Annotated in this window: 198 protein-coding genes, 4 tRNA genes and 1 other RNA gene (2 of these 203 cut by a window edge); 112 read left to right on the plus strand and 91 right to left on the minus strand. The window is 73.0% G+C overall.

Annotation, left to right across the window (positions count from 1 at the left end; translation table 11 throughout):
- The 3 genes from C4U03_RS08280 to C4U03_RS08290 all read left to right on the plus strand — a co-directional run.
- Positions 1–176 carry the final stretch of a glycerol-3-phosphate dehydrogenase/oxidase gene (locus C4U03_RS08280; protein ID WP_103937101.1) on the plus strand. Its footprint begins 1,399 nt before the window's first position, so 176 of the gene's 1,575 nt are visible here — the last part of the coding sequence; the start codon falls outside the window, past its left edge; its stop codon occupies positions 174–176.
- A gap of 71 nt (positions 177–247) precedes the next feature.
- The gene (locus C4U03_RS08285) at positions 248–1,192 is read left to right on the plus strand and encodes a sucrase ferredoxin (RefSeq protein ID WP_103937102.1); all 945 of its coding nucleotides are present in this window, start codon (positions 248–250) and stop codon (positions 1,190–1,192) included.
- A 178-nt stretch (positions 1,193–1,370) separates the two neighbouring features.
- On the plus strand, positions 1,371–1,667 hold the full coding sequence (locus C4U03_RS08290) for a WhiB family transcriptional regulator (protein WP_081640018.1): 297 nt from the start codon (positions 1,371–1,373) through the stop codon (positions 1,665–1,667).
- A 208-nt stretch (positions 1,668–1,875) separates the two neighbouring features.
- On the opposite strand, the gene C4U03_RS08295 is transcribed toward C4U03_RS08290, so the two are convergent.
- The 4 genes from C4U03_RS08295 to C4U03_RS08310 form a co-directional block, all read right to left on the minus strand.
- Positions 1,876–2,532, minus strand: a complete 657-nt coding sequence (locus C4U03_RS08295; RefSeq protein WP_103937103.1) for a dienelactone hydrolase family protein — start codon at positions 2,530–2,532, stop codon at positions 1,876–1,878.
- Complete coding sequence (locus tag C4U03_RS08300; RefSeq protein WP_103937104.1) at positions 2,529–3,230, minus strand: phosphoribosyltransferase; 702 nt, start codon at positions 3,228–3,230, stop codon at positions 2,529–2,531. The genes C4U03_RS08295 and C4U03_RS08300 overlap by 4 nt, the downstream gene beginning before the upstream one ends.
- A 221-nt stretch (positions 3,231–3,451) precedes the next feature.
- Positions 3,452–4,414 carry a phosphotriesterase family protein gene (locus tag C4U03_RS08305; RefSeq protein ID WP_103937105.1) on the minus strand — a complete coding sequence of 321 codons (963 nt, stop codon included), beginning with the start codon at positions 4,412–4,414 and terminating at the stop codon, positions 3,452–3,454.
- A 59-nt stretch (positions 4,415–4,473) separates the two neighbouring features.
- Positions 4,474–5,421, minus strand: a complete 948-nt coding sequence (locus tag C4U03_RS08310; protein WP_235017714.1) for a YihY/virulence factor BrkB family protein — start codon at positions 5,419–5,421, stop codon at positions 4,474–4,476.
- Positions 5,422–5,716: 295 nt separating this feature from the next.
- On the opposite strand from C4U03_RS08310, the gene C4U03_RS40305 reads away from it, so the two are divergent.
- The 7 genes from C4U03_RS40305 (at position 5,717) to C4U03_RS08340 (ending at position 10,245) form a co-directional block, all read left to right on the plus strand.
- Complete coding sequence (locus C4U03_RS40305) at positions 5,717–5,893, plus strand: hypothetical protein (protein WP_160146928.1); 177 nt, start codon at positions 5,717–5,719, stop codon at positions 5,891–5,893.
- A 288-nt stretch (positions 5,894–6,181) separates the two neighbouring features.
- A complete protein-coding gene (locus tag C4U03_RS08315; protein WP_103937106.1) occupies positions 6,182–7,834 on the plus strand; it encodes a nitrite/sulfite reductase in 1,653 nt (550 codons plus the stop codon).
- A 25-nt stretch (positions 7,835–7,859) separates the two neighbouring features.
- Positions 7,860–8,042 (plus strand): PDDEXK family nuclease, encoded by a 183-nt coding sequence (locus C4U03_RS08320; protein WP_103937107.1) that lies wholly within the window; start codon positions 7,860–7,862, stop codon positions 8,040–8,042.
- 20 nt (positions 8,043–8,062) lie between these two features.
- Positions 8,063–8,788, plus strand: coding sequence for a phosphoadenylyl-sulfate reductase (locus C4U03_RS08325; RefSeq protein WP_103937108.1), 726 nt, complete (start codon positions 8,063–8,065; stop codon positions 8,786–8,788).
- Positions 8,770–9,540: a sirohydrochlorin chelatase gene (locus C4U03_RS08330; RefSeq protein WP_103937109.1), complete on the plus strand. Its 771-nt coding sequence runs from the start codon at positions 8,770–8,772 to the stop codon at positions 9,538–9,540. The genes C4U03_RS08325 and C4U03_RS08330 overlap by 19 nt, the downstream gene beginning before the upstream one ends.
- Before the next feature lie 42 nt (positions 9,541–9,582).
- Complete coding sequence (locus C4U03_RS08335; RefSeq protein ID WP_103937110.1) at positions 9,583–9,849, plus strand: hypothetical protein; 267 nt, start codon at positions 9,583–9,585, stop codon at positions 9,847–9,849.
- A gap of 174 nt (positions 9,850–10,023) precedes the next feature.
- Positions 10,024–10,245: a hypothetical protein gene (locus C4U03_RS08340; RefSeq protein ID WP_103937111.1), complete on the plus strand. Its 222-nt coding sequence runs from the start codon at positions 10,024–10,026 to the stop codon at positions 10,243–10,245.
- A 12-nt stretch (positions 10,246–10,257) separates the two neighbouring features.
- Here the strand turns inward: C4U03_RS08340 and C4U03_RS08345 are convergent, their stop codons facing one another.
- Positions 10,258–10,926: a DUF1707 SHOCT-like domain-containing protein gene (locus C4U03_RS08345; protein WP_103937112.1), complete on the minus strand. Its 669-nt coding sequence runs from the start codon at positions 10,924–10,926 to the stop codon at positions 10,258–10,260.
- Positions 10,927–11,076: 150 nt separating this feature from the next.
- Between C4U03_RS08345 and C4U03_RS08350 the strand changes: the two genes are divergently transcribed.
- Positions 11,077–12,702 (plus strand): acyl-CoA dehydrogenase family protein, encoded by a 1,626-nt coding sequence (locus tag C4U03_RS08350; protein WP_103937113.1) that lies wholly within the window; start codon positions 11,077–11,079, stop codon positions 12,700–12,702.
- 98 nt (positions 12,703–12,800) lie between these two features.
- On the opposite strand, the gene C4U03_RS08355 is transcribed toward C4U03_RS08350, so the two are convergent.
- Positions 12,801–13,436, minus strand: coding sequence for an FMN-dependent NADH-azoreductase (locus tag C4U03_RS08355; protein ID WP_103937114.1), 636 nt, complete (start codon positions 13,434–13,436; stop codon positions 12,801–12,803).
- A 122-nt stretch (positions 13,437–13,558) separates the two neighbouring features.
- On the opposite strand from C4U03_RS08355, the gene C4U03_RS08360 reads away from it, so the two are divergent.
- From C4U03_RS08360 to C4U03_RS08380, 5 genes are all read left to right on the plus strand, one after another.
- On the plus strand, positions 13,559–14,179 hold the full coding sequence (locus C4U03_RS08360; RefSeq protein ID WP_103937115.1) for a TetR/AcrR family transcriptional regulator: 621 nt from the start codon (positions 13,559–13,561) through the stop codon (positions 14,177–14,179).
- Positions 14,180–14,351: 172 nt separating this feature from the next.
- Entirely contained in the window at positions 14,352–15,257 is a 906-nt protein-coding gene (locus C4U03_RS08365) for an ABC transporter ATP-binding protein (RefSeq protein WP_103937435.1), read from the plus strand.
- 1 nt (position 15,258) lies between these two features.
- Positions 15,259–15,999: an ABC transporter permease gene (locus tag C4U03_RS08370; protein ID WP_103937116.1), complete on the plus strand. Its 741-nt coding sequence runs from the start codon at positions 15,259–15,261 to the stop codon at positions 15,997–15,999.
- Positions 16,000–16,012: 13 nt separating this feature from the next.
- Positions 16,013–17,167 carry a sensor histidine kinase gene (locus C4U03_RS08375; protein WP_103937117.1) on the plus strand — a complete coding sequence of 385 codons (1,155 nt, stop codon included), beginning with the start codon at positions 16,013–16,015 and terminating at the stop codon, positions 17,165–17,167.
- Complete coding sequence (locus C4U03_RS08380; protein WP_103937118.1) at positions 17,160–17,786, plus strand: response regulator; 627 nt, start codon at positions 17,160–17,162, stop codon at positions 17,784–17,786. The genes C4U03_RS08375 and C4U03_RS08380 overlap by 8 nt, the downstream gene beginning before the upstream one ends.
- Before the next feature lie 37 nt (positions 17,787–17,823).
- Here the strand turns inward: C4U03_RS08380 and C4U03_RS08385 are convergent, their stop codons facing one another.
- On the minus strand, positions 17,824–19,293 hold the full coding sequence (locus C4U03_RS08385; RefSeq protein WP_103937119.1) for a flavin-containing monooxygenase: 1,470 nt from the start codon (positions 19,291–19,293) through the stop codon (positions 17,824–17,826).
- A gap of 112 nt (positions 19,294–19,405) precedes the next feature.
- On the opposite strand from C4U03_RS08385, the gene C4U03_RS08390 reads away from it, so the two are divergent.
- The 5 genes from C4U03_RS08390 to C4U03_RS08410 all read left to right on the plus strand — a co-directional run bounded on the left by C4U03_RS08390 (position 19,406) and on the right by C4U03_RS08410 (position 25,345).
- Positions 19,406–20,017: a TetR/AcrR family transcriptional regulator gene (locus C4U03_RS08390; RefSeq protein ID WP_103937120.1), complete on the plus strand. Its 612-nt coding sequence runs from the start codon at positions 19,406–19,408 to the stop codon at positions 20,015–20,017.
- A 128-nt stretch (positions 20,018–20,145) separates the two neighbouring features.
- On the plus strand, positions 20,146–21,978 hold the full coding sequence (locus C4U03_RS08395) for a hydroxysqualene dehydroxylase (protein ID WP_235017715.1): 1,833 nt from the start codon (positions 20,146–20,148) through the stop codon (positions 21,976–21,978).
- Between the two features lie 115 nt (positions 21,979–22,093).
- On the plus strand, positions 22,094–23,008 hold the full coding sequence (locus C4U03_RS08400) for a hypothetical protein (RefSeq protein WP_103937122.1): 915 nt from the start codon (positions 22,094–22,096) through the stop codon (positions 23,006–23,008).
- Positions 23,005–24,102 (plus strand): PucR family transcriptional regulator, encoded by a 1,098-nt coding sequence (locus tag C4U03_RS08405; RefSeq protein ID WP_103937123.1) that lies wholly within the window; start codon positions 23,005–23,007, stop codon positions 24,100–24,102. The genes C4U03_RS08400 and C4U03_RS08405 overlap by 4 nt, the downstream gene beginning before the upstream one ends.
- Before the next feature lie 25 nt (positions 24,103–24,127).
- Positions 24,128–25,345: an oxygenase MpaB family protein gene (locus tag C4U03_RS08410; RefSeq protein WP_200827138.1), complete on the plus strand. Its 1,218-nt coding sequence runs from the start codon at positions 24,128–24,130 to the stop codon at positions 25,343–25,345.
- Positions 25,346–25,385: 40 nt separating this feature from the next.
- On the opposite strand, the gene C4U03_RS08415 is transcribed toward C4U03_RS08410, so the two are convergent.
- The 6 genes from C4U03_RS08415 to C4U03_RS08440 form a co-directional block, all read right to left on the minus strand.
- Positions 25,386–26,054: an ABC transporter ATP-binding protein gene (locus tag C4U03_RS08415; protein WP_103937125.1), complete on the minus strand. Its 669-nt coding sequence runs from the start codon at positions 26,052–26,054 to the stop codon at positions 25,386–25,388.
- Positions 26,048–27,103 (minus strand): ABC transporter ATP-binding protein, encoded by a 1,056-nt coding sequence (locus tag C4U03_RS08420; RefSeq protein WP_235017716.1) that lies wholly within the window; start codon positions 27,101–27,103, stop codon positions 26,048–26,050. The genes C4U03_RS08415 and C4U03_RS08420 overlap by 7 nt, the downstream gene beginning before the upstream one ends.
- Positions 27,100–28,017 carry an ABC transporter permease gene (locus tag C4U03_RS08425; RefSeq protein WP_103937126.1) on the minus strand — a complete coding sequence of 306 codons (918 nt, stop codon included), beginning with the start codon at positions 28,015–28,017 and terminating at the stop codon, positions 27,100–27,102. Before C4U03_RS08425 ends, C4U03_RS08420 begins: the two co-directional genes overlap by 4 nt.
- Positions 28,018–28,021: 4 nt before the next feature.
- On the minus strand, positions 28,022–29,035 hold the full coding sequence (locus tag C4U03_RS08430) for an ABC transporter permease (protein ID WP_200827139.1): 1,014 nt from the start codon (positions 29,033–29,035) through the stop codon (positions 28,022–28,024).
- Positions 29,032–30,627, minus strand: coding sequence for an ABC transporter substrate-binding protein (locus C4U03_RS08435; protein ID WP_200827140.1), 1,596 nt, complete (start codon positions 30,625–30,627; stop codon positions 29,032–29,034). Before C4U03_RS08435 ends, C4U03_RS08430 begins: the two co-directional genes overlap by 4 nt.
- Positions 30,628–31,047: 420 nt before the next feature.
- Positions 31,048–31,995 (minus strand): hypothetical protein, encoded by a 948-nt coding sequence (locus tag C4U03_RS08440; RefSeq protein WP_160146929.1) that lies wholly within the window; start codon positions 31,993–31,995, stop codon positions 31,048–31,050.
- A 347-nt stretch (positions 31,996–32,342) separates the two neighbouring features.
- Between C4U03_RS08440 and C4U03_RS08445 the strand changes: the two genes are divergently transcribed.
- The 11 genes from C4U03_RS08445 (at position 32,343) to C4U03_RS08495 (ending at position 43,453) form a co-directional block, all read left to right on the plus strand.
- A complete protein-coding gene (locus C4U03_RS08445) occupies positions 32,343–33,257 on the plus strand; it encodes an oxygenase MpaB family protein (RefSeq protein WP_103937128.1) in 915 nt (304 codons plus the stop codon).
- Positions 33,258–33,479: 222 nt separating this feature from the next.
- Positions 33,480–34,265, plus strand: coding sequence for an MlaE family ABC transporter permease (locus C4U03_RS08450; protein WP_103937129.1), 786 nt, complete (start codon positions 33,480–33,482; stop codon positions 34,263–34,265).
- Entirely contained in the window at positions 34,265–35,131 is an 867-nt protein-coding gene (locus C4U03_RS08455; RefSeq protein ID WP_103937130.1) for an ABC transporter permease, read from the plus strand. Before C4U03_RS08450 ends, C4U03_RS08455 begins: the two co-directional genes overlap by 1 nt.
- The gene (locus C4U03_RS08460; protein WP_103937131.1) at positions 35,128–36,150 is read left to right on the plus strand and encodes an MlaD family protein; all 1,023 of its coding nucleotides are present in this window, start codon (positions 35,128–35,130) and stop codon (positions 36,148–36,150) included. The genes C4U03_RS08455 and C4U03_RS08460 overlap by 4 nt, the downstream gene beginning before the upstream one ends.
- A gap of 1 nt (position 36,151) precedes the next feature.
- On the plus strand, positions 36,152–37,321 hold the full coding sequence (locus C4U03_RS08465) for an MCE family protein (protein ID WP_103937132.1): 1,170 nt from the start codon (positions 36,152–36,154) through the stop codon (positions 37,319–37,321).
- Positions 37,322–38,392, plus strand: a complete 1,071-nt coding sequence (locus C4U03_RS08470) for an MlaD family protein (RefSeq protein ID WP_103937133.1) — start codon at positions 37,322–37,324, stop codon at positions 38,390–38,392.
- Complete coding sequence (locus C4U03_RS08475; RefSeq protein ID WP_103937134.1) at positions 38,389–39,432, plus strand: MCE family protein; 1,044 nt, start codon at positions 38,389–38,391, stop codon at positions 39,430–39,432. The genes C4U03_RS08470 and C4U03_RS08475 overlap by 4 nt, the downstream gene beginning before the upstream one ends.
- 35 nt (positions 39,433–39,467) lie before the next feature.
- Entirely contained in the window at positions 39,468–40,484 is a 1,017-nt protein-coding gene (locus tag C4U03_RS08480; protein ID WP_103937439.1) for an MCE family protein, read from the plus strand.
- Positions 40,481–41,758, plus strand: coding sequence for an MCE family protein (locus tag C4U03_RS08485; protein ID WP_103937135.1), 1,278 nt, complete (start codon positions 40,481–40,483; stop codon positions 41,756–41,758). Before C4U03_RS08480 ends, C4U03_RS08485 begins: the two co-directional genes overlap by 4 nt.
- Positions 41,759–41,775: 17 nt before the next feature.
- Positions 41,776–42,684, plus strand: a complete 909-nt coding sequence (locus tag C4U03_RS08490; RefSeq protein WP_103937136.1) for a hypothetical protein — start codon at positions 41,776–41,778, stop codon at positions 42,682–42,684.
- A gap of 103 nt (positions 42,685–42,787) precedes the next feature.
- Complete coding sequence (locus tag C4U03_RS08495; RefSeq protein ID WP_103937137.1) at positions 42,788–43,453, plus strand: TetR/AcrR family transcriptional regulator; 666 nt, start codon at positions 42,788–42,790, stop codon at positions 43,451–43,453.
- An 80-nt stretch (positions 43,454–43,533) separates the two neighbouring features.
- Here C4U03_RS08495 and C4U03_RS08500 read toward each other — a convergent pair whose 3' ends face one another.
- Complete coding sequence (locus C4U03_RS08500) at positions 43,534–44,076, minus strand: TetR/AcrR family transcriptional regulator (protein WP_160146930.1); 543 nt, start codon at positions 44,074–44,076, stop codon at positions 43,534–43,536.
- A 164-nt stretch (positions 44,077–44,240) separates the two neighbouring features.
- Between C4U03_RS08500 and C4U03_RS08505 the strand changes: the two genes are divergently transcribed.
- Positions 44,241–45,152: an oxygenase MpaB family protein gene (locus tag C4U03_RS08505; protein ID WP_103937139.1), complete on the plus strand. Its 912-nt coding sequence runs from the start codon at positions 44,241–44,243 to the stop codon at positions 45,150–45,152.
- A gap of 197 nt (positions 45,153–45,349) precedes the next feature.
- On the opposite strand, the gene C4U03_RS08510 is transcribed toward C4U03_RS08505, so the two are convergent.
- The gene (locus C4U03_RS08510; protein WP_103937140.1) at positions 45,350–46,603 is read right to left on the minus strand and encodes an oxygenase MpaB family protein; all 1,254 of its coding nucleotides are present in this window, start codon (positions 46,601–46,603) and stop codon (positions 45,350–45,352) included.
- Positions 46,604–46,773: 170 nt separating this feature from the next.
- Here C4U03_RS08510 and C4U03_RS08515 point away from each other — a divergent pair, with 170 nt between their 5' ends.
- The 6 genes from C4U03_RS08515 (at position 46,774) to glgX (ending at position 52,276) form a co-directional block, all read left to right on the plus strand.
- The gene (locus C4U03_RS08515; protein ID WP_103937141.1) at positions 46,774–47,463 is read left to right on the plus strand and encodes a TetR/AcrR family transcriptional regulator; all 690 of its coding nucleotides are present in this window, start codon (positions 46,774–46,776) and stop codon (positions 47,461–47,463) included.
- 208 nt (positions 47,464–47,671) lie between these two features.
- A complete protein-coding gene (locus tag C4U03_RS08520) occupies positions 47,672–48,340 on the plus strand; it encodes a maleylpyruvate isomerase family mycothiol-dependent enzyme (RefSeq protein WP_103937142.1) in 669 nt (222 codons plus the stop codon).
- Between the two features lie 4 nt (positions 48,341–48,344).
- Complete coding sequence (locus C4U03_RS42415; protein ID WP_103937143.1) at positions 48,345–48,950, plus strand: TetR/AcrR family transcriptional regulator; 606 nt, start codon at positions 48,345–48,347, stop codon at positions 48,948–48,950.
- 29 nt (positions 48,951–48,979) lie between these two features.
- Positions 48,980–49,513: a DUF4262 domain-containing protein gene (locus C4U03_RS08530; protein ID WP_103937144.1), complete on the plus strand. Its 534-nt coding sequence runs from the start codon at positions 48,980–48,982 to the stop codon at positions 49,511–49,513.
- Positions 49,514–50,023, plus strand: a complete 510-nt coding sequence (locus C4U03_RS08535; RefSeq protein ID WP_103937145.1) for a GNAT family N-acetyltransferase — start codon at positions 49,514–49,516, stop codon at positions 50,021–50,023.
- A 147-nt stretch (positions 50,024–50,170) separates the two neighbouring features.
- Positions 50,171–52,276 (plus strand): glycogen debranching protein GlgX, encoded by a 2,106-nt coding sequence (gene glgX, locus C4U03_RS08540; protein WP_103937146.1) that lies wholly within the window; start codon positions 50,171–50,173, stop codon positions 52,274–52,276.
- A 61-nt stretch (positions 52,277–52,337) separates the two neighbouring features.
- Here the strand turns inward: glgX and C4U03_RS08545 are convergent, their stop codons facing one another.
- The 3 genes from C4U03_RS08545 to C4U03_RS08555 form a co-directional block, all read right to left on the minus strand.
- A complete protein-coding gene (locus C4U03_RS08545) occupies positions 52,338–53,363 on the minus strand; it encodes a peptidoglycan-binding protein (RefSeq protein WP_103937147.1) in 1,026 nt (341 codons plus the stop codon).
- A gap of 279 nt (positions 53,364–53,642) precedes the next feature.
- Entirely contained in the window at positions 53,643–54,383 is a 741-nt protein-coding gene (locus C4U03_RS08550; RefSeq protein WP_103937148.1) for a hypothetical protein, read from the minus strand.
- Positions 54,380–54,898 (minus strand): SigE family RNA polymerase sigma factor, encoded by a 519-nt coding sequence (locus C4U03_RS08555; protein WP_103937149.1) that lies wholly within the window; start codon positions 54,896–54,898, stop codon positions 54,380–54,382. The genes C4U03_RS08550 and C4U03_RS08555 overlap by 4 nt, the downstream gene beginning before the upstream one ends.
- A gap of 74 nt (positions 54,899–54,972) precedes the next feature.
- On the opposite strand from C4U03_RS08555, the gene C4U03_RS08560 reads away from it, so the two are divergent.
- Together C4U03_RS08560 and C4U03_RS08565 are read left to right on the plus strand one after the other, a co-directional pair.
- The gene (locus tag C4U03_RS08560) at positions 54,973–55,689 is read left to right on the plus strand and encodes a pyrimidine reductase family protein (protein WP_103937150.1); all 717 of its coding nucleotides are present in this window, start codon (positions 54,973–54,975) and stop codon (positions 55,687–55,689) included.
- Positions 55,690–55,759: 70 nt separating this feature from the next.
- On the plus strand, positions 55,760–56,836 hold the full coding sequence (locus C4U03_RS08565) for an ATP-dependent DNA ligase (protein WP_103937151.1): 1,077 nt from the start codon (positions 55,760–55,762) through the stop codon (positions 56,834–56,836).
- A gap of 54 nt (positions 56,837–56,890) precedes the next feature.
- Here the strand turns inward: C4U03_RS08565 and C4U03_RS08570 are convergent, their stop codons facing one another.
- The 4 genes from C4U03_RS08570 to C4U03_RS08585 all read right to left on the minus strand — a co-directional run bounded on the left by C4U03_RS08570 (position 56,891) and on the right by C4U03_RS08585 (position 61,084).
- Positions 56,891–58,561, minus strand: coding sequence for an alkaline phosphatase D family protein (locus C4U03_RS08570; RefSeq protein ID WP_103937152.1), 1,671 nt, complete (start codon positions 58,559–58,561; stop codon positions 56,891–56,893).
- Between the two features lie 180 nt (positions 58,562–58,741).
- Entirely contained in the window at positions 58,742–60,142 is a 1,401-nt protein-coding gene (locus C4U03_RS08575; RefSeq protein ID WP_235017717.1) for a sulfatase-like hydrolase/transferase, read from the minus strand.
- Positions 60,143–60,255: 113 nt separating this feature from the next.
- On the minus strand, positions 60,256–60,750 hold the full coding sequence (locus tag C4U03_RS08580) for a GNAT family N-acetyltransferase (RefSeq protein WP_235017718.1): 495 nt from the start codon (positions 60,748–60,750) through the stop codon (positions 60,256–60,258).
- Between the two features lie 142 nt (positions 60,751–60,892).
- Positions 60,893–61,084 (minus strand): DUF4236 domain-containing protein, encoded by a 192-nt coding sequence (locus C4U03_RS08585; protein WP_103937154.1) that lies wholly within the window; start codon positions 61,082–61,084, stop codon positions 60,893–60,895.
- A gap of 237 nt (positions 61,085–61,321) precedes the next feature.
- Between C4U03_RS08585 and C4U03_RS08590 the strand changes: the two genes are divergently transcribed.
- A complete protein-coding gene (locus C4U03_RS08590) occupies positions 61,322–63,289 on the plus strand; it encodes a Xaa-Pro dipeptidyl-peptidase (protein ID WP_235017719.1) in 1,968 nt (655 codons plus the stop codon).
- A gap of 79 nt (positions 63,290–63,368) precedes the next feature.
- On the opposite strand, the gene C4U03_RS08595 is transcribed toward C4U03_RS08590, so the two are convergent.
- Entirely contained in the window at positions 63,369–64,463 is a 1,095-nt protein-coding gene (locus C4U03_RS08595) for a DNA polymerase domain-containing protein (RefSeq protein WP_103937156.1), read from the minus strand.
- A 55-nt stretch (positions 64,464–64,518) separates the two neighbouring features.
- On the opposite strand from C4U03_RS08595, the gene msrB reads away from it, so the two are divergent.
- Complete coding sequence (msrB, locus tag C4U03_RS08600) at positions 64,519–64,920, plus strand: peptide-methionine (R)-S-oxide reductase MsrB (RefSeq protein WP_103937157.1); 402 nt, start codon at positions 64,519–64,521, stop codon at positions 64,918–64,920.
- Positions 64,921–64,966: 46 nt separating this feature from the next.
- Here msrB and C4U03_RS08605 read toward each other — a convergent pair whose 3' ends face one another.
- Genes C4U03_RS08605 through hemG form a run of 3 tightly spaced genes read right to left on the minus strand, consistent with a single transcriptional unit; the run spans position 64,967 to position 67,796 of the window.
- On the minus strand, positions 64,967–65,563 hold the full coding sequence (locus C4U03_RS08605) for a hypothetical protein (protein WP_103937158.1): 597 nt from the start codon (positions 65,561–65,563) through the stop codon (positions 64,967–64,969).
- A gap of 57 nt (positions 65,564–65,620) precedes the next feature.
- Positions 65,621–66,337 (minus strand): hydrogen peroxide-dependent heme synthase, encoded by a 717-nt coding sequence (gene hemQ / locus C4U03_RS08610; RefSeq protein ID WP_103937159.1) that lies wholly within the window; start codon positions 66,335–66,337, stop codon positions 65,621–65,623.
- Entirely contained in the window at positions 66,279–67,796 is a 1,518-nt protein-coding gene (gene hemG / locus C4U03_RS08615) for a protoporphyrinogen oxidase (RefSeq protein ID WP_103937160.1), read from the minus strand. Before hemG ends, hemQ begins: the two co-directional genes overlap by 59 nt.
- 151 nt (positions 67,797–67,947) lie before the next feature.
- On the opposite strand from hemG, the gene C4U03_RS08620 reads away from it, so the two are divergent.
- On the plus strand, positions 67,948–68,889 hold the full coding sequence (locus C4U03_RS08620; RefSeq protein ID WP_160146931.1) for a DUF4349 domain-containing protein: 942 nt from the start codon (positions 67,948–67,950) through the stop codon (positions 68,887–68,889).
- A 15-nt stretch (positions 68,890–68,904) separates the two neighbouring features.
- Here C4U03_RS08620 and hemE read toward each other — a convergent pair whose 3' ends face one another.
- On the minus strand, positions 68,905–69,873 hold the full coding sequence (gene hemE, locus C4U03_RS08625; RefSeq protein ID WP_235017750.1) for a uroporphyrinogen decarboxylase: 969 nt from the start codon (positions 69,871–69,873) through the stop codon (positions 68,905–68,907).
- 249 nt (positions 69,874–70,122) lie between these two features.
- On the opposite strand from hemE, the gene C4U03_RS08630 reads away from it, so the two are divergent.
- The 3 genes from C4U03_RS08630 to C4U03_RS08640 all read left to right on the plus strand — a co-directional run bounded on the left by C4U03_RS08630 (position 70,123) and on the right by C4U03_RS08640 (position 72,318).
- Entirely contained in the window at positions 70,123–70,311 is a 189-nt protein-coding gene (locus C4U03_RS08630; RefSeq protein ID WP_103937163.1) for a hypothetical protein, read from the plus strand.
- Between the two features lie 83 nt (positions 70,312–70,394).
- Positions 70,395–70,991, plus strand: coding sequence for a DUF3000 domain-containing protein (locus tag C4U03_RS08635; RefSeq protein ID WP_103937164.1), 597 nt, complete (start codon positions 70,395–70,397; stop codon positions 70,989–70,991).
- A gap of 25 nt (positions 70,992–71,016) precedes the next feature.
- Positions 71,017–72,318 carry a ribonuclease D gene (locus C4U03_RS08640; RefSeq protein ID WP_103937441.1) on the plus strand — a complete coding sequence of 434 codons (1,302 nt, stop codon included), beginning with the start codon at positions 71,017–71,019 and terminating at the stop codon, positions 72,316–72,318.
- Positions 72,319–72,342: 24 nt separating this feature from the next.
- Here C4U03_RS08640 and C4U03_RS08645 read toward each other — a convergent pair whose 3' ends face one another.
- A complete protein-coding gene (locus C4U03_RS08645; protein WP_103937165.1) occupies positions 72,343–72,705 on the minus strand; it encodes a hypothetical protein in 363 nt (120 codons plus the stop codon).
- A gap of 297 nt (positions 72,706–73,002) precedes the next feature.
- On the opposite strand from C4U03_RS08645, the gene C4U03_RS08650 reads away from it, so the two are divergent.
- The 5 genes from C4U03_RS08650 to C4U03_RS08670 all read left to right on the plus strand — a co-directional run bounded on the left by C4U03_RS08650 (position 73,003) and on the right by C4U03_RS08670 (position 80,017).
- Complete coding sequence (locus tag C4U03_RS08650) at positions 73,003–74,205, plus strand: thiolase family protein (RefSeq protein WP_103937166.1); 1,203 nt, start codon at positions 73,003–73,005, stop codon at positions 74,203–74,205.
- Entirely contained in the window at positions 74,202–76,307 is a 2,106-nt protein-coding gene (locus C4U03_RS08655) for a 3-hydroxyacyl-CoA dehydrogenase NAD-binding domain-containing protein (RefSeq protein ID WP_103937167.1), read from the plus strand. The genes C4U03_RS08650 and C4U03_RS08655 overlap by 4 nt, the downstream gene beginning before the upstream one ends.
- A 301-nt stretch (positions 76,308–76,608) precedes the next feature.
- A complete protein-coding gene (locus tag C4U03_RS08660; protein ID WP_327372406.1) occupies positions 76,609–78,087 on the plus strand; it encodes an amino acid permease in 1,479 nt (492 codons plus the stop codon).
- 117 nt (positions 78,088–78,204) lie between these two features.
- The gene (locus tag C4U03_RS08665) at positions 78,205–79,563 is read left to right on the plus strand and encodes an FAD-dependent oxidoreductase (RefSeq protein ID WP_407701417.1); all 1,359 of its coding nucleotides are present in this window, start codon (positions 78,205–78,207) and stop codon (positions 79,561–79,563) included.
- Positions 79,564–79,651: 88 nt separating this feature from the next.
- Positions 79,652–80,017 carry a hypothetical protein gene (locus C4U03_RS08670; protein ID WP_103937169.1) on the plus strand — a complete coding sequence of 122 codons (366 nt, stop codon included), beginning with the start codon at positions 79,652–79,654 and terminating at the stop codon, positions 80,015–80,017.
- 21 nt (positions 80,018–80,038) lie between these two features.
- Here the strand turns inward: C4U03_RS08670 and dxs are convergent, their stop codons facing one another.
- Positions 80,039–81,964 carry a 1-deoxy-D-xylulose-5-phosphate synthase gene (gene dxs / locus C4U03_RS08675; protein ID WP_103937170.1) on the minus strand — a complete coding sequence of 642 codons (1,926 nt, stop codon included), beginning with the start codon at positions 81,962–81,964 and terminating at the stop codon, positions 80,039–80,041.
- A gap of 199 nt (positions 81,965–82,163) precedes the next feature.
- Between dxs and idi the strand changes: the two genes are divergently transcribed.
- The 4 genes from idi to C4U03_RS08695 all read left to right on the plus strand — a co-directional run bounded on the left by idi (position 82,164) and on the right by C4U03_RS08695 (position 85,211).
- Positions 82,164–82,742, plus strand: coding sequence for an isopentenyl-diphosphate Delta-isomerase (gene idi, locus C4U03_RS08680; RefSeq protein WP_103937171.1), 579 nt, complete (start codon positions 82,164–82,166; stop codon positions 82,740–82,742).
- A 249-nt stretch (positions 82,743–82,991) separates the two neighbouring features.
- Positions 82,992–83,831 (plus strand): hypothetical protein, encoded by an 840-nt coding sequence (locus tag C4U03_RS08685; RefSeq protein WP_103937172.1) that lies wholly within the window; start codon positions 82,992–82,994, stop codon positions 83,829–83,831.
- An 18-nt stretch (positions 83,832–83,849) separates the two neighbouring features.
- Entirely contained in the window at positions 83,850–84,539 is a 690-nt protein-coding gene (locus C4U03_RS08690; protein ID WP_235017720.1) for a class F sortase, read from the plus strand.
- A 234-nt stretch (positions 84,540–84,773) separates the two neighbouring features.
- Positions 84,774–85,211 carry an ASCH domain-containing protein gene (locus C4U03_RS08695; protein WP_103937173.1) on the plus strand — a complete coding sequence of 146 codons (438 nt, stop codon included), beginning with the start codon at positions 84,774–84,776 and terminating at the stop codon, positions 85,209–85,211.
- Positions 85,212–85,269: 58 nt separating this feature from the next.
- Here C4U03_RS08695 and mug read toward each other — a convergent pair whose 3' ends face one another.
- The 3 genes from mug to C4U03_RS08710 all read right to left on the minus strand — a co-directional run bounded on the left by mug (position 85,270) and on the right by C4U03_RS08710 (position 87,826).
- Positions 85,270–85,857, minus strand: a complete 588-nt coding sequence (gene mug, locus C4U03_RS08700; RefSeq protein WP_103937174.1) for a G/U mismatch-specific DNA glycosylase — start codon at positions 85,855–85,857, stop codon at positions 85,270–85,272.
- A 170-nt stretch (positions 85,858–86,027) separates the two neighbouring features.
- On the minus strand, positions 86,028–86,873 hold the full coding sequence (locus C4U03_RS08705; protein ID WP_103937175.1) for an ABC transporter permease: 846 nt from the start codon (positions 86,871–86,873) through the stop codon (positions 86,028–86,030).
- On the minus strand, positions 86,870–87,826 hold the full coding sequence (locus tag C4U03_RS08710) for an ATP-binding cassette domain-containing protein (protein ID WP_103937176.1): 957 nt from the start codon (positions 87,824–87,826) through the stop codon (positions 86,870–86,872). The genes C4U03_RS08705 and C4U03_RS08710 overlap by 4 nt, the downstream gene beginning before the upstream one ends.
- Positions 87,827–87,942: 116 nt before the next feature.
- Between C4U03_RS08710 and C4U03_RS08715 the strand changes: the two genes are divergently transcribed.
- Entirely contained in the window at positions 87,943–88,707 is a 765-nt protein-coding gene (locus C4U03_RS08715; RefSeq protein ID WP_103937177.1) for a TetR/AcrR family transcriptional regulator, read from the plus strand.
- 69 nt (positions 88,708–88,776) lie between these two features.
- Here the strand turns inward: C4U03_RS08715 and acnA are convergent, their stop codons facing one another.
- Positions 88,777–91,545: an aconitate hydratase AcnA gene (gene acnA / locus C4U03_RS08720; protein WP_103937178.1), complete on the minus strand. Its 2,769-nt coding sequence runs from the start codon at positions 91,543–91,545 to the stop codon at positions 88,777–88,779.
- 428 nt (positions 91,546–91,973) lie between these two features.
- On the opposite strand from acnA, the gene C4U03_RS08725 reads away from it, so the two are divergent.
- The 3 genes from C4U03_RS08725 (at position 91,974) to C4U03_RS08735 (ending at position 94,558) form a co-directional block, all read left to right on the plus strand.
- The gene (locus tag C4U03_RS08725) at positions 91,974–92,675 is read left to right on the plus strand and encodes a PadR family transcriptional regulator (RefSeq protein ID WP_103937444.1); all 702 of its coding nucleotides are present in this window, start codon (positions 91,974–91,976) and stop codon (positions 92,673–92,675) included.
- 4 nt (positions 92,676–92,679) lie between these two features.
- Positions 92,680–93,108 carry a DUF1707 SHOCT-like domain-containing protein gene (locus tag C4U03_RS42420; protein WP_103937179.1) on the plus strand — a complete coding sequence of 143 codons (429 nt, stop codon included), beginning with the start codon at positions 92,680–92,682 and terminating at the stop codon, positions 93,106–93,108.
- A gap of 235 nt (positions 93,109–93,343) precedes the next feature.
- Positions 93,344–94,558, plus strand: coding sequence for a M28 family metallopeptidase (locus C4U03_RS08735; protein ID WP_103937180.1), 1,215 nt, complete (start codon positions 93,344–93,346; stop codon positions 94,556–94,558).
- 186 nt (positions 94,559–94,744) lie between these two features.
- On the opposite strand, the gene eda is transcribed toward C4U03_RS08735, so the two are convergent.
- Genes eda through edd form a run of 3 tightly spaced genes read right to left on the minus strand, consistent with a single transcriptional unit; the run spans position 94,745 to position 98,171 of the window.
- Positions 94,745–95,365, minus strand: coding sequence for a bifunctional 4-hydroxy-2-oxoglutarate aldolase/2-dehydro-3-deoxy-phosphogluconate aldolase (eda, locus tag C4U03_RS08740; RefSeq protein WP_200827141.1), 621 nt, complete (start codon positions 95,363–95,365; stop codon positions 94,745–94,747).
- Positions 95,362–96,348 (minus strand): glucokinase, encoded by a 987-nt coding sequence (gene glk, locus C4U03_RS08745; protein WP_200827142.1) that lies wholly within the window; start codon positions 96,346–96,348, stop codon positions 95,362–95,364. Before glk ends, eda begins: the two co-directional genes overlap by 4 nt.
- Complete coding sequence (gene edd, locus C4U03_RS08750) at positions 96,345–98,171, minus strand: phosphogluconate dehydratase (protein ID WP_103937181.1); 1,827 nt, start codon at positions 98,169–98,171, stop codon at positions 96,345–96,347. The genes glk and edd overlap by 4 nt, the downstream gene beginning before the upstream one ends.
- A gap of 146 nt (positions 98,172–98,317) precedes the next feature.
- On the opposite strand from edd, the gene C4U03_RS08755 reads away from it, so the two are divergent.
- Positions 98,318–99,451: an ROK family transcriptional regulator gene (locus C4U03_RS08755; RefSeq protein WP_235017721.1), complete on the plus strand. Its 1,134-nt coding sequence runs from the start codon at positions 98,318–98,320 to the stop codon at positions 99,449–99,451.
- A gap of 284 nt (positions 99,452–99,735) precedes the next feature.
- Here C4U03_RS08755 and C4U03_RS08760 read toward each other — a convergent pair whose 3' ends face one another.
- Both C4U03_RS08760 and pulA read right to left on the minus strand, forming a co-directional pair.
- Entirely contained in the window at positions 99,736–102,297 is a 2,562-nt protein-coding gene (locus C4U03_RS08760) for a carbohydrate-binding module family 20 domain-containing protein (RefSeq protein WP_200827143.1), read from the minus strand.
- A gap of 290 nt (positions 102,298–102,587) precedes the next feature.
- Complete coding sequence (gene pulA / locus C4U03_RS08765; RefSeq protein ID WP_200827144.1) at positions 102,588–108,209, minus strand: pullulanase-type alpha-1,6-glucosidase; 5,622 nt, start codon at positions 108,207–108,209, stop codon at positions 102,588–102,590.
- Positions 108,210–108,709: 500 nt separating this feature from the next.
- Here pulA and C4U03_RS08770 point away from each other — a divergent pair, with 500 nt between their 5' ends.
- The 16 genes from C4U03_RS08770 to C4U03_RS08850 all read left to right on the plus strand — a co-directional run bounded on the left by C4U03_RS08770 (position 108,710) and on the right by C4U03_RS08850 (position 128,172).
- Positions 108,710–110,008: an ABC transporter substrate-binding protein gene (locus C4U03_RS08770; protein ID WP_103937184.1), complete on the plus strand. Its 1,299-nt coding sequence runs from the start codon at positions 108,710–108,712 to the stop codon at positions 110,006–110,008.
- 233 nt (positions 110,009–110,241) lie between these two features.
- Positions 110,242–111,252 (plus strand): carbohydrate ABC transporter permease, encoded by a 1,011-nt coding sequence (locus tag C4U03_RS08775; RefSeq protein ID WP_103937185.1) that lies wholly within the window; start codon positions 110,242–110,244, stop codon positions 111,250–111,252.
- A complete protein-coding gene (locus tag C4U03_RS08780; protein WP_103937186.1) occupies positions 111,249–112,124 on the plus strand; it encodes a carbohydrate ABC transporter permease in 876 nt (291 codons plus the stop codon). Before C4U03_RS08775 ends, C4U03_RS08780 begins: the two co-directional genes overlap by 4 nt.
- A 109-nt stretch (positions 112,125–112,233) precedes the next feature.
- Complete coding sequence (locus tag C4U03_RS08785) at positions 112,234–113,901, plus strand: glycoside hydrolase family 13 protein (protein WP_103937187.1); 1,668 nt, start codon at positions 112,234–112,236, stop codon at positions 113,899–113,901.
- Positions 113,902–113,905: 4 nt separating this feature from the next.
- The gene (locus C4U03_RS08790; RefSeq protein ID WP_103937188.1) at positions 113,906–114,946 is read left to right on the plus strand and encodes a LacI family DNA-binding transcriptional regulator; all 1,041 of its coding nucleotides are present in this window, start codon (positions 113,906–113,908) and stop codon (positions 114,944–114,946) included.
- A 42-nt stretch (positions 114,947–114,988) separates the two neighbouring features.
- Positions 114,989–116,572 carry a condensation domain-containing protein gene (locus C4U03_RS08795; RefSeq protein ID WP_103937448.1) on the plus strand — a complete coding sequence of 528 codons (1,584 nt, stop codon included), beginning with the start codon at positions 114,989–114,991 and terminating at the stop codon, positions 116,570–116,572.
- 24 nt (positions 116,573–116,596) lie between these two features.
- Positions 116,597–117,610, plus strand: coding sequence for a LacI family DNA-binding transcriptional regulator (locus C4U03_RS08800; protein WP_103937189.1), 1,014 nt, complete (start codon positions 116,597–116,599; stop codon positions 117,608–117,610).
- Positions 117,611–117,718: 108 nt separating this feature from the next.
- On the plus strand, positions 117,719–117,994 hold the full coding sequence (locus tag C4U03_RS08805) for a phosphopantetheine-binding protein (RefSeq protein ID WP_160146932.1): 276 nt from the start codon (positions 117,719–117,721) through the stop codon (positions 117,992–117,994).
- Entirely contained in the window at positions 117,991–119,310 is a 1,320-nt protein-coding gene (locus C4U03_RS08810; RefSeq protein ID WP_103937191.1) for an MFS transporter, read from the plus strand. The genes C4U03_RS08805 and C4U03_RS08810 overlap by 4 nt, the downstream gene beginning before the upstream one ends.
- Positions 119,311–119,318: 8 nt before the next feature.
- Positions 119,319–120,380, plus strand: coding sequence for an SAM-dependent methyltransferase (locus C4U03_RS08815; protein WP_103937192.1), 1,062 nt, complete (start codon positions 119,319–119,321; stop codon positions 120,378–120,380).
- Between the two features lie 396 nt (positions 120,381–120,776).
- A complete protein-coding gene (locus C4U03_RS08825) occupies positions 120,777–122,054 on the plus strand; it encodes an ABC transporter ATP-binding protein (RefSeq protein WP_103937193.1) in 1,278 nt (425 codons plus the stop codon).
- 245 nt (positions 122,055–122,299) lie between these two features.
- Positions 122,300–123,607 carry an ABC transporter substrate-binding protein gene (locus tag C4U03_RS08830; protein ID WP_103937194.1) on the plus strand — a complete coding sequence of 436 codons (1,308 nt, stop codon included), beginning with the start codon at positions 122,300–122,302 and terminating at the stop codon, positions 123,605–123,607.
- A gap of 176 nt (positions 123,608–123,783) precedes the next feature.
- Positions 123,784–124,764 (plus strand): carbohydrate ABC transporter permease, encoded by a 981-nt coding sequence (locus tag C4U03_RS08835; RefSeq protein WP_103937195.1) that lies wholly within the window; start codon positions 123,784–123,786, stop codon positions 124,762–124,764.
- On the plus strand, positions 124,761–125,669 hold the full coding sequence (locus C4U03_RS08840) for a carbohydrate ABC transporter permease (RefSeq protein WP_200827146.1): 909 nt from the start codon (positions 124,761–124,763) through the stop codon (positions 125,667–125,669). Before C4U03_RS08835 ends, C4U03_RS08840 begins: the two co-directional genes overlap by 4 nt.
- Positions 125,666–127,108: a GH1 family beta-glucosidase gene (locus tag C4U03_RS08845; RefSeq protein ID WP_103937196.1), complete on the plus strand. Its 1,443-nt coding sequence runs from the start codon at positions 125,666–125,668 to the stop codon at positions 127,106–127,108. Before C4U03_RS08840 ends, C4U03_RS08845 begins: the two co-directional genes overlap by 4 nt.
- A gap of 44 nt (positions 127,109–127,152) precedes the next feature.
- The gene (locus tag C4U03_RS08850) at positions 127,153–128,172 is read left to right on the plus strand and encodes a LacI family DNA-binding transcriptional regulator (RefSeq protein WP_103937197.1); all 1,020 of its coding nucleotides are present in this window, start codon (positions 127,153–127,155) and stop codon (positions 128,170–128,172) included.
- Positions 128,173–128,262: 90 nt separating this feature from the next.
- Here C4U03_RS08850 and C4U03_RS08855 read toward each other — a convergent pair whose 3' ends face one another.
- Complete coding sequence (locus C4U03_RS08855; protein ID WP_103937198.1) at positions 128,263–129,453, minus strand: DUF1996 domain-containing protein; 1,191 nt, start codon at positions 129,451–129,453, stop codon at positions 128,263–128,265.
- A gap of 417 nt (positions 129,454–129,870) precedes the next feature.
- Between C4U03_RS08855 and C4U03_RS08860 the strand changes: the two genes are divergently transcribed.
- Positions 129,871–130,458, plus strand: a complete 588-nt coding sequence (locus C4U03_RS08860; RefSeq protein WP_103937199.1) for a SigE family RNA polymerase sigma factor — start codon at positions 129,871–129,873, stop codon at positions 130,456–130,458.
- The gene (locus tag C4U03_RS08865; protein WP_103937200.1) at positions 130,458–131,285 is read left to right on the plus strand and encodes a hypothetical protein; all 828 of its coding nucleotides are present in this window, start codon (positions 130,458–130,460) and stop codon (positions 131,283–131,285) included. Before C4U03_RS08860 ends, C4U03_RS08865 begins: the two co-directional genes overlap by 1 nt.
- Positions 131,286–131,480: 195 nt before the next feature.
- Here C4U03_RS08865 and C4U03_RS08870 read toward each other — a convergent pair.
- The 4 genes from C4U03_RS08870 to C4U03_RS08880 all read right to left on the minus strand — a co-directional run bounded on the left by C4U03_RS08870 (position 131,481) and on the right by C4U03_RS08880 (position 131,811).
- A tRNA-His gene (locus C4U03_RS08870) sits at positions 131,481–131,552 on the minus strand.
- 2 nt (positions 131,553–131,554) lie between these two features.
- A tRNA-Arg gene (locus tag C4U03_RS08875) sits at positions 131,555–131,627 on the minus strand.
- Positions 131,628–131,647: 20 nt separating this feature from the next.
- A tRNA-OTHER gene (locus tag C4U03_RS40310) sits at positions 131,648–131,717 on the minus strand.
- An 11-nt stretch (positions 131,718–131,728) separates the two neighbouring features.
- A tRNA-Ser gene (locus C4U03_RS08880) sits at positions 131,729–131,811 on the minus strand.
- A 268-nt stretch (positions 131,812–132,079) separates the two neighbouring features.
- On the opposite strand from C4U03_RS08880, the gene C4U03_RS08885 reads away from it, so the two are divergent.
- Positions 132,080–132,709: a LysE family translocator gene (locus tag C4U03_RS08885; RefSeq protein ID WP_103937201.1), complete on the plus strand. Its 630-nt coding sequence runs from the start codon at positions 132,080–132,082 to the stop codon at positions 132,707–132,709.
- On the opposite strand, the gene C4U03_RS08890 is transcribed toward C4U03_RS08885, so the two are convergent.
- Complete coding sequence (locus tag C4U03_RS08890) at positions 132,687–133,463, minus strand: nucleotidyltransferase domain-containing protein (RefSeq protein WP_103937202.1); 777 nt, start codon at positions 133,461–133,463, stop codon at positions 132,687–132,689. The genes C4U03_RS08885 and C4U03_RS08890 overlap by 23 nt on opposite strands.
- A gap of 122 nt (positions 133,464–133,585) precedes the next feature.
- Here C4U03_RS08890 and C4U03_RS08895 point away from each other — a divergent pair, with 122 nt between their 5' ends.
- On the plus strand, positions 133,586–135,241 hold the full coding sequence (locus tag C4U03_RS08895) for an AMP-binding protein (protein WP_103937203.1): 1,656 nt from the start codon (positions 133,586–133,588) through the stop codon (positions 135,239–135,241).
- Here the strand turns inward: C4U03_RS08895 and C4U03_RS08900 are convergent.
- Positions 135,238–135,945 (minus strand): nucleotidyltransferase domain-containing protein, encoded by a 708-nt coding sequence (locus C4U03_RS08900; protein ID WP_235017722.1) that lies wholly within the window; start codon positions 135,943–135,945, stop codon positions 135,238–135,240. The two genes, C4U03_RS08895 and C4U03_RS08900, sit on opposite strands and share 4 nt — an antisense overlap.
- Positions 135,946–135,996: 51 nt before the next feature.
- On the opposite strand from C4U03_RS08900, the gene C4U03_RS08905 reads away from it, so the two are divergent.
- Together C4U03_RS08905 and C4U03_RS08910 are read left to right on the plus strand one after the other, a co-directional pair.
- Positions 135,997–136,950, plus strand: a complete 954-nt coding sequence (locus C4U03_RS08905) for a phosphotransferase family protein (RefSeq protein WP_235017723.1) — start codon at positions 135,997–135,999, stop codon at positions 136,948–136,950.
- Positions 136,951–137,031: 81 nt separating this feature from the next.
- The gene (locus tag C4U03_RS08910) at positions 137,032–137,295 is read left to right on the plus strand and encodes a TFIIB-type zinc ribbon-containing protein (RefSeq protein ID WP_235017724.1); all 264 of its coding nucleotides are present in this window, start codon (positions 137,032–137,034) and stop codon (positions 137,293–137,295) included.
- Positions 137,296–137,360: 65 nt separating this feature from the next.
- Here C4U03_RS08910 and pgm read toward each other — a convergent pair whose 3' ends face one another.
- From pgm to C4U03_RS08925, 3 genes are all read right to left on the minus strand, one after another.
- Entirely contained in the window at positions 137,361–138,998 is a 1,638-nt protein-coding gene (pgm, locus tag C4U03_RS08915) for a phosphoglucomutase (alpha-D-glucose-1,6-bisphosphate-dependent) (protein ID WP_103937206.1), read from the minus strand.
- A gap of 93 nt (positions 138,999–139,091) precedes the next feature.
- Positions 139,092–141,656 carry a polynucleotide kinase-phosphatase gene (locus tag C4U03_RS08920; protein ID WP_103937207.1) on the minus strand — a complete coding sequence of 855 codons (2,565 nt, stop codon included), beginning with the start codon at positions 141,654–141,656 and terminating at the stop codon, positions 139,092–139,094.
- Positions 141,653–143,122, minus strand: a complete 1,470-nt coding sequence (locus tag C4U03_RS08925) for a 3' terminal RNA ribose 2'-O-methyltransferase Hen1 (RefSeq protein WP_103937451.1) — start codon at positions 143,120–143,122, stop codon at positions 141,653–141,655. Before C4U03_RS08925 ends, C4U03_RS08920 begins: the two co-directional genes overlap by 4 nt.
- Before the next feature lie 157 nt (positions 143,123–143,279).
- Between C4U03_RS08925 and C4U03_RS08930 the strand changes: the two genes are divergently transcribed.
- On the plus strand, positions 143,280–144,113 hold the full coding sequence (locus C4U03_RS08930) for a TIGR02452 family protein (RefSeq protein WP_103937208.1): 834 nt from the start codon (positions 143,280–143,282) through the stop codon (positions 144,111–144,113).
- A 4-nt stretch (positions 144,114–144,117) separates the two neighbouring features.
- Here the strand turns inward: C4U03_RS08930 and C4U03_RS08935 are convergent, their stop codons facing one another.
- Entirely contained in the window at positions 144,118–144,831 is a 714-nt protein-coding gene (locus C4U03_RS08935; protein WP_103937209.1) for a TetR/AcrR family transcriptional regulator, read from the minus strand.
- A 149-nt stretch (positions 144,832–144,980) separates the two neighbouring features.
- Here C4U03_RS08935 and C4U03_RS08940 point away from each other — a divergent pair, with 149 nt between their 5' ends.
- Positions 144,981–146,693 (plus strand): MFS transporter, encoded by a 1,713-nt coding sequence (locus C4U03_RS08940; RefSeq protein ID WP_103937210.1) that lies wholly within the window; start codon positions 144,981–144,983, stop codon positions 146,691–146,693.
- Positions 146,694–146,744: 51 nt separating this feature from the next.
- Here the strand turns inward: C4U03_RS08940 and C4U03_RS08945 are convergent, their stop codons facing one another.
- Complete coding sequence (locus C4U03_RS08945) at positions 146,745–147,671, minus strand: LLM class F420-dependent oxidoreductase (RefSeq protein WP_103937211.1); 927 nt, start codon at positions 147,669–147,671, stop codon at positions 146,745–146,747.
- Positions 147,672–147,921: 250 nt separating this feature from the next.
- Between C4U03_RS08945 and C4U03_RS08950 the strand changes: the two genes are divergently transcribed.
- Entirely contained in the window at positions 147,922–148,977 is a 1,056-nt protein-coding gene (locus C4U03_RS08950; protein ID WP_235017725.1) for a glycoside hydrolase domain-containing protein, read from the plus strand.
- An 82-nt stretch (positions 148,978–149,059) separates the two neighbouring features.
- On the opposite strand, the gene C4U03_RS08955 is transcribed toward C4U03_RS08950, so the two are convergent.
- Entirely contained in the window at positions 149,060–149,350 is a 291-nt protein-coding gene (locus C4U03_RS08955) for a hypothetical protein (protein ID WP_103937213.1), read from the minus strand.
- Between the two features lie 261 nt (positions 149,351–149,611).
- Complete coding sequence (locus C4U03_RS08960) at positions 149,612–150,022, minus strand: helix-turn-helix domain-containing protein (protein ID WP_103937214.1); 411 nt, start codon at positions 150,020–150,022, stop codon at positions 149,612–149,614.
- Between the two features lie 220 nt (positions 150,023–150,242).
- Here C4U03_RS08960 and C4U03_RS08965 point away from each other — a divergent pair, with 220 nt between their 5' ends.
- The gene (locus tag C4U03_RS08965) at positions 150,243–150,545 is read left to right on the plus strand and encodes a hypothetical protein (RefSeq protein ID WP_103937215.1); all 303 of its coding nucleotides are present in this window, start codon (positions 150,243–150,245) and stop codon (positions 150,543–150,545) included.
- A gap of 48 nt (positions 150,546–150,593) precedes the next feature.
- Here C4U03_RS08965 and C4U03_RS08970 read toward each other — a convergent pair whose 3' ends face one another.
- Both C4U03_RS08970 and C4U03_RS08975 read right to left on the minus strand, forming a co-directional pair.
- Positions 150,594–152,015 (minus strand): class I SAM-dependent RNA methyltransferase, encoded by a 1,422-nt coding sequence (locus C4U03_RS08970; RefSeq protein ID WP_103937216.1) that lies wholly within the window; start codon positions 152,013–152,015, stop codon positions 150,594–150,596.
- The gene (locus C4U03_RS08975; protein ID WP_103937217.1) at positions 152,008–154,059 is read right to left on the minus strand and encodes an APC family permease; all 2,052 of its coding nucleotides are present in this window, start codon (positions 154,057–154,059) and stop codon (positions 152,008–152,010) included. The genes C4U03_RS08970 and C4U03_RS08975 overlap by 8 nt, the downstream gene beginning before the upstream one ends.
- Before the next feature lie 193 nt (positions 154,060–154,252).
- On the opposite strand from C4U03_RS08975, the gene C4U03_RS08980 reads away from it, so the two are divergent.
- Positions 154,253–154,921, plus strand: coding sequence for a potassium channel family protein (locus tag C4U03_RS08980; RefSeq protein ID WP_103937218.1), 669 nt, complete (start codon positions 154,253–154,255; stop codon positions 154,919–154,921).
- Between the two features lie 94 nt (positions 154,922–155,015).
- Complete coding sequence (locus tag C4U03_RS08985; protein WP_103937219.1) at positions 155,016–155,675, plus strand: potassium channel family protein; 660 nt, start codon at positions 155,016–155,018, stop codon at positions 155,673–155,675.
- A gap of 29 nt (positions 155,676–155,704) precedes the next feature.
- On the opposite strand, the gene C4U03_RS08990 is transcribed toward C4U03_RS08985, so the two are convergent.
- The 5 genes from C4U03_RS08990 to C4U03_RS09005 all read right to left on the minus strand — a co-directional run bounded on the left by C4U03_RS08990 (position 155,705) and on the right by C4U03_RS09005 (position 160,228).
- Complete coding sequence (locus C4U03_RS08990) at positions 155,705–156,364, minus strand: potassium channel family protein (protein ID WP_200827148.1); 660 nt, start codon at positions 156,362–156,364, stop codon at positions 155,705–155,707.
- Positions 156,357–157,727: a TrkH family potassium uptake protein gene (locus C4U03_RS08995; RefSeq protein WP_103937220.1), complete on the minus strand. Its 1,371-nt coding sequence runs from the start codon at positions 157,725–157,727 to the stop codon at positions 156,357–156,359. The genes C4U03_RS08990 and C4U03_RS08995 overlap by 8 nt, the downstream gene beginning before the upstream one ends.
- A 19-nt stretch (positions 157,728–157,746) precedes the next feature.
- The gene (locus C4U03_RS09000; RefSeq protein WP_200827149.1) at positions 157,747–158,430 is read right to left on the minus strand and encodes a DUF3159 domain-containing protein; all 684 of its coding nucleotides are present in this window, start codon (positions 158,428–158,430) and stop codon (positions 157,747–157,749) included.
- On the minus strand, positions 158,427–158,849 hold the full coding sequence (locus C4U03_RS41085; protein ID WP_200827150.1) for an OB-fold nucleic acid binding domain-containing protein: 423 nt from the start codon (positions 158,847–158,849) through the stop codon (positions 158,427–158,429). Before C4U03_RS41085 ends, C4U03_RS09000 begins: the two co-directional genes overlap by 4 nt.
- A 101-nt stretch (positions 158,850–158,950) precedes the next feature.
- Positions 158,951–160,228, minus strand: a complete 1,278-nt coding sequence (locus tag C4U03_RS09005; protein WP_103937222.1) for an ArsB/NhaD family transporter — start codon at positions 160,226–160,228, stop codon at positions 158,951–158,953.
- Between the two features lie 143 nt (positions 160,229–160,371).
- On the opposite strand from C4U03_RS09005, the gene C4U03_RS09010 reads away from it, so the two are divergent.
- Positions 160,372–160,833, plus strand: a complete 462-nt coding sequence (locus C4U03_RS09010; protein ID WP_103937223.1) for a CBS domain-containing protein — start codon at positions 160,372–160,374, stop codon at positions 160,831–160,833.
- 105 nt (positions 160,834–160,938) lie between these two features.
- On the opposite strand, the gene C4U03_RS09015 is transcribed toward C4U03_RS09010, so the two are convergent.
- A complete protein-coding gene (locus C4U03_RS09015) occupies positions 160,939–161,760 on the minus strand; it encodes a DUF3710 domain-containing protein (protein ID WP_103937224.1) in 822 nt (273 codons plus the stop codon).
- A gap of 55 nt (positions 161,761–161,815) precedes the next feature.
- Positions 161,816–162,316, minus strand: coding sequence for a dUTP diphosphatase (gene dut, locus C4U03_RS09020; RefSeq protein WP_103937225.1), 501 nt, complete (start codon positions 162,314–162,316; stop codon positions 161,816–161,818).
- 496 nt (positions 162,317–162,812) lie between these two features.
- Between dut and C4U03_RS09025 the strand changes: the two genes are divergently transcribed.
- The 3 genes from C4U03_RS09025 to C4U03_RS09035 all read left to right on the plus strand — a co-directional run bounded on the left by C4U03_RS09025 (position 162,813) and on the right by C4U03_RS09035 (position 166,488).
- A complete protein-coding gene (locus C4U03_RS09025) occupies positions 162,813–164,099 on the plus strand; it encodes a cytochrome P450 (protein ID WP_103937226.1) in 1,287 nt (428 codons plus the stop codon).
- A gap of 80 nt (positions 164,100–164,179) precedes the next feature.
- Entirely contained in the window at positions 164,180–165,367 is a 1,188-nt protein-coding gene (locus C4U03_RS09030; protein ID WP_103937227.1) for an acyl-CoA dehydrogenase family protein, read from the plus strand.
- Positions 165,364–166,488, plus strand: coding sequence for an acyl-CoA dehydrogenase family protein (locus C4U03_RS09035; RefSeq protein ID WP_103937228.1), 1,125 nt, complete (start codon positions 165,364–165,366; stop codon positions 166,486–166,488). The genes C4U03_RS09030 and C4U03_RS09035 overlap by 4 nt, the downstream gene beginning before the upstream one ends.
- A 120-nt stretch (positions 166,489–166,608) precedes the next feature.
- Here C4U03_RS09035 and valS read toward each other — a convergent pair whose 3' ends face one another.
- Complete coding sequence (valS, locus tag C4U03_RS09040) at positions 166,609–169,146, minus strand: valine--tRNA ligase (RefSeq protein ID WP_103937229.1); 2,538 nt, start codon at positions 169,144–169,146, stop codon at positions 166,609–166,611.
- A gap of 97 nt (positions 169,147–169,243) precedes the next feature.
- On the opposite strand from valS, the gene C4U03_RS09045 reads away from it, so the two are divergent.
- Together C4U03_RS09045 and C4U03_RS09050 are read left to right on the plus strand one after the other, a co-directional pair.
- Positions 169,244–169,531: a DUF4235 domain-containing protein gene (locus tag C4U03_RS09045; protein WP_103937230.1), complete on the plus strand. Its 288-nt coding sequence runs from the start codon at positions 169,244–169,246 to the stop codon at positions 169,529–169,531.
- A gap of 126 nt (positions 169,532–169,657) precedes the next feature.
- Complete coding sequence (locus tag C4U03_RS09050; protein ID WP_103937231.1) at positions 169,658–170,242, plus strand: maleylpyruvate isomerase family mycothiol-dependent enzyme; 585 nt, start codon at positions 169,658–169,660, stop codon at positions 170,240–170,242.
- Between the two features lie 32 nt (positions 170,243–170,274).
- Here C4U03_RS09050 and C4U03_RS09055 read toward each other — a convergent pair whose 3' ends face one another.
- Both C4U03_RS09055 and C4U03_RS09060 read right to left on the minus strand, forming a co-directional pair.
- Positions 170,275–171,126, minus strand: coding sequence for a hypothetical protein (locus C4U03_RS09055; protein ID WP_103937453.1), 852 nt, complete (start codon positions 171,124–171,126; stop codon positions 170,275–170,277).
- A gap of 11 nt (positions 171,127–171,137) precedes the next feature.
- Positions 171,138–171,434, minus strand: a complete 297-nt coding sequence (locus tag C4U03_RS09060) for a DUF4193 domain-containing protein (protein ID WP_103937232.1) — start codon at positions 171,432–171,434, stop codon at positions 171,138–171,140.
- 502 nt (positions 171,435–171,936) lie between these two features.
- Here C4U03_RS09060 and C4U03_RS09065 point away from each other — a divergent pair.
- Positions 171,937–173,640: a serine/threonine-protein kinase gene (locus tag C4U03_RS09065; RefSeq protein WP_103937233.1), complete on the plus strand. Its 1,704-nt coding sequence runs from the start codon at positions 171,937–171,939 to the stop codon at positions 173,638–173,640.
- A 72-nt stretch (positions 173,641–173,712) separates the two neighbouring features.
- On the opposite strand, the gene C4U03_RS09070 is transcribed toward C4U03_RS09065, so the two are convergent.
- The gene (locus C4U03_RS09070; RefSeq protein WP_235017726.1) at positions 173,713–174,984 is read right to left on the minus strand and encodes a sensor histidine kinase; all 1,272 of its coding nucleotides are present in this window, start codon (positions 174,982–174,984) and stop codon (positions 173,713–173,715) included.
- On the minus strand, positions 174,981–175,634 hold the full coding sequence (locus C4U03_RS09075) for a response regulator transcription factor (protein ID WP_103937234.1): 654 nt from the start codon (positions 175,632–175,634) through the stop codon (positions 174,981–174,983). Before C4U03_RS09075 ends, C4U03_RS09070 begins: the two co-directional genes overlap by 4 nt.
- Before the next feature lie 224 nt (positions 175,635–175,858).
- Between C4U03_RS09075 and C4U03_RS41090 the strand changes: the two genes are divergently transcribed.
- Positions 175,859–176,035: a hypothetical protein gene (locus C4U03_RS41090; RefSeq protein ID WP_200827151.1), complete on the plus strand. Its 177-nt coding sequence runs from the start codon at positions 175,859–175,861 to the stop codon at positions 176,033–176,035.
- Positions 176,036–176,068: 33 nt separating this feature from the next.
- Here C4U03_RS41090 and C4U03_RS09080 read toward each other — a convergent pair whose 3' ends face one another.
- The 3 genes from C4U03_RS09080 to C4U03_RS09090 form a co-directional block, all read right to left on the minus strand.
- Complete coding sequence (locus tag C4U03_RS09080; RefSeq protein ID WP_103937235.1) at positions 176,069–176,878, minus strand: inositol monophosphatase family protein; 810 nt, start codon at positions 176,876–176,878, stop codon at positions 176,069–176,071.
- 32 nt (positions 176,879–176,910) lie between these two features.
- Entirely contained in the window at positions 176,911–177,918 is a 1,008-nt protein-coding gene (locus C4U03_RS09085; protein ID WP_103937236.1) for a ferrochelatase, read from the minus strand.
- 80 nt (positions 177,919–177,998) lie between these two features.
- On the minus strand, positions 177,999–179,159 hold the full coding sequence (locus C4U03_RS09090; RefSeq protein WP_235017727.1) for a lytic transglycosylase domain-containing protein: 1,161 nt from the start codon (positions 179,157–179,159) through the stop codon (positions 177,999–178,001).
- Between the two features lie 318 nt (positions 179,160–179,477).
- Here C4U03_RS09090 and C4U03_RS09095 point away from each other — a divergent pair, with 318 nt between their 5' ends.
- Together C4U03_RS09095 and sepH are read left to right on the plus strand one after the other, a co-directional pair.
- On the plus strand, positions 179,478–180,803 hold the full coding sequence (locus tag C4U03_RS09095; RefSeq protein ID WP_103937238.1) for a D-arabinono-1,4-lactone oxidase: 1,326 nt from the start codon (positions 179,478–179,480) through the stop codon (positions 180,801–180,803).
- Between the two features lie 380 nt (positions 180,804–181,183).
- A complete protein-coding gene (gene sepH / locus C4U03_RS09100) occupies positions 181,184–182,701 on the plus strand; it encodes a septation protein SepH (RefSeq protein WP_103937239.1) in 1,518 nt (505 codons plus the stop codon).
- 34 nt (positions 182,702–182,735) lie between these two features.
- Here the strand turns inward: sepH and C4U03_RS09105 are convergent, their stop codons facing one another.
- The gene (locus tag C4U03_RS09105) at positions 182,736–184,286 is read right to left on the minus strand and encodes a PH domain-containing protein (RefSeq protein WP_103937240.1); all 1,551 of its coding nucleotides are present in this window, start codon (positions 184,284–184,286) and stop codon (positions 182,736–182,738) included.
- A complete protein-coding gene (locus C4U03_RS09110; RefSeq protein ID WP_103937241.1) occupies positions 184,283–184,840 on the minus strand; it encodes a PH domain-containing protein in 558 nt (185 codons plus the stop codon). The genes C4U03_RS09105 and C4U03_RS09110 overlap by 4 nt, the downstream gene beginning before the upstream one ends.
- Positions 184,841–185,111: 271 nt before the next feature.
- Between C4U03_RS09110 and C4U03_RS09115 the strand changes: the two genes are divergently transcribed.
- Together C4U03_RS09115 and C4U03_RS09120 are read left to right on the plus strand one after the other, a co-directional pair.
- Positions 185,112–186,095, plus strand: a complete 984-nt coding sequence (locus C4U03_RS09115; RefSeq protein WP_103937242.1) for an ATP-binding cassette domain-containing protein — start codon at positions 185,112–185,114, stop codon at positions 186,093–186,095.
- Between the two features lie 40 nt (positions 186,096–186,135).
- A complete protein-coding gene (locus C4U03_RS09120; protein ID WP_103937243.1) occupies positions 186,136–186,972 on the plus strand; it encodes an ABC transporter permease in 837 nt (278 codons plus the stop codon).
- A gap of 49 nt (positions 186,973–187,021) precedes the next feature.
- On the opposite strand, the gene C4U03_RS09125 is transcribed toward C4U03_RS09120, so the two are convergent.
- Both C4U03_RS09125 and C4U03_RS09130 read right to left on the minus strand, forming a co-directional pair.
- On the minus strand, positions 187,022–190,351 hold the full coding sequence (locus tag C4U03_RS09125; RefSeq protein WP_235017728.1) for an ATP-binding protein: 3,330 nt from the start codon (positions 190,349–190,351) through the stop codon (positions 187,022–187,024).
- Positions 190,352–190,622: 271 nt separating this feature from the next.
- Entirely contained in the window at positions 190,623–191,981 is a 1,359-nt protein-coding gene (locus tag C4U03_RS09130; protein ID WP_103937244.1) for an NAD(P)/FAD-dependent oxidoreductase, read from the minus strand.
- A 408-nt stretch (positions 191,982–192,389) separates the two neighbouring features.
- Here C4U03_RS09130 and C4U03_RS09135 point away from each other — a divergent pair, with 408 nt between their 5' ends.
- The 3 genes from C4U03_RS09135 to C4U03_RS09150 all read left to right on the plus strand — a co-directional run bounded on the left by C4U03_RS09135 (position 192,390) and on the right by C4U03_RS09150 (position 196,536).
- A complete protein-coding gene (locus C4U03_RS09135) occupies positions 192,390–192,968 on the plus strand; it encodes a YbhB/YbcL family Raf kinase inhibitor-like protein (protein ID WP_103937245.1) in 579 nt (192 codons plus the stop codon).
- A 208-nt stretch (positions 192,969–193,176) separates the two neighbouring features.
- Positions 193,177–195,342 (plus strand): hypothetical protein, encoded by a 2,166-nt coding sequence (locus C4U03_RS09145; protein ID WP_146087288.1) that lies wholly within the window; start codon positions 193,177–193,179, stop codon positions 195,340–195,342.
- 75 nt (positions 195,343–195,417) lie between these two features.
- Complete coding sequence (locus tag C4U03_RS09150; protein ID WP_235017729.1) at positions 195,418–196,536, plus strand: carbonic anhydrase; 1,119 nt, start codon at positions 195,418–195,420, stop codon at positions 196,534–196,536.
- A gap of 142 nt (positions 196,537–196,678) precedes the next feature.
- Here C4U03_RS09150 and C4U03_RS09155 read toward each other — a convergent pair whose 3' ends face one another.
- The 3 genes from C4U03_RS09155 to C4U03_RS09165 all read right to left on the minus strand — a co-directional run bounded on the left by C4U03_RS09155 (position 196,679) and on the right by C4U03_RS09165 (position 197,920).
- A complete protein-coding gene (locus tag C4U03_RS09155; protein WP_103937248.1) occupies positions 196,679–196,867 on the minus strand; it encodes a hypothetical protein in 189 nt (62 codons plus the stop codon).
- Positions 196,868–197,053: 186 nt separating this feature from the next.
- Entirely contained in the window at positions 197,054–197,443 is a 390-nt protein-coding gene (locus C4U03_RS09160; protein WP_103937249.1) for a hypothetical protein, read from the minus strand.
- A gap of 48 nt (positions 197,444–197,491) precedes the next feature.
- The gene (locus C4U03_RS09165) at positions 197,492–197,920 is read right to left on the minus strand and encodes a DUF6191 domain-containing protein (RefSeq protein WP_200827152.1); all 429 of its coding nucleotides are present in this window, start codon (positions 197,918–197,920) and stop codon (positions 197,492–197,494) included.
- A gap of 256 nt (positions 197,921–198,176) precedes the next feature.
- On the opposite strand from C4U03_RS09165, the gene C4U03_RS09170 reads away from it, so the two are divergent.
- The 5 genes from C4U03_RS09170 to rnpB all read left to right on the plus strand — a co-directional run bounded on the left by C4U03_RS09170 (position 198,177) and on the right by rnpB (position 202,026).
- Positions 198,177–198,986 (plus strand): Nif3-like dinuclear metal center hexameric protein, encoded by an 810-nt coding sequence (locus C4U03_RS09170; RefSeq protein WP_103937250.1) that lies wholly within the window; start codon positions 198,177–198,179, stop codon positions 198,984–198,986.
- A complete protein-coding gene (locus C4U03_RS09175) occupies positions 198,983–199,726 on the plus strand; it encodes a zinc ribbon domain-containing protein (protein WP_103937251.1) in 744 nt (247 codons plus the stop codon). The genes C4U03_RS09170 and C4U03_RS09175 overlap by 4 nt, the downstream gene beginning before the upstream one ends.
- Positions 199,723–200,862, plus strand: coding sequence for a bifunctional RNase H/acid phosphatase (locus C4U03_RS09180; protein WP_103937252.1), 1,140 nt, complete (start codon positions 199,723–199,725; stop codon positions 200,860–200,862). Before C4U03_RS09175 ends, C4U03_RS09180 begins: the two co-directional genes overlap by 4 nt.
- A 268-nt stretch (positions 200,863–201,130) precedes the next feature.
- A complete protein-coding gene (locus C4U03_RS09185) occupies positions 201,131–201,520 on the plus strand; it encodes a PPOX class F420-dependent oxidoreductase (protein ID WP_103937253.1) in 390 nt (129 codons plus the stop codon).
- Positions 201,521–201,636: 116 nt separating this feature from the next.
- An RNA gene (gene rnpB, locus C4U03_RS09190) (RNase P RNA component class A) lies at positions 201,637–202,026 on the plus strand.
- Positions 202,027–202,145: 119 nt separating this feature from the next.
- Here rnpB and C4U03_RS09195 read toward each other — a convergent pair.
- From C4U03_RS09195 to C4U03_RS09235, 10 genes are all read right to left on the minus strand, one after another.
- The gene (locus C4U03_RS09195; protein WP_160146933.1) at positions 202,146–203,978 is read right to left on the minus strand and encodes a S8 family serine peptidase; all 1,833 of its coding nucleotides are present in this window, start codon (positions 203,976–203,978) and stop codon (positions 202,146–202,148) included.
- A 375-nt stretch (positions 203,979–204,353) separates the two neighbouring features.
- Positions 204,354–204,632: a hypothetical protein gene (locus C4U03_RS09200; RefSeq protein WP_146087289.1), complete on the minus strand. Its 279-nt coding sequence runs from the start codon at positions 204,630–204,632 to the stop codon at positions 204,354–204,356.
- 33 nt (positions 204,633–204,665) lie between these two features.
- Positions 204,666–205,163, minus strand: a complete 498-nt coding sequence (locus C4U03_RS09205) for a hypothetical protein (protein WP_103937256.1) — start codon at positions 205,161–205,163, stop codon at positions 204,666–204,668.
- 66 nt (positions 205,164–205,229) lie between these two features.
- The gene (locus tag C4U03_RS39810; protein WP_146087290.1) at positions 205,230–205,442 is read right to left on the minus strand and encodes a hypothetical protein; all 213 of its coding nucleotides are present in this window, start codon (positions 205,440–205,442) and stop codon (positions 205,230–205,232) included.
- Positions 205,443–205,497: 55 nt separating this feature from the next.
- Positions 205,498–206,400 (minus strand): galactokinase family protein, encoded by a 903-nt coding sequence (locus C4U03_RS09210; protein ID WP_103937257.1) that lies wholly within the window; start codon positions 206,398–206,400, stop codon positions 205,498–205,500.
- 91 nt (positions 206,401–206,491) lie between these two features.
- Complete coding sequence (locus C4U03_RS09215; RefSeq protein WP_235017730.1) at positions 206,492–207,682, minus strand: glycosyltransferase; 1,191 nt, start codon at positions 207,680–207,682, stop codon at positions 206,492–206,494.
- Positions 207,679–208,500 carry an alpha/beta fold hydrolase gene (locus C4U03_RS09220; protein ID WP_103937458.1) on the minus strand — a complete coding sequence of 274 codons (822 nt, stop codon included), beginning with the start codon at positions 208,498–208,500 and terminating at the stop codon, positions 207,679–207,681. Before C4U03_RS09220 ends, C4U03_RS09215 begins: the two co-directional genes overlap by 4 nt.
- Positions 208,493–208,783 (minus strand): acyl carrier protein, encoded by a 291-nt coding sequence (locus C4U03_RS09225; protein WP_103937258.1) that lies wholly within the window; start codon positions 208,781–208,783, stop codon positions 208,493–208,495. Before C4U03_RS09225 ends, C4U03_RS09220 begins: the two co-directional genes overlap by 8 nt.
- Before the next feature lie 45 nt (positions 208,784–208,828).
- Positions 208,829–213,163 carry a type I polyketide synthase gene (locus C4U03_RS09230; protein ID WP_103937259.1) on the minus strand — a complete coding sequence of 1,445 codons (4,335 nt, stop codon included), beginning with the start codon at positions 213,161–213,163 and terminating at the stop codon, positions 208,829–208,831.
- Positions 213,160–219,906, minus strand: coding sequence for a type I polyketide synthase (locus C4U03_RS09235; RefSeq protein ID WP_200827153.1), 6,747 nt, complete (start codon positions 219,904–219,906; stop codon positions 213,160–213,162). Before C4U03_RS09235 ends, C4U03_RS09230 begins: the two co-directional genes overlap by 4 nt.
- A 288-nt stretch (positions 219,907–220,194) precedes the next feature.
- Between C4U03_RS09235 and C4U03_RS09240 the strand changes: the two genes are divergently transcribed.
- Positions 220,195–222,456, plus strand: coding sequence for a hypothetical protein (locus tag C4U03_RS09240; protein ID WP_146087291.1), 2,262 nt, complete (start codon positions 220,195–220,197; stop codon positions 222,454–222,456).
- Between the two features lie 4 nt (positions 222,457–222,460).
- Here the strand turns inward: C4U03_RS09240 and C4U03_RS09245 are convergent, their stop codons facing one another.
- Positions 222,461–223,465 carry an alpha/beta hydrolase gene (locus C4U03_RS09245; protein WP_103937261.1) on the minus strand — a complete coding sequence of 335 codons (1,005 nt, stop codon included), beginning with the start codon at positions 223,463–223,465 and terminating at the stop codon, positions 222,461–222,463.
- 211 nt (positions 223,466–223,676) lie between these two features.
- Here C4U03_RS09245 and C4U03_RS09250 point away from each other — a divergent pair, with 211 nt between their 5' ends.
- Positions 223,677–225,443 (plus strand): RelA/SpoT family protein, encoded by a 1,767-nt coding sequence (locus tag C4U03_RS09250; protein ID WP_103937262.1) that lies wholly within the window; start codon positions 223,677–223,679, stop codon positions 225,441–225,443.
- A gap of 75 nt (positions 225,444–225,518) precedes the next feature.
- Here C4U03_RS09250 and C4U03_RS09255 read toward each other — a convergent pair whose 3' ends face one another.
- Positions 225,519–226,130: a TetR/AcrR family transcriptional regulator gene (locus C4U03_RS09255; protein WP_200827154.1), complete on the minus strand. Its 612-nt coding sequence runs from the start codon at positions 226,128–226,130 to the stop codon at positions 225,519–225,521.
- A gap of 116 nt (positions 226,131–226,246) precedes the next feature.
- The gene (locus tag C4U03_RS09260; protein ID WP_103937263.1) at positions 226,247–226,882 is read right to left on the minus strand and encodes a DUF6069 family protein; all 636 of its coding nucleotides are present in this window, start codon (positions 226,880–226,882) and stop codon (positions 226,247–226,249) included.
- Between the two features lie 218 nt (positions 226,883–227,100).
- On the opposite strand from C4U03_RS09260, the gene C4U03_RS09265 reads away from it, so the two are divergent.
- A complete protein-coding gene (locus C4U03_RS09265) occupies positions 227,101–227,976 on the plus strand; it encodes a S66 peptidase family protein (protein ID WP_103937264.1) in 876 nt (291 codons plus the stop codon).
- A 7-nt stretch (positions 227,977–227,983) separates the two neighbouring features.
- Here C4U03_RS09265 and C4U03_RS09270 read toward each other — a convergent pair whose 3' ends face one another.
- Positions 227,984–229,027 carry a fatty acid desaturase family protein gene (locus tag C4U03_RS09270; RefSeq protein WP_103937265.1) on the minus strand — a complete coding sequence of 348 codons (1,044 nt, stop codon included), beginning with the start codon at positions 229,025–229,027 and terminating at the stop codon, positions 227,984–227,986.
- 151 nt (positions 229,028–229,178) lie between these two features.
- Positions 229,179–229,945, minus strand: partial view of a cytochrome d ubiquinol oxidase subunit II gene (locus C4U03_RS09275; RefSeq protein ID WP_103937266.1) — the 3' portion only. Its footprint extends 274 nt past the window's final position; only the last 767 of its 1,041 coding nucleotides appear in the window; its start codon lies beyond the right edge, outside the window — the gene reads right to left on this strand; its stop codon occupies positions 229,179–229,181.

Here is a 229,945-nt window from a genome sequence, read left to right on the forward strand (position 1 = left end):
TGGAGCTGGCCTGGGGGCTCCGGCATGAGGGGGCGCTGGACGCCGCCGACCTGCTGGACCGGCGGACCCGGATCGGGCTGGTGCCCGCCGACCGCGAGGCCGCGCTGCCGGCGGCCCGGCGCCTCGTCGCGGCGGCCGGCCTGCGGGGTGACGAGAGCGGGACGCACATTGCCTGATCCGGCCCGGGGCTGTTAGGTTAGGGTTACCTAATTCTTCCGGCGACGTTAGTCAGTAGGGCAGGGGGCCTGTGTCGCGCGCCAGCCATTGTGACCACTGCACCGGCAGCCACACCGGCCGGCGGTCCTGCCTGGCCACCGCGACCACCAAGGCGCGCGGCTGGCTGCTGATCGAGCACCCCGGTCCCTGGCCGGACAAGATCGAGCGCATCGACGGTCCCGCCCCGGTCGTCGCGGCGATCGCCCGCGCCTCCCGGGCCCGCGTCCGCCCCCAGCTCATCCGCCGGCCCGGCCGCCGCCGGGCCGTCCCACCGATGCGGGTCTACGTCGGCGGCTCCCTGGACGGGCGGGTGTGGCTGGAGGAGCGCGTACTGGCCGACCCGGCCGAGCTGGACGCGCTGGACGAGACCGCCCTGGCCGGCGTGGCCGCCGGCCGGCAGCCCGGTTTCGGCGAACTGGTGGCCGGCGGGGGCGGTCCGGCGCGGCCGTTCGGCACGCCGTTGCTGCTGGTCTGCACGCACGGCAAGCGCAATGTCTGCTGCGCCCAGCACGGGGCTCCGCTGGCCCGGGAGCTGGCGGCACGTTTCGACGGCCTCGTCTGGGAAACGTCGCACGTCGGCGGTGACCGATACGCAGCGAACCTGGTATGTCTCCCTCACGGTCTCTACTACGGCAACCTCGACCCGGCCGAGGCGGAGTCGGCCGTGCGCGCGTACTTGCGCGGAGAGGTGGCCCTGAAGCGGCTGCGCGGCCGGGCCGGGATGCCCGAGCCCGCGCAGGCGGCCGAGCATCACGTCCGCGCACTGACCGGCGCGCTGGGCGTGGACTCGGTTTCGGTGGAGTCCCTCACCGGGACATCGCCGTACGAAGCGGTCATCGATGTCGAGGGCACCCGTTACCGGGCGGTCGTCGAGGAGGCCGAACCGGTACACGAGTGCGAGCCGGGCTGTCAGGAGAACGTAAGATCCTACGTTGTTAGCGGGATCACCCTTCTCAACGAGGCAGCCCTCGTGTAATCTCCTGGAGGCCCCATTTAACAGGGCTTCTCCGCCGCACGGCTCCAGGACTCCCCCGCAAACGGGATCCGGGGAACAGAGCGGCACCTCCAGACGTTGGACCTTTCGGCGCTTCCGCAAAAGCACGTAGAGCGTCCATGTCCGAAATTTGCTCAGCAACCAACAAGGTGGGTGTTCCATGGCTCAGGTACGTCGGCAGGCAAACCTCCCTCGTCCCAGCTGGGGCTGGCAGGACGCCGCGGCGTGCCGGGGGGAGGACCTCGTGCTCTTCTTCGGGCCCGACGGCGAGCGTCAGCCCGAGCGCGAGATTCGCGAGCGTAAGGCAAAGCAGATCTGCATGGGCTGTCCGGTACGTTCGGAGTGCCTCGACTACGCCGTCTCCCGGCCCGAGAAGTACGGCACGTGGGGCGGTCTGAACGAGGACGAGCGCGCCTCCGAGCGCCGTCGCCGTATGCGCCGCGCCAACGCCGCCTGAAGGGCGGCGCCAGCGCCCGCGCAGACGCTCTAAAGCGTGCGTTCCGAGCGCATGCGTCACACGCCTCCGGTGCGCCACTTCCCAACGTTACGGCCCCGCTTGTCGGGGCCGTTTGCGTTTCCCACTCCAGCCTTCATAAGGCACGCTTCTCACACGCGTCTCGGGCCGGCCTCCCGGCCGGCCCGAAAACGACGCCCACGCAGTTTTCTCACATCTGCAATGACGGATCCGGCAGATGTTCGCGGAACCAGCGCGCGGTCAGCCGGCCGACCTCCTCCAGCGCGCCGGGCTCCTCGAACAGATGCCCGGCGCCCGGCACCACGGCCAGCCGGTGGCCCGCGGCGGGGTCCATCGCGGCCAGCGCCTCCTCGTTGAGCCCCAGCACCTGCGGATCCTGGCCGCCCACGACGAGCAGGGTGGGCGCCCGCACCGCGGCCAGCGCGGGCCCGGCCAGGTCGGGCCGTCCGCCGCGGGAGACCACCGCCGTCACGTCGCCGGGCTGCCGCGCGGCCGTCACCAGCGCGGCGGCGGCCCCGGTGCTGGCCCCGAACAGTCCCACCGCCGGTGGGGACCCGTCCTCCCGCAGCCAGGCCACCACCTGGCCCAGCCGCCCGGCCAGCAGGCCGATGTCGAACCGCAGCCGGGCGGTCCGCGCGTCCATCTCCTCCTCCTCGCGGGTCAGCAGGTCGAACAGCAGCGTCCCGAACCCCTGCCCGTTCAGAAACTCCGCCACCCGGCGGTTGCGCGGGCTGTGCCGGCTGCTGCCGCTGCCGTGCGCGAAGACCACCACCTTCCCGCTGCCGGGCACCTCGGCCAGGTCGCCTTCCAGCCGCACGGTCCCGGCCGGGATCTCCAGCGCCGTCATGGCCCGGCCCTTCCCTCCAGCAGGGCGTTGACGTCGGCGTCGGTCAGCTGCTCGAAGTCCCGGTACCACTGGCCCACCGCCCGGAACGCGGCGGGCGTGGCGCACGCCACCACCTCGTCGGCCTCCTCCCGCAGCATCCGCACGGTCTCGGGAGCACCGACCGGCACCGCCAGCAGCAGCCTGGCCGGCCCGCGCGGCCGTATCGCCCGCAGCGCCGCCCGCGCCGTGCCGCCGGTCGCCAACCCGTCGTCCACGACGACCACGTCGCGTCCGGCGGGGTCGGGCAGCGGGCGTCCGCCCCGGTAGACCCGCACCCGGCGGGCCAGCTCCGCCCGTTCCGCCTCCACCGTGCCGGCCAGGTCCTCCTCCGTCAGGTCCAGCCGGTCCAGCAGGTCGTGGTCGAACACCGGCTCCCCGCCCTCGGCGATGGCGCCGACTCCCAGCTCCGGCTGGGGCGGATAGCCGATCTTCCGAGTCACCAGCACGTCCAGCCCGGCGGGGCGATCCGGCCCGCCGAGCCGTCCGGCCACCTCGACCGCCACCGGAACCCCGCCCCGCGGCAGCGCCAGCACCAGCGGGTCCTCCAGGTCGTAGGGCACCAGCAGCTCACCGAGCACCCGCCCGGCCTCCGCCCGGTCCACGAACGGCAGCCGTACGTGCATGGTCCCGGTGCCGCCCTTGCCTATTCCGAAGGCCATCACGATCACCTCTAAGGCCGCCTTCGCTACGCCCCCTACCCCTGAGGCGGCCTTCGTTACGCCCCTAGCCTTGAGGCCCCCTTCGTTACGCCCTTACCCCGCCCGTCGCGGCCAATCCACCGCGCCCCGGAACGGGCCTCCTGCCCGGTGAGCACGTGCGGGCGGCGTTCTCGCCGACGCGGACGGCACGGCCCGGCGGGCGGCCGGGCGTCACCCCGAGGTCAGGACGAGACGCCGGTCAGCCAGCGCAGCGGGTTGTCGTGCAGGATCGTCCACAGCGTCCCGTCGTCGACGCCGGCCGCGCGCAGGGCGGGCAGGAACACCTCGAACAGGTGGCCGTAGCCGTCGCCGTCGTACCGTCGCAGGTGCGTCATCCGGGAGACCCCGGTGCTCAGCAGCAGCCGCTCGCCGTGCCCGGCCTCCAGCAGCTCCAGCACGTGGCGGACGTGCGCGCCGAGGGCGGCGGCGTCCCGCCCGGCGCGGCCCAGCGAGCCGAACGACACGTACGCGCCGTTCTCGGCGATCTTGCGGTGCGCACCCGGATCGTCCACCAGGTCCTGGTGCCCGACCGCCACCCGCTCGGCCGGCAGCCCGGCCGAGGCGAGGATCTCCAGCAGCGCCAGCCCGGCCCGCCCGTAGGTGGCCACCGCCAGCCCGGACTCCAGGGCCGCCCGCGCCCCGGCGCGCAGGCAGCGCTCCTCGGCCTCGGTGGGCACCGCGCCCCACGAGCCGATCTCCCCGATCACGCCGGGCAGCGAGCTGGTGCCGTCCATCCCGAACTCGATCTCGGCCATCAGCCGCTCGGTGAGCCGCTCCTCGTCGCAGTCGGCCACGAAGTGCGGATGGAACGGCTCGGCGAAGAAGCCGGTGCCGGCCACCACCGCCACCCGGCCGCCGGCGCTGATCCGCGACAGCATCGCGGCGTTGCGCCCCATGCCCTGGCAGGTGAGGTCGACGACCAGGGACAGCTCCCGGTCCGCGTGCAGCTCGGCCAGCTCGGCGGTGACCGCCTGCTCCTCGTCCAGCCAGCGGCGGGGGTCGGAGGGGACCGCGGCCAGCCGGCGCTCCGGCCAGCGCAGATCCAGTTGCAGGTGCTCGTGGGTGAGCACGGGTCCGGTGACGGCGGACGCCGGGACGCTTCCAGTCACGGTGCGCAGCAGGCCCAGCTGCGGACGAGAGGTCATGTGCAGTGAGGTTACGACATGTTTGCCCTAATCAGGACATATGTCAGGGGGGAATTTACCTATCCGTCACCGCGCGCCGCCCGGGCCCGGGCGGTGTCCTCGCCGGGCCACATCCGGTCCACCTCGGCGTTGAGCGCCGCCCCGATCAGCACCGCCAGGGCGGCCACGTACAGCCAGGCCAGGATGGCGATGGGGGCGCCCAGCGACCCGTACACCGACACGCCTGACAGCGATCCGGCCAGGTAGACCCGCAGGCCCACACTGCCCAGGATCCAGATGGTCAGCGCCACCGCCGCGCCCGGGACCGCGCGCCACCAGGCCGTCCGCACCGGCACGCTCATGTGGTACAGCGTCGCCAGGAACATGATCGACAGCGTCACGACGACCGGCCAGTACAGCAGCCGGACGAACGCGGCGCCCTCCGGCAGCGCCTGGCGCACCAGCGCGGGCCCGGCCACCAGCAACGGGATCACGATGATCATGACGACCAGCCCGATCAGGTACAGCCCGAACGCCCGCAGCCGGGTCCGCACCACCCCGCGCACCCCCGACAGCCCGTAGGCGATCGTGATGGTGTCCACGTAGACGTTGGTGGCCCGCGACCCCGCCCACAGCGACAGCAGGAAGCTGATGGAGACGATGTCCACCCGGCCGCCCCGCACCACGTCGTCGATCAGCGGGGTGACCACGTTGTCCACGGCCGGTCCGGTGAGCACCTTGTGCGCCTGCCGGATCAGCCAGGCCCGGATGTCGGCGACCGTCTCCCCGGCCAGCGCCCCGCGCAGGTGGCCCATGGTGCCGATCAGCCCGATGACCAGCGGCGGCAGCGACAGCAGCGCGAAGAACGCGGCCTCGGCCGCCAGTCCCGTCACCCGGTACCGGAACGCCGCCACGGCGGTGCCCTTGACCAGCCGCCACGCGATCCGCCGCACCGCCGGGCCGCCGGCCCGCGTTTCGTCGGCGGGCGAAGCGCCCGCGGCACGCCCCGTGCCGGAAGCGGTGGTCACGCTCCCCCACGGTAGAGCGTCGGCGACCGTAAACCGGTGATGACACGATTTTCCGCTTTCCGGTCCCGCCGTTTCCCCCGCCGGGCGGCCGGGCTCACGGCCGCCGGGCGGTGCCGGGGCGGTGACCGCCGGGCCGGCCGTACCGACGGGGAGGGGACCGGCCGTGCTGCTGACGCTCATGACGACTATGACGCTCGGCGCGCCCGGATCGCCCGAGATCACACGAGATCACACGAGATCACGCCGGATGTCGCCCCTGGACGGAGCATCTCCCCGGCCGGGTGACACTGGATCCGTGATCTGCCATGCCTGCCAGGAACGCCGGCACGAGGAGTGCCGGGGCGGTTCCTGGTGCGCGTGCCAGCACAGGGGCGGTCCGGCCACCCCGCACCAGCGGGAGGCCGAGGACGAGGCGGGCCCGGACGCCGCTTCCGGTGCCGAGCCGCCGGTCAACTGGGTCAGGCAGGGATGACCGGTATCACTCGTCCACATCGCGGACCCAACTGGACAGCCGGTGAGACGGCATGTCAGAGTCTGAGTATGTCTGCTGCGAACCCGACGCTGGTCAAGCGCCGGCACGTCGACTTCCTGCGGGTCCGCAGCGCCATCTGTCTGTGACGCCCTGACCACGCCCATGCAGTCATCACCGCGTGGTGCGCCGGCGTCACTCCTGATACGTACCGCTCACCGTCGAGTCGGGCGTTGAGCCTGCCGGTGCGCTGCGCGTCGCTCTTCCCCTTCTAGGAACAGGACGCGGACCGTGCCACCCAGCGTGAAGCGCAAGCGAGGCGAGGGTCAGTGGGCCCTCGGCTACCACGAGCCTCTCAACAAGAACGAAGAGAACAAGAAGAACGACGACGGCCTGAACGTCCGGCGGCGGATCATCGACGTCTACTCCAAGGCCGGCTTCGACTCCATCGACCCGGCCGACCTGCGCGGCCGGTTCCGCTGGTACGGCCTGTACACCCAGCGCAGGCCGGGCATCGACGGCGGCAAGACCGGTGCGCTGCCCGACGAGGAGCTCGACGACCGCTACTTCATGCTGCGGGTGCGCATCGACGGCGGGCAGCTCGACGCCCGGCAGCTGCGCACGATCGCCGACATCTCCAACCGGTACGCCCGCGGCACCGCCGACATCACCGACCGGCAGAACATTCAGCTGCACTGGGTGGAGATCGAGAACGTCCCGGCGATCTGGGAGGCGCTGGAGGCGGTCGGGCTGTCGACCATGGAGGCCTGCGGCGACACCCCGCGCGTGATCATCGGCTGTCCGCTGGCCGGTATCGCCGAGGACGAGGTGATCGACGCCACCCCGCAGATCGCCGAGGTGCACGAGCGCTACATCGGCAGCCCGGAGTTCTCCAACCTGCCGCGCAAGTTCAAGTCGGCGATCTCCGGCTGCACCGCGCACTGCACCGTCCACGAGATCAACGACGTGGCCTTCGTCGGGGTGGTCAACGACGCCGGCGAGGTCGGCTACCAGGCGTTCGTGGGCGGCGGCCTGTCCACCAACCCGATGTTCGCCAAGAGCCTGGGCGTGTTCGTGCGGCCCGAGCAGGTCCACGAGGTCTGGAAGGGCATCATCTCGATCTTCCGGGACTACGGCTACCGCCGGCTGCGGCACCGCGCCCGGATCAAGTTCCTGGTGCAGGACTGGGGCGCGCAGAAGTTCCGCGAGGTGCTGGAGAAGGAGTACCTCGGCCACGTGCTGCCGGACGGCCCCGAGCCGGCCGCCCCGCTCCCCCACCGCGACCACGTGGGCGTTCACCGGCAGCAGGACGGCAACTACTACGTCGGGTTCGCCCCCCGGGTCGGCCGGGTCAACGGCGACCTGCTGAACGTGATCGCCGACCTGGCCGAGGAGTACGGTTCGGGCCGGGTCCGCACCACCGCCGAGCAGAAGATGGTCGTCCTGGACGTGCCCGAGGAGCGCACCGCGGCACTGGCCGACGCGCTGGCAGGGCACGACCTGCAGGTCCACCCGTCGGTGTTCCGGCGGCAGACGATGGCCTGCACCGGCATCGAGTACTGCAAGCTGGCGATCGTCGAGACCAAGCAGCGCGGCATGGACCTGATCGAGGAGCTGGACAAGCGGCTGCCCGACTTCGACCAGCCGCTGTCGATCAACATCAACGGCTGCCCCAACGCCTGCGCCCGCATCCAGGTCGCCGACATCGGCCTGAAGGGCCAGCTGGTCGTCGACGAGAACGGCGAGCAGGTGGAGGGCTTCCAGATCCATCTGGGCGGCCAGGTCGGCGCCACGTTCGGCAAGAAGGTGCGCGGTCTGAAGACCACCTCCGCCGGGCTGACCGACTACGTCGAGCGGGTCGTGCGCAAGTACGACGAGCAGCGCGAGGACGGCGAGAGCTTCGCCGCCTGGGTGCAGCGCGCCGACGACGCCGACCTTCGGTGAGACGCACGAGACAGGTGAGACGGGAATGAGCGAACGTGCCGTGCCGTTCTACTGCCCGTACTGCGGCGACGAGGACCTGGTGCCCTACGAGGCCGACGGGAGCTGGCACTGCCGTGCCTGCGCCCGCGCCTTCCAGTTGAAGTTCCTCGCGGTCAGGGCGCCCCATACGGCCGGGACGCCCGCCGCAGACGACGGCGCGCAGCGATGACGCTCGGGATAGGAGTCCACATGCCCTCTACGACCGTCCTGGAGTCGCCAACCGACCGGCCGGCCCTCGACCTGCGCGACATCGTTGACTCGGCGGCGCGGGCGCTGGAGGGCGCCCCCGCCCTGGAGGTCATCCGCTGGGCGGTGGCGACGTTCGGCGACCGCATCTGCCTGACCTCCTCGATGTCGGACGCGGCGCTGATCCACCTGGTGTCCAAGGTCAAGCCGGGCATCGACGTGCTGTTCGTCGACACCGGCTACCACTTCGCCGAGACCATCGGGACGCGGGACGCGGTCGAGGCGGTCTACCCGGTCAACGTCATCAACGTGACGCCCAGCCGCACGGTCGCCGAGCAGGAGACCGCGCTCGGCCCCCGGCTGCACGGCCGCAACCCGGACCTGTGCTGCTTCCTGCGCAAGGTGGAGCCGCTGGGCCGGGCCCTGGAGGGCTACATGGCGTGGTTCAGCGGGATCCGCCGCGAGGAGACCGCCAGCCGCCGCGACCGCAAGGTCATCGAGTGGGACGGCAAGCGCGGGATGGTCAAGGTCAACCCCATCCTGGACTGGACCCAGCAGCAGATGGACGACTACGTCTCCGACAACGGGATCCTGGTGAACCCGCTGCACCACGACGGTTACCCCTCGATCGGGTGCGCCCCCTGCACCCGGCGGGTGGCGCCGGGCGAGGACCCGCGCAGCGGGCGCTGGGCCGGGCTGGGCAAGTCCGAATGCGGCATTCACCTTTGATCCTGGCCGGGCGCGGGCCGGTGCCGCTGGTCGCGGTAGCGCACGGCAGCAAGGATCCGCGGGCGGCGGCGACCGTGCAGGGACTGCTGACGGCGGTACGCGCCCGGCGGCCGGGCCTGCCCGTGCTGACCTCCTACCTCGACCACGCCCCGCCCGCGCCCGCCGGGGTGCTGGCGGGGCTGGACGCGGACGCGGCGGTGGTGCTGCCGCTGCTGCTGACGGCCGCCTACCACAGCAAGATCGACATTCCCGGGGTGCTGGCCGGGGTGCGCACCGCCCGCCCCCGGCTGGGCCTGCGCACCGCCGGGACGCTGGGCCCGCATCCGCTGCTGACCGCCGCGCTGGAGCGGCGGCTGGCCGAGGCGGGGGTGCCGACCGGCGACCCCGGCACCGCGGTCGTGCTGGTGGCGGCGGGCTCCAGCGACCCGGCGGCCAACGCCACCATCTGGAGCCTGGCGCGGCGGTGGCGGGCGGCCGGCTGGTGGGGCGTGGTCCCGGCGTTCGCGTCGGCCGCCCGTCCCACGCCCGGCGAGGCAGTGGCGGCGCTGCTGGACGCCGGCGCCCCCCGGGTGGCCGTGGCCTCCTACTTCCTGGCGCCAGGCTACTTCGCCGACAAGGTCCGTGCCGAGTCGCTGGCGGCCGGCGCCACCGCCGTCTCGGGCGTGCTCGGCGCCGCGCCCGAAATGGCCGAGGTCGTGCTGCACCGCTACGACGAGGCGCTGTCGGACGGCGCGCAGGCCGCCGCGGTCTGACCCCGCCGGAATGCCTCCGGGAGATCGGGGTAGGCGGACCGCATGATCGAACGAGCAGAACGCGAAGAGGACCTCGGCCACGAGCCGGAGGTGACCCATGACCGGGACTTCGCCCCCGTAAACCGGGGCGCCGACGCCCGCGGCGGCACGGTGACCCCGCAGGAGGAGGGCATGGCCCGGCAGGAGGACGAGCCTGGCACCGGCACCCCTGGGGTGGACGTCGGCCATCCGGACGCGATCCCTCCGGACGCGGAGGGCGTGGCCGAGGCGGAGCGGCAGGACTCCAGCCGGTACTACAAAGGTCGCTGACCTGCCCGGCACCCGCCCGGTCCAGCGTGGTGACGCCGTGCCCCAGCCGCTGCCGCGAAGGCCGCCGCCCCGGGCCGGCGGGCCTGGATCCGCAGGTTCGGGTGAGGTCCGCGGACGCCCGGGGGCCGGTGCGCGGCTTGACCGGCGGCGTCCCGGTCACACAAGGTTGACCTCGTGGAAGACCTCGTACGGCTGACCCGGGCCACCGGTGACGACGACCCCCTCAAGGCGCTGGCCGCGGTCGCCGAGCTGCGCCGCCAGGCCGAGCGCCTGGAGGCCGTCCAGGTGCGGCGGGCCCGCGCCCAGGGCCTGCCCTGGATCCGCATCGCCGAGGTCCTCGGAGTCTCCAAGCAGGCCGTCCACAAGAAGTACGGCGGCCGCCGCAAGGACCGGTGACCCGCCCCGGGCTCAGGGGCGGGACCTGCGGTCCTCCCACCAGGTGGTGAAGGCGCGGCGGATCGGGGCATGGTGCTCGTCGTCGACGATCTCGATGTCGCCCATCACGGACTGGGCGCGCACGTGCACCACCGGGACGGTGTGGCCGGGCTCGGGCCGCCGGGTGCGCACCCGACGGTCGCCCATCACCGCGTAGCCGCCCATCCGCACCTCCACCCCGTCCGGCACGATGATCTTGACGTCGCCCATCACGGCGGTGGCCACGATGGAGACCTCGCCGCGCGGCACCTGCGCGTCCCGCAGGTCGAGCACCACGCTGCCCATCACCGACAGCGCGTTCAGCTCCTCCTCGATGCGGCCCACGATCCGTTCCCTGGCGTCGCCCATCACGGCGGTGAACCGGCGGGTCTGCAGCGCGGGCGCGGGCTCGGCGCCGGGCGCGCCCACCCCCGGCAGGTCCGCGGTGATCTTCTCCAGCTCCCCCCGGGTGACGGCGCCGTAGGCGGCCTCGGTGCGCTCGGTCAGCTCGGCGAACGTCAGCCGGCCCTCCACCGAGGCGATCCGCAGCAGCTCCACGACGGCCTCCCGCTCGGCGTCCGAGGCGCGCACGGAACCGGACGGGACCTGGGGGGACGGCCGCCGCGGCTGCGGGCGGTCCGGCTGCGGGGTGGGGTTGTTCATGTCTAAGAAGTTACGACCCCGGTGGTGGCGGGCCCTCCATCGCACGGACGAGATCGCCCCCTCCCTTCAGGATGACCCGCAGGCCCTCGCTTTCCGAACACCATTCTGTAAAGTGGCGAACAGCAGCGCACCATCCCAGGAGCACCATCGATGACGCACGACGTGTTCAACCAGGTTCCCCCGCTGGAGGGTCACGACCTCGCCGATGATCCGGCGCTGCTGGACGGGCTGGAGCGGGAGGGCGCCGGCTGGGCGTCCGCCGAGCTGCACGAGCTGGGCCGGCTGGCGGGCACCCCGCAGGCCCAGGAGTGGGGACGGCTGGCCAACGAGTACCCGCCCGTCCTGCGCACCCACGACCGCTACGGCCACCGCATCGACGAGGTGGAGTTCCACCCGGCCTGGCACGAGCTGATGAACGTGGCCGTCACGCACGGCCTGCACGCCGCGCCCTGGGCCGATCCGCGCGAGGGCGCGCACGTCGCGCGGGCCGCCAAGTTCTACGCCTGGCGGGTCGACGCCGGCCACGGCTGCCCGATCTCCATGACGTACGCGGCCGTTCCCGCGCTGCGCCGCAGCCCCGACCTGGCCGCGCGGTATGAGCCGCTGCTCGCCGAGCGGACCTACGACTTCGGCCTGCGCCCCCCGCTCACCAAGACGGGGCTGCTGGCGGGCATGTCGATGACCGAGAAGCAGGGCGGCTCCGACGTCCGCGCCAACACCACCACCGCCACGCCCCAGTCGGACGGCTCGTACCGGCTGGTCGGCCACAAGTGGTTCACCAGCGCGCCGATGTGCGACATCTTCCTCACCCTCGCCCAGGCGCCGGACGGGCTGACCTGCTTCCTGGTCCCCCGCGTCCTGCCGGACGGCACCCGCAACCCGCTGCGGCTGATGCGGCTGAAGGACAAGCTCGGCAACAGGTCCAACGCCTCCTCCGAGATCGAGTACGAGAACGCGGTGGCCTGGCGGGTCGGCGAGGAGGGCCGCGGCGTCCGCACGATCATCGAGATGGTCAACCTGACCCGGCTGGACTGCCTGATCGGCGCGGCGGCCGGGATGCGGCAGGGCGTCATCGTCGCCGCCCACCACGCCGCCCACCGCAAGGCGTTCGGCGCGTACCTGGCCGACCAGCCGCTGATGCGCAACGTCCTGGCCGACCTGGCGGTGGAGTCGGAGGCGGCCACGGTACTGATGATGCGGCTGGCCGGCGCCACCGACCGTTCGGTACGGGGGGACGCGGGCGAGACGGCGTTCAAGCGCCTGGGCCTGGCCGTGGGCAAGTACTGGGTGACCAAGCGCTGGCCCGCGCACGCCGCCGAGTCACTGGAGTGCCTGGGCGGTAACGGCTACGTGGAGGAGTCCGGGATGCCCCGGCTGTTCCGCGAGTCCCCCCTGAACTCCATCTGGGAGGGCTCCGGCAACGTTGCCGCGCTGGACTCCATACGGGCCATCGTACGGGAACCCCAGAGCCTGGAGGCCTTCTTCGAGGAGGTCGAACTCGCCACCGGCGTCGACCCCCATCTCGACGCCGCCGTCCGCGAGGCCAAGGACTCCTTCACCGACACCGCCACCGTCGAGCTGCGCACTCGCCGCATCGTCGAGCGCCTGGCCCTCATCCTCCAGGCATCCCTGCTGGTCAGACACGGTCACCCGGCCATCGCCGACGCCTTCTGCGCCACCCGCCTCGGCGGCGACTGGGGCCACGCCTACGGCACCCTCCCCACCGGCCTGGACTTGACCCCCATCATCGAACGAGCCACCCCGAAAGTCCCCTGACCCGGCGGCCGGCACCGCCACGGGAGCGTCCCTCCGACCACCCACGCAAGTATCCGAACGCCGCCCCCGGCCGGGACGGGGGCGGCGGGCGGGGGCGGTTACCTGGCGGCCAAGGCGCGGCCGGTGCGGTGGGCGGCGTCGCGGGCCTCGGCGTGTCGTTGGACGGCGATGTCCTTGAGGTGGTCCAGGGCTGGGTTGACACCGACGAGGGTGAGTTCGCGTTCGACGACGGTGAGTTCGGCCTCCCACATATCGGCCAGGACGCGGCGCAGGTAGGGGGTGGAGTGGTCCCACCCCTCGCGGGGCGTCCCGGGACCGTAGCCGCCGCCGCGGACGGTGACCAGCACGGTGGGCTTGTCCTGCAGGAAGCCCGGGCCGGCCGTTCCGGCCGCGACCGTGACGAGGTCGATCCAGGTCTTGACGTGCTGGGAGACGCCGTAGTTGTAGAGCGGGATGGCCAGCAGGACGGCGTCGGCGTCGGCCAGTTCCGCCTTCAGAGCGGCGGCCAGGGCCAGGGCGTCGCGCTGGGCGGGGGTGCGCTGGTCCTCGGGGACGAATCCGGCGGTGGCCGCGTGCGTCCAGGCGTCGGCCGGAAGGGGGTCGGTGCCCAGGTGGCGGCGGACGACCGGCTCGCCGGGGCGGGCGGCAGACCATTCAGCCTCCACGAGGTCGGCGAGCTCGGCGCTGGCCGAGGTGGCGGGCATGATGCTGGCGTCCAGGCGGAACAGGCTCACAAGTTCTCCAGGTCAGTGCACGACGCCCCGGGACGGTCCCGATGGCGCGCCGGCGATGTTCGCCGTACGGGAGTGTAAGCGGACTTTCCCCCGCTTAATATTCCGGCCGTAGAGTAAGTTCTGTGGATCGCCCCGTCCTGCCCCTGCTGGGATCGCCGCGCGCCGCGCGCGCGGACGCCGTGCGCAACCGGCGGCAACTACTGGCCACCGCCCGCGAGATGCTCGCCGAGCAGGGGGTGGCCAGACTCACCATGGACGCGCTGGCCGAACGGGCGGGGCTGGGCAAGGGAACGGTGTACCGCCGGTTCGGTACCCGCGCCGGGATCTTCCAGGCGCTGATCGAGGACGACGAGCACGCCTTCCAGGAGCGAGTGCTGTCGGGACCGCCGCCGCTGGGCCCGGGTGCGCCGGCGCTGGACCGCCTGATCGCCTACGGCCGGGCCCGGGCAGCGTTCCTGATCGAGCACCGCGAGATCGTGCGCGCCGCGATCGACGGCCGCCGGCCCGTCCCGGCGGGGACGGAGATGCGGCTCTCCCAGATGCACATCCGCATGCTGCTCACACAAATCCCCCTGGACGGCGCCGACCTGGACATCCTGGCCGTCCAGCTCACCGCAGCCCTGGAAGCGCCGCTCCTGCTCTACCTATCGGCGGCCGACTTCACCGACGACGCCCTGCACACCCAGGAACGGACCGCACGCGGCTGGCAGGACCTCGTCCAACGTGTCTGCCGGCGGCCCTGACCGATGCGAGACGCCACCAGCCAGGCGGCAGCACCACCATTTGCCAGGGCACCACGCACCTGGCGGCCTGCACCGCCGCCGTAGTCGTACCGCGGCATCAACCGATCGGCTGATGGCAGGACGAGCGGCTCGGGCGATGCGGGCGGACACCGTCCAAGGCGATCCTCGGATCATGCCGATCATCGAAGTCAACGGCCTGCGCAAGGCCTACGGCGGTCGTCCCGTGGTGGACGGCGTCGCGTTCGCCGTCGAGGAGGGGGAGATCTTCGGGATCCTCGGCCCGAACGGCGCCGGCAAGACCACGACCGTCGAATGCGTGGAGGGTCTGCGCGAGCCCGACGCCGGCATCATCCGCGTCGCGGGCCTTGATCCGCGTATCGACCGTGACCAACTCACCCGGATCCTCGGCGTTCAGCTCCAGGAGAGCGAGCTGCAGGAGAAGCTGACCGTACGGGAGGCGCTGGAGCTCTACAGCGCCTTCTACCCGGCCCCGGCGGACTGGCGCGGGCTCGCCGAACGCCTCGGCCTCACCGGCAAGCTCACCACCCGCTTCGGCAGGCTGTCGGGCGGCCAGAAGCAGCGCCTGTTCATCGCCCTGGCCCTCATCGGCCGCCCCAAGGTCGTCGTGCTGGACGAGCTGACCACCGGCCTTGACCCGCGCGCCCGCCGCGACACCTGGAAGCTGATCGAGGACGTCCGTGACTCCGGCGTCACCGTCCTGCTCGTTACGCACTTCATGGAGGAGGCCCAGCGGCTCTGTGACCGGATCGCGGTGTTCAAACAGGGTCGTATCGCCGCTCTCGACACTCCCGCGGGTCTGATCGACCACAGCGCCGGCGGCACCGTGATCTCGTTCACTCCATCCCGGCCCGTCGATGACGGCGACCTGGCCGGCCTGCCCGAGGCCGCGGCCTTCGAACACCGGGACGGCCGCCTGACCATCCGCGGCACCGACACGACCGTCAACGCGGTCATCACCCTGCTCGCCCGCCACCAGATCACCGCCCACCGGCTACGGGTCACCGACTCCACGCTGGACGACGCCTTCCTCGAACTCACCCAAGACCGGGAGAACTGACGTGTCCGCGTCCACCGCCGTCCTCAAAGCGGAGCTCCGGCTCTTTTCCCGCGAGCCGTTCAGCCTGTTCTGGATCGTCGCCTTCCCCGCCGTCCTGCTGACGATCCTCGGCCTGATCCCCTCGTTCCGGGAACCAGATCCCGGCCTCGGCGGGAGCCGGGTCATCGACCTATACGTCCCGGTCAACGTGCTACTCGCCATGATCATGGCCGGCATCCAGGCGCTGCCGCCCGTGCTGTCCGGCTACCGCGAGCGCGGCATCCTGCGCCGCATGTCCACCACCCCCGTACGGCCCGCCGCGCTACTGACCGCGCAGATCGTCCTGCACTTCGCGGCCGCCCTGTTCTCGTCGCTGCTGGTCATCGCCATCGGCCGCCTCGCCTTCGACGTGGCCCTGCCCGGCCACCTTCCCGGCTACCTGCTGGCGCTGCTGCTCGGCGCCCTCGGCGCGCTCGCGCTGGGCGCCGCGGTCACCGCGGTCACCCCCACCGTCAAGGCCACCACCGTCGTCGGCTCGATCGTCTTCTTCCCGATGATGTTCTTCGCGGGCGTCTGGGTCCCCGTCCAGGCCATGCCCGAGGTGCTGCGGGGCATCGTCGAGTACTCCCCGTTCGGCGCCGCGTCCCAGGCCCTCCACCAGGCCGCCGAGGGCGGCTGGCCCGACTGGACGCACCTCGGCGTCACCGCCGCGTGGGCCGCCGTCCTGATCGCAGCCGCCGTGCGCTGGTTCCGGTGGGAATAGGAAAATATCTCCGATGGCGACGATCCAGGAGCAGTGGGAACGGTTCTACCGTTGGGGACCGTTCGGCCTGCTGTCCCTCGCGACCTTCCTGGCCCTGCTCATCCGGGAACTCGTCATGTCGCCCGGGGAGCAGCGAACGGCCGCGCCCCTCATCCTCACCGCGGTGGCCCTCCAGATCTTCCACGTCGCCGAGAAGATCCCGGGCCATATCTACTACTGGACCCGCACCGTCCTCGCCTTCGCCCTCTCCTGGCTGAACCCCTTCTACAGCGTTTACGCCGTACTCGGGTACTTCGACGCCCCGCGCTACCTGACCCGCCGCTGGGCCCGCGCCGGAACGTTCGCCACGGCGGTCACCTTGGCCGGCGCCCAGGCGGGCGGGCTGCCACCGGAGAGCCCCGGCCACGTGGCCGCCTTCGGCGGCCTCCTCGCCCTGAACTCCGGGCTCGTCTTCGTCATCGGCGGCATGGCCGACAGGGAGGCCGAGCAGGCCCGCGTCCAGGAGGAGACCATCGCCGAACTCGAACGGACCAACGCCCGCCTGGAACAGGCCCTCGCCGAGAACGCCGCCCTCCAGGCACAGCTCATCGTCCAGGCCCGCGAAGCCGGCGTCAGCGACGAGCGCCGCCGCCTGGCCGCCGAGATCCACGACACCATCGCCCAGGGCCTGACGGGCATCATCGCCCAGCTCCAGGCCGCCGAAGACGGCGAGCACGTCCGCCGCGCCACCGACCTCGCCCGCGAGAGCCTCCGAGAGGCCCGCCGCTCCGTGCGGAACCTCGCGCCCACCCACCTGGAGCACGACTCGCTCCCCGAAGCCCTCAAGAAGATCACCGACGGCAAGGCCCACCTCACCGTCACCGGGACGGCCGAGCCCCTGCACGACGAACTGGAGGCCGCCCTCCTGCGCATCGCCCAGGAGGCCGTCGCCAACGCCACCCGCCACGCGCACGCGGAACGCATCGGTGTGACCCTCTCCTACATGGACGACGAAGTGACACTCGACATCCGCGACGACGGCCGCGGCTTCACCCGCCCCACCCGCGGCTTCGGCCTGACCGCCATGCGCGAACGCGCCGAACGTGTCGCCGGCACCCTGGAGATCGAGTCCGAGCCCGGCCGCGGCACGGCCGTCTCCGCCCGCGTACCGTTGATCCGCCATGGCTGACATCACCGTGCTGATCGTCGATGACCACCCCGTCGTTCGGGACGGGCTGCGCGGCATGTTCGCCGCGACCACCGGCTTCCAGGTCCTGGGCGAGGCCGCCGACGGCCGCCAAGCCGTGGCCCTCGCCGAAGAGCTCCGCCCCGACGTCGTCCTCATGGACCTGCGGATGCCCGGCGGAGGCGGTGTGGAGGCCATCACCGAACTCACCCGCCGCGGCCTGCCCTGCAAGGTCCTCGTCCTCACCACCTACGACACCGACACCGACACGATCCCGGCGATCGAGGCCGGCGCCACCGGCTATCTGCTCAAGGACGCCCCCCGCGACGACCTCTTCAACGCCGTGCGCGCCGCCGCCGAAGGCCGCACCGTCCTGTCCCCGGCCATCGCCTCCCGCCTGGTCTCCCGCGTACGCCAGCCCCGCGGCGAATCTCTGAGCACCCGCGAACTGGAGGTCCTGCGCCTGGTGGCCCGCGGCACCAGCAACCGGGAGATCGCCGCCGAGCTCTTCATCAGCGAGGCCACGGTCAAGACCCACCTCACCCACATCTACGCGAAACTGAACGTCAAAGACCGAGCCGCAGCGGTGGCCGCCGCCTACGGCAAACACCTACTGCCCTGACTGGAGGGTTACGGGGTCCGGCCGTTCGTGGCCGGGCTCAGTGCTGGAGGTGGTAGTCGGAGGGGTTCAGACGGCGGGTACGGCGGCGGTAGCCGGTCATGAAGCCGGGCCAGTTGTTGGTGTTGCGGCGGTCGGCATCGAGGTACCAGCTGTCGCAGCCGCCCTGGTTCCAGACCGAGGCGGACAGGCGGCGCTGGGCGGCGGCGTCGAAGCGGTCGAGCACGTCCTCCCGCACGTCCATCGAGGTGACGCCGCGTGCCAGCAGGTGGGCGGCCTGGACGATGTAGGCGATCTGGCTTTCGAGCATGTGGACGATGGAGCCGGAGCCGACGTTGGTGTTGGGGCCGTACATCAGGAAGAAGTTGGGGAACCCGGGGACGGCCAGGCCCAGGTAGGCGCGGGCGCCGTCCTTCCAGGCGTCGTTGAGCTCGGTGCCGTGCGGGCCGGTGACGCGCATGGGGGCGACGAAGTCCTGGGAGCGGAAACCGGTGGCCCAGATGACGGTGTCGGCGAGGTGGTGCTCGCCGTCGGCGGTGCGGACCCCGTCCGGGGTGAGCTCGGTGATGGGGCTGTCGATGACGCCGACGTTGGGCCTGTTCAGGGTCTCGTAGTACTCGCTGGAGGTCAGAATCCGCTTGCAGCCCGGCTCGTAGCGCGGGGTGAGGCGGTCCCGCAGCTTCGGGTCCCGCACCGAGCGCAGGGCGTACCGGCACAGCGCGCGGACGGGCGCCGACAGCAGGCGACGGCCGCGCGGGGACACCAGGCTCGGGTTGAGCACCAGCTCGAACCACAGGAAGATCCCCAGCCGTGACAGCTTCTGCACGGCGGGGACGCGGCGGTTGAGGGCGTGCCGCCAACGGGGGTAGACGCGGTCGGGTTTGCGGCTGATCCAGTGCACCTCCAGTTGGAAGACGGTCAGGGACTCGGCGTCGGAGGCGATGAGAGGGACGAACTGGATGGCGCTGGCGCCGTTGCCGACCACCGCGACGCGGGCGCCCGTCAGGTCGTGGTCGTGGTCCCATCGCGCCGAGTGGAACATCGTGCCGCCGAAGGAGTCCATGCCGGGCAGCCGGGGAACGGCCGGGTTGCTGAGCTGCCCGCAGGCGGCGACCAGCAGGTCGTACTCCAGGTGCTCTCCGTCGCCGGTCCGCACCCGCCATCGGCCGCGCGCCGCATCGAACTCGGCGTCTATGATCTCGATGCCCAGCCGCAGGTGCGGGGTCAGCCCGTACGCGGCCGTGCAGTGCCGCAGGTAGTCCAGGATCTCCGGCTGCTCGGCGAACCGGCGCGTCCAGTCGGGCTTGGGCTCGAACGAGTACGAGTACAGGTACGAGGGCGCGTCGCAGGCGGCACCGGGATAGGTGTTGTCGCGCCAGACTCCCCCGACGCCGTCGGCTTTGTCGAAGATAGTGAGGTCGGTGAAGCCGGCCTGTTTCAGGCCGATGGCCAGGCCGATGCCGCTGAACCCGGCTCCGACGACAGCGATCGACAGGTCCCTGCGTCCCATGCGCGGCTCCCTCCGGGGTGGGGGCGACGGGGCGGCGGCGTCCCGGCGGACACCCAACTTCCGACGCCTGTGTCGGTTAGGGTGACGCCAAACGGAGGAGGGAGTCAAGACGATGGGCGAAACCGCGCCGAAGTCGCGGATGCGGGCACCGGCCCGCCGGGCGTTGATCACCGCGGCGGCGCTGAAGATCTTCGCCGGCAAGGGGTACCACGCCACGTCCCTGGGCGAGATCGCGGCGGCGGCCGGAGTGGCGCGGACGGTGCTGTACGACCACTTCCCCTCCAAGCGGGTGCTGCTGCTGGCGGTCATGCAGGAGCAGAACGCGGCGCTGGTGGAGTACGTGGGATCCCGCATCACCGGCTCGGGCTCGGCCGAAGAGCGGATGCGCTCCACGATCGACGCCTACTTCAGCTTCGCCCAGAGCAAGCCCGATGCGCGCAAGCTGCTGTTCGACCGTACCGACGAGGACGACCCGGAGATCCGCACCGTCCGCCAGGGCATCCGTGAGTCGCGCACGCGAGCGGTCACGGCACTGCTGGCCGGCGACATGCGCTCGGTCGGGGTGGACCCGGGCGAGCCGATCGCCGAGGCGATGGTCGAACTCATCATCACCGGCCTGGACGGCGTGGCGCAGTGGTGGGGGCGCAACCCCCAGATGCCCCGGTCGGTGCTGGTCGAGGGGGCGATGCGGCTGCTGTGGACCGGGCTGGGGAACGTCGGGTAGCCCGACGGGCGCGAGCGGACGAGGGCCGCCGGGGGGTTGACGCCCCCGGCGGCCTTCCTCATAGTGGGGACCCACCCCGTTAACCGACACAAATGTCGGTTAAACCACCCCCCTGTGAGGAGTGTGTCGTGGACGACAGGACACCGTCGCAGCACGGATCGACCGAGGAGCCGGGCGGGATCGGCCGCCGCAAGTTCGTCACCGGGGCGCTGGCGGCGGCCGGCGCGGCCACCGTGGCCGGGGCGATCAACCCGAGCCAGACGGCTTCGGCCGCGGCGGCCCGGCGGACGCCTGTCCGGCGGTTGGCGGCGGGCCGCCGGGTCGCGGTGTTCGGCGGCGGGATGGGCGGCCTGACCGTCGCCCACGAGCTGGCCGAACGCGGCTTCCAGGTGACCGTGTACGAGCGCAAGGCCTGGGGCGGCAAATGCCGCAGCATGCCGGTTCCGGGCACCGGCTCCGGAGGCCGCCAGGACCTGCCCGCCGAGCACGGCTTCCGTTTCTTCCCCGGCTTCTACCAGAACATCCCCGACACCATGAAGCGGATCCCGCTGGCCGGCGGGGGAACCGCCTACGACAACTTCGTGGCCGGCACGGAGGTCGTGGCCTTCTACAACGGCATCAAGATCCCGATCCCGGCGCACGGCAGCATCATCGGCACGCTCAGCCCCGAGTCGCTGCTGCAGTTCCTGCGCACCGTGGTGTCGGTGGTCACGTTCGTCCCGGCGACCGAGGCGGCCTTCTTCCTGCAGAAGATGATCGCGTTCGTGGCCAGCGGGCCACAGCGGCGGCTCAAGCAGTGGGAGCACATGAGCTTCTACGACTTCGTCAGGGCGGAGGGCAGGTCCAAGGGGTACCAGGAGTTCCTGGTCGAAATGTTCACCGGCACCCTGGTGGCGGCCAAGCCGGACAAGGCCAACGCCCACACCATGGGCCTGATGGCCGAGGCGTGGGTCTACAGCACCCTGGGCCTGGGCGGCTACGGGGCGCCCGACCGGCTGCTGAACGCCCCCACCAACGAGGCGCTGATCGATCCCTGGATGGCGCACCTGCGCTCACTGGGAGTCCAGTTCGTCTCCGACGCCACGCTCACCCGCCTGTCGGTCGCCGGCGGGCAGATCAGCGGCGCCCAGGTCAGCGGGGGCGGCGGCACCACCGCCGTCGAGGCCGACCACTACGTGCTGGCGGTGCCGGTCGAACGCGCCGTCCCGCTGCTCAACGACGACATCCTGGCGATCGACCCGTCCCTCACATCGCTGCGGGACCTGGCGGTCGACTGGATGAACGGCCTCATGATCTACCTGCGGCGGCCCATCGACCTGGCCGAAGGGCACGTCGCCTACGCCGCCCAGCCTTGGGCGCTGACCTCCATCAGCCAGGCCCAGTTCTGGAAGAAGAAGTTCGGCACCACCTACGGCAACGGCGAGGTCAACGACTGCCTGTCCGTCGACATCTCCGCCTGGGACCAGCCCGGAGTCCTCTACGGCAAGCCCGCCCGTGACTGCACCCGCGAGCAGATCTTCAAGGAGGTCGTCGAGCAGTTGCGCAGGGCCCTGCCGTGGGGGCGGCTCACGCTCACCGACGCCAACATCCACTCCTACTTCCTCGACCCGGCCATCACCGGCAACGGCACTCCCCAGGTCGCCAACGACGAGCCGCTGCTGATCAACAAGCCCAGCTCGTGGTACCTGCGGCCGGAGGCCGCCACCAGGGTGCCCAACCTGTACCTGGCCTCCGACTACGTGAAGGCCGACATCAACCTGGCCACCATGGAGGGCGCCAACGAGGCCGGCCGCAAGGCCGCCAACGCCATTCTCGACGCCTCCGGTGTCGGGGGCACCCCGGCCAAGCTGGAGAAGCTCTGGAAGCCCGACGTGTTCGCGCCCATCTACCAGCGCGACGACGCCCGCTTCGCCGCCGGCCAGCCGAACGCGTTCGACCTCTGGGAGCCGCACATCCCCTGATCCCGACGGCCCGCACCGGGCCGATTCCGCCTGATCCCGCCTCCTGAGGCCATCGTGAGGCCATCGTTCGCGGCCGGCGGTCACGCCGGCCGCGAACGATCCGAAAGGCTCCGTCATGCCGACCGCCGGCCACCTCCTCGCCATCCTGTCCACCTGCCTCTACTTCAGCGGACTGGTCTACTTCAAGGTCTCCACCGCGCACATGCCGGCCCTCGGCGGGCTCCGGCCCCGACAACTGGCCCGGGAGCTGGCCGGCGACCGGACCTGGACCGCCGGTGCCGCCCTCGTGGGCACCGGGGCCTGCGTCCAGGCCGCGGCGCTGGCCAGGCTGTCCATCTGCCAGGCGCAACCGATGTTCCTGGCCGGGCTGGTGGCCCTGGTCCTGCTCGCCGTCGTCGCCTTGGGGGAACGGCTCACGCCACGCGAATGGGGATGCGTCCTGCTCCTGGCCGCCGCGACGATCCTGTTCGTCCGTGCCTGCGCCGGCACTGCGACCAAGGTGTCCGTGCACACCGAGCCACCGTCTCCCGCGCTGGTCGTCACCGTCGCGCTGGCCTCGCTGGCGGTGCCGGTGACGGCGTTCCTGGCCGGTGAACTGTCCCGCACAGGCGTCCATGCGCGGCCGCTGACCGGTGTCGCACTGGCCACCAACGTGGGCCTGCTCACCGGCACCGCCGAGCTGATGCTCACCGGAGCGGCGGCCCTGGGACCCGACCCGCGCGCGCTGGCCACCGCCCCCTACCTTTACCTGTTCGTGCTCACCGCCCCCCTGGCCCTGGGGCAGCTCCAGATCGCCCTGCAACGCAGCCGACTGGTGATCGTCGGGCTGGTCGCCACCGCGACCGCCAAGACCTACCTGTTCGTCATGGCCATGGCGCTCTACGGCAAGCCGTGGCTCGGTGACCATGGTCAGGCCGCGCTGGCACTGGCGCTGTCGGTCCTGGCCGTCACCGCCGTCCCCCACCACGAGCGGCCCGCCGGCCCGGCGGCGCGACATGACGGGCCCTTCGTCCAGCGGCGGTCGACATGACGAAAAAGACCCGGACTCTGGCAGGCGGGGAAGCCCGCACCGGTGAGCGCCGGCGGCTGCACCAGCTCACCCCCGATCCCAAGCCGCAGGCCTGGCACGATGACTTCGAACGCGCCTTTGAGCAGCCCGAGGACCTCGCCCGGCACGGGCCGGAGCACACCGACCGGCTGTGGTGCGCCGCAGGAGCCCTGGCCACTGCCGAGAACGCCGAGGGCCCGTGCCGGTGCGATGGTCCCTGCGACGTGCACCGGCGGGACCTCCTCGAACTGCTCCTGCGCTCCCCATGCGATCCGGACCGGCTCCGTAAGGCCGCCGTTCGGGCCGGCTGGGAGGTCCCCAGAACGCTTGCGGCCGTGGCCATGTACCGGGCGCCGAGGCCGGTCCCGGCGCGCCGGTTCCTGCCGCCGAACGTCCTCACCGGCCTTCACCAGGGCCTGCCCTGCCTGATCTTCCCCGACCCGGACGGCCCGGGCCGCCGGGCCGTACTCCGGGCGCTGCTCAGCGAGGATCCGGGCGTCGTCGGCCCCACCGTCGAGACCTGCCGGGCGGGCTCGTCCTGGCGGCTGGCCCGCCGGGGCCTGGAACTGCTGCCCGCCGACCTGCCGGCCCGGCACACCGCGGTGCACGTGCTCGACCACGTGCGGGATCTGCTCCTGCTCCAGGATCGCGGGCTGTCCCGGGAACTGGCCGCCCGGAAGCTGGCCCCCCTGCAGCGGCTCCGCCCCGCCCGGCGCGCCTGCCTGGCCGAAACACTGCTGGCCTACCTCGAATGCGGACGCAGCGCCGTGGCCATCGCCGAGCGCCTGCACGTCCACCCACAGACGGTCCGTCACCGCATGCGTCAGATCACCCACCTGTTCGGCCCCGACATCGACGACCCCTCCCAGGCCCTGGACTACCTGATCGCGCTGCACACCTGGCGGCTGCTGCCCGACGACCACTCCTCCCCTCACGGCGGCCACCGGCTGGACGACGCCGCGCCCCGGCAGGGCCCGCACGGCGGGCCTCCCCGGCGGCAGGGGGGCGCCACCGGCGGCAGCCATCGCCGATCACCGAGGAAGAACCAGCGAAAGGCCGCACCACATGAGTCGTGAACAGCGCCTGGCACACCCGGCGTGGATGACCCGAGGCCCCTGGAAGGCGACCCTGCGGCTGGCGCCCGGGGATATCCGGGCGACGCCGTCGCAACTCGCCGCGTTCCGCTCGTTCGCCCAGGCCGGCGATCCACCGGCCGACGCGGTGGTGGAGATGATGGCGCGGCTGCCGGGCGGAGCCGGCCGCCGCCTGTTCGAGCAGGCGGTGGAGAAGGGGATCGACGCACTCGGAGATCCACCGCGCGAGCTGGTGGAGTTCTTCGCCGCGGTGGACGCCGTCCCGTACTGGGTGGATCCGGACCTGCTGGACCGCGGTGCCCGGGTGGTGGGCAGGACCGGGCTGCTGGGGCTGACGATGGTGATGCCGTGCGCCTCCTTGTACGGGGGTTATCTGGCCTCCCGCGCCAACAAGACCCTGATGCGCACCGGCTACCTGGACACCATGGCACCGCGCCGCCTGGCCGAGACCGCCGGCTGGTGGGTGGACGTCACCACTCCCGGCGGTCTGGGCCGCTTCGAAGCCGGCTTCCAGGGCACTCTGCGGGTACGGCTCATGCACGCCCAGGTACGCGCCGCCATGCGCCGCCGCGACGACTGGGACCACGACACCTGGGACGCGCCCGTCAACCAGGTCCAGCTCGCCGGGACCCTTCTGCTGTTCTCCCACGTCATGCTGCTCGGCTCGCGTGCCCTGGGATTTCAGTTCTCCGCCGCCGACCAGGCCGCCGTCCGGCATCTGTGGCGCTACGTCGGACATCTCATGGGCGTCGATCCCGGCCTGCTCCCGGCCACGGCGGCCGACGCCTGGCGGCTGTACTGGCTGGAGGCCGCCACCGAGTTCCTGCCCGATGAGGACTCCCGGCGGCTGGGCCGCGCGCTGATGGACGCCGCCGCTCCGCTCCTGCTGACGTCCCGCTGGCAGGACTCCGTCCCGGCCCGCCATGCCCTGACCAACTACCTGTTCGCCTACAGCCGCCTGATCCTCGGCAGGCGCAACGCCGACTTCCTCGGCGCGCCCGACAACAGGCTCTATCGGGCCGCCGTCCTCGGCACCGCCGCCACCGTCTTCGCCGCGGAAAGCGCCCGCCGCGTTATCCCGGGGGTCACCGGGCTGTGCGAACGCCTCGGCCAACGACAACGCACCACCATGGTCCGCCGCCTGATCAGGGAACAGCACGGCGATCGCTCCCACAGCCGCTACGACACTCCCGGCCGCCCTCGGAACACGGCGGTCCGCCCCTGACACCTCCCGGTCCTGACGACCTGGAACGCCGAGGAGCCGGTCACCTCCCGGTCGGCGCGGCCGGGGGGCCGCCGAGGTCGTGCCACTGGACGGTTTCGTCGCAGCAGGCGTCCAGGAGCGCGCTGTCGTGGCTGACCATGAGGGCACCGCGGCCGTGGTGCTCCACCTGGGCTTTGATGAGGTGGACCAGCGCGGCCGCGCTGGAGGCGTCGAGCATGGCGGTCATCTCGTCGCACAGCAGGTAGCGCGGGTCGGCGCCGAGGGTGCGGGCCAGGCAGGCGCGCTGGAGTTGCCCGTCACTGACCTCGTGCGGTCTGCGGTCCAGCAGGTCGGGGGTGAGACCGACGAGTTCGGCGAGCCGGTCGGTCTCGGTGCCGGGCGCCCCGGCCGGCAGGTGGGCGGAGACGATGCGGCGCAGGGTGTGGCGGGGGTCGGCGGCGGCGCGCGGGTGCTGGAAGACGACACCGACCCGTCGGCGCTGGGCGGCAGGTGCGGCGTAGCGAAAGCGCCGGACGGTCTCGCCGTCCAGACGCAGGTCGCCGGATCGAGGCGGATGCAAGAGCGCCAGGACGCGGATGAGCGTGGACTTGCCGCAGCCGCTGGGTCCCTGGACGCCGACGATGCGCCCCGGTGTGAGAGTGATCGAGATTCTGGTGAGGACGTCGTGGTCGCGCCGATAGCCGGCGGTCAGGTTGGTGACGCTCAGCATGACCGCTCTCCGATGGGTTCGCTGCCGGTCAGCGGTCCGCGGGCACCGCGTCCCTCCTCGGGGAGGCGGGCGCAGGAGAGGGCGCGGCCCGGCGCCACGGGGACCAGGGCCGGGTCGCCGGTGCAGGTGTCCCGCTGCGAGCAGCGGGGCCGGAAGGCGCAGCCGGGCGGCAGCGCCGACAGGCTCGGCGGGTGGCCGGGCAGGGGGCGGAAGCCGCGGGCGGGGGTGGCCTCCAGCAGGCCCCGGGTGTAGGGATGCCAGGGGTCGTCGAACACCTCGGAGGCGGGGCCCTGTTCGACGATCCTGGAGGCGTACATCACCGCGAGGTCGGTGGCGACGCGCTCGGCGGCGGCGATGTCGTGGGTGATGAGCAGCACCGCCCGGCCGTCGCCGGCGAGTTCGCGCAGCGTGTCGACCGTACGCTCGACCAGGGGCCGGTCCAGCCCGGAGGTGGGTTCGTCGGCGATGATGACGTCGGGGTCGGCGGCCAGGGCGAGGGCGAGCACCACGCGCTGGGCCATCCCGCCCGACAGTTCGTGCGGGTAGCGGTCGAGGGCGGCGGGCTCCAGCCCGACGCGCCCGGCGAGCCGGTCGGCTTCGCGATGCCGGTCGCCGATGTCGGGCCGCAGCTCGCGCAGGGTTTCCACCAGCTGGCTGCGCGCTGTGCGCACCGGGGTCAGGGCCGTCGCCGCAGACTGCGGGACGAGGGCGATCCGGCGGCCGCGGACGTGGCGGGCGAGCGTCCGCTCCGATGCCGTCAGCAGTTCCAGCCCGTCCGGCGGGCCGGACGCGCTGGACGGGCTGGACGCGCCGCCTCTGGCGGAGTTGCCGTACAGCCGGACGCTTCCGCGGATCTCGGCGTTGCCGGGCAGCAGCCCCAGCACGGTCGACGCGAGGACGCTCTTGCCGCAGCCGCTCTCTCCGACGAGCGCGAGCAGCCGGCCCGGCCGCAGCTCGAACGACACGTCCGTGACCGCCCGCACGACCATCTCGCGCAGCCGGAACCGCACGGACAGCTCCTCGACCCGCAACAGCGGCGGGGCGGTCACAGGGCCAGCTCCGAGCGTCGGCGGGGCACCAGCCGGTCGCGCCACCAGCCGGCCAGCCCGGCCACCGCCAGGGTGACCGCGACCAGCAGCCCGGCGGGCGCGGCGATCGTCCACCAGGCGCCCAGCAGTACGTCGTCGCGGCTGTCGGCGACCATGGTGCCCAGGCTCGGCAGGTGCGGCGGCAGCCCCAGTCCGAGGAAGCTCAGCGCGGTCTCGTGCCAGACCGCGTGCGGCAGCAGCAGGACCGCGGCCAGTGCCGCCTGCGGGGCGACCGCGGGCAGCAGATGGCGGGTGAGCACCATCAGCCGGGACGCGCCGCCCGAGATGGCGGCGTCGATGTAGGGGCGTGAGCGCAGGGACAGCACTTCGGCCCGTACGATCCGGGCCACGGTCGTCCAGTGCGTCAACGCGATGGAGGCGATGACCGCCACCAGCGACCCGCGGTACAGCGCCACGATGAGGATGCCCAGCAGCAGGTGCGGCACCGCGTTCAGGCCGTCCACCAGCCGCATGACGGTCGCGTCGATGACGCCTCCCGCCGCTCCCGAGACGGCGCCCACCACAGTGCCGAGGACCGTCGCCGCCACGGCGCAGGCGACGGCGATCACCAGGGAGACGCGGGCACCGAGGGCCGCCCGTACGAGCACGTCGCGGCCGGAGTCGTCGGTGCCCATCAGATGGCCGGTCCCGGGGGCCAGCCGGACGGCGTCGTAGTCGACCGTCCCGGTCGCCGCGTCACCGGCCACCAGCGGCAGCACCGCCACCACGGCGACCAGCGGCACGAGCACGGCCGCCGACGCGACCACCCGGGCCCGTGCGGACACCGCGGCGCCCCGCCTGGCCGCACCGCCGGGCCGGCGCCGCCCGCCGGGCCGCCACTCCTTGAGGCGGCCCCCTGTGACTGACTCGCCCATTGCCTCACCCATTCGCGGACGCTCTCGGATCGATCAGCAGGACGGCGATGTCGGCGCACAGATTGCCCACCAGCACCGCTCCGGTGGCCAGCAGGGTGAGCGCGACGAGCAGCGGGAAGTCGACGTTCAGCCCGGCCCGTACCATCGCCCCGGCCACTCCCGGCCAGGAGAACACCTCCTCGACCAGGACCACACCGGTCACCAGTTCGGGCAGCCGGGTCCCCACCGTGGTCACGAACGGCAGCAGTGCTCCCGGCAGCCCGTGCCGCAGCACGACCGTGCGTTCGGGCAGGCCGCGCGAACGCGCCGCCGTCACGTGGTCCTCGGACAGGGCGACCAGCAACTGCTGCCGTACGGTCAGGATCAGCCAGGGCAGTTGCGCGACCGCCAGGACGAGCGCGGGAAGGGCGAGGTGGCGGATCGTGGAGGCGACCGTGGCCGTACCGGTGGCCTCGCTGACTCCCCCGGCGGGCAGCAGCGGCATGGCCACCGCGAAGACGGCGATCGCTCCGAGTCCGAGCAGGAAGGTCGGCAGTCCTTCCAGGGTGTGCGCCATCGTGACGGTGCACCGGTCGATCCAGCCGCCCTGCCGCCACGCCGAGGCCACGCCCAGCGTCAGCGCGATGAGCACCGCGAGAGCCAGGCCGGTGCCGGCCAGCAGCAGGGTCCAGGGCAGCCGTTCGGCCACGACGTCGGAGACGGGCTGACCGTAGGAGCGGCTCAGCCCCCAGTCCCCGCCGAGCACGCCGTTCAGCCAGTGCCCGTACTGCTGCCAGACCGGCTCGTCCAGCCCCAGTTCGGCCCGCGTCCGCGCCACGTCCGCCTCGGCCGCGGTGAAGATGCGGGTCCCGTAGTACTGGTACACCGGGTCGAACGGTGAGGCCGCGCCCAGCGCGAACACCACTCCGGACACCGCCAGCAGCAGCGGGACCGCCACCGCCAGCCGCCGCAGCGCCATCCGCCCGGCGGCGCGCAGCCGTCCCTCCCGCGGGCCGGCCTTTTCCTTGGAAGCCCTCACCCGCGGCGCGACCACTTCTCAAGGTTCCACCACGGCCCCCACGTCAGCACGCCGTGCAGATGCGGGTCGATCACCGCCTCGTAACCCGACCACTGGCCGCGCATCACGTAGGTGTGCTGCAGGAAGACCAGGAATACCCAAGGCGGGTTGTCCATCAGCCGGCGCTGCACGGCCTTGTAGGCCTGGACGCGGACCGCCTGGTCGGAACTGCTGCGGGCCTTGTCGAGCTCGGCGTCCACGGTGGCGTCCCGGTACGAGCCGGGGTTGTTGAACCCGTCCTCCGCCTGTGCGGAGTGCAGCAGGCCGTAGGCCACCAGGTCCGGGTCGAGGGGTGTGCCGTCGCCCATCACCAGCGCGTCGTTCCTCATCCGCGGCTCGATCGCGTCCCAGCCCAGCCCGGCCAGGTCCACCCTGATCCCGACCTTGGCCGCGTCGGAGGCGAACCCGCCGGCCAGCGCCTTGCGGACCGAGTCGCCGGCCGGATACATCAGCGTGAACCGTGCCTGCCGGCCGTCCCGGGACCGCACACCGCCGGCTCCGGTCCGCCAGCCCGCCGCGTCCAGGATCCGCCGGGCCTCGGCCGGATCGTGCCGCCAGACCGCCGTGGGCTCGGCGAACTCGTCCAGCACCTGGGGAACGGGCCCGGACGCACTCCTGCCGCGCCCGGCGAGCAGCGCCCGGATCATGCCCTCCCGGTCCACCGCCAGGTTGAGTGCCCGTCTGATCGCCAGGTCGCCGGTCACCGGGTTCTTCTGTGGCAGCATCACCCCGCGGTAGTCGGCACTGTCATGGCTGTAGATGGTCATGCCGTCCTTGCCGGAGAACGTGCCGGCCAGCGCGGGCGGCAGCACCGTGCCGTCGAAGTCACCGCGCCGCATGCGCTGCGCCCGGGTGTTGTCGTCGGGGACGAACACCACCGTGACTCGCCGGATCTTCGGCGCGCCGCCCCAGTAGTCCTCGTTGGCGGTGAGCACCAACCGTTCGCCCCGCCGCCATTCGCTGAACCGGTACGGGCCGGTGCCGATCGGGCGCGTGTTGAACGGCGAGGACTCCAGCCTGCCGCCGGTCAGCGCCTCGGACGGGACGATGCCCAACGCCAGTTTGTGCACGAACGGCGCGTACGTGTGGCGCAGCCGGAACTCCACCGAGTCCGGCCCGCTCTGCCGTACCCCGGCCAGCATCCGGAACGAGGAGGCCACCGGGGAGGCCGCCGCCGGATCCAGCAGCGTCCGGTAGGTGGCCACCACGTCCTCGGGCCCGAACGACGATCCGTCGTGGAAGGTCACCCCGGTGCGCAGCCGGACCTTCCAGGTCTTGCCGTCCGCCGACGGCTCCGGCACGGCGGCGGCCAACGCCGGCCGCGGCCGGCGGTCCGCGTCGTGCGTCACCAGCCCGTCGAAGATCTTGCTCATGCCCTGTTCGGCGAACCCCATCAACGGGTGCAGCGACTCGTCCTCGTACGGATCCGCGAGCACCACACCGTCGTCCCGCACCCGGCTGTCGGGCGCGGCACACGAGGCCAGTCCCATCGACACCACGGTGACGGCCGCGGTCACCACCAACCCGGACAAACCACGCGAAGCATCCCTCACGGCCAGGACGCTAACCTTCCGGGACCTCTAGATGCAAGAGACTCGCAACTGCGAACATATGGCAATAATCTCACCGGGGCCTCCGCCGCACGGCCGAGACAGCCCGCCACCCGCGGCCCACCGCGATCATGATCATGGGGAGACGTGTTCGGCCAGGTGCAGCGAGAACCACAGCGCCACCACGGCCAGGACCAGGGCGGTGGGCACGACGGTGGGCACGGCGGCCGCCGGCACCGCGACGACCGCCTCGGACCGGCGCGTCCACCCCCGGTCACCGCGGGACGGGACCGGCGGCGCTCCGAACGGCCGGGCGGAACGAGCGACCCGGTTCCTCCCCGACGCCCCTTATCCCGGGTACCGCCAGCCGCGATCTTTCTCGGCGTGCGGCCCTTGACCTCACGTGGCCCGTGACCGCGCTGCTCAGCGGGTTTCGCCGGCCCCCGGGAGCGCACGCTGGGCAAGAGCGGCTCCGGGCCCATGGCCGTGGAGGCGGCCGCTCCGCCCAGGGCTGTCGTGATGCGGCAGGGCGGCGAGCGCGACGGCGGAGAGGGCCAGCCCCGTGACGAGGAAGCCCAAAGACGGCTGCCGGGGCCATCCGTACCCGTACAGGACGATGGACACGACCAGCAGATGGGTCTTGGCGGCCACGGTCGCGATGATGCCGATCATGACGAGCCTGCAGCGTTGCAGGGCGATCTGGAGCTGGGCGATCCCCAGCCCGCCCGCGATGACGAGGAGGTACGGATAGGGCGTGGCCACCGGCGGCGGGTCCGTGGGCCGCAGCAGCGTGATCCCTTCGAGGGCCAGTTCGGCGGTGCCGATGAGGATTCCGGCGCTGACGCCGTAGGCGATGCCGGTGGGCGGCCGGGCGTGCGTGCCGCCCGGGGAGATCTCGCAGGCGGAGAACAGCGCCAGTGACAGGACCAGCGAGGGCAGCGCGAGGGCTCCGAGTTGCGCCGGGGAGGGCAGGCCGGCGGCGGGCCCGAAGCCCGCGCAGGACAACGCGATCATGAGCGCGGCCGTGCCGGCCAGCGCGACACACGCCCATTCCCGCAGGCTGAGCCGCTCACCGAACCGGGTCGTCGCCACCAGGAGCAGCACCGTCAGGCCGGAGACGAAGGCCGGCTGGGCGGCCGGCAGCGGGAGACAGGACAGGGCCACCCATTGCAGGGCCAGTCCCACTCCGGCGAGGACGGCGCCGCCGCACCAGGTCCGGCTCGTGATCATCGCGGCGGCCAGCCGGAGGGGACGGGTGCCGTGCAGCGGCTCCATCCGGTCGGCCGCCGCCTTGAACGTCGCGATGCCGAGGAGGTACACGCCGCTCGCAAAGACCGCGACGACGATCGCCCAGGGCGTGTCCATGTCCATGACGGCTCCGGTCCGCTCCACGATCCGGCTTCCCCTTCATCGGGACGGTCGTAGCCGGCCGCGGCACCTGATGCTCCGGGCGTTCGTCGAGGCCACCGGTGCACCTCCTGTCCGATCAGCCGGAACCTTAGACCATTATTGGCGCCTTGCCAATAGCTATTGGCAAGGCGCCAATAGGCGTCTATGGTCCGATTACCGGAGACGACCAAGCCGCAGCACACGTCCCCGCGGTGCCGGGGACCTGGCCGCCTTCGGCCGCCCGACGGTCCTCCGGTCCGCGCGGCCGACACCGGCCCGGCGACGGCCGAGGCGCTCTCCGGCCCCCGTGCAGGGAAAGGCGCCGGACCATGACGACGACTGAAGACCAGGCCACCGGCCGCTCCCCGGTCCGGGTCAGGGCACCCGGGCCGCGGCCGTTCGGGCCGGGCTCGATCCTGTGGGACGAGGCCGGCCTCCACCTGCCGGCGATCGCCGGCAACAGCGCGTTCATCCTCCAGGCCATGCACCCGGCGATCGGCACGGCGGTCGACCGACTACCCGGCTTCCGCACCGACCCCGTGGGGCGTGCGGTGCGCGGCTTCACCTCCGTGCAGACCTGGGTGTACGGCGGGCAGGCCGCGGTCGAGGAGGGGCGGCGGCTCCGCCGGATGCACAGGCCGCCCAGCGCCGCCGGCCAGGACGGCAGGCGCCACCGCGCCCTGTCCCCCAGCCCCTGGGCCTGGGCCCATCTGTCGGGTTACTACACCGTCCTCACAGTGTTGCGGTACTTCTCCCGGACCCCGATGACCCTCGAACGAGAGGAGCAGATCTTCGAGGAGTTCCGTGGTCTCGGACGGATCCTGCGGGTGCCCGAACGGATGCTGCCCACGACGGTGGCCGACTACTGGGTCTATTTCGACGCCATGCTCGCCGGCACCCTCGTTCCCCACCCGGTCGCCTTCGAGGTGCTGGAACGGATGGACAAGGTGGCACCGGCCGTCCCGGTCTGGCTGCGGCCGCTGCTCGTTCCGTTCGGCTTGACGGGTGGCAGGTTCGCCCGGTTCGTCGCCGTCGGCACCCTCCCGGAGGGGGCCCGCCGCAAGCTCGGCCTGACCTGGACACCGGCCGACGAACGCAAGCTCCAGGCCGTCGGCACGGCCACCGCCCGCGCCGCTCCCCTGCTGCCCGAACGCCTCCGCTACACACCCGTCGCCTACCGCGCCCGCCAGGCCGCACGCGCCCGAGAAAGCCTGGAGGAGGCCCTGATCCGCCGTCCCCCGTGAGCCGGGAGCATGCACCACGGTCGTCGTCATCGGCCCGGACGCCGAACGGGCGGAGCCCGCACCCGGCGAGACCAGCGATCTTATTGTCAATTTGTCAGAAGATATTGGCGCATCGCCAACAAGTCGTTACTGTGGCCCTGCCTCGCCGCCGGACCGCCCCCCGCATCGGGGATCGGGCGGCGGCGACCGACGGCGAGGCGGTCCAGGAGGAGGTGACGGTTCATGGCATCAGTGCAGGTACCGGCACGGATCCACGGTCTGCTCGGCGAGGCCGGGGAGCTGTTCGTCATCGCGTTGGAGGGCCTGCGGCGCACCTGGGACGTGCGCACCTGGTTCTGGGAGTTCGTCGAGCAGTCCTGGTTCCTGGCCCGCGTCACGAGCCTGCCGGTGATCCTGGTGTCGCTGCCCTTGGGCGCCACGGTCGCCCTGCAGGTCGGCCAGTTGGCGGCGCAGCTCGGCGCGCAGTCGGCGACCGGCGGCGCGGTCGTCGTCGGCCTGGTGCGGGAGGTCGCGCCGATCGCGGCCGCCCTCATCATCGCCGGTGCCGGCGGCTCGGCGATGACGGCCGACATGGGCGCCCGCCGCATCCGCGACGAACTGGCGGCCATGGAGGTCATGGCCGTCAATCCGATCCACCGGCTGGTCACCCCCCGGCTGTGGGCGGCCAGCATGGTGGCGACACTGCTGGCGTCCCTGGTCATCGTCGCGGGGGCCGCCGGGGGGTTCGTGTTCAACGTGCTGCTGCAGGACGTCACGCCCGGGGCCTACTTCGACGGCGCGGTGTCCCTGCTACAGGTGTCCGACCTGGTCGTCACGCTGCTGAAGTCGTGGCTGTTCGGGCTGATCGCCGCCGTGGTCGCCGCCTACATGGGGATGAACTGCGCCAGCAGCCCGGTGGGCGTGGGCCGTGCGGTCAACCGGGCGATCGTGGTCGCCTTCATGCTGGTGTTCGCCCTCAACTACGTGATCACGACGGTGTACTTCGTCGCGTTCCCGCCCCGGATCTGATGGCCGGCCCGCTCCTTCCCACCCGGATCGGCGCCCGCGCGGCGGGAACCGCCGATGTGCTGCTGCGGCGCTCCGCCGACCTGGCTCGGTGGCCGGTGTTCCTGTACCGGGTGGTGCTGTGCTCGCTGCGCGACCTGGTGTGGCGCCGTAGGTACGCCCGGACGGTCGCGCGGCACGTCAGCGACGTCGTGGTGGGCGCCGGGGCCACGGTCGTCGGCGGCGGCATGATCTTCGTGATCTTCACCATGGCCTTCTTCGTCGGCACCGAGGTCGGGCTGCAGGGCTACACCGGCCTGCGGTCCATCGGCGCCGAGTCGTTCATGGGGCTGGTCGGCTCGTTCGCCAACGTCCGCGAGATCACCCCGGTGATCGCCGCCACCGCGCTGGCCGCCCAGTGCGGGTCGGCGTTCACCGCCGAACTGGGCGCGATGCGGATCTCCGAGGAGATCGACGCGCTGGAGGTGATGGGCATCGACTCCTTCGCCTACCTGGTGTGCACCCGGGTGGTGGCGGCGCTGATCGCGCTGGTGCCGCTGTACCTGATCGCGCTGTTCGCCAGCTTCTTCGCGACCCGGCTGATCAGCACCGAGTTCTTCGACCTGGCGCCGGGCGTCTACGACCACTACTTCCGGCTGTACCTGCCGACGATCGACCTGGTGTACAGCTCCATCAAGGTCGCGGTGTTCGCCTTCGCGGTGATCGCGATCCACTGCTACTACGGCTACCACGCCACCGGCGGGCCGGCCGGGGTGGGGCACGCCGCGGGCCGCGCGATCCGGCTGTCCATCGTCACGATCGTCACCTTGAACCTGCTGCTGTCCTACGTCTTCTGGGGCGGCGGAGCGACCGTGAGGCTGACCGGATGAACCACGAGATCCCGCTCCGGCGTGCGCTCCTCGTCTCGCTGCTCACCCTGGTCATCGTGGCCGTGGGGGGGTACGCGCTGGTGGCCCGCCCGTTCCGGGCGGAGGGGACGCGCCTGACGGCCGAGTTCGGACGCGCCGGACAGGGCCTGGGAGACGGCGCTCCGGTCAAGATCCGAGGCGTGACCGTCGGCTCGGTGGAACGGGCCGAGCTCACCGGCGCGGGCCGCGCCCGCCTGACCCTGCGCCTGGACCCGGGAGTCCGCGTGCCGACCTCGGCCACGGCGTCGATCGAGCCCGCGTCGGCGTTCGGCCCCAAGTTCGTCGACCTGGTCCCGGGTGCGGGCGAACGCGGCGGCCCCTACCTGGCCTCCGGCGCCACCATCGCCCGCACCTCCGACCCGCAGGACCTCTCGGACCTGCTGAGCGACGCCGACGCGACCCTGCGCGCGGTCGACGCGACCGAGGTGGCCACCATCGTGCGCACTCTCGCGCAGGGCCTGAACGGGCAGGGCGGGCGGCTGCGCGCCACCATCGACCACACCTCCACCCTGATGGACGTCGCGTACCGGCGCCGCAGCGAGGCCCGCCGGTTCCTGCACGACGCCGCCGGCCTGACCGGAGCGCTGGCCGGCGCGGGCTCCGGCGACGACCTGATCACCATCTCCGGTGACGCCAACACCCTCATCGCCGGGACGGCCGCGGGCGGACGGGACCGCCTCGGCCAGTTCGCCGACCAGCTCTCGGAGATCTCCGCGCTGGTGTCGCACGGCTTCGACAAACGCGGCGGGCAGCTCGGCCAGGGATTCCGGTCCGGCGAACGCGCCGCCGCCCTGGTCTACGCCCAGCTCGGACTGGCCGGGAACGCAGTGCGCACCGCCAACGGGCTGCTCCCGCTGTACGGGGAGCTGACCTCGATGCCCGGCCCCGAAGGCAAGAACTACATGCGCGCCCAGGGGCTGCTGCCCACCGACCCGTGCCAGTTGATCATCGGCCTGTGCGGTTCGACGGGAGGTCGCTGACATGGCACGACCGGCGAACCCGCTGCATCGCCTGGCCTCCCTGTCGGCGCGGGGACGCGCCCGCGCCGCGCTGATGGTGCGCCTGGCGGCGTTCGTGACCGTGACCGGGCTGCTCACCGTGTACATCGGTGCGCAGATCGCCCGGGTGAGCCTGGAGGAGGGCTGGTCGCTGACCGCCACCTTCGACGACGCCAGCGGACTGGAGCCTGGCGACCAGGTGAAGATCGCGGGAACCCCGGTGGGCCGGGTCGACGAACTGCGGATCGTCGACGGCCGGGCCCGGGTGCACCTGACCGTCAACGCGTCGGTCACGGTGCCCGCCGACAGCGAGGCGGCCATCCGCTGGCGCGACGCCATGGGGCGCCGGGTCGTCTACCTGATCCCCGGCACCAGCCCGGCGCCGATGCGGCCGGGCGCGCACATCACCCGGACCCGTTCGGTGGTCGACGCGGGGGCGCTGGTCGACCAGCTCGCCCCGCTGACCCGCAGCATCGACCCCACCCAGGTCAACCAGGTGCTGGTGTCGCTGTCGCAGGCGCTGGACGGCAACGCCGACGAGCTGGACCGGCTGCTGGTGAACGTGGAGGAGCTGTCGTCCACGATCGCGGCCCGCCGCGCCACCCTGCGGCAGATGCTGGCCGACTACGCGACCGTCACCGAGATCATCGCCCGCCGCGACAAGCAGATCGCCGCCGCCGTGGACGACCTGGTCGAGCTGAGCGGAGCGTTCGCCGACAACCGCCGGCTCATCGACCAGGCTTTGGTCGAGCTGGCGGCCATGGTCCGCACCTCGGACCAGGTGCTGGCGGGCAACAGCCGGGAACTGGCGGCCGTCATCTCCCGGCTGTCGGCCTTCACCTCCGGCGTACGGCGCAACAACGGCGCGCTCGTGGAGGTCCTGGGATCGGCGGCGCCCAAGCTCCAGCGCATCTTCGCCGCCGCCGACAACGGGCGCTACGTCGAGGTCGCGGTGCCCTGTGTCAGCCTCGCCGCCCCGCCGTGCCCCTACCCCACCCGCCTGCCCGGCCCCCGCGAGTCCGGCGGCGGCAACGGCAGGCCCGGCGCTTTGGGCACCACCGGCTCCGCGGGCGGTGGCGCGACCACCACGAAGAGCGCCGTTCCCCTCAACTCGTCCGACGCGCTGCGTCGCCTGCTGGTCGGAGGCGGCTGAATGGCACTGAAATCGTTCCGCGACCGCAACCGGATCGCCGTCGGGCTGGTGTCGTCGGGCACGCTGATCGCGTTGGTCGTCGGGGTGTACCTGGTCGGCACCCGGGGGCTGCTGCAGGACCGCTACACCGTCACCGGAGTGTTCGCCGACACCGGCGGGCTGCGCTCCGGCGACGAGGTCCAGGTCGCGGGCATCCGCGCGGGCGAGGTCACCGCGGTGGACCCGGACTTCGCCCGGGGACGCGTCCTGGTCACCTGGAAGATCGACGGCGAGGTGGACCTGGGCCCGGCCACCCGCGCCGAGGTCAGGGTCGCCAACCTCCTCGGCGGCCGTTACCTGCGGCTGTCCGGCCCGGTCACCACCCCGCACCTGGCCGACCTGCCGGACGAGCGCCGCCGCATCCCCCTGGAGCGCACCTCGACGCCGACCACCGCCGGCGACCTGCTGAACTCCTCGACCAGGACCATCACCCGGCTCGACGCCCGCTCCATCGACCGCATCGTGTCCGAGCTGGGCCGGCTGGACGCCCGCGACCGCGGCCGGCTCGGCCGTGCCCTGGCCGACCTCGCCGAGCTGGCGCAGGCCGTCGAGGAGTCCGACCCGCAGATCGACAAGCTGCTCACCAACGGTGAACGCGTGATGGACCTCGCCCGCACCAAGGAACGGCAGCTGTCCCAGTTGCTCACCAACGTGCAGATCATGCTCGACGAGCTGAAGCGCCGGCGCGACGAGCTGTCGGTCTTCCTGGGCAGCGGGGGCCGGACGGTCACCGCGATGACCCGGCTCATCGACGAGCAGCAGCACAAGCTGATCGCCGTCATCGACGACCTGAACCACACCCTGGGCGCCCTGCGCCCCACCACGAAGGACTTCAACGAGCTGCTCGCCTGGGCGGGCCCGACGCTGAGCGGGCTGGCGGGCGCGGGCGGCTACGGCCCCTGGCTGGAGGTCGTGGCCACCGGTCTCGGGCCGCTGTCCCCCCAGGACCTGGCCGGGCTGGCGAGACTGCTGCCGCCCGACGCCCGGGGAGCGGGGGCCGGCCGGGGACCCGGCCGGGAAGGAGGACCATGAGACGCCTGGCCGCAACGGCGTTCGCGCTGGCCCTGGCCGCGAGCACCGGAGGGTGCGCGGTGACGGAGATCGGCGACGACACCTACCGGATCACCGTCTACTTCGCCAAGACGACCTCGCTGTACGAGCAGTCCCGGGTGAAGGTAATGGGCGCCGACGCCGGGAGCATCACCGCCATCCGCGGCGAGGGCGACCGGGTACGCGTGGACCTGACCATCGACGGGTCGGTGCCGGTGCACCGGGACGCCCGGGCCGTCATCGCCTCGGCCAACGCGCTCGGGGAGCGCTACGTCCAGCTGGAACCGGCGTGGCGGCCCGGCCAGCCCAAGGCCCCGCCCGGGATGGTCATCCCGAAGGAGCGCACCGAACTGCCGGTCGAGATCGACGACGCGCTCGCCGCGTTCGCCCGGCTGAACCGGTCGATCGACGCGCAGCGGCTCGGCACGGCCGTAGAACGCGGCGCCGACGGCCTGCGGGGACACGGTGACGACCTCAACGAGGCGCTGCGCGGCACCGCCTCCCTCACCCACAACCTGGCAGCCCACGACCAACGGATCGTCTCGCTCGCCGAGGGACTGCGGACGCTGGCGGCCGACCTCAACCGTCGCGACCGCCGCCTCGGCGAGCTCATCGAGTCGTTCTCCACCACCAGCCGCTCGCTGGCCGAGGAACGCGCCCGGCTGAGCGAGTTCGTCGAGGGGCTCGCCGCCGTGATCCGCAGGAGCGAGGTCCTGATCACCGCCTACCAGGAGACCCTCCCCGGCGCCGTCACCGACCTGTCCAACATCGTGATGACGCTCAAGGCCAACGCCGGGGCACTGGAACAGGCCATCACCGCGCTGGGGCATTTCGCCGACGTGACCGTCCGGGCATGGGACCGCAAGAACCACGTCGCCACCATCCGCCTGGTCGTACACGGCACCCTGCGCGCCTGGCTCCAGCCGCTGTTCACCGCGATGGGCTGGGGCACCGTGCCCTGCCTGGAGGGGAGGCCCGAACTGGCCACCTGCACCGACCCGCCCGGGAGGACCCGGCCGTGAACGCCCACAAGCCCCGCCGCCGGCCCCTCCGGCCCATGAGGACACGCCCGCCCCTGGCCGCCGCCCTCGCCGCGCCCCTGGCGCTGGCCCTGGTCACCGGCGGCTGCTCCCTCCAGACGATCGGCGCGCCGCGCGGCGACATGGTCCTCACGGCCACGTTCGACGACGTGCAGAGCCTGGTCGTCGGGCACAGCGTCCAGATCTCCGACATCCGCGTCGGCACCGTCACCGCCATCCGCCTGACCGGATACCGCACCAAGGTGACGATGGCGCTGCGCGACGACCGCCGCATCCCGGTCGGCACCACCGCGACCATCGCCAAGACCTCGTTGCTGGGCGAGAACTACGTGCGGCTGGACCCGCCCCGCGGGCGCGACCTGCGCACCGGGCCGTTCCTGGCCCGCGGCGCCGCGATCGGGCAGACCTCCGTCCAGCCCGACCTGGAGCAGATCAGCCAGCGGCTCGGTCCCCTGCTGGCCGCGCTGGGCGGCCAGGACCTGGCGACGATCACCCGTGAGTCCGCGACCGCCCTCGGCGGCCAGGGACGCCGGCTCAACACCCTCATCAAGAGGACCGCCGACGTCTCCGACAGCTACGCCGCCGCGAGCCGGGACCTCGGCCGCGCCCTGGACGACCTCGCCCGCATCGGCGGATCGCTGCGCGCCGGCCAGGAGCAGATCGACCGGCTCCCGGGCAACATCACCCTCGCCACCGAGCGGCTGCAGGACGACCGGGCCCAGCTCAAACGCGCCGTCCAGCAACTGCTGGGACTCGCCCGTTCGGTCAACTCCAGGGTGCAGGCCCGGCACGCCGAGCGCCTGGCCACCCTGCTGCGACGCGCCGACGCGCTGCTGGCCGCCGCGGTCCGGGGCGGCCAGGACCTCAAGGTGCTGGCCAACGCCGTACTGGCCTTCCTGCGCGGCCCGTCGGTCTCGCACAGCGGCCAGGCGCTCCTCTTCATGTGGATCAAAGGCTTCCTGCCGCAGCCCGGGACCGCCTCCCAGGCGGCACAGCGGCAGCCCTTGAGCAAGCTGATGGGGCCACGCCCATGAGAGAACCCCGCATCGCCGTCAACCTGGCCTTCTTCTCCCTGCTCGGCGTGGTGCTGGCCGTATGGGCGGTACGGAGCATCATCAGCATCGACGCGCTCGAACGGCCCTTCCACGTCACCGCGGACTTCGCCACCTCCCCGGGGCTGAACTCCGACCTGGAGGTCACCCACCTGGGCGTGCGGGTCGGCAAGGTCGGCGCCGTCCGGCTGCGCCAGGGTCATGTGGCGGTACGGCTCGACCTGAACCGGGACGCACGCGTCCCCGCCGGCGTCGGCGCCCGGGTGCTGCGCAAGTCGGCTGTCGGCGAGCCGTACATCGAGCTGACCCAGCCGTCCCACCCCGGGACCGCCGTGCTGAAGGACGGCGGCCACATCCCCCTCGCCCGCACCGCCGGCACCGTCGACTACCAGGAGCTGTTCGCCGGGCTCAGCACCACGCTGCGGGCCGTCGACCCGCGCGACGCCCGCACACTGGTGCACGAGGCGGCCACCGGGCTGCAGGGCCGGGGCAACTCCATCAACGACATCATCGGCGACACCCACCAGCTCACCCGGACCCTCGCCGCCAACGCCGGGACGCTGGACGCGCTGTCGGTAGAACTGACCCGCCTGACGGCCACGCTCTCCGACCACCGGTACCAGCTCGCCTCGGGCGTCAACGACCTGGCCGTGCTCACCTCCTCGGTACGGCGGAGCCGCGCCGACCTCGACACCGTCCTGGAGCAGGGTCCGGGACGGCTGCGGGAGGCCAACCGGTTGCTGCGCGTTGCGCGTCCTGGGCTGGGCTGCCTGCTCACGGCCACCGGTACGCAGACCAGGCCGCTTCTCACCGACGCCAACTCGGCCAAGATCCGGCACGTCCTGACGATGGTGCCCACGCTCCGGGCCCTGGTCGGCGACATCACCGCCCGGGACGCCTCCGGCGCCTACCTGCGTGTGACACCCGTGATCACCCTCGGCGGTTCCCAGGCCGCCGCCGAGTACACCAGGCCCCTGCCACGGCCCGCGTCGCCCGCCGTGCCCCTGTGCTCGGCGACGGAGAAGACGGGCAAGAGGGCCGGAGCCTCCGGCAAGACGCCCGCGTCCGCCCGGGACACGCAGCGGACGACCGCCGGGACCGCAGACCCCACTCTGTCGGCGCGCCCGGTGAACTCCACCGGCGACCCGTCGGCGTCCTCGCGTTGGCTTCCGCTGGTGCCGCCGGGAATCGGCGTGGTCGTGCTGCTGGCCGTCGCCGCCCGGGCCGTACGACTCCGTGTCCGCACGCGCAGATGACCCCTCTGGAGGAGACAGTGGCAGCCGAGACGAGGACCGAAGAGCCCCCGGGCATCGAAGGCCAGGACGCCGACGACCCCGAGGCCGTGACGCCGAAGGCGGAGGACACGAAGGCGGAGGACACGAAGGCCGCGGGGACGAAGGCGGCGGAGCCGGGCGCCGAGGATCCAAAGACGGCCAAGCCGAAGGCAGCGGACTCCACGGCCGACGAGCCGAAGACGGCGGCCTCCGATGCGGCGGACTCCACGGCAACGGACTCCACGGCCGACGAGCCGAAGACGGGGAAGACGGGAAAGGCGGAGGCGGACGGCGAGGGGCGTGGCCGCCCGGGCGCCTTCCGTCACCGCGTTCTGTCCGGGGCAGCGCTGACCAGGGCCGCCGTCCTGATCGCGCTGGTCGCCTCCGTCATCACCGCTGGGCTGCAGTGGCACCAGGCCGATCAGGCCGAGCAGCGGGAGGCCGACCGGCGGGCCGTGCGTGCGCGGGCCGGCGAGTTCGGGCAGGCGCTGCTCAGCTACGACCACCGCAACCTCCAGGCGGCCAGGAACCGGGTGCTGTCGCTGGCGTCGGACGACTTCGCCAAGACCTACGACGCCGCGTTCACCGGTGGCCTGGAGGGTGTCATCGCCAAGCTCAAGGCCGACGCGACCGCGACCGTGCGGGCCGTCTACCTCGGTGACATCGAGGGCTCGACGGCCCGCGCCATCGTGGTCATGGACTCGGAGGTGCACAGCTCCGCCGGCACGCGCCGGGTCCTGGGCTCCCACCTGGACATGCGGCTGACCCGTACGGGCGAGCGGTGGCGGGTCACCGAGGTGACCTCGATCGGGGCCGCCGACGAGACCATGACCGATGGCGAGGGCGGGCAGCGCCAGGGTGACGGAGCCCCCCTGCCGGCCCCCTCCGCGTCCCCCTCCAGCGATTGACCGCCGCACGGGGCACGTCGACCGTGCCCGGCCGTCTCCGGTCGCAGTGGTGCCCCGCGGGTATCGTCGGAGCATCGGCGCCGGTGACAACAGTGAGGCCACGATGAAGCAGCAAGGGGCGAACGAGGCGACGCCGCGCCGCGTCCGCAAGGAGCCCGACGAGCGACGCGACCAGATCCTGGCCTGTGCCCGCGAGTTGTTCAGCCGCCGCCCCTACACCACCGTGTCCAACACCGAGATCGCCGCCGCCGCCGGCGTCAGCCGTGGCCTGCTCAACCACTACTTCGGCACCAAACGCGAGCTGTACCTGGCGGCCGTGAGCCAGATGATGAACGTGCCGCCGGTGCCCGTCCCGGCCTTCGTCGAGGGCGCCAGCGTCCGTGACCGCGTCGACCACGGCCTCCACGCCTGGCTGGAACTACTGCAACGCAACCGTCAGACCTGGACCACCGCCCTGGACATGACCGCCTCGGGCGGCGACGCCGACCTGGAACGCATCCTCGACCGGGCCCGTGACCGCGCCGTCGACCACATGACCGAGGTCGTCGGCTTCACCGCGCTGTCACGACAGCATCCCGAGATCCGGGCCGCCTTCCGCGGCTACTCCGCCATGGCCGAGGCCACCACCCGTGAATGGCTCAAGTACGGCCGGCTGACCCGCCCCCAGGTGCACCTGCTCCTGCGGGAGGTCCTGCTGCACCTCATCGAGGACGTGCTGCCCTCGCTGGTGCAGACCACGTGGGCGCCGTCCACCACGCCGCCGCCATGACCGTGCGACCTTCCACGGTCGCCTGATCGGCCGCAGCCGGCCGGCCACCGGGTGCGCGGTGGCCCGGCGCGGCGGCGGGGTCAGGCGCGGAGGTAGCCGATGATCAGCTCGGCGAGCTCGTCCACCATCCGCTCGTGGGAGATGGGCGGGCGGTCCAGGACGTACCTGATCGAGAGCATGCCGACGGCCTCGGCGAGGATCCACAGGGCCGCCTCGACGTCCAGGTCCTCGCGGAACTCTTCGTGGTTCAGCAGCAGGTAGACGCGGACCAGGTCGGTCAGTCGCCGCTGCAGCGCCAGCGACTTGTCGAACGGGCCGAGCCGCGGGGCCTGCTCGACCATGACGCGCAGCAGCCCGGCGTCCTCCTCCAGCAGCCGGATCTGCGCGTCGAGCAGCGCGCGTCCCGCCACCGGCCACGGCTCGGCCATGGTCGCCTCGATCTGCGCGTCGAGCCGGTCGGCGAGCCGGTCGGCGAACCGGTCCAGCACCATGACCACGATCGCGTCCTTGTTCGGGAAGTACTGGTAGAGCGAACCGATGCCGACGCCGGCGGCCTGGGCGATCCGGTTGGTGGAGGCGCCCTCGTACCCGCGTTCGGCCAGAACGCGAGCGGCGGCGTCCACGATGCGTTCCACCGTCCGGCGCGAACGGTCCTGACGGGGGTTTCTTCGAGGCGAAACCCCAGGTGGGCGGGGCATGGACAGGGCCCTTCCAAACGCGACTTGTAAGCGACTACTTATGCGCGTTTAGCTTACAGCGTCCCCTTTTTCGAGAGGAGTTGCGAGCAATGACGGTGACTGAGAGCGCAGACGTCGAGACCCGTAAGCCGGCCGGCCCGCCCGAGCCCGTCCCCTTCGGCCCGGGTTCGATCCTGTGGGACCAGATCGGCCTGTACGCCTCGGCGCTCGGCGGCAACTGCGCGTTCATCCTGCAGGCCATGCATCCGGCGATCGGCACGGTGGTCGACCAGCTGTCGAGCTTCCGCACCGACCCGGTCGGACGCGCGGCGCGCAGCTTCGCCTCGGTGCAGACCTGGGTGTACGGCGGCCAGGCGGCGCTGGAGGAGGGACGACGGCTCCGCACGATGCACAAGCCGCTCAGCGCCGTCGACGAACAGGGCCGCCGGCACCACGCGCTGGCCGCCGACGCCTGGGCCTGGGTGCATCTGACCGGCTTCTACGCCGCCGTCGCCGCGTCCCGGTACTTCTCCCCCAGGCCGCCGACCCCCGAGGAGGAGCAGCAGGTCTTCGAGGAGTTCCTGAACCTGGGCCGGATCCTGCAGGTCCCCGAGCGGATGTTCCCGGCCACCATCGCCGACTACTGGACCTACTTCGACGACATGGTCGCCAACACCCTGGTGCCGCACAAGGTCGCGCTGGAGGTCCTGGACCGGATGGACAAGGTCCCGCCCACCGTCCCGGCGGCGCTGCGTCCCGCGCTGACGCCGGTCAGCCTGGCGGGCGGGCGGCTGGCCCGCCTCGTCACCGTCGGCACGCTGCCGCCCGGCGCGCGGGAGAAGCTGGGCCTGTCGTGGAGCGCGGCCGACGAGCGCCGGCTGCGCGCCATCGGAGCGGTCATCGGCCGCACCACCCCGCTGCTGCCCGAGCGTGTGCGCTACATGCCCATCGCCTACCGCGCCCGCCAGGCCGCACGTGCCCAGGAACGCCTGGAACGAGCCCTGGCGAACCGCCCGATGTGACGTGCGGATGGGATGACCCGCCTTTCGGCCAGTGCCCCTCGGAGAGCGGCGACGGCCGCCCCGGCGGGCGGCGCGCGAACGCCTCGGGCTCGGAACCCGTCGGATTCCGAGCCCGAGGTCAGTGCCGGTGCCCCGGCCCGCGCAACAGCGGGCCGGGGCCGGAGTCCTCGCGGCGCCCGCGGGGCCGCGGGACCGACTCAGGGGTAGTTCGGGTTGTTGGCGTCCGGGATCTCGATGCTGATCGGCAGGTCCGCTCCGGACAGGACGAGCAGAACTCCCAGGCGGAGGATCTCGTCGAAGGCCCAGTAGAACTTCTGCAGGGCCCCCGGCGCCTGCTCCAGCGAGAGCAGGCCCTCGCGGACGGCGACGAAGGGCTCCCAGAGAGTCTCGAAGACCCCGTCCCACAGCGGCTCCCTGGGGATCTTCAGCCAGGTGGCGATCTCGTCACCGAGTATGTAGCGGGTGAGCGAGCCGAGAATGGGCTTGGTGATGTACCTGAGGGGACCGCCCGGGACGAGCGTGCCCATGTTGAGCAGGATGTCGGCCAGCTTGATGCCCTCGGGCGTCGGGGCCAGGATCGGGTCCAGGACCTGCTTGGCCTGGGCGTTGGCCTCGGCCCACGAGTTGGGGATGTACTCGTCCTTGATACCGAGCATGTGCGCGCACACCTGCCACGAGTGCAGGAACGCCTCGGACTCGGCGGCGGGGATCGGCACCTTCCACTTGGCCAGGTTCTGCATGACGGTCGTGGGCAGGCTGTGCCAGGTGACCATCATGTCCGCCTGGCTGATCGGGATCTCCTCGTCGGCGACCTTCGACCAGTGCGGGGACTTGGGCAGCAGGTGGCGTACGCCCGCGTGCGCCAGTCGTGTCTTGACGCAGGTCACGACCATTTCGCCGGTGGGCTTGTAGGCGTTCGACGTCCCGATGTCGTACCCGAGCTTGGCGGTCTTGGTGATGCGGTCCCGCATGTCCGCGCCACCCTTGGAGTAGTAGACCGCGCGCGCCTCCTTGGGGATGGCCGTGCTCATCATCCCGCTGGCGAACCCGTAGGTCACGCCGAGGTAGAGCCCTCGCTTCTCGTTGAAGTTGACCGCGGTGGCGAGCTTGCCCTGGTCGGCCCACGACGGCAACCGGCGGGCGCGTTCCATGAAGTCCCGCAGGTCCGCCGGCAGTCCACTGGGCAGCGGCTGACCGTTCTTGGTCCAGGTGCGCAGCAGTCGGTTGACCCTGGGGACGTCACCCCGGTCGATCAGCGCGGCGACCAGTTGGTCGGCCTCCTCGTCCCACACCCAGCGCGGGTCGGCACCCTCTCCCGTGCCTGCTACCGAGCCCGTGGGCGACCATGTCCACAGTGAGCCCGCGTGCGCGGGCGTCGCGGCGCTCAGCGCACCGACCGCGCCCAACGTTCCGCCCGCCATCAGCACGTTGCGCCTGCTGGGTTTGTCCATCGTTCCTCCTCGGGGGTGAGACACCGCCCTGATACGGTGAAACGCATGTTGCATCTGCGTATCATCGACGGCATGTCCAATAACAGCACACTGTGGCGGCCGCCACAAGACCCGAACACCCCGGTGGCCGGCGGAAGGTGAGGCAGAATCAGGCGACTCAGGAGGAGACCATGGAACCTGCGCTGTCCGCCCTCATGACGGCCTCGGGCACGGAGTCACTGCTCGAACGTGCATACAGCGACGCCGTCGAACAGGTCGACGACATGGACGAGACCCGCGCGCGCGTACTCGACGCGGCGTACGAGCAGTTCTGCCGGACGGGCATCCAGCGCTCCACCATGGAGGATGTGGCCCGCCGGGCCGGGGTTTCCCGGATCACCGTCTACCGGCGGTTCGCCACGAAGAACGCGTTGGTCGAACACGTGGTGCGGCGGGAGTTCCGCCGGTACTTCGACCAGTTCCTCATCGACATCGAGCAGGCCGAGACCGCCGCCGACCGGGTGGTGCTGGGCTTTGTGAGCTCGATGCGCGCCATCCGGAGCAACCCGCTGATCGGCGGCCTGATAGACACGGAACCGGACCTGCTGGTGCCCTCCATGATCAGCGACGGGGGACGTACCCTCGCCACCGTGCGGCAGTTCGTCGCGGGCCAGCTCCGCCGCGAGCAACACGCGGGCAACGTGTCGGGCGACCTGGACACCGATCTGGTGGCCGAACTGATGGTCCGGATCTCTGCCTCCTTCCTGGCGATCCCCAGCCACCTCATCGACCTCGACGACGACGAGCAACTGGCCGCGGTGGCCCGGCGGTTCCTGGTGCCCATGCTGGAACCACCGGCTCCCCCACCCGACCGCCGATAGCCCGTTCCCCACCCCGGCGGCAGGTGCTCCCAGCGCACCGCCCACCGCCCACCGCCCACCGGCCACCGGCCACGAGCACGCAGACGCGCCGGAACTCGTGCGGCACCGGGACGGCGGCGCAACCGCCCGAGTCGTCCGACAGTCGGGCCCTGTACATACAGACTGCATGTATGTAAATTCGTGCCGACCGCGCGAAAGGAGCACCGAGATGACACCGACCGCAGAGCCGACCCGGGACCAGGTGGTGCGGGGGCTCGCTGACGAGCACGCCACCTTCGCCGCCCTGGTGGCGCCCCTCAGCGAGGAGCAGTGGCGGGCGCCGACCCGCTGTTCGGGCTGGCAGGTGTGCGACGTCGCCGCGCACGTCGCCGCCAACGCCGTCGAGTCCGTGGACGGCACCATCGGCGGCCGCAGCCCGGACGAACAGGCGCGGGCGCTGCGCGGCAGCACCCCCAAGGAGATCGCCGACCTGCTGAGCACCGCCTCCGGCCGGCTGCGCGGTTTCCTGGAACGGCTCGACGACGACACCTGGCACGCCCCCAGCCCGGTCGCCGCGCGCACGATCGGCAACGGCATCCTGACGCTGTGGTACGACACGTTCGTCCACCACAACGACATCAGCGCCGCGCTCGGCCGGCCGCACGACACGACCGGGCCGGGCCTGACCGCCAGCGTGTATTGGCTGGTCCAGGAGCTGTCCCGCCTGGAACGCGGCCCACTGACGCTCGACCTCGACGGCCTGCCGCCCCGGCGGGTCGGCACCGGCGGCCCCACGGTCACCGGCGACCCGATGCGCTTCGTGCTGGCCGCCTCCGGCCGCACCGACCCCACCGCCCTCGGCCTGGACGAGAGCGTGAACGTACATCTCCTACGATGACGTCATGAACCGCAAGGTGGAGCAGGGCGACGCGACGCGCGCCCAACTCGTCGACGCGGGCGTCGCCCTCTTCACCGAGCAGGGCTTCGCCGGGACGTCCACCGCCGAGATCGTCCGCCGCGCCGGAGTCACCCGCGGCGCCCTCTACCACCACTTCGCCGATAAGGAGCAGCTCTTCGAGGCGGTCCACGTCGAGATCCAGAAGGACATCTTCGCCCGCTGCGCCGCCGCCTCGGCCGCCGCGCCCGCCGACCCGGCCGCCCGCATCACCGCGGGCGTGCTGGCCTTCCTGGACGCCTGCATGGAGCCGCGGGTGCAGCGGATCCTGCTGCGCGAGGGCCCGTCCGTCCTCGGCTGGGAACGTTCCCTGCGCTTCGACGACCCCTACTGCGCACGCCGCCTGCTGCTGTCGGCGCTGCGCGGCGCCGCCCGGGACGGCCTGGTGCCGGACGGGCACGCCGAGCCGCTCGCCCACGCGCTGTTCGGCGCGCTGAACCAGGCGGGCAACCTCATCTCCGCCGCCGCGGACCCGGTGGCCGAGCGGGAGCGGATGGGCCGGGCGATCGCCGACCTGATCGCCGCTCTGCTGCGCGCGAACCCCGGGGCGTAGCGGCGATCGAAACGCCTAAGCTCTGATCCATGGGGTCCGCTTGCCGTTGCATCATCTGCCACGACTACGGCGACCGCGACCGTCTCGGCAACTTCGAGCTGCGCACGATCGTGCACGTCAAGGAGTACGGCTGGAGCGTAGTCCTCATCGCGCCCCGTGACGGCCGGCCGGGCTGGGCGTTCACCGCCGGCCTGTGGCACACCCACCGCGTTCCCGAGCTGGCGGTCTTCGGGCTGGAGCCGTACGACATGCAGACGATCGTCAACAACCTCGGCGACCGCGCCGCCGCCGGCCTGCCCCCGGCCCCCGGCCAGGAGCGCCGGGACGCCACCGAACGCCACCCGGTCGCCCTGCGCCCGGTCCACGCGCAGTGGTACGACCGCCTGCTGGGCGAGGCCCTGCGCTTCTACCGCCACCCGCCGCTGCCCTTCCTGCAGGTGGTGTGGCCGGACGCCGACGGCCGGTACCCGTGGCAGCCCGGCAGCGACCCGGCTCTGGCCGGCTCCCAGCCGTGTCTGTGGCTGTCGCCGGACTCCCATCCCCCCGGCGTCTGGACGCGCTGAATGCTCGGCCCGGCGATCGACACCATCACCACCCAGCGGCTTCTGCTGGAGCCGCTCAGAGTCGAGCACGCCGAGGAGATGGTCTCCGTCCTGGACGACCCGCGCCTGCACACCCACATCGGCGGCGCGCCGCTGCCCCTCCCCGAACTGCGGGCCCGCTACCGGCATCTGGTCACCGGCCCCGCCCCCTACCACCAGCAGGCCTGGCTCAACTGGATCGTCCGCCGCCGCCGCGACGGCCGGCCCGTCGGCACCGTCCAGGCCACCGTCACCCCGGGGCCCGAAGCCGCCGTCGCCTGGGTCATCGGCATGCCCTACCAGGGCTTCGGCTTCGCCACCGAGGCCGCCCGGGCCCTCATCGGCTGGCTCCACGCCCAGGGCATCACCGTGATCCGCGCCAACATCCACCCCGACAACGCCGCCTCGGTGGCCGTGGCCCGCAAACTCGGCCTGCGCCCCACCGCCGACCACGCCGGCGACGAGGTGGTCTGGCGCCTGACCGCCGGTTGAGGCGGTGGGGAAGGCCGGTTTTGGAGGTTTGGGCGGAAGAACCTACCGTGCGGTAAACAGGTGTGTCCACGAGTGCCGCCCGCGCGGAGGGCCGGGTAGGGAACAATCGGGGACCGTTGCCAGCACGAGCCGAGGGGCGGGGAGAGCATGCCGGAGGTATGGCCTGGCGAGGCCTATCCACTGGGCGCCACCTGGGACGGGACCGGGACCAACTTCGCGCTGTTCTCCGAGGTGGCGACGCGGGTGGAGCTGTGCCTGTTCGATGAGGACGGCACCGAGACGCGCTGCGACCTGCCCGAGACGGACGGGTTCGTGTGGCACGGCTACCTGCCCGGCGTCGGGCCCGGGCAGCGGTACGGCTACCGGGTGCACGGGCCGTACGAGCCCCGGCACGGGCACCGGTGCAACCCCGCCAAGCTGCTACTGGACCCGTACGCCAAGGCGGTCGAGGGCGAGGTGCGCTGGCACGAGTCGCTGTTCTCCTACCGGTTCGGCGACCCCGGCGTGCTGAACGCCGACGACAGCGCGCCGTACATGCCGAAGAACGTGGTGATCAACCCGTTCTTCGACTGGGGGGATGACCGGCAGCCCCGGACCCCCTACCACGAGACGGTGATCTACGAGGCCCATGTGAAGGGGCTGACGAAGCTGCATCCGGCGATCCCGGAGCACCAGCGGGGGACGTACGCGGGCCTGGCCCATCCGGCGATGATCGACCACCTGCTGGATCTGGGCGTGACGGCCGTCGAGCTGATGCCGGTTCACCAGAACATCCCCGAGCACGCGCTGGTGGCGCGGGGGCTGACCAACTACTGGGGTTACAACACCATCGGATTCCTGGCGCCGCACAACGCCTACAGCTCCTCGGGCCAGCGCGGCGAGCAGGTGCTGGAGTTCAAGTCGATGGTGCGGGCCCTGCACAGGGCGGGCATCGAGGTGATCCTCGACGTGGTCTACAACCACACCGCCGAGGGCGACCATCTCGGCCCGACGCTGTGCTTCCGCGGTATCGACAACGCCGCCTACTACCGGCTGCGGGACGACGACAAGCGGTACCACCTCGACTACACCGGCTGCGGCAACTCGCTGAACGTGCGGCATCCGCACGCGCTGCAGCTCATCATGGACTCGCTGCGGTACTGGGTCATCGAGATGCACGTGGACGGGTTCCGCTTCGACCTGGCCTCGGCGCTGGCCCGTGAGCTGCACGACGTGGACCGGCTGGCGGCGTTCTTCGACCTGGTGCAGCAGGACCCGGTGGTCTCCCAGGTCAAGCTGATCGCCGAGCCGTGGGACGTGGGCGAGGGCGGCTACCAGGTCGGTAACTTCCCGCCGCTGTGGACCGAGTGGAACGGCAAGTACCGCGACACGGTCCGCGACTACTGGCGGGGCGGTTATGCGGCCATGCCGGAGTTCGCCTCCCGGCTGACGGGCTCCTCGGACCTGTACGAGCACGACAACCGGCGCCCGATCGCCTCGATCAACTTCGTGACCTGCCACGACGGGTTCCCGCTGGCGGACTTGGTGGCCTACAACCACAAGCACAACGACGCCAACGGCGAGGGCAACCGGGACGGCACCGACGACAACCGCTCCTGGAACTGCGGCTACGAGGGGCCGACGGACGATCCCGAGATCCTCCGGCTGCGGGCCAGGCAGCGGCGCAACTTCCTGGCCACGCTGTTCCTGTCGCAGGGCGTGCCGATGCTGACCGCCGGGGACGAGCTCGGCCGCACGCAGCGGGGCAACAACAACGCCTACTGCCAGGACAACGAGCTGTCGTGGATCGACTGGGACGCCGACGAGGAGGACGTGGAGTTCGTCCGGACGCTGGCGCGGATCCGCCGCGAGCATCCGGTGTTCCGGCGGCGGCGGTTCTTCCAGGGCCAAGGCGGGCACGGCGAGCTCGGCGACATCGCCTGGCTGACCCCGGCGGGCGAGGAGATGACCGACGAGGACTGGCACGCCGGTCACGCCAAGTCGCTGGGGGTCTTCCTGAACGGCGAGGCGATCACCGAGCCGGATCCGCGCGGCCGCCCGGTGCGCGACGACTCGTTCCTGCTGCTGATCAACGCGCACTCGCAGTTCGTGGAGTTCACGCTGCCCGGGGCGGAGTTCGGCGAGCGGTGGGAGTACGCGCTGGACACCGCGGCGTTCCCCGGGCCGGAGGGCGTCGCCGAGCGGGGCTCGGCCAAGGCCGACGACGTGGTCGAGGTGGCGGGCCGCTCGCTGGTGGTGCTGCGCCGCCTGTGACGGGGTGCCGCCGTCCCGGTGGCGTCCCACCGGGACGGCGGCCGTCCGCTGCGGAGAGGCGTCAGCAGGCGGGCAGCCTTCCGCCGCCGTAGCCGTAGGTGATCTGCGTGCCGCCGTAGTAGTACAGGTCGGAGATGCGGCGGAAGCTCAGGATCCGCGAGGTGCCGAGGTAGTCGACGTACCCGTCGCCGTACTCGGCCAGGTAGTTGTCCATCCTGCCGCGGGTGTCGGGGCCGGCGATGCCGTCGGCCGCCAGACCGTTGGCGGCCTGCCAGTTCGCCGCGGCCGAGGCGGTCTGCCCGCCGAACTGGCAGTCGATCGAGGAGTAGGCCATCTTGCCGTCGGCGTACAGCAGGTACTGGAACATCCCGGCGTAGTTGCCGCTCCAGTAGCCGCAGCCGTTGCACAGCGTCGCCTCGTCGCTCAGGTCGTTGCTGGCGACGCCCGCCCCGTCCACGATCTTGTTGCCGGTGCCCTGGACGCCGACGCCGCCGGAGCCGTCCACTCCGGGGTCCACCGGCGGCCTGGCCCCGGCCACCAGCGAGCGGACCTTCTTGGAGACCTTGGTGCCGTCCTTGGGCAGCGCCTGGGCGAGCCGCACCAGATCGCGCTGCGTCACCGGGCCGCGGACGGCGATCCGGTAGTTCACGCCGGGCCGTTCGCTCCACGACAGGGTGGTCAGGCCCGGCCCCCACTCGTCGGCGCTGGAGGTGACCAGTGCCCGGCGGGTGCCGGCGCCCGGCCGGCGCAGCGCGGGCTGGGCGGTGACCCGGGTCCCGGGCGCCGCCTGGGCGCGGGTCACCTCCCGCATCGCGCCGACGGTGCGGGCCACGACGAACACGCGGCCGTGGCCGGTGAACGTCGCGGTGTTCAGCCTGACGCGCTGTGACTTGTGCAGCGGCGAGCCGAGCCGGCGAGCGGCCTGCTCGCGGAGCGCGTGGCCGGGCATCACCTTGGCGACGGCCCGTCCGGCCATCGTGGTGAAGTCGGGGGCCTGGGCTTGGGCCGGTCGCACCGCCAGGCCCAGCGGCAGCACCGCGGTCACCACGATGACCAGCGCATATCGCAGGGCGGACCTCACACGCATCGTTTCTCCCCTCCCTGACGATCACCGTCAGGTGATTCGTCGACCTTTGTCTAGAAGATCTGGGAAGAAAACTACGGACTCAAGAGGTCACTCAGACCTCAGGCGGCCAACCTGTGCCCCTTGTCACGGGCGTCCCACTCGATTAACGCATTGTGCACCACATCGCCGGGAATCCGCCTCGGGGACTTGACGCCGCCCCGGAGAGCAGGGCGGGCACCGCAGGGGAACCCGGGCCGGCCGGGATGTCCGAATCATGCCCGCCGCGGTCGGACGGCCGGATCAGGCGGTGAGGCGGAGCCCGGAGACCACTTTGCGGATCTCGGCGGACGACACTCCGACTCCTCTCACGCCGACCAGCAGACCGGCCCTGGGCTCCCAGTAGACCCGCGTCTCGGCCGGGCGCCCTCGGCCCACCACCACCGGCGGTACGGTCAGCGCCCGCCCCACGGTCACCGCGTACGGCCGCAGCACCGAGCCGCGGGCCGTCTCCGTCCGCCGGACCTCGGTGAGGCCGTCCCGGCCCACCGCCACCCTGACGGTCAGCGTCTGCCGCCTCACCCCCTGCGGCTCGTACCTGACGGTCCAGGCGCGGACGTCCGCGTCGCCGGCCGGCATGGTGACCAGCGGGACCCGCCGCCAGCCGCGCGGCACGTACCCCACGACGACCAGACGGCTCGGGTCGGGTGCGGCGGACGGGCCCGCACCGGTGCTGGGAGCCGTCATGGTCGGCTCGCCGCCGTGGGAGACCAGCCCGGGGACGACGGCCGCCGCGCTCACCACCCCCATGCCGGACGCCAGCACCACCCCCACCAGGATGGTCGCGTGGATCCGGCTCCAGGGACGGCGGGCCCGGCTGCCATGGATCACCCGCTCGGCCATCGCGCCCGGGAACACCAGGTCCCGGGTGTCCTCGTCGATGGTCGCGCGGATCAGTTCCGCCAGCCCGTCGGCGCGGTCGGGCTCCCGCTCCCGCCGCCAGGTGAGCTCCTCCCTGCGCTCCGGGTCGTCCCAGGCGTTCATCGCCTCGCCCCCTGTGCGATCTCGGTCGTGTGCAACCGGCCCCGTAGTTCCTTCAGCGCCCGGTGCGCCTGGCTCTTCACCGTGCCCACCGAGATGCCCATCAGCCGGGCGGTCTCGGCCTCGGTGCAGCCGCCCCAGTAGCGCAGCGTGATCACCATCCGCTGGCGGGGCGGCAGGCAGGCCAGCGCGCCGCGCACCGCGTCCCGGGTGAGCACCTCGTCGATGGGCGCGTAGGCCACCTGGTCGGAGTGCTCCTCGGCGGCCAGGCCGAGCACCTCCGGATGCCGGCGGCGGCCCCGCCAGCCGTCGCGGACGGCGTTGACGATGCTGCGCCGCACGTACCACTCGGGGTCACCGCGCCGGCGCACGCGGCCCCACCGCCCGTAGAGCCGTTCCAGCGCACCCTGCACCACGTCCTCGGCCTGGTCGCGGTCGCCGGTGAGCGCCACCGCCAGGCGCAGCAGTTCCGGACCGCGGTCCTGGACGAAACGAGTGAAATCGGCGTCGTCGTTCACGGCTCTCCCTCCGGCACCACCTGAAACACGTCCCGCGGGATGAGATGGTTGCCTCGATTGACTAATCTGCGGCAATGCGTTCACTGCCCGCCGATCTCGCCGGCCTCCAGCAGGCGTACGCCTATCCCGCGGACGGGGTGTGGCTGCGCGCCAACATGATCGCCAGCCTCGACGGCGCCGCCTGGTTCGGCGACCGGACCGAGCGGCTGGGCTCGCCCGGCGACCGCCGGCTGTTCCTCGCCCTGCGGGGCATGGCCGATGCGGTGATCGTAGGGGCCGAGACCGTCCGGGTCGAGGGGTACGGACCGGTCAAAAGATCCGGCGAGGACTGGCAGGCGCTGCGCGGCGAGCGCCCCGCCACGCCGCCGCTGGCCATCGTCTCCCGGCGGCTGGACCTGGACCTGGACGCGCCGGTGTTCACCCAGGCCCCCGCGTACGCCCGGACGATCCTGCTGACCACCGAGACCGCCCCGGCCGACCGGCGCACGGCCGCCGAGCAGGTCGCCGAGGTGATCGTGGCGGGCCGGGACGGTATCGACTTTCCGCGGGCGGTCGAGGAGCTGGCGGCGCGCGGGCACCGGCGGCTGCTGTGCGAGGGCGGCCCGAAGATCCTCGCCCGCGCGGCCGCCGACGGGGTGCTGGACGAGCTGTGCCTGACGCTCAGCCCGATGCTGGTCGCCGGGGACGCCGCGCGCATCCTCAACGGCCCGCAGCTCCCCGAGCCCGCGCGCCTGCGGCTGGCGGGGCTGTACACCGAGGACGACTTCCTGTTCCTGCGTTACCGCAGATAGCCGCGCGGCCGCCCGCCGGGGCGCGGCAAGCGCCGCCGGCCCGCGGCCGGGGATGGGGCAGGATGGCGGTGTGGACCTGCCGATCAATCCGCCGCTGTCACCGATGCTGGCCAAGGCGGTCAAGACCATGCCCCGGGGCGACCTGCTGTACGAGCCCAAGTGGGACGGCTTCCGCTGCATCGTCTTCCGGGACGGGGACGAGGTCGAGCTGTCCAGCCGCGGGGAGCGCCCGCTGACCCGCTACTTCCCCGAGCTGGTCGAGGCGGTCCGGCGGGAGCTGCCGGACCGCTGCGTGGTGGACGGGGAGATCGTGCTGCGCCGCGGCCCGGTGCTGGACTTCGACGCCCTCCAGCAGCGCATCCACCCGGCCGCCTCCCGGATCCGGCTGCTGGCCGAGACCACCCCCGCCTCGTTCGTCGCCTTCGACCTGCTGGCGGTGGGCGAGGAGGCGCTGCTGAACGTCCCGCTGGGCGAGCGCCGCCGGCGGCTGGAGGAGACGCTGGCCGACGCCGGCCCGCCGATCCACGTCACCATCGCCTCTGACTCCTACGAAACCGCGCTGCGCTGGTTCGAGGAGTTCGAGGGCGCCGGGCTGGACGGGGTCGTGGCCAAGCCGCGCGGCATCACCTATGAGCCGGACAAGCGGCTGATGTTCAAGGTCAAGCACGAGCGGACCGCCGACTGCGTGGTGGCCGGTTTCCGCTGGCACAAGTCCGGCCCGGTCGTCGGTTCGCTGCTGCTGGGCCTCTATGACGACCGGGGCGCGCTCCAGCACGTCGGGGTGGCCGCGTCCTTCCCGATGAAGCGCCGCGCCGAGCTGGTCGAGGAGCTGCGGCCGTACCGGATGGACGACCTGGCCGGCCACCCCTGGGAGGGGTGGGCGCGGCAGAGCCAGGAGGCCGTCGCCGACCGGATGCCGGGCGCGGTGTCGCGGTGGACGGGCAAGAAGAACCTGTCGTGGGTGGCGCTGCGCCCGGAGCTGGTGTGCGAGGTCGCCTACGACGGGATGGAGGGTGACCGGTTCCGGCACACCGCGCGGTTCCGCCGCTGGCGCACCGACCGGACCCCGCGCTCGTGCGGCTATGCCCAGCTCGAAGTACCGGTGGCCTACGACCTGGACGACGTCCTCGGCGTCAAGGGCGCCTGAGAGGGCGGCGCGACCGGCCGGTGGCCGGTCGCGCCGCTGGGGAAGGGGCGGGGCTCAGGGACGGACGGTCTCGTCGCGGACCGTCTGCCGGCCGAGGTCCTCGGCCCGGGCCGTGGCGGACATGGTCCGCTCCAGCGGGCGCAGGTAGGTCTGCTGGACGCCCGGCACGCGGTCCTCAACGACGAACGTGGCCTTGGTGTGCACCGGGGCGCCCGGCGTGCGGACCTGTGGCAGCACCTTGAAGTCGGCCTTCATCTCGGTCTTGGAGATCTGGGTCAGCACGTAGCCGCGCTGGTTGTTGTAGAAGCGCAGATGCGGGTTGATCTTCAGGAACGAGTGGTCGGCGGGGTTGGAGTCGGCGCCGTCGCCGCCGGTGCTGATGGAGGTGGCCACCAGCTCCGAGCCGACCGTCCGAGAGGTCGGGTCGTCGTAGTCGAGCTTGAGGTCACTGGCCCAGTGGGCGTGCACGTCGCCGGTGAGCACCACCGGATTGCGCACGCCGGCCTCCAGCCAACCCCGGGTGATGCGCTCGCGGGAGGCCACGTAGCCGTCCCAGGCGTCCATGCTGGTCACCTTGAGCGGGCCGGCGTTGTTGTCGCGCTGAGCGAAGAAGACCTGCTGGCCGAGGATGTCCCAGCGGGCCCGGGAGGCACGGAAGCCCTCCAGCAGCCACTTCTCCTGCTCGTCGCCGGTGATGGTGCGCGCGGGGTCCACGGCGGCCGGGCAGTCGCGGTAGCCGTCCCCGCACGCCTGGTCGTCTCGGTACTGGCGGGTGTCGAGCATGTGGAAGGTGGCCAGGCGTCCCCACCTGATCCGCCGGTAGAGCTGCATGTCGATGCCCCGGGGCACGGAGGTGCGGCGCAGCGGCATGTTCTCGTAGTAGGCGCGGAAGGCCGCGGCACGACGCTTGAGGAAGTCGGGCTGGGGGATCTCCGGCTTCTCGTGAACCTCGTCGGCCCAGTTGTTGTCCAGCTCGTGGTCGTCCCACACCACTAGCCAGGGGGCGGCGGCGTGCGCGGCCTGCAGGTCGGGGTCGTTCTTGTACTGGGCGTGCCGCTGCCGGTAGCCGGCCAGGGTCACGGTCTCTGGACCCTCGTGGTCGCGGACGTTGCCGCCCGGGATGGTGTAGTCGTTCTTCTTGTACTCGTACTGGTAGTCGCCCAAGTGCAGGATCAGGTCCGGGTGTTCCTCGGCGAGCCGGCGGTAGGCGGTGAAGTAGCCGTGCTCGAACTGCGAGCACGACACGAACGCCATGGCCAGCGCCGGGCCGTAGGTGAGGGGGTGGGGCGCGGTGCGGGTGCGGCCCACCGGGGAGATGTACCGCTCCACACGGAAGCGGTACCAGTAGTCACGGCCGGCCTCCAGCCCGTTCAGCTCCACATGGACGCTGTGCGCGGACTCCGGGCGGGCGGTGACGACTCCACGCCGCACGATGCGCCGGAACCGCTCGTCGGCCGCCAGTTCCCAGCGGACGGGGACGTTGCGGGACGGCATGCCGCCCCTCCCGTCCTCGGCCAGCGGCTGTGGGGCCAGGCGGGTCCACAGCACGAAGCCGTCGTGGTCGGGGTCGCCGGAGGCGACGCCCAGGGTGAACGGGTCGGAGGACGGCTCTCGGCGCGGCGCCGCCGAGGCGGCGGCGGGTGACATCGCGGTGGCCGCACCGGCGGCCAGCCCGGTGGTGACAAGGAAGGTCCGGCGGTTGAGCGGGAAACGACCGTCGGGCATGAGCGCACCTTTCGGGATGAGTCGGGCATTCGCCGCCCGCCAGCCTCACCAAGATCGGTGGCCGTCCCGTACCGCGAAGATGACGCTCCGTCCAACAGGAGCCGTCCTGTTGCCCCGGCGAGGTTCCCCGGGCGTCGCCCATGCTCTTCGGCGAGGCCCGGGGAAAGCCCGGCCGGTGCTCTAGGACGGGTAGGGGAGCAGCCCCTGGTCGATCTCCTCCCAGCGGGTGCGCAGATCCTTCAGCAGGTCCGCGTGGTGCTGGGCCACGTTGGCCTGCTCGCGCACGTCCTCGGCGAGGTTGTAGAGGGCCTCACCGGAGGAGGAGCGCAGGTACTTCCAGTCACCGCGGCGCAGCGCCCGCGCCGACCTGGTGCGCCAGAACAGGTCGCGCTGCGGCGGCCGCGCCCCCTTGAGCAGGTACGGGACCAGGCTGTGGCCGTCCAGCGGGTACTCGTCCGCGGGCCGGATGCCGGCCGCCTCCAGGATGGTCGCCGTCCAGTCCTGAGTGATCACCGGTACGTGGCTGACCTGGCCGGGCCGGATCGCGGCGGGCCAGCGCAGGATGTTGGGCACCCGGATGCCGCCCTCGTTCAGGCCGGCCTTCTGTCCCGACAGCGGCCAGTTGTAGGAGAACCGCTCGCCGCCGTTGTCGCTGCTGAACAGGACGAGGGTGTTCTTCTCCTGCCCGGTGGCGCGCAGGGCCTGCAGCACCTTGCCGACCGCCGCGTCCAGGCTCTCGACCATCTTGCGGTAGATCTCCAGCGAGCCTCCGTCGCGGTGGGAGAGCGCGTTCGGCTCCCCCGCCTTGACCCGGCGGGTGATCTCGGCGCTGGTCTCGCGGTCGCCTGGGGCCTCCCACGGCCAGTGCGGGGTGGTGAAGTTCAGGTTCAGCAGCCACGGCTTGGTGTGGCGACGGCGGACGAACCCGGCGGCGCGGTCGGCGATGGTGTCGGTGTAGTAGTCCAGCGACTCGACCGGCACCTCCCCCTCGTAGAGGTCGACCCCGGTGCTGGAGATCTTGGAGTAGTAGTCCACGGCGCCGGACAGGTTGCCGAAGAACTCCTCCCAGCCCGACTTGATGGGGCTGAACCAGGGCAGGAAGCCGCAGTGCCACTTGCCGAACATCGCGGTGGCGTACCCGGCGTCCTTGAGCAGCGACGCCAGCGTGGGATGGCTCGGCGGGATGCCGATCTGCTCGTGCGGCCGGGCGATCGGCTCCTCCAGCCCGCCGCGCAGCCGGCCCGGGTAGCGGCCGGTGTAGAGCGCGAACCGGGTGGGCGAGCAGACCGCCGCCGCCGAGTAGGCGTCGGTGAACCGGACGCCCTGGCGCGCCAGGGCGTCCAGGTGGGGGGTGCGGATGTTCGGTGATCCGTAGCTGCCCAGGTCCGCCCAGCCGAGGTCGTCCCCGAGGATGACCAGCACGTTGGGGCGGGCCGGACGGCGCTGCGGCGGGTCGGCCCGGAACGGCCGCTCGTTCGTCTTCGCTTCGGCGGTCCCGCCCGCGAGCACCGCGCCCGCCACTCCGGCGGTGAGCCCCGCCGCCAGCGCGGCCCGGCGCCCGATCCCGTCCTGCTCGACCACTGCGTCCTCTTTTCCTACTGCTTCGGTCAAAACAACCGAAATAGTAGGGAATGGAGATCATCCGCGCAATACCGCAGGTGGACGCGGTGTGAGCGAGGAGGCGCGGGCGCCGGTCAGACGACGGCGCTGCGGCGCTCCAGCAGGACGACGTCGCGCCAGCGGGACTGGCCGCCGAAGTCGTGGCGGCCGACCCGCTCGTGCACGCCCACCCGGCGGAAGCCGAACGCCTCGTGCAGCCGCAGGCTGGCGGTGTTCTCTGGGAAGATCCCCGCCCGCAGCGTCCACAGCCCGGCGCGTTCGCTGGAGTCGATCACGGCGCCGAGCAGGGCGCGGCCGACCCCCCGCCCCTGCGCGCCGGGATGCACGTAGACCGACAGCTCCACGACGCCCCGGTAGACGGCACGGGTGGAGGTCGGCGACAGGGCGACCCAGCCGAGGACTCGGCCGGCGTCCCGTGCCACGAACCGGTGGCCGGGGAGTTTGCCCGCGGAGAACCCCGCCCAGGAGGGCACGGCGGTCTCGAAGGTGGCGTTGCCGCCCTCGATTCCGGCGCGGAAGATGGCGAGCACCTCGTCGGCATGCTCGGACAGCATCGGCACGATCTCCATGCCGGTCACCCTAGGAGACCGTTTTGGCTGCTCACGCCATATCTCGTACGGTAGATACAGGGGGCGCCGGGCTTTGGGGGGAGCGACCGGCGCCCCCCGTTCACTCAGGGGGCGGCCCACCTGCCCGTCGTCGGGCGCGGTGTCAGCGGCGGCGGCCCAGGGTACGGCGCCAGGACAGGCCGGTCCCCGGGATGCGCAGCGTCATCTGCCGGCGCCCGTCGGCGGTCTTGGTGTAGCGGGCGCCGCGGCCGCCCACGCTGTGCCCCACGCCCGTCCTGGACAGGTTGATCCGGAACGGGCCCATCTTGATCGACTTGCGGTAACCCCAGCCCATGATCTCCTCCCGGTCACTTGGGCGATCACCGGCAGGGTTGCCCGGGGCATTCGCCCGTATACCGCACCCCCGATACCGGACAGGCCGAATACTCCGGTTAGGGACCATTGTCCGGCGGTGCAAGGACAAGGATTGCCAAAATGCCCGCCGAGTTAGTCGGATGTCCCCGTTTACTCCCCGGACTTCTTCGATCAGCGTGCCACCTTAGAGATCAATGTCGAACTCTGGAGGTGCGGGTTGTCGAGGAGACCCCTGAGCCGAGGCCCACGCCGGGCCGTGGTCGCCGTGCTGGCGGGCACGGCCCTGGTCGTCCCGATCGGCGGTGTCGCGCAGGCCACGGCGGCGCCCGGGATCGAGGTGCGGGACGGCGTCACCCAGCCCGTCTTCTCCTACCGGGACGCCGTCCGAGAACGCGTGCTGGTCCAGTCCCCGGTGGACAGCGACGGGGACGGCCGGCGCGACCTGGTGAACGTGGACATCATCCGGCCCCGGGAGACCGAACGCGGGCTCAAGGTTCCGGTGATCATCGACGAGAGCCCGTACTACGACAACGCCGGGCGTGGCAACGAGAGCGAGCGTAAGCGCTACGACGCCGCGGGAAACCCGATCAAGTTCCCACTGTTCTACGACAACTACTTCGTGCCGCGCGGATACGCCTTCCTGGCCGTCGACATGATCGGCACCACCCGTTCCGACGGCTGTCCCACCAGCGGCGGCCGGTCCGACGTGCTCGGCGGCAAGGCGGTCGTCGACTGGCTCAACGGCCGGGCGAAGGCGTTCCGGCCGGACGGCAGCCCGGTGCGCGCCACCTGGACGACCGGGGCCGCCGCGATGATCGGCAAGTCCTACGACGGCACGCTGGCCAACGGGGTCGCCGCCACCGGCGTCCAGGGGCTGCGGACCATCGTCCCGATCTCCGCCATCAGCGGCTGGTACAACTACAGCCGCATGAACGGGGTCAAGTACTGGACCGACGAGCAGCCCTGGCTGTCCGACTACGTCGACACCGACCCGCCCGCCAAGTGCGCCGCCGTGCGCGAGGCGATGGACGAGGGCGAGGACGACGACACCGGGAACTACAACCGCTACTGGGCGGAGACCGACTACCGGTCCGGCACGGTCGGCAACGTGGGCAACGTGCGGGCCAGCGTGTTCGCCGTGCACACCGTCAACGACCTCAACGTCAAGGCCGACCACTTCTCACTGTGGTGGAAGGGCCTGGCCGCCCGCGGCGTGCCGCGCAAAGTGTGGATCGCCCAGTACGGCCACGTAGACCCGTTCGACTTCCGCCGCGAGGAGTGGGTCGACACGCTGCACCGGTGGTTCGACCACGAGTTGTACGGCGTCCGCAACGGCATCATGCGCGAGCCCCGCGCCGACGTCGAGATCGGCCCGAACGAGTGGATCACCCAGTCCGACTGGCCCGCCCCCGGAACCAGGTCCCTCACGCTGCGGCCGGGCGGGGACGGCACCCTGGGCCTGAAGAAGGCCCGGCGCGGCGCCACCGGCACGTTCACCGACGCGTCGGGCACCCTGGGCTACGGCGTCACCGAGGAGGAGATGGTCGCCGACCCGGCCGCCGCCAAGCCCCACCGGCTGGCCTACGTGTCCCCGCCGCTGGTCAAGTCCGCCAGGCTGTCCGGGACGCCCACGGCCCGCCTCCGGATCAAGCTCGACAAGCCCACCGCCAACCTCACCGCGCTGCTGGTGGACTTCGGCGAGGACACCCGCGTCGACTATCTCGGTCCCGGCTCGGGAATCCGCACGCTGACCACGGAGAGCTGCCACGGCGAGGCCACCGCCGACGACGACCCCTGCTACCGGGAGACCGAGGCCACCACGGTGACCCGCCCGGCCAACGTGGTGGCGCGCGGCTGGATCGACGCGCAGAACCGCACGTCGCTCAGCGACCCGGCACCGCTCACCCCGGGCCGCTACCACACCGTCCGCTGGCAGACCCTGCCACAGGACTACGTCTTCAAGACCGGCCACCGGATCGCCCTGGTCCTGGCCGGCACCGACGCCGACTACAACACCGAGACACCCACCGGCGCCCGGGTCACGGTCGACCTCGCCGGCACCTCCATCACCGTCCCGGTCGTGCTCGTCGGGGCGCCCACCGATCTAGTGGGCCCGCAGACCAGGTCCGGCTGGCACGGCCCGGCCAAGGTCAAGCTGCCCAGGCAGGCCAGGAAGTTCTACTGATCCGCCGTCTCGCCGCCGCCCCCGGGCTCCCCGGGTGCGGCGGCCCCGTACCGGGGCCATGCCGTCCGGGCGGCCGAGGTCAGGCGTCCACCCCGCGGTCCTCGCGGGCCTTGCTGGGCTGGACGCGCTTGGGCTCGCCGGGCATTTTCGGGTAGTTGGGGGGATAGGGGGCGTCGCCGAGGCCGTGCTCGCGTTCGTCGCGGTCGGCCAGCTCCAGCAGCGGCTCCAGCGAGAACGCCCGGTCGTCGATGGCGGCGTGCGGGTCGCCGAGCTCGGCGAAGCGGGCCGGCATGGTGGCGATCGTGAAGTCCGCAGGCTCGGCGTCCGGCAGCTCCTCCCAGGTCAGCGGGGCGGAGACAGGGGCGTGCGGGAGGGGGCGGACGCTGTAGGCCGAGGCGATGGTGCGGTCACGGGCGTTCTGGTTGTAGTCGATGAAGACCTGCTCGCCCCGCTCCTCCTTCCACCACCTGCTGGTGACCTGCCCCGGCGCCCGGCGCTCGATCTCGCGGGCGAACGCCAGCGCCGCCCGCCGCACCTCGGTGAACGTCCAGCGGGGCTCGATGCGCACGTAGACGTGCACGCCCGCCTTGCCGGAGGTCTTGGGGAAGCCCACCATGCCCAGCTCGTCCAGCAGTTCGCGGACCGGCCCCAGCGCCACCCGCACCGCGTCGGCGTAGCCGGTGCCCGGCTGGGGGTCGAGGTCGATGCGCAGCTCGTCCGGATGGTCGACGTCACCGGAGCGGACCGGCCAGGGGTGGAACGTCAGGGTGCCGAGGTTGGCGGCCCAGGCCGGCACGGCGGGCTCGCGGGGGCAGACCTCGTCGGCCGACCGGCCGCTGGGGAAGGTGATGCGGGCGGTGGTCACCCATTGCGGGGCGCCCTTGGGCACCCGCTTCTGGTAGAAGGCGTCGGACCTGCCCGCCGGCAGGCCGGCCTGCCCCCGGGCGTAGTCCTCGCGGGTGGCCATCCGCGCGCCCGCCACCACCCCGCCCGGCCAGCGCTCCAGGGTGGTGGGACGGTCGTACACGGCGCGCAGCAGGCCGTCGCCGACCGCGAGGAAGTACTCCACGAGATCGCGCTTGGTGTATCCGCGCTCCGGAAAATAGACCTTGTCGGGGTTGGTGATCTTGACAGTGCGCTCCCCGACCCGGATCTCGATGTACGGCGACGCCATGGCAGCAAGCTACGCCACAGCACCGACATCCGCGGGGAGAGGTACGGTCGATGGCATGGAGAAGGTCCACAAGAGCGAGGAAGAATGGCGGGCCCAGCTCAGCCCCGAGGAGTACCACGTGCTCCGCGAGGCCGGCACGGAACGGCCGTTCACCGGTGAGTACACCGACACCAAGACGGTCGGCGTCTACCGCTGCCGGGCCTGCGGAGCGGAGCTGTTCCGGTCGCAGACCAAGTTCGAGTCGCACTGCGGCTGGCCGAGCTTCTACGCCCCGGCCGACTCCGACGCCGTGGTGCTGCTGGAGGACCGCTCGCTCGGCACGGTCCGCACCGAGGTCCGCTGCGCCCGCTGCGACTCCCACCTCGGCCACGTCTTCCACGGCGAGGGCTACGCCACGCCCACCGACGACCGCTACTGCATCAACAGCATCTCGCTGACCCTGGAGCCGCAGGAGTAGCCCCGGCACCGCCCGGCAGGCCGGCACCGTCGCGGCGGCGAGACCCTCAGCGGGTCTCGCCGACCCGGCAGTCGTCGTCGGCGCTCTGCTTGTTGGCGAGCACGACATGGCCGTTGTCGTTCTCCTTGGCGTGCACGAAGACGATCGGCTCGCCCTCGCCGACGTGCTCGCGCAGGAACTCCGCCGTCCACTCGCACAGCGAGATCGCGGGCTTGGAGTTCTCGTCTCCCTCCCGCAGGTCGGTGTAGACCCGCAGGAACGAGCCGCTGCGGCGGACGTCCTCGACGTGCCCGGCCACCTTGCGCCCGGGGTCCTTGGTCAGGAAGAACGCCTCCGCGTCCGGCACCTGGTCCGGGTCGGCGCCCGCCCCGGTGGCGGTGGTGACGGTGACGGTCGGCGAGGGCGTGGCCTGCCGCGCGGCGGCCTGGGCCGCCAGCCCGTCCGACGGGCCGGCGCCGGAACCCGGCAGCCACAGCACCGCTCCCCCGGCCACCGCCAGCAGCACGGCCGACACCGAACCGGTGCCGATGGCGATGACCTTGCGGCGGTCGCGCTCGCTGAGGGCGGCGTCGATCAGGCGATCGCATCGGACGCGCAACCGGGACGGGGGCTTGGCATGGCGGCCGTAGCGTCTTTCGGTCACGTCCGGAACCTTACCGACCCGTACCCCGCCGCACGGCCGGATGCGGCGGGTTCCCCGTCACGGCAGGGCGGCCACCAGTTCAGCGACCGGCTTGCGGCGTCCGGTGTAGAACGGGACCTCCTCGCGGACGTGCCGGCGGGCCTCCGATCCGCGCAGGTGCCGCATCAGGTCCACGATGCGGTGCAGCTCGTCGGCCTCGAACGCCAGGATCCACTCGTAGTCGCCCAGCGCGAACGACGAGACAGTGTTGGCCCGCACGTCCGGGTAGCCGCGCGCCATCTGCCCGTGCTCGGCCAGCATCGCGCGCCGCTCGGTGTCGGGCAGCAGGTACCACTCGTAGGAGCGGACGAACGGGTAGACGCACACGTAGGCCCGTGCCTCCTCCTCGGCCAGGAACGCCGGGACGTGGCTCTTGTTGAACTCGGCCGGGCGGTGCAGCGCCATCTGCGACCACACCGGCTCGCAGGAGCGGCCGAGGGCGGTGCGCCGGAACCGGCCGTACACCTCCTGCAGGTCGTCCGAGCTCGGCGCGTGCCACCAGAACATGAAGTCGGCGTCGGCCCGGAACCCGCTCACGTCGTACAGGCCGCGCGTGGTCACGTCCTTGCCGGTGGCCTGCACGAGCAGATCCTCGACCTCCCCGGCCACCTCGTCGGCCCGCTCCACCGGCCGGGCGACCCGGAAGACCGACCACATGGTGTACCGGATCACCTGGTTAAGGTCGCGCGCCTTGGCGCCCCGTGTCACCGGCCTGCCGGCGTTGTCCGTTGTCATGATCGCTGCCTCCTCGGCTCTCCAGCTGCTCCAGCACCCGGCCCGCCGCCGCCCGCGCGGTGGCGATGCACGCCGGGACGCCCAGTCCGTCATAGGCCGCGCCCGCCACCGCCAGCCCCGGCACGGCGGCCACCGCGGCGCGGATGCGGGCCACCCGGTCGGCGTGGCCCACCGTGTACTGCGGGAGCCCGCCGCCCCAGCGGGTGACCCGGGTTTCGACCGGCAGCCCCCGCACCCCGCAGACCTCGGCGAGCTCAGCGATCGCGGCGGCCCTCAGCTCCTCGTCGGAGCGCTGCAGCGTGTGCTCCTCCCCGAAGCGCCCGATGGAGCATCGGACGACGATCAGGTCCGGGGCCCGCTCGGTGAGCTGCGGCCACTTGACCGAGCTGAACGTCACCGCCTTGACCTGACGTCCCTCGACCGCAGGCACAAGATACCCGCTGACCGTGGGGCGGCGGGGAAACGCCGACGCCGGGTAGGCCAGGGTGATGATGGCCATGCTCGCGTACTCGATGCGCGCCAGCTCGCGGGACGCCGCCGGGACCTCGGCTGCCAGCAGCCGCGCGGCGGGCTGTGCCGGGACGGCCACGACCACCGCGTCCGCGTCCAGTTGCTCGGGCTCGCGGGCCGGGCCGAGGGTGAGCCGCCAGCCGCCGTCCGGGCGCCGGGCCATCTCGCGCACCATGGCCTGCGTGCGGATCGTGCAACCGCCCCCCGCCGAGTCCGCCCCTGAATCCGCCCCTGAATCCGCCCCTGAATCCGCCATGGAGTCCGCCAGCAGGAGCGGCAGGGTGCCCATCCCGTCGGGCAGCGACGTGAACACCGGGCCCGCGTCCTTGGGCGCCGCGCCGCGCAGGCCCCGGGCGGCGGTGATCAGCGAACGGTGGGTGCGCGCGGCGGCGGCGACATTGGCCATCGTGGCCTCGAACGACAGCTCCTCGGTCCGCCCGGCGTAGACGCCGCCGAGCAGGGGCTCCACGAGACGGTCGACGACCTCCCGGCCGAGCCGCGCCCCGACGTACCCGGCCACCGACACGTCCGAGCCCAGCGGGGTCTTCGGCAGCACCAGGTCGAGCGCGGCCCTGGCCGTCCCGGCCGCGGGCAGCACCTGCGAGGCGGCCAGCGCGCGCAGGTCGGTGGGCACTCCCATCATCTGCCCGGCGGGCAGGGCGCGCAGCGCGCCGCGGCTGAGGACGGCCGAGCTAGTGGCGGCCGGGTGCACCCGCTCGCCGGAGACCCCCAGTTCGCGCAGTAGTTCCAGCCCCTCGGGACGGCGGGCCAGCAGCGACTCGGCGCCCTCGTCCACCGGGATCCCGGCGATCTCGCTGACCTGGAGCTTGCCGCCGATCCGCGGCGCCCCCTCCAGGAGGGTGACCCGGGCGCCGCCGCGGACCAGGAACCACGCCGCGGTCAGGCCCGCGATCCCGCCGCCGACGACAACGACATGGGGAAGCCTCATGGTTCAACCTTCCCAGACCCCCGCCGACCCCCTCATCCGACCCACCCGTAGCGGGCGGCCGTGACCTCGGCGCGCCGTACCCGTGATCCGATCGGGACCGAACCGGCGAACCGGTGATGGAGGTCACATGCGTCCAACCGTCATGAGCAGCGTGAAATCAGCCAGATCCCTTCCGGGCGCCCTGCTGGTCGCGTTCCTGGTGGCGCCGATCCTCGCCGGCTGCGGAGGCGGCTCCCTGGACAGTGCGAGCACCGCGCAGGAACCGGCCCAGCCCCAGCGCGGAGCGCCCGCCGCCGGGGCGCGGGACGGAGCGGGCGAGGCGGCCGGCGACGGCGAGAACGCGGCGGGCGCGCCCGGCCGGCTCACCGAGCAGGCCAAGCCCGGCCGGCCCGCGGAGCAGGTCAAGCTCAACCCCGCCGGGGCGCGGGCGGTCGTGTACACCGCGACACTGCGGGTGCGGGCGCCGAACGTGGACCGGGCCTCGGCGCAGGCCAAGCAGCTCGTGACGGCGGCCGGCGGCTACGTGCAGTCGGAGTCGGCCGCGGCCGCCGACAGCGCCGATCTCACGTTCAAGATCCCCTCCGACCGCTACACCGCCACGCTCGACCAACTCGCCGGCCGGCTCGGCACCAGGATGTCGCTGACCCAGCAGGCCGAGGACGTCACCGAGGAGGTGGCCGACGTCGAAAGCCGGGTGCGCTCGGCGGAGGCGGCGCTGGACTCCTTCCGCAAGCTGCTGGACCGGGCCAACACCGTTGGCGAGGTCATCAACGTCGAGCAGGAGATCGCCCGCAGGCAGGCGGAGCTGGAGTCGTTGCAGGCCCGGCAGAAATCGCTGGCCCATCAGACCGGCTACGCGACCGTGACGCTGGAGCTGAGGGGTCCCGACAAGGGCGAGGGCGCCGGGGGCGACGACGAGCGCGGCGGCTTCCTCGGCGGGCTGGAGCGCGGCTGGAACGGGCTGGTGGCGATCGGCTCCGGGCTGGCGGTGGCGACCGGCACCCTGCTGCCGTTCCTGGCGGTGGCCGCGGCGATCGGCCTGGTCGTGCTGGGCGTGCGCCGTCTGGTGCGGGCCCGCCGCGCCACCGGCTGACGGCCGGGCCCGCGGTTACCGGGCCGACACCTCGTGGACCAGGTCGGCCAGGCGGGCGAGCTGGTCCGGGTCGGTGGTCGGCAGCACCCCGTGGCCCAGGTTGAAGATGTGGCCCTCGGCGGTGCGGCCCCGGTTCAGCACGTCGCGGGCCCGCCGCTCGACGACCTCCCACGGGGCGAACAGGATCGCCGGGTCGAGGTTGCCCTGCAGCGCCTTGCCCGGGTCGACCCGGCGGACCGCCTCGTCCAGCGGCACCCGCCAGTCGACGCCCACCACGTCCGCCCCGGCCTCGCCCATCAGGCCCAGCAGCTCGCCGGTGCCCACGCCGAAGTGGATGCGCGGCACGCCCAGCGGCTCGATCGCCTCGAAGATCCGGCGGGTGTGCGGCAGCACCGACTCGCGGTAGTCGTCCGGGCCGACCGCGCCGACCCAGGAGTCGAACAGCTGGATCGCCCCGGCCCCGGCCTCGACCTGCACCTTGAGGTAGTCGATGGTGATGTCGGCCAGCCGCCCCATCAGGTCGGCCCACAGCCCGGGCTCGCCGTACATCATCGCCTTGGTGTGGTCGTGGTTCTTGGACGGGCCGCCCTCGATCAGGTAGGAGGCCAGGGTGAACGGCCCGCCGGCGAACCCGATCAGCGGCGTGTCGCCCAGCTCGCCCACCAGCGCGCCGACCGCCTCGGTGACGTAGGGGACGTCGTCGGGGGTGAGCCGGCGCAGCGCGGCCACGCCCGCCCGGTCCCGGATCGGGTCGGCGACCACCGGGCCGACCCCGGGCTTGATGTCCAGGTCGACGCCGATGGCCTTGAGCGGGACCACGATGTCGCTGAAGAAGATCGCCGCGTCCACCGCGTACCGGCGCAGCGGCTGCAGCGTGATCTCCACGATCAGTTCGGGCCGGGCGCAGGCCTCCAGCATCGGCACGCCCTCGCGCACCCGCAGGTACTCGGGCAGCGAACGGCCCGCCTGCCGCATGAACCACACCGGGGTGTGCGGCACCGGCTGACGGCGGCAGGCCTTCAGGAACGCGCTCTGGGACGGGCCGGAGCCGGTCCGCGGATCAGTGTCAGAAGCCACCCGTCGATGCTCCCACGCCCGGTCCCCGGTCCCGTACCCAGGCCGGTCCCGGCACCGGCACATTCGAACGGACTTCCGGACACGCCGCCGGAAGTCCCGCATTCCGTCAGTGCCCCATGGCAGCGTGGGGCGGGTCAGAGCCGGAGGAGGTCTCCCTTGTCCTGCCCCACCCTGTTCTGCTCGGACTGCGGCGGCGACCGGCCCTTCGAGCAGCCTCCCTGCGCCGACGGGCACGGCGCCGAGTGCCCCGAGCGGGCCTGCACCGTGTGCGGCACGGCGGTCCTCGCCGGTGCCGTGCCGCCGGCCGCCCGGCCGTCCGCCTCCGCCCGTCACCGGGCCGCCTAGCGGCCCCCGACCCCCGAGACCGTGCGGTGCCTCCATCTCTCACCCGTCCCGCCGTCCCCGCCAGCGCCACGGCCGGCCCGGACATGAACCGGGACACGCCCCCCGACCCGAACGCCGAGCCGGCCCCCTTCCGGCGGGCCCGCGACACGCTGCGCCGGATCCTCGACGGCCCTCCGCTCCGGCCCGAGCTGGAGCTGGAGGACATGCCCGCCCCGCAGCGGCTGGCGCCGCACGCGGTGGCGCTGGCGGGCTCGGTCTGCCGCGAGGGGGACGACATCGTCGCCACCGGGCGGCTGATCGTGCTGTACGACCCGGACGGGCGCGACGGCTGGACCAGCGGTTTCCGGGTGGTCGCCTACATCCAGGCGGACCTGGAGCCGGACATCGCCGCCGACGAGCTGATCGGCAGCGTGGCCTGGAGCTGGCTGATCGAGGCGCTGGAGGCCGCCGGGTACGCCGACGCCTCCGGGACGATCACCCGGGCGGTCTCGGAGAGCTTCGGCGCCAAGCGCGACGACCCGGCCACCACCGAGCTGGAGATCCGCGCCTCCTGGTCGCCCGCCGGCGACGATCTGACCGGGCATGTGGCGGCGTGGTGCGAGGTGATGTGCATGGCCGCCGGGCTGCCGCCGGCGGGGGTCAGCGCACTGCCCGACCGATCCGGCGGCCCACGCCCGTAGACGGCGTACGGTAGGGCTCGTGGGAGTGTCTGAAACCGAAGCCGCCGAACCCGACGCCGAAAGCCCTCGGAGCGCCGCGGAGCGCGAGATCACACGGCAGGAGGCCGTCCGCGCCGACGCGGTGCCGCTGCTGGACCCCCGCGAGGGCATTCCCCCGGTGGTCGTCGACGCCACCGCTCTGGAACGCGTCGTCCGGAGCTTCGCGGCGGGGTACGGGCCGGTGGCGGTGGACGCCGAGCGGGCCTCGGGCTACCGGTACGGGCAGCGCGCCTACCTCGTCCAGCTGCGCCGGCAGGGGTCCGGCACGGCGCTGATCGATCCGATCGCCTGCCCCGACCTGTCCCGCCTGGACGCGGTGCTGGCCGATGCGGAGATGGTGCTGCACGCCGCCAACCAGGACCTGCCGTGCCTGGCCGAGGTGGGACTGCGGCCGCGGCGGCTGTTCGACACCGAGCTGGCCGGGCGGCTACTGGGACATCCCAAGGTGGGGCTGGGCTCGATGGTGGAGAACGTGCTCGGCTTTGTGCTGGAGAAGGGCCACTCGGCCGCGGACTGGTCGACCCGCCCGCTGCCGGAGGACTGGCTGCGCTACGCGGCGCTGGACGTGGAGCTGCTGATCGAGCTGCGCGACGCGCTGCACGCGGAGCTGGAGCGCGCCGGGAAGCTGGAGTGGGCGCTGGAGGAGTTCGCCGCGGTGCTGTCCACCCCACCCAAGGCGCCGCGCCCCGACCCCTGGCGCCGTACGTCCGGCGTGCACCGGGTGCGCAGCCGGCGGCAGCTGGCGATCGTCCGGGAGGTGTGGCTGGCCCGTGACCGGCTGGCCCGCGAGCGGGACCTGTCCCCCGGCCGGGTGCTGCCCGACAGCGCGATCGTGCAGCTGGCGCTGGAGTCGCCGCGCACCCCGGCCGAGCTGCTGGCGCTGCCGACGATGCGCGGCCGAGGCGCGCGCCGGCACCAGTCGGCATGGCTGCGCGCGGTGACCAGGGCGCAGGGGCTGCCGGACTCGGCGCTGCCGCCGCCCAGCCAGCCGGGCGATGGCCCGCCGCCCACCCACCGCTGGGCCGAGCGCGACCCGCAGGCCGCCAAGCGCCTGTCGGCCGCCCGCACGGTGGTCGCGGCGCTGGCCGACGAGCACACCATGCCCGCCGAGAACCTGCTGCAGCCGGACTCGGTGCGGCGGCTGGCCTGGTCGCCGCCCGCGGAGGTCTCGGCCGCCACGGTCGGCGGCGCGCTGCGCGCCCTGGGCGCCCGCGACTGGCAGGTCCGGCTGGTGGCCACCCCCCTGGCCAAGGCGCTGCTGCGGCTGGAGGCCAAGGGCGACCGGTGACGGGCCGGGGCCGCACACGCGGCCTCACAAGTCCGGGTGCGGGTCCTCGGGCAGGGTGTCGCGGGCGAAGACCTCGGCGTCGGCGGCGTTGACGACCGGCACGTACTCGTCGTCCACCTCGAAGTCCACCCCGCCGAACTCGAAGAACGCTCCCCCGCCCACGTCCACCGGGCCGATCCGGGTGCGGCGCGGATAGGTCCCCCACACCGACTTGGGCTTGGTGCGGCTCAGCGTCCCGGTGGAGATCACCGTGATCGCGGTGTCGGTCACCACGAACACGAAGTGGGATCCGCCTCCCGGGTGGGAGGCGGGAAAGATGTAGCGGATCTCCTCGAAGAGGTCGAGGAAGTCCCGGCAGCGTTCACGAAGCGGGCGAGGTACGGGCACGGCGGTCGGCTCCCAGCGGCTCCGGCGGGCGGCTGACGGCTCCCATCATGCTCTCGGACACGGCCCCGCCGCGACCGTCCGATCATGTTCCGGTGCAGCGCGCCCGAACGCCAGAGCAGGTACGGGCCCGGGGGAACCGGCCGGTCAGTAGTTACTGACGAGTAGCGTTTTGAGTTACCCGCGAGTAGCATCGTGGTCGTGGGTACTCGTGCCCGCCACCGCTCCGGCGGACGGCCGTGACCGGGCGGGCACGAGGCTCAACACCTGGCGCATCCACCGCATTGGGAGGGACCACCCGTGCCGCGTACCGCACGCGACGTCGTGTTCGTCGACGGCGTCCGCACACCGTTCGGCAAGGCGGGCCCCAAGGGCCTGTACGCCGAGACCCGCGCCGACGACCTGGTCGTCCGCGCGATCCGGGAGTTGCTGCGGCGCAATCCGTCGCTGCCCCCCGAGCGCGTGGACGAGGTCGCCATCGCCGCGACCACCCAGACCGGCGACCAGGGCCTGACCATCGGCCGCTCGGCCGCCGTGCTGGCCGGGCTGCCCAAGAGCGTCCCCGGGTACGCCATCGACCGGATGTGCGCGGGCGCCATGACCGCCGTCACCACCACCGGCGCGGGCATCGCCTTCGGCGCCTACGACGTGGCGATCGCCGGCGGCGTCGAGCACATGGGCCGGCACCCGATGGGCGAGGGCGTCGACCCCAACCCCCGCTTCCTGGCCGACAAGCTGGTGGACCCGTCCGCGCTGGTCATGGGCTCCACCGCGGAGAACCTGCACGACCGGTTCCCACAGCTCACCAAGGAGCGCGCCGACGCCTACGCGGTGCGCAGCCAGCAGAAGGTCGCCGCCGCCTACGCGGCCGGCAAGATCCAGCCCGACCTGGTGCCGACCGCCATCCGCTCCGCCGAGCGGGGCTGGGGGCTGGCCACCGAGGACGAGCCGCCCCGGCCGACCACCACGATGGCCGACCTGGCGGGCCTGAAGACCCCGTTCCGGGTGCACGGCAACGTCACCGCCGGGAACGCGGCCGGCCTCAACGACGGCGCCACCGCCTGCCTGCTGGCCGCCGAGGACGTCGCCGCCGAACTGGGCCTGTCCGCCCGGATGCGGCTGGTGGACTACGCCTTCGCCGGAGTCGAGCCGGAGGTCATGGGCGTCGGCCCGGTGCCGGCCACCGAGAAGCTGCTCGCCCGCAACTCGCTGACCATGGACGACATCGGCCTCATCGAGATCAATGAGGCGTTCGCGGTGCAGGTGCTGGCCTTCTTGGAGCACTTCAAGATCGCTGACGACGATCCGCGGGTCAACCCGTGGGGCGGCGCGATCGCCGTCGGCCACCCGCTGGCCTCCTCCGGCGTACGGCTGATGAACCAGCTGTCGCGGCTGTTCGCCGAGCACACCGACGTCCGGTACGGGCTGACCACCATGTGCGTCGGCATGGGCATGGGCGGCACCGTGCTGTGGGAGAACCCGAATTTCGAGGGGGCGAAGTGAGTAGCGTCCAGACCTGGCGTTCGCTGCTGGCCGGCGAGGACCGCAACGCCGACGAAGTGGTCACCCAGGCGCTCGTGCGCGAGGTCGAGCTGCCGTTCGGCGCCGGCCGGGCGGCGCTCATCACGCTGGACAACGGGCACGACCACACCAAGCCGAACACCTTCGGGCCGCGCGGCCTGCTCGCCCTCGGCGACGCGCTGGACCGGGTGGCCGCCCGCGACGACCTGGTGGCCGTCTGCCTCACCGGCAAGCCGTTCATCTTCGCGGTCGGCGCCGACCTCAAGGGCGTGCCGTCGATCGCAAGCCGGCAGGAGGCCCAGCTCATCGCCGAACTGGGCCACGAGGTGTTCCGACGGCTCGGCGAGCTGGCGATCCCCTCGTTCGCGTTCGTCAACGGCGCGGCCCTGGGCGGCGGCCTGGAGGTGGCGCTGCACTGCACCTACCGGACGATCTCCGAGGGCGTGCCCGCAGTGGCGCTGCCAGAGTGCTTCCTCGGGCTGGTGCCCGGCTGGGGCGGCACCCACCTGCTGCCCAACCTGATCGGCGCGGAGAAGGCGATCAAGCTGATCATCGACAACCCGCTGGCCCAGAACAGGACGATCAACGGGCGGCAGGCCTACGGGCTGGGCGTCGCCGACGCGTTGTTCGAGGCGGCCGACTTCCTGGAGGAGTCGCTGGCCTGGGCCGCCCGGGTCGTCAAGGGCGAGATCACGGTGCGCCGTCCCGCGATCGACCGGGGCCAGGCCTGGGACAAGGCCGTCGAGGGCGCCCGCTTCGCGCTGCTGAACAAGCCGCAGGCCGCCCCGCACCGGGCGCTCGACCTGGTCGCCGCCGCCAGGACGGCCACCCGGGACGAGGGCTTCGCCGCCGAGGACGAGGCGCTGGCCGACCTCATCATGAGCGACGAGCTGCGCGCCGGGCTGTACGCGTTCGACCTCACCCAGAAGCGCGCCAAGCGGCCCGCCGGGGCGCCCGACAAGGCACTGGCCCGTCCGGTCACCAAGGTCGGCGTGGTGGGCGCGGGCCTGATGGCCGGCCAGCTCGCGCTGCTGTTCGCCCGCCGCCTGGAGGTGCCGGTCGTACTGACCGACCTCGACCGAGAGCGCCTGGACAAGGGCGTCGGTTACGCGCACGGTGAGATCGACAAGCTGGCCGCCAAGGGCCGCGTCTCCGCCGACCAGGCCAACCGGCTCAAGGGGCTGATCACCGGCTCGCTGACCAAGGACGCCTTCGCCGACGCCGACTTCGTCATCGAGGCGGTCTTCGAGGAGATGTCGGTCAAGCAGCAGGTGTTCGCCGAGGTCGAGGCGGTCGTGTCGGCCGAGTGCGTGCTGGCCACCAACACCTCCTCGCTGTCGGTCACCGAGATGGCCGCCGGGCTGGCGCACCCCGAGCGGGTGGTGGGCTTCCACTTCTTCAACCCGGTCGCGGTGCTGCCGCTGCTGGAGATCGTCCGCGGTGCGCAGACCGACGACGCCGCGCTGGCCACCGCGTTCGCGGTCGGCAGGCGGCTGAAGAAGTCCTGCGTGCTGGTCAAGGACGCGCCCGCGTTCGTGGTCAACCGGATCCTGCTGCGGCTGCTGGCCGAGATCGTGGCGGCGGTGGACGAGGGCACCCCGATCGAGACGGCCGAGCGGGCCGCCGCGCCGCTGGGCCTGCCGATGCCGCCGTTCGTGCTGATGGGGCTGGTCGGCCCGGCGATCGCGCTGCACGTCAACGAGACGCTGCACGCCGCCTTCCCAGACCGGTTCCCGCTGTCGGACAACCTGGCCAAGATGGTGGCCGCCGGCAAGACCGGCGTCTACCGGCCCGATCTCACCCTCGACCCGGAGGTCGTGGAGATCTTCTCCGGCGGTACCAGCCCGTCCACCGAGGAGCAGGTGCTGGAGCGCGCGGTGCGGGCGCTGGCCCAGGAGATCCGGATCATGCTGGACGAGGGCGTGGTGGCCGAGCCCGCCGACATCGACCTGTGCCTGATCCTGGGCGCGGGCTGGCCGTTCCACCTGGGCGGCATCACCTCGTACCTGGACCGGACCGGCGTGTCCGAGCAGGTCACCGGCCGCCGCTTCCTGCCGCCGGGCGTGGCCTCGCTGCCCGCCTGACCCCCGGGCGCCGGCCGGGCACGTGAGGGCCTGGCGGGTCCTGGGAAAGATGACCGTGCGGGCGGGGGGAGCCGGAGCCTCCTGCCCGCACGGGACATCGGTAGACCCCGCTGCCCGCGGCCGAGGCAACGGTGTCGAAGCCGCTGTAAGCGAAGAACACCATGGAACCATCCGGGAGCCCCCTTGCCTGCGGGCAACACCCGGTCTCCTCACCTGCGCGAGCCCCGCGGAACTGGGGGTTTGGACGTCCGATGGCAGGTGATCTGTAGGGAACTGCTCAGCGTCCACCCGAGGGGATTCCGTGAGCATGTTCCGCACCAAGCCGGTCGAGCAGTCGATCCGGGACACCGAGGAGCCCGGGCACCGGCTGCGCCGCGACCTGTCGGCGACCGACCTGGTCGTGTTCGGGGTCGGGGTCATCGTCGGCACCGGCATCTTCGTGCTGACCGGCCGGGTCGCCCGCGACTACGCCGGGCCGGGGGTGGCGTTCTCGTTCGTCATCGCCGGCGTCGTGTGCGCGCTGGCCGCCCTGTGCTACGCCGAGTTCGCCTCCACCGTGCCGGTGGCGGGGTCGGCCTACACCTTCTCCTACGCCACGTTCGGCGAGTTCCCCGCCTGGATCATCGGGTGGGACCTGATCCTGGAACTGGCCCTGGCGGCCGCCGTGGTCGCGGTCGGCTGGTCGGGGTACGCCCAGTCGCTGCTGCAGACCATGGGCATCGACCTGCCCGACTCGCTGGCCGGGGAGAACGCCGTCTTCAACATCCCCGCGGTGCTGGTCGTACTGCTGGTGACGGCCGTCCTGGTGCTGGGCGTGCGGCTGTCGGCCCGGTTCAACCAGGTGGTGGTCGCGATCAAGGTCGCCGTCATCGGCCTGGTCATCGTGGCGGGACTGTTCTTCGTACGAGCCGACAACTACACGCCGCTCATCCCGCCGGCCCAGTCCAACCCGGCCACCGAGGGCATCAAGGCGCCGCTCATGCAGGTGCTGTTCGGGATCACCCCGGTCAGCTACGGCTGGCTGGGCGTCTTCGCCGCGGTGTCGATCGTGTTCTTCGCCTACATCGGCTTCGACATCGTCGCCTCGGCCGCCGAGGAGTCCCGCAACCCGCAGCGCGACCTGCCGATCGGCATCATCGGCTCGCTGGCCCTCTGCACGGTGCTGTACGTGGCGGTCTCCCTGGTGGTCGTCGGGATGCAGGACTACACCAGGCTCAGCGAGGCCGCCCCGCTGGCGGACGCGTTCAAGGCCGTCGGCCAATCCTGGGCGGCCACCGTGATCAGCGTGGGCGCCATCGCCGGGCTCACCACCGTGGTGCTGATCCTGATGCTGGGGCAGAGCCGGGTCTTCTTCGCGATGAGCCGCGACGGGCTGCTGCCCGCCTGGCTGTCGCAGGTCCATCCGACCTACGGCACCCCGCACCGGACGACGATCGCGGTGGGCGCGGCGGTGGCGGTCCTGGCGGGCCTGATCCCGCTGTCGGCGCTGGCCGAGCTGGTCAACATCGGGACGCTGTTCGCCTTCATGCTGGTGTCGGTCGGCGTCGTCGTCCTGCGCCGCACCCGCCCGGACCTGCCCCGCTCCTTCCGTACGCCGCTGGTCCCGCTGGTCCCCGCCCTGTCGGTGCTGGCGTGCCTGTTCGTGATGCTCAACCTCCCGGTGGAGACCTGGCTGCGCTTCGCCGGGTGGATGGCCCTGGGCACGCTGGTCTACTTCGGGTACGGCGCCCGGCACAGCCGGCTGCGCCGGACGGCCGAGGCCCGGAGCACCGCCCGGTGATCCTCCGGCCCGGCGGCGTCCGTATCCCGGACATGAGAGGAATCTTCCGCGCCCATCACGGGGATGACGTCAAGGTGATCCAGGACACCGTGTCCTTTCGGGCTCCGGATGGGCACAATGGCGCGCATGGTTGACACGCGTGTGGCGGTGATCGGGTCCGGGCCTGCGGGGCTGTACGCGGCCGAGGCGCTGGTGAAGCAGACCGGCGGCGACGTCCAGGTCGACGTGCTCGACCGCCTGCCGACGCCGTACGGGCTGGTCCGCTACGGGGTGGCGCCCGACCACAAGTCGATCAAGTCGATCGCCAAGTACCTGCAGCGGGTGCTGGAGCATCCGGCGGTGCGCTTCTTCGGCTGTGTGGAGCTGGGCCGGGACGTGACCCGTGCGGAGCTGCTGGACTGCTACGACGCGGTCATCTACAGCACCGGCGCGATGGTCGACCGGCATCTGGGCATCCCCGGCGAGGACCTGCCGGGCAGCGTGGCGGCCACCGACTTCGTCAACTGGTACTGCGGGCACCCCGACGCCGCCGACCACGCCTTCGACCTGTCGGTGGAGGAGGTCGCGGTCATCGGCGTCGGCAACGTCGCGGTCGACGTGGTACGCGTCCTCGCCAAGACCGCCGAGGAACTGCGCGAGACCGACGTGCCCGAGCACGTGATCGAGGCGCTGGCGGCCAGCAAGGTGCGACGGATCCACCTGATCGGCCGGCGCGGGCCGGCGCAGGCCAAGTTCACCACCAAGGAGGCCCGCGAGCTCGGCGAGCTGGCCAACGCGGAGATCCACGTACGGCCCGAGGACATGGAGCTGGACGCCGCGTCCGCCGAGCTCGCCGAGACCGACCGGCTGGTGCGCGGCAACGTCAAGGTGCTGCGCAGCTGGACCGAGCCCCCCGCCGGCGCCAAACCGCGGCGGATCGACGTGCGGTTCTGGCTCGCCCCCGCGGAGATCCTCGGCACCCGGCAGGTGGAGGGGCTGCGGCTGGAGCGCACCGCGCTGGACGCCGACGGGCGGGTCCGGGGCACCGGCTCCTACGAGACGCTGCCGGTCGGCATGGTGCTCCGCTCGGTCGGCTACCAGAGCGTCCCGCTGGCGGGCGTGCCGTTCGACGAGCGCAACCATGTCGTCCCCAACGAGGGGGGCCGCGTCATCGACGCCTCCGGGGCGCAGGTGCCGCGCGAGTACGTGGCCGGATGGATCAAGCGGGGGCCGACCGGGGTCGTCGGCACCAACAAGTCCGACGCCGCGGAGACCGTGACGCACCTGCTGGCCGACCTGGCCGCCGGCGACGACCGGCCGCGGCCGCGGCAGCGCGTGGAGGACCTGCTGGAGTCGCGGGCCTGCCGGGTGGTGACCTACTCCGACTGGCTGAACCTGGACACCGCCGAGATCGACCTGGCCCGCTCGCTGGGCCGGGGCGAACGGGTCAAGCTGGGGCGCTGGGAGGCCATGCGCACCGCCTGCCACCCGCGCTGACGGCGGACCCGGGCCGGAGGCTCCGGCAGCGGCCCCCGACATCATGAGGATGGATGACAGCAGTCCCGGACGGCAGTAGCGTGCGCTCGTGACCGGTGGCCCAGAGCTTCACGGATTCCCCCCGCCGGAGCTGCTGCCTGATCTGCGCTGGCTCGGCCCCGACTACCTGTCCCTGCTCGTCAGCGACCTGGCCAGGGGCCTGCTGCGTCAGGATCCGGGCACGCGCCTGATGGGGGTGCGCTGCGAGGGCGCGCCCGAGCTGTGGACCGAGGTGGACGCGGCGGGCACGCCCCGGGCCCGCCACGTCACCTTCCCCCTGCAGGTGTTCCTCCAGGACGGCGCCGAACGGCCGTGGATGCTGCGCGGCCGCTGGAGCTACGTCGGCCGGGAGCTCGACACCCGGGAGGCATGCATCGACCACTACTGGCGGCTGCTGACCTTCGAGGGCATCTGAGCCGTCCCCGGCCGGCGCGGGTCAGTCCCGGGGGGCCGGGGCCGTCTCGGCGGCGGGGTCGTGCTCGCCGGCGCGGGCGACGGCCTCGATGATGTCGCGGGCCAGGTCCTGCGGGGTGAGGCCGATGTCGGCGAGGATCTCGGCACGGGCGGCGTGGTCGAGGAACTCCTGCGGGATGCCGAACGTGCGGACCGGGACGTCCACCTCGCTGTCGCGCAGCAGCCGGGCGACCGCGTCGCCGACCGCCCCGACCCGGCCGTTGTCCTCCACGACCGCGACCATGGTGTGCCGGCGGGCCTCCTCCAGCAGCGCCGGGTCCAGCGGCTTGACCCAGCGGGGGTCCAGCACGGTGCTGCCGATGCCCTGGGCGGCCAGCCGTTCGGCCACCTCGACGGCGGTGGCCGCCATCGAGCCGGCGGCCACCAGCAGCACCCGGGCGCCGTTGCTACCGGGGTGGCGGGCCAGCACGTCCATCGAGCCGATCCGGTCGATCGCCTCAATGTCGGCGACGACCGAGCCCTTGGGGAAGCGCAGCGCGGTGGGGCCGTCGCCGGTCGCCACACATTCGCGCAGCAGCTCGCGCAGCCGGGCGCCGTCGCGCGGCACCGCGATGCGCATGCCCGGCACCACCTGCAGGATCGACAGGTCCCACATGCCGTTGTGGCTGGCGCCGTCGTCGCCGGTCACCCCGGCGCGGTCCAGCACGAACGTGACCGCCTGCCGGTGCAGCGCCACGTCCATCAGCACCTGGTCGAAGGCCCGGTTGAGGAAGGTCGCGTAGACCGCCACCACCGGGTGCAGGCCGCCCATCGCCAGCCCGGCCGCCGAGGTGACGGCATGCTGCTCGGCGATGCCCACGTCGAAGATCCGGTCCGGGTAGGCCTCGGCGAAGGGGGCCAGCCCCACCGGGTGCAGCATGGCGGCGGTGATGCCGACCACGTCCGGCCGCTCGGCGCCGATCTGGACCATCTCCTGGCCGAACACCTTGGTCCAGCTGACGCCGCCGCCCTTGGCGACCGACTTGCCGGTGGCGGGGTCGAACGCCCCGCCGCCGTGCATGCAGTCCTCCTCGTTGTTCTCGGCGGGTGCGTAGCCGTAGCCCTTGCGGGTGATGCAGTGCACGATGACCGGGGCACCGAAGCCGCGGGCGCGGCGCAGCGCGTGCTCGACGGCCTCGGTGTCGTGCCCGTCGATCGGGCCGACGTACTTCATGCCCAGGTCCTCGAACATGGCCTGCGGCTGCAGCACGTCCTTGAGGCCCTTCTTGACCCCGTGCAGCGCCTCGTAGGCGACGGGGCCGACCACCGGGGCCCGCGGCACCGTCTTCTTGATCATGTCCAGCGCGCGCTCGTAGCCGCGGGTGATCCGCAGGTCGGCCAAGTGGCTGGCCAGCCCGCCGATGGTCGGCGAGTAGGACCGACCGTTGTCGTTCACCACGATGATCACCGGGCGGTCGGCACCGGCCGCGATGTTGTTGAGCGCCTCCCAGCACATCCCGCCGGTCAGCGCGCCGTCGCCGACGACGGCGACCACGGCCCGGTCGTGCTCGCCGCGCAGCGCGAACGCCTTGGCCAGGCCGTCGGCGTAGGACAGCGCGGTGGAGGCGTGCGAGTTCTCGATGACGTCGTGCTCGGACTCGGCCTGGCTGGGGTAGCCCGACAGCCCGCCGCGCCGGCGCAGCAACGAGAAGTCCTGGCGGCCGGTGAGCAGCTTGTGCACGTAGGCCTGGTGGCCGGTGTCGAACAGGATCTTGTCGCGGGGCGAGTCGAAGACCCGGTGCAGCGCGATGGTCAGCTCCACCGCGCCCAGGTTGGGCCCCAGGTGGCCGCCGGTCTTGGAGACGGCCTCGACCAGGAAGTCGCGGATCTCGACGGCCAGCCGGGTCAGCTCGCCGGAGTCCAGCCGCCGGAGGTCGCCGGGGCCGCTGATCGACTCAAGAACGCTCACGCCGTCCTCCTCGCCCGGTGATCTGCCCTGCCGTCCACGTCGCGCACGCCGTCATCCCCTCACCAGGCGGCATCCCCGCCCCGGTTCAACCTGAAGCTCCGAGTTTAGTCCGGGTTCAACCGGCGCAAGCCGGTCTGCATTCTGGAACGATCTGAAAGGACGGCGTTGCGCTGACTCTGACAGGGGGAACCCACAGTTCATGGCCACTGAGGAGATCGTGCTGCTCAACGCGGCCGGTGAGGCGATCGGCACCGCGCCGAAAGCCGCCAGTCACCATCAGGACACCCCCTACCACCTGGCTTTTTCCTGCTACGTCACCGACGACGAGGGACGGGTGCTCATCACCCGCCGGGCACTGGACAAGGCGACCTTCCCGGGAGTGTGGACCAACACCTGCTGTGGGCACCCGGCGCCCGGGGAAGGGCTGCGAGAGGCCGTCGTCCGGCGGCTGGACACCGAGCTGGGGTTGCCGGTGGACGGGTTGACGCTGGTGCTGCCGGAGTTCGACTACCGCGCCATCGCCTCCGATGGGGTGGTCGAGCACGAGCGGTGCCCGGTGGTCCGCGCGCGCTGGACCGGCGGCGGGCGGCCACGGCCCAACCCGGCCGAGGTGGCCGACGCCCGGTGGCGGACGTGGGAGGAGTGCCTGGAGCTGACCGCCGACCCCGACGCCTCGCCGTGGTTCCGGCTCCAGATGGCCCAGCTCGCCCCGCTGGGCCCGCCCGAGAAGTGGCCCGGTGCCGACCCGTCCCGGCTGCCCCCGGCCCTCACCTGGTGACCGGCCGGGAAACGGTCTGACCCGCCCGGATCTCCACGTTCTCGCAGTACCGGGATTCGGGCGGGCGGTGAGTTCGACGGCGGGTGTGACGGCGGGCTCGGCGACGGCCTTGGCGACGGCCTCTTGCGGCCAAAGGGAAACCGGCCGCCGTTCGTGCCGAAAGATCACTAGAATCCCGGTTCGGAGCATTGCCGGCGTACCGTCACGGCGCGCCGGACCGTGAGTTCCCCGGGCCCGCCGAGGAGACCGATGCGCATCACCCGACTCGTCACGGGCGCCGCCTGCGGGGCCACCGCCCTGGCGCTGACCGCTCCGGCCGCGGCGGCCTGGGCCGACCCCGGCCCGAAGGCGGTCGCCAACGTCCCGACCACCTTCGAGCCCGGCGACGACCTGCGGGTCCGCGTCACCGGGTGCGGGGACGCGCGGCCGCGGACCGGGGCGGGGCTGACGAACGAGATCTTCGCCGCGGCCCCGGCGTTCCGGCGCGACGGCGACGTCTGGCGGACGGTCGGCGCGACCAGGACCGGTCTGCGGCCCGGCCGAACGTACCTGACCGAGTTCCGGTGCGGTCCGCCAGACCGGCGGCGGACCTTCCCGCTGGAGGTCACCGTTCCACGGCGGTCCCCCTCCCCCGGCGAGGACTTCGAGTTCGGTTTCGACAAGGTGAAGCTGTCCAGCCGCACGGTGACCCCCGGCGGCGAGATGACGTTCACCGTGACCTGTCCGACTGAGGTGAGCGCCCGGTCGGCCTCGTTCGCCGAGGCGCCGGAGTTCACCGAGGACGGCGAGGACTCCTTCGAGGGGACGGCGACGTTCAAGGAGACGCTGCCGTCCATCGTCGCCATCAAGGTGTTCTGCGCGGACCACGGCCACGTCACCTACAGCACCAGGCCCGACGAGGACGATCTCGGCGACGGCGGGCCGAAGATCCCCAAGGGCGCGCCCAACACCGGTGGCGGCACCGGCGGGCAGGGGCCCGGAGCGACCCCGTTCGGTGGGGCCGCACTGGCGCTGCTGGCCGCGGGCGCCCTGGGCGCCCTGGGCGCCCGGTCGCTGCGGCGCCGGGCCGGCGAGCAGCGCCCGAGCTGAGCCCGAGGTGACCCCGACGTGACATCGCGCCCGTCCGCCGGCCGCCCCGCGGCGCGCATGGCGGCCGGTGCGCTGCCGGTCGTGCTGCCGGTCATGCTGGCCGGGACGCTCCTGGCCGGCTGCGCGGGCCAGGAGGCCGCCGGTGGCGCGTCGGTGCCGCCGCCGACCAGCCGGGCGGTGCCGACCTGGGACGGCCGCGCCGTCCCCTCCGCCGCGCCCGCGGCGACCCCGCTCGTCTTCGCCCCGCCGCTCCCCCGGTCGGTGCCGGTCTCCATCACGATTCCGCGGCTCGGGGTCTCGGCCCCGGTGTCACGGCTCGGCCTGCGCCGGGACGGGACGATCGAGGAGCCGCCGCTCAGCGAGCCCAACCTGACCGGCTGGTACGAGGAGGGCCCCACCCCCGGGGAGGCGGGGCCCTCGGTGATCCTGGGGCATGTCGACGCCAACCGGCGCGCGGCGGTCTTCCACCGGCTCGGGGAGCTGCGGCCGGGCGACCGGATCGAGGTGACCCGGCGGGACGGCTCGGTGGCGGTCTTCGCGGTACAACGGCTGGTACGGGTGGCCAAGGACCGTTTCCCCGGTGAGCTGATCTACGCCGAGGACATCGACTATTCGGCGTTGCGACTGGTCACCTGCGGTGGCGCGTTCGATTCCCGGAGCGGCCATTATGTCGACAACGTGATCGCCTTCACCCGTCTGGTCACGTGACCGGGTGTTCATGGTTGCCTCCGCGCCGCGAATGTGAGAAATCACCCTCTCCGGCCGGCGCGGTCACCGGTTCCCGGTGGTCAGTGCCAGGATGCAGGTTGCTCCCCGGCCAGGTTTGTCTGGCGTTCGCCTGACGGGACATGGCAATGAGTCAGATAATCCGCTACAAATCGGACGGCCGCTCGGGGTCCCCGGGCACGGGGCCCTGTCAGGCGAGCACGGGAGGTACCCCGCGTGCAGGCGATCAGCGTTCGGCAGCCATGGGCCTTCGCCATCGCGCGAGGCGGCAAGACCGTCTACAACCATGTGCTGCCGACCGCCTATCGCGGTCCGCTGCTCATCCACGCCTCCATGCGGGTGGACCTGGGCTCGTGCGACTCGCCGCTGATCCGGTCCGCCGGCTGGGACCCCCGTGACCCGCTGGCCACCCTCGGCGCGGTGATCGCGCTGGCCGAACTGGCGGACGTGTGCACGGCGGCCCTCCACGGCGAGCGGTGCGGCTGCGGCCCGTGGGCCGAGCCGGCCCGCTGCCACTGGCGGCTGGCCGAGGTGCGGGCGCTGCCCCGCCCGATCGTGGCGCTGGGCCGCGTGGACCCCTGGGTGCCTCCGCCGTCCCTGGTCACCGAGGTGCACGCCATGCTCGCCACCGCTGCCCTGCGCCACAGCAGGTGACCTCCCGGCGGTCCCGCCCCCGTACCGCGCCCCGGTGCCCCCGGCGGGGCGGACGCGGTCAGCCGCCGGTGTTCCCGGCCGTCTCCGCGAGGGCCTCCACCGCCTGACGCAGTTGGGCGAACTCCTCCGCCATCCGCTCCAGCGACCAGCCGGCGTTCAGCCCGCTCGGATTGGGCAGCACCCACAGCCGGGCCGGGCCGAAGCCGTCCGGCTGCGGGCCGATCTTCGTGCCCGGCCTACCGAAGGCCGTCCGGTAGGCGGTCACCCCCGCCACCGCCAGGTAGTGCGGCCGGTGCCGCTCCACCAGCGCCGTCAGCCGCCGTCCGCCGTCGCGCAGTTCCTGCGGCGTCAGCTCGTCGGCCCGCGCCGTCGTACGGGCCACCAGGTTGGTGATGCCGAGCCCGTAGGAGGGCAGCAGGTCCTCCTCGGCGGGCGTCAGCAGCCGGTCGGTGAACCCGGAGCGGTGCAGCGCGGGCCAGAAGCGGTTGCCGGGCCGCGCGAAGTGGTGCCCGGTCGCCCCCGAGTACAGGCCGGGGTTGATTCCGCAGAACAGCACCCGCAGCCGCGTCCCGTCCGGCGGCAGCACGTCCTGGATCACCCGGTCCCGTGCCGCCTCCAGTTCGGCCTTCGTCGGCCTGCCCGCCATATCCCGCTCCGCAATCTCGCATCGATCCCGCATCGACCTCGCGTCGATCCCGCGTTCGTCCGTCCCACCGGATCCGCCGCCGTCCGCCTGGACGGGGCGGCTCAGCGTAACCGAGCCACAGGGCTCCGGGCGCCCCGACCGGGTGCGGGCCGGCCGGGGCGCCCGGCGGGTCAGCGGGACAGGCGGCGGTAGCGGCGGACCGACAGCGGGAAGAACACCGCCGCCAGCAGCAGCGGCCACAGTACGGCCATCGGCACCGCGTGCTCGGCGGCCCAGGATCCGCCGTCCCAACCGGGGGTGCCGAACAGCTCGCGGGTGGCGCCGATGGTGGCCGACAGCGGGTTCCACTCGGCGATGGCGCCCAGCCAGCCGGGCATGGTCGCCGGGTCGACGAAGGCGTTGGACAGGAAGCCGATCGGCCAGACCAGGACCTGCACGGCCACCAGCAGTTCCGGGCTGCGGGCGACCAGGCCCAGGTAGACGCCGAGCCACAGCAGGGCGAAGCGGAGCAGGAGCAGCAGACCGGCCGCGGCCAGCGCCCGGCCGGCGCCCTCGTGCCAGCGCCAGCCCACCGCCAGGCCGGTGACGGCCATCACGGTCAGGGCGAGCACGGAGTGCAGCATGTCGGCCGCGCCCCGGCCGGCCACGACGGCCGACGAGGCCATCGGCAGCGAGCGGAACCGGTCGGTGATGCTCCGGGAGGCGTCGGTGGCGACGGCCGCGAAGGTGGTCTCGACGCCGAACACCATGGTCATGGCGAACATGCCCGGCATCAGGAACTCGCGGTAGCTCCCGCCGCCCGGCACCGCCATCTGGCCGCCGAACAGGTAGCCGAACATCAGCACCAGCATGACCGGGAACAGCAGCCCCATGACCACCTGTTCGGGCCGCCGGGCCCAGTGGGCCAGGGCGCGGCGGGTGAGGGTCCAGCCGTCGGCCAGCGCCCAGCGCAGTCGGGCCGGCGCACCGGTGGACTCGACGGGCTCGGCGGGGCTCACCAGGCTCGTGGACGTCATGCAGCCTCCTCGGCGCGGTCGGCGGTCAGGTGCAGGAACACCTCGTCCAGGGTGGGCCGGCGCAGCGCGATGTCCTCGGCGTCGATGCCCGCGCCGTCGAGCGCCCGTACGACCTCGATCAGCGCGGCCACCCGGTCGGTGACGGGCGCGCTGAGGCGCCGGGTGTCGGGGTCGGTCTCCACCCGGGCGCCGGTGGCCCCGGAGAGGAGATCGGCGGCGGCGGGCAGCGCCGCGGGGTCGCGCAGCACGACATCGACGCGGTCGGCGCCGAGCCCGGACTTCAGCTCGTCCGGGGTGCCCTCGGCGATCACCCGTCCCCGGTCCACCACCGAGATCCGGCCGGCCAGCCGGTCGGCCTCCTCCAGGTACTGGGTGGTGAGCAGGACGGTGGTGCCGTCCTCGGCGAGGGCGCGGACCGTCTCCCACACCTCGCTGCGCCCGCGCGGGTCGAGCCCGGTGGTGGGCTCGTCCAGGAACAGCACCGCGGGGGCCATGATCATGCCGGCCGCCAGGTCGAGCCGCCGCCGCATGCCGCCGGAGTACTCGCCGGCCGGCCGGCGCCCGGCGTCCCGCAGCCCGAACCGCTCCAGCAGTTCGTCGGCCCGGCGGCGGGCCGCACGGGTGGGCAGGTGGTGGAGCCGGCCGAACATCTCCAGGTTCTGCCGGCCGCTGAGGACCTCGTCCACGGCGGCGTGCTGGCCCACCAGCCCGATCCGGCGGCGGACCCGGGCGGGCTCCCGCAGCACGTCGAACCCGGCCACCTCGGCGCGTCCGCCGTCCAGGGTCAGCAGCGTGGCCAGAATCCGCACGCAGGTGGTCTTGCCCGCCCCGTTCGGCCCGAGCAGCCCGTGCACCGTGCCCGGCGCCACGGCCAGGTCGAGACCGTCCAGGGCGGTTGTCCCGCCACCGTAGCGCTTGCGCACGCCCTGGGCGAGCACCGCGTGATCGGTCATCGGCCCTCCTTATTCTGTACGACGTACGGAGTTAGCCGGGTCAAAATAATGTACGCCGTACGGAGTGTCAAGCCGCCAGGTGCGGTCGCCCCGGGCACGGGCGGCACAATGGCGGGGTGACGACCGAGTACAGCGCCGGCGGCGACCCGACGCGCAGCCTGGAACTGCTGTGGGGAGTGCGCGAGCGCCCCAAACGGGGGCCTCGGCCCAAGCTGACCGCGCCGCGGATCGCCGAGGCCGCGATCGAGGTGGCCGACGCCGAAGGGCTGGCCGCGCTGTCCATGCGCCGGGTCGCCGAGCGCCTCGGGGTCTCCCCCATGTCGCTCTACACCTACGTGCCGGGCAAGGCCGAGCTGCTGGACCTCATGCTGGACACCGTCCAGGGCGAGGCGCCGCTGCTGGACGAGCTGCCCGGCGGCTGGCGCGCCCGGGCGGAGCGCTGGGCCCGCGAGAGCCTGGCCTCCTACCAGCGGCACCCCTGGGTGCTGCAGGTCGCCACCAGCCGCCCCCCGATGGGCCCGAACGAGCTGACCTGGAGCGAGTCGGCGCTGCGCGCCCTGGCCGAGACCGGCCTGCCCGATCGGGAGATGGTCGCCGTGGTCAGCTCGCTGGACAACTACGTCAAGGGCGCGGCACGTGCGGCCGTGGACGCCGCCCTGGCCGAGCGGCGCACCGGCATGAGCGACGAGCAGCACTACCGGGCGCGTGAGCCCCTGCTGGCCAGGCTCATCACGCCGGACCGGTTCCCGACGATGAACCGGCTTCACTACGCGGGGGTGTTCGACGCCCCCGTCGACGACTTCGAGTTCGGGCTGCAGCGCCTGCTGGACGGCATCGAGCACTTCATCGCCCGGCACCGGGACGACACCGGCGGAGGGTGATCCCCGGCCCGTGACATGCGGAACGGGCCGCCTCCCGGTGGGGAGACGGCCCGTCGCCGTTCGTCCGTCCTACTTGCGCAGCAGGTTGCGCAGGACGTACTGCATGATGCCGCCGTTGCGGTAGTAGTCGGCCTCGCCCGGGGTGTCGATGCGGACGACGGCGCGGAACTCCTTGCCGTCGGCCCTCACCGTGACCTCACGGGGGGTCCGGCCCTCGTTGAGCTCCTCGACGCCGATGATGTCGAAGGTCTCGGTGCCGGTCAGGCCCAGCGACTCGACGGACTCACCCTCGGCGAACTGCAGCGGCAGCACGCCCATGCCGATGAGGTTGGAGCGGTGGATCCGCTCGTAGGACTCGGCGATCACGGCGCGTACGCCCAGCAGCGCGGTGCCCTTGGCCGCCCAGTCGCGGGAGGAGCCTGAGCCGTACTCCTTGCCCGCCAGGACCACCAGCGGGGTGCCCTGCGCGGCGTAGTTCTGCGCGGCGTCGTAGATGAACGCCTGGGGCGCGCCCTCCTGGGTGAAGTCGCGGGTGTAGCCGCCCTCCACCCCGTCCAGCAGCTGGTTGCGCAGCCGGATGTTGGCGAACGTGCCGCGGATCATCACCTCGTGGTTGCCGCGCCGCGAGCCGTAGGAGTTGAAGTCCTTGACGGCGACGCCGTGCTCGGTCAGGTACTGGGCGGCGGGGGTGCCGACCTTGATGGCGCCGGCCGGGGAGATGTGGTCGGTGGTGACCGAGTCGCCCAGCTTGGCCAGCACCCTGGCACCGTGGATGTCGGTGACCGGGGCGGGCTCCATGCCCATGCCGTCGAAGTACGGGGCCTTGCGGACGTAGGTGGACTCCGGGTCCCACTCGAAGGTGTCGCCGGTCGGGATCGGCAGCTCCTGCCAGCGCCGGTCGCCCTTGAACACGTCGGCGTAGTCGCGCAGGAACATGTCCTGGCCGATCGCACTCTCGACGATCTCGGCGACCTCCTCCTGCGACGGCCAGATGTCGCGCAGGTAGACCGGCTGCCCATCGGCGCCCTCGGCGATCGGGTCGTTGAGGATGTCGATGTCCATCGTCCCGGCCAGCGCGTAGGCGACCACCAGCGGCGGCGAGGCCAGGTAGTTCATCTTCACGTCCGGGTTGATCCGGCCCTCGAAGTTGCGGTTGCCCGACAGCACCGACACGACGGTGAGGTCCTCGTCGTTGATCGCCTTGGAGATCTCCTCCGGCAGCGGGCCGGAGTTGCCGATGCAGGTGGTGCAGCCGTAGCCGACCAGGTTGTAGCCGAGCTTGTCCAGGTACGGGGTGAGCCCGGCACGCTCGTAGTAGCCGGTGACGACCTGGGAGCCGGGGGCCATCGAGGTCTTCACCCACGGCTTGCGGGTCAGGCCCTTCTCCACCGCCTTCTTGGCCAGCAGCGCGGCGCCGACCATGACGTACGGGTTGGAGGTGTTGGTGCAGGAGGTGATCGCGGCGATCACCACGGCGCCGTGGTCGAGCTCGAAGGAGGTGCCGTCGGCCAGCGTGACCGGGACCTTCTTGTGCGGCCGGCTCTCGCCGTCGGTGACGTGCTCACGAGGCTTGTCGCCGTTGCCGGAGTGGGAGACGGCCGGGGAGTCCGAGGCCGGGAAGGACTCGGCGGACGCCTCGTCGGCCGGGCCCTGGACGCTGGAGACGTAGTTGCGCACGTCCCGCCGCCAGGTCTGCTTGGCCTCCGCCACCGAGATGCGGTCCTGCGGGCGCTTGGGGCCGGCGATCGACGGGACGACCGTCGACAGGTCCAGCTCCAGGTACTCGGAGAACTCCGGCTCGACCTTCGGGTCCAGCCACATGCCCTGCTCCTTGGCGTACGCCTCGACCAGGGCGATCCGCTCCTCGGAGCGGCCGGTCAGCCGCAGGTAGGACAGGGTCTCGTCGTCGATGGGGAAGATGGCGCAGGTGGAGCCGAATTCGGGGCTCATGTTGCCGATGGTGGCCCGGTCGGCCAGCGGCAGCGCGGCCACGCCCTCGCCGTAGAACTCCACGAACTTGCCGACCACGCCGTGCTGGCGCAGCATCTCGGTGACGGTCAGCACCAGGTCGGTGGCGGTGGTGCCGGCGGGCAGCCGGCCGGTCAGCTTGAAGCCGACCACCCGCGGGATGAGCATGGAGATCGGCTGGCCGAGCATGGCGGCCTCGGCCTCGATGCCGCCGACGCCCCAGCCTAGGACGCCGATGCCGTTCTCCATGGTGGTGTGCGAGTCAGTGCCCACGCAGGTGTCGGGGTAGGCGACCCCGTCCCGGTCGAACACCACGCGGGCCAGGTGCTCGATGTTGACCTGGTGGACGATGCCGGTGCCGGGCGGGACGACCTTGAACTCGTCGAAGGCGGTCTGGCCCCAGCGCAGGAACTGGTAGCGCTCGCGGTTGCGCTCGTACTCGCGCTCGACGTTGCGCTCGAAGGCGTCCGGCGAGCCGAAGTAGTCGACGATCACCGAGTGGTCGATGACCATCTCGGCCGGGGCCAGCGGGTTGATCCGGCCCGGGTCGCCGCCCAGGTCGCGTACGGCCTCGCGCATGGTGGCCAGGTCGACCACACAGGGCACGCCGGTGAAGTCCTGCATGATCACCCGGGACGGGGTGAACTGGATCTCCTGGCTGGGCTGCGCGCCCGGGTCCCACCCGGCCAGCGCGCGGACGTGGTCGGCGGTGACGTTGGCGCCGTCCTCGGTGCGCAGCAGGTTCTCCAGCAGCACCTTCAGGCTGTACGGGAGACGGGCCGAACCTTCGACGGCGTCCAGCCGGTAGATCTCGTACGACTTGTCGCCCACCCGCAACGTGTTGCGGGCGCCGAAGCTGTTGGCGGACACGACTCCTCCTCCATCGCGCCGCGGCCACGGACCCGGTGTGCGGGCCGCGCGCGGCGAACCATCCCTATAGGCGCGTTGACGTCTCGCAGGCCGCTGCCGGCGTGGTCCGGCGCGGCCGGTGTCCCAAGAATCCTGCCCTAGCGGGGTCCGGGACATGGACTCAGGGCGGCCTAACTTCCGCAGGTTTTTCTCTCGACGTCAAGCTACCCACCATTTTATCTCGATATCGAGCTATCCGACTCCGGAACCGCCCGCGCCACCGCCGGCCCGCGTCGCCGTCCCCATCGCCCCATCCGGCGGTGCGACCGGAACGGCCCGGCGCCTTCGAGGCCGCCGGACGGAACCATCTGGCCCGCCCGTACGTCTTCGATATATCGTTGTCCTATCGTGAGAGGTCTGAGAAAGATCTCAGAAGGCGGGTGAAGAACATGGCCTCCGGAAGCTTCGACCCCCGGTGGGCGCTGGCCGCCGCGGCGCTCGGCGCCAAGGCCGCCAGGGCCGCGGCCGGTCGCCACGGGCACGGCTGCGGCACGGGCGGGCACGCACGCGGTGCCGGCTTCGAGGGGATGTTCGGCGGGATGTCCGGCGGTGGCGGCCCGGCCCCCTGGGGCGGGCACGGCCCGTGGGGCCACGGCGGCCCGCCCTGGGTCAGGCGCGGCCCCTGGCAGGGACGCCGCGCCCGCAAGGGCAACATCCGGGCGGCGATCCTGGCGCTGCTGGCCGAGGAGCCGCGCAACGGCTACCAGATCATCCAGCAGATCGACCAGCGCAGCGGCGGCGCCTGGAAGCCCAGCCCCGGCGCGGTCTACCCGGCCCTGCAGCAGCTCGCCGACGAGGGCCTCATCCGCGTCGAGGAGGGCCAGGGCCGCAAGACCTGCTCGCTGACCGACGAGGGCCGCGCCTACGTCGCCGAGCACCCCGACGAGTTGGCCGCCCCCTGGGAGGAGATGACCCCCGACCTCGGGGAGGGCGTCCCCGACCTGTTCCGGCAGGCCGCCCGGACCGGCGCCGCGGTGATGCAGATCGTCCACGCCGGCTCCCCCGAGCAGGTCGCCCAGGCCAGGGACGTCCTCGCCGACACCCGCCGCAAGCTGTACCGCATCCTCGCCGAAGACGAGCAGGAGGAGTAGACGCATGGACCTGCGCATTGGTGACGCCGAGCGCGACGCGGTGGCCGAGGCCCTGCACGAGCACTTCGCCAAGGGCCGCCTCACCCGCGCGGAGCTGGACGAGCGCCTCGGCTCGACGCTCACCGCCAAGACCGAGGGAGACCTGCGCGAAGTCGTCGCGGACCTCCCCGGCCCCAGCGGCCTCGCCCAGCCGTCCGGGCGAGGCCGCCCACACCCGATGGCCTGGCATGGCCCCGGCCACCCGGTGCACCGGCACCGCCACGGCCCGCCCCCGCTCGTCCCGTTGCTGTTCCTGCTCTTCCTGATCGGGACGTTCACCGCCGGCCCAGTGGCGGGCGCGTTCCTGGCGCTCAAGGTGATGGTGGTGTTCTGGGTGGCCGCGGGGTTGTTCGCCGTCGCCCGCCTGCACCGCCTGCACCGTCTCCACCGCTGACGGCGCGTTCGCCGAGACGGCGGAACGGGACGCCGCGAGGATGGCCGCCGGGTCCAGCCTGGCCGGAAAGACCGCCCGGGAAGGCCCCGACAGCCCCCGGACAGGCCACATTTCATCGGACGTCCGATGGCGGTGTGGCCTGCGGGATCCGGGAGGCCCGCGCGCCGGCGGGTGACCGGAATCTTGTCTGCCGGTGAGTAGAACCGATGACACCGGACGTGAGAATCTCTCGCGCATGCCCCCGGAGAGGTTCCTGCGGCCGGTGCCGACGACGTCCCGGCCGGACGAATACCGGCTGCGCGCCACGGTCGAGGAACTCGCGACGATCGAGCGTCCGCCCTGTTCGGCGGGGGAACGCGAGGCGGCCCACCTGATCGCGCACCGGCTGCGGATGCTGGGCTGCCGGGCCCGGGTGGAGGAGGAGCCGGCGTTCGGGTCCTACGCCCGGCCGGTGGGGGCGCTGGCCGCGCTGGGCGCGCTGGCCGGGCTCGCCGGAGGGCGGTCGCGGACGCTGGGCGTGCTGGGCGGGACACTGGCGGCCGCCGGGCTGGCCGACGAGGTCTCCTACGGACGCCAGCTGGCACGGCGGGTGGTGAGCCGGCGGCTGTCGGCCTGCAACGTGGTCGCCGAACTGGGCGATCCGCGGGCGCGGCGGACCCTGGTGGTGATGGCGCACCATGACGCGGCGCCATCGGGGGCCATCTTCGACCAGCGGCCGGCGCGCTGGTTCGCGCGGCGCTTCCCGACGGTGGTCGACGGGATGACCGAGAACCCGCCGCTGTGGTGGGCCGCGCTGGCCGGTCCGGTGCTGGCCGGGCTGGGCAGCGCGACCGGGTCGGCGAGGATGCGGCGGACGGGCACGGTGCTGAGCGCAGCGACGACGGCGGTGATGGCCGATATCGCCGCGCGCCGGGCGGTGCCGGGGGCCAACGACAACCTCAGCGGGGTCGCGGTGCTGATCGCGCTGGCCGAGGCGCTGCGGGAGCGGCCGCCGGCCGGGCTGCGGGTGGTGCTGTTCTCGGCAGGCGCCGAGGAGGCGCTGCAGGAGGGGGTGCGGGGCTTCGCGCGGCGGTACTTCCCGCGCCTGCCGAGGGAGACCACCTGGTTCCTCAACTTGGACACGGTGGGGTCGGGGAACCTGGTGATGCTCGATGCCGAGGGGCCGCTGCGAATGGAGCCCTACAACGCGGCGTTCGGCGACCTGGTGGCGCGGTGCGCGCTGGAGCAGGGCGTACGGCTGCGGCGCGGGCTGCGGTCGCGCAACAGCACCGACGGGGTCGTCCCGAACCGGTACGGGTACCCGACGGTGTGCGTGGTGTCGGTGGACGACGAGAAGCTGCTGCCGCACTACCACCTGCCGTCCGACCTGCCCGAGCACGTCGACTACGGCTGCGTGGCCGACGCCGCCCGGCTCACCGAGGCGGTCGTGCGGGCCCTGGCCGACGACTGACCCGCCCGCCCCGAAGACATCCGGGCGGACGGGCCGGCCGGTGCTCCGCCGAAGGCGCCGGCCCCACGCCTCCTCATCGCCGGGAAACCGGAACAGACGCCGGCGCCCGCGTACCGGCTCGTGCACCATCGGAGCGCACGAATCCTGCGAACGGCCGGTTCGCGGGCGCCGGACGGATCTCGGGCGTCAGCGCAGCGCGGCGGCTGCTCGGGCGAGCGCCTCGATGTGGTCCCAGTCCCCCGCCCGCACGGCGTCGTCCGGGGTGAGCCAGGTGCCGCCGACGCAGCCGACGTTGGGGAGCGCGAAGTACTCGCCCGCGTTCTCGGGGGTGATGCCGCCGGTCGGGCAGAAGCGGACCTGCGGGAGCGGACCGGCGAGGGCCTTGAGGTAGGCGGGGCCTCCGGCGGCCTTGGCCGGAAAGAACTTCATGGCGGTGACGCCGTGCTCCAGCAGGGCCATCGCCTCCGACGCCGAGGACACCCCGGCCAGGAAGGGCAGGCCGGTGCCGGTCATCGCCTCCCGCAGGCTCCCGGTGCAGCCGGGGCTGACCAGGAACGAGGCACCGGCCCCGGCCGCCTCGGCGGCCTGGGCGGGGGTGACGACCGTGCCCGCGCCGACGACGGCGTCCGGTACCTCCGCGGCGATCCGCTTGATCGCCTCCAGCGCGGCGGGCGTGCGCAGCGTGACCTCGATGGCGGGCAGCCCGCCCGCCACCAGGGCGCGTGCCACCGGTACCGCGGCGGCCGCGTCGTGCAGCACGACGACGGGGATGACGGGGCACAGGTCCAGCAGTTCTTCGGCGTTCACACCAGCTCCAGGGCGGCGAGTCGGGCCGCGGCCCCGGACAGGGCCGGGGTCGGGGCGACGATGAGGGCGGTGGGGATGGCGCGCAGGTAGCGCTCCATCGGCGGTTTACTTTCGAACCGGCGGCGGAAGTCGCTGCGGTGCAGCACGTCCCAGATGCGGGGCAGGATGCCGCCGCCGATGTAGACGCCGCCGCGCGCGCCGAAGGTGAGGGCGACGTTGCCGGCGAACGAGCCGAGCAGCGCGCAGAACGTCTCCAGAGTCTCGTGGCACAGCGGGTCGGTGCGGCGGGCGCAGATCTGGGCGGCCGACAGCGGCTCGACCGGCACCCCGTGCAGCCGGGCGACCAGCTCGTACAGCCGAGTCATCCCCTCGCCGGACAGCAGCTGCTCGGCCCCGGCGGTGCCCAGCTCGGCCCGCAGCATCGCCAGGATCTCCAGCTCGCGGTCGGTGGCGGCGGGCAGGTCGACGTGACCGCCCTCGCCGGGGACGGCCACCGGCCGGTCGCCGGCCCACACCAGCCCGGCGACACCGAGCCCGGTGCCCGGCCCGAGCACCGCGGCCGGGGCGCCCCCGGCGGGCAGCGCGTCGCCGAGCGCCCGCAGGTCCGCCGGGCCCAAGGTGGGCAGCGACAGCGCCAGCGCCTCGAAGTCGTTGATCAGCTCGACATGGTCCAGGCCGAGGTCGGCGCGGAGCCCGTCGGCGCTGCCGGACCAGTGCGCGTTGGTCAACCGGAATACGCCGTCCCGCCCGACCGGCGCAGCGACCGCCACGCAGGCGGCGGTGGGCCGTACGTCTCCGGCGTGCCGGGCCAGATAGGTGGCGGCGGCCTCGGCCAGTCCGGCGTGGTCGCGCAGCGCCAGCACCTGGACGCGGCCAGGCGGCTCGCCGGGCGCCTGGACGAGCCCGAAGCGGGCGTTGGTGCCGCCGATGTCGGCCACCAGCCAGGGCCGCTGCGGCGACGGCGCGGTGGTCAGCACGGTCATGGCGTGAACACCGCCGCTCCCTGCTCGGCCGGGCCCACTGCCCGGCGGAAGGCCGCGAACAGCTCGCGGCCGGTGCCGGTCTGCTCGTCCGCCCCGGGAGCGCCCCCGGCGGGCTCCCGGGCTGCGAACTCCTCCGCCGGCACCAGCACCTCCAGCACTCCCCGGTCGGCGTCCAGCCGGATGACGTCGCCGTCGCGGACGCGGGCCAGCGGCCCGCCCGCGGCGGCCTCCGGCGACAGGTGGATGGCGGCCGGGACGCTCCCGGACGCGCCGGACATGCGCCCGTCGGTGACGAGCGCGACCCGGTGGCCGCGGTCCTGGAGCACCGACAGCGGCGGGGTGAGCTTGTGCAGTTCGGGCATCCCGTTGGCGCGCGGACCCTGGTAGCGGACGACGGCGACCACGTCACGGTCCAGTTCGCCGGCCTCGAACGCGGCCTGCAGCGCCTGCTGGGAGTCGAAGACCCGGGCGGGGGCCTCCACGGTGCGGTGGGCGGCGTCCACCGCCGACACCTTCACCACGGCGCGGCCGAGGTTGCCGTGGACGGTGTGCAGCCCGCCGTGCGTGTCGAAAGGGTCGGACACCGGGCGCAGCACCTCCCGGTCGGCGGACTCCTTCGGCCCCGGGTCCCAGGTCAGCCCGTCCGGCCCCAGCCGGGGCGCGGTCCGGTAGTCGGCCAGGGTCTTGCCGCCGACCGTGCGGGCGTCGGCGTGCAGCAGGCCCGCATCCAGCAGCTCGCCGATGAGGAAGGCGGTGCCGCCGGCGGCGTGGAAGTGGTTCACGTCGGCGGTGCCGTTGGGGTACAGGCGGGTCAGCAGCGGCGTCACCGCGGACAGCTCGTCGAAGTCGTCCCAGGTCAGCTCCAGTCCCGCGGCGGCGGCCATGGCCACCAGGTGCAGGGTGTGGTTGGTGGAGCCGCCGGTGGCCAGCAGCGCCACCACCCCGTTGACGAACGCCCGCTCGTCGAGCAGTTCGCCGATCGGGGTGTGCGAGCCGCCGAGCGCGGTCAGCTCGGTGACGCGGCGGCCGGCTTCGGCGGTGAGGGCCTCGCGCAGCTCGGTGCCCGGCGGGACGAAGCTGGCGCCGGGCAGGTGCAGGCCCATCACCTCCATCAGCATCTGGTTGGAGTTGGCGGTGCCGTAGAAGGTGCAGGTGCCGGGCGAGTGGTAGGAGGCGGCCTCGGCCTCCAGCAGCTCCTCGCGGCCCACCTGGCCCTGGGCGAACAGCTTGCGGACCTTGGCCTTGCGCGCGTTGGGCAGGCCGGAGTGCATCGGCCCGGCGGGCACCAGGATCACCGGCAGATGCCCGAACGACAGGGCGCCGATCACCAGGCCGGGCACGATCTTGTCGCACACCCCGAGCAGCAGGGCGCCGTCGAACATGTCGTGGGACAGCGCCACGGCGGTGGCCATGGCGACCACGTCCCGACTGAACAGCGACAGCTCCATGCCGGCGCGGCCCTGGGTGATGCCGTCGCACATGGCGGGCACGCCGCCGGCGAACTGCGCGGTGCCGCCCGCCTCCCCGATCGCCCGCTTGAGCACGGCCGGGTAGTCCTGCAGCGGCTGGTGCGCCGACAGCATGTCGTTGTAGGCGGAGACGATCGCGATGTTGGGCGTCACCGTCCCGCGTAGGGCGATCTTGTCGGTGGGGGCGCAGGCGGCGAAGCCGTGCGCGAGGTTGGCGCACCCCAGGGCCGTGCGGGCGGGGCCCGCCTGCACGGCGTCGGCGATCCGCGCCAGGTAGGCGGTACGCCGGGCGGAGCTGCGCGCGGCGAGGCGCTCGGTGACCCGCGCGACCACGGGATGAAGAGATGTCGGCATTCGGGCACTCCGGGGGGAAGAGGCGACGAAACGGCAAACTACCGACCCATAGGGAACTTATACAAGCTTCTTATGAACGCTGGATTACAAAAGATGACGAACATGTTTGGGTCGACACACCGAACTCGTCATGGTTCACTGTCCGGGTGCCCCGACACCCCTCGACCAGCGGAGAGCTGCTGCGGCTGATCCGCGAGGAGGGGGTCAGCACCCGTGCCGAGCTGGGCCGGCTGACCGGGCTGTCCCGGCCGGCGGTCACCCTGCGCGTCACCGAGCTGGTCGCGCACGGCCTGGTCACCGAGCGCCCCGGCGAGCTGTCGTCGGGCGGGCGCCCGCCGGCCCGGCTGGAGTTCAACGCCGCCGGCGGCGCCGTCCTCGTCGCCAACCTCGGCCACCGCCGCGGCCAGGCCGCCGTGTGCGACCTGGCCGGCGGGATCCTGGTGCAGTCAGCCCCCGACCTGCCCACCGGCCGAGAGCCCGCGGAGCTCGCGGCCCGGCTGCTGGACCACTGGGACGAACTGCTCGACAAGGCCGGCCTCACCCGCGCGGCGGTGCGCGGGGTGGGGCTGGGCCGCCCCGGCAACGCCGGCGCCCCCGGCGGCCCGGGCGTGGACGGCGCCGACCTGCGGCCCGTGGTGGCCGAGCGCTTCCCGGTGCCCGCCTACCTCGACAACGACGTGAACGTGGCCGCGCTGGGCGAGTACCAGGCCCGCTATCGCGGCCGTATCGACGACCTGCTGTTCGTGAAGCTGTCCACCGGGATCGGCGCGGGGCTGATCGCCGGCGGCCGGATCCAGCGCGGCGCGCTCGGCGCCGCCGGCGAGATCGGGCACATCCCGGTCCGCGACGGCGGCGGAACACCATGCCGGTGCGGCAACCTCGACTGCGTCGAGGCGGTCGCGGGCGGCGCGGCGCTGCTGGCCCGCTCCGGCGCGGCCGACCTGACCGAACTGGCGGTCCGCGCCCGGGGCGGCGACCCGGAGGTGGTGGCGCTGGTCCGGGAGGCCGGCCGGCGGATCGGCGAGGTGATCGCCGCGGCGGTCAACCTGCTCAACCCGGCCGTGGTGGTCCTCGGCGGCGACCTGACCGGCGCCTACGAGCCGCTGATCGCCGGGGTGCGGGAGGTGGTGTACCAGCGGGCGACCGCCCTGGCCACCGGGCGGCTGCGGATCGAGCCGAGCATGCTGGGCGACACCGCGGGCCTGGCCGGCTGCGCCGCCATGGTGCTGGACCGGATCCTGTCCCCCGCCGCCGTCGACGAGTCCCTGGCCGCCCGCTGACGCGGCGTTCCCGGCACCGCCGCGCCGCTCCCCCAGTCCCGGCAGGCGACAGGACCGACCGCCGGGACCGCGCCGCCAGGCGACCGGCCGAGTCCCACAGTTCCCTGTCCTCCTCGCGAAAGCCGGCGGCCCGGCGGCGGGGCGCACGGGCCGGAGGAGCGGCCGTCGCCCTGTGCGGTATCTCCTACGGAGCCGAATGCGCGGAGCCCGCCGCGGGGTGATCCCGGCGGCGGGCCCGTTCCCGGCGTCGGGAGGGTCACTCCCGGCGCCGGGCGTTCACAGGGTCAGCGGCGGAACCAGCCGTCGTTGAAGACGTGCTCACCGCTTCCGGTGGTGGTGGCGGTCCGGTTGCCGCCCTGCTCCCAGATGACCGGGTCGTTGTCCTTCTTGATGATGTACTTGTACGCGATGGGGGTGTTGGCGGGCAGCGCGGCCGAGCCCGACCAGTGGGGGTAGGTGCCGGCGTCGGTGTTGAGCTTGACCGCGTGGGCCGGGTTCCAGTTGCCCAGTTCGGGGATGTTGCCGACCACGTACACGTCCTGGCCCACGACGGTATGGGCCTGCAGGTTGTACTTGCCGGTGACGCCGGTGGACGGGCTGTCGCCCCGGAAGGAGCCGTCGTTGCGGGGCAGTTCGCCGTTGGCGGGTGTGGTGAAGGTGCGGTCCGCCCCCTCCTCCCAGACGACCTGGCCCCCGTTCTTCTTGATGTACTTGTAGGCGACCGCGGTGTTGGGCTTGAGCGTGACGCTCCCGCGCCAGGTCGGGTACGTGCTCTGGTCGGTGTTCAGCTTCACGGCGTTGGCCGGGTTCCAGTTGCCCAGTTCGGCGGTGTTGCCGACCACGTAGACGTCCTGGCCGGAGACCGTGGACGCGGTCACCGTGAAGTTGACCTTGACGTCCTCCACCGGGTTGGGCGCGTCGCCCCAGGTGTCGCTGCGAGTGGCGGTGCCGCCGTTCGGGGTCTGGAAGGTGCGCGACCCGTACGGGTCCCGGGTGACCGTGCCGTCGGCCTTCTTGGTGAAGTACCGGTAGGTCACGCTGGTGTTGGGCGGCAGGTCCTGGACGACGGCGGAGCGGGTGCCGCCGCTGGCGGTCAGGGCGATGGCGTTGCTCTCGTTGTCGCCTCCCAGTTGGGGGACGTTGCCCACCACGTAGGCGGTCTCCCCGGCCGGCACGTTGCCCGTCAGGTTGAACGTGGTGTCGACCGGCTCGGCCTGGCCCGGGCTGTGCAGGGCACCGACATGGATGGCCAGGGCGCTCATCGAGGGCACGTTGGCCTGGAAGGTCCCGTCGGCCTGGACCTGGATGATGTTGTTCGCGTTGCCGCAGGTCCTGGTCTGCGCGTTGTAGTTGCCGTTGATGACGTTGCAGTAGGTGCCGGCCGGCAGCCGGGTCTTGTAGGTGCGGTTCCAGCCGCTTCCCTGGTCACGGTTGATGACCACGTAGCCCTTGTTGCCGCGGCTGAAGGCGACCTTCCCGCCGGCGGTGCCGTCGGTGTAGTCGCTGTACCAGTCGCGCTCGTCCTGCGGGAGGGTCTTGGAGACCGTGGTGCCCGCCACCGCGTTGCGGAAGCCGACCATGTCGGCCATCTCGCTCCAGCGGTGCTCACAGACCCACTCGCCGGTGCCGCAGTCGACCTGCTTGGTGGTGCCGTCGGAGGTCCGCGGCGGGCTGGTGTCGCGGGTGGTGAAGGCGAAGCTGGACATCAGCAGCGGCGTGCCGTAGTCCCAGCCCATCATGAACACGTTGGCCAGCTTGTAGCGGGCGCCGTCCTTGTAGGTGAGGATCTTCCGGTCGTAGCCGCCGTTGGCCTGGGACAGGGCGTCCCGCTGGCTGTCGTGGTTGTCGATCATCACGATCGCCTTGGAGCCGGGCTGCATGCGGTCGCCCCAGCCGTTCGGGTAGGCGTGCAGGCCGTGGATGCCGTCGTCACGGGTGCTGGCGTTCCAGAACTTCTGGGAGATGTGGTCGCCGAACTGGACCTCCTTCAGGTCCCCGCTGCCCTGGTACTCGTTCGGGTGGATCGGCTCGCCCGCCCCGAACAGCACCTCCTGGTAGACGTACGGGTTGCGGACGCCGTTGGCGGGGAAGCCGGGGTCGTTGCTGATCTGGCTGCGCATCTCGTTGACGATGGCCAGCAGGTCACCGGCGGGGATGTGCTTGGCCGCGTCGAGCCGGAAGCCGTCCACGCCCAGGGACGCCAGGTCCTTGAGGTACTTGGCGATGCGGGTGCGCACGTAGGACGACTCGGTCTTCAGGTCGGCCAGGGCCGCCAGCTCGCAGTTCTGCACCTCCCACCTGTCCTGGTAGTTCTTGATGTCGCGCTTGCAGTCGTGGAAGTCCTGCGGGCTGAACGTGCCCGGGTAGGTGTACTTGTCCGGGAACGTGGTGCCCGCGCTGCCGATCCCGCCGTTGGCGCCGGTGGTGTGGTTGATCAGCGCGTCGGCGTAGATCTTGACGCCCTGCGCGTGGCAGCGGGAGATCATGTCCTTGAAGTCGTTCAGGTCGCCACGGCGGGTCTTCAGCTTGGAGAAGTCGCCGTTGTTGTTCGGGTTGGGGTAGCTGACCGGCTGGTAGTCCTGCCACCAGGGGTAGCCGCCCTGACCGGCGTTGGGCAGCACGACGTGCTCGTGCGGCGGGGAGATCTGCACGCCGCCGAAGCCCTTGGGCCCCAGCACGTTCTCGCACTCGGCGGCCACCGACTTCCAGGGCCACTGGAACAACTGCACCATCGCCTTGCGATCACCGGCGGGCTCGGCGCTCGCCGGCGGCGCCGCCAGCGGGCCCGGAGACACGCCGAGTGTGACGACCACAACGGCGGCGAAAGTCGCCAGCGCCGCTAGCATGGGCGTCCAGAGGGGTCTTGTTCTCACTCTCGATTCCTCCTGATCGGGGGCGTGCGCCCCACAGGGGCACTGGCCGGCCTGCACCGCCGACCGGTGTCCCGTTTTCATGCCGTCGGCCGCTCGCCTCGGGCACGGACCACTGCACAACCTCCTCAACCGTTCGGACGGGGTCTGTCATCGGCCCGCAGCCGCCGCGCCGGGTCCCCTCTGCCGGGACGGTGCAGGGAACGTCGGCGCGGCGTGGGCCGCCGGCCCGTGCCACCGGGCCGGAGCTTCGGGTCGGGGCCGGGTCAGGACTGGACGAACACGGCCACCGTCCGGCCCGGGACCTTGAACGTGCCGGTCACCGGGTCGAAGGAGGAGGTCCGCACCACCGGGTCGGTGGAGGCGGCCTGCACCGGGTGCAGACTCACGGCGGCGCCCTTCATGTCGCCGACCGTCTGGCGGTGCTCGTCGGCGTCGCCGTTGAAGACGACCGTGATGGACTTCCACCTGGGGTCCAGGCCGGTGCCGTCCAGCCGCATGGTGATCACGCCGGGGACCTCACCGCGCCCGCTGAGCGGGAACGACAGCCTCCTGCCGACCTCCTCGGCCGAGCCGAGCGAGAACAGCGGCGAGGAGCCCCGGATCCGCAGCAGTTCACCGGTGCGCTCCCGGGCGGCGGAGATGTCCGCGCAGGTGGGCCTGAGCTTCGGATCGGCCAGCAGTGGCCGGGCGTAGATCCACTTGTCGGCGTTGTCGTCGGCCTGCGGCAGCCCGGCGGCGAAGCCGTTGCCGAACCTGCAGTCCCAGAACAGCCGGTTGAACCAGTCGCCGGAGTTGAAGGAGTTGCGGTCCAGCGACTTGGAGCGCAGCCGTTCGGTGCCCGCGTGGACGAACGCGGTGCCCTGGCCGAGCAACGCCGTCGACAGCGACAGCGACTGCATGCGCACCCGGTCGGCCATCGTCGTGCCCTGGGGCAGCTTGTAGGCCAGGATGTCGAACAGCGTCTCGTTGTCGTGCGCGTCGACGTAGGTCACGGCCTCGCCCGGTGCGGAGGTGTAACCGGTGGGCGCGCCGTTGTAGTCGACCTCGGAGCCCTTGACCCGCCGGCCGCTGGAGTCGGTGAAGGTGTAGTCCTTCAGGTTGCCGGTCAGCCCGACCTTGATCTGGTCGCCGTACTTCAGCAGCCTGGCCCGCTGCTGCTCGGCGGTGCCGTTGGCCGGTGAGCCGTTGGGGGCCGTCAGCAGGCCCGAGCCGAACCCCTGGATCCGGGGGTCGGGGTCGAACGGGGTGCCGCCGCGGACCGCGTCGCGCAGCCGGTCGTTGAACGTGCCGATCCCGGTTCCGGCCATGTTGACCTGGGTGGCCTGGGTGAAGCGGGCGTCACCGGCGACCTCGCCGAAATTCCAGCCCTCCCCGTACAGGATGATCGACTTGCCGTCCACCCCGTCCTTGGCGAGGGTCAGCCGGTCGAGCGCGGCGCGCACCTCGATCATGTTGGCCTTGGGGTGGTGGCCCATCAGGTCGAATCGGAAGCCGTCCACCTTGTACTGCTTGGCCCAGGTGACGATGGAGTCCACGACGAGTTTGCCCATCATCGCGTGCTCGGGCGCGGTGTTGGCGCAGCAGGTGGAGTTGGCGACGGTGCCGTCCTCCAGGAGCCGGTGGTAGTAGCCGGGCACGACGCGGTCGAGCACCGACTTGGGGTCCTGCCCGGCGGCGAAGGTGTGGTTGTAGACGACGTCCATCACCACGCGCAGTCCGGAGCGGTTGAGATCGGCGACCATGCCGCGGAACTCCTTGATCCGCGCGGAGCCGTTCGGGTCGGAGGCGTAGGAGCCCTCCGGCACCGTGTAGTGCAGCGGGTCGTAACCCCAGTTGAAGGCGTCCTGGTCGCGGATCTGGGCGATGCACGCCTGCTGGCGGTCGGAGTCGGGCGGCAGCGAGGCCAGGTCGCAGGGCGGCTGCTTCTGGTCGGCGCGCCGCTCGGGCGCGGTGGCGAAGTCATAGGCGGGCAGCAGGTGGACGTACGTGATCCCGTCCGCCGCGAGCCTGCGCAGTTCCTTGGTGCCCTGGCCGTTCCCGCCGAACGCCCCGTAGGTGCCGCGCAGGTTCGCGGGGACGGTCGGGTCGGACGCCGAGAAGTCCCGCACGTGCAGCTCGTAGATCGACGCCTTGTCCTGCCGCACCGCCTCGGGCTTGCGCAGCGACGCCCAGCCGGCCGGGGCGAGCCCGCGGTCCCGCAGGTCGACGAGCTGGCTGTGGGTGGAGTCGGCCGCCAGCGACAGGCTGTAGGGATCGGTGACCGTGTTGGTGACGACCTTGCCCGCCGCCGGGGCGAACACCGTCACCCGGTAGCGGTAGAACCTGCCCTTCCAGCCGGGCGTGCCGGTGACCGACCAGACCCCGGTGGCCTCGTCGCGCCGCATCGGCACGCGCCGCCCGGACAGTTCGAGCTCGACGTTCTGCGCGGTCGGCGCCCACACCGACAGGCGCGGCGTGCCGTGCCGCCACACCGGCCCGAGATCGGCGTTGCGGGCTCCCTTCGCGTACAGGTCGTCCAGGACGCCGGGGATCTGCACGCCGGTCGCGGTGAGCAGGCGTCCCTCGGCGCTGCGCTCGGTGGCGACGACCTGGCCGCGCAGCGCCTCGCGCACCCTGGCCGCGTCGCGCGGGTCGATGGCGAAGGCGGCGTAGGAGGCCAGGTGCGGCCACTTCTTGCGCTGTGCGTCGGTCAACCCGCCAGGCACCCGGGACAGCCGCAGGACGCGGCGGTCTCCGGTCAGCTCGCCGTCCTCGATCTTCAGATCGCCCTTGGGCGAGTACACCAGCGAATAGTGACCGGTGGTGAGGGGCTGGACGTCCCAGGCGACGGTCTTCTCGTCGATCCAGTGCGCACGGGACTTGGTCAGGTCGGCGTCCAGGCCCCGTCCACCGGTCTGCGGGACCAGGTAGCCGGGGGTCGCGGCCTGGAGCCACACCTCGTTGCCGTAGCTGACGAACTCCAGCGACTGGTTGTCGGGCAGGTCCTTCTCGTCGCCCTTGTGAACGATGTAGCTGAGGCCGGCGGCGCCGGGGGTCAGCGGCACCCGGAAGTACACGCCGAAGTCGTCCCGGCCGGCGGGCATCAGCGGGGCGCCCCAGTCGGTCGGCTCGGCGGCACCGGCGCCGAAGACGTGCAGGCCCCAGCCGTCGTAGTCGCCGTCCGGCCTGCGGTAGTGCAGGATCGCGACGTTGTCGGCGGCGGCGCTCGTGGAGTGCACCTTCTCCTTGCCGGAGTCGATCCAGCCCTCGGGCTGGGCGGAGGGGACCAGCGACTGGTCGGGACCGGGGTCCTTGGTGTCGCCCTTGTGGACGATGAAGTTCATCGGCGCGTCGGCGTCCTTGAGCGGCACCTTCCAGTAGACGCCGTAGGAGTCCTCACCGTCCGGCTCTCGGGGCTTGGCCCACTCGGTGGGCACGCCGTCCGCGAGGCCGTCGCCCCACAGGTGCAGGCCCCAGCCGTCGTAGTCGCCGTCCGGCCGCCGGTAGTGGACGGTGGCGTAGCCCTGGGCGGCGGCCCGTGACCCGTACACCTCGTCCTTGTCCTCCAGCATCCATATCTCGCTGTTCTTGGACGGGTTGACGAAGCGCTCGCCGCCGTCCTTCTCGTCGCCCTTGTGCACGATCAACCCGACGTTGGTGGCGCCCGGCTTCAACTTGATCCAGGCGAACCGGCCGTAGGAGTCCTTCCCGGTGAAAGCCGCCGGCTTGTCCCAGGTGGTGGGCCGCTCGACGTCGCCCCATACGTGCAGGCCCCAGCCGTCGTAGTCGCCGTCGGGACGGTTGTAGTGCACGACGAGCCAGTCGCGCTGGACCTCGCCGGGCTTGGGGGTGGGCGGTTCCTCGCCCACCGTTCCCTGGGCCTTGGCGGAGGCGATGCGGCCGGCGGAGTCGCGGACGACCGCCTTGTAGGTCACCTTGGTCCCGGCGGGCACTCCCTTGAGGTCGTGGAAGACCCGGAAGGGGCGGGCGTCGTCGGTGCCCAGCACCTTCCAGCGCCCGTCGCCGACCTTGGCGGCGAAGGTGACCTGGTCGAAGCCGTCGCCGGGCACATTGGCGGTGATCTCGGCGCGGCCGGTCAGGTCCGCGTCCGGCAGGGTGATGGAGACGGCCGGACCCGCCTGAGGCGCGGCCGGCTCGCGGGCCGCCTTGAAGACCACGGCGGAACGGGCCGGCACGGTCACGGTCAGCGCCTTGTCGGCGCCGCTGGTGACCGGCGCGCCCGCCTGCGGGTAGATCGGGGTGAAGGCCATCCCGGCGGAGAACGTCGGGATCTCGGCCTGCCGCGGCTCGGCCCCGTTGTTGAGGGCGACGACGTACTCGACCTGCTCGCGGGCGTCGATGCGGGAGAAGGCGTAGACGCCGCCTTGGGCGAGCCGTTCGATCTGGGCTCCGTCGCGCAGCGCCGGGTGCTTGCCGGTGAGCTTCGACAGCGTGGAGATGCCCTGGTAGAGGGGGTGCCCGGTGACGAAGTTGTCCTGCGCGTGCGTGGCCCGGGTGCCGATCAGGTCGTCGGAGAGGTACTGCGGGGTCTGCGAGGCGAACATCGAGGCGCGGGCGGCCTTGTCCCCGCCCTGGCCGGTGAAGCCCTGCTCGTCCCCGTAGTAGACCACCGGCTGGCCCCGGGACAGGAACATCAGCTCGTGGGCGAGCATGTCGCGCCGCAGCAGCTCGGCGTCGGAGGCGCCGGGGTTGTCGCGGGAGATGAAGGACCCGATGCGGCCCATGTCGTGGTTGCCCAGGAAGGTGGGCAGCGAGTAGGCGTTGGAGTCGGCGTCGGTGTAGTTGTCGTCGGCCCGGAACAGGCGGCTGAGCGTGTCGGCCCCCGCGTCCTGCGCGACGAAGGAGCGGGCGGCCTGCTGGAACGGGAAGTCCAGCACGGCGTTCATGCCGCCGGTGGTGGAGTACCGCGAGGTGAACTGCGGGTCCTCGCTGTAGACCTCACCGAAGGTGAAGAAGTCCTTGGTGCCGATGCGCTGGGCGTACCCCTGCACCTCGGGGGCGAACTTCTGCCAGAACTCCATGTTGACGTGCTTGGCGGTGTCGATGCGGAACCCGTCGATCCCGGCCTCGCGCACCCACGTCTTGTAGATGTCGGTCATGCCCTTGACGACCTCGGGACGCTCGGTCCACAGGTCGTCCAGGCCGAAGAAGTCGCCGTACTCGCTGCTCTCGCCGGCGAAGGTGGAGTCGCCGCGGTTGTGGTACATCGTCGGGTCGTTCAGCCAGGACGGCTTCTTGGTCACGCCCTTGATCGGGGCGGGGGTGTAGGGGAAGGAGCCGGGGCCGACCTTAGGGAAGGGCTTACTCCCGTCGGCGTACTCACGGTCGTCGAAGGGCCTGCCCTTGGAGTCCAGGTAGGGGTAGGCGGCCTTGGAGCGGTACCCGTACTGCTGTTCGGCGTAGTCGATGCCGTCGGCGGTGTGGTTGGTGATGATGTCGAAGAAGACCTTCATCCCCCGCTTGTGGGCCTCACGGACCAGCTTCTTCATCTCGGCGTTGGTGCCCAGGTGCGGGTCGATGCGGGTGAAATCGGTGATCCAGTAGCCGTGGTAGCCCGCCGAGGCGGCCGCCCCGGCACCCTGCACGGGACGGTTCTGGAACACGGGGGTGATCCAGACGGCGGTGCTGCCCAGGCCCTTGACGTAGTCCAGCCTGTCGATCAGGCCGGCCAGGTCGCCGCCCTGGTAGAAGCCGGTGTCCTTGGGGTCGAAGCCGGTGGTGAGCCGGTCGCCGGACAGCCCGCCGGTGTCGTTGCGGCGGTCACCGTTGGCGAAGCGGTCGGTCATCGCGAAGTAGAAGCGTTCGCGGGTGAGGCCCGGACGCACGGCGGTGCGGGCCAGCATCCGGTCCCCGGGCTCGGCGGTCCGGCTCAGCGGGGAGGTCACGGGCCGGGCGGCCGCCTCCGGCGGTGGCTGGACGAGGGGTCGAGGGGCTTCGGCGGTCCCGTGGTGCCGCCGTGGGCGGGTGGGGCCGACAGGAGGGGGATCGCCATGGCGGCGGCGGCGAGCACGGCGGTCAACGGCCGGAGCCGACCTGCCGTACGCCGTGGATGGGGGGCATGGACCACGTGGGCCTCCACGGATTTCAACCAGGTTGCCGTGAAGTTACATAGCCTTGCAGCCTCCTGCAAGGTCTCAGAAAGAAATTTCAACCAGTGGGCTGGAAGATCGACCGGCACCGAGGGCCTCCCGCCCCCTAAGACGGACCCCACCCCCTTCCTTGGCCGGCAGCCAGGCCGATGCGAGTGACCCAGGTAACATTCCAGCCACGATGGCTCTGCAACTTTCTGCAAGTTGTTTACGTCCTTGCAATCACTTGCTAACGTCCTCGCACTGAACCACCCCGTTCAGTCCCACGAACGGCCCCCTCGGGACAAGGAGGACATATGCGGCGCACCCCCCTGGTCAGCGTGCTCGCCGGCCTTGCGCTCGCGCTGACCGCATGCGGCGGCGACGGCGACGGCGACACCACGACCGCCGGCAGCGGCGGCGGTGAGCTCACCGGGCGCGGTCCGATCACCCTGGTGTCGGGCAAGGACCGCTCCGGCAACATGCAGAAGATGGTGGACGGCTGGAACGCCGCCCACCCCAACGAGACCGTCCGGATCATCGAGCTGCCCGACGAGCCCAACGACCAGCGCCAGCAGATGATCCAGAACGCCACCACCAGGTCCGACGCCTACACCGTGCTCAACCTGGACGTGGTGTGGACCGCGGAGTTCGCCGCCAACCGCTGGCTCGCCGAGCTGCCCAAGAACCAGCTCGACACCGCCAAGCTACTGCCGGCCACCGTCACCACCGGCGAGTACCGCGGCCGGCTGTACGCCATGCCGCTGACCTCCGACTCCGGTCTGCTGTTCTACCGCACCGACCTGCTGAAGAAGGCCGGCGTCAGCGAGCCGCCCAAGACCTGGGCGGAGATGTGGGACGCCTGCGACAAGGTCAAGAAGCTACCCGAGGGCAAGGGCGTCGACTGTTACCTCACCGAGGTCGGCAAGACCGAGGGCCTGACCGTCACGGCCGCCGAGGCCATCAACAGCACCGGCGGCAACATCGTGGACGCCTCCGGCAAGCCCGCCGTCAACACCCCCCAGGCCAAGGAGGGGGTGGACTTCCTGGTCAACGCGATCAAGGACGGCCGGATGCCCAAGGCGGCGCTCACCCTGGACGGCGAGGGCGGCCGGCGCCACTTCCAGGCCGGCAAGCTGCTGTTCCACCGCCAGTGGCCCTACCAGTATGGGCTGGCCAACACCGACGACGGCTCCTCCAAGGTCGTCGGCAAGTTCGCGGTGGCGCCGATCCCCGGCCCGAACGGGCCCGGCGCGGCCAACCTGGGCGGCCACAACTACGCCATCTCCGCCTTCGCCAAGAACAAGGCCACCGCGCTGGACTTCATCAAGTACATGGCCGACGAGAAGCAGCAGAAGGCCAACTCCCTGGCCACCTCCCAGGCCCCGACGGTCGCCGCGCTCTACGACGATCCCGAGATGATCAAGAAGTACCCGTACCTGCCCACGCTCAAGGCGGCGATCCAGAACGCCAAGTCCCGGCCGGTGGTGGTCCGCTACGGCGACGTGACCGCCGCCATCCAGGGCTCGGTCTATGACGCGCTCGGCGGCAAGACCCCGACCGGCCAGGCCATGACCGACCTGCAGAACAAGCTCACCGAGCTCACCACGCCGTAATCCGGCCACGGCATGCCGTGACGGGCCGCCGACCACGAGTCCGGCCCGTCACGGCGCACCATCGTGTCAGTGCTCCCCCACGGCGGGGACCGTCCGACACCTCCCCGAGGGCCGAGGCGTCCGGAGACGGTGGGGCGGGTGACCGCAGCGGAGCGAAGGACCACCTACCTGCGCCTCGGGGGTCCAGGGCGCGACCACGGAGAGCAGGTCAGGGATGGAGGAGTAGAGGTCTCATGGCCACCACCGTCAAGAACAGGCCGGACGCCGTGCCGCGCCCGGCCGCCGGGGCCCGCCGCGGCCGCCGCCCCAAAGGGGACGCGCAGAGCTCGCGCCGGCTGGCCGCCGTACTGCTGTCGCCGACGCTGCTGGTGCTGGCACTGGTCGTTGGATACCCGGTGATCGCCGGGTTCCGGGAGTCGCTGTACTCGCGCGGCCAGCAACTGGATGCCGACGGCTTCGTCGTCGAGGGCGAGCGGTTCGTCGGACTCGACAACTACACCGCGGTCTTCAGCGGAGACCGCGGCGACGCGTTCTGGAACGCCTTCTACAACACCACGTTCTTCACCGTCACCACGGTCGCGCTGGAGACCGTGATCGGCGTCGTGATGGCGCTGATCATGCACCAGGCGTTCCGCGGGCGGGCCTTCGTGCGCGCCAGCATCCTGGTGCCGTGGGCGATCCCCACCGCCATCTCCGGCCTGCTGTGGCGCTGGATCTTCCAGCACGACGGGGTGGCCAACGCCGTCCTCCGGCAGCAGGTGCTGTGGACCGCCGACGGTTTGGAGTCCAAGATCGCGGTCATCATCGCCGAGGTGTGGAAGACCTCCCCGTTCATCGGGCTCCTGGTGCTGGCCGGCCTGCAGATGATCCCGCGCGAGGTCTACGAGGCGGCCCGGGTGGACGGCGCCGGCCCGCTGCAACGGTTCTGGCGGATCACGCTGCCGCTGGTCAAGCCCACGCTGCTGGTCGCGGTGCTGTTCCGGATGCTGGACGCGCTGCGCATGTTCGACCTGCCGGCGGTGCTCATCGGCGTCAACAAGGACTCCGTGGAGACGCTGACGATGCTCTCCTGGTTCGAGGCCAACAACGTGCGGTACGGCTCCGCCGCCGCCTACGCCACGATCCTGTTCGTCTACATCGCCGTCATCGCGTACCTGTTCGTCAGGCTGCTCGGCGCCGACATCATCGGCCAGGCGAAGCAGACCGGTAAGCAGCGCCAGACCAGAAAGAAGGCGAAGGCATGACCGCCGTCCGCGCCCCACGGGCCGCCGCCCGCCCCGCCAAGCCCTGGCCGGCCAGGCTGCGCGGAGCGCTCCCCTATGCGGGCATCGCGCTGGTCGCCCTCTACTGCCTGGCGCCGTTCTACTGGATGGTCATCTCCGCCTTCCGGCGGCCGCAGGACCAGTTCGACAACACGCCGGTACCGGTGCGCTGGTCGGTGGAGAACTTCACCGCCGTCTTCGGCGGCAACAACGACTTCGGCCGCGCCCTGCTCAACAGCCTGATCGTGGCCGGCACCACCACGGTGCTGACGCTGGTCATCGGGGTGTTCACCGCCTATGCGCTGGCCCGGCTGAACTTTCCGTTCAAGAACGCGGTGCTGGGGATCATCATCGCCACCACCATGTTCCCCGGCATCTCCCAGCTGATCCCGCTGCTGAAGCTGTTCACCGACATCGGGTGGATCAACACCTACCAGGCGATGATCCTGCCCAGCCTCGGCTTCGCACTGCCGCTGACGGTGTGGATGCTGACCACCTTCTTCCGCCAGCTCCCATTCGAGCTGGAGCAGGCGGCGATGGTGGACGGCTGCACCCGCGGCCAGGCGTTCCGCAAGATCATCGTGCCGCTGGCCGCGCCGGGAGTGTTCACCACCGCCATCATCACCTTCATCGCGGCCTGGAACGAGTTCGTCATCGCGCTGAGCGTGGTCAACGAGCAGCAGATGCAGACCGCCACCGTGGCCATCTCCAAGTTCACCGGGATCAGCGGGCACGACCAGCCGTTCGGCACCCAGATGGCGGCCGGGGTGATCGTGACGGTGCCGCTGGTCATCGTGGTGCTGATCTTCCAGCGGCGGATCGTCGCCGGGCTGGCCGCCGGTGGCGTCAAGTGAGCCCCCTGCGAGTCCGCGGCCGGGCGCCGCCCGGCGCCGGCCGGATCGTGAAGTGTCCAGTGCCGGGCCGGCGGGCCCGCCTTCTCTTCGATACCTGCAGAGGAAACCGATGACGCAGCACATCGTCGACGTCTCCGACCAGGCCCCGGCCACCTCCGGGGCGACCTCCCGCTGGTGGCGGGACGCGGTGATCTACCAGGTCTACGTGCGCAGCTTCGCAGACTCCGACGGCGACGGGATCGGCGACCTGGCGGGCATCCGCAGCCGACTGCCGTACCTGGCGGAGCTGGGCGTGGACGCCCTGTGGATCACCCCGTTCTACACCTCGCCGATGGCCGACTTCGGCTACGACGTCGCCGACTACCGCGACGTGGACCCTATCTTCGGCTCCCTGGACGACGCCCGGGAGCTGGTCCGCCAGGCGCACGGGCATGGTCTGCGGATCATCGTGGACATCGTCCCCAACCACACCTCCGACCAGCACCTGTGGTTCCGGGAGGCGCTGGAGGCCGCGCCCGGCAGCCCGGCCCGCGACCGCTACTTCTTCCGGGACGGCCGCGGCACCGACGGCTCGCTGCCGCCCAACGACTGGGAGTCGGTGTTCGGCGGCCCGGCCTGGACGCGGGTGCCCGACGGGCAGTGGTACCTGCACCTGTTCGCCCCCGAGCAGCCGGACCTCAACTGGAACAACCCCGAGGTCCCCGCCGAGTTCGCCGACATCCTGCGCTTCTGGCTGGACATCGGGGTGGACGGCTTCCGGATAGACGTGGCGCACGGCATGGTCAAGGCCGAGGGGCTGCCCGACGTCGGATGGCAGGGCCAGGTCACCATGCTGGGCCGCAACATCCTGCCCTACTTCGACCAGGACGGGGTGCACGAGATCCACCGGTCCTGGCGGCGGCTGCTGGACTCCTACCCCGGCGAGCGCATCGGGGTGGCCGAGGCGTGGGCGCCCACGCCCGAGCGGCTGGCCCGCTACGTGCGGCCCGACGAGCTGCACCAGGCGTTCAACTTCCACTACCTGACCGCCGACTGGGACCACCGCGCCAAGCGCGAGGTGATCGACGAGTCGCTGCGCACCACCGGGCTGGTCGGCGCGCCGACCACCTGGGTGCTGTCCAACCACGACGTCAAGCGGCACGTCACCCGGTACGGCGGCGGCGACCTGGGGCTGCGGCGGGCCCGCGCCGCCGCGCTGCTGATGCTGGCGCTGCCCGGGTCGGCCTACGTCTACCAGGGCGAGGAGCTGGGCCTGGCCGAGGTGCTGGACCTGCCAGCCGAGTACCGGCTGGACCCGCAGCGGGCCCGCGACCCCGAGTCGGGCCGCGACGGCTGCCGGGTGCCGATCCCCTGGTCCGGCGACGAGCCGCCGTTCGGGTTCGGGCCGGGCGGCGAGAGCTGGCTGCCCATGCCGGAGCACTGGCGGGAGCTGACCGTGGAGCGGCAGGCGGCCGACCCCGACTCGACGCTGTCGCTGTACCGGCGGGCGCTGCAGATCCGGCGCGCGCACCCGGCGCTGGGCGACGGCCCGCTGCGCTGGCTGGTCGGCCCGCCCGGGACGCTGGTGTTCTCCCGTGACCCCGCCGGGGGCGAGGCCGGGACCGGTTCGCTCACCTGCGCGGTCAACATGAGCGACCGCACGGTGCGGGTCCCCGTCTACGGCCGCCCGCTGCTGGCCAGCGGGCCGGTCAGGCCGGACGGCGATTGCCTCGTGCTGCCCCCCGACACCGCCGTATGGTGGGACGGCGCGGCAGCCGACAGCGCGGGGAGAGAGTAGATTCATGGCCGTGACCATGCGCCTGGCCGACATCGCCAATCACGCCGGGGTCAGCGAGGCGACCGTCAGCCGGGTGCTCAACGGCAAGCCGGGGGTGGCCCCGGCGACCCGTCAGGCCGTCCTGACCGCGCTCGACGTGCTCGGCTACGAGCGCCCGGCCCGGCTGCGCCAGCAGCGGGCCGGGTTGATCGGGCTGATCGTGCCGGAGCTGACCAACCCGATCTTCCCGGCGTTCGCCCAGGTCATCGAGAACGCGCTGGCGTTGGCCGGGTACACGGCGGTGCTGTGCACCCAGACCCCCGGCGGCATCACCGAGGACGACTACACCGAGCTGCTGATGGAGCGCGGGGTCTCGGGGATCATCTTCGTCAACGGGCTGCACGCCGACTCCCGCTCCGACCGCGCCCGCTATATGCGGCTGATCGACCGCGGCCTGCCGATCGTGCTGATCAACGGGTACCGCTCCGACATCACCGCGCCCTACATCTCCAACGACGACACCGCCTCGCTGGAGATGGCGGTGGGCCATCTGGCCTCGCTGGGGCACCGGCGGATCGGGCTGGCGGTCGGGCAGGAGCGGTTCGTGCCCTCCATCCGCAAGACCGAGGGCTTCCGCAAGGGCATGGCCGAGCACCTGCGGATGACCGACGTGGACGACCTCATCGTCAACACGCTGTTCACCGTGGAGGGCGGGCAGGCCGCCGCGCAGGAGCTGATCGACCGCGGTTGCACGGCGATCTGCTGCGGCAGCGACATCATTGCCATCGGGGCTATCCGGGGGGCGCGCCAGCGTCATCTGCGGGTGCCCGAGGACGTGTCGGTGGTGGGGTTCGACGACTCCCCGATGACCGCCTACCTCGATCCGCCGCTCACCACCGTCCGCCAGCCCGTCCGGGAGATGGGGCTGGCGGCGGTGGGCAGTCTGCTGGAGGAGATCGGCGGCACCAAGGCGCCGCGCACCGAGCTGCTCTACCGGCCCGAACTGGTGGTCCGCCGCTCCACCGCCCCGGCTCCCGCCAAGCTGCGGACCGTCGCCGACGCCTGAGCGGCGGCCTGCCCCCGGTCCGTTCTGCCTGTGGAGGCGCTGATGCCCCCTGCCCGTACCCCCGGGTCCACCGAGCAGGCGCTGGCCGCCATCTGGCGGCAGGTGCTGCGCGTGCCCTCGGTGGCCCCCGACGACGACTTCTTCGAACTCGGCGGTGACTCCTTCCAGGCCGCCAAACTGGCCGCCCTGGTGACCGAGCGGCTGGGGGTCGCCGCCCCGCCGGCCCTGGCTCTCAACCGGCCCGGTTTCGCCGGGCAGCTCCGCTGGCTCCGGGAGGCGGGGCCGGCCAGGGGGCCGGACGGCCCTCCGGTGCCGGACGCCGTCGGGGGGCCGCCGCTGAGCACCCAGCAGGAGGACTTCCTGACCTGGATGTTCGAGACCGAGCCGGTCCGCGACGTCGGCTCGGTCAGCGTGGCCGTCCGCGTCCGCGAGGAACTCGACGTGGCGGTGCTGTCGCGGGCGCTCGGCGTCCTGGCCGAACGCCACGAGGCCCTGCGCACCGTGTGCGCTCCGGCCGACGGCGCCCTGGCGGTGTCGATCGCGGACCTGTGCGAGCCCGAGGTCGCCGAGGTGCGGGCGGTCGGTGACGATCTCGCGGTGCGGGAGGCCGACGCCCGCGCGCTGGCCGCGCGGGAGCGCATGCGGATGTCCGACGTCACCCGGGGGCCGCTGGTGCGCGCCCTGGTGATCCGCCTCGGACCGGGTGACCAGGTCATGGTGCTGTCGGTGCACCACTTCGTCTTCGACGGCTGGTCGATGGGGGTGCTGCTGCGGGAGCTCGGGGTGGTCTACTCGGCGCTGCGGGCCGGCCGGCCGGACCCGCTGCGCCCCCTCGCTCTGACGTACTCGCAGTACTGCTCGTGGACCCGGCGGCAGTGGGCTCGCAACCAGGAGTACTGGGAGACGGTGCTGGCGGGCGCGCCGGGCACGGTGTCGCCGTTCCCCGGGCGCCGGGACGCGCCGCGCTTCCGCCGCGCGTTCCACTGGTTCGAGCTGGACGCGGAGTTGGGAGGCGGGTTGCGCGAGGTGGCCCGGGAGCGTGCGGCGACCCCGTTCATGGCGGTGACGGCCTGCTGGGCGGCGCTGCTGGCGGGCTGGACCGGGGTGGACGACCTGCTGCTGATGTCGCCGGTGCCGGGACGGACGGCGCCCGAGCACGAGTCGGTGGTGGGCTGCCTGGTGCAGTCGCTGTACCTGCGGGTGAACGCGGGGGGCGAACCGGGTTTCGACGAGTTGCTCGACCGGGTCAGGGCGGTGGTGCTGGGCGCCGTCGAGCACCAGTTCCACCCCTACCACCTGTGGCGTCCGAGGTTGCCCTACCCGTCCCGGGTCCACTACGAGAGCTGGGGTGACGGGCCCTCCTTCCCGGGGCTGGACTCCGGCCCGTTCCCGCTGCCGCGCGACCCGGAGGAGCTGGACTGGCCGGCGCCGCCGGGCCACTCCGACCTGAGCGCGCCGACGCTGGTGGTGGAGGAGCGCCGGGACGGCTCACTGGCGGCCGCGATCGTCTACAACACCTACGGGTACGCCCCGTCCGTCGCCGAACGGCTCGCCGAGGGCCTGGCGGAGGTCGCCGCCGGCGCCGTCGCCGATCCGCGGCGGACGCCACGAGTCCGCACGGGCTGATGAGCTGCCGTAAAGTCGACAGGTATGGGGTCAGCTCGGCTTTCGGACATCGCTGTGCATGCGGGAGTCAGCGAGGCGACCGTCAGCAGGGTGCTCAACGGCAAGCCCGGCGTGTCGGCGGCCAAGCGGCAGGCGGTGCTCGGGGCACTGGACGTGCTCGGTTATCAGCGTCCGGCGCGGCCCGCGCAACGGCCCCAGGGGCTGGTCGGGCTGATCACCCCTGAGCTGGACAACCCGATCTTCCCGGCCTTCGCCCAGGCGATCGAGCGGTCGCTGGCCCAGCACGGGCACACCACGATCCTGTGCACCCAGGTGCCCGGCGGGGCCTCGGAGGACGAGTTCGTCGACCAGTTGGTCGAGCGGGGCGCCCAGGGCATCGTGTTCGTGTCCGGGCTGCACTCGGACGTGGGCGCCTCGGCCGAGCGCTACGCGCGGCTGCTGGGCAAGGGAATCCCGATCGTCATGATCAACGGGCACAAGCCCGAAACCGGGGCGCCGGCGCTGTCGACCGACGACCGGCTGGCGGCCCGGCTGGCGGTCTCGCACCTGGCGGACCTGGGACACCGGCAGATCGGGCTGGCCGTCGGGCAGCGTCGTTACCTGCCGGCGCTGCGCAAGGTGGAGGGGTTCCGCACGGCGATGGCCGACCTGCTGGGCCTGACGTCGGTGGAGGAGCTGATCGAGCACACCCTGTTCTCGGTGGAGGGCGGGCAGGCCGCCGCGGCGGCACTGCTGGACCGGGGGTGCACCGCTGTCGTGTGCGGCAGCGACCTGATGGCGCTGGGGGCGATCAGGGCGGCGCGCAGCCGGGGGCTGCGGGTGCCCGCGGACGTGTCGGTGACCGGCTACGACGACTCGCCGCTGGTGGCGTTCACCGATCCGCCGCTGACCACGGTGCGCCAGCCGGTGACGGCGATGGCGATGGCGGCCGTGGACACGCTGCTGGAGGCGATGCACGGCGGGGCGTCCCGGGGCATCGAGCTGGTGTTCCGGCCGGAGTTGATCGTGCGCGGTTCCACCGGGGCGGCCCCGCGCTGAAGCCTCTTGCAAGAAGTTTCATAAACTTTACGAAAACCCTTGCCGATCAGGCGGCGGCTGGGGATATTGGGTGCACGCCGACCGGAAACTCCTTGCAAGGAGCCGCACGTGTCACGCACCACCCCCGATGACGACGCGCGTGAACCCGCCGGACCGGACGCGCAGCAGGCACTGGCCGGGCTCTGGCGCCAGGTGCTGCGGGTTCCCCGGGTCGGGCGCACCGACAACTTCTTCGCCCTGGGCGGCACCTCACTGATCGCCGCCCGGGTGCGCCGGGCGATCGAACGGGAACTGGCGGTGGCGATACCGCTGCGCACCCTGTTCGAGGCCGCCGACCTCGCCGGCCTGGCCGCCCGGGTCACCGACGCGCGGGAGCGGCGGTGAGCGCCCCGGCCGGGCTGGCCCGCTTCGGGTGGATCTGGCTCGCCGAGCTGATCTCGGTGATCGGGTCCAGCCTGACCGCCTTCGTGCTGAGCGTCTGGGTGTACGAGCAGACCGGCTCGGAGACCCGCTTCGCCGTCACCATGCTGTGCTCGACGCTGCCGGGCATCCTGGCCGGGCCGGTCGCCGGCTCGGTCGCCGACCGGTTCGACCGGCGGCGGGTGCTGATCGCCGCCGACTGCGGCGCGGCGCTGTGCACGGTGCTGCTGGCCGTGCTGGTCTCGGCGGGCGAGCTGGCGGTCTGGCACGTGTACGCCGTGACGGCGGTGACCGCGGTCTGCGGCACCTTCCACCTGACCGTCCACCAGGCGCTGACGCCGGCGCTGATCCCCCGCCGGCACCTGGGCCGGGCCAACGGGCTGATGCAGACCGCCTGGGGGTTGCAGATCGCCGCGCCGGTGGTGGCCGGCGCCCTGCTGGTGACCGTCGGCGTGCGGGGCGTCCTGCTCATCGACCTGGCCACCTTCGCGGTGGCCACCGTCACGGTCCTGTTGGTGCGGCTGCCGCGCTCGGCCACCAGGCCGGACGGCGCCGCCGAGCGGCCCGCGCCGGTCGCCGACCTGGCCTTCGGGCTGACCTGGCTGCGGCGGCGGCGCGGGCTGTGGCACCTGCTGCTCGTCTTCGCCGCCTTCAACTTCCTGTTCGGCGTCGCGGGCGTGCTCATCCGGCCGCTGATCCTGTCGTTCTCCTCCCCCGCCACGCTGGGCGCCCTGGTGTTCGCCGGCGGCTGCGGCATCTTCACCGGCAGCCTGGTCATGGGCGCCTGGGGCGGGCCGCGCCGCCGGGTGCGGGGCATCTGCCTGTTCATGGCGCTCGGCGGCGGGGCGCTCGCCCTGCACGCCCCGCGGCCGTCCGTCGCGCTGATCGCCGTCGCCGCGCCGACCTTCCTGTTCACGCTGCCGGTGGTGAACGGGACGGTGATGACGATCCTGCAGTCGGCGACCGACCCGGCGGCGATGGGCCGGGTCCTGGCCGCCGCCCGCACGCTCGGCCAGTGCGCGATGCCCTTGGCCTACATGACTGCCGGCCCGCTGGCCGAGCACGTGACGGAACCGCTGATGTCCCCCGGCGGGCCGGGGGCCGGCCTGGGCCCGCTGGTCGGCACCGGCCCGGGGCGCGGCATCGCGCTGCTGTTCCTGGTCTGCGGGGCGCTGATGATCGCCCTCGCCGTCGTCGCGCGCGCCCTGCCGTCACTGCGCGACCTGGAGGCCCGGCCCGACCCCGGCCACCGCACCGATCCCGTCGTCACCACCGCCTGAGGAGCCGAATGCCTGTCCACCTGCCGCCCGACGAGGCCCGCCGCTTCCTGGAGACGGGAGAGCTGCCGGCCCCGCATCTGGACGTCATCGCCGCCATGGCCTTCCACGCCGCCGCCGCTGGGGTGGCGCTCGGCGTCTTTGACGCCCTGGCCGCCGGGCCGCGCACCGCCGCCGCCCTCGCCGCCGAACTGGATGCCGCCCCGGACGCGCTCGGGGTGCTGCTGGAGGTGCTCGCCGCCACCGGATACCTGGAACGCGCCACGAAGGGATATCGCAACGGCCTCGCCGGGCGGGCACTGACCGACGGTTACGGCGGCACCCTCCGCTTCTGGCACGACGTGATCACCGGGCTGTGGGGTGGGCTGGAGCACACGATCCGCCACGGCGAGCGGGCCGCCGACTTCTACGCTTGGCTGCCCGAGCACCCGGACACCCTCGAACGCTTCCGGAACCTGCTGCGGGCACAGGCCGGATGGCTCGCCGAGGAGATCGTCGACGCGGTACCGCTCCCGCCGGGCGCCGCCCGCCTGCTCGACCTCGGCGGCGGGCACGCCCGGTACACCGCGGCCTACTGCGACCGCTACCCCGGCCTGCGCGCGACCATCGTGGACCTGCCGTCCGCACGACCCGAGCCCCTGCCCGAGCGGGTCACGCTGCGGCACGGCGACCTGCTGGCGGGCTGGGCCGAGCGCGACCAGGACTGCGTGCTGATGTTCAACCTGCTGCACGGCTTTCCCACCGGCCGGGCCCGCGCGCTGGTCCGCGACGCGGTCGCCTCGCTGCGGCCCGGCGGGCTCCTGCTGATCCTCGACCGCTTCCCCGGCGAGCGGGAGGGAGTCGCCGGCGCCGCCTTCACCCGCGCCTTCGAGCTGAACCTCCTGCACACCCAGGGGGGCCGTCTGCACTCGCCCGACGAGATCGCCATCTGGATCACCGACGCGGGCGGGACGCCGCCCGCCCGGCACCGACTCGACCGCTCGCCCGGCCACGCCCTGCTCGCCTCCGTGCGGGGTCCTTCGGGGACGCGGCCGGCCGGGCCGCGTCCCCGGAGCCCCCGAGCGGATCAGTGAAAGGGAGGCACGGCCCGTTGCGCCGGCCCGAGGGCACACTCCGGCCACCACTCGCCCGCGGCCGGATCGACGATGCCGTACTCGGGGCCCTGCGGCCCGGCGATGCCGCGCGGGTACTGGCCGTCGGACTCGCCCGGCCGCTACCCACACGAGGGCTCGCTGGACAGCAGGGCCGACCCGGTGCCCAGGCCCATGCGCAGGCGTGCCAGGGCGCCGCGACGGCGTGCTGTGATCACGCGGCTGCTCCCTCCACCATAGATGGGAGCGCTCCCACATGGGAGCCTCCCTTCCCTTGCCCGGGTTGTCAAGAGCGATGGGCTAGACAATGTCGTGACACAAGGCTGTACTTGTGGTTCACGTCACACATCGGGGGCCAGGCCGCAGAGGGAACAACAGATGTCCGCAGTCGTGCTGGATTCGGTCAGCAAGGTCTATCCGGGAGGTCAGCGCGCCGTCGCCGACCTCTCGCTGGAGATCGCCGACGGTGAGTTCTTCGTGCTGCTCGGACCGTCCGGCTGCGGCAAGTCCACCACGCTGCGGATGGTCGCCGGGCTGGAGGAGATCACCACCGGCGGGCTGTGGCTGGACGGCCGGCTGGCCAACGAGCTGACCCCGCGCGAGCGCAACGTGGCCATGGTGTTCCAGAACGGGGCGCTGTACCCGCACCGCACGGTGCGCGACAACATCGGGTTCCCGCTGGAAATCGCCAGGGCCGACCAAGCCGAGGCGTCGGCACGGGTGGTGGAGATGGCCCGCGCGCTGGGCATCGACCCGACCCTGGACCGGCTGCCCGGCACCCTGTCGGGCGGGCAGCGGCAGCGGGTGGCGATGGGCCGGGCCATCATCCGCGAGCCCGCGGTCTTCCTGATGGACGAACCGCTGTCCAACCTGGACGCGGCGCTGCGCACCGACCTGCGGGTGGAGATCGGCGGGCTGGTGCGCGGGCTGGGCGTCACCACCCTGTACGTCACCCACGACCAAGTCGAGGCGCTGACCCTGGCCGACCGGATCGCGGTGCTGCGCGACGGGTTCCTGGAGGACGTGGGCACCCCGCCGCAGATCTACGAGAGCCCGGCGACGGCGTTCGTCGCCGGGTTCCTGGGCGCGCCCCAGATCAACCTGCTGGCCGCCGTGCCGGAGGCGGTGCCCGGCGAGGGCGTCGTGCTGCACCTGGGCACACAGCGGCTGGTGATCCCGTGGACCGACCCGCGCGCCGAGCACGTCGCCGGGCACCACGCCGCCACGGTCATCCTGGGCATCCGCTCCGACGCGCTGCGGCCCACTGGCGACCCGCATCTGGGGCCGGTGCTGTCGGGCGGCATCCGCACGCTGGAGTACCACGGGCACGAGTGGCTGGCCCACATCGACGCCGGCGTCACGGTGGTGGACGCCGCCGAGGTGGGCAGGCGGGTGCGGCCCGAGCCGGCCGCGGCCGGCCGGTCGTCCGGCGGCATGGCGGGCCGGGCGCTGTCGCTGCTGCGCGGCGGCCGGCGCGAGGCGGCCGGGCCGGAGCCGGCCCCGCACGTCGGCTCGCACCGCCGGGCCGAACTGCTGGCGCGACTGCACTCGCGGGACGGCTACGGCCAGGGCTCGCACGTGCACCTGGCCGTCGACCTCGAACGGGTGCTGATCTTCGGCAGGGACGGCCACCGGGTCGATCCGGTGCTGCGCTGAACCACCCCCGGCCCCGGCCGGAGCAGAGCCGGCCTACGCTGACCTGCGCCGATGACGGTGCCGGGGGCGTCCGCCGGCGCCCGGCGCGCGGACGCGCCAGGTAACGGTTGTGTTTCGAGACATTGACAGTGAGCCAGGTCACCGTCTTTCCTTCGTGGGAGCGCTCCCACATTCGACCGGGCGACGGACGGCGCCCGACCTTCCACCCACCCGTCCGCACGTGAAAGACCTGAGAGGGGTCCGCAATGGGTTCACGGAGACGACGCGGGCTGGCCGGCCTGGCGGCGGTACTGGCCGGCGTCCTGGTCGCCGGCACCGCCTGCGGCGGTGGTGACGACGACGGCGGCAGCGCCGACGGCACGATCACGCTCACCGTCGACACCTTCGGCGAGTTCGGCTACGACCAGTTGTTCAAGCAGTACGAGGCGTCGCACCCGGGCATCAAGATCAACTCCCGCAAGGTGGCGGACCTCGACACCTTCAAGCCCCGCCTGCAGCAGTGGATCGGCACGGGCAAGGGTGCCGGCGACGTGGTCGCCCTGGAGGAGGGCCTGCTGCCCACCTACATGGAGCAGCGCGCCAAGTTCGTCAACCTCTTCGACCACGGCGGCGCCTCGCTGGAGCAGAACTTCCTGCCGTGGAAGTGGCAGATGGGCCTGAGCCCGGACGGCAAGCAGCTGATGGCCCTCGGCACCGACATCGGCCCGCTGGGCATGTGCTACCGCAAGGACCTGTTCGAGAAGGCCGGGCTGCCCACCGAGCGCGACAAGGTCACCGAGCTCTGGCCGACCTGGGACGACTTCCTGAAGACCGGCCAGAACTTCCAGGGCAAGATGCCCAAGACCAAGTTCGTGGACGGGCCGCAGGCGCTGCTGCGCGTCACGGTGCTCCAGGAGGCCGGCAAGGGCCCCGGCTACAGCTACTTCGACAAGAGCAACAACCTGGTCTTCGACAGCAACCCCGCCGTCAGGAACGCCTTCGACACCGTCCTGAAGTTCCAGCAGGCGGGTCTGACCGCCAACATGCAGATCTTCACCCCGCCGTGGCAGACCGCGCTCAAGCGCGACACCTTCGCCACCGTGCCGTGCCCGGCCTGGATGCTCGGCGGCATCGAGGAGTTCTCCGGCGACTACGGCAAGGGCAAGTGGGACGTCGCCGGGATCCCGGGCGGCGCCGGCTACTGGGGCGGCTCCTGGCTGGCGGTGCCCAAGCAGAGCAAGCACCCCAAGGAGGCCGCCGAGCTGGCCAAGTTCCTGACCAGCCCGGACGGGCAGCTGGGCGCCTTCAAGGACAAGAACACCTTCCCGTCCTCGCCCAAGCTCTACACCGACGCGGCGGTGGCCGAGGCCAAGAACGCGTACTTCAACGAGGCCCCCGTCGGCAAGATCTTCGGGGATGCGGCCTCCCAGGTGAAGCCGGTCTACCTGGCGCCCAAGAACGAGGACGTCCGGCAGAACGTGGAGAACGTCCTGGTGGCCGTCGCGGAGGGCAAGATCAAGCCCGGTGACGCCTGGGGCCGGGCGATCGAGGAGGCCAAGAAGGCCGCCCGCTAGCCCCGCACGGCAGGACGGCGGCGGCCGGCACCCGGCCCCCGCCGTCGCGGAACTCCCCGGTCCGGTCCCCACGAGAAGCCGGACCGGGGAGCGGGGCGGCGCCGACCGGGCCTCTCACTCCCCCGCCCGGCAAGACCCCCGGCGCCGCCCCCGCCACACCCCCGAAAGGACGACCCATGGGTCTGGACGTACGCCCGACGCCCACGCGGCGGCGGGCGAAGGCCGGTGTCCCCGGCCCCCCACCACCGCGTGCCACCTGGCGCGCCCGGCTGTCGCGGCTGGACGTCAGGTTCTCGCCCTATGCGCTCATCTCGCCGTTCTACCTGGTGTTCATCGTCTTCGGCGCCTTCCCGCTGCTGTTCACGCTGTGGATGTCGCTGCGCGACCGGGAGCTGGCCAGCGGCAAGGACGAGTACGTCGGGCTGCGCAACTACACCGACCTGATGAGCGACTCCGACTTCCTGAACTCGGTGCTCAACACGCTCGGCATGTTCGCCATCGCCACCGTGCCGCAGTTGCTGCTGGCGCTGCTGCTGGCCAACGCGCTCAACCGGCGGCTGCGGGCCAGCACGCTGTTCCGGGTCGGGGCGCTGGTCCCCCTGATCACCTCGACGGTCGCGGTGGCGGTGGTCTTCACCCAGCTGTTCGACACCGACTACGGCCTGGTCAACTGGCTGTTCGGGCTGGTCGGGATCGACCCGATCTCCTGGCAGTCCGACCGCTGGTGGTCGTGGATCGCCATCTCCATCATGGTGGACTGGCGGTGGACCGGCTACAACGCGCTGATCTTCCTGGCCGCCATGCAGGCCATCCCGCACGACCTGTACGAGGCCGCGGCCATCGACGGGGCCTCCCGGCGCCGCCAGTTCTGGCAGATCACCGTGCCGATGCTGCGGCCGACCATCCTGTTCACCACGATCGTGTCCACCATCGGCGGGCTGCAGCTGTTCACCGAGCCGGTGCTGTTCGACAACGGGCGGATGGACGGCGGATCCACCCACCAGTTCCAGACGGTGGCCATGTACATGTTCGACTCCGCCTTCACCAGCGACGACTACGGCTACGGCGCGGCCGTGGCCTGGATGATCTTCCTGCTGATCATCGCCTTCTCGTTGCTGAACTTCATGTTCGTCCGGCGCATGGGAGGCGTGAAATGACCCTGGTGGCGGGCCCGGACCTGGGCGGGCGGGAGCCGCGGCGCGCCGCGCGCGCACACCGGCGGCCCGGGCGGATGCGCGGCCTGTGGGAGGCCAGCCCGCTGACCTACCTCACCCTGATCGTCGCGCTGGTGCTGTCGGTCTTCCCGGTCTACTGGATGATCATCGTGGCCACCCGGGGCAACGACATCGTCGGCGACGTGCCGCCGCCGATGCTGCCGGGCGGCGAGCTCGGCAAGAACCTCGGCGCGGTCTTCGACGCCGAGGAGGCCAGCTTCGCCAAGGGGCTGGTCAACTCGGCGGTGGTGGCGACCTCGGTGACGGTCTCCACGGTGCTGTTCGCCACGATGGCCGGCTTCGCGTTCGCCAAGCTGCGCTTCCGCGGCAAGAACGCGCTGCTGCTCACGGTGATCGCCACGATGATGATCCCGGTGCAGATGGGCATCATCCCGCTGTACATCATGATGGGCTGGTTCGGCTGGCAGGGCGAGCTCCAGTCGGTCATCCTGCCGTTCCTGATCACCGGCTTCGGCGTGTTCATGATGCGCCAGTACACCCAGCAGGCGGTGCCGGACGAGCTGATCGAGGCCGCCCGGGTGGACGGCTGCTCCACGTTCCGCATCTACTGGAGCGTCGTGCTGCCCGCGCTGCGCCCGGCCGCCGGCGTGCTGGCGCTGCTGACCTTCATGCAGACCTGGAACGACTTCATGTGGCCGCTGGCCGTGCTCAGCCCCGACAACCCCACCGTGCAGCTGTCGATCCGGCAGCTCAACAGCGCCTACTTCCAGGACTACACGCTGGTCTTCGCCGGGACCACGGTGGCCACCCTCCCCCTGCTCATCGTTTTCGTCATCTTCAGCCGCCAGATCATCGGCGGGATCATGGAAGGCGCGGTCAAGGCGTGACAGCTTTCAGTGCAGACCAGCAGACCGAACGGAGCGGGCGGTCCGCCGCCCGGTTCCCGCAGGACTTCCGGTGGGGCGCCGCCACGTCGGCCTACCAGATCGAGGGCGCGGCGGCCGAGGACGGCCGGGGCCGTTCCGTCTGGGACACCTTCTGCGACACCCCCGGCGCGGTGCTCGGCGGGGACAACGCCGCCGAGGCCGTCGACCACTACCACCGCTACCGCGAGGACGTGGCGCTGATGGCCGATCTCGGCTTCAACGCCTACCGGTTCTCGGTGTCGTGGCCGCGCATCCAGCCGACCGGGGCCGGTGCGGCCGACCGGCGCGGCCTGGACTTCTACAGCCGGCTGGTGGACGAGCTGCTCGCGGCCGGGATCGAGCCGTGGCTGACCCTCTACCACTGGGATCTGCCCCAGGCCCTGGAGGACAGGGGCGGCTGGCCCGAGCGCGACACCGCCCTGCGGTTCGCCGAGTTCGCCGCGCTGGTGCACGGGGCGCTCGGCGACCGGGTGCGGAACTGGATGACGATCAACGAGCCGTGGTGCGCGGCCTACCTGGGGTACGCCTCCGGCGAGCACGCCCCCGGCCGCCGGGAGCCGGCCGCCGCCCTGTACGCCGCACACCACCTGCTGCTCGGCCACGGCCTGGCGCTGGAGGCGATGCGCGGGCAGCGGCGCGACACCCGCATCGGCCCGGCGGTCAACCTGTACGCGGTCACGCCCGCCACCGACGCGCCCGAGGACCTGGACGCCGCCCGCCGCATCGACGGCCTGCAGAACCGGTTCTTCCTGGACGCGCTGCTGCACGGCCGCTACCCCGCCGACCTGCTGGCCGACCTGGCCCCGTTCGGCTTCGAGGACTGCGTGCAGGACGGCGACCTGGAGGTCATCGGCGGGCGCAACGACCTGCTGGGCATCAACTACTACACCCGGCACACGGTGTCGGGGCTGCCGGGCGACGGCGTCCAGGCCGTCTCGTCCCCGTTCTCCTCAGTGTCGCCGTGGGTCGGCTCCGAGCACGTCCGCTTCCTGGGCCAGGGCCGGCCGGTGACCGGCATGGGCTGGGAGATCGACCCCGACGGGCTGCGGGAAGTGCTCGACCAGGTGTGCCGCGACTACCCGGCGGTCCCGCTCTACATCACCGAGAACGGCGCCGGGTACGAGGACGCCCCGGACGGCGACGGGACGGTGCAGGACCCCGAGCGGATCGCCTACCTGGACGCCCACCTGCGGACCTGCCAGGAGGCCATCGCCGACGGCGTTCCGCTCAAGGGGTACTTCACCTGGTCGCTGCTGGACAACTTCGAGTGGGCCTGGGGATACTCCAAGCGCTTCGGGCTGGTCTACGTTGACTACGCGACGCAACGCCGGATACCGAAGGCCAGCGCCGCATGGTACGCGCGAGTGATCCGGCAGGGCGGACTGCCGGACCACCGCTGACCGGCGTCACAGGGGTGAAGGGGCCGAAAGACGGTGAGGGGTCGATGGGGGTGAGACGCTCGCGTGCGCAGGCGCGCCCCACCCTGGAGGAGGTGGCGGCGCTGGCCGGGGTCGGCCGCGGCACGGTGTCCCGGGTCATCAACGGCTCGCCCAAGGTGAGCGCGCAGGCCCGCCAGGCCGTGCAGGCCGCGATCGAGGAACTGGGCTACGTGCCCAACCGGGCCGCCCGGACGCTGGTGACCCGGCGGACCGACACGGTGGCGCTGGTGCTGTCGGAGGGCGAGCAGCGGCTGTTCGAGGAGCCGTACTTCGCCGACATCATCCGCGGCATCAGCTCGGCGCTCAACGAGACCGGGCTGCAGCTGATGTTCACCCTGGCCCAGACGCCCAGGGACCACGAGCGGCTGGAACAGTACCTGACCGGCCACCACGTGGACGGGGTGATGATGATCTCGCTGCACGCCGAGGATCCGCTGCCGGGCCTGCTGGCCGACCACGGCGTCCCGACGGTGCTGGGCGGCCGCCCGGTGGGGGTGGGCGCCGAGCGGGTCAGCTACGTGGACGCCGACAACGAGGGCGGGGCGCGCAAGGCGGTGGAGTACCTGGTGGCCCAGGGCCGCCGCCGGATCGCCACGATCGCCGGGCCGCAGGACATGGGGGTGGGCATCGACCGGCTCAACGGCTACCGCGCCGCGCTGGGTGACCTGCCCGAGCAGGTGGTCACCGCGGACTTCAGCGAGGCCGGCGGCCGGGCCGCCATGCGCGAGCTGCTGGCCCGCGACCCCGAGCTGGACGCGGTGTTCGTCGCCTCCGACAACATGGCGATGGGGGCGCTGCGGACGCTGCGGGAGGCGGGGCGGCGCATTCCCGGGGACGTGGCCGTGATCGGGTTCGAGGACTCGGCCGCGCAGCGCGCCGAACCGCCGCTGACCTCCGTCCACCAGCCCACCGAGCGGATGGGCCGGGAGATGGTGCAGCTGCTGGTCGCCCGGATCCGGGGCGAGCGGACCGAGCCCACCGGCGTCATCGTGGACACGCACCTGGTGGTCCGCGACTCGGCGTGACACCGGACGGCGGCCGGCCGCACGATTCCTCCCCGTGCGACCGGCCGCCACTTCGGTGCCCGGCCCTTCCGGCGCTCGCTCAGCGTTCCCTCAGCAGCGCCGTCCCCGGTTGATGCAGTCGACGGCGCGCCTCATCAGGCTGTTGGGCATGACGTTGACGAAGTCGGCGTGGTCGGTGAGCGGGCTGTGCGACTGCTCGGGGAAGCTGTCGAGCGCGTACACCAGGCCGTTGCGGATCTGCGACCGCCGGAGCGTGAAGGAGTAGGTCAGGGTCATCCGCAGCTGCGGGACCGCGCGGGTGCCCGTCGGGCAGCGGCCCGTCCGCCGATCGGGGAACACCACGTGCGTGCGGTGGTTGGCGCTGTCGGTGTTGCGCCCGTCCCAGCAGCTGGGGAAGTCCAGCACGCGGGCGACCCGGCTGCCGCGCGGGCACAGCGGGTACTTGTCGGTGACGACGCGGTCGGTGAAGCCGGTACAGGTCCACGCCGCCCGGGCGTTGAGGGGCCCGTTGGTGACGGCCTTGGCGTCCCCGGTGATGATCCGCAGGAAGCGCGGCATCGCGGTGACCCTGCTCCTGGGGTTGCCGCGGAACTGCAGCGACACCGTGGCGGGCGTCTGGATGCGCCCGATGTTGAGGTCGGCGGCGCTCTGGTCGTTCTGGCCGGTGTCGTTGGCGCCGCGCAGCCGCATCACCGGCCAGAAGTAGGTGGACTTGTCGCCCCGGCGGCAGGTGGTGCCGGCCGCTGCCAGGCTCTCGTCGGTGGAGAACCCGTCAGCGGACAGGTTGCCTACGTAGTCGTGGGTGTGGTGGGCGCCGTTGACGACGCCGGGCGCGACGATGAAGTTGTCGGAGTTGAAGTGGCCGTTCTCGTTGCGGCCGCAGCGCGAGGTGAACGTGCCGCGCGAGCCGCCGCGCCCGGTCCGGACCTGGCGGACCGTGCGCGGCACCTTCCGGATGTCGACGAAGTCCGACTCGACGGGCCGCAGCCCACCGCCCTGCGGCGGCGCCGCCGTCCCCGGTGGCGGTGTGCTGGCCTGCGGCGGGGTGGTCGCCTCCGCCGGTGGAGTGCCGGCCTGCGGCGGCGTGCTCGCCTCGGGATCCGGTGACGGCGCGTCCGTCTCCGGTGACGGCGTCCCGGACGACGACGTGCTCGGCCGCGGCGACGGGGTGCCGGCGGCGGCCGCGGGAACGTGCGGGGGCAGGGCCGCCAGGAGCAGTCCGGCTCCGGCGGTCAGGACGGTGGCGCGCCAGGTCGGGCGCGTCCGCCGAGAATCTCGCATGCGATGCTCCTCCGTGGTTCACGGTCGTGAGGAACACCCGGCTCTCCCCCTGGTACGCGCCGCCGCGACGGCGGGGTTCAACGCTCTTGCGCCGGATCGCCTTATCTACCGCTCATCAGAAGATCAACACAGCCTTAAGAGCGCCCTCCCAGGCGGGGCGGACGCCCTAACGTGAGTCCCGGTTCGTGACGAAGGGGTTCGTGACGAAGGGGTACGACCGACCCGTATGACCCCACACCCGGCTCTCCCAGCCATACGGGTCGGTCGCCCGCCCGGTTCAACCGACGACCCCGGAACCCTGTCGCCCGCGCGACTTTCCGGACATGGGGCCGACGGCCTGTTAGTCTCACGCCGTCAGGCGTGGTCGGCGGCGAAGGCGGTGGCGGCATTGCCACAGCGAGGCGGGGAGCGCTCGCCTTGAGCCTGGACGGCTCTCGGGACGAGACCGCCCGGCTGGAGTTCCAGGACTTCTTCGAACGGCACCACCGTGAGCTCGCCCGGCTGGCCTATCTGCTGGTCGGCGATCCCGACACGGCCGATGACCTGGCCGCCGACGCGCTGGTGGCCGCCTGGCAGCGGTGGGGTCACATCCGCGACACCGACCATCCCCTGGCCTACGTGCGACGGATCGTGGTGAACATGTGCAACAGCCGGCTGCGCGCCCTGGTGCGCGAGCGCGGCCGGCTGCCGACCCTGGGCGCCACCGTCGACCACAGCACCGACGGACCCGACGTCCCGGCGGTGCTGGACGTGCGGGCGGCGCTGCGGCGGCTGCCGGCCCGCAAGCGCGCCTGCCTCGTGCTGCGGTACGCCTTCGACCTGTCCGAGCAGGAGACCGCCCGCGTGCTGGGAGTCTCCATCGGCACGGTGAAGAGCCAGACCTCGCGGGCCGCGGCGGAGCTGGAACGGCACCTGCGGCGGGGGACGGGCTCCGCGGCGGACGTGCTGTCGGGCTACCGGACGGGCGTCATGCGGCCGCAGGACCGGTCAGGGAGGGGAGCGTGATGCCCGGGCGGCGTGAGCGGCACACGGAGGAGTCCCTGGCACGGCTGCGCGACCAGTTGCACGCCGAGGCCGAACGGCACCGGCCCGACACCGCGCGCATCTGGGCCCGGGTGGAGGCCGCTATGGCCGAGCAGCAGACCACCCCGGCCGCCGGGGACGCCGCTCCGGTGCCGCCGCCCCGCCGACGCGGCGGCCTGTGGGTGGTCGCGGCCGGGCTGTCCACGGCCACGGTCGTGGGGGTCACCTCGGTCGTCGTCCTGACGCTGAGCGGCCGGGACGACAGCCCGGCGGTGTCCCTCGGGCGGCACAGCACCGGCAACCCGTCCACGCCCGGTCTTCCCCCTCCCCCCGACGACCGGCGGACCACCGGACAGGACGCCGCGCCGGGCGTCCGGCCGTCCGCCAAGCCCGGGCCGTCGCGCCCGGCGGGAGGACAGGGGGGCGGCAACACCCTGGTCAGCGCCACCGGATCGCCGGATCGCGGCGGGTCGGCGTACTGGGCGCGCAACAACCTGACGCTGACGGTGCGCCGCCCGCTCGGCGCCCTCGACGTGACCATCCGGATCGCCCGTGGCAGGTGGACGTTCCCGGCCGGCTCGTGGACCTCGTTCCCCGGCTCGGACCTGCGTTCGGAGACCCAGGTCACGCGCGAGGCCATCGTGCAGCGCTACCGGCTGTTGCCGGGGCGGAAGGTGGCTCCGGGCACCTACCTCATCGGGGTGCAGTACCGGCCCGGCGGCAGGCACGACCCCGCCAGGGACACCTTCACGGTCACCGCCACCGGCGCCGGCGGCGGCCCGCCCGTCATCCTGCGCGGACATTTCTGATCTCGGCGGCAACCTTTCCCGGCCGGGGAGCGACCAGAGGACGGGGTGAAAGCCGCACCGGGCCGACTCCGCCACTTTCCCGGTGTACCCCCTGCCTGCCCGCCCGCGGCCCCTGGGCGGGCAGGCCCTCCCACCGGCCATCACCGCCTCGGACGGGCAGGCCCTCCCCCGGCCCGCCCGCCGGCGGATCGTCAGGGCGTCCGCCCGGGATCGAACCGGAACTTCCGGGGCCACAACCCGGCGTGCAGACCACCACACCACGGACACCGTGTCTCCGGCAGGATTCGAACCTGCGATCTCCTGGTCCGCAACCAGGTGTGTTGTCCCCTCCACCACGAAGACCCGCATATTCGGTTGTCGAGTAGCGAGTGCGGGAATCGAACCCGCCCCGGCGGCTCATGAGACCGCCCGACGCACCAGCGCCCACTCGCTTCGGGAATGCGCGGAGGGTGTGAGAATCGAACTCACGCAGGTGACCCTGACGACGGCTTAGCAAGCCGCTGCCTTACCGCTCGGCCAACCCTCCGGAAAAAGCAGAACCGCCCTGACGGACCTGGTCCGCGGGCGGCGCACGTGGGCGAACGTGAGGTCACGTCCGGGGGCGGCTCCCGCGGCCGGGCATACTGCGGCGGAGGTGCATTCGGTGGTGGTGGTGTCGCACCGCCGCGCTCCCTTCCGTTCCGGCCGCCCTGTTCCGTTCCGGCCGCCTGTTCGCTTCGGACAACGACCACTGTGCCGGGCCGTTTCCCGGGACGCAACGCATTTATCGGGCGGTCCGGCCCTACACTTCCGGCATGGGTTCTGCGCAGTTGCTGGTGTTCGCCGGGGTCGTCCAGTTGGCGGTGATGGCCCCCGGCCCGGATTTCGCCGTCACCGTCCGCAACTCGGCGGTGTCGGGCCGCCGGACGGGCATGATGACCGCGCTGGGCATCGCGGCCGGGATCGTGGGGTGGTCGCTGGGCGCGGCGCTGGGGATCGCGGCGCTGCTGGCGACGTCGGCGACGGCGTACACGGTGGTCAAGCTGGTCGGCGCGGCCTACCTGCTGTTCCTGGGGGTGCGGGCGGTACGTGCGGCGCTACGCGGTGATTACACGGCCGGGACGTCCGGTGCCGGTGAGCGCGCCGAGCCCGGCCCGTGGACCGGCTTCCGGCAGGGTCTGCTGTGCAACGTGCTCAACCCGAAGGCGGCGGCGTTCTACGTCGCGCTGATGCCGCAGTTCCTGCCGCCCTCCCCGGGCCCTGCCGACACGCTGGTGCTGTCGGCGATCGCGGTGACGCTGACCGGGGTGTGGTTCGTGGTGGTCGCCAACGTGGTGGTCGCGCTGCGGCGGATGTTCGACCGTCCGGCGGTCCGCCGGCGCATCGACGCGTTCACCGGTATCGCGCTGGTGGGGCTGGGTCTCAAGCTGGCGGCCGACCACTGAGCCGAGTGCGTACCACCAGGTCGTGCAGTTCGTCGAAGGCCTCGGGCTCCTGCGGCAGCGGCGAGCGGTCGCGTTCGTCCTCGATGCGTTGCGTCAGGGCGACCACGTCGGCGCCGAGCCGGTCGTGGCCTGGCGCCGAGGCGGGCGGCGGCCCCTTCTCGGCCGCCTTCTTGGCTTCGATCAGCTCCGGCAGATAACCGGGGCCGTACTCGGGGGCCAACACGCGCAGGTCGGCCTGCACCTCGCCGGTCCGCATCAGGTGCAGGCCGGTGAGCAGCACCCGGAACGTGTAGAGCAGCGGTTTGAGAGTGCCGCTCTTGTCGTACAGCCGCCACTGGTTGCGGGCGAAGCCCAGGTAGTGGTGGGCGTGGTTGCGGGTGACCAGGCGCGGCACCAGCGACACCAATTCCTCGTGGGCCGGCGAGGTGGTAACGACCAGCGGCGAGGTGACCTGCTCCAGCACGTAGCCGTTGCGGGTGAGCAGCATCCGACAGAACTTGGCCACGTCATGGGTGACCAGGTCCACCTCGACCGACTGCTCCCACATGGCGGTGACGGTCTCGGTCCCGGGCCGCAGCCCGACCACATCCTCCAACGGCATCTGGTGCGCGCCGCGCAGGTCGATGTCGGAGTCGACCGACGGGAACCCGTACAGGTGAGCCCCGCTCACGGTGACGAACAGCCGCGGATAGGGATGCTCCCGTTCGACACGCTCCAGCACCCCCGCGGGAAGCCCCGCCTCGCCGTCGTTCATGGGAACAGAGCGTGCCGAACGCGGCGAACGGTCGCAAACGGATTCGGTCAGTGCTTGAATCTGCACTCATGTGGGCGGCGTCAAGACCTTCCCGCCCGTGGCTGCGGGAGTATCCGCCCGGGGTGCCGGCGGAACTCGACGTTCCCGGTGTGCCGGTCCCCCGGCTGATCGACGAGGCCGCCGCGCGGTGTCCCCGGCGCGCCGCGTACGTGTTCTACGGGCGGCGGCTCGGCTACCGGCAGGTCCAGCGGGCCGTCGACCGGTTCGCGGCCGGGCTGCGGTCGCTGGGGGTGCGGCCGGGCGACCGGGTGGCGCTGATCCTGCCCAACTGCCCGCAGCAGGCCATCGCGTTCTTCGCGGTGCTGCGGCTGGGCGCCGTGGCGGTGCAGCACAACCCGCTGTGCACCGAGGAGGAGATGCGTCACCAGCTCGCCGACTGCGGCGCCCGGGTCGCCGTCGTGCTGGACCGCTCCTACGCCACGGTGCGTTCGGTCCGCCGTGCCGTGCGGCTGGACCAGGTGGTCGTCACCTCGCTGGTGGACTATCTGCCGCGGCTCAAGCGGCTGGCGCTGCGGCTGCCGGTCGCCGAGATGCGGCGCAAGCTGGCCCGCGTCGCCGCCGAGGTGCCGCGCGACCCGGGCGTGATCACGTTCGCGGAGGTGATGCGCCGCTCGGCGCAGCCGGCGCGGCAGGCGCGGCTGGACCCGGCCCGCCAGCTGGCCGCCATCCAGTACACCGGCGGCACGGAGGGGCGGCCCAAGGGCGTGATGCTGACCCATCGCAACCTGGTGGCCAACGCCTGCCAGCAGCACGCCTGGGACGTCGGGTGCCGGGACGGCGCGGAGGTGACGCTCGGGGTGCTGCCGCTGTTCCACTCGTTCGGTCTGATCAGCTGCCTGATCGCCCCGGCGATGCGGGCCGGGACGGTGGTGCTGCTGCCCCGCTTCGACCCGGACCAGACCGTCCGGGCGCTGCGCCGCCACCGGCCGACGGTCTTCCCCGGCGTGCCGACGCTGTACGACCGGGTGCTCGACACCCCGGGGGTGGGCCGGCGGGAGCTGGCCTCGGTGCGGCTGTGGCTGTCGGGGGCCAGCGGGCTGAGCGACCGGACGATCGGCCGGTTCCGCGAGCTGGGCCTGTCCGGGCTGATCCAGGCGTACGGGCTGACCGAGGCGTCGCCGGCGGTGTCGGCCAACCCGGTGGACGGCCGGGCCCGCAACGAGACGGTGGGGCTGCCGCTGCCGGGCACCGACGTGGTGGTCGTGGACCAGGACGACCCGCGCCGGGTGCTGCCGCCGGGCCGGCCCGGGGAACTGGTGGTGCGGGGCCCACAGGTGTTCGCCGGGTACTGGAACCAGCCGGCCGCCACCGCACGGGTGCTGTCGAACGGCTGGCTGCGCACCGGCGACGTCGGGGTGATGGGCCCGGACGGCTGGCTGACGATCCTGGACCGCAAACAGGACCTGATCAAGGTCAGCGGGTTCAGCGTGTTCCCCTCGGAGGTGGAGGAGGTGCTGCGCCGGCATCCGGCGGTGATCGACTGTGCGGTGCTGGGGCTGCCCGACGAGCGGCGCGGCGAGAAGGTGGTGGCCTGCGTGGTGGAGCATCCGGCCTACCCGTTCTCGGCCGAGGAGCTGCGGCGGCACTGCGGGAGGTTCCTGTCGCACTACAAGGTGCCGGCCGAGTTCTGGCCGCGGGCCGGGCTGCCCCGTTCGGCCATCGGCAAGGTGGTGCGCCGGGCGCTGCGCGAGGAGTACCTGCAGACGGTGACGCGTTAGCCCGCGGCGTTCGCCGCCGACCGGCGCCGCACGGAGTACAGCAGGTCCGCCACCCGCCGCCGGTCGGGTTCGTCCGGCAGCGGGCTGGCGGCCAGCGCGGCGTCCATGCCGCCGGCCAGCTCGGCCCGCCACCGTTCGACGGCCGGCCAGCCGACCTCGCCGCGCCGCACGGCCAGCAGCCGCTCGCGCAGGTCGCCGACGTGCACGAGGGGTTCGCCGTGCTCGATCAGGTGCCGGCCACTGGCCAGCAGCCGCAGCAGGTGCATCACGTGCTTCCAGCGGGGTTCGCCGCGGTTGCGCAGGTCGCCTTCGAGCTTGCGGAACTGGCTGTCGGCGTAGCGGGTGAACGTGCGGTGGGCGTGCCGGGACAGGAACGCCTCACGGACGGCCAGCAGTTCCCGGCCGACGTCGGTGACCTGCTCGACGAGCGGCGACCACAGGCATTCCAGAACGGTCGGGTTGGCCTGCAGGGCGAGCGTGCAGAACCGTTCGAACTCCCAGGAGAACTGCTCGGGCTCCGGGCCGTCCACGTGGGTGGGCGGCTTGTCGAACCGCCAGAACAGCGGGGTGGGCGCCAGGAACACGCCGCGCCGGTCCACGTCGCTGGCGTCGGTGTCCAGCCCGTACGCCCGCGAGCCGGCCACCACCGACAGCACGGTGTGCTCGCGCACCAGGCGCACGCCGGACATCTCCCCCACGGTCATGACATGAGCCTGGCACAGCCCTGATCGCCGCGGATGCGTAAGCTTCCGCGCGTGTCCGATCCCGCTACCCCCCTGGCGGCCGAGCTGGTCGCGATCGGCCGGGCGGCTCCCGGCGGCTCCCCGGACGCCGAGCCGGTCACCCTGTACGACCGGCACGGCGTGCTGGTGATCCGCGTAGGCGACGTCGTGGTCAAGGCGCACCAGGCCGACCGGGACAACGGTCCGCTGCTGGCCGTCCGGATGGCCGTCGCGGCGCGGTCGCCCGGCCTGTTCCTGCCGCCGCTCGATCAGCCTCGCCATGTGCTGGGCCGGGTGGTGACGGTATGGCCGTACGGGGAGCCGGTGAGCCCCGACGCCCCGCCCTGGTGGGAGGCCGGGCGTTTGTTGGCCCGCCTGCACCTGACCGGCCTTTCCGGGGAGCGTGCTGCGTCCCTCCCGGGCGCGGAGCCGGACGGCCCTCACCCCACCGGTGCCCTGCCGCGCTGGGAACGGCCCGTCCGGGCGTCCCAGGTGGTGGCGAGGCTGGACGTGGACGGCAGGGAGGAGCAGGTGATCCTGCGGGCCTTCGGCACCCTGCCCGCCTGGGTGCGCGGCAACGCCGAGGTCCCGCTTGCGCGCAACGTCGCGCTCGTCCACGGCGACTGGCATCTGGGCCAGTTGGTCGCCCTGCCCGACGGGACGTGGCGGCTCATCGACGTGGAGGACCTGGGGGTCGGCGATCCGGCCTGGGACCTGGCCAGGCCTGCCGCGTTGTTCTCCGCCGGGGTGCTGCCGGGCGAGGACTGGGCGCGCTTCCTGGACGGCTACGGCACGGGGCCCGCGATGCCCGCCGACGGCGACCTGTGGCGCGTCCTGGACGTACCGGCACGAACTCTGGCGATCCAGATCGCCGCCACCTGCGTCATATCTGCGCGGGCCGACAGGCGTCCGCTCGACGGGTTCGAGAGCGCGCTCGTCGACACGTGTAGCAGAATCACCGGCAGTGGGAGGTCCCCGGGGGAGTGATTTGGCCCTATCGTGGTCAAGTCCCGGGCTTCCGTGAAGGAAGGATGTAAGGCGATGCAGTGCCCCAAGTGTCGTGGCACGATGCGGACGTACGACCGCAACGGAGTCCACATCGAGCAGTGTGAGATGTGCCGGGGGATCTTTCTGGACTACGGGGAGCTCGAGGCCCTGACCCGGATGCAGCAGAACTACATGCAGGCTCCGCCGCCGCCCCCGGCCGCTCCCGCCGCCCCCGCCGCCCCGGCGCCCGGCTGGGGCCAGCAGCAGGTGCATCACCACCACCACGGCGGGCACCACCCGCACTACCGGCAGAAGAGCGTCTTCCACATGCTCTTCTCCACCTGAGCGACGCGCGTCCCCCGACGCCCGGCGGCCGGTGCGCCGCCGGGCGTCGGCGTGTCCGGGGGCCGTCAGCCCGCCAGTGACCGGTTGACCAGCTCGCGGGCCTCCTCCTGCACCCGGGCCAGATGGTCGGGGCTGCGGAACGACTCGGCGTAGATCTTGTAGACGTCCTCGGTGCCGGACGGGCGGGCAGCGAACCACGCCTGGTCGGTGCACACCTTGACGCCGCCGATCGGCGCCCCGTTGCCGGGCGCCTCGGTGAGGACGGCGGTGATGGGGTCCCCGGCAAGGGCGTCGGCGGTGATCTGCTCGGCCGACAGCCGCTTGAGGACCGCCTTCTGCTCGCGGGTGGCGGGCGCGTCCACCCGGGCGTAGGCCGGGTCGCCGTGCTGCTCGGTCAGCGCCGTGTATCTGCGGCTCGGCGACTGCCCGGTGACGGCGGTGATCTCGGCGGCCAGCAGCGCCAGGACGATGCCGTCCTTGTCGGTCGTCCACGCCGAGCCGTCGCGGCGCAGGAACGAGGCGCCGGCGCTCTCCTCGCCGCCGAACCCGAGCGCCCCGTCCAGCAGGCCGGGCACGAACCACTTGAACCCGACCGGCACCTCGACCAGCGAACGGCCCAGCGCCGCCGCCACCCGGTCGATCATGCCGCTGCTGACCAGCGTCTTGCCCACCCCGGCCGCCGCGGGCCAGCCGTCGCGGTGGGTGAACAGGTGCTCGATGGCGACGGCCAGGAAGTGGTTGGGGTTCATCAGCCCGGCGTCGGGGGTGACGATGCCGTGCCGGTCGGCGTCGGCGTCGTTGCCGGTGGAGACGTCGAAGGCGGACCGGTTGTCGATGAGCGAGGCCATCGCGTGCGGCGAGGAGCAGTCCATCCTGATCTTGCCGTCCCAGTCCAGCGTCATGAACCGCCAGGTCGGGTCGGTGTACGGGTTGACGACGGTCAGGTCCAGCCGGTGCCGTTCGGCGATCTCCCCCCAGTAGGCCACCGACGCCCCGCCCAGTGGGTCGGCGCCGATCCGCACCCCGGCGGCGCGGACGGCCGCCAGGTCCAGCACGGACGGCAGGTCGTCGACGTAGTGGCCCAGGAAGTCGTAGCGGCCGGTCGTCTCGGCCACCAGCGCCCGCTCGTAGGGGATCCGCCGGACCTCCTTCAGCCCGCCCGCGATGAGGGCGTTGGCCCGGTCCTGGATCCAGGAGGTGGCCTCCGTGCCGGCCGGGCCGCCGTCGGGCGGGTTGTACTTGAAGCCGCCGTCGCCGGGCGGGTTGTGCGAGGGCGTCACCACCACGCCGTCGGCCCGGCCGCCGCGGCCCCGGTTGTGGGCGAGGATGGCGTGCGAGACGGCCGGGGTCGGCGTGTAGCCGCTCCGCTCGTCGATCAGCACCCGCACCTCGTTGGCGGCGAAGACCTCCAGCGCGGACGCCTGGGCGGGCTCCGACAGCGCGTGGGTGTCGCCCCCCAGGAACAGCGGCCCGTCCACGCCCTGGGCGGCGCGGTACTCGCAGATGGCCTGGCTGGTGGCCAGGATGTGGTCCTCGTTGAACGACGACGACAGCGACGACCCGCGGTGCCCCGAGGTCCCGAAGGCGACCCGCTGGGCGGGCTCGTCGGGGTCGGGGTGCCGCGTGTAGTACGCGGTCACCAGCCGCGCCACGTCCACCAGATCCTCCGGCCCCGCCGGCCGCCCCGCACGTTCATGCACCATGACGACTCCTCAAGTCACTGTGAGGCGCCCGCCGTGCCCCGGCACGGACGGCGGACGCCCTCGGCTGACGCTCCGGGCGTACCCGCCTTCAGGCTAAAGGCGCGGGTCCACCGGCTCCGACTCCAGGGCCAGTACGGCGAAGACCGGCTGGTGAACGCGCCACAGCGGTTCACCGGCGGTGAGCCGTTCCAGCGCCTCCACTCCCAGGGCGTGCTCGCGCATCGCCAGCGACCGCTTGCGGCCAAGGCGGCGGTCGCGCAGCCGTTCCAGATGGGCGTCCTCGGTGTAGTCGGGGCCGTAGATGATCCGCAGATACTCCCGGCCCCGGCATTTGAGGCCCGGCTGCACCTGGCGGTCCGGCGGGATCGGGCTCAGCGGCTTGACCACCATGCCCTCGCCGCCGTCCTCGGTCAGCCTCAGCCACCACTCGGTCGCCGCCACGACCGACTCCGGCGAGCCCAGGTCGACAACGCGGGAGTCGGTCGTGGCCAGCAGCCCGGTCGGGTCGGCCGCGCCGAGCCGTTCGGCGGTCGCCAGATGCCACAGATGGTCGCGGGCGGTGGCGTAGGCGGTGCCCTCCCCCGCCAGCACCTGGAACGGCGCCAGCCGGACGCCGTCCAGACCGTCCACGGACCAGCAGTAACGGGCGTAGGCGTCACGAAAGCGACCGGCGTTGACGGCGCGCCGCCGCGTGCGTTCGCGCAGCCCGGCCACGTCCAGCCCGCGCGCCGCCGCCTGGGCCAGCGCCGCCTCGGCGGCGGGCAGCGCGGCGCGGGCCGCCGCGCCGGTGGCCGCGTACTGGGTACGGATCAGCTCCATGGCCTTGGCCGACCACGGCATCAGCTCGCAGTCCAGCACCAGCCAGCCGGTGCCCAGTTCCTCCCAGAGCCCCGCCGCGCCGATCGCGGCCCGGACCCGGGCGAGCACCTCCTCCGTCCGGGCGGCGTCGCGGAAGAAGGCGCGGCCGGTGCGGGTGTAGACGGCGCCGGTGGTCCCGTCGGTGACACCGAACCGGGCGGCGGCGACGTCGGCGTCCCGGCAGGCCACGACCACGGCCCGCGAGCCCATGTGCTTGTCCTCGCACACCACTCGTTCCAGCCCCGACCGGCGGTACGCCTCGAACGCCTCGGCCGGGTGCTCCAGGTGGCCCGGCAGCGCGGACGTCCCGGTCGGGGCCATGGTCGGCGGCAGGTACACCAGCCAGCGCGGGTCGATCGCGAACCGGCTCATCACCTCCAGCGCGGCCAGCGCGTTCTCCTCACGCACCGCCACCCGGCCCATCAGCCGGGTCGCCACGCCGTCCAGGTCGAACACGTCGCCGGTCCGCAGCACGTCGCTCTCGCGGCGGGCACCGGCCTCCCGTGGGGCGCCGGGCTCCTCCGCCAGCGGGCGGACGGGCTCGTACCAGATCTGGCGGGCGGGCCTGGACACCAGTTCCCGCTCCGGATACCGCAGCGCGGTGAGCTTGCCGCCGAACACGCAGCCGGTGTCGAGGCAGATGGTGTTGTTGACCCACTCGGGTTCCAGGACGGGGGTGTGCCCGTAGACGACCATGGCCTGCCCCCGGTAGTCCTTGGCCCAGGGATAACGCACCGGCAGCCCGTACTCGTCGGTCTCCCCCGTGGTCTCTCCGTAGAGCGCGAACGAGCGGACCCGACCGGACGCGCGCCCGTGGTACTCCTCCTTGAGCCCGGCGTGTGCGACCACCAACCGCCCGCCGTCCAGGACGTAGTGACTGATCAGACCGTCCATGAAGGCCAGCGCCCGGTCGCGGAAGTCGGCCGGTTCGGCCTCCAGCTGGTCCAGCGACTCGGCAAGCCCGTGGGTGACCTGCACCCTGCGGCCCTTGAGCGCCCGCACCAGCTTGTTCTCGTGGTTACCGGACACGCACAGCGCGGTGCCGTCGGCGACCATCCCCATCACCAGGCGCAGCACGCCCGGGGTGTCGGGGCCCCGGTCGACCAGGTCGCCGACGAACACGGCGGTGCGGTCCTCGGGATGCCGGGCGCCCCGGGCGCGGCCGAGCGCGTCCCGTTCGATCGCGTACCCCAGCTCAGCGAGCAGTTCCTCCAGCTCGGCGCGGCAGCCGTGGACGTCGCCGATGACGTCGAACGGGCCAGTCAGCTCGCGCCTGTCGTTCCACGCCTTCTCGTAGCGGACGGTGGCCGCGTCGATCTCCTCGACGCCGTCCAGCACGTAACAGCGGCGGAACTGCCGGCCCAGTTCGCGCAGCCCGCGCCGCAGCTCGCGGCGCTGCCGGGGCAGCACGTGGTCGGGCAGGTCCCGGTCGGGGCGGGCGGCGTTGCGCTCGCGCGCCACCGCCTCGGGCACGTCCAGCACGATCGCCACCGACAGCACGTCGTGCTCCTTGGCGATCTGGACGAGCTGCTGCCGGCCGCCGGGCTGCACGTTGGTAGCGTCCACCACGGTCAGCAGCCCGCGCCGCAGCCGCTTGCGGACGATGTAGTGCAGCAGGTCGAACGCGTCGCCGGTGGCCGACTGGTCGTTCTCGTCGTCGGACACCATGGCGCGGCAGCGGTCGGAGGACACCACCTGGGAGGGCCGGAAGTGCCGGCGAGCGAAGTGCGACTTGCCCGCGCCGGAGATCCCGACGAGCACCACCAGGCCCATCTCCGGCACCACGATCTCGCGGCTCATCGTGTGAACACCCCCATCTGCGTCGGCGGGCCGACCTCGGGATCCTCGTCTCCGACGGGCACGTACCGGACGCGGTAGCCGTGGGCTTCGGCGACCTGTCCGGCCCAGGCGCGGAACTCCTCGCGGGTCCATTCGAAGCGGTGGTCGGGATGGCGCATCGCGCCGGGGGCCAAGCCCTCGTAGCGAACGTTGTACTCGGCGTTGGGAGTGGTCACCACGACCACACGGGGCCTGGCGTCGCCGAAGACCACGTGTTCCACGGCGGGCAGGCGGGGCGGGTCGACGTGCTCGACGACCTCCATCAGCACGGCCGCGTCGTAGCCATGGAAGCGCTCGTCGGCGTAGGTGAGTGCGCCCTGGAACACCTCCCAGGGCTTGTCGTGCGCGGTCGCGCGGCGCGGCAGGGCCCGGCCTAGGGCATTGTGGGCCATCGTGATCGCGCGGTACGACACGTCGGTGCCCGCGACCCGGGTGAAGAACGGGTCGGTCACCAGCCGGGCCAGCAGTTTGCCCGAACCACAGCCGAGGTCGATGACCCGGGGCGCCTCCTCCTCGCGCAGCACCTCCAGCACGGTGCGGATGCGGCGTTCGGCCAGCGGCACCGGGGGCGCGGCCGCCCGCGCTTCGGCGGCCTCCTCCGCGGCGGGCTCGGCGGAGGTGGGGTCGGCGACCGGCGGTTCCTCGTCGATGGGGTCGCGGTCGAGCGCGTCCTCGGGGACGTCCTCGGCCGCGGCCAGCCGCCCCAGCGCGCTGCGCACCAGGCCGCGCCGGTTGGCCAGGTAGCGGCGGACGATGCGGGCCCGCGCCGGGTGCGCGGCCAGCCAGCCCTCCCCCGCCCTGATCAGCTTGTCGACCTCGTCGGACGCCATCCAGTAATGCTTGGCGTGGTCCAGCACCGGCAGCAGCACGTAGATCTGGTTGAGCGCGTCGGCCAGCCGCAGCGTCCCCCGCAGCGTCAGCGCGACGTACCGGGAGTCGCCCCACTCGGGGAAGCCCGGGTCCAGCGGCACCGGGACCGCCTCGACCCGCCACCCCAGCGGGGCGAACAGCTGCTCGGCCAGGCCGGGGCCGCCTCTGCAGGGCAGCGCGGGCAACGCGATCCGCAGCGGGATCGCCGTGGCGGCCAGCTCGGGACGGGCATCGCAGCGGCCGCGCAGCGCGGTGCGGAAGACGCCGGCCATGGCGGAGGCGAGCAGCGACGACGCCGCGTACGGGCGGTCGTTGACGTACTGGCCGAGGGAGAAGTCGGGGGTGTCCTTGCCCCTGGTGCGTACCAGGCGGACCGGGTCGACCTCCAGCAGCAGCGCGGCGGTGCAGCGATCCCCGGTGGCCTCCGGGTAGAAGACGTGCGCGGTGCCGAACGCCTGGCCGAACGTCTGCACCTTGTCGGGGTGCTTGTGCAGTAGGAAGCCCAGGTCGCTCGCCGGGGCCTCCGGAGACCGGGTGGTCGTGATCGTCAACAGCACGGACCCAGTGTTCCGGACGGCCATCGGCCGATGACAGCCATTTACCGGCGGGGACGGCTCCCCCACGCGGAGACCGCCCGGCCTGGGTCCGCCGGGACGCATCGGCGAGCAAAACGGGTGGCCCTCGGCTGGCCGGGTCGCGAGAATCGTCGGTGACATGAGCCGAAATCCACGCAAGGCGATTGCCGCCGAGACGGTCGCCATCCTCGATCGCGGTACCTACACCGCGCCCTCAGGGCGAGAGATCTCCATCGCCGACCGGCTCGGCCGGGCGGTCCGGGAGACCCGGCTGTACCGGCCGGACGAGCTGGCCGCCCTGGTGGCCGCAGCGGCCGGGACGGGCGGCGAGACGACCCGGATCGAGGTGACCGAGGAGACGACGCTGGACGCCGCCCGCCGCCTCACCGCACTCGCCGGCGACGAGGTGGCCTGCCTGAACTTCGCCTCCGCCAAGAACCCCGGCGGCGGCTTTCTCAGGGGCGCCCATGCGCAGGAGGAGGGCCTGGCCAGGTCCTCGGGGCTGTACTCCTCGCTGCGCGTCTTCCCGGAGTTCTACGCCCTCCACCGCGAGCAGGGGGACCTGCTCTACAGCGACCACCTGATCTACTCGCCCGGGGTGCCGGTCTTCCGCGACGACTCCGGCCGTCTCCTCGATGAGCCGTACCACGTCGCGTTCCTCACCTCGCCCGCGCCCAACCGGGGCGCGATCCGGGACCCGCAGGCGGCGGCCCGGGTCGGCGAGGTGCTGCGCGAACGGGCCGCCAAGGTGCTGGCCGCCGCCCGCCACCACGGCCATCGGCGGCTGGTCCTAGGCGCCTGGGGCTGCGGGGTATTCGGCAACGACCCGGTCGAGGTCGCCGGGATCTTCGCGGACCTGCTGCTGGACGGCGGCGCGTTCGCCGGGTGCTTTGAGTACGTGGTCTTCGCGGTGTGGGACACCGCCCCGGGCGCGCCCCGCCACCGGGCCTTCGCCGAGGCGTTCTCCGGCTAGGGCCTCAGCCGTTCACGTAGGAGGCCAGGCCGCGGACCATCAGGTCGAGGCCGAACTCGAACCGTTCCTCGTCCTCGCCCTCCATCAGCTCGCCCACCAGCGAGGTGATGTGGGGGAAGCGCTCGGGCGACAGGCCCTCGTAGTACCGGCGGATCTGGCCGAAGTACTCGCCGGCGTCCCAGCCCTCCCTGAACCGGGCCGCGAAGACCGAGCCCTCGAAGGCGTCCGCGTCGACGTAGAGGCCCATCCGGTCGACGAACCAGGCGGCGACCTGGTCGGGAACGCCCCCGGCCCGCATGATGGCCAGGTGGTTCTCGGCGATCCGCAGCTGGTTCTCGCCGGTCGGGACGCTGCCCAGCGAGATCCGTGAGACGTCGGAGTAGGTGGTCCACACCCGCCGGGCCGCCCGCGCGGCCTCCTTGAGCTGCTCCTGCCAGCGCGCCGGGTCCGGCTCCAGCAGCGGGATCTCCCCGGCGATCCGGTCGACCACCAGCTCCAGCAACTCGTCCTTGTCGGAGACGTGGGCGTACAGCGACGCCGGGCCCGTGCCGAGCTCCTGGGCGACCCGCCGCATGCTGACCCCGTCCAGCCCCTCGGTGCGCAGGATGTCCTGCGCGGTCCGCACGATCAGGTCCCGGCTCAGCGGCCGGCGCGCGGGAGCGCCCTTGCGCGGCCTGCGCCACGGCGGGGTGGGCGGCTCGGCTTGAGCTGAGGTCATCGGTGCTGGTCTCCCTGGACGCGGCGCATCGTGCTGTCGGCCTGTCCCGGCCGGTCGACGGACATCGTACTTGACACGAACGACGTTCCCCCTTTAGAACACCGTTCGTAGCAACGAACGCTGTTCGTCACCACTTCCGGGAGTCCCCCATGACCCAGACCTCCGCCCGGCCCCGGGCCGGCACCCGCCCCGAGCCCTACCGATGGCGCTGGCTCGCGCTCGCCGTGATCCTGGCCGCCGAGGTGATGGATCTGCTGGACGCGACCGTCACCAATATCGCCGCCCCCTCGATCCGCGCCGACCTCGGCGGCTCCTACGCCGCGCTGCAGTGGCTGGGCGCCGCCTACACGCTGGCCATGGCGGTCGGCCTGATCACCGGCGGCCGGCTGGGCGACATCTACGGCCGCAAGCGGCTGTTCCTGCTCGGCGCCGCCGGGTTCACCGCCGCCTCGCTGGCGTGCGCGCTGGCCCAGAGCCCCGGCACCCTGATCGGCATGCGGGCGGTGCAGGGCGCGTTCGGCGCGGTGCTGATCCCCCAGGGCCTCGGCCTGATCAAGGAGATGTTCGACGACACCGAGATGGGCGCGGCCTTCGGCGCGTTCGGCCCGGTGATGGGGCTGTCGGCAGTGGGCGGCCCGATCCTGGCCGGCTGGCTGGTCGACGCCGACCTGTTCGGCACCGGCTGGCGGATGATCTTCCTGATCAACCTGCCGCTGGGCCTGGCCGTGCTGGTCGCGGGCGTGCGCCTGCTGCCCGAGTCGCGTTCGCCCCGGGCCACCCGGCTCGACCTGGTCGGCGCGCTGCTGGCCACGCTGGGCTCGGTGCTGCTCGTCCATCCCCTGGTGCAGGGCCGTGAGCTGGGCTGGCCAGCCTGGACGTTCGCCATGATGGCCGGCTCGGTGGCGGTGTTCGCGGTCTTCGCCTGGTACGAGCGGCGGGTCGCGCGGGCCGGCGGCGACCCGCTGGTCACCCCCGAGCTGTTCCGTTCCCGGGCCTTCTCCGGCGGGCTGCTGTTCGGCACCCTCTTCTTCGCCGGGATGATCGGGTACAACCTGGCGTTCAACCTGTTCACCCAGCTGGGACTGGGCTACTCGCCGCTGAAGGCGGGCCTGGCGGGCGCCCCCTGGGCGCTGGGCATGGTGGTCGGTTTCGGCGCCACCCAGGGCCTGGCCCGCCGGCACGGCCGGGTCGCCATGCAGCTCGGCACGCTCGTCATGGCCGCCGGGGCCGCCGGGCTGTACGGCACGCTGCGCTGGGCGGGCACCGGCGTCACCGCCTGGGACATGGCCCCGGCCCTGCTGGTCACCGGCTTTGGGACCAGCATGGTGATGGCGCCGTTCTTCAACATCGTGCTGGCCGGGGTGCGGCCGCACCAGACCGGCTCCGCGTCCGGCTCACTGACCGCCGTCCAGCAGCTCGGCGGGGCGCTGGGCATCGCGCTGCTCGGCACGCTGTTCTTCGGGGTGCTCGGCGGCCAGGTCGCCGACGGCGCGGACGCGGTGACGCCCCGGGTGCGCGCGGAGCTGACCGCCGCCGGGGTGCCGGCCGGCACGGCCGACCGGATCGTGACCGCGATGCGCGAGTGCGCCCGGGGCCGGGCGACCGCCGAGGACCCGCAGCACGTCCCGGCCGGCTGCGCCGCCGCCGAGGCCGCCGTCCGGTCCGCCGCCGCGGCCCACCCGGTCGCCGCCGGACGCATCGGCGCCGTGGTCGCCGACGGCGGGCAGGAGGCCGCCGAACGTGGATTCATCCGCTCGCTGGAACGCACGCTGGTGCTGGAACTCGCCCTGCTGGTCCTCGCCTGCGGGCTGACCTTCCTGCTCCCCCGGCACGCTCTGGAGGACGGCCCCACGGGACACTGAGCCGGACGCGCCGCCGTGACCGCCGGGCGGGGCGGCCACGACGGCACGCGCTCACAGCTTGGCCAGCACCTCGCCGGCCAGCAGCTCCAGGTGGTCCAGGTCCGACAGGTCCAGGACCTGCAGGTAGACGCACTCGGTGCCGAACTCGGCGAAGCGGCCGAGCTTGTCCAGCAGCTCGCCGGGCGTGCCGGCCAGCCCGTTCTCCCGCAGCTCGGACACCTCCCGGCCGATCGCCGCGGCCCGCCGCGCGATCTCGGCCTCGTCCCGGCCGCAGCACACCACCTGCGCCGCCGAGTAGACCATCGGCTCGGTGCGGCCGGCCTCCTCGCAGGCGGCGCGGACCCGCTCGTAGGCCGCCTTCGTCTCGTCCGCCCGGTTGAACGGCACGTTGTACTCCTTGGCGTAGCGCGCCGCCAAGCGGGGGGTGCGCTTGGCGCCGGTCCCGCCGATGAGCACCGGCGGGCCGCCTGGCCGGACCGGCTTGGGCAGCGCGGGCGAGTCGGCCAGCCGGTAGTGCGCGCCCTCGAAGGAGTAGGTCTCCCCCTCCGGCGTCCCCCACAGCCCGGTGATGATCTCCAGCTGCTCCTCCAGCCGCTCGAAGCGCTCCTTGAGGGCGGGGAACGGGATGCCGTAGGCGGTGTGCTCGGCCTCGAACCAGCCGGTCCCGACTCCGAAGTCGACCCGGCCGCCGCTCATCTGGTCGACCTGGGCGACCGAGATCGCCAGCGGCCCCGGATAACGGAAGGTGGCGGCGGTCATCAGGGTGCCCAGCCGGATCCGGCTGGTCTCCCGGGCCAGCGCGGCCAGCGTGATCCAGGCGTCCGTCGGCCCGGGCTCCCCGCTGACATCGCCCATCTTCAGGTAGTGGTCGGAGCGGAAGAAGGCGTCGAAGCCCAGCTCCTCGGTCGCCCGGGCGACCCTCAGCAACGTGTCGTACGTGGCCCCCTGCTGGGGCTCGGTGAATATCCGCAGTCGCATACGTCCATCTTGGTACTGATCAGGACACGTCCGCGAACGCAGGGGCACCGTCCGCCCGCACGGTAGAGGCGTCCCGTACGGCGTCGCCCGCTCCGGCCGGCCCACGGCCGCCGGGCGGTGTCCGTGCACATGCCATCGCGGCGGTTTCCGGGTCACAAGTGGCCGATCAGCCACTGTTCGTCATCCATGGCGGGCATATCCGCATGTTCCGCATGTCTCGCCCTTCCCTTCTCTGCCATGGTGGGATTCGTTGCAGAAGCGACCGCTGGGAGTGCCGATGGCCGTGTTCGGCATTGACTACGCGTGGGGCAGGCCGGGCCCCGCCGCCCTGAAACGGGCCGGGGCGAAGTTCGTCTGCCGCTACGTCTCGCACGACACCACCGGCAAGGACCTCACCCGCGCCGAGGCCGACCAGTTGTCGGAGGCGGGGCTGTGGCTGGTCGTGGTGTGGGAGACCACCGCCTCGCGGGCGCTGTCGGGCCGGGCGGGCGGCGCCGCCGACGCACGCGACGCCGACCGCAAGGCGCAGGCCTGCGGCATGCCCGCCGACCGGCCGATCTACTTCGCGGTGGACTTCGACGCCTCCGCCGCCCAGCAGGAGGTGATCAACGCCTACCTGGACGGCGCCGCCGGCGTGATCGGCCGCGACCGGGTGGGCCTGTACGGCGGGTACGGGCCGGTCAAGCGGGCGCTGGACGCCGGCAAGGCCCGCTGGGCCTGGCAGACCTACGCCTGGTCCGGCGGCCGGTGGGACGACCGGGCCCATATCCAGCAGTACTCCAACGAACGTGAGCTGAACGGCGTGAGCGTCGACTACAACCGCGCCGTCACCGGCGACTATGGGCAGTGGCGCGTCGGCGTCAGCCCTGCGGAGGATGACATGCCTGAGTACGTGTCCGTGGGAGCCGACGCCGGGCAGTCCCTGCCGTCCGGCCAGTGGACCACGATCGTGTGGGATCGCGAGTACTCCGACTCGACCCGCCAGCACCGGGACGCGGGCGGTCCCGGGCTGCTGAACGGCCCGGCCCGGTACGCGCTGACCGCCTCCGCCACGCTGCGCGGGGTCCCCGCGGGCACCGAGGTCAGGGCCCGGGCGATCGAGGTCGACTCCGCCGACGCCGACGAGGTCGCCACCGGGCCCGTGCAGCAGTACGCCGCGAACGGGCAGGGCGATCTGGCGGTGTTGTACGGGCTGCCCGCCGACACCGTCGACGAGGGGCGCTGGCTGGGCTTCCAGGTGCGGCACGACGCCCCCGGCCCGATCACCGTCGCCGACGCCAAGGCGAAGGTCCTTTACTGGAGGTGACCGTCCGGTCGCCCGACCCGCCCGGCCGGCGGTACCGGCCGGGCGCGACTCGGGCACCTGGCGACGCGCAACCGCGCCCGGCTCACCACGAGTCGTCGGTCAGTTCGCCCGCCAGCCGGGCGGCCCGGTGCAGGATCCGGGTCTGCGTCTCCAACTGGTCGATGATCCGCCGCTGCTGCTCGCGGATGTCGTGCAGCACCAGCACGATCGCCACCGCGAAGGGCACCACCGTGCCCGCCAGCCCGGCCCCGACGGTGACCGCCGCGGCGCCGGTCCCGCCCAGAGCGGCCACGGCCAGCCCGCCCGCCGCCGCGGCGACCATGGACAGGCCCAGCAGGCGGCGGTACCGCGGCCACGGTCCGGCTGAGCGCATGCTGGCACTCCTTCGGGAGGCGGCGGAACTGACGACCACCGATACTGAGAGTCTTCCCCTTTGTCAAATACTGTAACTACCAGTCAGATCCGGCAACGTTCCGTTTCGGCAACTCTTACCGAGAGGTAAGAAACGCCTTGCTCCATTGCCATAAGAACCTTGGGGAAAGGGTCCGGACAAGGCACCCGGTACATCTCGGCGGCGCCGATGCGACGGCCCGGCCCGCAGCTCGGGCCTGGGGCGGGGTCGGCCCCGTTCGCCTCAGTGGCGCCGCCGCGGGGAGGTGCGGCCGGTCTCGCCGTAGAGCGCACGCAGGAAGGCCAGGGCCACCCGGCGGCGCTCACCGGAGTCGGCCCGCAGGTCGGCGAAGTAGGCGTCCAGCTCCTGCAGCTCGCGGACCACGGTGTTCAGGTCTGGCTCTCCCGTGTCCCGGCCCGGCGTGGGCTCGCGCCCCTCCCCGATCCGGACCAGATCACCGGCCCGCCAGCGCAGCGCCCCCTCGATCGCGCCGCGCGTACGCGCCTGGGGCCAGCGTCCGCCCGACTCCAGGTTGTACACGGTCTTCACGGTCACCCCGGCGCGCTCGGCGAGCTGCTCCTGCGTCAGCCCGAGCGAGCCGCGGCGCGCGACCACGTACTTGGCGACGCGCTCGCGGTCCAACGGCCCAGCCATGCGCTCAGGATGCCGGAAAAATTCAGGAACATCTAGTAATTACACCCGGAAGGTTTTCTTCCTCACAGGTCCGGTCGCACTGTCCCACAGGGCATCCAGCACCCCGTACCGGGCTTAAAAATTTCTGATTATTTCCGGTCGAGGTGGCAATACTTACCGGTAACTGAGTTCCACCCCTCCGCCTCCGGGACCGCCGGCGTGAGGGAAGAAGGGGGTCACCATGAGCGGACAAGCCGCCGTCGACCTGGCGATAGCCGAGCTGCGTCGTGGACTGGAGGTGGGCATGGCCAACGTCGAAGGCCAGATTGCGCTGCTGCACCAGATCCAGGGCCACCACGAGCGCCGGGTGGATGAGCACACCCGGCTGCTGGACGAACTCGGCGAACGGCTCGCCGCCGCCGAACGCGACCAGGTCACCCGGGCCCAGTTGGACAGCCGGTTCCGGCACACGGTCGCGCTGCTCGGCCTGATCGTCACCGCCGCGTCGGTGCTGGCGTCCACCCTCCTGGCGATGGTGGCCTGAGGTCCGGCGGCGCGCGGGGGCGCGCCACCGGGCCTCAGCACACGGCGGTCATCCGGGGATCAGGGTCGCCACCAGCTCCACATGGTGGGTCATGGGGAACGCGTCGAAGGCCCGCAGCGACTGCAGCGTCCAGCCGAACTCGCCGAAGTAGGCCAGGTCCCGGGCCAGCGTGGCGGCGTCGCACGACACGTACGCGACCTTCCGCCCGGCCAGTCCGGCGACGTGCTCCACCACCTGGCGGCCCGCCCCGGTGCGCGGCGGGTCCAGCAGCACCAGATCGGCCCGCAGGCCGTTCTCCCGTTCGCGGGCCCCGCCGCGCCGGCCCGCTCCGCCACGGCCGGCCGGACCCCCGCGCCCGGAGCGCCCGGCCTCGGCGGGCCGGTGCTCACGGCCGAACTCCAGCTCGGCGATGACGTCCTCGACCCGGCCCTGCTCGATCGACACGTTCCGCAGGTCCCGCAGGTTGAACCGGGCGTCGCGGACCGCCTGGGCGTCGGACTCCACCCCGACGACCAGGCCGTCCCGGCCGACCCGCTCGGCCAGCACCCCGGCGAACAGGCCGACCCCGCAGTACAGGTCCAGTGCGATCTCCCCCGGCCGGGGCTCCAGCGCGGCCAACACCGCGTCCGCCAGGGCCTGCGCGGCACCCGGATGGACCTGCCAGAAGCCGCTGCCGGTGACCTGCCAGAGCCGGCCGGCCGCCTCCTCGCGGACGTAGGGCTGCGGGCCGCCGGGCGTGCCGCGCCCGCGCAGCAGCCGGACCGGAACGTCCAGCCGGGGCACCTTCGCCGCCCGCCGGCCGCCGCCCCGCGACCGGGAGGCGCGCTCGCGCAGCGCCACCAGCCGGTCGCCGGTGCCCGCCGACACGATGCCCTCCACCGAGGCCGCGCCCGGCCAGCGCTTGCGCTCGATGCCGATCATCTCCACCCCGGGGTGGGCGATCAGGCACTCGTCGACCGGCTCGACCTGGTGCGAGCGGTGCCGACGCAGCCCCACGACCCCGTCGTCACGGACCGCGAACTGCACCCGCGTCCGCCAGCCCAGACCCGGGCCGCGGGCGGTGAGCTCGTCCTCGTCGTGGTGCGGGTCGGGCACCTCCTCGACCACCACGGTGCGGTCGATGCCGGCCAGCCTGCTCAGCTGCTCCTCGACCACCGCCGCCTTGAGCCGGCGCTGGGCCGGCAGCGAGGCGTGCTGCCAGTCGCAGCCGCCGCAGCGGCCGGGACCGGCGAACGGGCAGGGCGGCACGACCCGGTCCGGGGAGGCCCGCAGGATCTCCACCGCGTCGGCGCGCAGAAAGTTCTTGGTGACCTCGGTCACCCGGGCCCGCACCCGTTCCCCGGGCAGGGTGTGCCGGACGAACACCACCCGGCCCTCGTGGCGGGCGACGCACCAGCCCCCGTTGGCCACCGTCCCGATATCGAGTTCGAGTACATCCGGAATCGGGGGGTCAAGGCGGAGATCAGTCACGCTTCGAAACGATACCGCCGCCCGCGCGTGTTCGATCCCCCTCCGGGACGTCGCCGTAGGGGCGGCGGGCCGAGCCCGGGGCGGCCCGCTCGGGCCGGCCCCCCAGCCGGGCGGAGGAGGCCAGCTGCCAGGGCACGCTGGTGACCATCACCCCGGGCACGAACAGCAGCCGGCCCTTCATCCGCAGCGCGCTCTGGTTGTGCAGCAGGTGCTCCCACCAGTGACCGACCACGTACTCGGGGACGAACACCGTCACCACGTCGCGCGGGCTGCGCCGACGCACCTTCTTGACGTAGTCCACCACCGGCCGGGTGACCTCCCGGTACGGCGAGTCCAGGATCTTCAGCGGCACCGGCAGGTCCAGCGCCTCCCACTGGTCGCGGAGCCGGGCGGCCTCGTCGCGGTCCACCGAGACGGTGACCGCCTCCAGCGTGGAGGGGCGGGTGGCGCGCGCGTAGGCCAGTGCCCGCAGCGTCGGCTTGTGGATTTTCGACACCAGCACGATGGCGTGGTTGCGGGCCGGCAGCACCACGTCCTCACCGGTGGGCTCCAGCTCCGCGGCCACCGTGTCGTAGTGCCGCCGGATCCCCTTCATCAGCGCGAACAGCACCGGCATCGCCAGGCACACGATCCACGCACCGTGCGTGAACTTGGTGAGCAGCACGATGACCAGCACGAAGCCGGTGACCGTGCCGCCGACCGCGTTGATGATCCGGCTGCGGTGCATGTGGGCGCGCCGGGCGGGGTCGGTCTCGGTGCGCAGGTGCCGGTTCCAGTGCCGGACCATGCCGATCTGGCTGAGCGTGAACGACACGAACACGCCGACGATGTAGAGCTGGATCAGCTTGGTGACCTCGGCCTGGAAGGCGTACACCAGCAGCCCGGCCATGGCGGCCAGGATGATGATGCCGTTGCTGAAGGCCAGTCGGTCGCCCCGGGTGTGCAGCTGCCGGGGCAGGAAGCCGTCGCGGGCCAGGATCGAGCCCAGCACCGGGAACCCGTTGTAGGCGGTGTTGGCCGCCAGGAACAGGATCAGCGCGGTGACCCCCGCGATGTACAGGAACGGCAGCGACCCCTCGCCGAACACGGCCGAGGCCACCTGGGTGAGAATCGGCTCCTGGACGTAGCCGTGCCCCACCGGCTGCCCGTCGCGTAGCAGGTCCTCGGCGGGATTCTCGGCCACCCGCACGTCGGAGGCCAGCGCCAGCGTGATCACCCCGCCGAACATGGTGATCGCGATCAGCCCCATCATCAGCAGCGTGGTGGCGGCGTTGCGGCTCTTGGGCTTACGGAAGGCCGGCACCCCGTTGCTGATGGCCTCCACCCCGGTCAGCGCCGCGCAGCCGGAGGAGAACGCCCGCAGCAGCAGGAACAGCACCGCGAAGCCCGCCAGGTCGACCTGCTCGGGCCGTACCTCCAGGTCGGCGGTGGGTGCGCGCAGTTGGTCGCCCAGCACCCCCACCCGCAGCAGCCCGAACGCGATCATGCCCAGCACGCCCACCACGAAGGCGTAGGTGGGGATGGCGAACAGGGTGCCCGACTCGCGGACGCCGCGCAGGTTCATCACGGTCAGCAGCGTGATGATGGCCAGCGCGGCCGTCACCTTGTGCTCCCCGATCAGGGGGATCGCCGAGCCGATGTTCTCCACCCCGGAGGAGACCGACACCGCCACCGTCAGCACGTAGTCGACCATCAGCGCGCTGGCGACGGTCAGCCCGGCGGCGGGCCCCAGGTTGGTCATGGCGACCTCGTAGTCGCCGCCGCCGCTGGGGTAGGCGTGCACGTTCTGCCGGTAGGAGGCCACGACCACGGCCATCAGCGCCGCGATGGCCAGCGCGATCCACGGGCCGTAGTGGTAGAAGGAGACCCCGGCGACCGCCAGCATCATCAGCAGCTCTTGGGGAGCGTAGGCGACCGATGACAGGGGGTCACTGGCGAAGATGGGCAACGCGATCCGCTTGGGCAGCAGTTGCTCGTGCAGCTGGCCGCTGCGCAGTGCTCGTCCTACCAGGACCCGTTTGACGAGGTCCGCAACTTTGGACACGAGTGCAGAGCCTAGTCTGTGGCGGGGACAATCCGGCCGGCGGCCACCGCCGCGCCGGTCATCGGCGGATATGCGAACCACGGCCTGCCCGCGATGCGGGCGGGGTATGACAGTGCGCGGCTGATGTGTAGGTTTCAACCCGTCAGGGATCACGGGGCAAGCGCGATCCTGCGACGCCGGGGAAGGGACGGCCGTGCATATCGTGATCATGGGATGCGGGCGGGTCGGGTCGACGCTCGCCCACATCCTGGAGGACAAGGGTCATTCGGTGGCGATCATCGACCAGAGTCCCGAGGCGTTCCGTCGGCTGCGCGGCGGCTTCCGGGGCCGCCGGGTGACCGGGGTCGGGTTCGACCGGGACGTCCTGGAGGAGGCCGGCATCGAGCAGGCCTCCGCGTTCGTGGCCGTCAGCAGCGGTGACAACTCCAACATCATCTCCGCCCGGGTGGCCCGGGAGACCTTCGGGGTGGAGAACGTGGTGGCGCGCATCTACGACCCCCGGCGGGCCGAGGTCTACCAGCGGCTGGGCATCCCGACGGTGGCGACCGTGCGGTGGACCGCCGACCAGATGCTGCGCCGGCTGCTGCCGGACGGGGCGCTGCCGCTGTGGCGCGATCCGACCGGCGAGATCATGCTGGCCGAGCTGAGCGTCGGCGAGGCGTGGATCGGCACCAAGGTGACCGCGTTCGAGGAGGCCGTGCGCACCCGGGTGGCGTTCCTGTCGCGGATGGGAGAGGCCATCGTGCCGGACGCCGACACGGTGATCCAGGACGGTGACGTGGTGCATGTGATGGCACGTTCCGACGACAAGGACCGGCTCAACAAGGCGGTGGCGCAGCCTGCCGACGGAGGCGACCGGTGACGAGGGCGGTCGGCGTCGCGGGAAGGGACGACGCACAACAGCACGCGGAACGCAACGGCGCGCAACAGCACGCGGGACGGGAGAGGCGCGCACGATGAGGGTGGCGATTGCCGGGGCCGGGGCGGTGGGGCGTTCCATCGCCCAGGAACTGCTGGAGAACGGCCACGAGGTGCTGCTGATCGACAAGGACCCCCGGGCCATCAAGGTCGAGGTGGTCCCGCGCGCCGAGTGGCTGCTGGCCGACGCCTGCGAGATCGCCTCGCTGGACGACGCCGCGCTGGAGCGCTGCCAGGTGGTGGTCGCCTCCTCCGGGGACGACAAGGTCAACCTGGTGGTGTCGCTGCTGGCCAAGACCGAGTACGGGGTGCCGCGGGTGGTGGCCCGCATCAACCATCCCAAGAACGAGTGGCTGTTCAACGAGTCGTGGGGCGTGGATGTCGCGGTGTCCACCCCGCGGCTGCTGTCGGCCCTGGTCGAGGAGGCGGTCAGCGTCGGCGACCTGGTCCGGCTGATGACCTTCCGGCAGGGCGAGGCCAACCTGGTGGAGCTGACACTGCCCGAGGACGCCCCGCTGGGCGGGCAGCGGGTCGGCTCGGTGACCTGGCCGACCGACACCGCGCTGGTGGCGATCCTGCGGGAGGGCCGGGTGCTGGTGCCGACCCCCGACGACACCCTGGAGGCCGGCGACGAGCTGCTGTTCGTGGCCAACCAGGACATGGAGGACGAGCTGGCCGAGCTGCTGTCGGCCCGCTGAGCCCGGCGGACCGGGTCACCCGGGCCGGGTCACAGCAGCTCGGGGAAGCGCTCCACCTTGGCGATGGGTCCGGCGATGATGATCAGGTCGCCGTACTGCAGCACGGTGTCGGGCGTGGCGTAGGTGAACTCCTCGCCCTCGCTCTTCACCGAGACCACGGTGACGCCGTGCTTGCGGCGCAGCCCGGTCTCGCCGAGCGGCGTGCCGACGATCTCCCTGATCGGGCGGGTCTTGGCCAGCGCGAAGTTCTCGTCGACCGCGATGTAGTCGAGCATCCGGCCGCCGACCATGTGGGCGACCCGCTCCCCCATGTCGTGCTCGGGCAGCACGACATGGGTGGCGCCGATGCGCTCCAGGATCCGGCCGTGCTGACGGCTGACGGCCTTGGCCCAGATGTCGGCGATCTCCAGCTCGACCAGCAACGAGGTGGTCAGGATGCTGGCCTCGATGTCGCTGCCGATGCCCACGACGGCGCGGTGGAAGTCCGGCACGCCCAGTTGCCGCAGCGCCTCGATGTCGGTGGCGTCGGCGGTGGCGATGTGGGTGAGCTGCCCGGCCATCGCCTGCACCACCTTGGGCCGGTGGTCGATGGCCAGCACCTCGGTGCCCTGCCGGGCCAGCTCCAGCGCCAGCGAGCTGCCGAACCGGCCCAGCCCGATCACCACGACGGGAATGTCCTTGTCAGCCAACGATGGGTCGCTCCTCGGGGAGTTCGTAGCGCCGGGTGCGCTCGCGCAGCGCCAGCGCCGAGAAGATGGTCAGCGGGCCGACCCGGCCCACGAACATCAGGATGATGATCAGCACCTGCCCGGCGGCCGGCAGCTCGGGGGTGATACCGGTGGTCAACCCGACCGTGGCGAACGCCGAGATCACCTCGAACAGCACCCGGTCCAGGCTGTGCGGCGTGATGAACATCAGCAGGAAGGTGCCCGCCGCGACCAGCCCGACGCCCAGCAGCGCGATGGTCAACGCCTGCCGCTGGACCGGCCCGGCCACCCGGCGGTGGCCGACGTTGACGCGGTCCTCGCCCCGCAGCTCGGCCCACATCACGAAGGCCAGCAGCCCGAACGTGGTGACCTTGATGCCCCCGGCGGTGCCTGCGCTGCCGCCGCCGATGAACATCAGGATGTCGGTGGCCAGCCAGCTCTCCGGGCGCATCTGGGAGATGTCGATGACGTTCAGCCCGCCGGAGCGGGGCATCACGGCGGTGAAGAAGCCCGCCATGATCTTCACCTGGTCGGACAGCGGGCCCAGGGTCCGGGGGTTGTCCCACTCGACGGCGGTGAACAGCAGCGTGCCGCCCGCCAGCAGGACCACGCTCATCCCGACGGTGATGCGGGTGAGCACCGACCAGGTCCGGGGCCGCCGCCAGGCGCGGGCCAGCTCGAACACCACCGGGAAGCCCAGTCCGCCCAGGATGACGGCGAACGCCACCGGCAGGGACACCCACGGATCGGCGACGAACCGCATCATGCCGTCGGACCACAGCGCGAACCCCGCGTTGTTGAACGACGAGATCGAGTGGAAGATTCCCAGGTAGGCCGCCCGGCCCGGCGGTTCCCCATAGCCCAGCGCGAACCGCAGCCCCAGCACCAGGGCCAGCACCGCCTCCGACACCAGGCTGAAGAGCACGATGTTGCGGATCACCCGGCGCACGTCGGTGCCGTGCAGGGTCTTGGTCTCCGCCTGCGCCAGCAGCCGGGCACGCAGCCCCAGCCGCCCGGAGACCAGCACCGCCAGCAGGGTGGCCAGGGTCATGATGCCCAGCCCGCCGGCCTGGATCAGCGCCAGGATCACCACCTCGCCGAAGCCCGACCAGTGCGGGTCGACGTTCACCGTGACCAGCCCGGTCACGCACACCGCCGAGGTGGCCGTCAGCAGCGCCCGCAGCAGGCCCGCCGAGTCTCCGGAGGTGGTGGCCGCCGGCAGCATCAGCGCGACGGTGCCCAGGGTGATGGCGGCGGCGAAGCCGCCGACGATGAGCTGTGCCGGATGGCGGAACCGGGACAGCAGCGCGGAGGTCAGCGGGGTACGCCGGGGCAGAAGGCTCATTCGAAAGGGGGGTGGCGGATCAGGTGGAGGGTTTGCCCTGCAGTGGAGTGCGGCCCCGGGCCAGCACCCAGACCATGGCGCCCAGGGCGGCGACCTGCAGCGGCCAGCCCAGGGCGATCTTGCTGGCGCCCAGCCAGCCGACTTGACCGGCCAGGTACAGCGGGTACTGCACCACCACCCGCAGCGCGCACGGCAGGATCAGGAACCAGGTCAGCCGGGAGCACAGCTTCACGATGCCGGGGTCGGCGCGCCAGGCGGTGGGGTCGCCGGTGACCGACCCGATGATGAACCCCACCACCGGCCAGCGCACCAGCACCGAGAAGATCATGGCCGCCGCATAGCCGGCGTTGTAGAGGATCCCGGGCAGGAAGGCGTCCTCGGCCTTGCCCGAGCGCAGCGCGAAGAACGCCGCGATGGCGATGCCCAGCAGGCTGTTGATCACGAACTGCGGGGTGGAGCGCTGCACCAGCCGTACCACCAGCAGCACCACGGCGGAGATCACGCCGACGACGACCGCGGTCCTGACCTGGTGGGTGAGCACGTAGGTGGCGGTGAAGCCGATGGTGGGCACGGCCGCCTCGACCATCCCCCGCACGCCGCCCAGCGCCTTGGACAGCTGGGCGCGCACCGCCGCCTCGACCGTGTCGTAGGTGACCGGCCGCTCCCGCGCCGGCTCGGTGTCGGTGGCCGCCGCGTCGCTCATGAGGTCCCTCGCAGCTCGTAGCGGGGGTTGAACATGGTCTTGCGGCCGTCCTGCACGCTCACCAGCCCCTCGGCCCGCAGCCTGCGGCCGGGCTCGATGCCGGCGATCTTGCGGCGGCCCAGCCAGACCAGGCTGATCACATCGGTCCCGTCGTAGAGCTCGGCCTCCAGGGCCGGAGCGCCACCTCGCGGTCGCAAAGTCACGGTCCGTAGCGTACCCGCCACGCAGGCCCGGCTACGCTCCCCGCACCCGGCGATCGGGGTGGCCCCCTCCTGACCGGTGCTCTGCTGCAGCTCCTCGGCCTCCAGCTCGTCCCGGCTCGACGCCAGGCGGCGCAGGAACCTCCGCAGCCCCCGCTCCCGCGCGGGCCCGGGTGCGCCGCCCGCCCCCACGGCCGACTCGGCCGGCACCTCGTCCATGCTGACAGGCTAGAGCACCACAAGGCCGGGCGAACCAGTTGACGCCCGGCGTTTCACTTCCCGGCCCCGGCCCGGCCGCCGGCGGTCAGGCGATCGGGCGGTCAGAGGTAGCGCAGCCACAGGTACGGGGCGCACAGCGCGACGGTCACCAGCGTGACGACGATGCCGTACTTGGTGAAGTGCCAAAAGCCGATGGGATGGCCGTTGCGGGCGGCGATGCCGAGCACCACGACGTTGGCGCTGGCCCCCACGGCGGTGGCGTTGCCGCCCAGGTCGGCGCCCAGCGCCAGCGCCCACCACAGCACCTGGCCGTCCGGCCCGGCGTCGCCGACCAGCTCGGCGACGATCGGGCTCATGGTGGCGACGTAGGGGATGTTGTCGATGATCGCCGAGATCCCGGCCGAGCCCCACAGCAGCAGCATGGCCGCCAGGCCCAGCCGCCCCTGGGTGGCCTCGGCCGCGCTCTCGGAGATCCGGCCGATCACCCCGCTGTGCACCAGCCCGCCCACCATGACGAACAGACCCATGAAGAACACCAGGGTGGACCACTCGACCTCCGCCAGCGCCTGCTCGGTGGTGACCTTGGTGGCCGCCACCAGCAGCCCGGCGCCCAGCAGCGCGACCACCGACGGCTCGTAGTGCAGCACCGGGTGCAGTACGAACGCCGCGATCACCAGGCCCAGCACCGCCAGGCCCTGGACCAGCAGCCGCCGGTCGGTGATGGCCTCGCGTTCCTCCAGCTCCATCACCTCGGCCGCCAGATCGGGGTCGTAGCGGAACGCCGCGCGGAACAGCCACCGGCACAGCAGGCAGAACACCACCAGCAGCCCCACCACCAGCGGCGCCAGATGGACCAGGAAGTCGTTGAACGACAGGCCGCCGCGGCTGGCGATGATGATGTTGGGCGGGTCGCCGACCAGGGTGGCGGTGCCGCCGATGTTGGAGGCCATCACCTCGGCCATCAGGTACGGGACCGGGCTGAGCGCCAGCCGCTCGCATACCAGGAAGGTGACCGGGACGACCAGCAGCACGGTGGTGACGTTGTCCAGCAGCGCCGAGACCACCGCGGTGATCACCACCAGCATCACCATCAGCCGGTACGGCCGGCCCCGGGCCCGCTTGGCCGCCCAGATCGCCACGTACTCGAACCCGCCGGTCTGCCGCAGCACCGAGACGATCACCATCATGCCCAGCAGCAGGAAGACGACGTTCCAGTCGATGCCGCTGTCCTGGGAGAAGAAGGCGTGCTCGGCGTCGGTGACGTGCAGCAGCAGCATCAGCGCCGCCCCGCCCAGCGCGGCGGCGGTGCGGTGGATGCGCTCGGAGGCGATCAGCGCGTAGGCGGCGGCGAAGATGACGATCGCGGCAGCGGCGCTCACCCTGCGTTCCTCCGGTCAGCGGTAACGGACATTGCGGCACGAACAGTGCCGAACAATGCCGACCAGGCTTCCCGGCTCACCTTTGCGACACCCTAGCGGGCCCGGTCACGGCAGCCGGCACCAGCCGGGGGTAGCGTCGAAGGGTGCTCGCCCGTGAACTGGCCAGGGACTTCCCCACCATCGACCTGGACAGTGACGCGCTGGAGGCCGCCCGACTGCTGGTCGAGCGCGGGCTTCCGGGGCTGATCGTCGTGGACTCCGCCCGCCATCCGGTGGCGGTGCTGCCCGGTTCGCAGTTGCTGCGGTTCGTCGTACCCCGCTACGTCCAGGACGATCCGACGCTGGCGCACGTGTACGCCGAGCGGCAGGCCGACCGGCTGGCCGACCGGCTGCGCGGGCACCGGGTCCGGGACCTGCTGCCGGAGCGGCCCCAGCGGCTGCCGGTGGTGGAGGGCGGCGCCACCGCGATGGAGATCGCCGCGTTGATGGCGGCCGAGCACAGCCCGCTGGTCGCGGTGGTGGAGTCCGGGAGCGGTCCCGAGCCGCCGATGATCGGCGCGATCTCGGTGGTGGACCTGCTGGCGCGGGCGCTGCCCCCGCGCTGACGTCCGGGCGTCAGCGCCCCGAACGGGTGGGCGGGCCGGGACCGCGGCGGCGGAGGCGCCGCCTCCCCGCCATGACCCGGGACGGTCACGACGGGGACGGCCGGCTCAGCGGACCTCGGTGATCTCGGGACCGCGCTCGAACGGGTCGAAGGTGTCGGACCCGCCCTCCTCCTGCTGCTCGCCGGCGGCCTCGGAGAACTCCTTGGGCAGGGTCAGCGGCAGCAGCTCGCGCGGCGGCATCGGCTGCTCGCCGCGCAGCACCACGATGTTGCGGAAGACGTCCTCGAGGACCTGCCACTGCTCCTCGTCCTCGATGGCGGCGCCCTGCACCACGCCCTGCAGGAACCAGCGCGGGCCGTCCACCCCGATGAACCGGATCGGCTGCCAGGCGTAGCCCTGCTCGATCACTTCCTGCGGGATCTGCTCGCGCACCTCCGGCGGCATCTCGTTGAGTACCTCCTCGGTGAGCTGGGCCGGCAGCATGGCCAGCAGCTCGGTGCCGAACGGGCCCTCACGGTCCTCGGCCTGCCCGCCGGCCTGCTCGGTGATCTCGGTGGCGGTCTCCCGGCGGATGTCATCCCAGATCCCGCTGCGCTTGGGCGCGGCGAACGCCTGCACCTGCAGCACGCTCTCGGCGTGCTGCACCAGCACCGACACCGGCCGCCCGTTGAGCGGGTTGCCCTCGGCGTCCACCTCGGTGGCCTCGAAGTTCACCTGAAAGCCCAGGCCGGGGCCGACCGGGACCTGGATGGAGCCGAAGTCCAGGCGCTCCAGCTCGGGGTAGGAGTCGCCCGAGTCCCAGGGGCCGGCGGCACCGCCCGCCTCGCCGGCGGGGGCGTCGTCCGTCTCGACGGCGTCCGCCTGCTCGCCGGCCTGTTCGAGGGTGCTGTCCGATTCCTCGTCCTGGCGACGACGTCGAATAGGCACGACTCACGCTCCTTCTTCACTGTGCTCGATCTGACCGCTGCGTAGCGCGCTCAGCCTAGTTGTGCCCGGCCTCCGGCGCCGCCGCCGACAGTCCGCCGGTGGAGCCGAAACCGTTGTCGCCGCGGACCGATCCGGGGAGCGCGGAGACCTCGTGGAAGGCCGCCCGCTCGACCCGCTGGACGACCAGCTGGGCGATCCGGTCGCCGCGGCGCAGCCGGACCGGATGACGGAGGTCGGTGTTCAGCAAGGTCACTTTGATCTCACCCCGGTATCCGGCGTCGACCGTACCGGGCGCATTGACGATCGTGACCCCAAACCTAGCGCCCAAACCGGACCTTGGGTGAACAAAGGCCGCATATCCGTCCGGGAGCGCGATGGCGATCCCGGTGGGCACCACCGCGCGCTCGCCCGGCCCCAGCTCCACGTCGACGGCGGCGAACAGGTCGGCCCCGGCGTCGCCCGGGTGGGCGTACGAAGGCAGGGGCAGCCCGTCGTCGAGCCGCCGGATCAGCACGGGGACGTCCCCGTGCGCGTGGGGAGCGCTCTTGTTCGTCAAGGATTCTTCCCAGAGTCACGGGTCAGGGCACCACGGTCGGGACACGCGGTCCGCGGCACGGCCACACGACCATACCGAGCACCGTGTCCCACCGGGGCCGCGAGCACGTCGCCACAGGTCCGCTCCCCCACGTGGACGGCGTCCCGGGCGGCATGACTCACGGACGGTAACCCTATCCGCCCGGGAACCCGTGCGGGCCCTCGAACGCCGTCCGCGCGGCCTCTTCTCCGATGCTCCCTTCGCTCCGGAGGGTTCGCCCGTGCTCGTCGCCGATGTTCCCCGGTCGTTCCTCGGCCCCTGCCCCACGGCCTGGTCCGGGCGTTGACGCAGGCGTTCGCCCTGCCGGCGTCGGGCATCTACCCGCTGGTGACGGCGGCGTGGCCGGCGGCCGGACGGGCGGCGGGGCGCAGTGCCTCGCCGGTGCGCCCTTGACGGCGTCCCTGGCCTTGGGTTCGATGAAACCGAACGGGATTCGGCCGGATCGAGGTGATCGAGGATGGCGCAGCCGCTGCGCGAGGCGGAGATCGACCTGTCGGACCTGGAGTTCTGGGGCCGGCCCCGGCGGCAGCGGGAGGCCGCGTTCGCGGCGCTGCGGGCCCGCGAGCGGCCCGTCTTCTTCCGCGAGCTGAAGGTGCCGTTCATCAGGAGCGGCCCCGGTTACTACGCGCTGGTGCGGCACGCCGATGTGGTGGAGGCCAGCCGCCGGCCGGACGTGTTCAGCAGCGAGCCGTGCAGCACCAGCATCGCCGACCAGCCGGCCTACATGGCCCGGTACTTCGGCTCGATGATCAACATGGACGATCCCCGGCACGCCAAGATCCGGCGGATCGTGTCGCGGGCGTTCACCCCCCGGGTGCTGGCCAAGCTGGAGGCCGACCTGCAGACCGCGGCCACCCGCATCGTGGACGACCTGGTCGCGCGGGGTCCCGGCGACTTCGTCGAGCAGGTGGCCGCGCGGCTGCCGGTGGCGGTCATCTGCGACATGATGGGCATCCCCGCCGAACGCCGGGCGATGGTGCTGGAGCGCACCAACATCATCCTCGGGCTCGGCGACCCGGAGTACTCCGGCCTGGAGCCGACCGCCTCCCCCGACGGCTTCACCCGCCCGGCGGCGCTGTACGGGCTGCTGCGGGTGATGACGGCCGGCTACGAGCTGAACCACCTGGCGATGCGGCTGGCCCGGCGCCGCCGCCGCGAGCCCGGCGACGACCTGGTCTCCGCCCTGGTGCGGGCCGAGGTGGACGGTGAGCGGCTGACCGACCAGGAGATCGGCTCGTTCTTCATCCTGCTGGTGGTGGCCGGCAACGAGACCACCCGCAACGCGATGGCGCACGGCCTGAAACTGCTCACCGACCACCCGGACCAGCGGGCGCTGCTGCTGGCGGACTTCGAGGGCCGCATCGGCGGCGCCGTCGAGGAGATCGTGCGGATGTCCACCCCGGTCATCCAGTTCCGCCGGACGGTCACCCGCGACCATGAAATGAACGGGCACCAGTACCGGACCGGCGACAAGGTGCTGCTGTTCTACAACTCCGCCAACCGGGACGAGGCGGTGTTCGAGAATCCCGACGTCTTCGACATCACCCGCAGCCCCAACCCGCACGTCGGGTTCGGCGGGCCGGGGCCGCACTACTGCCTGGGCGCCAACCTGGCCCGCCGCGAGATCACCGTCATGTACCGGGAGCTGTTCACCCGGCTGCCCGGCATCCGTGCCGCCGGACGGCCCGACCGGCTGTACTCCAACTTCATCAACGGCATCAAGCACCTGCCCTGTGCGTTCTGACCCCTGCCTCCCACCGGAGGAACACCGGTCGGGCGACCCCGCTCCGGCAGGGCGCCCGGCCCGACCCTAGGAGAGACCGAGTGACCGATATCGAGGAGTACGGGCGCCGGGCCCGGGCCTGGCTGGAGACCGCCACCGCCGGGCTCCCCGGGGAGCCGGGGCTTCAGCAGGCCCGCGAGTTCATGGCCCGGCTCTATGACGCCGGGTACTCCGGCATCACCTGGCCCGAGGAGTACGGCGGGCAGGGCCTGTCGGTCGCCGAGGAGCGGGCGTTCCAGCAGGCCGCCAAGGACTTCGCACTGCCGGTCGGGGTCTTCGGCATCGGGCTGGGCATGTGCGGGCCGACCCTGCTGTCCCTGGGCACCGAGGAGCAGAAGCGGCGCTACATCAGGCCGCTGCTGCGCGGCGAGGAGATCTGGTGCCAGCTGTTCTCCGAGCCGGGCGCCGGCTCGGACGTGGCCTCCCTGCAGACCCGGGCGGTGCCGGACGGCGACGGCTGGCTGATCAACGGCCAGAAGGTGTGGACCTCGGTGGCCAGGCAGGCCGACTACGGGCTGCTGATCGCCCGGACCGACCCGGACGCGCCCAAGCACCGGGGCATCACCATGTTCATCGTCGACATGCACCACCCCGGCGTGACGGTGCGCCCGCTGCGCGACATGACCGGCGAGTCGCACTTCAACGAGATCTTCTTCGACGACGTCGAGGTGCCCGCCGACCAGGTGGTGGGCGGCGTGCACGACGGCTGGAACGCCGCGGTGACCACGCTGCTGCACGAGCGGGTGTCGATCGGGATGGGGGCGACCCGCACCGAGCGTCCCGCCTCGTTCGCCGGCGTCTCCCGCCGGGCCGCCGAGCGCGGGCTGACCGCCGACGCGGCCGTCCGCGACCGGCTGGTCGACCTGTACCTGCGAGAGCGGGCGTTCGACCTGCTGAACGCGCGGATGGCGCAGGAGGTCAAGGCGGGGATCGCGCCCGGCGCCCGAGGCTCGGTGATCAAGCTGCTGCTGGCCGACCTGACCCTGTTCGGCGCCGACGTGGCCGCCGAGATCCTCGGCCCGGACGTGGTCGCCCACGACGGCGCCGACGCCGCCCTGGCCCGGGCGCTGAGCTGGGCTCCGGGCATGGCGCTCGGCGGCGGCACCAACGAGATCATGCGCAACATCATCGGCGACCGGGTGCTGGGGCTGCCCCGCGAGCCGCAGGTGGACCGGGACGTGCCGTTCCGCGAGCTCAGGGTCGGCACCCAGAAGGAGACGGGCAAGTGAGACTGATCCGCACCGACGAGCAGCGAGAACTGGCCGACGCGACGCGCGCCTTCCTGGCCGGCACCTCCCCCATGGCCCGGGTCCGCGAGATCGCCGAGACGCCCGGCGTCTGTCACGACCCCGACGTGTGGCGGCGGATGGCCGGGGAGCTGGGGCTGACCGGCCTGGCGGTCCCCGAGGAGTACGGCGGGGCGGGCTTCGGCCACGGCGAGGTCGCCGTCGTCATGGAGGAACTGGGCGCGGCGCTCACCCCGACCCCGTACCTGGCCTCCGTCGTCCTGGCCGCGAACGTGCTGCTCGCCCTGGACGACGAGGCAGCCGCCAAGGACCTGCTGCCGGGCATCGCGAACGGCTCGGTCATCGCCACGTTCGCCCCTCCGGTGCCCGGCGACCGCATGCCCGGGGCTCGTGCCCACGGCGACGGCCACACGCTGGAGGGGCCGGTGCCCCGCGTCCTGCACGCCGCCGACGCCGACCTGATCCTGGTCGCGGCCACCCTCGCGGACGAGGTCGAGGACGGCTCCGGGCCGCTGGCCGTCTTCGCCGTCGATCCCGCCGCACCCGGCCTTACCCGCACGGAGCTGACCACGCTCGACCTCACCCGTCCGCAGTACCGGCTGGAGTTCGACGGCACCCCGGCCCGGCTGGTCGGCCCGTCCGACGCAGGCCCGGCGCTGGAGCGGGCGATGGACCTGGCCGCCGTCGCGCTGGCCGCCGAGCAACTCGGTGGGATGCGCCGCTGCCTGGACACGATCGTGGAGTACGCCAAGCTGCGCGTGCAGTTCGGCCGCTACGTGGGGTCGTTCCAGGGCGTCAAGCACCGGCTCGCCGACATGCACTGCACGCTGGAGCAGGCTGAGTCGATCGTCCGGTACGCGGCCTGGGCCGCCGACGAGGCCCCCGAGGAGCTGCCGGTGGCCGCCGCGCTCGCCCAGTCGTTCATGGGACGCGCCTACTTCCAGGTCGCCAAGGACAGCCTGCTCCTGCACGGCGGCATCGGGTTCACCTGGGAGCACGACGCGCACCTGTACTACAAGCGGGCCAAGAGCGACGAGCTGCTGCTCGGCGCTCCCCGCCACCACCGCGCCCGGCTGGCCGAACGCCTCGGCCTGGTGACCTGACCGGTTCTCCCGCAGGATGCTCTCGGGCCCCTCGTCCGGCCACGGCACGGGCGAGGGGCCCGCGGAAAAGGATCGGCGCGACGGCGCTCGCCGACGAACGGGGACGGGCAGCGCCCCTGATCAGTCCTGGGCGGCGAGGGCGACCGTCACCGTGAGCTCGGTGATGGTCTCCGAGGCGTCCAGTTCCAGCTCGTGGACGTTGCCGGCGGCGCGCAGGTCCTCGGCGGCCGGGCCGATGTCACCGGCGCCGGGACCGCGCACGACGGCCCGCGCCACCTCGGCCCGCATGGAGACCTTGGCCTGCGACTTGACCTTGCGGACCTGCCGCAGTGCCTCGGCGGTCACCATCAGCAGCGCCGGGTCGCCGCCGGCGGGCGGTTCGTCCGCGGCGGGCCAGGCCGCCAGGTGCACCGAGCCCTCCTGCCACCAGGACCAGACCTCCTCGGTGACGAAGGGCAGGAACGGGGCGAACAGGCGCAGCAGCACCGACAGCGCGGTGTGCAGGGCGGCGCGCGCCGAGGCCGCCTGCGGCCCCTCACCGTAGGCGCGCTGCTTGACCAGCTCCAGATAGTCGTCGCAGAACTGCCAGAAGAACCGCTCGGTGCGCTCCAGGGCGCGGGCATGGTCGTAGCCGTCCAGGGCCTCGGTGGCCTCCCCGACGACCCCGGACAGCGCGGCCAGCATCGCCAGGTCCAGCGGCTCGGTGACGGCGGCGCCGGGCGGCACCTCGCCGAGGCCGAGCACGAACCGGGCCGCGTTCAGGATCTTGGTGGCCAGCCGGCGGCCCACCTTGATCTGGCCGACCTCGAAGGCGGTGTCGGTGCCCGGCCGGGCACTGGCCGCCCAGTAGCGGACCGCGTCGGTGCCGTGCTCGACCAGCAGCCCCATCGGGGTGACCACGTTGCCCTTGGACTTGGACATCTTCTTGCGGTCGGGGTCCAGGATCCAGCCGGACAGCGCGGTGTCGGTCCACGGCAGCGACCCGTGCTCCAGATGCGCGCGCACCACCGTGGAGAACAGCCAGGTGCGGATGATGTCGTGCCCCTGCGGCCGCAGGTCGTAGGGGAAGACCCGGGAGAACAGGTCGGCGTCCTGCTCCCAGCCGCCGGCGATCTGCGGGGACAGCGAGGAGGTGGCCCAGGTGTCCATGACGTCCGGGTCGCCCATGAAGCCGTCCGGCTTGCCGCGCTGCTCCTCGGTGTAACCGGGCGGCACGTCCGAGGAGGGGTCGACCGGCAGCATGTCCTCCGGCGGCGTGATCGGCTCGTCGTAGACCGGCTCGCCCGCGGAGTCCAGCCGGTACCAGACCGGGAACGGGATGCCGAAGAACCGCTGCCGGGAGATCAGCCAGTCGCCGTTGAGGCCCGCCACCCAGTTCTCGTAGCGGGCCCGCATGTACGGCGGGTGCCAGGCCAGCTCGCGTCCCCGCGCCAGCAGCGCCTCGCGCAGCCCGGCGTCCCGGCCGCCGTTGCGGACGTACCACTGGCGGGTGGTGACGATCTCCAGCGGTCTGGTGCCCCGCTCGTAGAACTTGACCGGCCGGGTGACCGGGCGCGGCTCGCCGTCCAGGTCGCCGGACTCGCGCAGCAGCTCCACGACCCGTTCCCGGGCCGAGTGGACCGTCCTGCCCGCCAGCCGGTCGTACGGCGAGGCGGGGACCCCGGCGGGCGGGTCGGCGGCCAGCCGGCCGTCCCAGCCGATGACCGCACGGGTGGGCAGGTCCAGCTCCCGCCACCAGGTCACGTCGGTGACGTCGCCGAACGTGCAGATCATCGCGAGGCCCGAGCCCTTGTCCGGATCGGCCAGCCGGTGCGCGAACACCGGGACCTCGACGCCGAACAGCGGGGTGCGGACGGTGCGGCCGAACAGCTCCCGGTAGCGCTCGTCGTCGGGGTGGGCGACCAGCGCCACGCACGCGGGCAGCAGCTCCGGGCGGGTGGTCTCCACGTACACCGGCCGCTCACCATCGTGGAAGCGCAGCCGGTGGAAGGCGCCGGCGGTCTCACGGTCCTCCAGCTCGGCCTGGGCGACGGCGGTGCGGAACGTGACGTCCCACAGGGTCGGCGCCTGCGCCAGGTACGCCTCGCCGCGCGCCAGGTTGCGCAGGAACGCCCGCTGCGAGACCGCCCGTGCCCGGTCCCCGATCGTGGTGTAGAGCAGGCTCCAGTCGACCGACAGGCCGACCCGGCGCCACACGTCCTCGAACGCCCGCTCGTCGATCGCGGTCAGCCGCTCGCACAGCTCGATGAAGTTGCGGCGGCTGACCGGGACCTGCCGCCTGGGGTCGGGCTCGGCCGGCGGCTCGAAGGCGGGGTCGTAGGGCAGCGACGGGTCACAGCGGACGCCGAAGTGGTTCTGCACCCGCCGCTCGGTGGGCAGGCCGTTGTCGTCCCAGCCCATCGGGTAGAACACCGTCTGCCCGCGCATCCGCCGGTAGCGCGCGACCGTGTCGGTCTGGGTATAGGAGAACACGTGCCCGACGTGCAGGGACCCGCTGACCGTGGGCGGCGGGGTGTCGATCGCGTAGACCTCCTCGCGGGGCCTGGTGCGGTCGAACCGGTAGGTGCCGTCGGCCTCCCAGCGGCGTACCCACTTGTCCTCCAGACCGTCCAGGGAGGGCCTTGGCGGAACGTCGGGAGTACGCGGCTGCGGATTCATGCACCAATGCTAGTGACGCTTCGCGCCTCCGTACCGATTCAAACGCCGCCACTTGGATAACCTCACTGCGTTCGGCTGCAGAGCGGAGGAGATGACGATGGCGGACAAGGGCGACATCGGCTGGCGGGTGCTGGCCGGCGGCGCGGCCCTGGCAAGCGGGTTCGCGGCCCGCAGGGCGATCACATACGCCTGGAAGAAGACCACCGGCAAGGAGCCGCCGACCAACCCCGAGTCGCCCGATGTGGCCCTGGGCGAGGCGTTGGGCTGGGCAGTGGTCATGGGGGTCGGCATGGAGGTGGCACGGCTGCTGGCCACCCGTGCGGCGGCGCGCCGGTACGCCAAGTCCAACGGTCGGCTGCCGGCGGCCTTCGGCCTCGGCGACTGACCCCGCTGCCCGGCCTGGGCACGGGCCGGGCGGTCCCGGCTCCGCGGCGACCGCCGACCCTATTGGATGACCGGTCCAGCCTTGTCGTATCGTGGTCGATCCCGTACACGAAAGGGATCGGCCACGATGCGTTTCGCCCTCGAAGACGAGCTGCGCGCCGAGCGGTTCCGGCTGATCGAGACCCTGGAGGGGCTGTCGGACGACGACTTCGACGCCGGCGCCACGCTGTGCACCGAGTGGGCGCCCCGTGACGTCCTCGGCCACGTCATCGGGATCGACTACCTGCTGGGCTCCTACGTGCCGTACGGAACACGCATCAACGCCGCCAACCGGGCGCAGGCCGACCGGGCGCGGATGCTGCCGCGTGGCCGGCTGATGGAGTGGGCCCGGCACTGGGCCGCCAACCCCAGCCTCACCTCGCGCCTGGCGCTGCCGGTCATTCTGGGCGACCTCGGCGTGCACCACCAGGATGTGCTGCGCGGACTGGGGCTGCGGCGGGACGTGCCGGATGCCGTCGCCACCGCGATCTTCCGCGAGGGGCTACAGCTGAGCCTGTGGCTCAACCGTAGGGTGCTCTCCCACCGGCTGGTGCCGACCGACGGCCACCGTCCGGTGGGGCGGGGGCCCGAGGTGCGCGGCACCCGGGAGGCGCTGGGGATGTGGCTCACCGGCCGGGACTCGGTGGCCGGCGAGCTGGAGTTCGCTTCTTGATCGGAACGGGCGGAGCGGGGGCGGCCGTCCGGTCAGCCCGGCGGCAGCGGGGGACGCGGGAGGACGTGCGGGACGGCGGGGGCGGGTCCCATGTGGCGGCGCAGGTCCTCGCGGACCGCCTCGGCCAGCCGTTTGGTGGCGGTCCGGTTGAGCGTCGCGCCGGCGGCGGCGCCGGTCAGGAAGGGGCCCATGGTCGACATGCTGCGGCCGAAGGTGCGCAGCAGCCGTTTGCGCAGCGCGGTCTTGGCCGCCGTACCGAGCGCGTTGGTCAGCGAGCCGGTCTCCAGCGGGTTGATCCCGCGCCGTCTGGCCCACGAGGTCAGGAACGCACCGGCCCGGGCGGTGCCGGAGCCGGGGATGTCCACCCCGTAGACGGCGTGCAACTCGGCGATCAGCTTGACCTCGATCGCCGAGATCACCAGTGTCTCGGCGGCGATCTGCGCGGGCGCGGTCAGCAGCAGCGGCGGCGCGGTGAACTGCACGGCCGCCAGCGCGCCGCCGGCGGCACCCACCGCGGTGGTGCCGTTGGCCGCCACCCGCACCAGGCTGTCGGCCAGCCGCTCGCCGGTGAGGCCGTGGTGGTGGGCGCTGAGCGTGGGCGCGTCGCGCACCGGCAGATGGGGGGTGATCTCCATCAGCAGATCGGCGAGCCAGCGCCCGCCGCGCAGCCCGGTGGCCCCGGTGCGGCGCGCGCCCTCGGCCAGCAGCCTGGTCAGCCTGCCCAGCAGCCGACGCCGGCTGTCGGGGTCGAGGTCGTCGCCGGCCAGTCGTCCGACCAGCTCGGCGATCTCGGCGTTCCGGCCACCGTCACGGGGTGCCGGAACACCGAGATCGCCGGTGTCGTCCTGCGCGCGGTCGGGGGGTCCGTCACCGTCACCGGACACGGGTCCCCCGATCAGGCCGCGCACTCGCGGCAGATCGGCTGGCCCTTGCGCTCCTCGGCGAGCTGGCTGCGGTGGTGCACCAGGAAGCAGCGCGAGCAGGTGAACTCGTCGGCCTGACGCGGCACCACCCGGAAGGTGAGCTCCTCGTTGGACAGGTCGGCGCCGGGCAGTTCGGCCACCTCACCGGCGTCGAGGTCCTCGTCGATGATGCTCGCGGCCTTGTCCGCCCGACGGGCCTGCAGCTCCTGCAGGCTGTCCTCGCTGAGGTCGTCGTCGGTCTTGCGCGGGCTGTCGTAATCGGTTGCCATCTGCTATCTCCATCCCCCTCGTCGTTCTTTGCGCCCCGTCGCGCGGATCTAACGCTCGGGAGGCCGTACTTGTGCCCGATCCGGGCGGGAAATTCTGTCACGCGTGGTGACCCCCGGCACGCAAGGCGCAACGAGTACCACACGTGACGCCCGTCACCGCCGTCGCCCCGCCGGATGTGCCGTCCGCCACACTCCTGCCGGACGTCACGCCAGTGGATCTTCCGTGGATCGGCCGCCGGAACGCCGGCGGCGGGCCCGCCCGGACCCGTCCGCCCCGGGGCTCCGAGGGCCCCGCGGAACGCCGTGCGAGCCGCCATCGACGTCCTGCGGCGGCGGGATCATATCGGTCCACGGACCGGTCCGCGCGCCGGCCCCGCGGCCGGGCGCGGCCAGGTACCGGCGCGAGCCGCGACAGCGAACCGGACGAACCGGTGAAGCGTCTGAAGTAACGCGATATTGTGCCCGCCTGACGCGGGCTAATCGGGGTCACTGGAGGGTCAACATGCCGGATGCCGCTCCCCTGGAGGCGGGGGATCCCCGCAGGCTGGGGAACTATGAGGTGATCGGGCGGCTCGGCGCGGGCGGTCAAGGCGCCGTCTATCTCGCCAGGGGGGCCGACGGGGAGCACGTCGCCGTCAAGCTGCTGCACGCGCAGATGGCCGCCGATCCCGCGGCTCGCGCCCGGTTCGCCCGTGAGGTGGCCGCGGCGCAGAAGGTCGCACCGTTCTGCACCGCCCGGGTGCTGCAGGCGGACGTGGCCGGCGACCAGCCGTTCATCGTCAGCGAGTTCATCGACGGCCCGTCGCTGCACGACGTGGTCGCCCACAACGGCCCGCTGGGCGCCGTGGAACTGGAGCGGCTGGCGATCGGCACGGTCACCGCCCTGGCCGCCATCCACGAAGAGAACATCGTCCACCGGGACTTCAAGCCCAACAACGTGCTGCTGGCCTCCGACGGCCCGCGCGTGGTGGACTTCGGCATCGCGCGCACCGTCAACTCCCAGGAGAGCGCGGTCACCGCCACCGGCATGGTGGTCGGCACCCCCGGCTACCTGGCCCCCGAGCAGCTGACCGGGGCGCCACTGCAGCCGGCGGTGGACATCTTCGCCTGGGGCGCCACGATGGTGTTCGCCGCCACCGGGCAGTCGCCGTTCGAGGCCGACACACTGCCGGTGATCATCAACCGGATCCTCAACGAGGAGCCGGACCTGTCGGCGCTGGCCGAGCCGCTGCGCGGGCTGGTGGGCCGCTGCCTGTCCAAGGACCCGGCCGGCCGGCCGCAGGCCGCCCAGCTGCTGCTGCAACTGCTCGGCCATGTCGGGGCGGCGCCGGCCACCCCCGCGCCGGCCAGCGAGGAGCTGCTCGACCAGGGCACCCGGATCGCCTCCCGGATGGCGCCGCCGCCCCCGGTCCCGCCGGCGCCGATGCACACCCCGCCGCCGCAGCCGATGACGCCGCCGCCGATGCCGCTGCACCAGGGCGGATACCAGCCCGGCCCGGCCACTCCCCCGCCGCAGCCCATCACCCCGCCGCCGATGCCGCTGCACCAGGGCGGGTACCAGCCGGGCCCGATGACCCCGCCGCCGCAGCCGATGACGCCGCCGCCGATGCACCAGCCCATGCATCAGCAGCCCATGCACCAGCAGCCCATGCAGCGGCCGCCGATGACCCCGCCGCCCGGCCCGGCCTACCAGGGACGGCAGTCCTCCAACGGGCCGGTGATCGCCGGCATCGGGTGCGGGGTGGTGCTGGTGCTGGCCCTGGTGGTCTTCGTGATCGCGGTCGCGGTCAGCGGCGGCGAGGACGACCCCGACCCCGACTACTCGCCTCCCGCCCTGCCGTCCTCCAGCAGCTCGCCCGGCGCGGGCAGCGACCGGCTCCCGCTGGCCTTCAACGGGGTCTGGGAGGGCAAGGGATTCCAGCCGAGCTCCACTACGGACAAGACCTGGGACGTGCGGTTCACCCTGCTCGGCGGCAGCACCACCGGGCTGGTCAGCTACGACGCCGCCAGCTACGACTGCCGGGGGACGCTGACCCTGCAGCCGGGCGCGACCTCGCTGCGGGCGACCTACAAGATCAACATCACCAGTGGCTCGTGCCTGTCCGGCTACGTCACGTTCATCTACCTCAACAGCACCACGCTCCGGTTCGAGGAGCGCGAGACGCTGGACGAGCCCTACATCGCCAGCGGCACGCTGACCAAGTAGCCGGGCGTCCTCGGCGGGGAGCCCTCCCCGCCGAGGACGGCGGCGGTGTCGTGGGGCCCGCCGGAAGGCCGGTCAGGAGGCCAGGGGCAGCCGGACGGTCACGACCAGGCCGCCGCCCTGGCGGGGCGTGGCGTAGACGAACCCGCGGTGCGCCCGCACCACCGAGCGCACGATGGACAGGCCCAGCCCGGAGCCCTTCGCCGACTCCACCCGGTCCTGCTGCAGCCGCCGGAACGGCTCGAACAGCCGCTCCACCTCGTAGGCGGGCACCACCGGTCCGGTGTTCTCCACCTGGACGGTCGCGAAGCCGTCCAGCACCCCGGTGCGCACCCACACCTGGCCGCCGTCGCCCGTGTTGTGCTTGATCGCGTTGTCGACCAGGTTGGTGACCAGATGCTCCAGCAGCACCGGGTCGCCCAGGGCGGTGCCGGCGGCCAGTTCGGTGTGCACCGTGACGCCGGCCTCGTCGGCGCGCTTGCCCTGCGTCTCCAGCACGGCCGCCGCCACCTCGGCCAGGTCGACCGTGGCGCGGGTGGTCAGCTCGCGCTCGCTGCGCGCCAGCAGCAGCAGCCCTTCGATCAGCCGCTCGTGCCGGGCGTTGTTGGCCAGCAGGGTGCGGCCCACCGACTTCAGGTCCTGCGACGCCTCGGGGTCGCCCAGCGCGACCTCCAGCAGCGTCCGGTTGATGGCCAGCGGGGTGCGCAGCTCGTGGGAGGCGTTGGCGACGAACCTGCGCTGGGCGTCGAACGCCTGGCCGAGCCGTTCCAGCATCGCGTCGAAGGTGTCGGCCAGCTCCTTGATCTCGTCGGCCGGGCCCTGCAGCGCGATCCGCTCGTGCAGGGTGCTCTCCGACAGCCGCCGCGCGGTCGCGGTGACCTTCTGCAGCGGCGCCAGCGCCCGGTCGGCGACGAAGTAGCCCAGCACCAGCGCCATCACCCCGACCCCGGCCAGCACCAGCATGGAGCGGCCGAACAGCTCCTTCATCGTGCGGGACTTGAGGGCCTCGGTCTCGATGATCCATCCGTTGGAGGTGCGGATCTGCAGCCCGGACGGGAACACCGAGTCCAGCACCTGCGCCATCAGCACATAGGTGATGAACAGCAGCAGCAGCCCGGCCAGCAGGAACAGCAGCCCGTACAGCAGGGTGAGCCGGAGCCGGACGCTCACCCGCCCGGGCAGCGTCCGCAGGTCCGACATGAAGTCGCCGCCGTCGCCGCGGGGCGCCGGCCGCGGGGCGGACATCGGCTGGGTCACCGGGCCGGCGGCGAACCCGGGCCGGGCCGCGCCGGCCGCCCGCTCCTCGCCCTTGCCCTTGCCCTTGCCGGTCCTGTCGTCGTCGCTCACAGGCGGTACCCCACCCCGGGCACGGTCTCGATCAGCGGGGGATCGCCGAGCTTCTTGCGCAGCGTCATCATCGTCACCCGCACCACGTTGGTGAACGGGTCGATGTGCTCGTCCCAGGCCTTCTCCAGCAGCCGCTCGGAGCTGACCACCGCGCCGTCGGCCCGCAGCAGCACCTCCAGCACCGCGAACTCCTTGCGGGTCAGCTCGACCGGGCGGCCGTCGCGCTGCACCTCCCGCCGGGCGGGGTCGAGGGTGACGCCGGCGCGCTCCAGGACGGGCGGCAGCGGCGCGGCGGCCCGCCGGCCCAGCGCCTGCACCCGGGCCACCAGTTCGGCGAACGCGAACGGCTTGGCCAGGTAGTCGTCAGCACCGATGGTCAGGCCTTCGACCCGGTCGTCCAACTCGCCGGACGCGGTGAGCATGATGATCCGCGCCGGGTAGCGCCGCCCGACCAGCTCCCGGCAGACGTCGTCGCCGTGCACCTTGGGCAGGTCCCGGTCCAGGACCACCACGTCGTACTCGTTCACGCTGGTCCGCTCCAGCGCACCGGCACCGTCGTAGGCGACGTCCACGGCGTGCGCCTGGCGGCGCAGTCCCGTGGCGATCGCGTCGGCGAGCACGCGCTCGTCCTCGACGATGAGAACACGCATCCCCGACCCCCCTCAGAATCCGGATCTACGGTTCGCCGGTGCGCTGGACCGGCCCTCCCAGGTATGCCATATCGGCCGTAAGCCCTCCGTAAGTACCGCATCCAGCATGCCCTGCCCAGATGTAAGGCACCTCACGCCTCGCGCACCCCCTCGGCGAGCAAACAAAAGGTTTACGCGAGCGACAGGTTTGGGTAGGGAATGCGGGGTCTAGAGAGGAAAATCCCATGGGCGAGCTGTCACGCACGATCGAAGAGCGGCTCTCGGACGCCTACGCCTCGCTGCGACTGGCGCGGGCCGATGGTGACGCTTACCTGGCCGACATCCGGCAGTCGGAGATCGAGGAGCTGCGGCGCATCGCCGCCAACCACGACATCGGGGTTCCCTCGCCGGACTGCGACTGACCCCCCAAGCCCCGCCCTGCCGTACGTACGCGTTCAGTCCCGGGCGGGGTCGAGCGATGCCAGCAGGTCGTGCATCGCCTCGAACGTGCCAGGACCCGCCGCGAGCGTGAACTCCGGTCCGGCGGGCGCGCCGTGCAGCCCGCCGACCAGGCCGCCCGCTTCCTCCACGATGAGGGCGCCGGCGGCGACGTCCCAGGCCTGAACGCCGCGCTCGTAGTAGGCGTCCACCCTTCCTGCCGCCAGCGTGCACAGGTCCACCGAGCAGGCTCCGCCGCGGCGGATGTCGCGCACGCGCGGCAGTACCCCGGTCAGCACCTGCGCCTGGTGGGCGCGGCGCTGCGCCTCGTACCCGAACCCGGTCGCCACCAGCGTCCGGTTGAGCGGGACGTCGGTGTTGCAGCGCAGCACCCGCTCGCCGTGGGCGGTGCGCATCCGGGCGCCGCCGCCCCGCACGGCGAAGCAGGTCTCCCCGCGGCGCGGGATCTCCACGACCCCGGCCACGGAGCGCCCGTCGATCTCGGCGGCGATGCTGACGCTCCAGTCGGGTAGGTCGTACAGGTAGTTGACAGTGCCGTCGATGGGGTCGATCACCCAGCGGACCCCGCTGGCGCCCGCGCTGGCGCCGCTCTCCTCGCCGAGCACCGCGTCGGCGGGGCGGGCGGCGCGGATCCGCTCGACGATCAGCTGCTCGGCGGCCCGGTCCATCTGGGTGACCACGTCGGTGGGGCTGGACTTGGTCTGCACCACGGCCGGTCCCTGCACCGGCCGCTTGTCGACCAGCATCCGGCCGGCCTCGCGGGCGGTCTCCAGGGCGAGCTCCAGCAGCTCCTCCGGCAGGCTCATCGTCGCTTCCCTTGGAATCGGTGGTGGTGCGGTCAGGACCGGCCGCGGCAGCAGCCGGCCGTGCAGTCGTCGGGGTGGGGTCCCAGCGTGCCGAGCGCGGGGCGCGGCGCGTCCGGCCCAGCGGTGCGCTCCAGCAGTAGCTCCCGGACCATCGCCACGTACCGGGGATGTGTGCCGGGCGTGGCGGCACGTTCGAAGGCCAGGCCCAGCTCGGCGGCGAGCTCGGCGGCCTCCACGTCGAGGTCGTACTTGACCTCCATGTGGTCGGACACGAACCCGATCGGCACGACCACCACGGCCCGCGTCCCGGCAGCGTGCAGCTTGCGCAGGTGGTCGCCGATGTCGGGCTCCAGCCAGGGCTGGGTCGGCGGGCCGCTGCGGCTCTGGTAGACCAGCGCCCGGTCGTGGCCCGGCGCGGCGCGCTCGGCGACGACCGCGGCGATGTCGGCGAGCTCGGCGGCGTAGCGTTCCCGGCCGGGCTGGTCCAGCGGGACGCTGTGCGCGGTGAACGCCACGTGCGCCCCGTCGCGCAGCTCGGCGGGCAGCCGGTCCAGCGCGGCGTGGGTGGCCTCAACGAACGGCTCCACGAACCCCGGATGGTTGTAGTAGGTCCGCAGCTTGTCGATCTCGGGGGCCCCGGGGACCTCGGCGCGGGCGCGGGCGATGTCGTCGGCGTACTGGCCGCGGCTGGAGTAGCCGCTGTAGGCGGAGGTGACGAACGCGGCGGCCCGCCGGACGCCGTCGGCGGCCATCTGCCGCACCGTGTCTGCCAGGTAGGGCGTCCAGTTCCGGTTGCCCCAGTAGACCGGCAGGTCGATGCCGTGCGCGGCGAGGTCGGCCTCGATGGCGGCCTTGAGCTCACGGCAGTGCCGGTTGATGGGGCTCACTCCGCCGAACAGGTAGTAGTGCTCGGCCACCTGTTCCAGCCGCTGGCGGGGGATGTTCCGGCCGCGCGTGACGTTCTCCAGGAACGGGATAACCTCCTGCGGCCCCTCCGGACCACCGAAGGAGACGAGCAGCAGAGCGTCATAGGACGTCATGTGTCCCATCCAACCAGCCGCGGGGCGGTGCCACCGCCCCGGCATGCGGCCTCGGCGGTCAAGTGGCGCACGTCTCAGGATCAGCGGTAACGCGCGGCGTACGCCCTGGCCAAGTCGAGGACCTTCTGCACGTACCAGTGGGCGTGGTTGTAGGCGTAGACGGCGTTGTAGAGCGACCGTCCGCCTCTTCCGCCACCGTGGTCGCACAGGTACTTGGCGGCGGCGGGGATGGCGTCGTAGGGGTTCATGATGTCGGCCTTGCCGTCCCTGTCGCCGTCCACCCCGTAGGACTTCCACGTGGACGGCAGGAACTGCATGGGGCCGAGGGCTCCGGCGCTGGACGGCCCGGTGTTGCGGCCGTGGTCGCTCTCCACCTGGCCGATCGCCGCGAGCACCGTCCACGACAGGCCCCGGCAGCCGGTCGCGGCCTGCCGGTACAGGTCCAGGTAGTTCGTGGCCTGGCGGTACTTGCGCTCGTTGAGGTTCACCACCTTGGCGCCGCCCCGGAAGATCGCCTCGATGGCCCGGGTCAGCGCGGCCGGATCGGCGCCCGGCGCGTTGACCAGCAGCGCGATGTTGGGGACCAGCCCCAGCTCCTGCCCGGTCCGCTTGCCCACCAGCATGTCGATGCCAGGCAGCCCGAGGTCTCCGGAGCCGCCCAGCATCACGCTGGGGATCGACTTGGCCACGATCGGATACTGGACCCCGGTGCTCAGCCGCAGCTCACGGGCCGCCTTCTGGGAGACCACGAACCGCTCGGCGGCCAGCGCCGCCCACAGCCGGGTATCGCGGGCGGTGGCGGGCGGAGTCCAGGAGCGGAACGCCGACGGGTCGACCGCGAACGTGTTGACCAGCCGGCTCTGCAGTTGCACCGCCCCGCCGGAGACCAGCGCCGCGTCCCGCACGCCCCGCAGCCGGGACACCCGGCGGGCCTGCGCCGCGGTGATCGAGGAGGTGCCGACCACCAGCACGTCCGGAGGGACGACCCGGCGCAGCGGGGCGACCTGGGCGGTGTCGACGACGTTGGCGACCGGACCGGGCAGGCCGGTGGGCTCCGGCAGCGACCGGCCGGTGGCCGCCCGTGCCCGCTGCCGCCCGTCCTCGAAGGTCAGCGCGGTGAACACGCCGCCGGCCAGCGTCACCGCGCTGGCCGCCGCCAGCACGGCCACCGCCAGCCGCCGGCCCCGCCCGGACCGGGCGCGGGGGCGGACGGCCGCCGGGCGGGACCGCGCCGGCGCCACCGTGCGGGCCTTCTTCTCGGGCCTGACGCCCCTTCCGGCGCGGGTGCCGGCCGCGTCCGGACGCCGCGGGGACGCCGGTCCGGCGGGCGGGGACCCGGGGTCACGTGATGGGGGGGAGGCAGCCACAACAATCCCAACGAGGTCGCATTCGTCCTTCTCGTCTCCGTGGTCACCGGATCGTACGGTATCGCCGGGTCCGTGTCGGCGGTTCCCGCTCCGGGACGGCGGATGCGGACGTTCCCGGCGGGCGGGTCACGATTGGATGAACCCGATAAACGTGAATTTCCCTCGCGTTAGCCGTCTCGGTACAGTCTGCCCATGTCCCCCGCACGCACTTCCGGCGCCCCCGACCGCGCCTGGCGGAACTGGGCCGGCAACCAGCGGGCCGTGCCCCGGCGCGCGCTGACGCCGCGCACCACCGACGAGGTCGTCGAGGCCGTCCGCACCGCCGCCGAGGACGGACTGACCGTACGGATGACCGGCTCCGGCCACTCCTTCACCGCCGCGGCGGTCACCGACGGGCTGCTGCTGCGCCCCGGCGGGCTCACCGCGGTGCGCTCGGTCGACACCGCCAGCGGCCTGGTCACCGTTGAGGCCGGCCTGCCGCTGCACGAGCTCAACCGGATACTCGACGAGCACGGGCTGGCCCTGGCCAACATGGGCGACATCCAGCAGCAGACCGTGGCCGGAGCCCTGCAGACCGGCACGCACGGCACCGGCCGCGACCACGCCGGGCTGGCCTCCCAGGTCGCCGCGCTGGAACTGGTGCTGGCCGACGGCAGCGTGGTCACCTGCTCGCGCACCGAGCGCCCGGAGCTGTTCGACGCCGCCCGGGTCTCGCTGGGCGCGCTCGGCGTGGTCACCGCCGTCACCTGGCGGACCGTCCCGGCGTTTCGGCTGCACGCGCGGGAGGAGCCGATGCGGTGGGAGGAGGTACTCGACCGCCTCGACGAACTGGCCGACGCCAACGAGCACTTCGAGTTCTACTGGTTCCCGCACACCGAGGGCTGCCTGACCAAGCGCAACAACCGGACCGACCGGGCGGCCGCGCCGCTGCCGCGCGCCAGGCACTGGCTGGACGACGAGTTCCTGTCCAACTCGGTGTTCGGCGGGCTGCAGCGCCTCACCCGGCGCCTGCCCGCCGCGATCGGCCCGGTCAACGCCGTGTCGGCCAGGGCGCTGGGCGCACGGACCTACATCGACACCTCCTACAAGGTGTTCACCAGCCCGCGCCGGGTCCGCTTCAAGGAGCAGGAGTACGCGATCCCCCGTGAGGAGCTCGTGCCCACACTGCGGGAGCTGCGGGCGCTGTTCGACCGGCGGGACTGGCGGATCAGTTTCCCCATCGAGGTGCGGCTACTGCCGCCGGAGGACGCCTGGCTGTCCATGGCCCACGACCGGCCCAGCGCGTTCATCGCCGTCCACGTCTACAACCGCAACCCGCACGAGGACTACTTCACGGGGGTCGAGGAGCTGATGACCTCGGTGGGCGGGCGGCCGCACTGGGGCAAGCTGCACACCCGCGACGCCGCCTACCTGGAGAAGGTCTATCCGAGGCTCGGCGCCTTCCGGGCGCTGCGCGACGAGCTCGATCCCAGGCGCCGCTTCGCCAACCGCTACACCCGCCAGGTCTTCGGTTCCTGACGGGCCTGGGGCAAAGGATCCACAAGGATCATGGCGGGGCGGCCACGCCCGGCCCCGGGGAAAGGCAAGCTAGAGCGGACGGCGACGGGAGCACGGGCGCACTCGGTCCGCGGATCGGTCGCCGTCCGCTCCCGGCCGGCGGCCCTCACGGGCAGTCCCGGGAATCCGGGAGCGGCGATGTTCGGACATGCCGGGTACGGTGCTGGCAGCAGGCGTGTCCGAAAGAGACACTCGAGACCCGGGGGAAGGGCACGCATGCGCCCAAGGTCGGGCGTCGTAACATATCGGCGCCCCGCGAGCGCCGGTGACGGCGGACGCGGCGGCACCGGGCCGTTCGGCGTCCTTCCAGCGCCGTCGCCGGACTGGCAGGAAGGACACGCATGCAGGAACTGCGCCTCGTCGCGGTCAGCGAGGACGGTACGTACCTCGTGCTGGCCACCGCGGGCCGAGGCACTCGGTTCACCCTGCCCGTCGACGACCGGCTGCGCGCCGCGGTCCGTGGGCACTTCTCCCGACTCGGCCAGTTCGAGATCGAAGTGGAGAGTCCCTTGCGCCCCAAGGAGATCCAGGCTCGCATCCGGGCCGGTGAGACGGCGGAGGAGATCGCCGAGTCCGCCGGCATCCCGGTGGAACGCGTCCGCTGGTTCGAGGGTCCGGTCCTGCAAGAACGCGAGTACATGGCCCAGCAGGCGCAGCGCGTGCCGGTGCGCCGGCCAGGCGAGTCGGCCCCCGGCCCGCCGCTGGGCGAGCAGGTCGAGGAGCGGCTGAACCGCGGCGGCGTGGACCTCGAGGACGTCGAGTGGGACTCCTGGAAGTGCGAGGACAGCAGCTGGCGGATCCGGCTGTCGTTCTTCGACGACGGCCGCCCGCACGCCGCCGAGTGGCTGTTCGACCCGCGCCGCCGCCACCTGTCCCCGCTGGACGAGGTGGCCGCCCGGCTGTCGGGTCTGGAGTGGGAGGACGGCTCCGGCGACGAGGGCGGCGACACGGTGACGCCGCTGCTGCCGCGCCGCCCCGCCATGAAGATCGTCCAGGACCCGCGGGACGTTCCGCCCCCGGCCCTGGCGCCCCGGCCCGCCCCGGCCCCCGGCCCGCGCCGCGAGCACCTCACCGAGCCCGGCCTGGCGGCCGACCCCCGCCAGGCGCCGCGTGAGATGACCGCTGCGGCCCCGCCCGCGCCGGCCGCCCCGCTGGCTCCGGCGCCGCCCGCCCCGGCGGCCCTCGAACGGCCCGCCGCCGTGCCGCCGCACGAGCCGGCGCCCGCACCGCAGCCGGTCCCCGCCGCGCCCCGGCCACAGGCCGCCGCGCCGCAAACCGCTGCGCCGCAGGACGGGGAGCCGCCCGCCGACGCCGAGGCGGAGGCCGAGCCCGCCGCACCGCAGACCGTCGAGGCCGAGGCCGCCGCGCCACAGACCCCGCCGGTGGAGGAGCCCGAGGCCGGCGATACTGGGGAGACTGGGGAGACCGCCCGACCCACCACCGAGACCGAGCCTGAGCAGCCCGCCGCCGAGCCCGAGGCTCCCGCACCGGAGCCCGCGTCCGCCACCGAGGCGGAGGCCGAGCCCGCCACACCGCAGACCGCCGAGGCGAAGCCCGAGCCGGAGCCCGAGCAGCCCGCCGCCTCGCCCGCGGCGGCCGAGCCGCGGCCCCCGGCCCGGCCGGCGCCGCCCAAGCAGCGTCCGCGCCGGGACAAGGTCCCCGGCCGGCCTGCCGCTCCGGCGGCCGGACCGCCCGTCGGTGAGCCGCCCGCCGCGGCCGCCCGCGACGTCCCGGTGCCCGCCCCCGCCACGCCCGCGCAGCAGCGGCAGCCCGCCGCGCGCCGTCGCAAGGCCAAGGGCAAGCGCGCCTCGGTGCCGTCCTGGGACGAGATCATGTTCGGCGCCCGCCGCCCCGACTGAAGCGGCCCGCTCACCCGGGCGGGCCGGGGCGCTTTTAGTCCCGGCCGTCCTCCAGGAACGGCGCCACCCAGCCGGGGGTGATGCCGTGGGCGAACGCGACGGCGTCGTGTTCGCCCATGTCGATGGCCGGATAGCCGCCCTCCCCGGCACCCACGCCCACCGTCAGGGTGGCCAGGCCCAGCCGCCGCTGGAACAGCGTCTGCCGTAGCCGCCAGGCCACCACCGCCCGGTGCTCGATGACCACCCGGCGGCGGCGCAGCGACCCCGACCGCACGACCAGTCGCGTCCCGTCGGTGGCGTGCCCAAGCTGACGGTAACGGTCCAGGCCGAGCGGCACCGCCAGCGCCGCCATCAGCAGCGCCGCGTACACCGCCCAGAGCCGTCCCGCCAGCAGCGCCGGGACGGCCAGCGCGAGCGGCGGCGCGACCGCCCGCACCAGGCGGCGGCCCCGCGCGGCGGGCGGATGCGGGACCAGCGGCCCCGGCACCGGGCCGCCCAGCACGCGGGCGGCGACCCGGAACGCCACCGGGCGCGGCGAGGCCGGCAGCAGGCTCCCCCGGTGGGCGGTGTCGTCCAGCCCGGTGACCAGGGCGCCGAGGTGAACGACCCCGGCGGCGCGTTCGAAGGGGTTGTCGGCCAGCTCCACCCCGCGGATCCGGCGGCGCTCCAGGGTCACGCTGCGCCGGGTGATCAGCCCCCGCTCGGCGACCAGCGCGGCGCCGTCGCGGCCGCGGCCGCCGGCCGTGGCACGCAACGTGAAGTCCCAGTTCAACAGGGCGAACACGACGACCGAGGCGACCGGCATGGCGGCGACGAAGGCCACCGCCAGGGCCACGAACGCCGGCCGGGGCAGACCGGCCACGTCACCGCCCAGCCGGGCCAGCAGCGCGCCGTCGATCAGCCCGAGGTCGTCGCCGAGGTTGTACAGCGCCCCCAGCAGGCTGCCCGCCAGCGCGAACGGGGTGAACAGGTAGGCGCCGCTCAGCGGCGCGAACAGGTACCAGCGGGGCCGCGCCCGGGCCAGGACCACCGGCCCGTCCGGCGCACCGGAGGCCGCGGGCCGCGGCCGGGGGCCGTCCCCGCGCATCAGCAGGTCGCGCAGCCGCTCGGCCTCGGCCCGGGACACCGCGTTCAGCTCCCCGTCGCCGCCCTCCGAACCGGCGTCGAACTGCACGATCGCCAGCCTCAACAGCCGGTGGGTGAGGGGCGCCCTGATGTCCACGCCGCGGATCCGCTCGCGCGGGACGGTCTTCACCGACCGGCCGATCAGCGCCCGGCGCAGCTCGATCCGGTCATCGTGAACGGTGTAGGTGAAGGTCGCCCATTTGGCCATGTGGAACAGGAACCCGAACCCCAGGCCGACCAGCGCAAAGTAGAAGGCCGTCGAAAGTCCGTTCACCGCAAGCCCGGCCGCCCCCGCCACCAGCAGTGCCAGCAGCTCGCGGATCGCCCCGGCCACGAAGGTGAGCGGATGCAGCCGCGCCGCCACCGGCCAGGTCCGCCCGGCCGGTGGCGGCGTACCCGGCGGCGTACCCGGCGGCCGGGCCGCGGCCCGGCCGCCGGTCTTCTCGCCGTGGGAGTTCATGTCGCGTCGTCGCGCAGGTCGTGGGCCCGGCGGGCCAGGTCCTCGGCCAGCCGGGTGGCCACGTCCGCCGGCAGCCCGGCGACCTGGGACGACCCGGCGTGCGAGGCCGTGTTGATCTCGATGGTGGCCAGCCCGAGCAGCCGTTCGACCAGGCCCTGCTCGGTGTCGACGGTCTGGATCCGGCTGACCGGCACCAGCAGCCACTCGCGGGCGAACCAGCCGGTGCGGGTGTAGACCACGTCGGCGCTGACCTCCCAGCGGTGCACCCGGTAACGCCAGGCGGGCGCCACCGCCACCATCAGCACTCCCACCGCCCCCACCAAGACCGGCGGCCACCAGATCCGGTCCGCCGCCCAGCCGGGCACACCCTCCCAGCGGGCCGAGTCCGCCCAGGCGGCGGCCCCCAGCGTGAGCACGAACGCCAGGCCCCAGCCCAGCAGGTAGTCGATGGCCCACTGCGCGATGGCGCGGGGCGAGACCCGGTGGGCAGGCGGCCGCAGCCGTGGCGGCGCGCCGCCGTCCGGCCGCCCCTGGGAGTCGCTCACCGCCGCCACACCTGGAGTCTAGAACTCCGGCGGCCGACCAGCCTGGTCACCGTCACCCGGGAGAAAGACACAGCTGGCCGCCAGGGTGCCGGGCACGTCACCGAGGTTTTGTCAGTGCCTTGTGCGACGGTGGTGCCGGCTGTCAGTGGGCTGGCAGCTCCGTGACAGGAGCGCCGGAAAAACTGGATGCACCAGCGGGCATGCCCCACATAGCTTGACATGCCGTCCCAGCAAGGCCGTGAGATGTCCTGCGCCATCAGCACCCAAGGAGTTTGCGGACATGACTTTCGCCATCGAAGCCGAAGGCCTGGTGAAGCACTTCGGTGAGACCCGGGCGCTGAACGGCGTCGATCTGACCGCCCGCACCGGCAGCGTGCTGGGCGTGCTCGGCCCCAACGGGGCGGGCAAGACCACCAGTGTGCGGGTGCTGGCCACCCTCATCCAGCCAGACGAGGGCCAGGCCCGGGTCGGCGGGTACGACGTGGTGAAGGACGCCCACCGGGTGCGTCAGCTGATCGGCCTGACCGGGCAGTACGCCGGGGTCGACGAGATGCTCACCGGCACCGAGAACCTGGTGCTGATCGGCCGCCTGCTGGGCCTGCGGCGCGCGCAGGCCAGGAGCCGCGCCGCCGAGTTGCTGGAGCGCTTCGAGCTGACCGACGCCCGCGACCGGGCCGCCAAGACCTACTCGGGGGGCATGCGGCGGCGCCTGGACCTGGCCGCCAGCCTGGTCGGCAGGCCGCAGATCCTGTTCCTGGACGAGCCGACCACGGGCCTGGACCCGCGCAGCCGGGGCGGGCTGTGGGACATCGTGCGGGGGCTCACCGACGACGGGGTGACCGTCCTGCTGACCACGCAGTACCTGGAGGAGGCCGACCAGTTGGCCGACGACATCGTGGTCATCGACCACGGCCGGGTGATCGCCCGCGGCACGCCCGACCAGCTCAAGACGCAGGCCGGCGGGCAGATGCTGGAGGTCCGGCCGGTCACCGCCGCCGACCACGTGACCGTCGCGCGGATCGTCGGCGAGCTGACCGGTGCCCAGCCCGAGGTCCGGGACGGCCTGGTGAGCGCGCCGCTGTCGGATCCCGCCGTGATGCCCGCGGTGGTCCGCAGGCTCGACGAGGCCGGGGTGACGGTGGGCGAACTGTCGCTGCGCAAGTCCAGCCTCGACGAGGTGTTCTTCGCCCTCACCGGCCATCACGCCGAGGAGCAGCAGGAGGCCGAAGACGCGCAGGCGGAGTCGGTCAAGGCCGGCGTGTGAGCCGCCCCGCCGCACGGACCCTTCGAACGGAGCTGATGTCATGACCACCGCGACGACCGCCGCGACCCGTCCCGTCCCGCTCTCCCTGGACGGGCGGGTCTCCCCCGGCACCACCGTCCGCAACGTGCTCACCCTGGCGTGGCGGAACCTGGTGCAGATCAAACACAACCCGATGGAGCTGATCGACCTCAGCATCCAGCCGATCATGTTCGTGCTGCTGTTCGCCTACGTCTTCGGACCGGCGATCGGCGGCACCGTGCAGGACTACCTGCCGATCGTGATCCCGGGCATCATCGCGCAGAACGCGCTGTTCGCCACGATGACCACCGGGTTCGGGCTGAACGTGGACGTCACCAAGGGGGTGTTCGACCGGCTGCGCAGCCTGCCGATCTCCCGGATCGCCCCGCTGTCGGGGCGGATGCTGGCCGACACCGTCAAGCAGGTGTGGTCGATGGCGGTGCTGCTGGTGATCGGCTTCGCGATCGGCTTCCGGGTCGAGACCGGGCCGCTGCACCTACTGGCGGCGCTGGCGCTGCTGCTGGCGTTCACCGCGCTGTTCGCCTGGGCGTCGGTCTACATCGGCCTGGCGGTCAGCGAGCCGGAGAAGGTGCAGATCTTCGGGTTCACCATCATCTTCCCGATCACCTTCCTGAGCTCGGCGTTCGTGCCGATCTCCCCGCGCGCCCCCGAGGTGCTGCAGTTCGTCATGCGCAACAACCCGATGACCCACCTGGTGGAGGCGGTGCGCGGGCTGCTGGTCGGCGACCAGGGCGGCGGCCCGGTGGCCGAGCACGCGGCCATCTCGCTGGGCTGGGGCGTGCTGATGGCGGCGATCTTCATCCCGCTGTCCATGCGCGCCTTCAAGCGCCGGATCTGAGGCGGCACGGCGCCGTGGGAGTCCAGCGGCCGCCTCCGCCGCGTCCTGGTCACAGGACCGGCGGGGGCGGCCGCCGCATGCCGAGGTCGGTCAGGACTCCGTCGAGATCGCGGGAGCGGCCCCGTTCGTAGGCGGCGGCGAAGGCGTCCCCGCCCAGTTCCTCCCGCAGGGTCTCCTCCAGCCGCACCGCGAACGGCTGTGACAGGTCCCGCAGGCCGCGTACCGCGTGGCTCATCCCCAGCAGCTCCGCTGCCCGCCTCGGGTCGCCCTCCCGCCATGCCAGCTCCGCCTGACCGGTCAGGACGAGGGCCAGCACGGGGTTGTCCATCGAGGTCACCGCGTGCCGCAGCGCCTCCCGCTGCCATCGGCGGGCGCCGGCCAGGTCTCCGGTCTCCGACGCCAGCCGCCCGGTCATCCAGGTGACTACCGCGGTGAACTGCGGCGGGCCGGACAGCCCCGCGTCGATCAGGTCCCGGACCCGTTCCAGACTGCGGGCGGCCTCTGCGTACTCGCCGCGGCGCAGGGAGAACTCGGCCAGGTAGTAGTGCATCCACGCCAGCGTCCGGTCCGAGGCCGTGTGCTCGGCGGCCCGCAGCGACGCCTCCAGCATCCGCCCGGCCCGGTCCCGCTCGCCCAGCAGGAACAGTTCGCCGGCCAGTTTGGCGGACATGTGCTGCACGGTCTCCTCGGTGACCCCCAGCTCGCGGACCAGGGTCAGCGCCTCCTCCAGCAGGGACAGCGCCCGGCGGTGGTCGCCGCGCCAGGACAGCACCTCCGCCTGGGCGGTCAGCGTGAACGAGATGCCCCAGCGGTCCCCGGTCGACCGGAACCCCTCCAGCGCCGTCGCGAAGTCGTCCTCGGCGGGCTCGACCCGGCCGGTGTTGAGGGCGACCTGGCCGTGGACGAAGCGGGCCATCGACGCCACCCACGGGTCCGGATCGGTGAACAGCGGCTCGATCCGACGCAGGTCGCGCAGATCGAACCCCTGTGTCACCCCGTCCAGCAGCGGGCCCATCAGGCGCAGCACCGGATGCAGCGGCTCGTCATCGAGCCCGGCGCAGATGTCGCGGGACAGCCGCAGCCATCCCTTCATCTCCTCGATCTCGCGTGGCCCACCGAAGGCGGACATCGCCGCGAGCACGGCGGCCACCGCGGTGGTCTGGTCGGCGGGCAGGCCCGGCATCGCCAGCACCTCGGGGACGGCGTCACCGGCCTCGGAGGTGTGCCCGCCCAGCCACCAGTACCAGCCCAGGGAGGCGCACAGCCGCACCGCCAGGGCGGCGTCCCCGGTGGAGATCGTCCAGCGCAGGGCGGCGTGCAGGTTGTCGTGGTCGGCGGCCAGCCGGGCCAGCCAGTCCACCTGGTCGCTGCGCCGCAGCCGCGGCTCGGCGGTCTCGGCCAGGTCGGCGAAGTACTCGGCGTGCGCCCGGCGGTACCGGTCCGCCTCGCCGGACTCGGCCAGACGTTCCAGGCCGTAGGCGCGGATCGTCTCCAGCATCAGGTAACGCGGCGCGTCGTCCGCCGGCGGGCCCGGGCCGGTCCCCTCGGCGCGCAGCACCACCAGCGACTTGTCGACCAGCGCGCTCAGCACCTCGAAGACGTCGGCGGCGGCCAGGCCCGCTCCGGCGCAGACGGCCTCGGCCGCCTCCACGGTGGCGCCGCCGGCGAACACCGCCAGCCGCCGCCACAGCGCCCGTTCGGCGTCGTCCAGCAGTTCCCAGCTCCACTCGACCACCGCCCGCAGCGTCTTGTGCCGGGGCAGCGCCACCCGGCTGCCCGCGGTGAGCAGCCGGAACCGGTCGTCCAGCCGCGCGGCGAGCTGGTCGGTGGTCAGCGACCGCAGCCGGGCGGCGGCCAGCTCGATCGCCAGCGGCATGCCGTCCAGCGCCCGGCAGATCCGTACGATCCGGGCGACGTTGTCGGCGGACACCGTGAAGCCGGGCCGCACCGCGGCGGCGCGGTCGGCGAACAGCCGGACGGCCGGGTAGCCGACCGCCTCGTCGGGGGCGGCGTGCGGCGGCGGCAGCGGCAGCGGCTCCACCGGCCACAGCGTCTCGCCGGTGATGCCCAGCGGCTCGCGGCTGGTGGCCAGCACCCGGACCCCGGGGCAGTCGGCCAGCAGCCGGGCCGCCAGCCGCGCGGCGGCGTCCAGCAGGTGCTCGCAGTTGTCCAGCAGCACCAGCAGCCGCTTGCCGCCGAGCGCCGCGCTCAGCCGGTCCAGCGGGTCGGCGGTCTCCAGCGAGCCCGGCACGCCGCGGGGCGTGATGATCTTCGTCTCCCGCAGGCCCAGGGCGGCCAGCACGGTGTGCGGCACCTCGGCGGGGTCGCCGACCGGGGCCAGCTCCACTGCCCACACCCCGTCCGGCAGGGCCGCCAGCAGCCGTTCCCCGCACTCCAGCGACAGCCGGGTCTTGCCCGCCCCGCCCGGCCCGGTCAGCGTCACCAGCCGGGACTCCCCCAGCAGCTTGACGACCCGCTTCACCTCGTCGTCGCGGCCGATGAAGCTGGTCAGCCGGGCGCGCAGGTTGCCGCGCGGCGGCCCGTTCCGATCCGGGCCCTGGGACGGCCCGTTCTGATCCGGCACGGCGGCCGGGGCGGCGGGCTGCGTTGCGGCGTCCGGTACCAGCGGGGGCGATGGGCGCAGCGCGGGATCCTGGCGCAGCACTGACAGGTGGATCGCCTCCAGGTCGGGGGACGGGTCCACGCCCAGGGAGTCGGCCAGCAGCCGTTTGGTGTCGGTGTAGACGCTCAGGGCCTCGGCCTGCCGGCCTGCCCCGTACAGCGCCCGCATCAGCCGGCCCCGCAGCGTCTCGCGCAACGGCTCGGCGGCCGTCAGCGCCTGCAGTTCGGGGATCAGCTCGGCGTGGCGGCCGAGCACCAGGTCGGCGTCGATCCGCTCCTCCAGGGCGGCCCGGCGCAGCCCCTCCAGCCGGGCGACGGGGCCTTCGGCGAACGGCAGCCGGTCCACCTCGGCCAGGGCCGGGCCGCGCCACAGCGCCAGCGCCTCACGCAGCCGCGCCGACCGCTGCGCCGGGTCAGGCATGGCGCGGGCCCGGATCACCGCGCTCTCGAACGCGTGCGCGTCCACCGCCTCGCGGGGCAGCTCCAGCCGGTAGCCGCCGGCGGGCGAGCCGATCAGGTCGCGGCCGACCGCCGCCCGCAGCCGGGACACCAGCGACTGCAGGGCGTTGGAGGCGCCGACCGGGGGCCGGTCCTCCCACAGGTCGTCGATGAGCCGCCCGGCCGGAACGGTCCGGCCGGCCTCCAGTGCCAGCAGGGTCAGCAGTGCGCGCAGCCGGGCCCCGCTCACACTGAGCGGGCGGCCGTCCCGGGTCACCTCGACGGGCCCCAGGATCCCGATCCGCACGATGTCAGGCACGCGACGATTCTCCCCCGCCGGGCGGACCGCCCGCTCCGGCCCGTTGGTGAACGGCCGCTCCGTCCCGCAGGGGCCGCCACCGGACGGCCTCCACAGCCGATCCCCCCGGCCGCACCGGTGAACGATCGCGCCCGCCGGTGGCTCCGGTCCGGGTGCTGGGCGGTCCGCCACCGGGTGACCGCGGCCGCGGACGGAGGAGGGGGTTCGGGCACGACCGCGCCCCCGGGAACGTTCCCGGGGGCGCGATCAGAAAGTGCAGAAAGTGGCTGGATCAGGCCGCGTGCGAGCGCGGCTTGGCCTCGTCCCGGCTGGCCAGCTCGAACTCGGCGCGGGGCTGCTCGATGCTGCCCAGCGACACGGTCTCGCGCTTGAAGACCAGCGCCAACGTCCAGTCGGCCAGCACCCGGACCTTGCGGTTGAGGGTCGGCACCCGCGACACGTGGTAGGTGCGGTGCAGGAACCAGGCGGCCAGCCCCTTCACCTTGATCCCGTACACGTGGGCGACACCCTTGTAGAGGCCGAGCCCGGCGACCGAGCCGACGGAGTTGTGCACGTACGGCTTGAGGGTCTTGCCGCGCAGCGACCGGACGATGTTGTCGGCGAGCACCTTGGACTGGCGGACCGCGTGCTGGGCGTTCGGCGCGCAGAACTGGCCCTCGGTGGTCAGGTCGGGCACCGCGGCGTTGTCACCGGCGGTGTAGGCCCGTACCACGCCCTCGACGGTGAGGTACTCGGTGGCCTTGACCCGGCCGCGCTCGTCCAGCGGCAGGTCGGAGTTGCGCACCACCGGGGCGGCCTTGACGCCGGCGGTCCATACCAGCGTGCCCGCCGGGAACCGGCTGCCGTCCGACAGCTCGACCTCCCCACCGACGGCCGACTGCAGGAAGGTCTTCATCTTCACGTCGATGCCGCGGCCGCGCAGCTGCTCGGCGGTCCACTTGCCCATCTCCGGGCCGACCTCGGGCAGGATCCGGTCGGAGGCCTCCACCAGCACCCACCGCAGGTCCTCGACGCTGACGTTGCGGTAGTACTTCACGGCGCTGCGGGCCATGTCCTCCAGCTCGGCCAGCGCCTCCACGCCGGCGAACCCGCCCCCGACGAACACGAAGGTCAGCGCCTTGCGGCGGATCTCGGCGTCCTTGGTGGACTCGGCGATGTCGAGCTGGGCGAGGACGTGGTTGCGCAGGTGGATGGCCTCGCCGATGGTCTTGAAGCCGATGCCGTGCTCGGCCAGGCCCGGGATCGGCAGGGTCCGCGAGACCGAGCCGGCGGCCATCACCAGGTAGTCGTAGGAGATCCGCTCGGGCGGCCCGGCCACCGGCTGCACGATCGCCCAGCGCTGGTCGTGGTTCAGCTCGGTCACCCGGGCGTTGAGCACGTTGCAGCGGGGCAGCACGCGGCGCAGCGGCGCCACGACGTGCCGGGGGGACAGGTTGCCTGCGGCTGCCTCGGGCAGGAACGGCTGGTAGGTCATGTACGACTGCGGGTCAACGACAGTGATCTTGACCTCGCCCCGCTTGAGCTCGCGGCGCAGCTTCTTCTCCAGCCGCAGCGCGGTGTACATGCCCACGTAGCCGCCGCCCACGATGAGGATGTGGGGCGCGCCAGGGGTCTGGGGTCGCCTGGCCATGTGCCGGCCTCCTAGTGACGGTGGATGCTTGTGAAGGCGTTCACAAGCTATCCGAATAACCCGACCGAACGCGAATCCATTCCCCGTTAAGAACGCCAGAAGTTTACAGCAGAGCAAACCAGACCACGTCTTGCCGAGTGAACTATGCCACTCCTTCGCGGAAATCCGGGCTCTGCACGCCATACCACCCATGACCAACGTCACAGTGGCATGTTTCCGGACGGATCGGGAGGTAACGGGTGCCCGGAACGTCCCCTTCCCCGATCGGTCCCCCCGCCGCCCCGCTTCCGCACGGACGTACCCGCGGCGAGGCTCTAGGGTGGAGCGGCGAGGAAGGCGCCCGCCCCGGCGCACGGCACAGGCACCGGCCGGGGGGAAGCCGCGAGGATCGCCCGGGAGCGTTACGGAATGAACAGCAAGTACCGGCGGCCGTATGCGGCCGTGGCCGCCGTGGCCGCGCTGACGGCCACGGTCTCCGGCTGCGGCCTGACTGGCCCCGCCATGAACGCCGGTGCCGACATCGCCGAGTTCACGGTGACCAGCCCCGCCTTCCACGACGGCAAGGACCTGCCCGCGAGATTCGCCTGCCCGGCGTACCCTGGGGGCCAGGGCAGGACGCCACCGCTGCGGTGGTCGGGCGCGCCGAACCAGACGACCAGGGCGTTCGCCATCGTGATGGACGACCCCGACGGGTCGGACGGAGCGCACGTCGGCTGGGTCATCGCGAACATCGACGGAACGACCAACGAACTGATCGAGGGCGCCCGTCCCGAGAAGGCGGTGGAGGCACTGAACACCAGCAAGAAGACGGCGTACGTGCCACCGTGCCCCCCCAAGGGCGAACGGCACCGCTACCGCTTCACGCTGTACGCGCTGAGCGAGCGGGTGCCGCTCCAGCAGGGTGCGCCGCTCAAGGAGGCGCTGAGCTCCATCGCCAAGTACACGGTGGGCCGGGGACGGATCACCGGGAACTTCGGCACTCGGTGACGACGTTCGACGAGCGGTCCACGAACCTGGGGGTGTGGTTGATGTCCGCCAACGGTGTGACAGGGGTCATGGGGGTCGGCCACAATCGGCGGAGGTCCCCCGGAACCGGAACCCAGGCGCCAACGTCAAGCTGCAGGGGCTTTCGGGCCTCGGCCCGACAGGCCGCGCCGGCGATCCTCGCTGGGCCATGGCATTGGATGGTTACGCAATGATGATGTACATCGTCGTCCCCGGCCTCATCGTGGTCGTCATCCTCGTGGTGGTCTTGGTGGCCCTGGGCATGCGGGCCAACCGGACCAGCGCGGACGACGACGACTGGACGGCCGACGAGCAGCCCCCGCCGCCCTCCCGGGGACGCCGCGCCGCGCCCCCGCCGGTGGAGGAGCCCGTCGAGGACGGCTATGACGAGCACGGCCCCGGCTACGACCGCCGGGTCGCCGGCGGCCCCCCGGCGCCCGCCCCCGCCGGTCCTCCCGCCCCACCGCCGCCCTCCCGGGGACGCCGCGCCGCGCCGCCCGAGGACCTGGGCGACCTGGCCGACGAGCCGGGCGACGAGATGGACGACGACAACTACTGGGCGACCATCACCTTCGACAAGCCCAAGTTCCCCTGGCAGCACGACCGCAAGGACGAGCGCGCCGGCGCCGAGCTGGCCGCCGCCGACCCGTTGGGCGCCCCGGTCCCCGACCACGCCGACGAGCCCGGCGGCCCGCAGGGACAGCAGCCGCCCGCCCCCGCCGAGCCCATGATGACCCAGCCGGTCTCGCTCAACGACCTGCCCCCCTCCGGCTACGACGCCGGTGGCTACGGTGACGGCGGCTATGGCGACGGCCAGTACGACAACCAGTACGAGGGCGGCTATGCGCCCGACGGTGGCCAGTACGGCGGCGACCAGGCTCCCTATGGCAACGAGCCCGGCTACGGTGGCGAGCCTGCCCCGTACGGCGGCGAGCCTGGCCACTTCGGCGAGCCCGCCGCCGCCGGGTACGGCACCGGCCCGCAGTCGATGCCAGCCTCGCCCCCGTCGTTCCCCGGCTCCCCCGAGCCCCACGACCTGCCGGTCGCCTCACACTTCCGCGGCGACGCCCCCGCCGACTTCCGCGGCGACGCCCCCGTCGATCCGCTGGGCGGCGATCCGGCCGGGCCGACGCGGCGGGACCCGCTCGACTTCCCGACGCCGCCTCCGGCCTCCGACCCGCTCGGGCTGCCGATGAGCCGTCCGGACGACCGCACCGCCGCGTACGGCTCCCCCGCCGAGACCACCTCCTACGGCGGCCCGGCCGACCCCTACGGCAGCCCGGCCGACCCCTACGGCAGCCCGGCCGAGACCTCCTACGGCAGCCCGACCGACCCCTACGGCAGTCCCGCCGAGACCACTGCTTACGGCTCCCCTGCCGAGACCACCTCCTACGGCGGCGGGGACGGCGGCTACGGGACCTCCGGCACGCCCGCCTACGGACCGGACTCTCCGTCCGGTGGCCCGGGCCCGCTGCAGGGCGGGTTCGGCGACCGCGGCCTGCCCCGTACCGAGCCGGGCATCCCCAACCTGGGCGGCCCCGCGAGCCACGGCGCCCCGGCCGCTCCCGCGGCCCACGGCGCCTCCTCCGGGCAGAGCGACACCGACGGCCACCGGCTGCCCACCGTCGACGAACTGCTGCAGCGCATCCAGTCCGACCGGCAGCGCTCGACCGGCTCCACGGCGGGCCCTGCGGCGGGCTCCGGCGGCGGGTCGCTGACCGACCCGCTGAACGACCCGCTCAGCACCACCCATGACCCCTCCTATGGCTCGGCCGCGCCGTGGTCGTCCTCGACGTCCGGCTCGGGCGGCTACGAGCAGCCCGGCCGCGGTCACACCGACGACCTGGCCGGCGGGCAGTTGTCCGGCAGTGGGCTGTCGGGCGGTTTCCCGGGGCTGGGCGGCGGCTCGGCGGGCTACGGCTCCTCGGGTTCTGGCGGGTCCGGCTCGGGCCAGGGCTACTCCACCGACGGTTACCCGTCCTCCCCCGCCTACGGCGAGCCTCCCCGCTACGACGACCCCCTCGGCGGCACTTCGCCGGCGGGCCGCGACTCCTACGGCACGTTCGGCAACATGGGCGGCGAGTCGTCCACGCTGTCGGGGTCGGCGGGGTCGGGCGGCGCGGGCGGCCCCGCCGAGCAGGGGCGTTACGGGGACTTCAGCGGCAGCAGCTACAGCGCGGTCAACGACCCCAACGCCACCCAGGCGTTCAGCAATGACTACTTCGGCTCCCAGCCCGGCTACGGCCAGCAGGGCTCCGGTGAGGCCCCGCGGGGCGAGCAGGGCCCCGGCTACGGCCAGCAGGACCCGCAGCAGCCGAACGACGACTGGGAGAGCCACCGCGACTACCGACGGTGATCGGCAGTCCGCGCGGGGCTCGCCCGGTCCGGAGTGCGCCACCGCGCGGATCATGATTGCATACTCCAAGTGACTGTGAAATCACCTGGAGCGACTGCCCCGCGTCGGGGTCTTCCCGCCTCGTTCGTCGTCCTCCTGGTCGCGGTCACCGGCTCCCTGACGTTCCTCGGCGTGCCCCGGCTGATGGGCGTGCTGCGCCGGGTCCTGGCCGGTGCGCCGGTCGGCCCGGATCCGAACGGGGACTCCATGGACCACGCCGCCTTCGAGGCGGTGCACGGCCGGCGGATGACCCACGAGGGTCAGGGTGGCGAAGCCGACATAGCTGAAATCCGCAGAAATTGGTACCAAAGAGGGGTGACAGGTGATACGTCCCCCTCGCGCAAGTCTTCCCCTCCTGGACGCTGGTGGGCGCCCTGGGCCGATCGCTGGCGGCGCAGCGGCAGACCGGAGCCGGACTCCACGGAGGTATCGCCGAGCGGCCTGCTGCTGGCGGGGGTGCGCGAGTACCACGGCCAGATGGTGCCGCTGGTCCGGCCGATCATGGCCGAGTTGGCGTTCCAGCAGACTCCCGACCATCTGTTCATCACCTGCGTGGACTCGCGGGTGGTGCCCAACATCATCACCGCCAGCGGGCCGGGTGACCTGTTCATCGTCCGGAACGTGGCCAACCTGGTGCCCCGGCACGGCGCGCCGGTTCCCGACGACTCGGTGGCGGCGGCGGTGGAGTACGCCGTCAACGTGCTGGACATCAAGACCATCACGGTGTGCGGGCACTCCAACTGCGGTGGCATGGCCGGTGTGCTGGCGGGCGGCGCCGAGATCAGGCACCTGTCCGGGCTGTCGCGGTGGCTCCGGCACGCCGAGCCCAGCCTGGCCCGGTTCCTGGAGGCCGAGTCCGAGACCCGGTCCGACGCCGGATCGGACGCCGGATCCGACGCCGGATCCGGCAGGGTCGAGGAAGCCGAGTCCCCGCTCACCCGGCTGTGCCAGGTCAACGTGCAGCAGCAACTGGACAACCTGCTGACTCATCCGTGGCTGCGCGAGCGGGTGGAGGCCGGGAGGCTGGAGCTGGTCGGCCTCTTCCTGGACTTGGAGTCGGCCGAGGTGCGCGTGCTGGACCGGCAGGCGGGCGTGTTCGTCGCCGTCCCCGGCGAGGCCCCCAACGACGCCCAGGACCTGCCCAGCCGGGCCTGACCCGTTTTCACGACCATGGGCCGCCCCTTCCGGGACGGCCCATGGGTCGGCCGGGTCGTCAGGCCCTCTCGTCGGGTCGCGGCGTCCGGCGGGGACACCCCTCACAGGTCCCCGCAGTCTCGCCGCCGGCCCCGGCCGGGTTTCAGTGGTGTGTCAACTGCTCCTGGCCCCCGCGTACGTACATCCCGGTGACCCGACGTGCCCGGCGGACGCCTCCGCGGTCCGCCGGGGCGAACAGCGAGTCACGCCGGCTGGCCCGAGCGAACTCGACCAGGTAGACGAGCGACGACACGAGCGCGATGAGCGCGACCGCTGCGATGATGAGGAACATGGTCGCTTCCTCCCTGCGGGCTCGGCGCTGGCCCGCCCTGTTGCCGGCCCCCGTCCGACCGGCTCGTACCACGACCGTACGGACACGGAATCGAACTGTTTGTGTCGTCTGACCTGAATGTCATAAACAGCCGACGCGAAACGCCAGGGTCGCCCCATCGCCGGGGCGGTCAGCAGCCAGGGGCGGTCAGGGAGCGGGAGTGGAGGGGCCGGGGCTCGGGGAGGGGGACTGCTCTCGCAGGGCGGCCTCGACCAGCTTGATCGCCTCGGCGAGGGCGGCCAGCCGGGTGCCCTCGCGGCGGTAGACCTCCAGCAGCGCCTCGACACCGTGCGGCGGGACCGACTCGCCCAGATCGACGCGGGCGGTGCGGAAGCCCTCGCGTGCCGCCGTCACACATGCCTCGACGTGCTGGCGGGCCATCCGGACCAGGGTGGGCGGGTAGCGGCGGAACACGCCGTAGCGGCGGTACTCGGGTGGCACCAGCTCCAGCAGCCAGGCCATCGCCGTGTCCTCGAACCGCTCGGTGCCCGGCGGATGCACCTGGGCGGGCCAGCCGGGAGGAACGTGGGCGCTCACCCGCTCACGATAACCCGGTTTTCGAACTTGCGTTCGATCCGGGTCACCTCACGCCCGGCCGGATCCGGTCTCGCCCGAGCCGGGCTCGGCGGCCCCGTCCGGGCCCTCCGAGGCCGCCTGGCCCTCCGGACCCGCCGCCGCGGCGGCGGGTCCGGCGCGGCGGATGCGGATCTTGCCGGAGTCCAGGTCGTCGCGGGCCTTGCCGTCGCCCTCGACATGGTGGTCGTCACCGCGGCGCAGCCGCTGCGCCTCCTGCTCCTGGAGCTGGATCTTCTTGGCCCCGGAGAAGGCGGCGTGCAGGTCCTCGAACATGCCCGCGCCGAATCCGGCGCCGGTCTCCCCGTCGCCGCGGATGGCGCCCATCATCGACGTGCGGCCGGTGCCGCCCGACGGCCAGTCCACGACCTCGGGCTCGACCGTCCTCGGCTTGGCCGCACGGCCCTTGGGCCGCCTGCGGCGGCGGAAAGGTGACTTCACGCTGACTCCAACGCTCCCGGTCCCCCGTTTGATCCCGCACCGGTCCCGCGGGCCGCCCCCGCCGACGACCCGGCCGGAGCCGGTCCGCACAGCCGTACGGCGGCCTTGACGTTGGCATCAGGCCGAGGGAGACACCACCATAACCCGAGCCGATTCCCTCCTGGAGCGGCCGGGTGTCCCCCCAGGTCGTACCCGGCGCCGCGGGGCGCGACGCCGATCGCTCGGACGAGGGTCCGCGGAGCGGTAACCTGCGGACGTGCGTCTGTCCCAGGTGATCACGGTTCTCGAGAGGCTCTACCCGCCCGAGTGGGCACAGTCGTGGGACGCCGTGGGTCTGGTGTGCGGTGATCCGGACGCCGAGGTCCGCCGGGTGCTGCTGGCCGTTGACCCGGTGGCCGCCATCGCCGACGAGGCCCTCGACCAGGGCGCCGACCTGATCGTCACCCACCATCCGCTGCTGCTGCGGCCGGTCAACAGCGTCGCCGCCACCACCCCCAAGGGCCGGCTGATCCACCGGCTGATCTCCTCGGGGGTCGCGCTGTACACCGCGCACACCAACGCCGACGTGGCCGACCCCGGCGTCTCTGACGCCCTGGCCCGGGCGGTGGGGCTGACCGGCCCGCTGACCCCGCTGGCCCCCTCCCCGGACGATCCGGCACGCGGCCTGGGCCGGATCGGTGAGCTGGCGGAGACGGTGCCGCTGCGCGAGTTCGCCGCCCGCGCCGCCGCCGGGCTGCCCGCCACCGCCTGGGGTCTGCGTGTGGCCGGCGACCCCGAGCGCCCGGTACGCATCGTCGCGGTCTGCGGCGGCGCCGGCGACTCGCTGCTGGAGACCGCCCGCCGCGCCGGCGTGGACGTCTATCTCACCGCCGACCTGCGCCACCACCCGGCCTCAGAGTTCCGCGAGGCGGGCGGCCCGGCGCTGATCGACGCCGCGCACTGGGCCACCGAGTGGCCCTGGCTGGCCGACGCGCAGCGGCACCTGGCGCAAGCCCTCGATCTCAAGAGCCATGTCTCGACGCTCGTCACCGACGCGTGGACGCTGCACTTCGAAGGAGAACTGTGAAAGCAGCACCGCAAGCCCAGCAGCGCCTGCTCGACCTGCAGGAGCTGGACACCGCGCTGGACCGGCTGGCGCACCGTCGCCGCACGCTGCCCGAGACGGCCGAGATCGAGCGGATCGAGGCCCGGGTCGCCGAGCTGCGCGACGCGCTCGTCGCCGCCGAGACCGAGGTCAGCGACCTGGACCGGGAGCAGCGCAAGGCCGAGCAGGACGTCGACCAGGTCCGCACCCGGGCGCAGCGCGACCAGCAGCGGCTGGACTCGGGCATGGTCACCTCGGCCAAGGACCTGTCCAGCCTGCAGTCGGAGATCGCCTCGTTGCAGCGTCGCCAGTCCGACCTGGAGGAGGTCGTACTGGAGGTCATGGAGCGGCGCGAGGAGGCCGAGGGCCGGGTCGCCGGCCTGCGCGAGGAGCGCACGGCCGCCGAGCGCGACCTGGCCGAGGCCACCGAGCGCCGTGACGCCGCCCGGCAGCGGATCGACGAGGAGAGCGGCACCACCAGCGCCGCCCGCACCGCGGTGGCCAAGGACGTCCCCGAGGACCTGCTGGGCCTGTATGAGAAGCTGCGCGGCCAGTTCGGCGGGGTCGGCGCCGCGGCGCTGCACCGCGGCCAGTGCCAGGGCTGCCACCTGGCGCTGAACACCGTGGACCTCAACCGGATCCGCGCCGCCGCCCAGGACGAGGTGGTGCGCTGCGAGGAGTGCCGCCGCATCCTCGTCCGCACCCCCGAGTCGGGCCTGTGAGCGCCTCCCGCAGGCTGGTCGTCGAGGCCGACGGCGGGTCGCGGGGCAACCCCGGCCCGGCCGGGTACGGCGCGCTGGTCCGCGACGCGGTCACCGGCGAGGTGCTGGCGGAGGTCGCCGAGGCCATCGGCCGCGCCACCAACAACGTCGCCGAGTACCGGGGCCTGATCGCCGGGCTGCGCGCCGCCGCCGAGACGGACCCGTCCGCCCGGGTCGAGGTGCGGATGGACTCCAAGCTGGTGGTGGAGCAGATGTCCGGGCGCTGGAAGATCAAGCACCCGGACATGATCCCGCTGGCGCTGGAGGCCCGGGAGGTGGCCTCGGCCTTTGCCGCGGTCTCGTACCAGTGGGTGCCGCGCAACCGCAACGCGCACGCCGACCGGCTGGCCAACGAGGCGATGGACGCTGCCGCCCGCGGCGAGCCCTGGGTCCGCAAGGTCCACGAGGACGACTCCCCGGCCGTGGCGGCCGACCCGGAGCCGGTCGCCCCCACGGGCCCGGCCTGGGCGACGGCCACCACCGCTCCCACCACGACGCTGCTGCTGCGGCACGGCCAGACGCCCCTGTCGGTGGACAAGCGGTTCGCCGGTGTCGGGGACGTTCCGCTGACCGACGTCGGCCGGGAGCAGGCCCGCGCCGCCGCACGGGCCCTCAAGGGGCACGGCCTGGACGCCGTCGTCACCTCGCCGCTGGTGCGCTGCCGGGACACCGCCGCCGAGGTCGCCGCCGCGACCGGCGTTCCGGTACGGGTCGAGGACGGCTTCCGGGAGACCGACTTCGGCCGGTGGGAGGGATTGACCTTCGCCGAGGTGCGCGAGCGCTGGCCGGAGGAGATGAACGCCTGGCTGGCCGATCCGGCGGTGGCCCCGCCGGGCGGGGAGAGCTTCGACGAGGTGGCCCGCCGGGTGCGGATCGCGCTCGACAAGCTCAAGGTCCGCTACCGCCACCAGACGGTGCTGGTCGTCTCGCACGTCACGCCCATCAAGCTGCTGGTCCGCGACGCCCTCCAGGCGCCGATGGGGTCGCTGTACCGGATGCACCTGGACGTGTCGTCCCTGACGCGGATCGACTGGTACGACGACGGCCCGGCGGTGCTGCGCCTCCTCAACGACACCCACCACCTGCCCCACGCCTGACCCGACCGCTCTGAGGTCGCCGAGTTCCGCCCCGTCCTGGTCGCCGCATGACCGGCGGGACGGGGCCGGCCAAGGTTCTGCCGGACGAATTCGGCATGGCCGCCTAGGCCGTTGCCTGTCCGGCGGCTTGGAGGACTTCGGCCTTCCCCGGGAACGCACCGGCCAAGCCCTCACCCGCCCGCCATGACGAGGTAGCCGGGGTACGAAATACGGATGCGCGTGCCCCGGTTGCCCCTTTCGTCAGTCACCTACGCGTTCGGGAGCCGATATGTCCAAGCCCGATATTCCGTCCGAGGTCGTCGAGCTGCTCAAGAAGCCCAACCCGGCGGTGATGGCCACCGTGCGGCCGGACGGCGCGCCGGTGTCCGTGGCCACGTGGTACCTGTGGGACGACGGCCGGATCCTGCTCAACCTCGACGCCGGCCGCAAGCGACTGGAGCACCTGCGGGCCGATCCGCGGGTCTCGTTGACCGTGCTCGACTCCGACTCCTGGTACCGGCACGTGAGCCTCCAGGGGACCGTGACCATCGAGCCCGACCCCGACCTGTCCGGGATCGACCGGCTCTCTCGGCACTACACCGACAAGCCGTACCCCGACCGCGACCGCCCGCGCGTGAACGCCTGGCTCGACATCGACACCTACCACACGTGGGGCTGACCCGGCGCCCGCCCCGCGGGCGTTGACCGGGTGGCGCACCGGCCGGGTCCACCCCTCCATGCCGATCTCCGACATGCGGGGCGGACCCGTACCGCGTAGGCTGGGGGCACGGCGGACGAGCCGGCCGGGCGGCCGCGTCGAGGGTCTCCATACCCTCGCCGAGGAAGGTCCGGGCTCCACAGGGCAGGGTGGTCGGTAACGCCGACCCGGGGCGACCCGCGGGACAGTGCCACAGAAAACAGACCGCCACCGGCATGCCGGTGGTAAGGGTGAAACGGTGAGGTAAGAGCTCACCAGCGCCCAGGGTGACCTGGGCGGCTCGGTAAACCCCACCCGGAGCAAGGTCAAGAAGGAGAGCCGACGGTTCTCCGCGCAGGTGCCTGAGGGCGGCCCGCCCGAGCCTGCGGGTAGACCGCTGGAGGCTGCCGGCAACGGCAGCCCGAGATGGATGGCCGCCACCCGCCACCAGGCGGGCACAGAACCCGGCCTACAGGCCGACTCGTCCGCCACCGTCCCCGCCGAGGACCTTTACGAAGTAAGTGACCGGATGGGGTGTCTCAGGCGCCGGCACATGACCGCTCGGAACGTTCTGTGGTCGTGCCGTCGGCCTTCGCGCCCTCTTCAGTCACTCCAGCGGGTCCGGTGGCCCCTCGACGAGCAGTCCGGCGATGCGCATCTCCTCGGCCAGCCAGGCCAGCGCGGTCTGTCCCGGCGCCGTCTGTCCCGGTGCCGCCGGGCCGGGTCCCGGCGCGATGGGGGGCATCGCGGCCAGGACGGGGGCGGTGGCGGCCTCGGGGGCGGGCGTCGGCGCCGACGGCAGCAGGCCCGCCTGGATCATCTCGGCGGTCAGCCGGTCCAGCAGGTTGAGCACCTCGCTGGGCAGTTCCGGGATTCCGGCCAGTGCCGGGCCCAGCAGGCGCAGCGCGTCGGGCAGCCCGGCCCCGGTGCGGTGCGGGTCTCCCAGGTCCAGCGGCGTGCAGGTGCTCTTGATGAGCTGGAACAGGTGGTCCACCCGGGCCGCGCCGCGCTGCCGGCCGAGGCCGTTGCGGAAGTCGCCGTGGTGGGCGAGCGCGAGTGCGGCCAGGCCGGTGACGTGCGCGGCGGCCAGGGAGGTGCCGTCCCGGACCGTATAGTCGTCCGGCGGCGCCACCGTCAGGACGGCCACCCCGGGCGCGCAGACGTCCACCTCGGAGCCGTGGCAGGTGAAGCGCGGGGAGAAGTAGCCCTCCCCCGTCTGCGGTCCGAACACCTCGGCGGCGTGCGAGGTGTCCGGCGGGAACGTGCCGGTCCTGCCGAGGGCGGCCACGGTCAGCACCGTGGGGAGGTTGCCGGGGAACGCCACCGGCCCTCCGTCGTCGCCGGCGCCGACCACGCAGGCCACCCCCGCGTGGCGGGCCTGGTCGATCTTGGCCGCGACCAGCGGGGAGGGCCGGGACCCGCCGAGGCCGAGGGCGACCACGTCGATCTCGGCCTCGATGCAGTGGTCGAGGGCCTCGATGAGGTCGCTGTACCGCCCGTTCGGAAAGATCTTGCACGCGTGGACCAGCGACTCGACGGCGATGCCGACGACCCCGCAGCCGTTGTCGGCGGCGGTGATCACGCCGGCGCTGTACGAGCCGCGGTGGACGGTGTCCACGGTCCAGCCGCGTTCGCGGCGGTCCACCAGGTCCACCCCGTCGTTGAGCTCGCCGCGCAGGTCGGGATGGTCGGCGGCGGCCCCCGAGTCGATGATCGCGACCTTGACGCCGCCGCCGCGGAACGTCGGCGGCAGCCGGTGCAGGTGCATCGCCTGCTGCCCCCAGCCGAACGTCTGCTGGTCGGGGAAGCCGGGGAAGGTCTCCGACAGGCTGTGCAGGGTGACCAGGTTGTCGTGGGCGACCGACAGCGCCGGCCGCTCCAGCCGCGCGGTCCACTGGCCGTCCTGCGGCCGGACCACCACGGAACGGATCGTCTCCGGAGTCTCCCCGACCAGGGTCACGGTCGCCCGCCCCTCCGCCCCGGTCACGGCGTGGGCCGGCCAGCCGGATCCGGTCACGAACACCGCGGCGTTCGGCACCGGCCTGCCATCGGTGTCCTGGACGAGGAACGTGAAGTCGATCTCCTCGCCCGCCGGCATGACCAGGGCGGGGTCGCTCAGCCGGTCGGCGGGGCGGTCGGCTCCGGAGTAGGTGAGCAGCCGGTCGCGTTCCAGGTGCAGTTGCGGCAACTGCCGGCGCAGCGCGCCGGCCTGCTCGTAGGTCATCTCCGCGACGATGATGTCCGGGAAGGGCATGCGGCGCGCCGCCGTGGTGGAGTCCCGCGGGGAGGCCGGCACCCGGCGGTGGACGCACACTCCGGGTTCCCCTTCGAGCAGCTTTTCCAGGGTCGCCATGTCGAGCGGCTGCGCGGCGATCCCGGCCGCCGCGAGCTGCTGCGGCGGCAGTACGGCCACCATGTACCGCCGGGGCCGCTGCTCCACGGGCTGAGCGGGGGGCCGTGCCGGGCCCGCCTTGGCGGTCCGGGCGCGCGAGCGCCCCCTCCCCTCTCCCCTGGGCTGCCCCGTGCTCGCCGTACTAGCCATTTCGCCTGCCTTTCCCAAATTCGCACCAAATGTCGTCCGTAGCGCGGGCCGGCGCCGATCGCGGCCGCGCGGCCGTCGTGGACATGCCGGCCCCTGCAGACCCCGGCAGCGCGGCGGGCCGCGCGAACGGCCTGCCGCCGCGGTGACGTCCGGGCCGTCACCGCCTCCCCGGCTCGGCGTCCGTTCCCGCCCCGGTCATCGGGCGGACCCGGACCGGCGTCCGTCGGGTGGACCCGGACCAGCACCGCCCGGCCCGGGCCCTTACGCGATCGCTCACAGCGGCGGCAGCGTCGGCCGCAACACCCGCGTCTGATGCAGCTGGGCGATCACCCACTGCAGTTGTGCGGCGCACGCGTCATCCAGCCCGGCCCGGTACAGCTGCACCGCCTGCACCAGCGGCGGGATCGCCGTCGCGAGCTGTGGCTGCTGCGGGACCGCGACCTGCAGCCATCCGTACAGATGCTGCAGCGCCGTCGCGCACTGACCCCTCAGCGGCCCCGTGGCCGGCCCGGCGACGGACCGGAGCTGCTCGGGCAGGGCGCCATAGCTCACGCTCCCGTTGCCTGCGGACATCGGCTGCTCTTCTCAGTAGGCGCCCGTCATCATCGGCTGCTGGCCGATCTGGCCCATCGGGCCGAAGGGCTGCTGACCCATCTGCCCCTGCTGGGAGAGGATGTGCTGGATCGCGTTGCTCACCAGCTGGTGCAGCAGCGGGTACTGAGCGATCTGCCCCATCTGGCCGTACGGCTGGCCGATCTGCCCCATCGAGCCGTAGGACTGCTGCCCCATCTGCCCCTGCTGGGAAAGAGCCTGCTGGATCGCGTTGCTCACCAACTGGTACAGCAGCGGATACTGCTGGGCCATCTGGCCGATCTGGCCGATCTGGCCCATCGGGCCGTAGGGCTGCTGACCCATCTGCCCCTGCTGGGAGAGGGCCTGCTGGATCGCGTTGCTCACCAGCTGGTGCAGCAGCGGGTACTGAGCGATCTGCCCCATCTGGCCGTACGGCTGGCCGATCTGGCCGATCTGGCCGAAGGGCTGCTGGGCCCCGGTCTGTCCGGGTTGGACTGCGGTGTACGTCATTTCTCCTCCTCCGCCCGGCATCGTCGCCGAGCCTGGATCGCCCCGGTTACATACCGTGTTCGACAGCTAACGGAAACTGATGGACACGCGATCGGGTCGCCAAGCGACGCCAAACACCCGGGGCGGCCCTTGCCGGATCTGCGGGGTGAGATCGGACGAATGCCAGAGGACGCCATTGAGGCGGGCGAGTTTCCGTCCGATGTGGAGGGCGTAGCGCTCCTCGCCGTTGACGAGGGCGGTGGCCGGCGCGGCGTCGGCGGACCACAGGAAGCCCGGCATGTACCGCCTGTCGGCGGCGGTGACCCGCGTGGCCCGTTCCTGACGGGTGGTCTCCTCAGGCGACGCGGTGAGCGCCGTCCGAGGGGACGGCCGTGAGGAAGCGGGGCGGGCGGACGGTGAGTCCCTCCAGCCGGGTGGTGACGGCCGTGCGGATGTCCCGGATGCGGGGAACGGGTGCGAGGGTCAGCACGCACCGGCCGATCCTGCGGCCGCCGAGCGCTCCGACGCCGAGGGCGACCTCCAAGGCCAGGTCCGCTGCCTCGTTCCCCGGCCGATGAGCCTGCGTGAGCATCGCGCCCAGGGCCGTGCAGTCCCCACCGCGCAGCCGCTCGGCCACCGCGACGGTGTCCCCGGCACGGGCCTCGGACGAGGCCGGCCCGGTGCCACCGGGGCCGAGTTCGACCAGCAGGAGCCGCAGCCCCGCCGCCTCCAGGTCGAACGGGACGGGTTCGGCGGCCGACCCGGCACGCAGCAGCAGGGCGCGGGCCGGGCCGTGCAGCGAGCACGGATCGGCGCCGGACGGCTCCAGCCCCCGCAGGTCGCGCAGCGCCAGGGACACCGCGGAGAACGTCTCCGCCCCGGACAACAGCCCCATCTGGTCGGGCAGGAGACGATTGACGGCCACCCGCAGACCCGCCCCGGCCGGGACGGACTCCAGCGCCCGCACGCACGGCAGCGCCCACGGTGGCGGGCGCATTCCCGGCGACGGCGCCAAGGGGCCCTCGTGATGGTTCAGCGAATACAGCTCCGACCCGTCCGCGCACGGCGCCGCGGCGACGACGGCCCCCCACGGCAGCGCCACCGTCAGCGCCGCCTCGGGGCCGCCCAGCAACGTCAGCGTCCCCGGGGCACGCCACGCCCCCTGCGGGAGGTCTCCGTACACGCGGCTGAACACGTACGCGGTCAGGCGTATGTCGGGATCGGCCTCCAGCCGCCCGGCGATGCCCGCCTCGCCCATCAGACCACCCCCACCGGCCGGAAGCCCCGGCGGCAGCCCGGCAGGACGAGCGGCGGCCCCGAGACGGCGGCCCTGGCGGAAGAACGTCCGGTCATGTCAGCTTCTCCAGTCGGTCGGCGGCGGCCCGCGCTCCCCCGGCGGTCCGGAAGGACGCCTGGACGGCACAGGCGGCGTGGCGGTAGGAGTCCTCGGTCAGCACGGTCGTGATCGCCTCCCGCAGTCGCGGTGGCCGGACGCGGAAGAACGGCACGACGATCCCCGCTCCCGCGCGGGCCACCTGATGGGCATTGACCGGCTGGTCGTCCCGGATGGGGGCGACGACCAGCGGCAGGCCATGGGCGAGCGTCTCGCACACCGTGTTGTGGCCACCGTGGGAGACCACCGCTGACAGCCTCGGCAGCAGCGCCAACTGGGGGACATGCCGGCGGACCAGCACATTGGGCGGCGGATCGGGCACGGCCTCCGGCGGGGCGACGAAGACGGCCTGCACGTCCAGGCCCGCGACGGCCTCGGCGGCGACGCCGAAGAACCGTTCACGGGGGTCGGCGCTGACCGTGCCCAGCGAGACCAGGATGGCCGGGCGTTCGCCGTCCAGCCACCGCCACGGGAACGTGCCAGAGGAGGGGCGGCCCAGCGCGGGCCCGACGAACGCGTAGTGGTCGGGGCACCCCTCGGCCTCGTCCACGAGGGCGGGGGTGGAGAAGACCAGCACGAGATAGTCGGAGAATCGCAGGTCCATCGGGTCGGGGTCGCCGTACGCGCGCTGGAAGTCCTCGATGAGGTCGCCGGCCCACCGCTCGATCCTGGGGAAGGCCGCCATCGGCCGGGCCAGCTCCGCCGAGGTGGTCGCGGAGGTGGCCCACGGCAGGCCCCGGCGGCGCGCCACGACGGGCGCGGCGAGCACCTGCTGGTCGGCGATGACGACGTGCGGTCGGAAGTCCTCGACGGCCGCCTCGACGCCCGGCATCATCACATGCCCGAGCGGGACGATGAAGCCCTCCCACAGGAACCGGAACGCGGCCGGTCCGTGCAGCGCCCGCCCCTCCCGGCGGGCCGCCTCCAGCAGGGGCGTGAACTCCTCGCCGGGGGCCGGATACAGCCTGGCCCCGTTCCCCAGCAGCGGGCGGACGTCCGGCGGGTGGCCGACCCAGGCGACCTCGTGCCCGCGTCGGGCCAGTTCCGCGCCCACCGCCACGGTCGGGTTGACGTGCCCGGCCAGCGGCGGCACCGCGAACAGGAAGCGCGACCCGCGCGACCCGCCCCCCTGGAGCCCCGGGATCACGAGACCTCCACGGGGACGCGCAGACCGGCACGGTCCGCCAGCCAGGGCAGCATGACGCCGAGCAGTTCCGCGGTGCCGTCGGTGAGGACCGTGTGGGCGTATCCGGCCATCTGGTGCAGGGAGCAGTCCGGGGCATGGCGGAGCAGGAGGCGTCCCGCGCCGGCGACCTCGGAGTGCTCCCCGTACACCGCCAGCACCGGGCAGGCCAGCCCGGTCAGGCCCGGCGGCGGGACCGGGTCGGCGGCGGCCAGGTCGGCCAGCAGGCTGGTGCCGTTGAGCAGCGCGGCGGCGGTGGCGGTCTGCCTGCCCTGGCGCCGCCAGCCGATCTCCAGGAGCCGTTCGGCGGTCCTCTCGTACTCCAGGGTCAGCGCGCTCTTGCCGAGCGTGTTGAGCATGTGCTCGTTCCAGTCCCCGGTGTGCCAGGCCGGGCCGTAGGCCTCGATCATCACCAGCCCGGCGACACGGCCGGGACGGGCCAGCGCGGCGTTCAGCGCGATCACCCCGCCGAAGCTGTTGGCGACCAGGTGGACCGGCCGCCGGTGGCCCAGCGCGTCGAGCACCCCGAACAGGTCGGCCACGCCGTCGGCGGCGGTGTAGCCGGTGGCGGGACGCTCCGACAGGCCGTGCCCGCGCAGGTCGTACAGCACGCAGTGCGCCCCGGCCCGGGCCAGCGGCCCGGCCAGCGTGTACAGGAAGCTGGTCAGGTTGTCGATGGCCAGGCCGTGCACGAACACCACCACCGGCGCGTCGCCGGCCGGCTCGGGAGGGCCGAGTTCCTGTACGTGGAAGCGGAGCCCGCGGGCGGTGACCTCAGGCATGTGCCGCCGCCAGCCGCCGCTCGACATGGTCGACGAGGTCGCCGACGGTCAGGGCCGCCAGCCGGTCCAGGTCCATCCCGGCGAAGAAGCCCGGCAGATCCACCAGGTCGCCGTACCGCCGCCGGACCCGGTCGGCCAGCGCCACGAACTCGATGCTCTCCAGGGCCAGGTCCCCCGCGAACGTGGTGTCCCGGCCGACCCGCAGCACCGGCAGCAGGTCGTGGCCGATCACCTCGCCCAGCATCCCGGTGACCTCGGCCAGGACGTCCGGCTGGTGTGCCATGTGCTCAACTCCTCGTTTCCGTTGCGGCCGCCGCGGTCCCCGGCCTCATGCGTCCTCGGGCCGCGGCGCGACGGTCCAGGTGACGACGTGCCCGTCCACCAGGCAGGTCTGCACGGCCGTCACCTCGCCTCCGGTGACCACCAGCAGCCGGTCCCCGTCGGCGGCGGTGACCACGAAGTCCTGCGGCCTGCCCTGCAGCCCGGTGCCGGCGGCCTTGGCGGCGGCCTCCTTGGCGGTCCACAACCGAGTGACGGCGGTGGCCCGGTCGGTGTCGGGCCGTTCGGCCAGCCGCTCCAGCAGCGCCCGCTCGGTCTCGGTCAGCGCGACCCCCTCGATCGGCGCGCTGTCGGTCCTGACCGCCTCCACGTCGATGCCGGCCGGCTGCGGGGCGGGCCGGACGAGCGCGGCGGCCAGGTCCGCAGTGTGCGCGATCGACACCGACAGGCGGGCGTCGAAGGGGCCCCTCACCTCGGGCCGGCCGGCGGCGTCATTGTGCACGGTCAGCTCGGCCGGGAACAGCGGGCCGTGCCCCTGCTCCCACAGCCAGTGCCGGACGGCGTCCTTGACGGCGATCCGGCCGAGCAGCCACGGGCCCTGGGCGCGCCCGGCGAGCCGGTCGTACTCGGCGCGTTCGGCGGCGCACAGGTAGTGCCGCATCAGCAGGTCCCGCGAGGACGCCCCGTCCCAGTGCCGGCGGGCCAGGCACCAGCCGCCGGGCTGCGGCTCGCCGACGCCGGAGACCTCGGGGGTGAACTTCATCCGCCAGACCGCCTCGTCGGTGTAGAAGCGGTGCGTCGTCCAGCCGTCGACGCGTCCCCACACCGTGCCGTCGGCGCGGACGAGTTCGGCGTCGCACCGGACAGTGGTGTCGGAGACGGTGCGGTTCCAGACAGTGACGTCCAGGCGCTCCCCTTCGGGCGGCTGCGGGCCGTACCAGGTGACCCGCTCGATGCCGACGGGGAACACCGTCTGGTCCTTGTCCCCGTACACCTGGATCCAGTGGCCGCACAGTTGCCCGGCGGCGTCCATCAGCGCGCCCGGCGCGGGTAGCGCGACCACCCCGGCGCGCAGCCCGTCCCCGGCCAGTGTGCGGATGTCCTGGACGCCCTGGTAGCGGGGGCCGTGGAACATCCACCGCTCGGCGTAGAACCGCTCGGCGGTCACGGCGGGCGGCCCCTCCCCGGTCAGCGGGGTACGGTCGGGCTCGGGCGGGCTCGAGTACCGGTCGGCCAGCAGCACGACCCCGTCGGTGTAGTCGCCGACGCGGACCTCGACCCGGCCGGGCGCGGTCACCCGGGCGTGGACGGCGGTGGTGGTGGGCGGCGCGGCGACCACCCAGCGCAGCGCCCGCACGTTCTCGAAGCCGGTGACGACCTGGCCGGGCAGCAGTTCGCGGGCGGTCTCGGCCATCACCTCCAGCAGCGTGGTCAGCGGGACCACGGGGAAGCGGTCGGAGGAGTCGGGCCAGCCGGCGCGCTGCGCGATCAGGCAGTGGTCGGCGACGTAGGGCATGGTCTCCAGCGAGAAGACCCGCGACCGGGTCGGCTCGGCCGCGCGGTCCCGCCCGGACCCCGCGTCCAGCGCCTCCAGGACGGTGCGCGCGCCGGTGACGGTGTCGCGCACCAGCGCGTCGAACTCCGCCATGACCGGGGTGTCGGCGGGCAGCGCGGGAGGCTGCTCGGCGGCCGTGTCGATCAGCGGGGGCACCGCGTCCTTCAACCGGATCAGCGGGGTGCCCAGGTCCAGCCGCAGCCCCGGGGCGGCGGTCTGGGCGGGCGGGGCGCCGCCGGTGTCCCCGTCCGTGCCGTATCCGTCGACCCACAGGGCGGCGGCCACGCAGTGGAGCTGGGCCAGGCCGTCGCGCGCCGGGACGTTGGCGGCGATGGCCAGGTGTTCGCGCGAGCCGAGCCGGTCGTCCACGAACCCGGTCAGGCCGCCCGGCCCGACCTGCACGAACGCCCGGACTCCGGCGTCGGTGTAGAGCCGCTCGATCAGCTCGCTGAACCGCACCGGCTCCAGCACGTGCCGCACCACCAGGTCCCGCACCTCGTCGGGACGCTCCGGGAACGGCGCGGTGGTGGTGGCCGACCACACCGGCACGGTCGGCCGCTCGACGGGCAGCACGTCGAAGGAGGCGCGCACCGCGTCCAGGTATCCGGCCGCCATCGGGGTGTGGAAGCCGGAGCGGAACGGCAGTTCCTGCCCCAGCACTCCCTCGGCGCCGAGCCGTTGCAGCACCTCGCGGACGGCCCCGGGCGGGCCGCAGATGACCGACTGGTGGGGGCAGTTGTCGTGGCTGACGGTGACGCCGTCCACCCCGTCGACGGCCTCGGCCGCCCGGCCCGCCCCGCAGCCCAGCGCCCCGTAGATCACGTCGGGGACGTGCACCGGCCGCTCGTCCAGCGCGGCCAGGAAGGCGTCGGCCGCGTCCGGCGGGTACATCCCGGCGACGATCATGGCGGTCCACTCGCCGAGGCTGTGCCCGGCCACCAGGTCCGGCTCGACCCCCAGCTCCCGCAGCGCGGCGGCCAGCAGCCGGCCGACCCCGATGACGTCGACGGCGTGGCCCAGCAGGTCGCCGCGGCCGGTCAGGCGGGGCCGGGGCAGCCCAAAACGCTCACCGACCCCGTCCACGCGGGGCCGGAAGACCGGCTCGAAGCCGGGGAACAGGAACGCCGTCATCCCACCGCCCGGGGCCAGCAGCGGCCGGGGCGTGAACCAGATGTCGCCACGTCCCCGCCAGGGCCGGCCGCGCGCCACGATGGTGCGGGCCAGCGCCAGGCGCTGCGGCTCGGGCGCCGCGACCGCCAGCCGGCAGGGGCCCTCGCCCGTCACCGTGCCGGTCCGGGCGACCAGCGCCGGGTCCGGCTCGGCCAGCAGCGCGGCCAGCTCGTCGGGCGAGGCCGCCGCCAGCCGCAGCACCCCGCCGGCCTGCTCGGCCCCGGCACGGCGGGGACGCCGGGACAGCCGGGCGCGCACCGAGGCGGGCGCCTCCTCCAGCACCAGGTGGGCGTTGGCCCCGCCGAAGCCGAAGGCGTTGACGGCGGCGCGGCGGGGGACGCCCGGCCCGGCCTCCCACTCGGCCGGCTCGCGGACGGGCCGGAACCGGGTGCCCTCCAGGGCCGGATGCGGCTCCTCGACGTGCAGGGTGGGCGGCAGCACCCCGTCGTGCACGGCGAACGCCGCCTTGATCAGCCCGGCCACGCCGCCGGCCGGCATGGCGTGGCCGATCATCGACTTGACGGTGCCCAGGCCGACGGGCGGGCCGCCGGTGCCGAAGACGCGGCGTAGGGTCTGCAGTTCCGTGCCGTCCCCGGCCGGAGTCGCGGTGCCGTGCGCCTCCACCAGGCCCAGGCCGCCCGGCTCGCGCGGGTCCAGCCCGGCGTCCCGCCAGGCCCGCTCCACCGCCAGCACCTGGCCGTCGATCAGCGGGCTCATCAGCCCGGCGGCGCGCCCGTCGCTGGCGCAGCCCACCCCGCGGATCACCGCGTAGACGCGGTCCCCGTCGCGCTGGGCGTCCTCCAGCCGCTTGAGCAGCAGCATGCCGGTGCCCTCGGCCAGCAGCGTGCCGTCGGCCGACCGGTCGAACGGGCGGATCCGCCCGCTGGGGCTCAGCGCCCGCAGCTGGCTGAACAGGCTCCACACCGTCACGTGGTGGGCGTGGTGGACGGCCCCGGCCAGCATCGCGTCGCACTGTCCGGTACGCAGCGCCCGCACCGCGTGCTCGACCGCCAGCAGCGCCGACGCGCAGGCGGCGTCCACGGTGTAGGCGGGGCCGCGCAGGTCGAAGCGGTTGGCGATGCGGGCGGCGGCGAAGCTGGGCACCAGCCCGGTCGAGCCGTCGGGCCGGTCCGGGCCCAGCCGCTCGCAGAACGCCCGCCGGATCTCCTCCAACCGGTCCGCGCCCAGCCCGGGCACCAGGTCCTCCAGCGCGGCGACGAGCTGACGCGAGGTGTGCACCCGCTGGTCGAAGCGGGCCAGGCCGGGGGTGAGGTAGCCGCCCCGGCCGATCACGACGCCGACCCGGAACCGGTCGGGCAGCCGTTCCTCCCCGCCCGCGTCGGCGATGGCCTCGGCGGCGGTGCGCAGCGCCAGCAGCTGGTCGGGCTCGATGCCGTCGACGGAGGCGGGCATGATCCCGAACCCGGTCGGGTCGAAGGTGGCCAGCTCGTCCACGAACCCCCCGCGGCGGCAGTAGAACCGGCCGCTGCGCGGAGCCCCCTCGTAGGCGTCCGGGTCGTAGTAGACCTGCGGATCCCACCGGTGCGGGGGGACGTCGGTGATGGCGTCCACGCCCGCCCGGATGTTCCGCCAGAACCCGCGCGCCGTCCCCGCCCCGGGGAACACCGCGCCCATGCCCACGATCGCGATCGGCGTCATGGCGTGTCCCCGGTGAGGACGACCTGTGGCTCGGTGCCGCCGGCGATCTCCCGGAGCAGGGCCCGCACGGCGGCGTCGGGGTCCAGCAGGGCGGTGCCGCGCCGGGCGTACTCGCGGGCCAGCTCGGGCGTGACCATACCGCCGCCCGCCCACGGCCCCCAGTCGGCCACCAGCACCCGGCCGTGCAGGCGGGTCCGCCACACGTGGGCCAGGGTGGCGCAGGCGTCGTTGGCGGCGGCGTAGTCGGCCTGCCCCCGGTTGCCCAGCGTTCCGGCCACGCTGCCGAAGACCACGAAGAAGCCCAGGTCCGGGCGGACCGCGTCGGCCAGGGTCCGGGCGGCCCCGGCCTTGGTCTCGTAGACGCGGGCGAAGGAGGCCAGGTCCTTGTCGCGGACCAGCCGGTCCTCCAGCACCCCGGCGCCGTGGACCACGCCGTCGAGCCGCCCGTGCCGGGCGTACACGTCCTCGACGGCGGCGCGCACCGCCTGCGGGTCGCACACGTCGAGCGCGTGGTAGCGGACGGACGCGGCGGCGCCGTCCAACGCGGCCAGGGTGGCGCGCACCTCCCGCCCGGCCAGGACCCGCCGGACGGCGGCCTCGATCTCGGCGGGGGCGCGGCCGCCCTGCCGGGCGAGCACCCGGCGCAGCGCCGTCTCGTCGACGGCCGTGGCCAACGCCGGGTCCTCGGCGTGCTCCGGCACCGGGGTACGGCCGATGATCTCGATGTGGCAGCCGGTGGCCGCGGCGAGCGCGCACGAGACGCGGGCGGTGATGCCCCGGGCCCCTCCGGTGAGGAGGACGACGCCGTCCCGGTCCAGGGGGAGGGACGCCTCGCCGGCGAGTTCCTCCGGGACCAGTGCGAGGGTGCGGCGGGCGTCGCCCTCGTACCCGACGACGACCGGGCCGGGCTCGCCCAGCAGCTCGGCGACGAGCCGTTCCGCCAGGGCCCACGGGTCGTCGCCGGTGTTCAGGTCCACCGCCCGCACCAGCGCCTCGGGATACTCCAGCGCCAGCGTGCGGGCCAGCCCGCGCAGCCCCGCCCCGGTGACGGCGTCGGGCGAACCGTCGTGGCCGAACGTGCCGCCGGTGCCGGTCACCAGCAGCAGGCGGCCGGTCCCGCCCAGCAGCGCGTCGCGGATCCCGCCGTACACGCCGGGCAGGACGGGCGGGCCGGACGGGCGCAGTGCGGCGAGGTGGATCACGGCGTCGGCGCGGCCGTCCACCTCCGGGGCGACGCGGACGTGCGCGCCGTGGCGGTCAAGCAGGGCGGCCAGCTCCGGCGCCACGCCCCGGCCGTCGTCCACGACCAGGCATCGCCGGCCGGTCAGCGGGCCGGGGCCCGGCGGCGGCGCGGCGAGCGCGGGCAGCTCCGCCGGGCGGACCACGTGCCGGCGCGGCGGCACGGCCGCCGGGGCGGCGGGCGCCGGTCGTGGGGCGGTCCCGCCCTTGCCCCGGCCTCCGTTCTCGCCCCGGTCCCCGCCCTCGCGCAGATGGCCGCCGAGCCAGGTCACCATCTCGTCGATGGTCCTGATCCGCGACAGCCGCTCGACCACCGGCTCGCCGGGGCCGCCGCCCGGCGCGGCCAGCCCCACCTGGTCGGCCAGGTCCCCGATGATCTCGGTGCGCTTGATGGAATCGATGGACAGGTCGGCCTCCAGGTCCAGGCCGGTGGCGAGCATGTCCTCCGGATAGCCGGTCCGCGCGCTGATCACAGCGAGGACCTGCTCGCGCAGGCTCTCCGCCGGGGCCTCGGCACGCCGCGGCCCGGGGACCCCGCCCTCGGTGCCGGGGTCGTCGCCCTGCGGGACGGGCCGGGGCGGGGGCACGTGCGGCGACGGGGCCGTGGCGGGCACCGGGTCCTTCCTGGGCGGCGGGACGGGGGCACCCAGGTAGCCGAGCACGACGTCGCGCTGCGCCGCCGCCAGCTCGCGGCTCATCCGCAGGTACTCCAGGACGGCGGTGTCGCGGTCGGGCGGCCGTAGAGCCGGGGCGGCGATCCGCTCGGCCGGGCGCAGCCCGTTCACCGGATGGCCGCCGTCGGCGGTGCGGACGAGGTGGCCGTCGACGACCCACCCGGGCCGGGCGGGCGGCTCGGCCGGCAGGACGTTCGCGTCGCGGCCGGCGAACAGCGGCAGCGGGTTGACCTCGACGCCGGCGGCGGCCAGCTCGGCCAGCGCCAGCAGCAGGCCGTGCAGCCCGGCCAGGCCGCGGCCCGCCCCGTCGGCGGGACGGTCGCAGGCGACCACGGTGTGCGGGCGGTCGGCGAGGATCCGGCCGACCAGCCGGGTCAGCACCCGGCCCGGGCCGGCCTCGACGAACACCCGGGCCCCGGCGGCGTACATGGCCTCGATCTGCTCGACGAAGCGCACCGGCGCGGCGACCTGCTCGGCCAGGGTGGCGGCCAGCAGTTCCGGCGCCGTGTGGTACGGGGCGGCCGTGGCGTTGGACCACACCGGGAAGGCGGGCGAGTGCAGCCGCCGCCCGGCCAGCTCCACGCTCAGCCCGGTCGCCGCTCCCCCGGCCAGCGGACTGTGGAACGCACAGGCCACCGGGATCCGCTCGGCCGCCAGCCCCTCGGCGGCCAGCGCCCGCACTGCCTCCTCGACGGCGGCCGTGGGCCCGGAGATCACCACCTGCCGGGGAGCGTTGTGGTTGGCGACGACCACCCGGGGCAGCCCGCCGATCACCGCGCGCACCTCGTCGACAGTGGCGGCGACGGCGGCCATCGTGCCGGGGTCGCCGTCCCCGCTGTCCCGCACCGAGCTCAGGATCGCCTCCGCGCGGGCGGCGCTCAGCCCGATGAGGTCGTCCTCACCGAACACCCCGGCCGCGCACAGCGCGACCAGCTCGCCGTAGCTGTGCCCGGCCGCCATGTCGGGGTGCACGCCCAGTTCGGTCAGCAGCCGGTGGACGGCCAGGCCGGCGATGCCCAGCGCGGGCTGCGCGATCCGGGTGTCGGTGAGGGCGGCCCGCTGCCTCCCGCGGTCCTCGGCGGTGAACGCGGCGGGTGGGAACATCGCCTCGGCGTACCGCTCGTCCCCCAAGCGCAGCAGCCGTTGCAGCCGGGGGAACGCCACGAACAGGTCGGCGAGCATCCCGGGCCGCTGACTGCCCTGCCCGGGGAACAGGAACGCCACCTGCCCCCGCTCGCCCGACCCGGCCGGGAACACGCCCGGCGCCGCCCGGAACCGCCGGGCCTGCTCGATCTTGGCCGCCAGGTCCTGCGGGCCGGTGGCCACCAGCGCGATCTGGACGGGTCCCTGATCCCACGCGGCGGCCGTGCGGGCCAGGTCCCGCAGCCGGGCGTCGGTGCCGTGGGCGGCGAGCCGGTCCAGCCGCTCGCGGGCCTCGGCGCGGTCGGCCCCCCGGATGAGGAACAGTTCCGCGGGCCACTCGGCGACCCCGGACACCGGCTCGGGGGCGCCGCCGTAGCCGGCCAGCACCGCGTGGAAGTTGGTGCCGCCGAAGCCGAACCCGCTGACCCCGGCGTACCGCCCGGCCGGGTCGGCGGCCCACGGCCGCGGGGCGTGACCGAACGCGAACGGGCTGGTCCGGCGGTCCCAGGCCGGGGTGGGCTCGCGCAGGTGCAGCGTGCCGGGCCGGACCCCGGTGTGCACGGCGTAGGCGGCCTTGATGAGCCCGGCGAGCCCGGCGGCGCACTTGGTGTGGCCGATCTGCGACTTGACCGAGCCCAGGACGACCCGGCCCGGCGCGGTCCCGGCGAACGTCTCGGTCAGCGTGGCCAGTTCGGTGCGGTCGCCCACGGCGGTGCCGGTGCCGTGCGCCTCCACCAGCCCCACCTGGGACGGGCGGATCCCGGCGGCCCGGTAGGCCCGCTCCAGCACGAGCCGCTGTCCCTCGGGCCGCGGGGCGGTCAGCCCGCGGGAACGCCCGTCACTGGCCCCCGCGACCGCCTTGATGACGGCGTAGATCCGGTCGCCGTCGCGTTCGGCGTCGGCCAGCCGCTTGAGCACCACGCAGGCCACACCCTCGCCCAGCGCGATGCCGTCGGCCCCGGCGTCGAACGGGGCGCACCTGCCGGACGGCGACAGCGCCCGCGCTGAGGCGAACAGCAGGTAGTCGTAGACGCCGTTGTGCAGGTCGGCGCCGCCGCACAGCACCATGTCGGCGCTGCCGCAGGCCAGTTCCTTGCAGGCGGCGTCCAGCGCGGCCAGCGAGGCGGCGCAGGCGGCGTTGACGGTGTAGTTGGCGCCGCCGAGGTCGAGCCGGTTGGCGATCCGCCCGGCGATCACGTTGGACAGCACGCCGGGGAAGGAGTCCTCGGTCAGGCGCGGCAGCCGCTCGTCCAGGCCGGGCGGCACCTCGCCGTAGTATCCGGGCAGCAGGGCCCGGGCTCCGTAGGCGGTGCCCAGGTCGGTGCCCCCCTCAGCGCCGAAGATCACCGCGGTGCGGGAGCGGTCGAACGGACGGTCGGCGTACCCGGCGTCGGCCAGGGCCCGGGCGGCGATCTCCAGCGCGAGCAGTTGCACCGGATCGACGCTGCCGAGCGAGTTGGGGGGAATGCCATGGGCCAGCGCGTCGAACGGGATGCCGGGCAGGAACCCGCCCCACTTGGAGGGGGTCTTCTCGCCGGGGGGGCCGGCGGGGTCCCAGTACAGGCCGGAGTCCCAGCGCTCGGCGGGGACCTCGGTGACGGCGTCCACGCCGCCGACGACGTTGGCCCAGTACTCCGCGGCGTCGCGCGCCCCCGGGAAGGCGCAGCCGATGCCGACGATCGCGACGTCCAGCGGCCGCGGCCGCGGCTCGGCGGCCTCCCCCAGGCCCAGTTCCCGCGCCCGGTCGGCCAGGAAGCGGGTGGCCCCGGCGCCGACCTGCTCGTGCAGCGCGGCGATGGTGGTGACGTCCGAGCGCAGCCCCGCCACCTGGCCGATCATGAACATGCCCTCGCGGTACTGCTCGTCCTGGCCGCTCTCCAGCAGCCTGTCGCCCTCGCGCCGCAGCCCCCTGCTGGCCAGCCGCAGCCGGCCGAGGTTCAGGCGCTCCAGCCGCGCCCACATCTCCTGGCGGGACATGCCGGAGTCCGACAGGTCCCGCCGGGCCTGCTCGAAGGCCTCGGCGTACGGGGTCAGCGCGCAGCGGGTGGCGTGGCCCGGAGAGGTCTCCAGCAGCACGGTGCGCTCGCAGGCGACGGCCGCCCGCTGGAAGCCCGGCACGATCGCGCCGGCCACCACCGCCTCCTGCGTGAACAGGTATGCGGTGCCCATCAGCACGCGGATCTCGGCGCCGCGTTCGGCCAGCGGCCCGGCCAGCGCGGCCACCATCGCCGCCGACCGCTCGTCGTGAATGCCGCCGGCGAAGGCCACCGACAGGTCCGCCGCCGCGTCCGGGTGCTCGTCGGTGAACGCCAGCAGCCGCTGGACCTGCGCCTCCCACAGCGGGAAGGCGGCGCGCGGGCCGACGTGGCCGCCGCACTCGCGCCCTTCGAAGACGAACCGGCGGGCGCCCTCGGCCAGGAACCGTTCCAGCAGCCCGGGCGAGGGGACGTGCAGGTAGACGGCGATCCCGGCGTCCTCCAGCGGAGCCGCCTGGGCGGGACGGCCCCCGGCGATCAGCGCGTACGGCGGCCGGGCCGCGCGGACCGCCGCCAGCTGGGCGGCGCGGATCTCGGGCGGGGCGAATCCCAGCACGCCCACGCCCCAGGGCCGGTCGCCGAGCCGTTCGGCGGTCTCGGCCAGCAGCCGCCGGGTCTCCTCCCCCGCCATCAGCGCCAGCGCCAGGAACGGCACCCCGCCGTCCTGCGCGACCGCCTCCGCGAACGCGGCGCGGTCGCTGACCCTGGTCATCGGCCCCTGGAACACCGGGCCCCCGGCCGGCCCGCCGGGGCGGGCCAGCGGCTCGGCGCGGACGGCGGCGGCGACGTTGCGGCCGATCTGGCCGGCGACGGCCTGCACGACACCGCCGGCGGTCTTGTACCGCTCGGCGAGCGGGCGGGCGAACGCGCCCTCCTGCCCGATCGGCAGCAGCCTGCCGCGCAGATCCAGCGCGCCCAGCCGGGCCCGGACCTCGGCCGGGTCGTCGGTGTCGAAGGCGGGCAGGTCGGGGCGGGTGTAGACGCGGTGACCGGCGACCACGCGGGTCTCACCGCCGTCCATCGCGCCGATCGCGGCGGCCACCTCATCCGGCAGGTCCAGCTCCCGCACCAGCGCGAGCTGGGCGTCGAGCAGCACGCCCGCGGCCCCGCCGGCCACGGCCGCGGCGGCGGTGTGCGGGCCGATCCCCCCGGCCGCCCACACCGGGTGGGACAGCCCGGGGTCGCCGAGCAGCCGCTGCAGCAGCACGAACGTGGTCAGCTCGCCGATCCGCCCGCCGGCCTCGCAGCCCCGGGCGATCAGCCCGTCGGCACCGAGCCGTACGGCCGCGTGCGCCTCGTCCGGGTCGACGACTTCCACCAGCAGCCGGCGGCCCGGCATGTAGGGCCGCGCCGCCTCCAGGGCGGGCGCGTCCACCAGCAGGGTGCCGGCGGCCTCCGGCAGTTCCTCGGGCCGGACGGGGCAGCCCGGCGGGATGCGGACCGCGAACGGCCCGTCCCACCAGCGGCCCACCTGCTCCAGCGCGGCCAGTGCCGCGTCCCGGTCGCGGCCGAGGTCCAGCGCTCCCAGGGCGCCGGCCCGGGCGACGGCGACCGCCAGCCGGGCCGCCGGGAGCCCGAACGGCGTCATCCCGATGATCCGGTCACGTTCCCCGGTACTGCCGCCGCGCGTTCCGGCCCTGTCCGCCGTCATGCCACGCCCCCCGACGTCCCCGTTGCCCCGTCCAGCCGCGGGCGGAGGCCCGCGACGCCGCGTCACGTTACTGTTAGTGATGATCCGATCACTTCATCGACACGCCTCGCCCCGGTGGATGGCGGGGACATGGCCAACGCCTTACCGGCAGCCGAAAAGCCGCCGCCCGGAAATCGCCAGGTTCCGAGAATGTCTCCCGAATCCGGCTCCCGCCCTATACGGTCGTCGCCGATCACGCGGCGTGTTTCAGGCGGCAACGGGCCACCGCCCGTCCACTCGGAGGTGTTCGTGCGCGTACTGGTCCTGTCGGTCCTGGCGTTGGTCCTGGCACCGGTCCTAGCGCTGCTGACCGTCCTCGCCCCCGGGCTCGGCACGGTCGGCGCCCTCCCGGCGCGGGCGGCCGCCGCACCGGCGGACGCCACGGCGCCGCAGGGGCGGGTGGTCCTGCTCGGGGTGCCCTCCCTACGCTGGGACGAGCTGGATGAGCGCGCCACCCCACACCTGTGGCGGCTGGCCCGCGAGGGCTCGGCGGGAGCGCTGTCGGTACGGGCGGTGGGCACGGTGGCCTGCCCGATCGACGGCTGGCTGACGGTATCGGCGGGCACCCGCTCCTCCCGTCCCGGCGGGCCCTGCGACGCGCCGCCCCCCGCTCCGGTGACCGCCGGCGAGGGCGCCGTGGTCCCGGACTTCGCTACGTACCGTGACAGCAACGTGGAGTCGAAGTTCCGTTCACCGGTCGGGCTGCTGGGCGGAACAGTGCGGCAGGCCGGCGGATGCACCACCGCGGTCGGGCCCGGCGGGGCGCTCGCGCTGGCCGACCCGCAGGGCCGGGTGGACGTGTACGTCCCGTCCGCCGCCCAGGTCACGGCGGCGGTGCTGGCCCGCTGCCCGGTGACCGCCGTCGACCTCGACGACCTGCTGCGGTCCGGCGACGGGCCGGGCGCGCGGGCCGCGGCCGTCCGCCGGGCGGACGCCGCCGCCGGGCGGGTGCTGGCCGCGCTGCCGGCCGCCACGACGGTGCTGGTGTCGGGGATCTCCGACGGCCCGAGCGCGGCCGGGCCGCACCTGCGGGTGGCCATCGCCGCCGGGCCGGGCATCCCGGCCGCCTCCTACCTGACCTCCGACTCCACCCGGCGCGACGGCATCGTGATCACCCCGGACGTGACCGCGACGATGCTCGTCTCGGCGGGCCTGGCCGTGCCCACCGAGGTGATCGGCACCCCGTGGCGCGGCGAGGGGCGGCGGCTCGCGGGCGAGGCGGGCGTCACCGAACTGGCCCGGCACGACGTGGCGGCGCAGACCTACAAGTCGGTGCTGCCCCGGTTCTTCCTCGGGCTGGTCATCTCGCAGGTGGCCTTCTACCTGGTGGCCATGGTGATCCTGCGCCGCCGGCAGGACGGCGGGGGACGGCGCCGGGTGCTGGCGGTCCTGCGGGTGGTCGCGCTGGCCTGCGCCGCGGTGCCGGTGTCGACTTACCTGGTCAACCTGCTGCCGTGGTGGCGGGGCGGGCCGCCCGAGCCGATGCTGCTGGGCGGCATCGCCGCGTTCGACGCGCTGATCGTGACGGTGGCGCTGGCCGGGCCATGGCGGCGCACCCTGCTCGGGCCGGGCACGGTGGTGACCGCCGTGACCGCCGCGACGGTGGGGCTGGACCTGCTGACCGGCACCCGGCTGCAGCTCTACAGCCTGATGGGGTACTCGCCGCTGGTCGGGGGCCGCTACTACGGGCTGGGCAACATCGCGTTCTCGGTGTTCGCCACCTCGATCCTGCTGACCGGGGCGGGCCTGGCCCAGTGGCTGGTCGGCCGGGGCGCCGAGCGGGGCGACGGCGAGCAGGCCCGGCGGTGGGCGGTCGCCGCCGTGCTGGCGCTGGGCACGCTGGCGATGGCCCTGGACGGGCTGCCGCTGTGGGGCGCCGACTTCGGCGGCGTGATCGCCATCGTGCCGGGGCTGGCAGTGGCCGCCATGATGGTCGCGGGCCGGCGGATCTCCCTGGTGCGGCTGGCGGTCTTCTGCGCGGTCGGCGGCGTGCTGGTGCTGTCGATCGCCTATCTGGACCATCTGCGGGGCAGCAGTACGCATCTGGGCCGCTTCTTCGGCGAACTGCTGGCGGGCGAGGCGGGGCCGACCGTGGAACGCAAGTTCGGCGCCATGATGAAAACGATGCTCAACCCGACCCTGACGCCGATCGCGGCCGCCGCGCTGGTGCTGCTGTTCATGATGCTGCGGCGGCCCGGCCGGATGCGCGCCCCGGCGCTGGAGCAGGTGTACGCGCACGCGCCACTGCTGCGGGCGGGCCTGATGGGCGCGCTGGCCACCGCCGTGGTGGGCACGCTGGTCAACGACTCGGGCATGGCGGTGCTGGCGCTGGCCCTGGTGGTGGCCGTCCCACTGGCGCTGGCCGCCGGGGCCCACGCGCTGCAGCCGGTCCCTGCCGTTCCCGGCGGAGAGACGCCCGACGCACCGAAGGCATCGGACGCACCGAAGGCACCGGAGACGCCGGAGACGCCGGACGCGCCGGAGGCACCGGCCGGCCCGGTGACGCCCTGAGGCCCTACACGGTGGCGGCGGCCGGGCGGCGGTGCGGGCGGATGCCGTGCCGCAGGATGCCCTCGTCCAGCCAGCGGTCCAGGTGGGACCAGGTGGTGGCGCGGGCCCGGATCCCGGTCAGCACGCTCAGATGGTCGCCGGGGGCGATCTCGAAGCGCACCCGCGGCGAGGAACGCAGCGCCAGCGTCAGGTCGCGCACCGCCCGCGGCGGCGCCGTCCGATCGCCGGCCCCGGCGACGGCCAACACCGGCACGCCGACCCGGGCCAGGTCCACCCGGCGGCCGCCGAGCCGCAGCCCCTCCCCCGTCAGGTCACCGGCGCCCAGGAACGCCGCGTACGGCTCGGTGAGCGCACGGCCGGGATGGACCCGCAGGGCGGCGGCGAAGTGGTCGGCCGCCTCCAGCTGGGCCAGGTGGTCGCGGTCGTCGATCCGCAGGAGGGTGCCGTAGGGGCGCAGCAGGCGCCGTTCGAGGTCGGCCAGCCGGTCGGCCGGGCCCGCCCGTCGCAGGCCGGTGGTCGGGGCGATCGCCGCGACGGAGGCGATCGGCAGGCCCGGGTCGTCGGCGGCCGCCAGCAGCGCCAGCACGCCGCCCAGGCACCAGCCGACAAGCTGCACCGGCTGGCCGCCCGCGTCGTGGGACACCCGGCGGATCGCCGCCGGCAGGATGTGCCGGACCCACTCGGTCAGGCCCGCCTCCGGGTCCGCGGGTCCGGCCCGGTGCTCGTCCAGCAGGTAGGCCAGCCGGCCCGCACCGGCCACGTGCTCGGCGAGGCTGCCGCCCCGGCGCAGGTCGAAGCAGCGGGCGGGGGCGCCCGGCGAGGGCACCAGCAGCACCGGGGGCCCGGCCGGGACCAGCCATTCGGGGGAACGGTAGCGGTGCACCGCCGGCCCGGTCCCGCCGCCGACCCGGTCCGCCGGCACACGGCCCAGATCGGCGATCCGACCGTTCAGCAGTTTGCAGGTGACGTTCGACACCGCGGAGTACAGGCTTCCGGGAGAAACGATCATTTCGTGGGGTTCAACTCCATTCGGGGGAGAGAACGCGAAGACTGTCCCGTTCATTGATACCTGCGTAGTGGAAGGCGGATATCACGGGAGAGTGAAAGCCGTGTAAATCACACGGCCCGCCACGACGCTCGCGCCGGAACGGGCCCGTCGCGCATAATGGCGACTACAGCCGGTAGCAGCCGCGCTACACGAGGGGCCGCCAGGTGACGCGATGATGCCGCTCAATCCGCAGGAGGCCGGGCTCCCGCTGCGGGCGGGACGCCGGGGACGCCCGTTCCCGCTCCGGCTCCGGTCCGATCCGCGGGCCGCGCGGCGCGCCGAGGTGGCGGCCGCGCTGGCCCCGCTGCTGCGGGCGCGGGGCGCGACGGCCCGCCACGCCGCCTTCTCCGACGGCGACGCCCGCGAGCTGTGCCGGGCCTATGACGTGGCCGAGCGCATGCACCGGGGCCAGCTCCGCAAGTCGGGCGCCCCGTACATCACCCACCCGCTGGCGGTGGCGATGATCCTGGCCGGGATGGGGATGGATACCACCACCCTGGTGGCCGCCCTGCTGCACGACACCGTCGAGGACACCCCGTACACGCTCGGCGAGGTGCGCGCCGACTTCGGCGAGGAGGTCGCGGTCCTGGTCGACGGGGTCACCAAGCTGGACGGCGAGCGCTGGGGCGACCGGCGCGAGGCCGAGACCTTCCGCAAGATCGTGCTGGCCGCGGCGGCGGATCTGCGGGTGCTGGTGATCAAGCTGGCCGACCGCCTGCACAACCTGCGCACGCTGGGCTTCCAGCCCGCGCACAAGCGGGCCCGGTACGCCACCGCGTCGCTGGAACTACTGGTGCCGTTCGCCGAGCGCCTGGGCATCCACGCCCTCAAGCGGGAGCTGGACGATCTGGCTTTCGCCCACCGCGACCCCGGCGCGCACGCCGCGACGGCGGCCGCGGCGGCACAGGCGCTGCGCGGGGCCGGCGCCACGTTCGGCCCGGCGCTGGCCCGACTGCGGGAGTCGCTGGCCGAGCACCGGCTGGCCGCCAACGTGTCCGTTCGTCCCCGCCACCTGTACGCGGTGCACCAGGACTTCGGCAGCGCCGTGGTGGGGCTGCGGCCCGGCGAGGCTGCCCGGGTGCTGGTCGTGGTGGACGGCGACGACCGCGACTGCTACATCGCGCTGGGCGCCGCGCACGCCGCGCTACGCCCCTGCCCGGGGCGGGTCAAGGACTACATCGCGCTGCCCAAGTTCAACATGTACCAGGCGCTGCACACCCGGGTGATCAGCCCGGACGGCGACCCGCTGGAGGTGATCATCCAGAGCCGGGCGATGCATCCGGTCGCCGAGTACGGGATCGTGGCGCACATCCGCGACGCCGGCGACGGGGCGGCCACCGCCGACGCCGTGGCCGGCCGGCGCGACCTGGTCTGGCTGAGCCGGCTGCTGGCCTGGCAGTCCGACGCCGCCTCGGCCGACTTCCTGGACGGCCTGCGCACCGACCTGGCGGTCGGCCATCTGGCGGCGTTCACCCCGGGCGGGGAGATCGTGGCGCTGCCGGCGGGCGCCAGCGCGCTGGACTTCGCCTACGCGCTGGGCACCGAGACCGGCAACCACAGCATCGGCGCGCTGGTCAACGGGCGGCTGGCCCCGCTGTCGGCCGAGCTGCGCAACGGCTACGTGGTGGAGATCCTGACCGATCCGGAGGGCTGCCCGTCGGCGGACTGGCTGGAGATCGCCACCACCGCCCCGGCCCGCGTCCACATCCAGCTCTGGCTGTCGCACCGGCGCGCCGAGGAGGCCGCCGACCTGGGCCGCCGCCGCCTGGTGCGGGCGCTGGCCGACCGCGGGGTGGACCTGCTGACGGCCGAGGCGCACGGCGAGTCGCTGTCCATCGCCCGCGACCTGGGCTACGCGGAGGTCGATGACATGTACGCCGCGCTGGGCGCCGGCTCGCTCCGTCTGGAGGATCTGCTCGACCGCTTCGCCGGCGCCTGACGGGACGGCGGCCCACCGGCACGGCCGGGCCGATCACCACGGTCGCAGACGGGACCGCCGGCCCGGGCGGCCGAATCAGGGGATCGCACCGCCGGGCCGGCCGGTCGGGCGGGGACCGTCCAGGACGCGGGTGACCGCGTCGCCGATGAGGGCGCGGACCCGGTGCGGGTCGTCGAGATGGGCACCGACCACCAGCCCGTCGCGCAGGGCGACGAGGATGTCGGCGGTACGCGCGGCGTCCGGGTCGCCGCCGGCCTCCAGCAGCCCGGCCAGCAGCCCGTGGAACCAGCGGCGGTGGTCGTCGACCGCCCGGCGCACCGGGTGGCCGGCGTCGGGGTACTCGGCCGCGGCGTTGAGGAACACGCAGCCGCGGAAGTGCGGGTCGCCGCCGGCCTCGCCGATCCTGGCGAACACCGTCAGGAGGGCCTCGCGCGGCTCGGCCCGCGGCATCCGCGCGAAGTGGTCCCGCTGCAGCCGGCTCTGCTCCTCCACATAGGTGCGGACCAGGTCGTCCTTAGCCGGAAAGTGGTGGTAGAAGGTCGCCTTCGCCACCCCGGCCTCGGCGATGATCCGGTCGATGCCGACGGCGCGGATGCCCTCGGCGTAGAACAGCCGGGTGGCGGTGTCCAGGACACGGCGGCGGGCGGAGCCCGCACGCCGCCGTTCCAGCTGCGGTGCTGCGGTCACCCGTCGACTTTACTGGACAGACCTGTCTGGCCCCGGAGAACGGGCAGACGGGTCTGTCCGCCGGGTGCGGAGGATCTTCCCGGGGGCCAGGCGTCCGGGACCGGAAGGCCGGACGCCTACGGCCACGGATCGAGGTCCGGTGGTCCCGGCCAGCGGGCGGACAGCGACGCGGTGGCGGCCAACAGGCCGATCACGACCAGCCCCGTCGCCAGGTTGATCGCGGCGGTCGCGATCCTGGCCTCCAGTCCCGCCCGTACGACGAGCGGCGCCAGCGTGGCGATCCCGGTCACCGGCCCGCAGACCCAGGCCAGCATGCTCACCGGGCGCGGCGAGACCAGCATCAGCACGTGGAGCAGCCCGGTGGCCTGCAGGGTCAGCGCCCCCATGCACAGGGCGTAGGCGGCGCTCACCGCCAGCCCGTCGACGCGGGGGCTCACCGGGACCGGCACCGGGACGTGCAGCACGCCACGGGCGACGAGCGCACCGGCCACCGTCACCAGCACCGCGCACAGGGCGGCGATCAGGCCTCCCGCCCACAGCCGGCCGACCCTGATCTGGGGGCCGGCCGCCAGCACGCCGTGCAGGGCGGCGAAGCCCCGGTAGCGTTCGACGGACGCCTCCCGGACCTGCGGCGACCGGGCCGTCGCCGGGCAGCGGTAGGCACGATGCAGGGGCTGCCGTGTCCGCCCCCGGGGGTGGGCACGCGGGCCTGAAGCATCGTCCGGATGCGGCCCGAAAGGCACCTTCGCCATGCCATCCCCCCAAACTGCTACTTAATGAACTAAGCAGCGCACGTCATGTCTGCACTCGTTGCCGCGCCGGGGACGGCCAAGACCAATGACATTCCAGACATCCGCAATAAGCCCGCCAAGCGCCCGCCGGACGGGGGGCGGCCGGGCGCGGGGTCCCGCCGGGAAAACACCGCGTCGTGGGAGGCTCTTCGGGTGACCGGCGGCAGGAAGGCGGGGAGATGAGGCTTGCACCGGGTGACCTGGTCACGGTCATCGCGCCCAGCGGGCCCGTCGGGGCCGCCGCGCTGCGCCGCGGAGTGGCGATCCTGGAGGGCTGGGGGCTGCGCGTCCGGGTCGCCCCCCATACGGAGGCGGCCTCGGGGTACCTGGCGGGTCCGGACACCGCACGCGCCGCCGACTTCACCGAGGCGTGGACCGACCCCGAGGTGCGCGGCGTCCTGTGCGCGCGGGGCGGCTACGGGGCCCAGCGCATGCTGGACCTGATCGACTGGGAACGCGTCCGGGAGGCCGGCCCCAAGATCTTCTTGGGCTCCAGCGACGTCACCGCCCTACACGGGGCGCTGGCGCGTCACCTCGGCCTGGTCACCTACTTCGGGCCCATGCCGGCCGGGCTCGCCCTCAGCAGGGACCGCGCCACCGCCGAGGCCCTGCACCGGGCCCTGTTCACCGGCACCGATGCGCTGACGGCCCCCAAGGGCGAGGCGCTCTTCCCCGGCATCGCCCGGGGGCGGCTGCACGGCGGGACGATCACTCTGCTGGCCACCAGCCTGGGGGCGCAGGAGGGCGCTCCCCCGGCCGGCGACCGCGTCGTCTTCCTGGAGGACGTCACCGAATCCCCCTACCGGCTCGACCGTTCCCTCACCCAGTTGCTGCGGGCGGGATGGTTCGCGGGGGTGACCGGTGTCGTGCTCGGCTCGTTCGTCGACTGCGGGCCCGAGGAGGAACTGCGCGCGATGCTGCGCGACCGCCTCGGCCCGCTCGACGTGCCGGTCCTGTGGGGTTTCCCCGCCGGTCACGGCCCGACGCAGCTGACCCTTCCGTTCGGCATGTGGGCCGAACTGTCGGCCGACACGGCCACCTTGCGCTTCACCTGACCGCGCTTCACCTGAGGTCGCGGTCGCCGCGCAGCGGGTCGCCCACCTCGTGCATGTGACCCAGCGCCTGCGCGTACGACTCCAGCAGGCCGGTCTCCGTGTACGGGAGGCCGACCCGGGCGCAGTGCTCGCGCACCAGGGGCTGCACCTTGCGCAGGTTGCAGCGCGGGACGCTCGGGAACAGGTGGTGCTCGACCTGGTAGTTCAGCCCGCCCAGCAGCCAGTCGTTGATCGCGCCGCCCCGGATGTTGCGCGAGGTGAGCACCTGACGGCGCAGGTGGTCCCAGCGTTCCCCCGGCGCGGGCATCGCCATCCCCTTGTGGTTGGGGGCGAACGCGCATCCCAGGTGCAGGCCGAACAGCGCCTGGTGGACGAGGATGAACGTCACCGCCTGCGCCGGGGACATCAGCGTGAACGCCAGCGCCAGGTAACCGGCCATGTGGGCGGCCAGGAGCCCGCCCTCCACCAGGGCGTCCCGCAGCGGCCGGTTCCGCAGGTCCAGCGCACTGGCGACCTTCAGCGCCCACCCCTCGAACGTCAGCAGGGGGAAGAACAGCCGCGCCTGATGCCGGGTCACCCATCCGGCGAACCCGTTCCGCTCGGCGGCCTGCTCGGCCGTCCACACCAGCACGCCCGCCGCCACGTCCGGGTCCTTGTCGACGTGGTTGGGGTTGGCGTGGTGACGGTTGTGCTTGTCGTTCCACCAGCCGTAGCTCATCCCGGTCATCAGGTTGCCGAACAGCAGCCCCAGCCACCGGTTGGCCCTCGGCGACCGGGCGATCTGCCGGTGCCCCGCGTCATGACCCAGGAACCCGGTCCGCGCGAAGACCACCGCTGCCGGCACCGCCGCCGCCACCGCCCACCAGGACCCGTCCGCCAGCGCCACCGCCAGCCAGATCCCGGCGGTGGCCAGCACGTTGACGGCGATGATCCAGGCGTAGTATCCGCGGCGGCGTTCCAGCAGCCCGCTGTCACGGACCCGCCGGGCCAGCGGTGCGAAGTCACTGCCCGGCGCACGGGTACGGGCGGGCGGGGCGAGGGTCTGGGGCATGAACGATCCCTGTCGTCGCACGAGTAGGTGATCGCAAGCTATGGACCGGCGGCCCGATTCCTCGCCCCGCCTGAGAGCCAAATTCCCTCTGGTCCCCAAGTCTCGGTCGCGCCGGGCCACGTACGAGCACCGCGCTACAGGCGCCGGCGCGTCAGTGGCCCTCACCGCCCACGGCCCCCTTCCGGGCCGCGTCCGCGGGCCCCCTCTCCTGCCGCTGGAAGAGGGTGAACAGCCACCACAGTGACGGCACCAGCACCAACGCCCCCACCGCCAGCGCGCCCAGGGTGGCGGTCAGCACGGTGTTCCTGGCGGCGGCGTTCTGCAATGTCAGGCCCGGCAGCAGCGTCGGGTACTGGCCGACGCCCCAGCCCCACAGCAGACCGGCCACGGCCAGCGCCGCCGTCACCCGTACCGCCACGTAGGAGCGCCGCCACAGCAGGAGGATCGACGCCACGCCCGCCACGACCGACAGCGCCACGAACGGCAGCGCCCATCCGGACGTCAACTCGGTGAACAGCCGGGGGCTGTCGAGCCACAACACGGCCAGCCCCAGCGCCGACATCGCCCCCGTCACCGCCCCGGCGACCAGCGCCCGGTGGCGGAACACCTCCGCCAGATCCGGCTTATCGCCACGCTTGGCGTCATGGGTCAGGTACACCGCCGCCAGGTAGGCGGCCGTGCACACCGCCAGCACCCCGGTCATCACCGAGGTGGGGTTCAGCCAGCTGGTCACCAGGTTCCCCCGGGCCAGGCCCGGCGGCACCCGCCCCGAGGCGATCGCCCCGGTCACCGTGCCCAGGAAGAACGGCGTGAACACCGACGAGAACGCGAACGCCGCCCCGAACAGCCGCTGCTGCCACAGCTTCGTGCTCGCCTTACGGAACGCGAACGCCGAGCCCCGGGCGATGATGCCCAGCG

This window comes from Thermomonospora echinospora, assembly GCF_900108175.1.
In the GTDB taxonomy this organism is placed as follows: domain Bacteria; phylum Actinomycetota; class Actinomycetes; order Streptosporangiales; family Streptosporangiaceae; genus Thermomonospora; species Thermomonospora echinospora.

Excerpts from the sequence above, each read along its gene's own strand:
- C4U03_RS08290 (WP_081640018.1), top strand. The coding sequence starts at position 1,371 with ATGGCTCAGGTACGTCGGCAGGCAAACCTCCCTCGTCCCAGCTGGGGC.
- C4U03_RS08295 (WP_103937103.1), bottom strand. The coding sequence starts at position 2,532 with ATGACGGCGCTGGAGATCCCGGCCGGGACCGTGCGGCTGGAAGGCGAC.
- C4U03_RS08300 (WP_103937104.1), bottom strand. The coding sequence starts at position 3,230 with ATGGCCTTCGGAATAGGCAAGGGCGGCACCGGGACCATGCACGTACGG.
- C4U03_RS08305 (WP_103937105.1), bottom strand. The coding sequence starts at position 4,414 with ATGACCTCTCGTCCGCAGCTGGGCCTGCTGCGCACCGTGACTGGAAGC.
- C4U03_RS08320 (WP_103937107.1), top strand. The coding sequence starts at position 7,860 with ATGAGCGAACGTGCCGTGCCGTTCTACTGCCCGTACTGCGGCGACGAG.
- C4U03_RS08325 (WP_103937108.1), top strand. The coding sequence starts at position 8,063 with ATGCCCTCTACGACCGTCCTGGAGTCGCCAACCGACCGGCCGGCCCTC.
- C4U03_RS08330 (WP_103937109.1), top strand. The coding sequence starts at position 8,770 with ATGCGGCATTCACCTTTGATCCTGGCCGGGCGCGGGCCGGTGCCGCTG.
- C4U03_RS08335 (WP_103937110.1), top strand. The coding sequence starts at position 9,583 with ATGATCGAACGAGCAGAACGCGAAGAGGACCTCGGCCACGAGCCGGAG.
- C4U03_RS08345 (WP_103937112.1), bottom strand. The coding sequence starts at position 10,926 with ATGAACAACCCCACCCCGCAGCCGGACCGCCCGCAGCCGCGGCGGCCG.
- C4U03_RS08350 (WP_103937113.1), top strand. The coding sequence starts at position 11,077 with ATGACGCACGACGTGTTCAACCAGGTTCCCCCGCTGGAGGGTCACGAC.
- C4U03_RS08365 (WP_103937435.1), top strand. The coding sequence starts at position 14,352 with ATGCCGATCATCGAAGTCAACGGCCTGCGCAAGGCCTACGGCGGTCGT.
- C4U03_RS08375 (WP_103937117.1), top strand. The coding sequence starts at position 16,013 with ATGGCGACGATCCAGGAGCAGTGGGAACGGTTCTACCGTTGGGGACCG.
- C4U03_RS08380 (WP_103937118.1), top strand. The coding sequence starts at position 17,160 with ATGGCTGACATCACCGTGCTGATCGTCGATGACCACCCCGTCGTTCGG.
- C4U03_RS08385 (WP_103937119.1), bottom strand. The coding sequence starts at position 19,293 with ATGGGACGCAGGGACCTGTCGATCGCTGTCGTCGGAGCCGGGTTCAGC.
- C4U03_RS08390 (WP_103937120.1), top strand. The coding sequence starts at position 19,406 with ATGGGCGAAACCGCGCCGAAGTCGCGGATGCGGGCACCGGCCCGCCGG.
- C4U03_RS08400 (WP_103937122.1), top strand. The coding sequence starts at position 22,094 with ATGCCGACCGCCGGCCACCTCCTCGCCATCCTGTCCACCTGCCTCTAC.
- C4U03_RS08405 (WP_103937123.1), top strand. The coding sequence starts at position 23,005 with ATGACGAAAAAGACCCGGACTCTGGCAGGCGGGGAAGCCCGCACCGGT.
- C4U03_RS08410 (WP_200827138.1), top strand. The coding sequence starts at position 24,128 with ATGACCCGAGGCCCCTGGAAGGCGACCCTGCGGCTGGCGCCCGGGGAT.
- C4U03_RS08415 (WP_103937125.1), bottom strand. The coding sequence starts at position 26,054 with ATGCTGAGCGTCACCAACCTGACCGCCGGCTATCGGCGCGACCACGAC.
- C4U03_RS08425 (WP_103937126.1), bottom strand. The coding sequence starts at position 28,017 with ATGGGCGAGTCAGTCACAGGGGGCCGCCTCAAGGAGTGGCGGCCCGGC.
- C4U03_RS08440 (WP_160146929.1), bottom strand. The coding sequence starts at position 31,995 with ATGGACATGGACACGCCCTGGGCGATCGTCGTCGCGGTCTTTGCGAGC.
- C4U03_RS08445 (WP_103937128.1), top strand. The coding sequence starts at position 32,343 with ATGACGACGACTGAAGACCAGGCCACCGGCCGCTCCCCGGTCCGGGTC.
- C4U03_RS08450 (WP_103937129.1), top strand. The coding sequence starts at position 33,480 with ATGGCATCAGTGCAGGTACCGGCACGGATCCACGGTCTGCTCGGCGAG.
- C4U03_RS08455 (WP_103937130.1), top strand. The coding sequence starts at position 34,265 with ATGGCCGGCCCGCTCCTTCCCACCCGGATCGGCGCCCGCGCGGCGGGA.
- C4U03_RS08460 (WP_103937131.1), top strand. The coding sequence starts at position 35,128 with ATGAACCACGAGATCCCGCTCCGGCGTGCGCTCCTCGTCTCGCTGCTC.
- C4U03_RS08465 (WP_103937132.1), top strand. The coding sequence starts at position 36,152 with ATGGCACGACCGGCGAACCCGCTGCATCGCCTGGCCTCCCTGTCGGCG.
- C4U03_RS08470 (WP_103937133.1), top strand. The coding sequence starts at position 37,322 with ATGGCACTGAAATCGTTCCGCGACCGCAACCGGATCGCCGTCGGGCTG.
- C4U03_RS08475 (WP_103937134.1), top strand. The coding sequence starts at position 38,389 with ATGAGACGCCTGGCCGCAACGGCGTTCGCGCTGGCCCTGGCCGCGAGC.
- C4U03_RS08480 (WP_103937439.1), top strand. The coding sequence starts at position 39,468 with ATGAGGACACGCCCGCCCCTGGCCGCCGCCCTCGCCGCGCCCCTGGCG.
- C4U03_RS08485 (WP_103937135.1), top strand. The coding sequence starts at position 40,481 with ATGAGAGAACCCCGCATCGCCGTCAACCTGGCCTTCTTCTCCCTGCTC.
- C4U03_RS08495 (WP_103937137.1), top strand. The coding sequence starts at position 42,788 with ATGAAGCAGCAAGGGGCGAACGAGGCGACGCCGCGCCGCGTCCGCAAG.
- C4U03_RS08505 (WP_103937139.1), top strand. The coding sequence starts at position 44,241 with ATGACGGTGACTGAGAGCGCAGACGTCGAGACCCGTAAGCCGGCCGGC.
- C4U03_RS08510 (WP_103937140.1), bottom strand. The coding sequence starts at position 46,603 with ATGGACAAACCCAGCAGGCGCAACGTGCTGATGGCGGGCGGAACGTTG.
- C4U03_RS08515 (WP_103937141.1), top strand. The coding sequence starts at position 46,774 with ATGGAACCTGCGCTGTCCGCCCTCATGACGGCCTCGGGCACGGAGTCA.
- C4U03_RS08520 (WP_103937142.1), top strand. The coding sequence starts at position 47,672 with ATGACACCGACCGCAGAGCCGACCCGGGACCAGGTGGTGCGGGGGCTC.
- C4U03_RS42415 (WP_103937143.1), top strand. The coding sequence starts at position 48,345 with ATGAACCGCAAGGTGGAGCAGGGCGACGCGACGCGCGCCCAACTCGTC.
- C4U03_RS08530 (WP_103937144.1), top strand. The coding sequence starts at position 48,980 with ATGGGGTCCGCTTGCCGTTGCATCATCTGCCACGACTACGGCGACCGC.
- C4U03_RS08535 (WP_103937145.1), top strand. The coding sequence starts at position 49,514 with ATGCTCGGCCCGGCGATCGACACCATCACCACCCAGCGGCTTCTGCTG.
- glgX (WP_103937146.1), top strand. The coding sequence starts at position 50,171 with ATGCCGGAGGTATGGCCTGGCGAGGCCTATCCACTGGGCGCCACCTGG.
- C4U03_RS08545 (WP_103937147.1), bottom strand. The coding sequence starts at position 53,363 with ATGCGTGTGAGGTCCGCCCTGCGATATGCGCTGGTCATCGTGGTGACC.
- C4U03_RS08550 (WP_103937148.1), bottom strand. The coding sequence starts at position 54,383 with ATGAACGCCTGGGACGACCCGGAGCGCAGGGAGGAGCTCACCTGGCGG.
- C4U03_RS08560 (WP_103937150.1), top strand. The coding sequence starts at position 54,973 with ATGCGTTCACTGCCCGCCGATCTCGCCGGCCTCCAGCAGGCGTACGCC.
- C4U03_RS08570 (WP_103937152.1), bottom strand. The coding sequence starts at position 58,561 with ATGCCCGACGGTCGTTTCCCGCTCAACCGCCGGACCTTCCTTGTCACC.
- C4U03_RS08580 (WP_235017718.1), bottom strand. The coding sequence starts at position 60,750 with ATGGAGATCGTGCCGATGCTGTCCGAGCATGCCGACGAGGTGCTCGCC.
- C4U03_RS08585 (WP_103937154.1), bottom strand. The coding sequence starts at position 61,084 with ATGGGCTGGGGTTACCGCAAGTCGATCAAGATGGGCCCGTTCCGGATC.
- C4U03_RS08595 (WP_103937156.1), bottom strand. The coding sequence starts at position 64,463 with ATGGCGTCGCCGTACATCGAGATCCGGGTCGGGGAGCGCACTGTCAAG.
- msrB (WP_103937157.1), top strand. The coding sequence starts at position 64,519 with ATGGAGAAGGTCCACAAGAGCGAGGAAGAATGGCGGGCCCAGCTCAGC.
- hemQ (WP_103937159.1), bottom strand. The coding sequence starts at position 66,337 with ATGACAACGGACAACGCCGGCAGGCCGGTGACACGGGGCGCCAAGGCG.
- hemG (WP_103937160.1), bottom strand. The coding sequence starts at position 67,796 with ATGAGGCTTCCCCATGTCGTTGTCGTCGGCGGCGGGATCGCGGGCCTG.
- C4U03_RS08635 (WP_103937164.1), top strand. The coding sequence starts at position 70,395 with ATGAACCGGGACACGCCCCCCGACCCGAACGCCGAGCCGGCCCCCTTC.
- C4U03_RS08665 (WP_407701417.1), top strand. The coding sequence starts at position 78,205 with ATGGCGCGCATGGTTGACACGCGTGTGGCGGTGATCGGGTCCGGGCCT.
- idi (WP_103937171.1), top strand. The coding sequence starts at position 82,164 with ATGGCCACTGAGGAGATCGTGCTGCTCAACGCGGCCGGTGAGGCGATC.
- C4U03_RS08685 (WP_103937172.1), top strand. The coding sequence starts at position 82,992 with ATGCGCATCACCCGACTCGTCACGGGCGCCGCCTGCGGGGCCACCGCC.
- mug (WP_103937174.1), bottom strand. The coding sequence starts at position 85,857 with ATGGCGGGCAGGCCGACGAAGGCCGAACTGGAGGCGGCACGGGACCGG.
- C4U03_RS08705 (WP_103937175.1), bottom strand. The coding sequence starts at position 86,873 with ATGACGTCCACGAGCCTGGTGAGCCCCGCCGAGCCCGTCGAGTCCACC.
- C4U03_RS08710 (WP_103937176.1), bottom strand. The coding sequence starts at position 87,826 with ATGACCGATCACGCGGTGCTCGCCCAGGGCGTGCGCAAGCGCTACGGT.
- C4U03_RS08725 (WP_103937444.1), top strand. The coding sequence starts at position 91,974 with ATGGCCTCCGGAAGCTTCGACCCCCGGTGGGCGCTGGCCGCCGCGGCG.
- C4U03_RS42420 (WP_103937179.1), top strand. The coding sequence starts at position 92,680 with ATGGACCTGCGCATTGGTGACGCCGAGCGCGACGCGGTGGCCGAGGCC.
- C4U03_RS08735 (WP_103937180.1), top strand. The coding sequence starts at position 93,344 with ATGCCCCCGGAGAGGTTCCTGCGGCCGGTGCCGACGACGTCCCGGCCG.
- glk (WP_200827142.1), bottom strand. The coding sequence starts at position 96,348 with ATGACCGTGCTGACCACCGCGCCGTCGCCGCAGCGGCCCTGGCTGGTG.
- edd (WP_103937181.1), bottom strand. The coding sequence starts at position 98,171 with ATGCCGACATCTCTTCATCCCGTGGTCGCGCGGGTCACCGAGCGCCTC.
- C4U03_RS08760 (WP_200827143.1), bottom strand. The coding sequence starts at position 102,297 with ATGCTAGCGGCGCTGGCGACTTTCGCCGCCGTTGTGGTCGTCACACTC.
- C4U03_RS08770 (WP_103937184.1), top strand. The coding sequence starts at position 108,710 with ATGCGGCGCACCCCCCTGGTCAGCGTGCTCGCCGGCCTTGCGCTCGCG.
- C4U03_RS08775 (WP_103937185.1), top strand. The coding sequence starts at position 110,242 with ATGGCCACCACCGTCAAGAACAGGCCGGACGCCGTGCCGCGCCCGGCC.
- C4U03_RS08780 (WP_103937186.1), top strand. The coding sequence starts at position 111,249 with ATGACCGCCGTCCGCGCCCCACGGGCCGCCGCCCGCCCCGCCAAGCCC.
- C4U03_RS08785 (WP_103937187.1), top strand. The coding sequence starts at position 112,234 with ATGACGCAGCACATCGTCGACGTCTCCGACCAGGCCCCGGCCACCTCC.
- C4U03_RS08790 (WP_103937188.1), top strand. The coding sequence starts at position 113,906 with ATGGCCGTGACCATGCGCCTGGCCGACATCGCCAATCACGCCGGGGTC.
- C4U03_RS08795 (WP_103937448.1), top strand. The coding sequence starts at position 114,989 with ATGCCCCCTGCCCGTACCCCCGGGTCCACCGAGCAGGCGCTGGCCGCC.
- C4U03_RS08800 (WP_103937189.1), top strand. The coding sequence starts at position 116,597 with ATGGGGTCAGCTCGGCTTTCGGACATCGCTGTGCATGCGGGAGTCAGC.
- C4U03_RS08815 (WP_103937192.1), top strand. The coding sequence starts at position 119,319 with ATGCCTGTCCACCTGCCGCCCGACGAGGCCCGCCGCTTCCTGGAGACG.
- C4U03_RS08825 (WP_103937193.1), top strand. The coding sequence starts at position 120,777 with ATGTCCGCAGTCGTGCTGGATTCGGTCAGCAAGGTCTATCCGGGAGGT.
- C4U03_RS08830 (WP_103937194.1), top strand. The coding sequence starts at position 122,300 with ATGGGTTCACGGAGACGACGCGGGCTGGCCGGCCTGGCGGCGGTACTG.
- C4U03_RS08835 (WP_103937195.1), top strand. The coding sequence starts at position 123,784 with ATGGGTCTGGACGTACGCCCGACGCCCACGCGGCGGCGGGCGAAGGCC.
- C4U03_RS08840 (WP_200827146.1), top strand. The coding sequence starts at position 124,761 with ATGACCCTGGTGGCGGGCCCGGACCTGGGCGGGCGGGAGCCGCGGCGC.
- C4U03_RS08850 (WP_103937197.1), top strand. The coding sequence starts at position 127,153 with ATGGGGGTGAGACGCTCGCGTGCGCAGGCGCGCCCCACCCTGGAGGAG.
- C4U03_RS08855 (WP_103937198.1), bottom strand. The coding sequence starts at position 129,453 with ATGCGAGATTCTCGGCGGACGCGCCCGACCTGGCGCGCCACCGTCCTG.
- C4U03_RS08865 (WP_103937200.1), top strand. The coding sequence starts at position 130,458 with ATGCCCGGGCGGCGTGAGCGGCACACGGAGGAGTCCCTGGCACGGCTG.
- C4U03_RS08885 (WP_103937201.1), top strand. The coding sequence starts at position 132,080 with ATGGGTTCTGCGCAGTTGCTGGTGTTCGCCGGGGTCGTCCAGTTGGCG.
- C4U03_RS08890 (WP_103937202.1), bottom strand. The coding sequence starts at position 133,463 with ATGAACGACGGCGAGGCGGGGCTTCCCGCGGGGGTGCTGGAGCGTGTC.
- C4U03_RS08900 (WP_235017722.1), bottom strand. The coding sequence starts at position 135,945 with ATGACCGTGGGGGAGATGTCCGGCGTGCGCCTGGTGCGCGAGCACACC.
- C4U03_RS08910 (WP_235017724.1), top strand. The coding sequence starts at position 137,032 with ATGCGGACGTACGACCGCAACGGAGTCCACATCGAGCAGTGTGAGATG.
- pgm (WP_103937206.1), bottom strand. The coding sequence starts at position 138,998 with ATGGTGCATGAACGTGCGGGGCGGCCGGCGGGGCCGGAGGATCTGGTG.
- C4U03_RS08920 (WP_103937207.1), bottom strand. The coding sequence starts at position 141,656 with ATGAGCCGCGAGATCGTGGTGCCGGAGATGGGCCTGGTGGTGCTCGTC.
- C4U03_RS08930 (WP_103937208.1), top strand. The coding sequence starts at position 143,280 with ATGAGCCGAAATCCACGCAAGGCGATTGCCGCCGAGACGGTCGCCATC.
- C4U03_RS08935 (WP_103937209.1), bottom strand. The coding sequence starts at position 144,831 with ATGACCTCAGCTCAAGCCGAGCCGCCCACCCCGCCGTGGCGCAGGCCG.
- C4U03_RS08940 (WP_103937210.1), top strand. The coding sequence starts at position 144,981 with ATGACCCAGACCTCCGCCCGGCCCCGGGCCGGCACCCGCCCCGAGCCC.
- C4U03_RS08945 (WP_103937211.1), bottom strand. The coding sequence starts at position 147,671 with ATGCGACTGCGGATATTCACCGAGCCCCAGCAGGGGGCCACGTACGAC.
- C4U03_RS08955 (WP_103937213.1), bottom strand. The coding sequence starts at position 149,350 with ATGCGCTCAGCCGGACCGTGGCCGCGGTACCGCCGCCTGCTGGGCCTG.
- C4U03_RS08960 (WP_103937214.1), bottom strand. The coding sequence starts at position 150,022 with ATGGCTGGGCCGTTGGACCGCGAGCGCGTCGCCAAGTACGTGGTCGCG.
- C4U03_RS08965 (WP_103937215.1), top strand. The coding sequence starts at position 150,243 with ATGAGCGGACAAGCCGCCGTCGACCTGGCGATAGCCGAGCTGCGTCGT.
- C4U03_RS08985 (WP_103937219.1), top strand. The coding sequence starts at position 155,016 with ATGAGGGTGGCGATTGCCGGGGCCGGGGCGGTGGGGCGTTCCATCGCC.
- C4U03_RS08995 (WP_103937220.1), bottom strand. The coding sequence starts at position 157,727 with ATGAGCCTTCTGCCCCGGCGTACCCCGCTGACCTCCGCGCTGCTGTCC.
- C4U03_RS09000 (WP_200827149.1), bottom strand. The coding sequence starts at position 158,430 with ATGAGCGACGCGGCGGCCACCGACACCGAGCCGGCGCGGGAGCGGCCG.
- C4U03_RS41085 (WP_200827150.1), bottom strand. The coding sequence starts at position 158,849 with ATGGACGAGGTGCCGGCCGAGTCGGCCGTGGGGGCGGGCGGCGCACCC.
- C4U03_RS09025 (WP_103937226.1), top strand. The coding sequence starts at position 162,813 with ATGGCGCAGCCGCTGCGCGAGGCGGAGATCGACCTGTCGGACCTGGAG.
- valS (WP_103937229.1), bottom strand. The coding sequence starts at position 169,146 with ATGAATCCGCAGCCGCGTACTCCCGACGTTCCGCCAAGGCCCTCCCTG.
- C4U03_RS09045 (WP_103937230.1), top strand. The coding sequence starts at position 169,244 with ATGGCGGACAAGGGCGACATCGGCTGGCGGGTGCTGGCCGGCGGCGCG.
- C4U03_RS09050 (WP_103937231.1), top strand. The coding sequence starts at position 169,658 with ATGCGTTTCGCCCTCGAAGACGAGCTGCGCGCCGAGCGGTTCCGGCTG.
- C4U03_RS09060 (WP_103937232.1), bottom strand. The coding sequence starts at position 171,434 with ATGGCAACCGATTACGACAGCCCGCGCAAGACCGACGACGACCTCAGC.
- C4U03_RS09065 (WP_103937233.1), top strand. The coding sequence starts at position 171,937 with ATGCCGGATGCCGCTCCCCTGGAGGCGGGGGATCCCCGCAGGCTGGGG.
- C4U03_RS09075 (WP_103937234.1), bottom strand. The coding sequence starts at position 175,634 with ATGCGTGTTCTCATCGTCGAGGACGAGCGCGTGCTCGCCGACGCGATC.
- C4U03_RS41090 (WP_200827151.1), top strand. The coding sequence starts at position 175,859 with ATGGGCGAGCTGTCACGCACGATCGAAGAGCGGCTCTCGGACGCCTAC.
- C4U03_RS09080 (WP_103937235.1), bottom strand. The coding sequence starts at position 176,878 with ATGAGCCTGCCGGAGGAGCTGCTGGAGCTCGCCCTGGAGACCGCCCGC.
- C4U03_RS09085 (WP_103937236.1), bottom strand. The coding sequence starts at position 177,918 with ATGACGTCCTATGACGCTCTGCTGCTCGTCTCCTTCGGTGGTCCGGAG.
- C4U03_RS09095 (WP_103937238.1), top strand. The coding sequence starts at position 179,478 with ATGTCCCCCGCACGCACTTCCGGCGCCCCCGACCGCGCCTGGCGGAAC.
- sepH (WP_103937239.1), top strand. The coding sequence starts at position 181,184 with ATGCAGGAACTGCGCCTCGTCGCGGTCAGCGAGGACGGTACGTACCTC.
- C4U03_RS09105 (WP_103937240.1), bottom strand. The coding sequence starts at position 184,286 with ATGAACTCCCACGGCGAGAAGACCGGCGGCCGGGCCGCGGCCCGGCCG.
- C4U03_RS09115 (WP_103937242.1), top strand. The coding sequence starts at position 185,112 with ATGACTTTCGCCATCGAAGCCGAAGGCCTGGTGAAGCACTTCGGTGAG.
- C4U03_RS09120 (WP_103937243.1), top strand. The coding sequence starts at position 186,136 with ATGACCACCGCGACGACCGCCGCGACCCGTCCCGTCCCGCTCTCCCTG.
- C4U03_RS09130 (WP_103937244.1), bottom strand. The coding sequence starts at position 191,981 with ATGGCCAGGCGACCCCAGACCCCTGGCGCGCCCCACATCCTCATCGTG.
- C4U03_RS09135 (WP_103937245.1), top strand. The coding sequence starts at position 192,390 with ATGAACAGCAAGTACCGGCGGCCGTATGCGGCCGTGGCCGCCGTGGCC.
- C4U03_RS09145 (WP_146087288.1), top strand. The coding sequence starts at position 193,177 with ATGATGATGTACATCGTCGTCCCCGGCCTCATCGTGGTCGTCATCCTC.
- C4U03_RS09155 (WP_103937248.1), bottom strand. The coding sequence starts at position 196,867 with ATGTTCCTCATCATCGCAGCGGTCGCGCTCATCGCGCTCGTGTCGTCG.
- C4U03_RS09185 (WP_103937253.1), top strand. The coding sequence starts at position 201,131 with ATGTCCAAGCCCGATATTCCGTCCGAGGTCGTCGAGCTGCTCAAGAAG.
- C4U03_RS09205 (WP_103937256.1), bottom strand. The coding sequence starts at position 205,163 with ATGACGTACACCGCAGTCCAACCCGGACAGACCGGGGCCCAGCAGCCC.
- C4U03_RS39810 (WP_146087290.1), bottom strand. The coding sequence starts at position 205,442 with ATGCCGGGCTTCCTGTGGTCCGCCGACGCCGCGCCGGCCACCGCCCTC.
- C4U03_RS09210 (WP_103937257.1), bottom strand. The coding sequence starts at position 206,400 with ATGGGCGAGGCGGGCATCGCCGGGCGGCTGGAGGCCGATCCCGACATA.
- C4U03_RS09220 (WP_103937458.1), bottom strand. The coding sequence starts at position 208,500 with ATGCCTGAGGTCACCGCCCGCGGGCTCCGCTTCCACGTACAGGAACTC.
- C4U03_RS09225 (WP_103937258.1), bottom strand. The coding sequence starts at position 208,783 with ATGGCACACCAGCCGGACGTCCTGGCCGAGGTCACCGGGATGCTGGGC.
- C4U03_RS09230 (WP_103937259.1), bottom strand. The coding sequence starts at position 213,163 with ATGACGCCGATCGCGATCGTGGGCATGGGCGCGGTGTTCCCCGGGGCG.
- C4U03_RS09235 (WP_200827153.1), bottom strand. The coding sequence starts at position 219,906 with ATGACGGCGGACAGGGCCGGAACGCGCGGCGGCAGTACCGGGGAACGT.
- C4U03_RS09245 (WP_103937261.1), bottom strand. The coding sequence starts at position 223,465 with ATGATCGTTTCTCCCGGAAGCCTGTACTCCGCGGTGTCGAACGTCACC.
- C4U03_RS09250 (WP_103937262.1), top strand. The coding sequence starts at position 223,677 with ATGATGCCGCTCAATCCGCAGGAGGCCGGGCTCCCGCTGCGGGCGGGA.
- C4U03_RS09260 (WP_103937263.1), bottom strand. The coding sequence starts at position 226,882 with ATGGCGAAGGTGCCTTTCGGGCCGCATCCGGACGATGCTTCAGGCCCG.
- C4U03_RS09265 (WP_103937264.1), top strand. The coding sequence starts at position 227,101 with ATGAGGCTTGCACCGGGTGACCTGGTCACGGTCATCGCGCCCAGCGGG.
- C4U03_RS09270 (WP_103937265.1), bottom strand. The coding sequence starts at position 229,027 with ATGCCCCAGACCCTCGCCCCGCCCGCCCGTACCCGTGCGCCGGGCAGT.